At 64.7% G+C, this 228,426-nt stretch carries 219 protein-coding genes, 5 tRNA genes, 1 other RNA gene and 9 pseudogenes (2 of these 234 running past the window's edge); 113 read left to right on the top strand and 121 right to left on the bottom strand.

Annotation, left to right across the window (positions count from 1 at the left end; all coding sequences use genetic code 11):
- The 4 genes in view from rpmB to rpsR are tightly spaced (at most 1 nt apart) and all read left to right on the top strand, a layout consistent with a single transcriptional unit that may run on beyond the window.
- Positions 1–191 carry the 3' portion of a 50S ribosomal protein L28 gene (rpmB, locus tag MSTE_RS01475; protein ID WP_005063156.1) on the top strand. 46 nt of this gene lie to the left of the window's left edge, so 191 of the gene's 237 nt are visible here — the last part of the coding sequence; its start codon lies beyond the left edge, outside the window; it ends in the stop codon at positions 189–191.
- Complete coding sequence (gene rpmG / locus MSTE_RS01470; protein WP_030095992.1) at positions 191–355, top strand: 50S ribosomal protein L33; 165 nt, start codon at positions 191–193, stop codon at positions 353–355. The genes rpmB and rpmG overlap by 1 nt, the downstream gene beginning before the upstream one ends.
- A 1-nt stretch (position 356) precedes the next feature.
- A complete protein-coding gene (gene rpsN / locus MSTE_RS01465; RefSeq protein ID WP_096498469.1) occupies positions 357–662 on the top strand; it encodes a 30S ribosomal protein S14 in 306 nt (101 codons plus the stop codon).
- Positions 662–907, top strand: a complete 246-nt coding sequence (gene rpsR, locus MSTE_RS01460; protein ID WP_078290059.1) for a 30S ribosomal protein S18 — start codon at positions 662–664, stop codon at positions 905–907. The genes rpsN and rpsR overlap by 1 nt, the downstream gene beginning before the upstream one ends.
- Here rpsR and MSTE_RS01455 read toward each other — a convergent pair whose 3' ends face one another.
- The 5 genes from MSTE_RS01455 to MSTE_RS01435 are packed head-to-tail and all read right to left on the bottom strand — an operon-like array spanning position 908 to position 5,793.
- Positions 908–2,059: a serine hydrolase domain-containing protein gene (locus tag MSTE_RS01455; RefSeq protein WP_096498468.1), complete on the bottom strand. Its 1,152-nt coding sequence runs from the start codon at positions 2,057–2,059 to the stop codon at positions 908–910. It abuts the gene before it with no gap.
- Positions 2,059–3,042, bottom strand: coding sequence for a DEDDh family exonuclease (locus MSTE_RS01450; RefSeq protein WP_096498467.1), 984 nt, complete (start codon positions 3,040–3,042; stop codon positions 2,059–2,061). The genes MSTE_RS01455 and MSTE_RS01450 overlap by 1 nt, the downstream gene beginning before the upstream one ends.
- 34 nt (positions 3,043–3,076) lie before the next feature.
- Complete coding sequence (locus tag MSTE_RS01445; protein WP_096498466.1) at positions 3,077–4,258, bottom strand: acyl-CoA dehydrogenase family protein; 1,182 nt, start codon at positions 4,256–4,258, stop codon at positions 3,077–3,079.
- Complete coding sequence (locus MSTE_RS01440; protein ID WP_096498465.1) at positions 4,255–5,322, bottom strand: phosphotransferase family protein; 1,068 nt, start codon at positions 5,320–5,322, stop codon at positions 4,255–4,257. Before MSTE_RS01440 ends, MSTE_RS01445 begins: the two co-directional genes overlap by 4 nt.
- 24 nt (positions 5,323–5,346) lie before the next feature.
- Positions 5,347–5,793, bottom strand: a complete 447-nt coding sequence (locus MSTE_RS01435; RefSeq protein ID WP_162291345.1) for a MarR family winged helix-turn-helix transcriptional regulator — start codon at positions 5,791–5,793, stop codon at positions 5,347–5,349.
- 286 nt (positions 5,794–6,079) lie between these two features.
- On the opposite strand from MSTE_RS01435, the gene MSTE_RS01430 reads away from it, so the two are divergent.
- From MSTE_RS01430 to MSTE_RS01410, 5 genes are all read left to right on the top strand, one after another.
- Complete coding sequence (locus tag MSTE_RS01430) at positions 6,080–6,640, top strand: hypothetical protein (RefSeq protein WP_096498463.1); 561 nt, start codon at positions 6,080–6,082, stop codon at positions 6,638–6,640.
- A 113-nt stretch (positions 6,641–6,753) separates the two neighbouring features.
- Positions 6,754–8,025 carry a Mur ligase family protein gene (locus MSTE_RS01425; protein ID WP_096498462.1) on the top strand — a complete coding sequence of 424 codons (1,272 nt, stop codon included), beginning with the start codon at positions 6,754–6,756 and terminating at the stop codon, positions 8,023–8,025.
- Positions 8,018–8,731 (top strand): type 1 glutamine amidotransferase, encoded by a 714-nt coding sequence (locus MSTE_RS01420; protein WP_070953129.1) that lies wholly within the window; start codon positions 8,018–8,020, stop codon positions 8,729–8,731. Before MSTE_RS01425 ends, MSTE_RS01420 begins: the two co-directional genes overlap by 8 nt.
- A 134-nt stretch (positions 8,732–8,865) precedes the next feature.
- Positions 8,866–9,540 (top strand): hypothetical protein, encoded by a 675-nt coding sequence (locus tag MSTE_RS25385; RefSeq protein WP_231896967.1) that lies wholly within the window; start codon positions 8,866–8,868, stop codon positions 9,538–9,540.
- A gap of 32 nt (positions 9,541–9,572) precedes the next feature.
- Positions 9,573–10,274: a hypothetical protein gene (locus MSTE_RS01410; RefSeq protein ID WP_096505305.1), complete on the top strand. Its 702-nt coding sequence runs from the start codon at positions 9,573–9,575 to the stop codon at positions 10,272–10,274.
- Positions 10,275–10,289: 15 nt separating this feature from the next.
- On the opposite strand, the gene recR is transcribed toward MSTE_RS01410, so the two are convergent.
- Both recR and MSTE_RS01400 read right to left on the bottom strand, forming a co-directional pair.
- Positions 10,290–10,898 carry a recombination mediator RecR gene (recR, locus tag MSTE_RS01405; protein WP_030096005.1) on the bottom strand — a complete coding sequence of 203 codons (609 nt, stop codon included), beginning with the start codon at positions 10,896–10,898 and terminating at the stop codon, positions 10,290–10,292.
- Positions 10,891–11,235 carry a YbaB/EbfC family nucleoid-associated protein gene (locus MSTE_RS01400; RefSeq protein ID WP_030096006.1) on the bottom strand — a complete coding sequence of 115 codons (345 nt, stop codon included), beginning with the start codon at positions 11,233–11,235 and terminating at the stop codon, positions 10,891–10,893. The genes recR and MSTE_RS01400 overlap by 8 nt, the downstream gene beginning before the upstream one ends.
- 205 nt (positions 11,236–11,440) lie before the next feature.
- On the opposite strand from MSTE_RS01400, the gene MSTE_RS01395 reads away from it, so the two are divergent.
- Positions 11,441–12,184 (top strand): Rv3717 family N-acetylmuramoyl-L-alanine amidase, encoded by a 744-nt coding sequence (locus MSTE_RS01395; RefSeq protein WP_162291526.1) that lies wholly within the window; start codon positions 11,441–11,443, stop codon positions 12,182–12,184.
- Here the strand turns inward: MSTE_RS01395 and MSTE_RS01390 are convergent.
- From MSTE_RS01390 to MSTE_RS01380, 3 genes are read right to left on the bottom strand one after another with little or no spacing between them, the layout of a single operon-like run.
- Positions 12,181–12,627, bottom strand: coding sequence for an SRPBCC family protein (locus MSTE_RS01390; protein WP_078299210.1), 447 nt, complete (start codon positions 12,625–12,627; stop codon positions 12,181–12,183). The genes MSTE_RS01395 and MSTE_RS01390 overlap by 4 nt on opposite strands.
- A gap of 49 nt (positions 12,628–12,676) precedes the next feature.
- A complete protein-coding gene (locus tag MSTE_RS01385) occupies positions 12,677–13,498 on the bottom strand; it encodes an enoyl-CoA hydratase/isomerase family protein (RefSeq protein WP_096498461.1) in 822 nt (273 codons plus the stop codon).
- Between the two features lie 13 nt (positions 13,499–13,511).
- Positions 13,512–14,705 carry an acyl-CoA dehydrogenase family protein gene (locus MSTE_RS01380; RefSeq protein WP_096498460.1) on the bottom strand — a complete coding sequence of 398 codons (1,194 nt, stop codon included), beginning with the start codon at positions 14,703–14,705 and terminating at the stop codon, positions 13,512–13,514.
- A gap of 91 nt (positions 14,706–14,796) precedes the next feature.
- Between MSTE_RS01380 and MSTE_RS01375 the strand changes: the two genes are divergently transcribed.
- The 5 genes from MSTE_RS01375 (at position 14,797) to MSTE_RS01355 (ending at position 20,454) form a co-directional block, all read left to right on the top strand.
- Positions 14,797–15,468 carry a TetR/AcrR family transcriptional regulator gene (locus tag MSTE_RS01375; protein WP_193442051.1) on the top strand — a complete coding sequence of 224 codons (672 nt, stop codon included), beginning with the start codon at positions 14,797–14,799 and terminating at the stop codon, positions 15,466–15,468.
- Complete coding sequence (locus tag MSTE_RS01370) at positions 15,455–16,429, top strand: phosphotransferase (protein WP_096498458.1); 975 nt, start codon at positions 15,455–15,457, stop codon at positions 16,427–16,429. Before MSTE_RS01375 ends, MSTE_RS01370 begins: the two co-directional genes overlap by 14 nt.
- Complete coding sequence (gene eno / locus MSTE_RS01365; RefSeq protein WP_096498457.1) at positions 16,426–17,700, top strand: phosphopyruvate hydratase; 1,275 nt, start codon at positions 16,426–16,428, stop codon at positions 17,698–17,700. The genes MSTE_RS01370 and eno overlap by 4 nt, the downstream gene beginning before the upstream one ends.
- A 76-nt stretch (positions 17,701–17,776) precedes the next feature.
- Entirely contained in the window at positions 17,777–19,147 is a 1,371-nt protein-coding gene (locus tag MSTE_RS01360) for an FAD-binding oxidoreductase (protein WP_096498456.1), read from the top strand.
- On the top strand, positions 19,144–20,454 hold the full coding sequence (locus MSTE_RS01355; protein WP_096498455.1) for a class I SAM-dependent methyltransferase: 1,311 nt from the start codon (positions 19,144–19,146) through the stop codon (positions 20,452–20,454). Before MSTE_RS01360 ends, MSTE_RS01355 begins: the two co-directional genes overlap by 4 nt.
- Here MSTE_RS01355 and MSTE_RS01350 read toward each other — a convergent pair.
- Positions 20,451–22,427 (bottom strand): DNA polymerase III subunits gamma/tau, encoded by a 1,977-nt coding sequence (locus MSTE_RS01350; RefSeq protein WP_096505301.1) that lies wholly within the window; start codon positions 22,425–22,427, stop codon positions 20,451–20,453. The genes MSTE_RS01355 and MSTE_RS01350 overlap by 4 nt on opposite strands.
- Positions 22,428–22,522: 95 nt before the next feature.
- Between MSTE_RS01350 and MSTE_RS01345 the strand changes: the two genes are divergently transcribed.
- Both MSTE_RS01345 and MSTE_RS01340 read left to right on the top strand, forming a co-directional pair.
- Positions 22,523–23,248: a hypothetical protein gene (locus MSTE_RS01345; protein WP_096498454.1), complete on the top strand. Its 726-nt coding sequence runs from the start codon at positions 22,523–22,525 to the stop codon at positions 23,246–23,248.
- 33 nt (positions 23,249–23,281) lie between these two features.
- Positions 23,282–23,938, top strand: coding sequence for a hypothetical protein (locus MSTE_RS01340; RefSeq protein ID WP_096498453.1), 657 nt, complete (start codon positions 23,282–23,284; stop codon positions 23,936–23,938).
- Here MSTE_RS01340 and MSTE_RS01335 read toward each other — a convergent pair.
- Complete coding sequence (locus MSTE_RS01335) at positions 23,935–25,218, bottom strand: aminotransferase class I/II-fold pyridoxal phosphate-dependent enzyme (RefSeq protein ID WP_096498452.1); 1,284 nt, start codon at positions 25,216–25,218, stop codon at positions 23,935–23,937. The genes MSTE_RS01340 and MSTE_RS01335 overlap by 4 nt on opposite strands.
- 47 nt (positions 25,219–25,265) lie before the next feature.
- Positions 25,266–25,362, bottom strand: an RNA gene (gene ffs, locus MSTE_RS01330) — signal recognition particle sRNA small type.
- Positions 25,363–25,486: 124 nt separating this feature from the next.
- On the opposite strand from ffs, the gene MSTE_RS01325 reads away from it, so the two are divergent.
- Positions 25,487–25,942, top strand: a complete 456-nt coding sequence (locus MSTE_RS01325) for an acyl-CoA thioesterase (RefSeq protein ID WP_096498451.1) — start codon at positions 25,487–25,489, stop codon at positions 25,940–25,942.
- On the opposite strand, the gene MSTE_RS01320 is transcribed toward MSTE_RS01325, so the two are convergent.
- Both MSTE_RS01320 and MSTE_RS01315 read right to left on the bottom strand, forming a co-directional pair.
- Complete coding sequence (locus tag MSTE_RS01320) at positions 25,939–26,889, bottom strand: amidohydrolase family protein (RefSeq protein ID WP_162291343.1); 951 nt, start codon at positions 26,887–26,889, stop codon at positions 25,939–25,941. The two genes, MSTE_RS01325 and MSTE_RS01320, sit on opposite strands and share 4 nt — an antisense overlap.
- A 5-nt stretch (positions 26,890–26,894) precedes the next feature.
- Positions 26,895–28,604 (bottom strand): annotated as a pseudogene (locus tag MSTE_RS01315) (anthranilate synthase family protein); the annotation flags it as partial.
- 881 nt (positions 28,605–29,485) lie between these two features.
- On the opposite strand from MSTE_RS01315, the gene MSTE_RS01310 reads away from it, so the two are divergent.
- From MSTE_RS01310 to MSTE_RS01300, 3 genes are all read left to right on the top strand, one after another.
- A complete protein-coding gene (locus MSTE_RS01310) occupies positions 29,486–30,667 on the top strand; it encodes an MFS transporter (RefSeq protein ID WP_096498449.1) in 1,182 nt (393 codons plus the stop codon).
- Positions 30,668–30,672: 5 nt separating this feature from the next.
- Positions 30,673–30,761, top strand: a tRNA-Ser gene (locus MSTE_RS01305).
- A 25-nt stretch (positions 30,762–30,786) separates the two neighbouring features.
- A complete protein-coding gene (locus tag MSTE_RS01300; RefSeq protein ID WP_096498448.1) occupies positions 30,787–31,473 on the top strand; it encodes a hypothetical protein in 687 nt (228 codons plus the stop codon).
- Here the strand turns inward: MSTE_RS01300 and MSTE_RS01295 are convergent.
- From MSTE_RS01295 to ligD, 3 genes are read right to left on the bottom strand one after another with little or no spacing between them, the layout of a single operon-like run.
- A complete protein-coding gene (locus tag MSTE_RS01295; protein WP_096498447.1) occupies positions 31,470–31,976 on the bottom strand; it encodes a hypothetical protein in 507 nt (168 codons plus the stop codon). The genes MSTE_RS01300 and MSTE_RS01295 overlap by 4 nt on opposite strands.
- The gene (locus tag MSTE_RS01290) at positions 31,976–33,232 is read right to left on the bottom strand and encodes a glycosyltransferase 87 family protein (RefSeq protein ID WP_096498446.1); all 1,257 of its coding nucleotides are present in this window, start codon (positions 33,230–33,232) and stop codon (positions 31,976–31,978) included. Before MSTE_RS01290 ends, MSTE_RS01295 begins: the two co-directional genes overlap by 1 nt.
- Positions 33,232–34,260 (bottom strand): non-homologous end-joining DNA ligase, encoded by a 1,029-nt coding sequence (gene ligD, locus MSTE_RS01285; protein WP_096505299.1) that lies wholly within the window; start codon positions 34,258–34,260, stop codon positions 33,232–33,234. Before ligD ends, MSTE_RS01290 begins: the two co-directional genes overlap by 1 nt.
- An 18-nt stretch (positions 34,261–34,278) precedes the next feature.
- Here ligD and MSTE_RS01280 point away from each other — a divergent pair, with 18 nt between their 5' ends.
- Genes MSTE_RS01280 through MSTE_RS01270 form a run of 3 tightly spaced genes read left to right on the top strand, consistent with a single transcriptional unit; the run spans position 34,279 to position 37,714 of the window.
- Entirely contained in the window at positions 34,279–35,343 is a 1,065-nt protein-coding gene (locus MSTE_RS01280) for an ATP-dependent DNA ligase (RefSeq protein WP_096505297.1), read from the top strand.
- The gene (gene gluQRS, locus MSTE_RS01275; RefSeq protein WP_096498445.1) at positions 35,340–36,215 is read left to right on the top strand and encodes a tRNA glutamyl-Q(34) synthetase GluQRS; all 876 of its coding nucleotides are present in this window, start codon (positions 35,340–35,342) and stop codon (positions 36,213–36,215) included. Before MSTE_RS01280 ends, gluQRS begins: the two co-directional genes overlap by 4 nt.
- A 44-nt stretch (positions 36,216–36,259) precedes the next feature.
- A complete protein-coding gene (locus tag MSTE_RS01270; RefSeq protein WP_096498444.1) occupies positions 36,260–37,714 on the top strand; it encodes an ABC transporter permease subunit in 1,455 nt (484 codons plus the stop codon).
- Here MSTE_RS01270 and MSTE_RS01265 read toward each other — a convergent pair.
- Together MSTE_RS01265 and tgt are read right to left on the bottom strand one after the other, a co-directional pair.
- Entirely contained in the window at positions 37,711–38,940 is a 1,230-nt protein-coding gene (locus tag MSTE_RS01265; RefSeq protein WP_096498443.1) for a cytochrome P450, read from the bottom strand. The genes MSTE_RS01270 and MSTE_RS01265 overlap by 4 nt on opposite strands.
- Before the next feature lie 63 nt (positions 38,941–39,003).
- Positions 39,004–40,239, bottom strand: coding sequence for a tRNA guanosine(34) transglycosylase Tgt (tgt, locus tag MSTE_RS01260; RefSeq protein ID WP_096498442.1), 1,236 nt, complete (start codon positions 40,237–40,239; stop codon positions 39,004–39,006).
- A gap of 85 nt (positions 40,240–40,324) precedes the next feature.
- On the opposite strand from tgt, the gene MSTE_RS01255 reads away from it, so the two are divergent.
- Both MSTE_RS01255 and MSTE_RS25380 read left to right on the top strand, forming a co-directional pair.
- Positions 40,325–40,876 carry a DUF4334 domain-containing protein gene (locus MSTE_RS01255; protein ID WP_096498441.1) on the top strand — a complete coding sequence of 184 codons (552 nt, stop codon included), beginning with the start codon at positions 40,325–40,327 and terminating at the stop codon, positions 40,874–40,876.
- 52 nt (positions 40,877–40,928) lie between these two features.
- Positions 40,929–41,390 carry an SRPBCC family protein gene (locus MSTE_RS25380; RefSeq protein WP_231896966.1) on the top strand — a complete coding sequence of 154 codons (462 nt, stop codon included), beginning with the start codon at positions 40,929–40,931 and terminating at the stop codon, positions 41,388–41,390.
- Here MSTE_RS25380 and MSTE_RS01245 read toward each other — a convergent pair.
- A tRNA-Ser gene (locus MSTE_RS01245) sits at positions 41,369–41,459 on the bottom strand. The two genes, MSTE_RS25380 and MSTE_RS01245, sit on opposite strands and share 22 nt — an antisense overlap.
- Before the next feature lie 358 nt (positions 41,460–41,817).
- Here MSTE_RS01245 and MSTE_RS01240 point away from each other — a divergent pair.
- The gene (locus tag MSTE_RS01240; RefSeq protein ID WP_096498440.1) at positions 41,818–42,087 is read left to right on the top strand and encodes a hypothetical protein; all 270 of its coding nucleotides are present in this window, start codon (positions 41,818–41,820) and stop codon (positions 42,085–42,087) included.
- Between the two features lie 187 nt (positions 42,088–42,274).
- On the top strand, positions 42,275–42,589 hold the full coding sequence (locus tag MSTE_RS01235; RefSeq protein ID WP_096498439.1) for a hypothetical protein: 315 nt from the start codon (positions 42,275–42,277) through the stop codon (positions 42,587–42,589).
- 61 nt (positions 42,590–42,650) lie between these two features.
- Here MSTE_RS01235 and MSTE_RS01230 read toward each other — a convergent pair whose 3' ends face one another.
- A complete protein-coding gene (locus MSTE_RS01230) occupies positions 42,651–43,109 on the bottom strand; it encodes a nucleoside deaminase (RefSeq protein ID WP_096498438.1) in 459 nt (152 codons plus the stop codon).
- A complete protein-coding gene (locus tag MSTE_RS01225; RefSeq protein ID WP_046252206.1) occupies positions 43,106–43,636 on the bottom strand; it encodes a tRNA adenosine deaminase-associated protein in 531 nt (176 codons plus the stop codon). Before MSTE_RS01225 ends, MSTE_RS01230 begins: the two co-directional genes overlap by 4 nt.
- 71 nt (positions 43,637–43,707) lie before the next feature.
- Here MSTE_RS01225 and MSTE_RS01220 point away from each other — a divergent pair, with 71 nt between their 5' ends.
- Complete coding sequence (locus MSTE_RS01220; RefSeq protein ID WP_096505295.1) at positions 43,708–44,667, top strand: prephenate dehydrogenase; 960 nt, start codon at positions 43,708–43,710, stop codon at positions 44,665–44,667.
- Here MSTE_RS01220 and MSTE_RS01215 read toward each other — a convergent pair.
- The gene (locus tag MSTE_RS01215) at positions 44,664–45,212 is read right to left on the bottom strand and encodes a putative glycolipid-binding domain-containing protein (protein ID WP_193442068.1); all 549 of its coding nucleotides are present in this window, start codon (positions 45,210–45,212) and stop codon (positions 44,664–44,666) included. The genes MSTE_RS01220 and MSTE_RS01215 overlap by 4 nt on opposite strands.
- Positions 45,213–45,312: 100 nt before the next feature.
- Positions 45,313–46,123: pseudogene (locus MSTE_RS01210) on the bottom strand (class I SAM-dependent methyltransferase).
- A 94-nt stretch (positions 46,124–46,217) separates the two neighbouring features.
- Here MSTE_RS01210 and MSTE_RS01205 point away from each other — a divergent pair.
- The gene (locus MSTE_RS01205; RefSeq protein WP_096498436.1) at positions 46,218–46,880 is read left to right on the top strand and encodes a winged helix-turn-helix transcriptional regulator; all 663 of its coding nucleotides are present in this window, start codon (positions 46,218–46,220) and stop codon (positions 46,878–46,880) included.
- Here the strand turns inward: MSTE_RS01205 and MSTE_RS01200 are convergent.
- The 5 genes from MSTE_RS01200 to MSTE_RS01180 form a co-directional block, all read right to left on the bottom strand.
- Positions 46,812–47,570, bottom strand: a complete 759-nt coding sequence (locus MSTE_RS01200; protein ID WP_096498435.1) for an ABC transporter permease — start codon at positions 47,568–47,570, stop codon at positions 46,812–46,814. The genes MSTE_RS01205 and MSTE_RS01200 overlap by 69 nt on opposite strands.
- Positions 47,567–48,220, bottom strand: a complete 654-nt coding sequence (locus MSTE_RS01195) for an ABC transporter permease (protein WP_096505293.1) — start codon at positions 48,218–48,220, stop codon at positions 47,567–47,569. Before MSTE_RS01195 ends, MSTE_RS01200 begins: the two co-directional genes overlap by 4 nt.
- A 1-nt stretch (position 48,221) precedes the next feature.
- On the bottom strand, positions 48,222–49,328 hold the full coding sequence (locus MSTE_RS01190) for an ABC transporter ATP-binding protein (RefSeq protein WP_096498434.1): 1,107 nt from the start codon (positions 49,326–49,328) through the stop codon (positions 48,222–48,224).
- A 4-nt stretch (positions 49,329–49,332) separates the two neighbouring features.
- The gene (locus MSTE_RS01185) at positions 49,333–50,265 is read right to left on the bottom strand and encodes an ABC transporter substrate-binding protein (protein WP_096498433.1); all 933 of its coding nucleotides are present in this window, start codon (positions 50,263–50,265) and stop codon (positions 49,333–49,335) included.
- Between the two features lie 63 nt (positions 50,266–50,328).
- Positions 50,329–50,949 carry a TetR/AcrR family transcriptional regulator gene (locus MSTE_RS01180; RefSeq protein WP_096498432.1) on the bottom strand — a complete coding sequence of 207 codons (621 nt, stop codon included), beginning with the start codon at positions 50,947–50,949 and terminating at the stop codon, positions 50,329–50,331.
- Positions 50,950–51,020: 71 nt separating this feature from the next.
- Between MSTE_RS01180 and MSTE_RS01175 the strand changes: the two genes are divergently transcribed.
- From MSTE_RS01175 to MSTE_RS01160, 4 genes are all read left to right on the top strand, one after another.
- Positions 51,021–51,803, top strand: coding sequence for an SDR family oxidoreductase (locus tag MSTE_RS01175; RefSeq protein WP_096498431.1), 783 nt, complete (start codon positions 51,021–51,023; stop codon positions 51,801–51,803).
- Positions 51,800–52,882 (top strand): NAD(P)H-dependent amine dehydrogenase family protein, encoded by a 1,083-nt coding sequence (locus tag MSTE_RS01170; RefSeq protein ID WP_096498430.1) that lies wholly within the window; start codon positions 51,800–51,802, stop codon positions 52,880–52,882. Before MSTE_RS01175 ends, MSTE_RS01170 begins: the two co-directional genes overlap by 4 nt.
- Positions 52,883–52,985: 103 nt before the next feature.
- On the top strand, positions 52,986–53,354 hold the full coding sequence (locus tag MSTE_RS01165) for a LapA family protein (RefSeq protein ID WP_096498429.1): 369 nt from the start codon (positions 52,986–52,988) through the stop codon (positions 53,352–53,354).
- Positions 53,355–53,375: 21 nt separating this feature from the next.
- Complete coding sequence (locus MSTE_RS01160) at positions 53,376–54,677, top strand: threonine/serine exporter family protein (RefSeq protein ID WP_096498428.1); 1,302 nt, start codon at positions 53,376–53,378, stop codon at positions 54,675–54,677.
- On the opposite strand, the gene MSTE_RS01155 is transcribed toward MSTE_RS01160, so the two are convergent.
- Positions 54,661–55,902, bottom strand: a complete 1,242-nt coding sequence (locus MSTE_RS01155; RefSeq protein ID WP_096498427.1) for an acyl-CoA dehydrogenase family protein — start codon at positions 55,900–55,902, stop codon at positions 54,661–54,663. The genes MSTE_RS01160 and MSTE_RS01155 overlap by 17 nt on opposite strands.
- A gap of 48 nt (positions 55,903–55,950) precedes the next feature.
- Here MSTE_RS01155 and MSTE_RS01150 point away from each other — a divergent pair, with 48 nt between their 5' ends.
- Positions 55,951–56,643 carry an SHOCT domain-containing protein gene (locus tag MSTE_RS01150; protein WP_096498426.1) on the top strand — a complete coding sequence of 231 codons (693 nt, stop codon included), beginning with the start codon at positions 55,951–55,953 and terminating at the stop codon, positions 56,641–56,643.
- Between the two features lie 17 nt (positions 56,644–56,660).
- Positions 56,661–57,332: a histidine phosphatase family protein gene (locus MSTE_RS01145; protein WP_096498425.1), complete on the top strand. Its 672-nt coding sequence runs from the start codon at positions 56,661–56,663 to the stop codon at positions 57,330–57,332.
- Here the strand turns inward: MSTE_RS01145 and MSTE_RS01140 are convergent.
- From MSTE_RS01140 to MSTE_RS01120, 5 genes are all read right to left on the bottom strand, one after another.
- Positions 57,329–57,739: a hypothetical protein gene (locus MSTE_RS01140; protein WP_085230448.1), complete on the bottom strand. Its 411-nt coding sequence runs from the start codon at positions 57,737–57,739 to the stop codon at positions 57,329–57,331. The genes MSTE_RS01145 and MSTE_RS01140 overlap by 4 nt on opposite strands.
- A 95-nt stretch (positions 57,740–57,834) precedes the next feature.
- Positions 57,835–59,733, bottom strand: coding sequence for an alpha/beta hydrolase (locus MSTE_RS01135; RefSeq protein WP_096498423.1), 1,899 nt, complete (start codon positions 59,731–59,733; stop codon positions 57,835–57,837).
- Positions 59,733–60,026, bottom strand: coding sequence for a hypothetical protein (locus MSTE_RS01130; RefSeq protein ID WP_096498422.1), 294 nt, complete (start codon positions 60,024–60,026; stop codon positions 59,733–59,735). The genes MSTE_RS01135 and MSTE_RS01130 overlap by 1 nt, the downstream gene beginning before the upstream one ends.
- A 68-nt stretch (positions 60,027–60,094) precedes the next feature.
- Positions 60,095–61,684, bottom strand: coding sequence for a GMC family oxidoreductase (locus MSTE_RS01125; protein ID WP_096498421.1), 1,590 nt, complete (start codon positions 61,682–61,684; stop codon positions 60,095–60,097).
- Between the two features lie 77 nt (positions 61,685–61,761).
- Positions 61,762–61,986, bottom strand: coding sequence for a hypothetical protein (locus tag MSTE_RS01120; RefSeq protein ID WP_096498420.1), 225 nt, complete (start codon positions 61,984–61,986; stop codon positions 61,762–61,764).
- A 113-nt stretch (positions 61,987–62,099) separates the two neighbouring features.
- Between MSTE_RS01120 and MSTE_RS01115 the strand changes: the two genes are divergently transcribed.
- On the top strand, positions 62,100–62,705 hold the full coding sequence (locus tag MSTE_RS01115; RefSeq protein ID WP_096498419.1) for a TetR/AcrR family transcriptional regulator: 606 nt from the start codon (positions 62,100–62,102) through the stop codon (positions 62,703–62,705).
- Between the two features lie 35 nt (positions 62,706–62,740).
- Here the strand turns inward: MSTE_RS01115 and MSTE_RS01110 are convergent, their stop codons facing one another.
- The 4 genes from MSTE_RS01110 to MSTE_RS01095 all read right to left on the bottom strand — a co-directional run bounded on the left by MSTE_RS01110 (position 62,741) and on the right by MSTE_RS01095 (position 63,982).
- Complete coding sequence (locus MSTE_RS01110; RefSeq protein WP_096498418.1) at positions 62,741–63,238, bottom strand: DinB family protein; 498 nt, start codon at positions 63,236–63,238, stop codon at positions 62,741–62,743.
- Positions 63,239–63,309: 71 nt separating this feature from the next.
- The gene (locus MSTE_RS01105; RefSeq protein WP_096498417.1) at positions 63,310–63,741 is read right to left on the bottom strand and encodes an SRPBCC family protein; all 432 of its coding nucleotides are present in this window, start codon (positions 63,739–63,741) and stop codon (positions 63,310–63,312) included.
- Positions 63,742–63,769: 28 nt separating this feature from the next.
- Positions 63,770–63,845: transfer RNA gene (locus MSTE_RS01100), tRNA-Arg, on the bottom strand.
- A gap of 48 nt (positions 63,846–63,893) precedes the next feature.
- Positions 63,894–63,982: transfer RNA gene (locus MSTE_RS01095), tRNA-Ser, on the bottom strand.
- 168 nt (positions 63,983–64,150) lie between these two features.
- Between MSTE_RS01095 and hisC the strand changes: the two genes are divergently transcribed.
- Positions 64,151–65,194 carry a histidinol-phosphate transaminase gene (gene hisC, locus MSTE_RS01090; RefSeq protein ID WP_096505291.1) on the top strand — a complete coding sequence of 348 codons (1,044 nt, stop codon included), beginning with the start codon at positions 64,151–64,153 and terminating at the stop codon, positions 65,192–65,194.
- Here hisC and MSTE_RS01085 read toward each other — a convergent pair.
- Positions 65,191–66,462, bottom strand: a complete 1,272-nt coding sequence (locus MSTE_RS01085) for a thioester domain-containing protein (RefSeq protein ID WP_096498416.1) — start codon at positions 66,460–66,462, stop codon at positions 65,191–65,193. The two genes, hisC and MSTE_RS01085, sit on opposite strands and share 4 nt — an antisense overlap.
- 418 nt (positions 66,463–66,880) lie before the next feature.
- On the opposite strand from MSTE_RS01085, the gene MSTE_RS01080 reads away from it, so the two are divergent.
- Both MSTE_RS01080 and MSTE_RS01075 read left to right on the top strand, forming a co-directional pair.
- Entirely contained in the window at positions 66,881–67,804 is a 924-nt protein-coding gene (locus MSTE_RS01080; protein WP_030096076.1) for a family 2A encapsulin nanocompartment shell protein, read from the top strand.
- Positions 67,791–69,671, top strand: coding sequence for a family 2A encapsulin nanocompartment cargo protein cysteine desulfurase (locus tag MSTE_RS01075; RefSeq protein WP_096498415.1), 1,881 nt, complete (start codon positions 67,791–67,793; stop codon positions 69,669–69,671). Before MSTE_RS01080 ends, MSTE_RS01075 begins: the two co-directional genes overlap by 14 nt.
- 76 nt (positions 69,672–69,747) lie before the next feature.
- On the opposite strand, the gene MSTE_RS01070 is transcribed toward MSTE_RS01075, so the two are convergent.
- Genes MSTE_RS01070 through MSTE_RS01060 form a run of 3 tightly spaced genes read right to left on the bottom strand, consistent with a single transcriptional unit; the run spans position 69,748 to position 71,538 of the window.
- Complete coding sequence (locus MSTE_RS01070) at positions 69,748–70,083, bottom strand: cupin domain-containing protein (RefSeq protein ID WP_096498414.1); 336 nt, start codon at positions 70,081–70,083, stop codon at positions 69,748–69,750.
- Positions 70,049–70,741: a helix-turn-helix transcriptional regulator gene (locus tag MSTE_RS01065; RefSeq protein WP_096498413.1), complete on the bottom strand. Its 693-nt coding sequence runs from the start codon at positions 70,739–70,741 to the stop codon at positions 70,049–70,051. The genes MSTE_RS01070 and MSTE_RS01065 overlap by 35 nt, the downstream gene beginning before the upstream one ends.
- Positions 70,738–71,538, bottom strand: coding sequence for a class I SAM-dependent methyltransferase (locus tag MSTE_RS01060; protein ID WP_096498412.1), 801 nt, complete (start codon positions 71,536–71,538; stop codon positions 70,738–70,740). Before MSTE_RS01060 ends, MSTE_RS01065 begins: the two co-directional genes overlap by 4 nt.
- Positions 71,539–71,652: 114 nt before the next feature.
- Between MSTE_RS01060 and MSTE_RS01055 the strand changes: the two genes are divergently transcribed.
- Positions 71,653–72,174: an OsmC family protein gene (locus tag MSTE_RS01055; RefSeq protein WP_096505289.1), complete on the top strand. Its 522-nt coding sequence runs from the start codon at positions 71,653–71,655 to the stop codon at positions 72,172–72,174.
- A 176-nt stretch (positions 72,175–72,350) separates the two neighbouring features.
- Here MSTE_RS01055 and MSTE_RS01050 read toward each other — a convergent pair.
- Positions 72,351–72,437: transfer RNA gene (locus MSTE_RS01050), tRNA-Ser, on the bottom strand.
- 31 nt (positions 72,438–72,468) lie between these two features.
- Positions 72,469–72,837, bottom strand: a complete 369-nt coding sequence (locus MSTE_RS01045; protein ID WP_234920867.1) for a MarR family winged helix-turn-helix transcriptional regulator — start codon at positions 72,835–72,837, stop codon at positions 72,469–72,471.
- A 238-nt stretch (positions 72,838–73,075) separates the two neighbouring features.
- On the opposite strand from MSTE_RS01045, the gene MSTE_RS01040 reads away from it, so the two are divergent.
- Positions 73,076–74,062, top strand: a complete 987-nt coding sequence (locus MSTE_RS01040) for an NAD(P)H-quinone oxidoreductase (RefSeq protein WP_096498411.1) — start codon at positions 73,076–73,078, stop codon at positions 74,060–74,062.
- A gap of 13 nt (positions 74,063–74,075) precedes the next feature.
- Here the strand turns inward: MSTE_RS01040 and MSTE_RS01035 are convergent, their stop codons facing one another.
- The gene (locus tag MSTE_RS01035; protein ID WP_096498410.1) at positions 74,076–75,272 is read right to left on the bottom strand and encodes a cysteine desulfurase-like protein; all 1,197 of its coding nucleotides are present in this window, start codon (positions 75,270–75,272) and stop codon (positions 74,076–74,078) included.
- Between the two features lie 109 nt (positions 75,273–75,381).
- On the opposite strand from MSTE_RS01035, the gene MSTE_RS01030 reads away from it, so the two are divergent.
- The 6 genes and pseudogenes from MSTE_RS01030 (at position 75,382) to MSTE_RS01005 (ending at position 81,108) form a co-directional block, all read left to right on the top strand.
- A complete protein-coding gene (locus MSTE_RS01030; RefSeq protein WP_096498409.1) occupies positions 75,382–77,358 on the top strand; it encodes a DUF6541 family protein in 1,977 nt (658 codons plus the stop codon).
- Positions 77,355–77,873, top strand: a complete 519-nt coding sequence (locus MSTE_RS01025; protein WP_096498408.1) for a bacterial proteasome activator family protein — start codon at positions 77,355–77,357, stop codon at positions 77,871–77,873. The genes MSTE_RS01030 and MSTE_RS01025 overlap by 4 nt, the downstream gene beginning before the upstream one ends.
- 11 nt (positions 77,874–77,884) lie before the next feature.
- Positions 77,885–78,673 carry a galactan export ABC transporter ATP-binding subunit Wzt/RfbE gene (gene wzt, locus MSTE_RS01020; protein WP_070917028.1) on the top strand — a complete coding sequence of 263 codons (789 nt, stop codon included), beginning with the start codon at positions 77,885–77,887 and terminating at the stop codon, positions 78,671–78,673.
- A complete protein-coding gene (gene glfT1, locus MSTE_RS01015) occupies positions 78,666–79,610 on the top strand; it encodes a galactofuranosyltransferase GlfT1 (RefSeq protein WP_096498407.1) in 945 nt (314 codons plus the stop codon). Before wzt ends, glfT1 begins: the two co-directional genes overlap by 8 nt.
- Complete coding sequence (gene wzm, locus MSTE_RS01010; RefSeq protein ID WP_096498406.1) at positions 79,600–80,427, top strand: galactan export ABC transporter permease subunit Wzm/RfbD; 828 nt, start codon at positions 79,600–79,602, stop codon at positions 80,425–80,427. Before glfT1 ends, wzm begins: the two co-directional genes overlap by 11 nt.
- A gap of 2 nt (positions 80,428–80,429) precedes the next feature.
- A pseudogene (locus tag MSTE_RS01005) lies at positions 80,430–81,108 on the top strand (phosphatase PAP2 family protein).
- Here MSTE_RS01005 and MSTE_RS01000 read toward each other — a convergent pair.
- The 3 genes from MSTE_RS01000 to MSTE_RS00990 form a co-directional block, all read right to left on the bottom strand.
- Complete coding sequence (locus MSTE_RS01000) at positions 81,062–82,555, bottom strand: bifunctional phosphatase PAP2/diacylglycerol kinase family protein (protein WP_096505287.1); 1,494 nt, start codon at positions 82,553–82,555, stop codon at positions 81,062–81,064. The pseudogene MSTE_RS01005 and the gene MSTE_RS01000 sit on opposite strands and share 47 nt — an antisense overlap.
- A 57-nt stretch (positions 82,556–82,612) precedes the next feature.
- Positions 82,613–83,194, bottom strand: coding sequence for a hypothetical protein (locus MSTE_RS00995; protein ID WP_046252163.1), 582 nt, complete (start codon positions 83,192–83,194; stop codon positions 82,613–82,615).
- Positions 83,195–83,302: 108 nt separating this feature from the next.
- A complete protein-coding gene (locus MSTE_RS00990; protein WP_030096091.1) occupies positions 83,303–83,767 on the bottom strand; it encodes a carboxymuconolactone decarboxylase family protein in 465 nt (154 codons plus the stop codon).
- 49 nt (positions 83,768–83,816) lie between these two features.
- On the opposite strand from MSTE_RS00990, the gene pdxR reads away from it, so the two are divergent.
- The 8 genes from pdxR to MSTE_RS25150 all read left to right on the top strand — a co-directional run bounded on the left by pdxR (position 83,817) and on the right by MSTE_RS25150 (position 94,517).
- Positions 83,817–85,250, top strand: a complete 1,434-nt coding sequence (gene pdxR, locus MSTE_RS00985; RefSeq protein WP_096498404.1) for a MocR-like pyridoxine biosynthesis transcription factor PdxR — start codon at positions 83,817–83,819, stop codon at positions 85,248–85,250.
- 74 nt (positions 85,251–85,324) lie between these two features.
- Positions 85,325–86,149, top strand: a complete 825-nt coding sequence (locus MSTE_RS00980) for an alpha/beta fold hydrolase (protein ID WP_096498403.1) — start codon at positions 85,325–85,327, stop codon at positions 86,147–86,149.
- Positions 86,150–86,406: 257 nt separating this feature from the next.
- A complete protein-coding gene (locus tag MSTE_RS00975) occupies positions 86,407–86,823 on the top strand; it encodes a GtrA family protein (RefSeq protein ID WP_096498402.1) in 417 nt (138 codons plus the stop codon).
- A 61-nt stretch (positions 86,824–86,884) separates the two neighbouring features.
- Positions 86,885–88,285, top strand: a complete 1,401-nt coding sequence (locus tag MSTE_RS00970; protein WP_096498401.1) for an FAD-binding oxidoreductase — start codon at positions 86,885–86,887, stop codon at positions 88,283–88,285.
- Positions 88,286–88,303: 18 nt separating this feature from the next.
- Positions 88,304–89,083 (top strand): decaprenylphospho-beta-D-erythro-pentofuranosid-2-ulose 2-reductase, encoded by a 780-nt coding sequence (locus MSTE_RS00965; RefSeq protein ID WP_096498400.1) that lies wholly within the window; start codon positions 88,304–88,306, stop codon positions 89,081–89,083.
- A gap of 7 nt (positions 89,084–89,090) precedes the next feature.
- A complete protein-coding gene (locus tag MSTE_RS00960; protein WP_096498399.1) occupies positions 89,091–90,980 on the top strand; it encodes a galactan 5-O-arabinofuranosyltransferase in 1,890 nt (629 codons plus the stop codon).
- A gap of 22 nt (positions 90,981–91,002) precedes the next feature.
- Positions 91,003–94,227, top strand: coding sequence for an arabinosyltransferase domain-containing protein (locus MSTE_RS00955; protein WP_096498398.1), 3,225 nt, complete (start codon positions 91,003–91,005; stop codon positions 94,225–94,227).
- A 128-nt stretch (positions 94,228–94,355) separates the two neighbouring features.
- On the top strand, positions 94,356–94,517 hold the full coding sequence (locus tag MSTE_RS25150; protein ID WP_167455670.1) for a hypothetical protein: 162 nt from the start codon (positions 94,356–94,358) through the stop codon (positions 94,515–94,517).
- Between the two features lie 15 nt (positions 94,518–94,532).
- On the opposite strand, the gene MSTE_RS00945 is transcribed toward MSTE_RS25150, so the two are convergent.
- On the bottom strand, positions 94,533–95,690 hold the full coding sequence (locus tag MSTE_RS00945; protein ID WP_096498396.1) for an ATP-binding protein: 1,158 nt from the start codon (positions 95,688–95,690) through the stop codon (positions 94,533–94,535).
- 192 nt (positions 95,691–95,882) lie between these two features.
- On the opposite strand from MSTE_RS00945, the gene MSTE_RS00940 reads away from it, so the two are divergent.
- Both MSTE_RS00940 and MSTE_RS00935 read left to right on the top strand, forming a co-directional pair.
- Positions 95,883–99,173 carry an arabinosyltransferase domain-containing protein gene (locus MSTE_RS00940; protein ID WP_096498395.1) on the top strand — a complete coding sequence of 1,097 codons (3,291 nt, stop codon included), beginning with the start codon at positions 95,883–95,885 and terminating at the stop codon, positions 99,171–99,173.
- Positions 99,170–102,382: an arabinosyltransferase domain-containing protein gene (locus tag MSTE_RS00935; RefSeq protein WP_096498394.1), complete on the top strand. Its 3,213-nt coding sequence runs from the start codon at positions 99,170–99,172 to the stop codon at positions 102,380–102,382. Before MSTE_RS00940 ends, MSTE_RS00935 begins: the two co-directional genes overlap by 4 nt.
- An 18-nt stretch (positions 102,383–102,400) precedes the next feature.
- On the opposite strand, the gene MSTE_RS00930 is transcribed toward MSTE_RS00935, so the two are convergent.
- The gene (locus tag MSTE_RS00930) at positions 102,401–102,670 is read right to left on the bottom strand and encodes a hypothetical protein (protein WP_096498393.1); all 270 of its coding nucleotides are present in this window, start codon (positions 102,668–102,670) and stop codon (positions 102,401–102,403) included.
- A 96-nt stretch (positions 102,671–102,766) separates the two neighbouring features.
- Here MSTE_RS00930 and MSTE_RS00925 point away from each other — a divergent pair, with 96 nt between their 5' ends.
- Together MSTE_RS00925 and MSTE_RS00920 are read left to right on the top strand one after the other, a co-directional pair.
- The gene (locus MSTE_RS00925; RefSeq protein ID WP_096505285.1) at positions 102,767–103,741 is read left to right on the top strand and encodes a cation diffusion facilitator family transporter; all 975 of its coding nucleotides are present in this window, start codon (positions 102,767–102,769) and stop codon (positions 103,739–103,741) included.
- 39 nt (positions 103,742–103,780) lie between these two features.
- Positions 103,781–104,195 (top strand): annotated as a pseudogene (locus MSTE_RS00920) (hypothetical protein).
- A 63-nt stretch (positions 104,196–104,258) separates the two neighbouring features.
- Here MSTE_RS00920 and MSTE_RS00915 read toward each other — a convergent pair.
- The 12 genes from MSTE_RS00915 to glf form a co-directional block, all read right to left on the bottom strand.
- Positions 104,259–105,809 (bottom strand): acyl-CoA carboxylase subunit beta, encoded by a 1,551-nt coding sequence (locus MSTE_RS00915; protein WP_096498392.1) that lies wholly within the window; start codon positions 105,807–105,809, stop codon positions 104,259–104,261.
- Between the two features lie 2 nt (positions 105,810–105,811).
- On the bottom strand, positions 105,812–111,160 hold the full coding sequence (pks13, locus tag MSTE_RS00910) for a polyketide synthase Pks13 (protein WP_096498391.1): 5,349 nt from the start codon (positions 111,158–111,160) through the stop codon (positions 105,812–105,814).
- Positions 111,161–111,209: 49 nt separating this feature from the next.
- Positions 111,210–113,123 (bottom strand): long-chain-fatty-acid--AMP ligase FadD32, encoded by a 1,914-nt coding sequence (gene fadD32 / locus MSTE_RS00905; protein WP_096498390.1) that lies wholly within the window; start codon positions 113,121–113,123, stop codon positions 111,210–111,212.
- A 289-nt stretch (positions 113,124–113,412) separates the two neighbouring features.
- A complete protein-coding gene (culp6, locus tag MSTE_RS00900; protein ID WP_096498389.1) occupies positions 113,413–114,423 on the bottom strand; it encodes a carboxylesterase Culp6 in 1,011 nt (336 codons plus the stop codon).
- 213 nt (positions 114,424–114,636) lie between these two features.
- Positions 114,637–115,617, bottom strand: coding sequence for an alpha/beta hydrolase (locus MSTE_RS00895; RefSeq protein ID WP_046252145.1), 981 nt, complete (start codon positions 115,615–115,617; stop codon positions 114,637–114,639).
- A 232-nt stretch (positions 115,618–115,849) separates the two neighbouring features.
- Complete coding sequence (locus MSTE_RS00890; protein WP_096498388.1) at positions 115,850–116,830, bottom strand: esterase family protein; 981 nt, start codon at positions 116,828–116,830, stop codon at positions 115,850–115,852.
- Positions 116,831–116,990: 160 nt separating this feature from the next.
- Positions 116,991–117,965 carry an alpha/beta hydrolase gene (locus MSTE_RS00885; protein WP_096498387.1) on the bottom strand — a complete coding sequence of 325 codons (975 nt, stop codon included), beginning with the start codon at positions 117,963–117,965 and terminating at the stop codon, positions 116,991–116,993.
- A gap of 189 nt (positions 117,966–118,154) precedes the next feature.
- Positions 118,155–120,176: a flagellar motor control protein ZomB gene (zomB, locus tag MSTE_RS00880; protein WP_096498386.1), complete on the bottom strand. Its 2,022-nt coding sequence runs from the start codon at positions 120,174–120,176 to the stop codon at positions 118,155–118,157.
- Positions 120,154–121,068: a decaprenyl-phosphate phosphoribosyltransferase gene (locus tag MSTE_RS00875; RefSeq protein ID WP_096498385.1), complete on the bottom strand. Its 915-nt coding sequence runs from the start codon at positions 121,066–121,068 to the stop codon at positions 120,154–120,156. Before MSTE_RS00875 ends, zomB begins: the two co-directional genes overlap by 23 nt.
- The gene (locus MSTE_RS00870) at positions 121,065–121,628 is read right to left on the bottom strand and encodes a phosphatase PAP2 family protein (protein ID WP_096498384.1); all 564 of its coding nucleotides are present in this window, start codon (positions 121,626–121,628) and stop codon (positions 121,065–121,067) included. Before MSTE_RS00870 ends, MSTE_RS00875 begins: the two co-directional genes overlap by 4 nt.
- Entirely contained in the window at positions 121,625–123,577 is a 1,953-nt protein-coding gene (locus tag MSTE_RS00865) for a glycosyltransferase (RefSeq protein ID WP_096498383.1), read from the bottom strand. Before MSTE_RS00865 ends, MSTE_RS00870 begins: the two co-directional genes overlap by 4 nt.
- Complete coding sequence (gene glf / locus MSTE_RS00860; RefSeq protein WP_162291341.1) at positions 123,570–124,775, bottom strand: UDP-galactopyranose mutase; 1,206 nt, start codon at positions 124,773–124,775, stop codon at positions 123,570–123,572. Before glf ends, MSTE_RS00865 begins: the two co-directional genes overlap by 8 nt.
- A 274-nt stretch (positions 124,776–125,049) precedes the next feature.
- Between glf and MSTE_RS25375 the strand changes: the two genes are divergently transcribed.
- Together MSTE_RS25375 and MSTE_RS00850 are read left to right on the top strand one after the other, a co-directional pair.
- On the top strand, positions 125,050–125,865 hold the full coding sequence (locus MSTE_RS25375; RefSeq protein WP_096498381.1) for a hypothetical protein: 816 nt from the start codon (positions 125,050–125,052) through the stop codon (positions 125,863–125,865).
- Between the two features lie 199 nt (positions 125,866–126,064).
- Positions 126,065–127,804, top strand: a complete 1,740-nt coding sequence (locus MSTE_RS00850) for an N-acetylmuramoyl-L-alanine amidase (protein ID WP_162291340.1) — start codon at positions 126,065–126,067, stop codon at positions 127,802–127,804.
- Positions 127,805–127,826: 22 nt separating this feature from the next.
- Here MSTE_RS00850 and MSTE_RS00845 read toward each other — a convergent pair whose 3' ends face one another.
- The 5 genes from MSTE_RS00845 to mgtE are packed head-to-tail and all read right to left on the bottom strand — an operon-like array spanning position 127,827 to position 132,448.
- On the bottom strand, positions 127,827–128,645 hold the full coding sequence (locus MSTE_RS00845; protein WP_096498379.1) for a Cof-type HAD-IIB family hydrolase: 819 nt from the start codon (positions 128,643–128,645) through the stop codon (positions 127,827–127,829).
- A complete protein-coding gene (locus tag MSTE_RS00840; RefSeq protein WP_096498378.1) occupies positions 128,642–129,406 on the bottom strand; it encodes a lysophospholipid acyltransferase family protein in 765 nt (254 codons plus the stop codon). Before MSTE_RS00840 ends, MSTE_RS00845 begins: the two co-directional genes overlap by 4 nt.
- Positions 129,407–130,204: a lysophospholipid acyltransferase family protein gene (locus MSTE_RS00835; RefSeq protein ID WP_096498377.1), complete on the bottom strand. Its 798-nt coding sequence runs from the start codon at positions 130,202–130,204 to the stop codon at positions 129,407–129,409.
- 48 nt (positions 130,205–130,252) lie between these two features.
- Positions 130,253–131,026 carry an SDR family NAD(P)-dependent oxidoreductase gene (locus MSTE_RS00830; RefSeq protein WP_096498376.1) on the bottom strand — a complete coding sequence of 258 codons (774 nt, stop codon included), beginning with the start codon at positions 131,024–131,026 and terminating at the stop codon, positions 130,253–130,255.
- Positions 131,027–131,074: 48 nt separating this feature from the next.
- On the bottom strand, positions 131,075–132,448 hold the full coding sequence (gene mgtE / locus MSTE_RS00825) for a magnesium transporter (protein ID WP_096498375.1): 1,374 nt from the start codon (positions 132,446–132,448) through the stop codon (positions 131,075–131,077).
- Positions 132,449–132,848: 400 nt separating this feature from the next.
- Between mgtE and MSTE_RS00820 the strand changes: the two genes are divergently transcribed.
- Positions 132,849–133,412: a CHAP domain-containing protein gene (locus MSTE_RS00820; protein ID WP_096498374.1), complete on the top strand. Its 564-nt coding sequence runs from the start codon at positions 132,849–132,851 to the stop codon at positions 133,410–133,412.
- On the opposite strand, the gene MSTE_RS00815 is transcribed toward MSTE_RS00820, so the two are convergent.
- The 3 genes from MSTE_RS00815 to MSTE_RS00805 are packed head-to-tail and all read right to left on the bottom strand — an operon-like array spanning position 133,413 to position 135,532.
- Entirely contained in the window at positions 133,413–134,144 is a 732-nt protein-coding gene (locus MSTE_RS00815) for a LysR family transcriptional regulator (RefSeq protein WP_096498373.1), read from the bottom strand.
- A 12-nt stretch (positions 134,145–134,156) separates the two neighbouring features.
- Positions 134,157–134,561, bottom strand: a complete 405-nt coding sequence (locus tag MSTE_RS00810; RefSeq protein ID WP_096498372.1) for a tautomerase family protein — start codon at positions 134,559–134,561, stop codon at positions 134,157–134,159.
- Positions 134,552–135,532, bottom strand: coding sequence for an NAD(P)H-dependent flavin oxidoreductase (locus MSTE_RS00805; RefSeq protein WP_096498371.1), 981 nt, complete (start codon positions 135,530–135,532; stop codon positions 134,552–134,554). Before MSTE_RS00805 ends, MSTE_RS00810 begins: the two co-directional genes overlap by 10 nt.
- Before the next feature lie 130 nt (positions 135,533–135,662).
- On the opposite strand from MSTE_RS00805, the gene MSTE_RS00800 reads away from it, so the two are divergent.
- Positions 135,663–136,376, top strand: a complete 714-nt coding sequence (locus tag MSTE_RS00800; protein WP_096498370.1) for an AAA family ATPase — start codon at positions 135,663–135,665, stop codon at positions 136,374–136,376.
- A gap of 11 nt (positions 136,377–136,387) precedes the next feature.
- Entirely contained in the window at positions 136,388–136,717 is a 330-nt protein-coding gene (locus tag MSTE_RS00795; protein WP_157997601.1) for a hypothetical protein, read from the top strand.
- Here MSTE_RS00795 and MSTE_RS00790 read toward each other — a convergent pair.
- Complete coding sequence (locus tag MSTE_RS00790) at positions 136,664–137,155, bottom strand: MarR family winged helix-turn-helix transcriptional regulator (RefSeq protein WP_231896964.1); 492 nt, start codon at positions 137,153–137,155, stop codon at positions 136,664–136,666. The two genes, MSTE_RS00795 and MSTE_RS00790, sit on opposite strands and share 54 nt — an antisense overlap.
- 119 nt (positions 137,156–137,274) lie before the next feature.
- On the opposite strand from MSTE_RS00790, the gene MSTE_RS00785 reads away from it, so the two are divergent.
- A complete protein-coding gene (locus tag MSTE_RS00785; protein ID WP_096498368.1) occupies positions 137,275–138,828 on the top strand; it encodes an MBL fold metallo-hydrolase in 1,554 nt (517 codons plus the stop codon).
- Here the strand turns inward: MSTE_RS00785 and MSTE_RS00780 are convergent.
- The 5 genes from MSTE_RS00780 to MSTE_RS00760 form a co-directional block, all read right to left on the bottom strand.
- Positions 138,825–139,283 carry a nitroreductase/quinone reductase family protein gene (locus MSTE_RS00780; protein WP_096498367.1) on the bottom strand — a complete coding sequence of 153 codons (459 nt, stop codon included), beginning with the start codon at positions 139,281–139,283 and terminating at the stop codon, positions 138,825–138,827. The genes MSTE_RS00785 and MSTE_RS00780 overlap by 4 nt on opposite strands.
- A gap of 47 nt (positions 139,284–139,330) precedes the next feature.
- The gene (locus MSTE_RS00775) at positions 139,331–140,140 is read right to left on the bottom strand and encodes a DUF5718 family protein (RefSeq protein ID WP_162291524.1); all 810 of its coding nucleotides are present in this window, start codon (positions 140,138–140,140) and stop codon (positions 139,331–139,333) included.
- Positions 140,141–140,145: 5 nt separating this feature from the next.
- Positions 140,146–141,402, bottom strand: a complete 1,257-nt coding sequence (serS, locus tag MSTE_RS00770; protein ID WP_096498365.1) for a serine--tRNA ligase — start codon at positions 141,400–141,402, stop codon at positions 140,146–140,148.
- A 39-nt stretch (positions 141,403–141,441) separates the two neighbouring features.
- Positions 141,442–141,924, bottom strand: a complete 483-nt coding sequence (locus MSTE_RS00765) for a GAF domain-containing protein (RefSeq protein ID WP_096498364.1) — start codon at positions 141,922–141,924, stop codon at positions 141,442–141,444.
- Positions 141,925–141,990: 66 nt separating this feature from the next.
- On the bottom strand, positions 141,991–142,440 hold the full coding sequence (locus tag MSTE_RS00760; protein ID WP_162291523.1) for an ankyrin repeat domain-containing protein: 450 nt from the start codon (positions 142,438–142,440) through the stop codon (positions 141,991–141,993).
- 85 nt (positions 142,441–142,525) lie between these two features.
- Between MSTE_RS00760 and MSTE_RS00755 the strand changes: the two genes are divergently transcribed.
- The 5 genes from MSTE_RS00755 (at position 142,526) to MSTE_RS00735 (ending at position 146,876) form a co-directional block, all read left to right on the top strand.
- Positions 142,526–144,202, top strand: a complete 1,677-nt coding sequence (locus tag MSTE_RS00755) for a septum formation family protein (RefSeq protein ID WP_096498362.1) — start codon at positions 142,526–142,528, stop codon at positions 144,200–144,202.
- A 22-nt stretch (positions 144,203–144,224) separates the two neighbouring features.
- On the top strand, positions 144,225–144,575 hold the full coding sequence (locus MSTE_RS00750; RefSeq protein ID WP_030096138.1) for a metallopeptidase family protein: 351 nt from the start codon (positions 144,225–144,227) through the stop codon (positions 144,573–144,575).
- 145 nt (positions 144,576–144,720) lie between these two features.
- Positions 144,721–145,092 carry a PE family protein gene (locus tag MSTE_RS00745; protein ID WP_030096139.1) on the top strand — a complete coding sequence of 124 codons (372 nt, stop codon included), beginning with the start codon at positions 144,721–144,723 and terminating at the stop codon, positions 145,090–145,092.
- 3 nt (positions 145,093–145,095) lie between these two features.
- Positions 145,096–146,136, top strand: a complete 1,041-nt coding sequence (locus MSTE_RS00740) for a PPE domain-containing protein (protein ID WP_096498361.1) — start codon at positions 145,096–145,098, stop codon at positions 146,134–146,136.
- Entirely contained in the window at positions 146,133–146,876 is a 744-nt protein-coding gene (locus tag MSTE_RS00735; protein WP_096498360.1) for an ESX secretion-associated protein EspG, read from the top strand. The genes MSTE_RS00740 and MSTE_RS00735 overlap by 4 nt, the downstream gene beginning before the upstream one ends.
- A gap of 14 nt (positions 146,877–146,890) precedes the next feature.
- Here the strand turns inward: MSTE_RS00735 and MSTE_RS00730 are convergent, their stop codons facing one another.
- Positions 146,891–147,589, bottom strand: a complete 699-nt coding sequence (locus tag MSTE_RS00730; protein WP_096498359.1) for an MspA family porin — start codon at positions 147,587–147,589, stop codon at positions 146,891–146,893.
- 61 nt (positions 147,590–147,650) lie between these two features.
- On the bottom strand, positions 147,651–148,331 hold the full coding sequence (locus MSTE_RS00725; protein ID WP_096505283.1) for an MspA family porin: 681 nt from the start codon (positions 148,329–148,331) through the stop codon (positions 147,651–147,653).
- Between the two features lie 316 nt (positions 148,332–148,647).
- On the opposite strand from MSTE_RS00725, the gene MSTE_RS00720 reads away from it, so the two are divergent.
- The 6 genes from MSTE_RS00720 to MSTE_RS00695 all read left to right on the top strand — a co-directional run bounded on the left by MSTE_RS00720 (position 148,648) and on the right by MSTE_RS00695 (position 155,318).
- Positions 148,648–149,280, top strand: a complete 633-nt coding sequence (locus MSTE_RS00720) for a TetR/AcrR family transcriptional regulator (protein WP_096505281.1) — start codon at positions 148,648–148,650, stop codon at positions 149,278–149,280.
- A gap of 189 nt (positions 149,281–149,469) precedes the next feature.
- Positions 149,470–150,342, top strand: a complete 873-nt coding sequence (locus MSTE_RS00715; RefSeq protein WP_096498358.1) for an SDR family NAD(P)-dependent oxidoreductase — start codon at positions 149,470–149,472, stop codon at positions 150,340–150,342.
- Positions 150,339–151,199 (top strand): SDR family NAD(P)-dependent oxidoreductase, encoded by an 861-nt coding sequence (locus tag MSTE_RS00710; protein WP_096498357.1) that lies wholly within the window; start codon positions 150,339–150,341, stop codon positions 151,197–151,199. The genes MSTE_RS00715 and MSTE_RS00710 overlap by 4 nt, the downstream gene beginning before the upstream one ends.
- On the top strand, positions 151,196–152,731 hold the full coding sequence (locus MSTE_RS00705; protein ID WP_096498356.1) for a flavin-containing monooxygenase: 1,536 nt from the start codon (positions 151,196–151,198) through the stop codon (positions 152,729–152,731). The genes MSTE_RS00710 and MSTE_RS00705 overlap by 4 nt, the downstream gene beginning before the upstream one ends.
- Positions 152,728–153,762, top strand: a complete 1,035-nt coding sequence (locus tag MSTE_RS00700; protein WP_096498355.1) for an alpha/beta hydrolase — start codon at positions 152,728–152,730, stop codon at positions 153,760–153,762. The genes MSTE_RS00705 and MSTE_RS00700 overlap by 4 nt, the downstream gene beginning before the upstream one ends.
- A complete protein-coding gene (locus MSTE_RS00695) occupies positions 153,759–155,318 on the top strand; it encodes a flavin-containing monooxygenase (RefSeq protein ID WP_096498354.1) in 1,560 nt (519 codons plus the stop codon). Before MSTE_RS00700 ends, MSTE_RS00695 begins: the two co-directional genes overlap by 4 nt.
- On the opposite strand, the gene MSTE_RS00690 is transcribed toward MSTE_RS00695, so the two are convergent.
- From MSTE_RS00690 to MSTE_RS00680, 3 genes are all read right to left on the bottom strand, one after another.
- A complete protein-coding gene (locus tag MSTE_RS00690; RefSeq protein WP_162291339.1) occupies positions 155,269–155,895 on the bottom strand; it encodes a TetR/AcrR family transcriptional regulator in 627 nt (208 codons plus the stop codon). The two genes, MSTE_RS00695 and MSTE_RS00690, sit on opposite strands and share 50 nt — an antisense overlap.
- Before the next feature lie 129 nt (positions 155,896–156,024).
- Positions 156,025–156,582 (bottom strand): peroxiredoxin-like family protein, encoded by a 558-nt coding sequence (locus MSTE_RS00685; RefSeq protein WP_096498353.1) that lies wholly within the window; start codon positions 156,580–156,582, stop codon positions 156,025–156,027.
- Entirely contained in the window at positions 156,579–157,682 is a 1,104-nt protein-coding gene (locus MSTE_RS00680) for an oxygenase MpaB family protein (protein ID WP_096498352.1), read from the bottom strand. The genes MSTE_RS00685 and MSTE_RS00680 overlap by 4 nt, the downstream gene beginning before the upstream one ends.
- A gap of 155 nt (positions 157,683–157,837) precedes the next feature.
- On the opposite strand from MSTE_RS00680, the gene MSTE_RS00675 reads away from it, so the two are divergent.
- Positions 157,838–158,065: a hypothetical protein gene (locus MSTE_RS00675; RefSeq protein ID WP_096498351.1), complete on the top strand. Its 228-nt coding sequence runs from the start codon at positions 157,838–157,840 to the stop codon at positions 158,063–158,065.
- Here the strand turns inward: MSTE_RS00675 and MSTE_RS00670 are convergent.
- Together MSTE_RS00670 and pheA are read right to left on the bottom strand one after the other, a co-directional pair.
- Entirely contained in the window at positions 158,062–158,748 is a 687-nt protein-coding gene (locus MSTE_RS00670) for a histidine phosphatase family protein (RefSeq protein WP_096498350.1), read from the bottom strand. The genes MSTE_RS00675 and MSTE_RS00670 overlap by 4 nt on opposite strands.
- Positions 158,745–159,671: a prephenate dehydratase gene (pheA, locus tag MSTE_RS00665; RefSeq protein ID WP_096498349.1), complete on the bottom strand. Its 927-nt coding sequence runs from the start codon at positions 159,669–159,671 to the stop codon at positions 158,745–158,747. Before pheA ends, MSTE_RS00670 begins: the two co-directional genes overlap by 4 nt.
- A 145-nt stretch (positions 159,672–159,816) precedes the next feature.
- Between pheA and MSTE_RS00660 the strand changes: the two genes are divergently transcribed.
- Positions 159,817–160,602: a DUF2470 domain-containing protein gene (locus MSTE_RS00660; protein ID WP_096498348.1), complete on the top strand. Its 786-nt coding sequence runs from the start codon at positions 159,817–159,819 to the stop codon at positions 160,600–160,602.
- Here the strand turns inward: MSTE_RS00660 and MSTE_RS00655 are convergent.
- Entirely contained in the window at positions 160,599–161,288 is a 690-nt protein-coding gene (locus tag MSTE_RS00655) for an alpha/beta fold hydrolase (protein ID WP_162291338.1), read from the bottom strand. The two genes, MSTE_RS00660 and MSTE_RS00655, sit on opposite strands and share 4 nt — an antisense overlap.
- Positions 161,289–161,310: 22 nt before the next feature.
- Between MSTE_RS00655 and MSTE_RS00650 the strand changes: the two genes are divergently transcribed.
- Positions 161,311–162,072 carry a CPBP family intramembrane glutamic endopeptidase gene (locus MSTE_RS00650; protein WP_162291337.1) on the top strand — a complete coding sequence of 254 codons (762 nt, stop codon included), beginning with the start codon at positions 161,311–161,313 and terminating at the stop codon, positions 162,070–162,072.
- 92 nt (positions 162,073–162,164) lie between these two features.
- On the opposite strand, the gene MSTE_RS24850 is transcribed toward MSTE_RS00650, so the two are convergent.
- The gene (locus MSTE_RS24850) at positions 162,165–162,314 is read right to left on the bottom strand and encodes a hypothetical protein (protein WP_157997600.1); all 150 of its coding nucleotides are present in this window, start codon (positions 162,312–162,314) and stop codon (positions 162,165–162,167) included.
- Between the two features lie 92 nt (positions 162,315–162,406).
- Here MSTE_RS24850 and MSTE_RS00640 point away from each other — a divergent pair, with 92 nt between their 5' ends.
- The 4 genes from MSTE_RS00640 to MSTE_RS00625 all read left to right on the top strand — a co-directional run bounded on the left by MSTE_RS00640 (position 162,407) and on the right by MSTE_RS00625 (position 165,714).
- Positions 162,407–163,348 carry an LCP family protein gene (locus tag MSTE_RS00640; protein WP_096498347.1) on the top strand — a complete coding sequence of 314 codons (942 nt, stop codon included), beginning with the start codon at positions 162,407–162,409 and terminating at the stop codon, positions 163,346–163,348.
- An 18-nt stretch (positions 163,349–163,366) separates the two neighbouring features.
- Entirely contained in the window at positions 163,367–163,924 is a 558-nt protein-coding gene (locus MSTE_RS00635) for a ferritin (protein ID WP_096498346.1), read from the top strand.
- A 171-nt stretch (positions 163,925–164,095) separates the two neighbouring features.
- Positions 164,096–164,641 (top strand): ferritin, encoded by a 546-nt coding sequence (locus MSTE_RS00630; RefSeq protein ID WP_030096160.1) that lies wholly within the window; start codon positions 164,096–164,098, stop codon positions 164,639–164,641.
- 179 nt (positions 164,642–164,820) lie between these two features.
- On the top strand, positions 164,821–165,714 hold the full coding sequence (locus MSTE_RS00625) for an SAM-dependent methyltransferase (RefSeq protein WP_096505273.1): 894 nt from the start codon (positions 164,821–164,823) through the stop codon (positions 165,712–165,714).
- 9 nt (positions 165,715–165,723) lie between these two features.
- Here MSTE_RS00625 and MSTE_RS00620 read toward each other — a convergent pair whose 3' ends face one another.
- The 5 genes from MSTE_RS00620 to msrA form a co-directional block, all read right to left on the bottom strand.
- Positions 165,724–166,779, bottom strand: coding sequence for a GGDEF domain-containing protein (locus tag MSTE_RS00620; RefSeq protein WP_096505271.1), 1,056 nt, complete (start codon positions 166,777–166,779; stop codon positions 165,724–165,726).
- 75 nt (positions 166,780–166,854) lie between these two features.
- Positions 166,855–167,724 (bottom strand): glycerophosphodiester phosphodiesterase, encoded by an 870-nt coding sequence (locus MSTE_RS00615; protein ID WP_096498345.1) that lies wholly within the window; start codon positions 167,722–167,724, stop codon positions 166,855–166,857.
- Positions 167,699–168,862 (bottom strand): DUF4328 domain-containing protein, encoded by a 1,164-nt coding sequence (locus MSTE_RS25290; protein ID WP_096498344.1) that lies wholly within the window; start codon positions 168,860–168,862, stop codon positions 167,699–167,701. Before MSTE_RS25290 ends, MSTE_RS00615 begins: the two co-directional genes overlap by 26 nt.
- A gap of 81 nt (positions 168,863–168,943) precedes the next feature.
- Positions 168,944–169,270: a rhodanese-like domain-containing protein gene (locus tag MSTE_RS00605; protein WP_096498343.1), complete on the bottom strand. Its 327-nt coding sequence runs from the start codon at positions 169,268–169,270 to the stop codon at positions 168,944–168,946.
- 244 nt (positions 169,271–169,514) lie between these two features.
- Positions 169,515–170,270 (bottom strand): peptide-methionine (S)-S-oxide reductase MsrA, encoded by a 756-nt coding sequence (msrA, locus tag MSTE_RS00600; protein WP_096498342.1) that lies wholly within the window; start codon positions 170,268–170,270, stop codon positions 169,515–169,517.
- 175 nt (positions 170,271–170,445) lie between these two features.
- Between msrA and MSTE_RS25145 the strand changes: the two genes are divergently transcribed.
- The 4 genes from MSTE_RS25145 to MSTE_RS00580 all read left to right on the top strand — a co-directional run bounded on the left by MSTE_RS25145 (position 170,446) and on the right by MSTE_RS00580 (position 173,786).
- On the top strand, positions 170,446–170,601 hold the full coding sequence (locus MSTE_RS25145) for a hypothetical protein (protein ID WP_096498341.1): 156 nt from the start codon (positions 170,446–170,448) through the stop codon (positions 170,599–170,601).
- Between the two features lie 197 nt (positions 170,602–170,798).
- Positions 170,799–171,422, top strand: coding sequence for a superoxide dismutase (locus tag MSTE_RS00590; RefSeq protein WP_030096167.1), 624 nt, complete (start codon positions 170,799–170,801; stop codon positions 171,420–171,422).
- 167 nt (positions 171,423–171,589) lie between these two features.
- Positions 171,590–172,123, top strand: coding sequence for a hypothetical protein (locus MSTE_RS00585; protein ID WP_030096168.1), 534 nt, complete (start codon positions 171,590–171,592; stop codon positions 172,121–172,123).
- A gap of 1,264 nt (positions 172,124–173,387) precedes the next feature.
- Entirely contained in the window at positions 173,388–173,786 is a 399-nt protein-coding gene (locus tag MSTE_RS00580) for a secretion protein EspR (RefSeq protein ID WP_046252093.1), read from the top strand.
- A gap of 104 nt (positions 173,787–173,890) precedes the next feature.
- Here the strand turns inward: MSTE_RS00580 and MSTE_RS00575 are convergent, their stop codons facing one another.
- The 3 genes from MSTE_RS00575 to MSTE_RS00565 all read right to left on the bottom strand — a co-directional run bounded on the left by MSTE_RS00575 (position 173,891) and on the right by MSTE_RS00565 (position 177,039).
- Positions 173,891–175,006, bottom strand: coding sequence for a hypothetical protein (locus tag MSTE_RS00575; RefSeq protein WP_096498340.1), 1,116 nt, complete (start codon positions 175,004–175,006; stop codon positions 173,891–173,893).
- The gene (locus MSTE_RS00570) at positions 175,003–175,494 is read right to left on the bottom strand and encodes a M48 family metalloprotease (RefSeq protein ID WP_030096171.1); all 492 of its coding nucleotides are present in this window, start codon (positions 175,492–175,494) and stop codon (positions 175,003–175,005) included. The genes MSTE_RS00575 and MSTE_RS00570 overlap by 4 nt, the downstream gene beginning before the upstream one ends.
- 66 nt (positions 175,495–175,560) lie before the next feature.
- Complete coding sequence (locus MSTE_RS00565; protein WP_162291521.1) at positions 175,561–177,039, bottom strand: hypothetical protein; 1,479 nt, start codon at positions 177,037–177,039, stop codon at positions 175,561–175,563.
- Positions 177,040–177,355: 316 nt separating this feature from the next.
- Between MSTE_RS00565 and MSTE_RS00560 the strand changes: the two genes are divergently transcribed.
- From MSTE_RS00560 to MSTE_RS00520, 8 genes are all read left to right on the top strand, one after another.
- Positions 177,356–178,012 carry a DUF6474 family protein gene (locus MSTE_RS00560; RefSeq protein WP_078290770.1) on the top strand — a complete coding sequence of 219 codons (657 nt, stop codon included), beginning with the start codon at positions 177,356–177,358 and terminating at the stop codon, positions 178,010–178,012.
- Between the two features lie 3 nt (positions 178,013–178,015).
- Positions 178,016–178,681, top strand: coding sequence for a YcnI family copper-binding membrane protein (locus MSTE_RS00555; protein ID WP_096498339.1), 666 nt, complete (start codon positions 178,016–178,018; stop codon positions 178,679–178,681).
- Positions 178,681–179,247: a copper resistance CopC family protein gene (locus tag MSTE_RS00550; protein WP_096498338.1), complete on the top strand. Its 567-nt coding sequence runs from the start codon at positions 178,681–178,683 to the stop codon at positions 179,245–179,247. The genes MSTE_RS00555 and MSTE_RS00550 overlap by 1 nt, the downstream gene beginning before the upstream one ends.
- A gap of 148 nt (positions 179,248–179,395) precedes the next feature.
- Positions 179,396–180,025, top strand: a complete 630-nt coding sequence (locus MSTE_RS00545) for a hypothetical protein (RefSeq protein WP_096498337.1) — start codon at positions 179,396–179,398, stop codon at positions 180,023–180,025.
- 134 nt (positions 180,026–180,159) lie between these two features.
- Entirely contained in the window at positions 180,160–180,648 is a 489-nt protein-coding gene (rraA, locus tag MSTE_RS00540) for a ribonuclease E activity regulator RraA (RefSeq protein WP_096498336.1), read from the top strand.
- Positions 180,648–181,835, top strand: a complete 1,188-nt coding sequence (locus tag MSTE_RS00535; RefSeq protein ID WP_096498335.1) for an amino acid deaminase/aldolase — start codon at positions 180,648–180,650, stop codon at positions 181,833–181,835. The genes rraA and MSTE_RS00535 overlap by 1 nt, the downstream gene beginning before the upstream one ends.
- Entirely contained in the window at positions 181,832–183,118 is a 1,287-nt protein-coding gene (locus MSTE_RS00530) for a D-arabinono-1,4-lactone oxidase (RefSeq protein ID WP_096498334.1), read from the top strand. Before MSTE_RS00535 ends, MSTE_RS00530 begins: the two co-directional genes overlap by 4 nt.
- 310 nt (positions 183,119–183,428) lie before the next feature.
- The gene (locus MSTE_RS00520) at positions 183,429–184,082 is read left to right on the top strand and encodes a TetR/AcrR family transcriptional regulator (RefSeq protein ID WP_157997599.1); all 654 of its coding nucleotides are present in this window, start codon (positions 183,429–183,431) and stop codon (positions 184,080–184,082) included.
- A gap of 88 nt (positions 184,083–184,170) precedes the next feature.
- Here the strand turns inward: MSTE_RS00520 and MSTE_RS00515 are convergent, their stop codons facing one another.
- The 8 genes and pseudogenes from MSTE_RS00515 to MSTE_RS00480 all read right to left on the bottom strand — a co-directional run bounded on the left by MSTE_RS00515 (position 184,171) and on the right by MSTE_RS00480 (position 192,765).
- The gene (locus MSTE_RS00515) at positions 184,171–185,655 is read right to left on the bottom strand and encodes a flavin-containing monooxygenase (RefSeq protein ID WP_096498331.1); all 1,485 of its coding nucleotides are present in this window, start codon (positions 185,653–185,655) and stop codon (positions 184,171–184,173) included.
- A 203-nt stretch (positions 185,656–185,858) separates the two neighbouring features.
- Positions 185,859–187,094, bottom strand: a pseudogene (locus MSTE_RS00510) (cytochrome P450).
- On the bottom strand, positions 187,091–187,933 hold the full coding sequence (locus MSTE_RS00505; RefSeq protein ID WP_096498330.1) for a mycofactocin-coupled SDR family oxidoreductase: 843 nt from the start codon (positions 187,931–187,933) through the stop codon (positions 187,091–187,093). The pseudogene MSTE_RS00510 and the gene MSTE_RS00505 overlap by 4 nt, the downstream one beginning before the upstream one ends.
- Positions 187,905–189,479, bottom strand: a complete 1,575-nt coding sequence (locus tag MSTE_RS00500; RefSeq protein WP_096498329.1) for a flavin-containing monooxygenase — start codon at positions 189,477–189,479, stop codon at positions 187,905–187,907. The genes MSTE_RS00505 and MSTE_RS00500 overlap by 29 nt, the downstream gene beginning before the upstream one ends.
- Positions 189,476–190,069, bottom strand: a complete 594-nt coding sequence (locus tag MSTE_RS00495; RefSeq protein WP_096498328.1) for a TetR/AcrR family transcriptional regulator — start codon at positions 190,067–190,069, stop codon at positions 189,476–189,478. The genes MSTE_RS00500 and MSTE_RS00495 overlap by 4 nt, the downstream gene beginning before the upstream one ends.
- A gap of 45 nt (positions 190,070–190,114) precedes the next feature.
- The gene (locus MSTE_RS00490; protein ID WP_096498327.1) at positions 190,115–191,125 is read right to left on the bottom strand and encodes a PHP domain-containing protein; all 1,011 of its coding nucleotides are present in this window, start codon (positions 191,123–191,125) and stop codon (positions 190,115–190,117) included.
- 10 nt (positions 191,126–191,135) lie between these two features.
- A complete protein-coding gene (locus MSTE_RS00485; protein WP_096498326.1) occupies positions 191,136–192,470 on the bottom strand; it encodes a glycosyltransferase 87 family protein in 1,335 nt (444 codons plus the stop codon).
- A 28-nt stretch (positions 192,471–192,498) separates the two neighbouring features.
- Positions 192,499–192,765 (bottom strand): helix-turn-helix domain-containing protein, encoded by a 267-nt coding sequence (locus MSTE_RS00480; protein ID WP_096498325.1) that lies wholly within the window; start codon positions 192,763–192,765, stop codon positions 192,499–192,501.
- Positions 192,766–192,840: 75 nt separating this feature from the next.
- Here MSTE_RS00480 and map point away from each other — a divergent pair, with 75 nt between their 5' ends.
- Entirely contained in the window at positions 192,841–193,608 is a 768-nt protein-coding gene (gene map, locus MSTE_RS00475) for a type I methionyl aminopeptidase (RefSeq protein WP_096498324.1), read from the top strand.
- 79 nt (positions 193,609–193,687) lie between these two features.
- On the opposite strand, the gene MSTE_RS00470 is transcribed toward map, so the two are convergent.
- The 5 genes from MSTE_RS00470 to gltB form a co-directional block, all read right to left on the bottom strand.
- Complete coding sequence (locus tag MSTE_RS00470) at positions 193,688–194,842, bottom strand: hypothetical protein (RefSeq protein WP_231896963.1); 1,155 nt, start codon at positions 194,840–194,842, stop codon at positions 193,688–193,690.
- Positions 194,839–196,143, bottom strand: coding sequence for a glycoside hydrolase family 19 protein (locus MSTE_RS00465; RefSeq protein WP_096498323.1), 1,305 nt, complete (start codon positions 196,141–196,143; stop codon positions 194,839–194,841). Before MSTE_RS00465 ends, MSTE_RS00470 begins: the two co-directional genes overlap by 4 nt.
- Before the next feature lie 141 nt (positions 196,144–196,284).
- Complete coding sequence (locus tag MSTE_RS00460; protein WP_096498322.1) at positions 196,285–196,602, bottom strand: type VII secretion target; 318 nt, start codon at positions 196,600–196,602, stop codon at positions 196,285–196,287.
- Between the two features lie 807 nt (positions 196,603–197,409).
- Positions 197,410–198,876 carry a glutamate synthase subunit beta gene (locus MSTE_RS00450; protein ID WP_096498321.1) on the bottom strand — a complete coding sequence of 489 codons (1,467 nt, stop codon included), beginning with the start codon at positions 198,874–198,876 and terminating at the stop codon, positions 197,410–197,412.
- Complete coding sequence (gltB, locus tag MSTE_RS00445; protein ID WP_096498320.1) at positions 198,869–203,461, bottom strand: glutamate synthase large subunit; 4,593 nt, start codon at positions 203,459–203,461, stop codon at positions 198,869–198,871. The genes MSTE_RS00450 and gltB overlap by 8 nt, the downstream gene beginning before the upstream one ends.
- Before the next feature lie 460 nt (positions 203,462–203,921).
- Here gltB and MSTE_RS00435 point away from each other — a divergent pair, with 460 nt between their 5' ends.
- The 4 genes from MSTE_RS00435 (at position 203,922) to phoA (ending at position 208,511) form a co-directional block, all read left to right on the top strand.
- Positions 203,922–204,758: an SDR family NAD(P)-dependent oxidoreductase gene (locus MSTE_RS00435; RefSeq protein ID WP_096498318.1), complete on the top strand. Its 837-nt coding sequence runs from the start codon at positions 203,922–203,924 to the stop codon at positions 204,756–204,758.
- Between the two features lie 9 nt (positions 204,759–204,767).
- On the top strand, positions 204,768–205,685 hold the full coding sequence (locus MSTE_RS00430) for a metal-dependent hydrolase (protein ID WP_096498317.1): 918 nt from the start codon (positions 204,768–204,770) through the stop codon (positions 205,683–205,685).
- Positions 205,685–206,824, top strand: a complete 1,140-nt coding sequence (locus tag MSTE_RS00425; RefSeq protein WP_096498316.1) for a PDR/VanB family oxidoreductase — start codon at positions 205,685–205,687, stop codon at positions 206,822–206,824. The genes MSTE_RS00430 and MSTE_RS00425 overlap by 1 nt, the downstream gene beginning before the upstream one ends.
- Before the next feature lie 127 nt (positions 206,825–206,951).
- Entirely contained in the window at positions 206,952–208,511 is a 1,560-nt protein-coding gene (gene phoA, locus MSTE_RS00420; protein ID WP_096505263.1) for an alkaline phosphatase, read from the top strand.
- Positions 208,512–208,606: 95 nt separating this feature from the next.
- Here the strand turns inward: phoA and MSTE_RS00415 are convergent, their stop codons facing one another.
- Positions 208,607–209,539 carry a TauD/TfdA dioxygenase family protein gene (locus tag MSTE_RS00415; RefSeq protein WP_096498315.1) on the bottom strand — a complete coding sequence of 311 codons (933 nt, stop codon included), beginning with the start codon at positions 209,537–209,539 and terminating at the stop codon, positions 208,607–208,609.
- Positions 209,540–209,610: 71 nt separating this feature from the next.
- Between MSTE_RS00415 and MSTE_RS00410 the strand changes: the two genes are divergently transcribed.
- Positions 209,611–210,171 carry a TetR/AcrR family transcriptional regulator gene (locus tag MSTE_RS00410; RefSeq protein WP_096498314.1) on the top strand — a complete coding sequence of 187 codons (561 nt, stop codon included), beginning with the start codon at positions 209,611–209,613 and terminating at the stop codon, positions 210,169–210,171.
- Positions 210,172–210,177: 6 nt separating this feature from the next.
- Here the strand turns inward: MSTE_RS00410 and MSTE_RS00405 are convergent, their stop codons facing one another.
- Both MSTE_RS00405 and MSTE_RS00400 read right to left on the bottom strand, forming a co-directional pair.
- Positions 210,178–211,257 (bottom strand): DUF1254 domain-containing protein, encoded by a 1,080-nt coding sequence (locus MSTE_RS00405; RefSeq protein ID WP_167455668.1) that lies wholly within the window; start codon positions 211,255–211,257, stop codon positions 210,178–210,180.
- Between the two features lie 40 nt (positions 211,258–211,297).
- Positions 211,298–211,732, bottom strand: coding sequence for a MarR family winged helix-turn-helix transcriptional regulator (locus MSTE_RS00400; RefSeq protein WP_070951733.1), 435 nt, complete (start codon positions 211,730–211,732; stop codon positions 211,298–211,300).
- An 86-nt stretch (positions 211,733–211,818) separates the two neighbouring features.
- On the opposite strand from MSTE_RS00400, the pseudogene MSTE_RS00395 reads away from it, so the two are divergent.
- Positions 211,819–211,965 (top strand): annotated as a pseudogene (locus tag MSTE_RS00395) (PadR family transcriptional regulator); the annotation flags it as partial.
- A 2-nt stretch (positions 211,966–211,967) separates the two neighbouring features.
- Here the strand turns inward: MSTE_RS00395 and MSTE_RS00390 are convergent.
- Positions 211,968–212,735 (bottom strand): annotated as a pseudogene (locus MSTE_RS00390) (FAD-dependent oxidoreductase); the annotation flags it as partial.
- A 172-nt stretch (positions 212,736–212,907) separates the two neighbouring features.
- Here MSTE_RS00390 and MSTE_RS00385 point away from each other — a divergent pair.
- Together MSTE_RS00385 and MSTE_RS00380 are read left to right on the top strand one after the other, a co-directional pair.
- Positions 212,908–214,062: a Rieske 2Fe-2S domain-containing protein gene (locus MSTE_RS00385; protein ID WP_096498313.1), complete on the top strand. Its 1,155-nt coding sequence runs from the start codon at positions 212,908–212,910 to the stop codon at positions 214,060–214,062.
- Positions 214,059–214,316: a ferredoxin gene (locus MSTE_RS00380; RefSeq protein ID WP_096498312.1), complete on the top strand. Its 258-nt coding sequence runs from the start codon at positions 214,059–214,061 to the stop codon at positions 214,314–214,316. Before MSTE_RS00385 ends, MSTE_RS00380 begins: the two co-directional genes overlap by 4 nt.
- On the opposite strand, the gene MSTE_RS00375 is transcribed toward MSTE_RS00380, so the two are convergent.
- Both MSTE_RS00375 and MSTE_RS25645 read right to left on the bottom strand, forming a co-directional pair.
- Complete coding sequence (locus MSTE_RS00375) at positions 214,313–215,233, bottom strand: alpha/beta hydrolase (RefSeq protein WP_096498311.1); 921 nt, start codon at positions 215,231–215,233, stop codon at positions 214,313–214,315. The genes MSTE_RS00380 and MSTE_RS00375 overlap by 4 nt on opposite strands.
- Positions 215,230–215,364 (bottom strand): annotated as a pseudogene (locus MSTE_RS25645) (IclR family transcriptional regulator); the annotation flags it as partial. The pseudogene MSTE_RS25645 and the gene MSTE_RS00375, both read right to left, overlap by 4 nt.
- Here MSTE_RS25645 and MSTE_RS00365 point away from each other — a divergent pair.
- The 3 genes and pseudogenes from MSTE_RS00365 to MSTE_RS00355 form a co-directional block, all read left to right on the top strand.
- Positions 215,354–215,518 (top strand): annotated as a pseudogene (locus tag MSTE_RS00365) (SDR family oxidoreductase); the annotation flags it as partial. The pseudogenes MSTE_RS25645 and MSTE_RS00365 sit on opposite strands and share 11 nt — an antisense overlap.
- 8 nt (positions 215,519–215,526) lie before the next feature.
- Positions 215,527–216,357, top strand: a complete 831-nt coding sequence (locus MSTE_RS00360) for a mycofactocin-coupled SDR family oxidoreductase (protein ID WP_096505259.1) — start codon at positions 215,527–215,529, stop codon at positions 216,355–216,357.
- 25 nt (positions 216,358–216,382) lie between these two features.
- A complete protein-coding gene (locus MSTE_RS00355; protein ID WP_096498310.1) occupies positions 216,383–217,219 on the top strand; it encodes a sulfurtransferase in 837 nt (278 codons plus the stop codon).
- Positions 217,220–217,223: 4 nt separating this feature from the next.
- Here the strand turns inward: MSTE_RS00355 and MSTE_RS00350 are convergent, their stop codons facing one another.
- The 4 genes from MSTE_RS00350 to bla form a co-directional block, all read right to left on the bottom strand.
- Positions 217,224–217,613 (bottom strand): DUF1304 domain-containing protein, encoded by a 390-nt coding sequence (locus MSTE_RS00350; protein WP_096498309.1) that lies wholly within the window; start codon positions 217,611–217,613, stop codon positions 217,224–217,226.
- 26 nt (positions 217,614–217,639) lie between these two features.
- Positions 217,640–218,887: an MFS transporter gene (locus MSTE_RS00345; RefSeq protein WP_456300708.1), complete on the bottom strand. Its 1,248-nt coding sequence runs from the start codon at positions 218,885–218,887 to the stop codon at positions 217,640–217,642.
- Positions 218,880–219,518, bottom strand: a complete 639-nt coding sequence (locus MSTE_RS00340; protein ID WP_030096214.1) for a GntR family transcriptional regulator — start codon at positions 219,516–219,518, stop codon at positions 218,880–218,882. Before MSTE_RS00340 ends, MSTE_RS00345 begins: the two co-directional genes overlap by 8 nt.
- Positions 219,519–219,640: 122 nt before the next feature.
- Positions 219,641–220,558 carry a subclass B3 metallo-beta-lactamase gene (gene bla, locus MSTE_RS00335; RefSeq protein WP_197704793.1) on the bottom strand — a complete coding sequence of 306 codons (918 nt, stop codon included), beginning with the start codon at positions 220,556–220,558 and terminating at the stop codon, positions 219,641–219,643.
- Positions 220,559–220,617: 59 nt separating this feature from the next.
- On the opposite strand from bla, the gene MSTE_RS00330 reads away from it, so the two are divergent.
- The 3 genes from MSTE_RS00330 to MSTE_RS00320 all read left to right on the top strand — a co-directional run bounded on the left by MSTE_RS00330 (position 220,618) and on the right by MSTE_RS00320 (position 223,578).
- The gene (locus MSTE_RS00330; protein WP_096498308.1) at positions 220,618–221,763 is read left to right on the top strand and encodes an acyl-CoA dehydrogenase family protein; all 1,146 of its coding nucleotides are present in this window, start codon (positions 220,618–220,620) and stop codon (positions 221,761–221,763) included.
- Between the two features lie 95 nt (positions 221,764–221,858).
- Positions 221,859–223,109 carry a lipase LipE gene (gene lipE / locus MSTE_RS00325; RefSeq protein WP_096498307.1) on the top strand — a complete coding sequence of 417 codons (1,251 nt, stop codon included), beginning with the start codon at positions 221,859–221,861 and terminating at the stop codon, positions 223,107–223,109.
- Between the two features lie 82 nt (positions 223,110–223,191).
- A complete protein-coding gene (locus MSTE_RS00320; protein WP_096498306.1) occupies positions 223,192–223,578 on the top strand; it encodes a heme-binding protein in 387 nt (128 codons plus the stop codon).
- A gap of 6 nt (positions 223,579–223,584) precedes the next feature.
- Here the strand turns inward: MSTE_RS00320 and MSTE_RS00315 are convergent, their stop codons facing one another.
- From MSTE_RS00315 to MSTE_RS00305, 3 genes are read right to left on the bottom strand one after another with little or no spacing between them, the layout of a single operon-like run.
- Positions 223,585–224,988 (bottom strand): mycothione reductase, encoded by a 1,404-nt coding sequence (locus MSTE_RS00315; RefSeq protein ID WP_096498305.1) that lies wholly within the window; start codon positions 224,986–224,988, stop codon positions 223,585–223,587.
- Between the two features lie 50 nt (positions 224,989–225,038).
- Entirely contained in the window at positions 225,039–226,181 is a 1,143-nt protein-coding gene (locus MSTE_RS00310; RefSeq protein ID WP_096505253.1) for a sensor histidine kinase, read from the bottom strand.
- A gap of 44 nt (positions 226,182–226,225) precedes the next feature.
- Positions 226,226–226,852 carry a response regulator gene (locus MSTE_RS00305; RefSeq protein WP_030096221.1) on the bottom strand — a complete coding sequence of 209 codons (627 nt, stop codon included), beginning with the start codon at positions 226,850–226,852 and terminating at the stop codon, positions 226,226–226,228.
- A gap of 195 nt (positions 226,853–227,047) precedes the next feature.
- Here MSTE_RS00305 and MSTE_RS00295 point away from each other — a divergent pair, with 195 nt between their 5' ends.
- Together MSTE_RS00295 and MSTE_RS00290 are read left to right on the top strand one after the other, a co-directional pair.
- On the top strand, positions 227,048–227,362 hold the full coding sequence (locus MSTE_RS00295; protein ID WP_030096222.1) for a hypothetical protein: 315 nt from the start codon (positions 227,048–227,050) through the stop codon (positions 227,360–227,362).
- Positions 227,363–227,539: 177 nt separating this feature from the next.
- Positions 227,540–228,426: the 5' portion of a MinD/ParA family ATP-binding protein gene (locus MSTE_RS00290; RefSeq protein ID WP_162291335.1), read on the top strand. Its footprint extends 343 nt past the window's final position; only the first 887 of its 1,230 coding nucleotides appear in the window; its start codon is at positions 227,540–227,542; its stop codon lies off the right edge, out of view.

Here is a 228,426-nt window from a genome sequence, read left to right as displayed (position 1 = left end):
ACGCGGTGTCGCATTCACACCGCCGCACCCGTCGCCGCTGGTCACCCAATATCCAGCTCAAGACGTACTACCTGCCCTCGGAGGACCGGCGCATCAAGCTCCGGGTGAGCGCCAAGGGCATCAAGGTGATCGACCGAGACGGTATCGAGGCCGTGGTGGCACGGTTGCGCGCGCAGGGTCGGAAGTTCTGATGGCGCGCAACGAGATCCGCCCCATCGTGAAACTGCGGTCGACCGCGGGCACCGGATACACGTACGTCACCCGCAAGAACCGGCGCAACGATCCGGACCGGATGGTGCTGCGCAAGTACGACCCCGTAGTGCGTAAGCACGTGGAATTCAGAGAGGAGCGCTGAGATGGCCAAGAAATCCAAGATCGCCAAGAACGAGCAGCGCCGCGCCATCGTCGAGCGCTATGCCGAGCGGCGGGCAGAACTCAAGGAGATCATCCGACAGCCCTTGAGCACCCAAGAGCAGCGCATGGCGGCACAGGCCGAGCTGGCCCGCCAGCCGCGAGATGCCAGCGCGGTGCGGCTGCGCAACCGCGATGCGGTCGACGGCCGACCCCGCGGATATCTGCGCAAGTTCGGACTGTCCCGCGTGCGAGTCCGTGAACTCGTGCACGACGGGTCGCTGCCCGGCGTCCGGAAAGCGAGCTGGTGATGGCCACCAAAACACCCCGCAATCGTCGCGTCAAGGTCGCCGATACCAAGCCCAAGCCCAATCTCTTTGCCAAATTGGGTCTTTCATCGGTCGATTACAAGGACACCAACACCCTGCGCCTGTTCATATCCGAGCGCGGCAAGATCCGCGCCCGGCGGGTAACGGGCCTGACCGTGCAACAGCAGCGCCAGGTCGCCACCGCGATCAAGAACGCGCGCGAGATGGCACTGCTGCCCTACGCCTGATCAGCGCGGCTGCGGAATCGCGTTCTCCAGCAGGAAGATGTGATCCGGACTGATCACCTTGGTGATAGCGGTGCCGAACAAAGTGCTGGGCTGCGCGGGTTGCTTGGCCACGTCGGTGTTGAGCAGCGCCACCACCGTGGTCTGTTCGGCAGGCGAGTAGATGGCGAGCGTCTGATAACCGGGGATGCTGCCGTTGTGGCCGATCCACCCGTGCGCGTCGAAAATCCCTAGGCCATAACGGATATCGTCGGGAACGGGGGGCATCGCCACCGTCTGTAGCCGCTGCTGCTGGGTGGCCGGTGTCAGAAGCTTGCCGGTCGCCAGCGCGGGCACCCAGATCCGTAGGTCCTCGAGCGTCGAGATCATCGCGCCCGCCCAGGACGCCCACGACGGACTCCAGTCGGTGCTGTCGATGAGCGGCCCGGTCGGCGTCAGCTGCGTGTAACCCTGCGCATGCGGATCGGGGATGGTGTTGGTGTCGGGGAAGCTGGTGTGGTTCAAGCCGAGTGGCTCGGTGATGTGCTCGCGCACGAATGCCGGCAGACTCTGCCCACTGACCTTCTCGACCACCTGTCCCAACAGCACGGCGTTCGTGTTGCTGTACTCGTAACCCTGGCCCGCGGGGAAATTGGGCGGTTGCGTGAAGGAGTAATCGAGCAGCTGCTGGGTGCTGTAGCGACGCCGTGGATCAGCCTCCAGGTCACGGTTGAAGACCAAGGACATCGAGTAGTTGAACAGTCCGCTCTGCATCCGGGCGAGCTGGCGCAGGGTGATCTTGTCTCCGCCCGGAACCTTGTCGACATACTCGGCAATCGGATCGTCGAGCCCCAGCTTGCCCTCATCGACAAGTTGCAGCACCGCGGTGACCGTGAAGGTCTTTGTCACACTGCCGATTCGATGATAGAAGTCGGGACGCATCGGTGCACGGGTCGTCGTGTTAGCGACCCCGAACGCCCGGACATACTGCCCCGTGGGTCCCCACACGCCGACGATCGCGCCGGGTACCGCCGCGCTCGAGAGCACCTCGTTGATGGCGGTGTCGAGCTTGGCCGACGTCTGCGCGTCGAGGTCTGCGACGGCAATGCCCGAGTGTCTCCCACACCCGCTGACGAGCAGCGCAAGCGCGAGTACTACACAGAGGGTTCGGCGCATCAGAACAGCGAGTACTGCGCTCCGGCGCGGCTGGGAACCGTGAACTGCTCGACATCGGTACCGCCGACAGCGCGCCGCACCTCGGTCATGAACGTCTCGTCGTCCAGCAGCGGTACGCCGAGCGACCGAGCGTGAAATCCCTTACCTTGCTCAGGATTTAGCTGGTTACAGATCACCACCGAGGTGTCCTCGTCAACCGTGTCGGCATAGGCGAGGCCGGCCTGCATGATCTGCTCGACCAGCTCCTCATGTGTGCGAGCGACCTCGGAACTCAAGGCCACCCGCATGCCCTGCACCAGCGGCTGACCCGCGACGAACGGGCCGGGATTGAGCCAGTGACACGGCTGACGAGATGCCACGGTCTTGAGGGAGCGCAGCTCGTCGTGTGTCACACGGCCGTTGGGCCAGCGCTTACGGGTGGTCTCGCGGATAGGGAGCCACGTTCCCCGTTCCCGTGCACGGTCAAGCACCTTCGGCAGCACCTCGGCCAGCACTCGAGCATCGTCATAGGCGTCGTGAGCCTTGAGCTGCTCGACGCCCCAATGTGCGGCGAGTGTTTCCAGCCGCAGATTCGGCGTATCCAGGTCGAGACGCCGGGTCAGCTCAACCGTGCACATCACCGCCTCGGTGGGCAGTTCGGCGCCGGCCAGTTCGGCCTCCGCCGCCAGGAACGAGTAGTCGAACCCGACGTTGTGGGCGACCAGTGTCCGGCCTCTCAGCAGGGCGATGAGGTCGGGGACGATGTCGGCGAACTCGGGCTGTCCCTCCAGCATCTCCGGAGTGAGACCGTGCACATGCGTGGGACCCGGATCAACACCCGGATTGACCAGACTCACCACACTGTCGGTGATGCTCCCGTCGGCATCAAGTGCCAACGCCGCGACACTGATGACACGCGCCCGACCTGGCTGAAAACCGGAAGTCTCCAGGTCAACCACTACCCACTTGGGGCTGTGGTCGGGCGTCTGCCCCCAGATCGGCATGACTCAGGATGGCATGTGGGACCGACAAGCCGCTCTAGGCGCGCGGGGTACGCAACACTTGACGGCCGATGGCGTACTTGTGCACCTCGGTGGGGCCGTCGTACAGACGGAAGGCACGCATATCGCGGAAGATCATCTCCACCGGTGTCTCGTCACTGATGCCGATACCGCCGAGCACCTGCACACACCGGTCGGTGACCTTGAACAGCTCCTCGGACACGAATGACTTGGCCATCGAGCTCTCGTGTCGCCCCTTGGCGCCGTTGTCCATCATCCAGCAGGCGTGCCAGATGGTGAGACGACATTGATGCAGCGCGATCTCATTGTCGGCAAGCATGAAGGACACCCCTTGATGTTCGCCGATGGTCTTACCGAACGAGGTCCGGGTGCGCGCGTAGTTCACGGCGATGTCCTGAGCGCGGGCGGCAGCCCCGAGCCAACGCATACAGTGCGTCAACCGCGCCGGTGCCAGCCGCAGCTGCGCGTACCGGAAGGCCTGGCCGGTCTCACCGAGCAGCGCCTCCCGCGGCAGAGTCAGATTGTCGAACCGCACCACCGCATGCCCCTCGGCATAGTTACGGTCCATCGTGTTCATGATCCGTTCGATCACAATGCCTTCGGTGTCACCGTCGCACAAGAACAGCGTGGGCCCCTCGGGCAGATGATCGTTGGCTTCCAGGTTGGCCATGATGATCCACGTCTTTGCGCCGCGCGCGCCGGTGATGAGCCACTTGCGCCCGTTGATGACGAAGTTCTGGCCATCGAAGGTGGCCGAGGTCTTGAGCTGTGACGGGTCCGATCCGGCGCCATCGGGTTCGGTCATGGCGAACGCCGAGCGCTGATACCCCTCGATGACGGGACGCAGGAACTTCTCCGACTGCTCCTCGTTGGTGATCTTGCCGAGCAGGAACATGTTGCCTTCATCGGGCGCAGCGCAGTTCATCGCGATGGGTCCCAGGGTGGACCAACCCGCCGCCTCGAAGATCACTGCCTGACCGATATGTGAAAGGCCCCAACCGCCATAGGATTCCGGCGCCTGCACAGTCAGCAGCCCGGCATCTCGGGCCTTGCCGACCAGCTCGGCACGCAGTTCATCGGTGGGTCCGTGCGCGGTCAGCCGAGGATCGCGCTCGTAGGGAATCACAATGTCGGTGACGAACTCACGCACTCGCTGCGCCTTCGCGGACAGCTCTTCCGGAACGCTGAAATCGATCATATTTCTCCCTCGGTGAATTGTGTTGCCGCCCAACTAAGGACAGCCATGGCGATGTCTTCGAAATCCGCGTATCCGGCGCCGACGAGGTCGCCGCACTGCCACTTGCGGTACAGCTGCATCCACGCGACACCCAAACGGAGCCGCGCACACGCCACCTGCCAGTGCAGCGGGCGCGGGCGCATGCCGGCCACGGTGAAGTAGGAATCGATAACGTCCCGACGACTCGCGAACCCCGTTGTCGTGGTTGGCATCTGATTGACGGCACGCACCGCGGTCGGATCTCCCGGCTCCATCCAGTACGACGTCAGAATCGCCAGGTCAAAGAGCGGACAGCCCCGGGTGGTCATATCCCAATCGATCACGGCGTTGGGCGACAAGGTTTCCCGGTCGACGAGCATGTTGTCGAGTTTGAGGTCCATATGCAGTAGCGAGACCCCCGACGGCTCGGGGACCTGCTGTTCCAGCCGCGAGGTCAGGTTCGTGACGACGGCGGGCAACCCCTCGGGCCACACCGCGTGTGCCCGGCGCGTCCAGCCGGTGAGCTGGCGTTCAAGGAAACCCTCGGGCTTGCCGAGATCGCCCAATCCCACAGATTCCGGCGTCACCGCGTGCAGCGAGGTCATCGCCTCGATCAGGGTGGCGGTGATGCGCCCCGGGGCGTCGCCGGGAAGGTCTGCCGGCAGTTCTCCACCGATCACCAACCCCTCGCGGTACTCCAGAAACTGGAAGGGGGCGCCGAGGACGTCAAGATCATCGCAATACAACAAGCCTCGCGGAGCCAGGGCGAATCCTGCATTGAGCCTCGAGAGCACCCGCCATTCGCGCGCCATATCGTTGGCACCCTCGGCGATCGGGCCCGCGGGAGGGCGGCGGAACACAGCCGCCCGGCCGTCGAGGGTCACCAGATAGTTCAGATTGGCCTTACCGCCGGCGAACTGTCGCGCCGCCGAGGCGTCGAGGACGTGCCCCTGCCGCGCCACCCAGGGCGACAGCGCGGCCCAGTCTTGCGGCGTCGTCTCGGCTGTGGCGCGGAACACACGCGTTACCCTAGCCGCGCACCCCAACCGGCTGGTTGGTTGGGTGGACGGTCACTCGTTTTCGCCGGTAGCGTCGATCAGTCGCCCCAGTATCCGTCTGAGTTCGCCCTGATCCTCGGCGCTCAATCGGCCGAACATCTCATTCTCCGCGACCCGGATTGCCGACTCCACCCGTTTGAGCAACGCCTTGCCCTTGGCGGTCACCCGGGCCGGTAACGCGCGCCCCGAGGCCGGCACCGTCGGCCGGGACACCAGCGCCACGTTCTGCAATCCGTTGAGAACCTGATTCATCGCCTGTGCCGAGACATTGTGTTCGCGTGCCAGCTCAGCGCTGGTGCGCCCCGGGCTTTCGTTGAGCATCCGCAGGCACATGAACTCCGGCATCCCGAGCCCGAGCGGCCGCAATGCAGCAAGGACCTGCGGACGCATCACGGCACCAGCCCGGAACATCAGGTACCCGAGCGGCTCGACCTCATCGGATTCAGTCATCGCAAGCATCCTGGCATGAACCTTCCAGGACGCATGCAGACTCGCACCCTTTGGCTAGGCACAGTCGGTTTGGTAAGCCCAGGCAACTCGGCCTTTCTGCCGGGGATCACCAGGGCACGACATGGACAGCGCGAACAAACTGTTGCTGTGCAATGGATTACCGCTCAACACGAAATTCTCAGCCAACTCATATCAAGAACCTTGACATGCTGGATTCAACGCAGGTATCAAGGACGTTGATACAGGTTCAGCGGGCAACACGTCAGCTGCCTGATCTTCAGAGAAGGAGAATTAGATGTCTGATTCATTCGCAGGCTTCGAAGGTCACGGTCCCGGCTTCGGCGGGCCCGGCTTCGGCGGACCTGGATTTGGCGGCCCGGGGTTCGGCCCCGGCGGCCCCGGCGGTTTCGGGTTCCGCATCAAGCGCGCCGTCACCGCCTCGTTGCTGCTCGACGGGCCCGCCAGCGCGGCACAGATCGTGCAGCGTGTCTCGGATGCAACCGAGGGTGAGATCACCCTTCCCGAGCCCGTGGTCGAGCGTGTCCTCGAACGGCTGGCTCATCGTGGCGTGGTGAAGACCGATGACGGCGTGGCCACCCTGACCGACTTCGGCCGGAAGGTGCTCGCGAAGCGAGGCATCACCAGCCAGACCGCGCAGGCGCTTCGGACCAAGCTGTTCCCCAAGCTCGTCAACGTTCTCAAGCTCCGCTCGGGGCTGGCCGAGATCGCCGGGCTGGCGCGCGTCATCGCCCTGACCGGTACCGCCGAGCAGAAGGAGCAGCTGGCCGAGGCCAGCGCCACCCTCCTGGCCACGGTCAACGACGTCAAGCAGTCGCTACAGCGCGCCGTCGCCTAGACGCTGGACATGCACTGCCCGTGCCGCCATCGCCTCCGGTCGCACGGGCAGTGCACCCCCGCTCTGCGACGGTGACATCATCGCCTCGTAAGGGCCTCCAATAAACTGCGCGGATGCCCATCGAGCACCTATCGCTGCGCGGCCGAATCGCGCTCGCCGCGGGCTCCGCCGCGCGCTGGGCCTCGCGCGTCAGTGGTCGCGGCGCGGGGTCAATGATCGGCGGGCTGGTTGCCCTCAAACTCGACCGCGGCATTCTGGCCGAACTGGGCGTCGGCCGCCGCACAGCCATAGTCACCGGTACCAACGGCAAGTCCACCACCACCCGCATGCTGACCGCGGCGCTCGCGACCACCGGGGCTGTGGCCACCAATACCGAGGGTTCGAACATGGACGCGGGTCTGGTGGCCGCACTGGCAGGAACCCGCGATGCCGAGCTGGCGGTGCTCGAGGTCGACGAAATGCATGTGCCACATGTCGCCGACGCGATCCGCCCCGCGGTCGTCGTACTGCTCAACCTCAGCCGCGATCAGCTGGACCGAGTCGGCGAGATCAACAACATCGAGCGCACTCTGCGTAAAGGCCTGTCCCGACACCGTGACGCGGTGATCGTCGCGAACTGCGATGACGTCCTCATGACCTCGGCGGCCTACGACAACCCCAACGTCGTCTGGGTGGCCGCCGGCGGCGGCTGGGCCGGCGATTCGGTGAGCTGTCCACGCAGCGGCGAGCTCATCGTGCGCGACGGAAATCATTGGCACAGCACCGGAACCGACTTCTCCCGCCCGGATCCGGACTGGTGGTTCGACGACGACCGCATCTATGGCCCCAGCGGAATCAGCCTGCCGATGTCCCTGACGCTGCCCGGTACCGCCAACCGCGGAAATGCAACGCTCGCGATTGCCGCTGCGGTTGAGCTCGGCGCCCGCCCCGGTCCTGCGGTCGATGCCGTATCGGCCGTCGATCAGGTGGCGGGCCGCTACCGGAGCATCGATCTCGGAGACCACACGGTGCGACTGCTGCTGGCCAAGAATCCAGCCGGCTGGCAGGAGGCGCTGTCGATGGTGGATACCGACGCCGACGGACTCGTCATCGCGGTCAACGGGCAGGTGCCCGACGGCGAAGACCTGTCCTGGCTATGGGATGTCAACTTCGAACATTTCGCGTGTGACAACCCACAGACCGCAGTGCCGCCTGTCGTCGCCTCGGGGGAACGCGGCACCGATCTCGCGGTGCGGCTGACCTATGCCAGCGTCACGCACACCCTGCACCACGACCCGGTTCAGGCCATCAGAGCCTGTCCTTCCGGCAAGGTCGACGTGATCGCCAACTACACGGCGTTCCTCAACCTCAACCGCGCACTGGCCAAGGTGGTGCGGCATGAGTGAATCCACCGTCCGAGTCGGCCTGGTACTCCCCGACGTCATGGGCACCTACGGCGATTCGGGAAATGCCGTAGTGCTGCGGCAGCGGCTGCGGATGCGCGGAATCGACGCCGAGATCGTGGAGATCACCCTGGCCGATCCCGTCCCCGACTCCCTGGACGTGTACACGCTGGGCGGGGCTGAAGACTACGCACAACGGCTCGCCACCCGCCATCTCATCGCGCATCCGGGCCTGCAGCGTGCCGCCGAGCGCGGCGCACCGGTGCTGGCGATCTGCGCGGCCATCCAGGTGCTCGGGCATTGGTACGAAACGTCATCCGGTGAGCGCGTCGAAGGGGTCGGCCTGCTCGATGTCACCACCAGTCCGCAGGACAAGCGCACCATCGGAGAATTGGCCGGCGTGCCCATCATGGATGAGCTCGAAGACACCCTGACCGGATTCGAGAACCACCGCGGTGGAACAGTTTTGGGGCCCGCGGCGGCCCCGCTGTCCAAGGTCGGCCGCGGCGCCGGAAATCGTGCCGGTGACGGTACCGACGGTGTGGTGCAGGGCAGCGTGATCGCCACATACATGCACGGTCCATGCCTGGCACGCAATCCCGAGTTGGCCGACCTGTTGCTCGCGCGCGCCATGAATGTGCCGCAACTGACTCCGCTGGACTTGGACGAAGTGGCGCGGCTGCGTCGAGAGCGTTTGTCCGCTCGCTGACCTTCCTCTTCCCTCTCATGGGCCGCGCGCCGGGTACCGAATTCGAGTAGTCGATTACTCACGCAGACCCGGCCGTACGCGCAATACGTTCTGTGGGCATTCACGTTCCATGCCGAACGCCCAAAGGAGCGATTGTGACCAGTGATTCCGTAGCGCGGTTCTTAAAGGCCGAGCGGCGCAGTCTATCTGTGCCAGAAGAGAAGTCGGTGATCGTTGATCCCAGCGATCGCGAATGGGCGGAGGTGACACATCGTCTGGAAATCGCCGGATTCGACGATCTTCAGACGCTGCGCCTGGTCCCTGAGCGTTTGGAGGAGCGCGTTGCGCGCCAGGCCATAGCGGAGGACGACATCGCAGTACGTGAGATCGCCCGCCGCATGGCCGAAAGTGTCGTCGAGCACCCCGACGCCCAGGATTCGTGCTGCACGCCGTGTGCAAGCAAGAGCGAGGGCCGAGTGAGCTACCCGGCGCGACTCGGCCAGCTCTACCGCGAGATCCGTCCGGCCATGCACACGAATCTGTCACGCGCAGTGGGTGATGCGCTTGGAGTACCGCTGGAGGCCGACAGCCTCGAGGCGAAGATCACCCACTCGTTCACCCAGCGGTACGCCGCACACGTCACCCGAATCCCCCTGATTATCGTGCTGTTCAAAGATATCGAGATCGGCAGGAACGCCACGCTGACCTTGGGGTCGAAGGCGAAGAGCCTGTGGGCCAACGATATCCGCATTCATACCGGAGGGCGACTCGTTATCACCTCCAGTTACATCAAGATTCGCGCGACATCCGTCCGCGGCAACCTTGCATAAACAGCAATCTGACATAACGAGGAGTGACCACCATGGCGAACATCATCAGCAATGGTCCGAACGGCGATGCCGGAGCGACGGGCGCACAGGGCACCCAAGGTCCCACCGGCGCGGCAGGGACCATGGCGAACTGCAATTGGATTGACGACGACTGCGCCACCCGAGGCGGGACCGGGGGAACCGGAGGCAACGGTGGAGCCGGCGGTCCTGGCGGCCCGGGTGGCCACGGAGGCGTCATCGACTTTGAGGTGGAGACCTTCATGGACGGTGTATCGCTTCAAGCCAAGGGTGGCCGCGGCGGAAACGGCGGGCAGGGTGGAGTCGGCGGAACCGGTGGCACCGGAGGCAAGGGCGGTGATGGAGACGACTGCGAGTTCGGTAGAACTGGCGGCAATGGCGGCACCGGGGGTCGCGGCGGAGACGGAAACTTCGCCGGTCCCGGCGGCAATGGCGGCGTCATCCTCGTCAAATGCCAACACGACCTGTCCCTGGGCACGCATCCGATGGATGTATCGGCCGGCACCGGTGGCAATGGTGGGATCGGCGGCGGTAACGGTTCGGGCGGATCGGTGGGCGCTAACGGCGCGACCACCGGTGTGTTTTCGTCCTCATCGGACTGCAGCGGGCCGGGGCCTCAACCGAACCCGGGCGCACCCGGCGATCCGGGGACGTCGGTGACGGTGTCGGGAGCACAAGGCAACCCCGGTCAAGCACAGTTCCTCATCGTCCCCTGAAGGTAGGCAAGGGAATCAGAGGGGGCGGCGGCCGGAGAGGGCGCGCCCGAGGGTCAGCTCGTCCGCGAACTCCAGGTCCCCGCCCATCGGCAGGCCGGACGCCAAACGGGTGACCGTCAGCCCGGGAAAATCGCGCAGCATTCGTACCAGGTAGGTGGCCGTCGCCTCCCCCTCGGTGTTCGGGTCGGTAGCGATGATGACCTCGGAAATGGAGACGCCGTCCTCGTCGGTTCCGATGCGCGTCAACAGCTCCCGGATTCGCAGCTGATCGGGGCCGACCCCCGAGAGCGGATCCAACGCGCCGCCGAGCACGTGATAGCGGCCTCGGAACTCTCGGGTGCGCTCGACCGCCTGCACATCCTTGGGTTCCTCGACAACGCAGACCAATGCGAGATCGCGTCGTGGGTCCGAGCAGATCCGGCAGCGCTCCTTGTCCGAGACGTTCCCGCAGACCTCGCAGAACTGAACGCCATCGCGCACTCGCGTCAAGGCCGCGGTCAGCCGATCGATATCGGGAGCCTCGACACCCAGAAGATGGAAGGCGATGCGCTGTGCGCTCTTGGGTCCAACCCCGGGCAGTTTGCCCAGCTCGTCAATGAGGTCCTGGACCGGGCCCTCAAACACCGGGCAATCCCAGCCCTCCACCAAGATCGCCGAGGCCACCCGCGAGCGGGCCCAGCCGCTGGCTCGCCAGTTCCTGTGTCTTCGAGGTCAGATCGGCCAACGCGCCGATGATCAGGTCCTGCAGCGTCTCGACATCTTCGGGATCGACGATCTTCGGGTCGATCTGCACGTTGATCACTTCGCCACTGCCCTTGCCGGTGATCCGCACCAGGCCGCCACCGGACTCCCCGGTGACCTCCGCCGCCGCGATCTGCGCCTGAGCGGCCATCAGCTGCTGCTGCATCTGCTGTGCCTGCGCGAGCAGGGCTGACATATCCGGGGCGCCTCCGGGTTGCATGAACTCTCCTTCTCGCCTCAAACGACCGGGTATCAACTTGGTCACGCTCGCCGGGCCTCGGCGGGTCGTCAACAAGGGTAGCCGCCGGCCGGGCTACCGTGGCCAGGTGCGAGTGAGTTTCGGACACCATATGTCGCGTGCCGTGCCGCTCCGTCGCGCCATGGGCCTGGCTGGGACGGCGCTATTGACGGCGGCATCGGTCACGGTGCTGCCGATCGTCACGCCGGCGGCCCCCATCGCCGCAGCCGCACCCGGCATCGCCGGACGCATCGTCGTGCTGGACCCCGGGCATAACGGGGCCAATGACGGCTCGATCAACAACCAGGTGCCCGACGGTCGCGGCGGCACCAAGAGCTGTCAGACCAGCGGCACCGCCACGGACGGCGGGTACCCGGAGCACACCTTCGCGTGGAACACCGTGCTGCTCATCCGTCAGCAGCTGACCCAACTCGGCGTGCGCACCGCGATGACCCGTGGCGACGACGACAAACTCGGTCCGTGCATCGACAAGCGCGCGGAGATCGAGAACAGCTTCAACCCCGATGCCGTCGTGAGTATCCACGCCGACGGCGGCCCGGCCGGTGGTCACGGCTTCCACGTCAACTACTCGAACCCGCCGGTAAACGCGGTGCAGGGTGAGCCGACGCTGCGCTTCGCCAAGACCATGCGCGACAGCCTGCAAGCCGCCGGTCTGACACCTGCGACCTACATCGGCACCGGCGGGCTCTATGGTCGCTCCGACCTGGCGGGCCTCAACCTTGCTCAGCACCCGAAAGTTCTCGTTGAGCTCGGCAACATGAAGAACGCCCAGGACTCGGCGATGATGACGAGCCCCGAGGGCCGCGCCAAGTACGCGCAGGCCGTGGTTCAGGGCATCGTCGCCTACCTCAGCGGCACCGCACCGGCGCCGGGTGTAGACCCGGCGGCGGCGCCTGCACCCGGCGGTTAGGTCGCCGAACCTTCGACCGTCTTCTTCAGGTTGTCCAGCACCTCGGCCTGAATTTTCTTGAGCCCCAACGGTGCAAAGGTCTTCTCGAAGAATCCCTTGATGCCACCGCCGCCCGTCCACGCGGTCTTGGTGGTGACGGTGGAGCCGGTTCCGGCAGGTGCGACGGTCCAGCTGGTCACCAGCGTGGAGTTGGCGTCCTTCTCGATGACGGTGTGCCCGGCAACGCTGACGCTGGACTTGATGTCCCGCACGCGCGACTCGGTGGCCTGCAGCTTCCAGGCCGCAACAGTGCCCTCACCCTGACCGCCCTCGAGCACCTGGTAGTCGCGGTAGTGGCCGGACAAGATCTTCGGGCGCACATTCTGGTAATCGGCAACCGCGGCGAGCACTGCCTCGGGTGCCGCGTCGATCAACACCGAACTGGACGCACTGACCTGACCCATGAGTTCTCCCTCGCTACGACTTGGTTCTACTACTGGTTGTAGTCGCAGTCTAAGGGTCGCCCACGAGATCGCCGAGGCGACGTTCACCGTCCGCCGTCTGGCCGCCCCGCTGCAGAAACAGCGCGATTCTTTCGGTGCTGTGCACGTCAGCGAACGCGGTAACGATGGCTGCCCGCTCGGCGGCCAACCCCGGCTCCAGATCGATGACCAGCGCATCTACCGTGCTCTTGGCACCGGCGATCAGTGCGAGCGGATTGACGGCGATACGCCGGGCGAGTCGATTCGCGAACCGCCACCCCTCATCGGGGTCCAGGGCACGGTTCACCCAGCCATATCGCTCCGCCAGGTCAGCATCGAAATCCTCGTGACCCAAAATCACCTCGAGCGCGCGTGCCCGCCCCATGCCCTGGACCAGGTGCTGGGGGCCCGAACCCGCCGGCACGATGCCCAGACCCGTCTCCACCTGATTGAAGACGGCCTTGCCGCGCACCGCGAAGCGCATATCCAGATTGAGGAGGAATTCGCTTCCCCCGCCTGCGACCCGGCCCTCCACGAGGGCGATAGTGGCCTGCCGCAGCGCGCGGAACCTGCCGACCAATCGTTGGAAGGATTCGACGGACTCCGCAGTACGCGCCGAATCCGTCTGCAGGATTTCGACATTCAGGTGGGCGATGAAGAAGTCGGGATTGGCGCTGCCGAACAGCACCACCGCCACGTCGTCACGGTCGGTAAGCCATCGGGCCAGACGCGACAGGCTTGACATGAGTGGCCCGTCCAGCAGATTGAGCGGACCGTTGTCGATCAGGACTGTCAGGACACGATCGTCACGCGTGCAACGCAACCCGTTGAGTTCGGGCACCTCAGTATTCACGAGCCAGTGCTCATCAGAACGCAACGGACCCCGGCGGCAGTCCCAATTCCACCCGGCCGAACAGCTCGTAGGCCGAATCCGTGTCGTACACAACGTGTGTGGACAAGGTGTTCACATCGCGTAGGTGGCGCTGCAACGGTGAATCCTCGTATTGCGCGGAGGCGCCGCATGCCTCGACCGCCTCGGCGATGGCCTTTTTGCAGACTTCAACGACATAGGCACAGTTGCGGCGCACCGCCACCCGATCCTCGGTTGCCAGTCCCTCGCCCGAGCGCAGCTTGTCCTCCACATCACGCACCGTCTGCAACAGCAGGGCACGTGCCGACTCAGCCTGCGCGGCAACATGTCCCATGCGCCGGTGCGCGGTGGCCAGCTTGGACTGCTCCTGCATCGAGTACCGCATCACCCTGGTCTTGATCTTCTCGGTGAACAGCTCGACCGTCCCCAGCGCCATCCCCACCGCCGGCGCGGCAGCGACATTGGAGAGAGCGCAGAACAGAGGTATCCGATAGATGGCGGACCCGTGCAGTTCTGCCGACGGTGACTGCCCGCGCGCCAGGGGACCGAACTCCTGCACCCGATGCTCGGGGACGAAGACGTCATTGACCGCGATGTCCATGCTCCCGGTACCGCGCAGACCGGAGGTGTACCAGGTGTCGATGACCTCGAGATCGTTCCTGGGAATCATGAAGGTGCGCAGATCCGGATACTTCGGCGGCTCATCATGCTGCACCACCGCGGCGACCGATGCCCACGACGAGTGCCAGACGCCACTACCGAATTGCCAACGCCCGCTTATCTTGTAGCCGCCCTCAACGGGAGTGGCGATACCCGATGGCGACCAGCTGCCCGGAAACAGCAAGGGAGACCCCGGCGAAACCGAGCCGAACATCTCGTCCTGCAGTTCCTCGGGGAACAACCCGGCGAGCCAGTTGTGAATTCCGTAGATACAGAAGGTCCAGGCGGTCGATCCACAGACCTTGCCCACCTCGATGACCGCGCTGACCAAGGTTTCCAAACTGGCCTCGTCGCCCCCGTAGCGGCGCGGAGCCATCAGGCTGAACAGACCCGACTGGGACAGTTCTGCAATGGTCTCATCGGGCATCCGGCGCAGGCGCTCCGCCTCGAGCGCCCGTGCCGCGATGGCGGGTGCGAGGTCACGCGCTCGCTGAACGGCATCGGCCTGCACTGCTGTCGAACTCGTCATCAAAACCTCGCAACCTGCGCAATCATTAGGGGATGACACGCGATCGGACTGAAACTGAATCTCGATTCAGGTTTAATGTAGCCTTGGCGGGGTGGTGATGTCTAGCGATTCAGCGATCCGGCACGCGGCTGTCGAGCAGCCCTCGACACAACGCGGCCGCAGCACGCGCCGCGCACTGATGGATGCGGCCCGTGAGGTCATCTCGAGGGTCGGGTACTCCGAGGCGCGCGTCGTCGACATCACTACCGAGGCAGGCAAATCCGTCGGGGTTTTCTACAACTACTTCACCGACAAGGCCGAGCTTCTGCGCACCATGGTCGATGAGTTCCGCGATGAGGCATACACCCGCGGCGATACCGTCGAGACGGGCGATCGCGCACCATATGACGTGATCCGGGACATCGTCACCGTGTACTGGACCACCTATCGAGACCATGCCCCTGTGCTCTCCGGGGTGTTCCAGGCTGCGCAGATAGACCCGACATTCGTCGAGTACTGGCGAGACCTGCGCGCTCCGGCGCGCACGATGATCGCCAACAACATTCGGCGACTGCAGAAACACGAGTACTCCCCGGGGATGGATCCCGATATCACCGCGTCGGCGATCGGGGCGATGATGGACTACTTCTGTTATGTCTGGCTGGTAGAGGGTGGGGAGACCGGACGCAGCTCGGTCACCGACGAGGAGGCCATCGACACACTCGCCCGCATCTGGTTCAACGCGCTGTGGTGGAAATCCGAAGGTGCGCATGGCACCACCTGACTGGGTGGTCGAGCTTCTCTCGCACGCCGGACTTATGTCTGTGGAGGCACAACCATTGACCGGAGGGGTGTCCTCCGACGTGTGGCGTGTTCGGCTGAGTTCGGGCGAATCGGTGGTGGTCAAGCGGGCCATCGAGCGGCTTCGGGTACAGGCTCACTGGGTCGCACCATTGCAGCGCAACACCTTTGAGGCGCGCTATCTCCGGCGCGCGGTGACGATCGTTCCGTCTTTCACGCCCCGGGTTGTCCTGGCCGTCGAAGATCTGCACGCGTTCGCGATGACAGATCTGGGGCCCATTGCCTCCTGGCGCCAAGATCTGGCGAACGGGCGTATCGATCCGGAGGTGGGCAGGGAAATCGGCGCACGCCTCGTTGCCGTGCATGCGCACACGGCCGGGGACGCCACGGTGGCAAGCGAATTCGCATCCGATGACCTGTTCGAGGCGTTACGAATCGAGCCGTATCTGCGCTATCCGGCAGAGCGCCTGCCGGACCACGCCGATGCTCTTTCCCAACTGGCCGATGACCTCGCCAGTACGCACATCGCACTGGTACACGGAGATGTGAGCCCGAAGAACGTGATCGTCACCGCGGATGGACCAGTGCTGACCGATGCCGAATGCGCCTGGTACGGAGACCCCGCTTTCGATCTCGCGTTCTGCCTTAATCACCTGCTGCTCAAGCAAATATGGAAACCAGAGTACCGCGAGTTGTTGCGGGCGACGAGGCGTCGGCTCTGCACCGCGTACCTAGAGGGCGTGTCCTGGGAGTCGCCGGATGCGGTGGCCGCCCGGACCGCGCGCCTCCTGCCCGCGTTGGCTCTCGCCCGCATCGACGGACGTTCACCCGTGGACTATTTGTCCGCCTCTCAACGTGATTCATTGCGCACCCAAGCAGGGCAGGCCTTGCATAAATCGGCCACCGACCCGCTGTCCGTCGCACAACAGTTAGAGGGACCATGACCGGAACACAGATCCGTGGTGTGCACGCTCGGCGCGTATGGGATTCACGCGGGCGTCCGACCGTCGAGGCGGAGCTGCTGCTGGGTGATGGCAGCATCGGGCGGGCGATCGCTCCCGCGGGTGCATCCCGGGGCAGCGGTGAGGCCGCCGATCTGCGGGACGGCGGTAGCCCTTTCGCCGGTTACGACGTAACCGCTGCGGTGGCAGCCGCCCGCGGCCTGACCGAGCATCTGGTCGGCATCGATGCCACCGACCAAAAGGGCGTCGATACGGCGCTCATGGCGGCTGACGGGTCGGACGCGTTCGCGCACATCGGCGGGAACACGTCGGTGGCCATGTCGATGGCGGCCGCACACGCCGCTGCCGCATCGCACGGTATCCCGTTGTGGCGGTATCTGATCGGCGATCGAGCGGCTGCGATGCCGCTGCCCGAGATTCAGGTGATCGGCGGGGGCGCCCATGCCGCGCGCCGCACCGATGTTCAAGATTTCATGGTGGTACCCGCGGCGGCCGACAGCATCGAACAGGGCCTCAACTGGGTGGCCGAAATCCATCGCGCCTGCGGGGCTTTACTTTCCGAGCGAGGCCGGCTCGCCGGGGTGGCAGATGAGGGTGGATGGTGGCCGGTGGTGGACTCCAACGAGGACGCGCTGGAACTGCTGGTCGCCTCGATCGAGCGGGCCGGGTTACAGCCGGGAGCCCAGGTCACGATCGCGTTGGACATCGCGTCGAGCGAATTCGGCAGCGGTGGCCGCTACCGTCTCGGGCTCGACGGCACCGAGCTCGACTCCGATGCCTGGGCCGAGGTTCTGATCGGTTGGATCGATAAGTATCCGATCGCCTCCATCGAGGATCCGCTCGCCGAGGACGATCCGGCTGCCCTGGCGCAATTCACGCAAGCAGTGGGACACCGCGTCCTGGTCGTCGGTGACGATTTCACCGTCACCAATGCCGAGCGCGTGCGCCGAGCAACCGAGGCCGGCGCGTGTAACGGATTATTGGTGAAGCCCAACCAGGCGGGCACGCTCAGTGCCGCCAAGTCGGCGCACGACACCGCTCACGACTGCGGATGGGACACCATCGTGTCTGCGCGATCGGGTGAGAGCGAGGATGTCACCATCGCGCACCTGTCGGTCGGCTGGGGTGCCGAGCAACTCAAGGTCGGCTCCATCACCAGATCCGAACGCACCGCAAAGTGGAATGAGCTGCTCCGCATCGACGAACAGCTTGGCGGAGCACCGATTCGGCTAGGACGACTGACCCTGGGTTAGTTTCCGGCAGTCTCACTTGGCATCCGAATCACGTTCTCGGGTGCGCCACGCGCAGAACCGGGCTAGCGTAGGAATTGTGCCTATCTCGTCAGGATCGGCGCACGCCGAGGGAGTGAGCCGGCTACTACGGAGTTACCGGGCCATTCCCACGACGGCGACCGTGCGTCTGGCTAAGCCCACGTCAAATCTGTTCCGCGCAAGGGCAAAGTCGACTACACCGGGCCTGGATACCTCGGGCCTCACCGGTGTCATCGCTGTGGACACCGTCAACCGCACGGCCGACGTGGCCGGCATGTGTACCTATGAGGACTTGGTCGCAGCCACCCTTCCCCACGGGCTCGCACCGCTCGTGGTGCCACAGCTCAAGACCATCACACTGGGTGGCGCGGTCACCGGGCTCGGCATCGAGTCCGCGTCCTTCCGCAACGGGCTTCCGCACGAGTCGGTGCTCGACATGGACATCCTCACCGGCTCGGGCGAGATCATCACCGCATCGGCGCATGAGCACGCAGATCTCTATCGCGGTTTCCCCAACTCGTACGGCACATTGGGTTACTCGGTGCGTCTGCGCATCGAACTCGAGCATGTCGACCGGTTCGTTGCCCTGCGGCACATCCGATTCCACAATCTCGCTGAACTCATGACAGCGATGGAGTCGATCGTGAACTCGGCGACCTTCCAGGGTGAGCGAGTGGACTATCTGGACGGGGTCGTGTTCTCCGACGAGGAGTCTTATCTGTGCCTGGGCACCCAGACGGATGCGCCGGGCCCGGTGAGCGACTACACGGGACAACGGATCTACTACCGCTCGATCCAGCATGCGGATGGCACCGGCCACGATCGACTGAGCATTCACGACTACCTATGGCGTTGGGACACCGACTGGTTCTGGTGTTCCCGCGCGTTCGGCGCGCAGAATCCGCGCATCCGCAGGCTGTGGCCGCGAAAGTATCGGCGCAGCAGTGTCTACTGGAAGATGATCGGCCTCGATCAGCGTTACAACATCGCCGACCGTATCGAAAGGTTTAACGGGCGCCCGGCCCGGGAACGCGTCGTTCAGGACGTCGAGGTCCCGATCGGTCACACCGCGGAGTTTCTACGATGGTTTCTCGATGAGGTACCCATTGAACCGGTGTGGCTGTGTCCGTTGCGGTTACGCGACCACGAGGGATGGCCGCTATACCCGATACGGTCGGGTCAGACGTACGTCAACATCGGCTTCTGGTCCTCGGTGCCCGTCGGCGCCGCCGACGGAGCCACCAACCGGCGAATAGAGCACAAGGTCAGCGAACTGGGTGGACACAAATCGCTGTACTCCGAATCCTTCTACCCGCGTGAAGAGTTCGAGGCTCTCTACGGCGGCGAGCACTATCGGACCGTGAAAAAGACGTACGACCCCGATAACCGATTGCTGGATCTCTATGCGAAGGCGGTGCGGCGACAATGACGACGACTCAGGCCAAGAACGACCGAGGCGAGAACGGCAAGCTCTCGCTGGCCGAGATTCTCGAAATCATGGCGGCCGGAGACCTGCCGCTGCGCTTCAGCGCCTACGACGGCAGCAAGGCCGGACCGGAGAATGCCGAGCTGGGGCTCGATCTACTGACGCCGCGCGGTACAACGTATTTGGCGACGGCACCGGGTGACCTGGGGCTGGCACGGGCGTATGTTTCCGGCGATATCGAAATGCAGGGAGTGCACCCGGGCGACCCCTACGAGCTGTTGAAGGCCATGGCCGACAGACTAGATTTCAAGCGACCTCCGGCGCGCGTGCTGGCCAACATCGTCAGGTCGATCGGTTTCGAACATCTGCGACCCATCGCACCGCCGCCGCAGGAGGCGCTGCCCCGTTGGCGGCGAGTCGTCGAGGGATTCCGACACAGCAAGACCCGCGATTCCGAGGCCATCCATCATCACTATGACGTCTCGAACGCGTTCTACGAGTGGGTACTCGGGCCGTCCATGACCTATACCTGCGCGTGCTATCCGAACGCTGAGGCCACGCTGGAGGAGGCGCAGGAGAACAAGTACCGGCTGGTTTTCGAGAAGCTGGCGCTCAAGCCCGGTGACCGGCTGCTCGACGTGGGTTGCGGCTGGGGATCGATGGTGAGGTACGCCGCACGGCGCGGCGTGCGCGCCACCGGTGTCACCTTATCGGCCGAGCAGGCCGCCTGGGCACAGAAGGCCCTTGCCGACGAAGGTCTTTCGGATCTGGCAGAGGTCCGTCATGCGGACTATCGCGATACCACGGAAAGAGAGTTCGACGCGGTCTCGTCGATCGGACTGACCGAGCACATCGGCATCGCAAACTATCCCGCATACTTCCGGTTTCTGCAGTCGCGGCTGAAGACCGGCGGCCTACTGCTCAACCATTGCATTACCCGGCCAGACAATCGAACCTCAGCCGTCGCAGGGTATTTCATCGACCGCTACGTCTTCCCCGACGGGGAGTTGACCGGGTCGGGGAAGATCATCACCGAGATCCAGAACGTTGGCCTCGAGGTGCTTCACGAAGAGAATCTGCGTCACCATTACGCACTCACACTCAAGGAATGGTGCGCCAACCTCGTCGAACACTGGGATGAGGCAGTCGACGAGGTAGGCGAGGCCACCGCGAAGGTCTGGGGCCTGTACATGGCCGGTTCACGACTGGGCTTCGAGCGCAATGTCGTTCAGCTGCACCAGGTGCTGGCCACCAAACTTGACGCGCGGCGCGGGTCCTCGCTGCCGCTACGCCCGTGGTGGCAGCCCTAGCTGGGGTCGATTTTGCGAGCGCCCAGCTCGTTCTGAAGTAGTTCCAGCGCAACCTCTTCGGGATCGCGTCGCGGACCGGCCTCGCCCTGCCCGGCCTCGGCGAGCATCTGCTCCTCCTCGTCCTCCGGGGACGTGGGTTCCGGCTCAGGTTCGGGTGCCGGTTCGGGCTCGGGAGTCGGGCGGCTGGGCCGGGTCACGACCCGCGGTGCGGCCTTGGTGACTTTCTGTGCCGGGGCGGGGGCGCCGGGGTCTGCGCTGCTCGCCTCGCAACGGATCTCCCAGTCGACACCGAGCGCATCCTTCAACGCTTCCCGGATGACCTCGGCATTACGCGACTCGGTGATGCGCTTGGCCAATGGCGGCGAATCATGGGACAGCACCAGGGTCTTACCCTCGATGGCACGCACGGTGGCACCGGAGAGCATGACCTCGGTGGTGCGGCTGCGATCCCTGACCTTGGATCGGATCTCGGCCCAGGCGTTACGCACCGCGGTGGTGTCAAGCGCCCCGGGCTGACGCGGCTCGGGAGCAGGTTCCGGCTCTGGTTCTGGTTCTGGCTCCGGAGCGGGTGGTGGTGGCGGCTCCGGGGCCGGCTCGGGCTCAGGTGTCGGAGCAGGTTCCGGGGTGGGCTCGGGCTCAGGTGTCGGAACTGGCTCCGGCTCCGGAGTGGGCTCTGGAGCAGCGGGCGCCGGGGGCGGAGTCGACGCGGGGGGCTCGGGCGCCGGAGCCGGCGGCGCGGATGCTTCCGAGGCAGTGGGTGCCTGGGACTTGCGGACAAAGCGCTGCGACGCGCCTGCTCCACCGGCCTCGGGCACCGACATGTCCAGACGCTTCTCGATGCGCTCGACGCGTTGCAGCACAGCCGATTCCGCGTCAGTGGCCGAGGGCAGCAGTAACCGGGCGCACACCACCTCCAGCAGCAGCCGAGGCGCCGTCGCGCCACGCATCTCCCCGAGTCCGGCGTGCAGCACCTCGGCGTATCGGGTCAGGGTCGCGGGCCCGATGCGCTCGGCCTGCTCGCGCATCCGCTCCAGCACGTCCTGTGGCGCGTCGACCACCCCGCGCTCCACTGCATCCGGAACTGCTTGCAGGACAATAAGATCACGGAAACGCTCGAGCAGGTCGGTGCCGAATCGACGCGGGTCGTGTCCGGCATCCATCACGCCTTCGATGGCTCCGAACACAGCCGCGCCGTCACCGGCCGCGAGGGCGTCCACCGCGTCGTCGATCAGCGCGATATCGGTGACGCCCAGCAGTGCGAGAGCCCGCTGGTACGTCACGCGTTCCTCGTCCGCGCCGGCGAGCAACTGGTCCAGTACCGACAGCGTGTCTCGAGGGGATCCGGCACCGGCACGGATCACCAGCGGGTACACCGGATCGTCGACGGCGACGTTCTCCTGCGCACAGATGCCCTCGACGAGGGTCCGCATCGTCTTGGGTGCCAGTAGGCGGAACGGGTAGTGGTGGGTACGTGACCGGATGGTCGGCAGCACCTTCTCCGGTTCGGTGGTGGCGAAGACGAAGATCAGATGCTCGGGCGGTTCCTCGACGATCTTGAGCAGCGCGTTGAAACCTGCGGTGGTGACCATGTGCGCTTCATCGATGATGAAGATGCGATAGCGCGACTGCGCGGGTGCGTAAAAGGCCCGATCGCGCAGTTCACGGGTGTCGTCCACGCCACCGTGGCTGGCCGCGTCCAGTTCGATGACATCGACGTTCCCCGACCCGTTGGGCGCCAGCGCGACACACGAATCACAGATCCCACACGGCGTCGAGGTGGGGCCTTGCGCGCAGTTCAGCGAGCGGGCCAGGATGCGGGCAGAGGACGTCTTACCGCAGCCACGGGGCCCCGAGAACAGATAGGCGTGGTTGATGCGGCCCGCGTCCAGCGCGGTGGTCAACGGTCCGGTGACGTGCTCCTGGCCGATAACTTCGGCGAAAGTCGCCGGGCGATACTTGCGGTACAGGGCCACGGAGAGCAAGGGTACCGGCGACCGCAGACGACCTTGGCGGGCCACCTGACGAACAAACGGCCACATTGGGTGATCTTGTTCGCTAAAGTCCGCGCATGAAGACACGTCGCGTTGATATGAACACTGTGTTGGCGGTTGGCGCGAGTGTCATCGCACTCGTATTCACCTCCGCTTGTTCCAAGGAATCGCCGAGTGAGTCACCGGCGCCGTCGTCGAGTACCCAGAAGGCCGACGAGCCGGCCGTGAAGTTGCCCGAGGGCCCGGCAACCGCACTTTTGCTGACCCGGGAGGACTTCCCCGCCGGCAATGGGACGTTCACCATCGAAGACAAGCTCAAACTCGACAAGGACAAGGCGGACAAGTCCAAGCCGGAGAAGGTCAACCCGCCGGGGTGCTACGAGTTCATCTCCGAGGGAGACGGCGACTACGACAGGGCGCGCGCCAAGTACGACTCGGACACCGTGATGGCGGAGAGCAGTGTCGGGCTCGGCATCAAGCAATCATTCGACGACCTCGCGAAGCGCGCCCAGGAATGCGCGTCCGTCCAAATGGAGGGCGACGGAGTGGCGATGAAGGCCCATGTCTCCATCGCAGATTTGCCCGGCGCCTCCGCGGAGACCAAGTTGGTGAAGGTCGGCGGCCTTCTCGGACCCGAGGGCGATCAGATCGGCGTCGAGTCGCATATCGCCATCGCGCATCCCCGCGGCACGACCGTCCGCATTGAGGTCGACCGATTCATCGAGCCGTGGACTCCCGAACAAGACGCACTGGTGTTGGATCTACTCAACAAGCAGATCGCCAAGGTGCAAAAAGCGCCGTAGGCGAATCCGCACAAGACGGATGGGGGAAGTCCCGTGGCTCGCACGCTGTCCATCGGCGCGATATCCGCCGCGCTGATCCTCGTATCGGCGTGCACCAGCGTCGTCTCGGGTGAACCGAAGTCGGACGGTTCACCCGGGCTGCCCAAGGGCGATCCCGCCAAGCTCCTGCTGCCCCGCCGGGACTTCCCCGAGGGCTCGGGCACCTATGAGGTACTCGAGCGCCCGGGTGATGACGGCCCGACGGTCAGCCCGTCCGAGTGCAACATGTTCGTCAACCACGACACGGTCACCTTCGATCAGGCCGCCGCACAGTACGAGGACGGGTCTCTTCGTGTGGACATCGTGGTTGGCAAGGGGATTGCCGACTCGTTCCAGGCCATCGAGGAGAAGGCGGGGCGGTGTGGGTCCGTCACGCTAGACCTCGACGGGATCGGCGGGAATGGCAGCGTCAGGACGGAGAAAGTATCGGGAGCGAGCGTGGACGCGACCGCGGCCGTCTTCACCGGCGGCCTGGGCATGGACGGTGAACAGACCGTCGAGATCACCGTCAAGACGCTCACCGCACATCCACGGGGTACCACGGTGACCGTCAAGGTCCTTCATGCCATGGAGCCCTGGACCAGTGACAACGACAAGCTGGCACTGACGCTGCTCAACAAACAGATCGACAAGGTGCAGCAGGCGCCCTAGTCGGCGCGCTCCAGCAGCTTCTCGGTCGCCGCCAGCAGCGCGCACGTCGCCAGACCATCGACGGCGGCGCCGACGGTCTCCAGCGGCGGGAACGACGGTGCCAGACGAATGTTCCTGTCATTCGGATCATTTCGGTACGGGAACGTGGCGCCCGCCTCGGTGAGCGCGATCCCGGCCTCCTTGGCCAGAGCCACCGTGCGTTTGGCGGTACCGTCCAGCACGTCGAGGCTGATGAAGTATCCGCCCTTGGGCTCACTCCACGATGCGATCTTGCTCTCGCTCAATCGGTCGTCCAGGATCTCAAGCGCCAGCTCGAATTTGGGCGCGAGGATCTGCTGATGCTTCTGCATGTGCAACTTGACGCCCTCGGCATCGCCGAAGAAGCGTAGGTGCCGCAGCTGATTCACCTTGTCGGGCCCGATGCTGCGCTTGCCGGCGTGCTGCAGGTACCACGCGATATTGGCCAGTGATCCACCCATGAAGCTGACGCCCGCACCGGCGAAGGTGATCTTCGAGGTAGACGCAAAGATCAACGGGCGGTTGGGATGTCCGGCGGTCTCGGCGAGCCCCAGCAGGTCCACATTCCGGACGAAATCATGCGTGAGTGTGTGTACCGCGTAGGCGTTATCCCAAAACAGCCGGAAATCCGGTGCTGCCGTGTTCATCTGGGCCAGCCGACGAACGACCTCCCACGAGTAGACGGTTCCGGTGGGGTTGGAGAAGACGGGAACGCTCCACATGCCCTTGATGGTCGGGTCGGAGGCCACGAGTTCCTCGATGAGGTCCACGTCGGGGCCGTCCTCGCGCAGCGGTACCGGAATCATCTCGATGCCGAAGGATTCGGTGATCGCGAAATGACGGTCGTATCCGGGTGCCGGGCACAGGAACTTCAGCGACGGCTCCTCAACCCAGGGCCGGGGCGAATCGACGGTTCCGTACAGCAGCGAGTACACGATCACGTCGTGCATGAGGGAGAGACTGGCGTTGTTGGCCGCGATCAGGTTGGGCGCGGGAACGCCGAGTAGCTCACCGAAGATTGCGCGCAGCTCCGGAAGTCCGTTACCGCCGCCGTAGTTGCGCGTATCGGTGCCATTGCCATCGAGGTAGTCGCCGTCACCGGGCAGCGCCAGCAGGCCGTTCGACAGATCCAGCTGCTCGGGCGCCGGTTTGCCGCGAGTGAGGTCCAGCGAGAGCCCCTTGGCCTTGAGCTGGCTGTAGTTCTCCTGCTGCAACCGATGCTGAGCTGCGAGTTCGTCGGGTCCGAGCGACAGGAATGACACGGCTTTCCCCTATTCGCCCTGCAGGGCATCTGGAGGTCGCGATCTTCGGAAAGGGGACCCCGCGCACCCGACAGAGCCCGTTGACCCTTGCTGCCTTCCAGCCCTGGGGGAGTTCACAGGATAGACGCCGCGCGGGGTCCAGTGATCAGTCTAGTGGGTGGGCCATCCCGCCCCGAACCGTGGTGGGTGTTACCTTCCGATATCGTGAAATCGGATTGAGACAATACCCTCCGTGCCCTCGAATTCGCACAGGAAAGGACCAGCGGGAATGGCTGAAATTCCAACTCTTGCAGAGTTTCCGCTGCATTCACACGATAAGTTGCGTTATGCCGATACCGACCGGCAAGGGCACGTCAACAATTCCGTCTTCTCCACCTTGCTGGAAACCGGGCGAGTGGAGTTCCTACACGACAGCACCAGACAAATTCTGGAGCCAAACAGGGCGTTTGTCATCGCGCGTCTGGAGATCGACTTCCTGGGCGAGATGCTGTGGCCAGGCCAAGTAACTATCGGCACCGCGGTGGATTCCGTCGGACGCAGTTCACTCAAACTCCGCCAAGCCATCTTTCAGGACAATCGCTGTGTCGCGAGAGCCCTCTCCGTCATTGTTTTGATGGATGAAAGCTCGCGCCTCTCGACACCATTCTCCGAAGACGTTCGCGCTCGCCTTTCCGAGTCGGCATCGAATAGCGCATCGCAACCGCACTCCGATACAAACGCCTAATCGCCGACCAGGCCCAGCAGCTCAGCCCCATTGCGATCCAGGATCAGCGACGCGTCCTCGGCCGAGAGTCCCTCCTCGATGTACGTCGCGGAACTGACGTACCTGGCACCGCCCTGGTACGGGAAGTCCGAGCCGAATACCAACCGGTCGGCACCGAGCGACGCGACAGCGGCCTGCAGCGCGGGAGTGTGGTCATGCCCCACCGTGTCGAACCACAGCCGCCGGACGGCATCCTTGGGTGCTTCCGGACAATGCGTCGCTTCCCATTCGGTCACCTGACGGTTCGCGCGCTCCAGCACCATCGGTAACGCCCCGCCCAGATGACACGTCACGATCTTCATATCCGGATAACGCGACGGGATACCCGCGACGATGAGATGCATGATGGCGATCGTGTCCTCGATCGGCGCTCCGATCGACCAGGTGAGCGAGTGATCGGTGATTAAGGAAGAGTCCGCACCGCACCCTGCCGGATGAACGAAAAGTATTGCGCCCCTGTTATTCAATTCCTCGTACAGCGGATCGAATATCGGATCGGCTATCGATCGGCCAAGCACCGAGGTCGTGATCGACGCGCCGTACATGCCCAGATCATCGATTGCACGGTTCAGCTCCTCCAACGCGGCCGGGATGTGCGGCAACGGCAGTGACGCCAGCGCGCGGAACCTTCCCGGATACTCACTGGCGAGCTTCGCGTACTCGTCGTTGACGAACCGGGCACTCTCGACGGCGGCGGTCTCGTCCCCGAAATGAGGTGACGCCGGCGTAGCCGAGAGGATCTGCAGATCAACACCCGCCTCGTCCATCAGCGCGAAACGCCCATCCAAATCGGTACGCGTCGCCCCGGCCCCGAGGCCACGATGGACATCGGTACCGGCCCTCCCGTACTCGTCGAGTAACGACAGATAGTCGTCAGACCACAGGTGAGCGTGAATGTCTATGCGCACACTTGTCATGCTAGTACCGGAACACCCGTCGCCAGCGGCGTGAGCAACTCACCGAAGATCCCCACGCCGTCGCGGGTGAGGATGGACTCGGCGTGGAACTGGATGGATGCAAACCGCTTGGCGCGCACCGCATGAACCTCGCCCGTCACGGCATCGGCACTGATCTGCACCCGCCCTGCGGGGGTATCGACCCACTCGCCGCTCGTCACCGCGGCAAAGGTGTTGTAGAACCCGACATGCCGCTCGGTTCCGAACAAATCGATCTGCCGCTGCACGCCCTGGTTGGGCTGATCCCGACGACGAACGGGCAGGCCCAACTGCCGGCAGAGCACCTGATGACTCAGGCAGATCGATAGGAACGGAATACGCTGAGTCAGTGCGGTCTTCGTCAGGGCGGTCAGTGTCGCAATCTTGGGAACATCGATTGCCGTCGGATCGCCCGGGCCGGGGCCGAGCACCAGGATGTCATGTGCGCCGGGCTGGATATCCTCGTCGAACCGGCGGATATCCACGCGTAAACCCAAGGCCCGCAACTGCAATCCGATCATCGAGGTGAACGTGTCCTCGGCGTCGACGACCAGCGCGGTGCGACCCACCAGACTCGCGGCGTTCTCTCCCGATCCGTGTCCCAGCCAGAAGGTCCCGATGCCGGTGTTGCGGCTCGCCAGAGCCTCCGTAACACGAGGATGGCTGCGAAGTTCCCGACGTGTCGTTAAGGCGGAGAGTAATCCGGCTGCCTTGCTACGGGTTTCAGCGGCCTCGCTCGCCGGATTGGAATGCCGAACGATGGTGGCGCCGGTGCCGGCGGTAAGCGCGCCATCCGGTGCGATCTCCGCCGTGCGGATCAAGATGGCTGAATCCAATTGCCGCACACCGGCTGTATCTGTGCTGACCAACGCGGCAACGCCGCTGTAGTATCGGCGGCCCTTGGGTTCGTACCGTTGAATGACACGGCACGCGTTCTCCAGCGGGCTTCCCGTCACCGTCGGCGCAAACATCGTCTCGGCCAGGATCTCGCGCGGATCTCGATCGGTAACACCGGAAATCAGATACTCGGTGTGCGCGAGCCGCGCCATCTCCTTCAAATACGGTCCCTGCACCTGCCCGCCATCCGGGCAGATCCGGGCCATCATCTTCAGCTCCTCATCGACCACCATGTAGAGCTCGTCGGATTCCTTGGTGTCGGCAAGGAACTCCATGACCGCATCCAGATTCGGGCCGTTGGCACCGTATCGGTACGTCCCGCTGATCGGATTCATCACCGCCAACGAATCCTGCACGCTGATATGGCGTTCGGGGGTGGCGCCGATGAATACCTGTTCGCCGGTACTCACCAGGAACGTCCAGTACGCACCCTTCTCCCGTTCCAACAGTCTCCGAAAGAGCGTCAGCGCGGTGTTGATCGAATAGTCATGCAACTGGACCAACAGGTTCCGCTTGAGCACGAAGTTCGCTCCCGCCCCCTGGCCGATCTCCTCGGAGATGATTCCCGAGGCCAAACGCGCGTACTCCTCGTCGTCGATGTCGAAATCGCTGTGGCCCACCACCACCGGATACTCGGGAATTCGGTCTAACACCTCCGACAACGGCGCCGACTCCTGCTGCTCGACGGCAAGCGCCAGTAGTGGAGCACCGTCGTCGGGCGCTACAAATCCGCGCTCGGCAATCTGCCGGTACGGCACCAAGGCCAGCAGGTCATGCCCACGATGCCCGTCATGAGACTGCGCGAAGCGGTCCATGGCGCCGACGGCGTTCCCCTGACGTACCCAATCGGCCGGAGTCGACCATGCCCCGGAGATCATGACTACCACAGGAAGCTTCGGAGGCGTGGGCCGCGCGAACCAGGCGGGTGGCAGATAGACGTACTCGGTTCGATGTTGGAAGCCCGCAACGTCCGCCGGGATGTCGACCGGAACCACATGTCCGGTCGCTGTGGGGCCCTTGCCTTTCAGATCCTGCACCGCCGCCATATCGGTCTCACCGGGCAGCGGGCCGGCGGTCACCGCGGCCCACGCCAGACGCAGCGTGTCGTAGTAGTCGATCCACTGATTCAGCACGGTCAGCGCAGCCAGCAGGCACAGTGGCGCGGCCAGCACCATCACTCCCCGGCGCAGCCATCGCGCGCCTACCCAACCGACGATTGCGACAACCAACGCCACTGCGGCAAAACCGATCCAGATCCACAACATGAGCGGAGGCGGGTTGTCCGCCATTCCCTGCGAGGTGATGTACCAGTACGCCAGCGCGCCCGCGCCCGCGCCCGATACGGCGGCGCTCGGCACCCACACCCGCAGCCAACTGCGCGGTCTGCGATAGAGCCCGACCACCAAGGCCAACGCCGCCACGACCTGAATCGCCACCGGAAGCCAGCCATGGATCAGAGAGGGACCCGCGTACAGCGGATTGTTCCGCGCGTAATCAGGCAACTCGGCCAGTACCCATGTCCCCGAAGGCGGCACGCCATGATTGTCGGTGCCCTTCCTGGAAGAAGGTTCCGTGCATTCTGGGGAATTGCTGGGAATCGCCGAGTCTTGGACGTGACGGACAATGCCGATGGTGGTTGCCGGTGAACGCCCGCCGGACAAATAGTGCAGAAATGACGCGGGTTGTCCTGATCGTGCTGTGCGCGCTACAGGTCACCATGCAGCTCTACGTGTGGATTCCGATCCACGACGCCGTATCGGCGTCCTACGACGGGCACAACATGACGCCCGCCCTCTCCTCGGCTCTCTTCGGTTACGCCGCCGGATTCCTGCTGTTCGGTCCCGTCACCGATCGATTCGGACGCCGGCGTGTACTGATCGCCGGGGTATCGGTGATGGCCTTCCTCACCCTCCTGGTGCCGTTCGCCCCCACACCTGCGTTGTTCGGACTGATCCGCGTGCTGCAGGGTTTCGCCGGCGGTGCGTTCTCACCGTCTGCGCTGAGCTATCTCGGAGAGGCTCTGCCCCGACGGACGGCGACTACCGCGATCGGTGCGGTATCCACCGCGTATCTGATGGCCGGGGTGCTCGGGCAGGTGATGGCCTCCCTCGTCACTCACGCGTGGGGTTGGCAGTGGGTGTTCTGGGTCAGTGCGGCCGGACTCGCGCTGAATGTCCTACCGCTGGCATTCGTCATGCGGGAGGAGCGCAGCGGCGATCCCTCGGCACGGGTGGTGTCCGGTTTCGCCGCGCAGGCCCGTCTACTCACCCGCCGAGACATCGCGGTGCCGCTGGCCGCCGTGTTCGTGCTGATGTTGTCGTTCGTGGCGATGTACACAAGCCTGGCGACCCAGTTGGTGGATGCGTTGCACCTGCCTGAATCCATGGGCACCACCATTCGGCTGGCGGGCATTCCCGGGATGCTGGTCGCCCCGTTCGTCGGCTCGTGGGTGGGCAAGGTCGGCACCGAGACCGGTGCGTTGGCGGGGTACTCACTGGCCGCCGCCGGGCTTGCCGTGGAGGCCCTGGGTGCCGGCTCTGTTCCCGTCATCGTCGTGGGCAGCAATATCTTCGTCGCCGGTATCGCGATCGCATCGACGGCGATGGTCACCATGTTCGGCGATCGAGCGGCTCCCCGGCGTGGTGCCGGTACCGCCCTGTACGGCTTCACAGTTTTTCTCGGCGCCAGCGCCGCGCCCTACCTCGCCCACGGCCTCGGATTCCGGCCCCTGCTCGGGGTGCTGGTGGCGGCGCTGATCGGCGGAGCGGTGCTCGTCGCGAGCTCGCGGCGGAACGCATCTGGGCCGGTCAAGACGACGGTGGACATAGGCACCCAGCGCAGTCCGCTACCATGACCGACGGAGGATTCGCCTAGTGGCCTATGGCGCTCGCCTGGAACGCGGGTTGGGTTAATAGCCCTCAGGGGTTCAAATCCCCTATCCTCCGCCACTGCAGGACCGCATCAAGGAGGGCAATGGCTGCCGGACGCCGGACGGCGACCATCGTTCTGACCAGCAGCCATGCCGCTCTCTCCTTGATCGCGGGACTGCTTTTTTTCTTTTTCGTGCTGCCCCGCTGGCCCGAACTGGACGGGACCACCAGTCACGCCTTAGGTACCGGGCTGCGCATCCTCGCCGGGGTACTGCTGGCGGCCGCCGGTGTCCCCGCCCTGATCCGCTGGCGACAGGCCCGTCGGCCCGAGTTCGCGACACCACAGCTCGCGCTCACGCTGCGGGCGGCGGCCTTCATCGGCCATTTCCTGGCCGGTGCGCTGATCATCGGTACGGCGACCGCCGAGATCTGGCTGAGCCTCGATCGGTTCGGCATCTGGGAGTTCGGGGCGTACGGCGCGGCCGGGGCGATCGGAATCCTGGCCTTCGCGGCCTATCACCTGGCATTCGTGGCCGAAAGCCCGGAAAAGGAACGCACGCCCCGTCCGGCCAAGAAGAAGCCCATCGAGGTCACCGAGCCCACACTGGACACGGACGAGACCGCGAAGGCCGACGAATCCCCGGTCGAGGAGTCTGCAGTTGACGAGGCAGTCGAGGCTGCCGCTCAAGACACCGAGACCACGCACGACACCGAAGCCCCGGACATCGAGGACGGGGAAGCGCTCGAACCGGCACGCGGTCTACGGAACCGTCGCACCCGCAGGTCCTAGATCGCGTCCTTCCCCTGGGCGGACAAGACGAGCACCGAACCGTCCTTAGGAGCGAACGCTTTGACCTCCCATCCGCCCTTCGCGGTGTTGGTCGACAGCATTCGATCGAGCTCGTCGCTGCGTTCGAACTGCGCGGAGGAGGGCACACCCGCATCGAGTGTCTTCCACAGACGTGGTCTGGTGGCCAGGACCATGCTGGAGCGGAAGGGCGCCACGTACGCGGCCAACTGCTGGGGCGGCATTTCGATGATGGCGTCCACCCAATACGTGGTGGTCGGACCGGGCAGAGGCTCGTCGCCGAAGAAGCCCTGGACCCATTCACCGGTCACCGGCTTCGGCAGCTTCGGGAAACGCTGCTCCAAGGGTTCGGAGTCGTAGCGGATCGGCGACGCTCCGGTCTTTTGCGGCGTGTAGGAGGTCTGGGTGGACTTGGGCTCGCCCCAGGCCGAGCAGCCGCCCACCGCGAAAAGCGCTACGGCACAGGCCACGGCCCAACGTTTCATTACTGCACGGTACCGGCAGGACGAGATCGCGTTGCCAGTATCCAAATCGCCACCGTGAGGAACAGCAACGGAAAGAAGGCCGAGTCGAAAACTCTTTCACCACGCGACATCTGTGCGATCACGGCATCCCACGCGGTGATGTAGGACCCGAAATCGGGGTTTATCCGCATCGCGCGGACGTACAGCACCAGGTACCACCACATGGACACGATCGCCGCGATCACAACCGTCACCGCCGCCCACCGCCACCGCTGGGCACCACGAGCGATCAGGATCTGGTTGACCAACAACACCATCAACGGCACCGTCCACACCCAGTGATGGCCCCATGCCAACGGAGAGACCACGCAGCCGACCATGCCGACGACCGTGACGGCCAGCAGCTCCCGCCCGTCTCCGTGCGCCCTGCGTGCGGCGGCCATTCCCAGCAGCGCGGCTCCGCCCGCGAGCAGCACCCACAACCACATCGGCATCGATTGCGGTGCATAGATATTCGACAGTGCACCACCTATCGATGCATTGGCGGGATGGTCCAGGGAACCGATGTGGCCGGTGGTACGCACCGCACCCAGCCAGTAGTCGGACGAATCCGAAGGCAGCACAATCCATCCCAACACCACGGTGCCCACCGCCGTGACCATGGCCGCCACCGCCGCCCGCCACTGCCGGGAGATCAGCAGGTAGGGAACGAAAATGATGGCCGTGAGTTTGACCCCCGAGGCCACACCCACCGACCAACCACGCCACCGCGCACCCGCCGGCCTCGTGAGATCCCAGATGATGAGCGCGGCCAGCACGAGATTGACCTGCCCCTGCCACAGGGTTCCATGGACTGGCTGAATATCCCAGGCCACCAAGTTCATTCCCACACACGCGACAGCCAACGGACCATCGGCCGAGAATCCAAGAACCCGCCAGCACCGCCAGATGATGGCGAACAGCGCCACCAGATTCACCAGGAACCAGATAACCTTCGCCGTCCCCAACGGCACGAAACCCAGAGGGGCGAAGAGTAATCCTGCGAACGGTGTGTACGTGAACCACCCGGCATCAGGAATCTCTGTGACATACAACGGCTCGCCGTGCAGCACCCGCAGACCCCCGAACCGGTAGGTCATCAGATCGCCACCATTGCTGAACAGTCCGAAGCTGTTCGGGGCGTTCAGTGGTATCAGCCAATGCTGTAGCAGCACCGCGACCACGCCGACCGCCAGCCATAGGCCGGCCGCCCGCCACGACATGCTGCGGACCGTCACTACTGCTTCCTATCGGTATCCCGGGACGGCTGAACGCGTTTCGGTTCTCCCGGCATCTTCGGGTAGTTCGGCGGGTAGGGCATATCGCCCAGTCCGTTTGCCTCGTCCCGTTCTACCATCTCAAGCAGCGGCTCGATCGACTGCGGCGCATCATCCATATCGGCCATGGGGTCCGGACGTTTCCGGAGCAGGTCGGGCACGGTCGCGATGGTGAAGTCATCGGGCTCGGCGTCGGCGAGTTCTTCCCACGTCAGCGGCGTGGAAACGGTGGCGATCGGCGTGCGCCGCACCGAGTAGGCCGACGCCATGGTGCGATCACGCGCATTCTGATTGAAGTCGATGAAGATGCGCTCGCCGCGCTCTTCCTTCCACCACGAGGTTGTCACCTGCCGGGGTGCGCGCCGTTCCACCTCGCGGGCCAGCGCGATACCGGCACGGCGTACCTCGATGAAATCCCAACGGGTCTCGATGCGCAGATAGATGTGGATACCGCGGCCGCCCGAAGTTTTCGGATAGGCGACAAACCCCAGCTCATCCAGTAGCGGACGCAGCACATCGAGCGCCACTGATTTGGCTTCGTCGAATCCGGTACCCGGCTGCGGGTCCAAATCGATACGCAGCTCGTCAGGGTGGTCCAGATCGGGATATCGCACCTGCCACGGATGCAACGTCACCGTGCCCATCTGCGCCGCCCACACGATCGCGGCGGGCGTGGTCACCCGCAGGACCTCGGCGGTGCGGCCGGACGGGAACGTCACCTCGCAGCCGTCCAGGTAGTCGGGATAGTGCTTGGGCAGGCGCTTTTGGTAGATCTCCTCGCCGTCGATGCCGTCGGGGAAGCGCTGCAGATGCGTGGGACGGTCCCGCAGCGCGTTCATCATCGGTCCGAGCGCGACGGTGCGGTAGTACTCGGCGAGATGCCGCTTGGTGCCGCCATCAGCCCCCAACTGAGGGAAGTACACCTTGTCAGGGTTGCTCAGCCGGACGGCGATGCCGTCGACATCCAGTTCCTCGGCGGGCGTGGGCATTACCGTCATCATATGGGAATGGACCTGCCCGTCATGCCTCCTATCGCGCCAATGCTTGCGAAACCTGTCGCGAAAATCCCGGCCGACGCGTCATACGAGCCCAAGTGGGATGGGTTCAGGTCGATCGTCTTTCGCGACGGCAATGAGGTGGAGCTGGGCAGTCGCAACGAAAAGCCGCTGACCCGGTACTTTCCGGAGCTGGCGGCGGCCGTACTGGCCGAGCTGCCCCCGCGGTGCGTTGTCGACGGGGAGATCGTGATCGCCACCGCGTCGGGGCTGGACTTCGAGGCGCTGCAGCAGCGGATTCATCCGGCAGATTCCCGGGTGCGGCTGCTGGCTGAGCAGACGCCCGCCTCATTCATCGCTTTCGACCTGCTCGCGCTGGGGGACGAGGACTTCACCGGACGACCGTTCAGCGAGCGCCGTGCCGCGCTGACGGACGCGCTGTCCGGGGCAGGCACCTCGATTCATCTCACCCCCGCCACCACCGATCACGACACGGCAGAGCGCTGGTTCGAGGAGTTCGAGGGTGCCGGAACCGACGGCCTCATCGCGAAACCATTGACCATCGCCTACCAGCCCGACAAACGGGTGATGTTCAAGATCAAACCCGAGCGCACCGCCGATTGCGTGGTGGCCGGATATCGGGTGCACAAGTCCGGTGATGACGCCATCGGATCACTGCTGCTGGGTCTGTATCAGGACGACGGTGCGTTGGCCTCGGTCGGCGTGATCGGCGCGTTTCCGATGGCCGAACGCAAGCGGCTCTTCCAGGAGCTGCAACCGCTCGTCACCGACCTGGAGGATCACCCTTGGAACTGGGCGGCTCATCAGGCCGGTGAACGCACTCCGCAGAAGAACGCCGGCTCACGCTGGAATGCTGGCAAGGACCTGTCGTTCGTCGCGCTACGCCCCGAACGGGTGGTGGAGGTCCGCTATGACCACATGGAGGGTGTGCGGTTTCGCCACACCGCACAATTCAACCGCTGGCGCCCGGATCGCGATCCGCGTTCCTGCACCTATGAACAGCTCGAACGGCCAATCGCGTTCAGTCTCAACGAGATTGTTCCGGGTCTGGTGTGAACGGTGCCGGGCGATTCGCGCCGAGCCCTTCCGGCGACCTGCACATAGGCAACCTGCGCACGGCATTATTGGCATGGCTGTTGGCACGCTCGAGCGACCGCGGGTTCCTCATGCGGGTGGAAGACCTGGACACCCGCACCAGCTCCACCGTGGCGCGGCGCCAACTAGCCGACCTCGCCGCGATCGGTCTTGAGTGGGATGAACCCGTGGTCTGGCAGTCGGATCGCAGCACCGCCTACGACGCGGTGCTGGCGACACTGCGATCTCGGGGCCAGCTGTACGAATGCTATTGCAGCAGAAAAGATATCGCCCAAGCACCCACGGCCCCGCATTCTCCTCCCGGCGCATACCCGGGCACCTGCCGAGACCTGTCGGAATCTCGGCGCGCACAGCACCGCGCGGCCCACCCCGAACGCCCACCAGCACTTCGGCTGCGGACGGAGAACTCTGCCGTCACCGTGCAGGACGCGCTGCATGGTGAATACACCGGCTTGGTGGACGATTTCGTGGTGCGCCGCGGCGACGGCGTGATCGCCTACAACGTCGCGGTGGTGATCGACGACCACGCCCAAGGCATCGACCAAGTGGTACGCGGAGATGATCTGCTGGCCTCCGCGCCCCGGCAGGCCTACCTCGGTGCGCTGCTGGGCTATCCGGTGCCGACGTACGCCCATGTTCCGCTGGTCCTGAACACCGCGGGCGCGCGGCTGGCCAAACGCGATGGCGCGGTGACCGTCGCTGATCTGGGCGCGCAACGAGCCTTCGATTTGATATGCGACTCACTCGGATACGAGGCCGCGAATGCCGCGGAGCTGCTGGGACAGTTCGACGCGCAACGCATCCCGCGCGACCCGTGGATATACCCGCGCTGATCCGAAGCAGCCTGTCGGCACCGGAACTGTGTTAGCCTCCCGCGGTGTTTCGTGCCCTCGCGCTCGCACTTCTGACACTGCTGGCAGTAGCCGGGCGCGGAGGCCAGGCACAAGAATCGCTGCGGGTCGGCACCGAGGGCGTCTACGCACCACTCAGTTTTCACGATGAACGCACCGGGGAGCTGACCGGATACGACGTGGATGTCGCCCGCGCCGTCGGCGAGAAACTTGGCCGACCCGTGGAGTTCGTCGAGATACCGTGGGACGCGATCTTCGCCGGGTTGGACGCCGAGCGGTTCGACGTGGTGGCCAATCAGGTGACCATCACCCCGGAACGTAAGGCCAAGTACGACCTGTCCACGCCGTATGCGGTGGGCGAGGGTGTGATTGTCACCCGAGCCGACGACAACACCATTCACAGCCTCGCCGATATCCGCGGCAAGGTGGCAGCCGAGAATGCTACGAGCAACTGGTCCCAGATCGCCCGCGACGCCGGCGCCCGGGTGGAGGCCGTCGAGGGCTTCACCCAATCCATCACGCTGTTGAGCCAGGGCCGAGTCGATGTCGTGGTCAACGACAGCATCGCGGTCTACGCCTACCTGGCCAGCACCGGTGACCCTGCGGTGAAGATCGCCGGGAGCACCGGTGAACGCAGTGAGCAGGGGTTCGCCGCCCGCAAGAACAGCGGTCTACTGCCCGAGTTGAACAAGGCACTGGAGCAGTTGTCGGCCGACGGTACGTTGTCCCGCATCTCCGAGAAGTACCTCAAGGCCAACATAAGCGGGACGGCCAGCGAAACGAAATCACAAGCGGCCCAGGGCGACTCCGGCGAGGGAAGATCCAACACCCAGCTGGTCCTGCACAACCTGTGGCCGATGGCGCGGGCCATGCTCACGGTCACCCTTCCACTGACCGCCATCAGCTTCACGATCGGGCTGGCCATCGCCCTCGGGGTGGCGCTGGCCCGCATGTCCGATCGCCGGGTGCTCTCCGGTCTTGCCCGCATCTACATCTCGATCATCCGGGGTACCCCGCTGCTGCTTCAGCTGTTTCTGATCTTCTTCGCGCTGCCCGAATTCGGGGTGAAGATCAGTCCGTTTCCCGCCGCGGTCATCGCTTTCAGCCTCAACGTGGGCGGCTACGCCGCCGAGATCATCCGGTCGTCCATCCTGAGCATCCCCCGCGGGCAGTGGGAGGCCGCCTCAAGTCTGGGCATGAGTTACCGCACCACGTTGTGGCGCATCGTCATTCCGCAGGCCAGTCGGGTCGCGGTGCCCCCGTTGTCCAACACGCTGATCTCTCTGGTGAAGGACACCTCACTGGCATCGGCAATCCTGGTGACCGATGTGATGCGCACGGCACAGGTTGCCGCGGCCCCCACCTTCCAGTTCTTCACGCTTTATCTGACCGCAGGCATCTATTACTGGGTCGTCTGCATGGTGATGTCCGTGGTGCAGGATCGGGTCGAGGAACGTCTAGCCAGGTCTGTTGCCCACTAGATGATGCGTACCGGAAGGTCGGCGAGTCCGCGCAGCGTGACGTTCGGCTTGTAGCTGGGCTCACCGGTCAACCGCACATCGGGGAACCGCGCGGTGATCGAGCTCAACGCCAGCTTGGCCTCCAACCGCGCCAGCGGAGCACCCAAGCAGAAGTGTGGACCGTGCCCGAAGGCCAGGTGTTTGATCTCGGCGCGATCCGGATCGAAGACGTCCAAGTCCGGGCCGATCTCCGGATCACGTTGCGCGGCAGCGAGCATCAATAGCACCCACTCGCCACTGGGGAAGGTGAAGCCACCAACCGTCATGTCACCGTCGGCGACCCGGGCCACCATATGCACGGGCGGGTCGTAACGCAGCGTCTCCTCGATGACCGCTGCCGCACGATCAGCATTCTGTCCCAACATTTTCCACTGCTGTGGCGTCTGAAGCATGGCCAATGACGCGTTGGCGATCAGGTTGACGGTGGTCTCGTGTCCTGCGATGAGCAGCAGCGTGCAGGTGGAGATGATCTCTTCCTCGGTGAGCTGGTCACCGGCCTCCTCGACCTGGATCAGGGCCGACAACAGATCATCGCCGAGGTTGCGCCGACGGGCCGCGATGAGATTGGCGAAGTAGTCCCACATCCAATGGGCCGCCTGGAAACGTTCGTTCATGTTGGCGGGCGCCTGACCGGTCAACGCGAAAACCGGATCCAGCCCTTGACCCAGCAGCGCTGAGGCCCTGCCGAATTCGGGTTCGTCTTCGATCGGTACCCCCAGCATCCGGCAGATCACCGCGACGGGCAGCGGATAAGCGAAATCTGTGACGAGGTTGACGGTGCCACGCCGCGCGATGTCGTCCAGAAGCTGATCGACGAGGCCCTGAACGTCTTCGGCCATCGCGTTGATCACCTTGGGTGCGAACGCCTTAGCAGCCAGCTTGCGCAGCCGGGTGTGATCGGGGGCGTCCAGGCCCAGGAACGAGGGCCTGGCGATCAGGTTGGGATTCTGTGCAAGCTGTCGCTGCACGATCTTCGACTTACGGCGATCCGAAGACGCCTGCGGGTGGCGCAGCACGGCGTTGCAGTCGGCGAAGGTCGCCAGCACGCTGACGTCCATGCCGGGCGGGTGCACCGGACCGGCCTGCGTCTGCTCGACCAGCTGGCGGTACACCGGGTATGGATTGGCACGATTGGCCGGGTCGAGCACCTGAAGTAGCAGAGTGCCCGGGTCAGTCGTAGTAGGCATGTGTCCAGTGTGCGCCTGGATCTGGGGATGCGCCCGAACCGCAGGCGCTCCGGCCGACGCGATTCAGCGGTAGTAGCGTCCCAGGGTCTCTTCGCGCAGCTCCTCGAAGTGACCGTCCATAATGCCGGCGCGAATGCGGTCTACCAGCCCGATGGTGAATCGTTCGTTGTGGATGGTGGCCAAGGTGGATGCCAGGATCTCCTTGGCCTTGAACAGGTGGTGCATGTAGGCCCGCGTGTAGTGCGTGCAGGTGTAGCAGTCGCACTCGGCGTCGATCGGGGTGAAGTCCCGGCGGTACTTGGATCCGGTGATGTTCACCCGACCGTCGCGGGTGTAGACGGCGGCATTGCGCGCGACCCGTGACGGGGATACGCAGTCGAAGGTGTCGGCACCGGCGGCGACGGCGGCGAACAGGTCATCGGGTTCGCTGATCCCGAGTAGGTGACGCGGTTTGTGTTCGGGCAGTTCGGATGTCACCCAACCGACGATGGTGCCGAGGTTCTGTTTCTCCAGCGCGCCACCGATCCCGTAGCCGTCGAAGCCTCGACCTTCCTCGCTGACAAGCGATTCCAATCCGCGCGCGGCCCGACGCCGCAGATCCTCGTACTGTGCGCCCTGCACCACACCGAACAATGCCTGGTAGGGCTTGTCGGCGCGTTCGCGCGTCAGCTTCTCGTGCTCGTCGAGGCACCGCTGCGCCCACTCGTGGGTGCGTTGTACCGAATCCTCTTGGTATTCACGGGTGTTGATCAGCGTGGTGAGCTCGTCGAAGGCGAAGATGATGTCTGCGCCCAGCTGATGCTGGATCTGCATGGACACCTCCGGGGTGAACCGGTGCGTGGATCCGTCCAGGTATGAGGTGAAGGTGACGCCGTCATCGTCGACGTGGGCAAGCTTGTCCTTCTTCTTGCCGCCGCCGAGGGAACCCATGACGTCGTCGGAACGGGCCCGGTTGACGTCCATCGCCATGACCTTGCGTGCCCCCGAACCGAGGGAGAGCACCTGAAACCCGCCGCTGTCGGTGAACGTGGGGCCGGGCCAGTTCATGAATGCACCGAGCCCTCCGGCCTCGTCCACGATGTCGGGGCCGGGCTGCAGGTACAGGTGGTAGGCGTTGGCGAGCACAGCCTGAGCGCCGAGAGCGGCCATGGTTTCGGGCAGGACAGCTTTCACGGTGGCCTTGGTGCCGACGGCGATGAAGGCCGGGGTGTGGATATCCCCGTGCGGGGTGTGGATCACCCCGGCCCGGCCCGCGGTTCCCGGCAGGGTGGCGTCGATGGAGAAGTACTGGTCGGTCATCGGAGGCTATTTTGCCCTGGGCACATCGGGCCTCCGGCTTTCGGCACTTCACCCACGCGACTCATCGCAGTCGTAGGCTCGGGTCATGACATCGACGTCGGATCTTCGCGCGCTGGAGCAGGGCACCACCACCCCGGAGGCCCTGGTCTTCTTCGACAACTTGGAGCCCGTGCGATCAGAGGAGTTGATCGGTCAGCGCTGGCACGGTGGCGAGGTGCCCACCGGACATTCGATGGACGGCATCCTGACGGTGTCGGGCTGGTACGGCAAGCAGTTCGACGACGTGGATCACGTGCATCCGCTGCTGTTCAGCGATGGTGGCGGCGATATCTTCGCGGTCGATCCGATGCTGGCGCCGATGGGGCTCGCGGGCCGGATCAGCGGGCTGACCGAGTCCCCCATGGTGAAGCGGACATCACCGACCGCGTTGTCGGCGCTCAAGCCGCTGATCCGGACCAACAAGCACCGCGCCCGGCTGCGTAATATCGAGTTCCGCGGCGCCGTCAGCGCGGCCATGGTCTACGACCACAAGGCGATCATCGACCATTTCCGCAAGGTGGATGACGACACGCTGCTGGGCATCATGGACCTGCGGGACATGGACCAGCCGTACTTCTTCACGTTGCGCCGAGACTGAACACGGTTACCCACCCGCCCCCCGTCTAAGCTGCGCGGGTGAGGGCGCCGAAATGATCTTGTTGGAGCGGTCCTTCGCCTACACGCCGCTTCAGGTGTGGCGTGTGATGGTCGATCCGGACCTGTGGTCACTGCACACCACCGGGTTCCGGCCCGAGGTCGGTTGCCGGTATCGCATCACCCACCCAGCCATCCTGGGTACCCGGCTGCTCGGCACCGGGGACTGCACGGTCGTTGCCGCGGATTCGGGCGAACTGCTGTCGGTGGACTTCGTCGGCACGGTGCGCGAGGGCAATCCGGCCCGCTGGACCATCAGCCACCGTCTCACGTACGCCGATCACGGGACCACCCTCACGACGTACCTCAAGGGGGTCGATATCAACGATCACTCCGAGAAGGTGCTGATGCGCATCGTGGCCGACAGTACGGCGCGATCCGCGCACCTGCTCGAAGAGTGGCTTGCGGATCGCTACCGGATACCCGGCAAAGAATATGGCGGTGGCGGAGGGATTTGAACCCTCGGACGGGGGTTACCCGTCACACGCTTTCGAGGCGTGCTCCTTAGGCCGCTCGGACACGCCACCGCCGAAGAGACTACAGGCCCCCGGGCCCGATCCCCCAATCGGTTGACTCGACTACTGACGATGGAAAGCCCCTCGCCACGGGTGAGCGTGCTTTATCGCGCCATCACCCGACAGTGTTAGCAATGTGCTGTCCATATGCGTGAAGTCGCATGGCTGGCAGGAAACTCCCAGCGTGCTGTACGAATTCGGCGGCGCGGCTCCAAGGAAAGTGGTTTTCCATCAAGCATGTGCAGGTTCCTTGTTGGCATCTCGCGGCATCCGCCTCGTCGGGGCGGGCGGGCGCCGTCGGGCGGTCGACACCACATCGGGGATCGGCACATCTGAGATCAACACCATCAAGTGTGGAAGGCCCTGACCAATGAAGATTCTTGTAGGAATCGCGGCATCCGCCGCCATTGCCGCGAGCGCGCTCGGCTTGGCGGCAACAGCCAATGCAGCACCGGCAGTCCCCGCCCCCAACTACCACTGGTGCCCGGCCGAGTTCTGGAATCCCATCTGGGGATTCAACTGGGAATTCGGCGAATGCCACGACGACTGGCACCGCGACCGCGATGGTGACTGGCACGACCGCGACCGTGGCGACTGGCACGACCGAGGCGACTGGCACGACCACGACTGGAGGCCGTAGCCCCTTCTTCACCAAGTAACCCCGGCAGCCGGCGCGAGTCTGCGGCCGGGGTTATTTGCCATGCAATGACATAGCCGGGAATACCACCGACTAACTGGCAGCCAAATGTATTAACTGACAGCATGTTTACAGCGCACTGTACGCATAGCGGTCAGATATTGCCAGCCTTGCATGGTTTGCTTTCCTTATGAAAATTCTCGTTGGAATTGCCGCTTCCGCTGCCATAGCCGCCGGCGGGCTCGGCCTCGCCGCCACCGCCAATGCCGCTCCGGCTCCAGAGCTTCCGGCGCCCACGTACCACTGGTGCCCCGGCGAGTTCTGGAACCCGATCTGGGGCTTCAACATGAACTGGGGAGAATGCCACGCCGACGGCATCCTGGACCGCGACCGTCCCGGCGACTGGCGCGGCGACGACGGCCCCGGCCCGGGTGACAATCGTGGACCCGACCGTGGACCTGATCGCGGCCCGGACCGCGGACCCGGCAACGACTGGCACCGGTAAGCCTCCCGAATCGGCCCGTCCGGCGCGCGACCCCGACCACTCACAGCGCCGGGCGGGCCACTTACCTTTTAGCCGCGAAGAAGTTCTCGAGCAGGGCCGCGCACTCCTCGGCGAGCACGCCGCCGCGCACCTCGGGACGGTGCGCCTGGCGTCGGTCACGCACCACATCCCACAGCGATCCCACGGCCCCGGTTTTGGGCTCCCACGCCCCGAACACCACCCGGCCGACACGCGCCAGCACCAACGCCCCCGCGCACATGGTGCACGGTTCGACGGTCACCGCCAGCGTCGCACCCTCCAGCCGCCAGCCGTCGCCATGTCTCGCCGCAGCCTCACGCAGCGCGAGAACCTCGGCATGCGCCGTCGGATCACCCAGGCGTTCACGAGCATTGGCGGCGCGCGCCAATTCGGTACCGTCCGCGGCATAGATCACCGCACCGATCGGCACATCGTCGACGCCGGCTTCCCCGGCGGCTACCAATGCGGCGCGAATCAGCGCCTCGTCGTCTGGAAACGTCACCGATCCAGCTTGTCGAGCACCGCACCGAACTCGTCGGCAAAGCCCATACGCGCGGCGATCATGCCGAGCTGCTCATCCGGGTAAAGGTCGGTCTCGCTGAGAATCACACTGAGCACCGGCTCGGGCAGCCCGATATCGGAGAGCAGGCCCAGATCGCCTTCCTCCCACGGATCGACTTCGTCCAGCTCATCGGAATCGAGCTCCGGGACAGGAATATTCAGCCTGTCGAGCACCTCGACGGCGATGTCATAGTCAACCGCCGCCGTGGCATCGGAAATCAGCAGGTGCGTTCCCGAGGGCGCCGGGCGGATGATGATGAAGAATTCCTCGTCGACATCCAGCAGGCCGAACACCGCACCAGCGCTGCGCAATTCACGTAACTCGGTTTCAGCCGCCGCCAAATCGGTGAGCGCCCCGGCCTTCAACGATGTCACCCGCCAGCGGCCCTCTTCACGAACGACGGCCACGCCGAAGCCCTCCAGGCTTTCGGCGCTGGGCCCTGCGGCCTTGGCACGTTGTGCGTCCATGGGCAATACGGTAATGCCCCAACCTGTGTTGTGACCACAAACAACTTGGTCACGTATGCCAACCTGGTGTGGTGAACGCCGCCGAACACGACCACCAACACCCCCCGATCTGCGTACTTGGCCTCGGACTCATCGGCGGATCCCTGGTCCGCGCGGCCACCGCCGCCGGGCGGCACGTCTGGGGGTACAACCGCTCCGCCGAGGGCACCGAGGCCGCGCGGGCTGCCGGTTTCGATGCCACCACCGATCTGGACCTGACGCTGCGGCGCGCGCGCAACGCCCAGGCACTCATCGTGCTCGCGGTACCGGTCCCGGCCCTGTCCGCGCTCCTGGCCCGCATTGCGGAGCTGGCCCCGGAATGTCCGCTCACTGATGTCACCAGCGTGAAATCTGCTGTACTGCAAGAGGTATCCGCGCATGGTTTGGTGCAGCGATTCGTCGGTGGGCATCCCATGGCGGGCACAACAGAATCGGGCTGGGGTGCCGGGGACGCGAAGCTTTTCCGTGACGCGACGTGGGTCGTCAGCGTTGACGACGACGTCGATCCGCAGGTGTTCGCACAGGTGACTCGGCTGGCCCTGGACTGTGGGTCCGTGGTGGTTCCGGCCCGCTCGGATGAGCACGATGCGGCCGCCGCGGCCATCTCGCACCTGCCACACCTGCTCGCCGAAGCCCTGGCCGTCACCGCCGACGGGGTGCCGCTGGCCTACTCACTGGCTGCCGGATCCTTCCGGGACGGCACGCGGGTCGCTGCCACCGACCCGTCACTGGTACGCGCCATGTGCGAATCGAATCCGCACGGCGTGCTGCCGGCCCTGGAGGAGGCCATGGCACTGCTGGCGGCGACGTGGAACACCCTGAACGCGGAGAATTCGGTCGAGCTGCTGGTAGAGGCCGGCTACGCCGCGCGGCAACGCTACGAGGCGCACACGCGGTTCGATATCAGCGGCGTCAGCCGAGCGGATGCCGACTGGCGCGAGCGGCTCGCCGAAGCCGGGCGGCAGGGCGGCGTGCTGCGGGTCGTCCCCTAAATCCGGACGGCAAGCCCGGGGTATTCGAGCAGGAATCCCTCGTCATCGACGGTGACAGTGGTGTCTGCGACCGGCGAGACCACCTTGATGCCCTTACCGTCGTTGCGGTAGCTGATGGTGGCGGGGCTGACGACCAGATCCGGCAGGGTCACGTACACAACCGGCAGCACCGTGCTGCCTTCTTGCTGGTAGAGGCCGGTGCGACGGATCGGAAGCGCGTTGAAGAAGGGGCTGAACACCACGTCGACGTCCAAAGCGCCGTCGAAGGACGAGCGTGTCGCGCCCTCGTGGTTCTGCACGGTCCACATGCCTTCTTCGTCCCGCGCGATCGAGAGCTGCCGCTCCCGCTCGGCCACGGTGGTCGACAGGGACAACCGATTGGTGGATCCCGTCTCGTCGGTCACCAGGTCGTACGAGGCACTGAACGCGGGGTGCGCCTCGGATGCACCGGCCACAAAACGACCGTGTGCGCGGATGCGTCGACCCGATAGTTGAACCCGGGTGGATTCCATGCGCGACGCGTCGTGGGCACGCCAGGTCAGCACGGCGGGCCCAGTCGCCGGGTCCATCGGGCTGGGGTTACTCACCCGTCTACCGTAGGCGACCGCGCAAATTGATCCCTCGTGAGCCCTTGGCCCCTCCGAATCACTTCCTCGTGTGCGCGACGTACAGCAGATACTCCCAGTCCATCGACAGTCGCCCGTCACCGTGATCGTGCCGTCGCGCCAGCTCGACAAGCGCATCGTCGAGTTCGGCGGTCTTGCCCGCATCACCGGCGATACCGGCGTAGACGGCGATCGTCGGCCCGTAACAGGCCTTGAAGAAGTCGCGGAACTCCTCGGCGGTGGCGAATCGGTCCACCACCAACGTCCGCGGCTCCACGGTGACCTCGGTGACCCTGTCCGCCAGCAGCGCTCGCACATGAACCGGGTCTCCCCACCATGGCGGCGGTTGTGCACCGGGCGGCGCAGGAGCCGCGAACGGCTTCATGGTCGCGAACATCTGGCCGATGAATCCCTGCGGCGTCCAGTTGATCAGGCCGATGGTTCCACCCGGCCGGCAGACGCGGATCAGTTCATCGGCGCTGTCCTGATGCCGCGGAGCGAACATCACCCCGACGCAGGACATCACGACATCGAACTCCTCGTCACCAAACGGGAGCGCCTGCGCGTCCGCGACCCGCCAATCGATTTCTGCACCGGCCCGCGCCGCCACGGCACGCCCCGCCTCCAGCAGCTCGGGAGTCAGGTCGGAGGCCACCACCTTCGCGCCGATACCCGCGGCGGGGATCGCCGCATTCCCGGATCCGGCCGCAACATCCAACACTTCGGACGCCGGGGACGACGCCGGACTCCTCGACGAGGACCGGGCCCAGCGGTGCGATCACCTCAGAAGCCACCGCGGCGTAGTTGCCCAGGGCCCACAGCGAAACTCTTTGGGCTGTTTCTGTGTTCATACATATAGACGCTAGGCAGATCAACGCACCTGGGCTAGTACAAGATCTGTACTGGGGCTGTTCACCGTGACGTCGGCGGCCTACCGTTCATTTCATGGGTGCGTCGTATTACCAATTCTGCCCCGTTGCCAAGGCGATGGAGCTGCTCGACGAGCGGTGGACTCTGCTGATCGTGCGTGAATTACTGCTTGGCAGTGATCATTTCAATGATATTCGGCGCGGAGTACCCCGCATGTCCCCGTCCCTGCTGTCCAAGAGGCTGGACCGGCTGGTGCGCGCCGGGATCGCCGAACGTCACGACAACCGCTACGTACCCACGGACGCCGGACGTGAGCTGCGCCCCGTCGTCGAGATGTTGAGCCGGTGGGGGATCCGGTGGATCGGTGAGATCGGGGACGAGGATCTGGACCCCAAGCTGCTGCTCTGGGATATGCGCCGTCACGTCATCGGCAGCGCGGTCCCCGAGGGCCGCACCGTGCTGCATTTCCGCTTCGGCGACGTCACCGCCGACAAGCGGCACTGGTGGCTCATCATCACGCCCGAGGCCGCCGACCTGTGCGATGCCGACCCGGGCTTCGACGTGAACATCGGCGTGACGGCTCAGCTCCGCAGCCTGACTCGAGTGTGGCGCGGCGACGCCGCGTGGTCGGATGCGTTGCGCTCCGGTGAGGTGGCCTTCAGCGGGCCGTCACGGTTGTGTCGCGGCCTGCCGACGTGGTTCGACCCGCCCCTCTACGCCGCTGTCCCCCGCCCCTGAGTCACCGCCGAGATCGCGCGGAGCCCATCGCAGCCGCCCGGTGCCGGGAGCCGACAGCCACACCGCCAGGGCGAGGAACGCATCCAGCAGCAGCGCCAGCGCGGTCACCAAAAGGGCGCCGACCAATGCCAAGTGGAACTGCCGCACCTTGATGCCGTCGATGAGGTACCGGCCCAGTCCGCCGAGGCTGGCATAGGCGGCCACGGTCGCCGTCGCGACGATCTGCAGGGTCGCCGTCCGCAAGCCCGACAGGATCAGCGGTAAGGCGTTGGGTAACTCGACACCGAAGAGCACCTGACGTTCCGTCATCCCCATGGCCCGCGCGGCCTGCACCACCGTGCGATCCACGTTCGCGATGCCGGAGTAGGTTCCCGCCAGCAGCGGCGGCACCCCCAGCAGCAGCAGCGCGACGGTCGGCGGCACCAAACCCAAGCCCCACAGCAGCACGCCCAACAGCAGCACGCCCAGTGTCGGCAGCGCGCGCAGCGCATTCACCGCGCTGACCACTAGAAACGTGCCACGACCCGTGTGCCCGATGATCAGACCTATCGGCACCGCGATGATGACCGCGGCCAGCAGGGCAATCGCGGTGTACTGCAGGTGCTCGCCGATCCGCACGCCCAGCCCGCTGTGGCCCGTCCAATTGGACGCGGTGAATATGTAGCCGAGCGCCTCGGAGAGAAAGTTCACCGTGCACCCACGACTTTCGTCGCCCTGGTCCACGGCGTGGCAGCACGGCCGAGGGCAACCAGGAGTGAATCCACGATGACCGCCAGCAGGAAGATCGCGACGATCCCGGCAATGATCTGGCTGCTCTTGTTCGCCTGGTAGCCCTCCGTGAACCAGGTACCCAGGCCGCCGATGCCGATCACCGAGCCCACGGACACCATTGAGATATTCGTGACGGCAACAACTCTCAGGCCTGCCACGAGCACGGGTATCGACAGCGGGAGTTCGACGCGGACGAGGCGTGCCAGTGGGCGGTAACCCACCGCGGTGGCCGCATCACGCACCTGGGGAGCGATGGCGTCGAGCGCCTCGGGCACGGCCCGAATGAGCAGCGCCGTGGTGTACAGCGTCAGCGCCACCATCACGTTGGCCTCGTCGAGTATCCGGGTGGGAATGATCAGTGGCAATGCCACGAACAAGGCCAGCGAGGGAATCGTGAACACAATGCTGGCGATCACCGTGGTGACCCGCCGCATCGTCCGGTGCCGGTGGATCAGTGCGCCGCAAGGAATCGCGATGGCCAACCCGATGAGAATAGGGACCAACGACAGCCGCATATGGATCAGTGCGAGCTGCCAAGCATCGCCGAGGTGAGTGAAGAGATACCGCATCTCACCGCTGCCCGGTCCGGCGTTGCCGATCCAGCGCGATGAGGACGTCATCCCCACGGACGCCGCCGCGGACGCGGCCGTCTTCATCGGTGGCCACACCAAACCCCGATGGCGAGGACAGCGCGGCATCCAGAGCCTGCCGCAACGTCCCGTCGGGTCCGAACAATGATCCTCCAGCGATCACGCTGTCGTACAACGATTTTCCAGACCGATAGACTTCCGCCCCAGCATCGTCCATCCAGCCGAACGGTGTGCCGTCCGGATTGCAGACAAGCACCCAGCTGCGCGGAGCGAGGATGAGATCGTGGACCTCCGATTCAAAGATCTGCCTGATCTCGTACAGCGGCAGATCGCTTGCCTCACGAAACTGCAGGCCCCGATAGCCCCGGTCGCGCCCGATGAATCCGGCTACGAAATCGCTTGCCGGATTGGATAACACCCGCTCGGGCTCGTCATATTGCTGCAGCACGCCACCCGGCCCGAAAACTGCGACCTTGTCTCCGAGCTTGACGGCCTCGTCGATATCGTGCGTCACGAAGACGATGGTCTTGTTGAGTTCGGCCTGCAGGCGCTGCATCTCGGCCTGCAGGTCATCGCGCACATTCGGATCGACGGCGCTAAACGGCTCGTCCATCAACAGGATCGGTGGATCGGCCGCGAGCGCACGCGCCACACCGACACGTTGTTGTTGACCTCCCGAGAGCTGTGCCGGGTACCGGCCGGCCAATTTTGGATCGAGTCCCACCCGTTCCAGAACATCGAGAGCTGCCTTGCGTGCGGCACGCCGGGATGCGCCGCGCAGCACCGGCACCGTCGCCACATTGTCGACGACGCGCTGGTGCGGCATCAGGCCCGCGTTCTGAATGACATACCCGATGCCCAACCGCAGTTTGACCGGGTCCACGGTCCGGACATCTGCCCCGTCGACGGTCAGTACTCCCGACGTCGGGTCGGTCATCCTGTTGATCATCCGCATCGAGGTGGTCTTGCCGCAGCCGGACGGCCCCACGAACACCGTGAACGAACCCTCGTCAACGTGCATGGTGAGATCATCGACAGCGGTGGTCCCATCGGGGTATTTCTTGGTGACGTTCTCAAAGGTGATCACGCGATCAGTTCCCTATCGGTTTGTCGAAACCTTTGTCTGTCAACCACTTCTGCGCAGCTTCCTTGGGGTCGACACCGTTGTTACCTGAGACCTCCGCATTGAGCCTGGTGAGGTCCTCTGTCGTCAAACGCGCGGAGAGCGTATCGAGCACCTTCTTCAGTTTCTCGGACTTCTTCTGCACGTTGACCAACGGCACCAGATTGCCCGCCGGAAAGGTGAACTTGGGGTCCTCGAGCACCACCAGATCATGCTCGGCGATGGCCGGCGAGGTGCTGAATATGTTGGCCGCGGTGATTGTTCCGTCCAACAACGCCCTTACAGTCGCCGGTCCACCACCATCGCTGATCGCCACGAATCGTGATTCCGGGACGTCCAGGCCGTAATTGACCTTGAGGCCAGCCAACCCGACACTGCGGTGCACGAACTCCGAAGGTGCACCGACCGTTACCTCTTCCGAGTGCGCGGCGAGGTCGGCGATGGAGCGCAGATTCCATCTGTCGGCGGTGGCTCTGGTGACACACAGCGTGTCGGCGTCCGATGCCGATGAGGGGGACAGAATGTCCAGATCGCCATCGAGCTTGCGCAGCAGCGCCAACTCGACATCATCGGGCCGGGTAGCGGTGGCCTCCGGATCGAAGTAGCGCAGCAGATTCCCGGTGTAATCGGCGATCAGATCGATCGAATGATCCTTGACCGCCGGGATATAGGTCTCGCGGCTACCGATGCCCAACTGCCTGGTGATATGAAAGCCATTGGTCTGCAATATCTGTGCATACAGCTCGGCCACGGTCTTGGATTCGGGAAAGTCGGCCGAGCCGACGATCAAGGTATTGAGGTCGCCCGAAAGCGGGCCTCCGCCCAGGGGATTGGCGCTGCCACAACCACTGAAGATAGCCGCTGCCATGACAGCAGCGAACAGTCTTGCGGCCCTGCGCATCCTCCGACAGTAACCGGGCAGCCGCCGCCATGCCCGGCTTTAGCGTCAGGAAGATTCCGGTGGCTAACCCGGGGACGCCGTCGCTGCGGGACCTTCGGCCGAGCCCACCAGGAGCTCTGGCAAATATTTGATAACCGCCTCCGCCTGGTCGTCGGGTAGCAGCTGGCGGGCCAGGACATTCGCTCCGATGATCATCAACATGGTGGCGTTGGCCCGGTCATGGGCCTCCTGTCGACCAACGTCCGGACGCTGCGCGCGCATCACCTGCGACAGCAATTCAGCACCCGTCTCGCCGAAGCTCGCCCACATGGCCTGCCCGAGCTCGGGGTCGGCACGCATCTGTCCGAGTAGGGCGGGGGCGGCGGCGATGACATCGGGTCGTTCAAAGAGTTCCGCTGTGTACGAGCAGGATTGACGGACCCAATCGCCTACTCCCGCTGCGGCGCTTATCTCCCGAGTGGGTGCGGTCCAACCGAACACCGCCTCGAAGACCAGGTGCGCACGGGAGGGCCATCGGCGATAGAGCGCGGGCTTCCCCACGCCGGCCCGCTCGGCGATCGCAACCATGGTGGTGGCATCCCACCCCTGCTCCACCAGAAGCTCACGCGCGGCAGCAAGCGCCTTGGTGTCGATATCGGAACTGCGGCGGCGACCCCTGCCAACGGGTAACTCGTCAGTAGTCATTGCAAATAACGGTACACCATGTTACGGATTAAGAAGGATGGTGGCGTGGGTCACAGAGAGAAAGGCAGCCGATGACAGGACTTCTTTCCGGAAAAACGGTGGTGATATCCGGTGTAGGCACCGGATTGGGCAGGGAGGTCGCACTCAAGGCCCACCAGGACGGCGCGAATGTGGTGCTCGGCGCGCGGACCCGGGAAAACCTCGAAAAGCTTTCCGCCGAACTCGATGATTCGGGCGGCACCGCCGCCTGGGCGGTCACCGACATCACCGATCCGTCGGAGTGCCAGGGCCTTATCGACACCGCCGTCGAGCGGTTCGGCACGGTGGACGCACTGGTCAATGTCGCCGCAAAAGAGGACGTGTTCGGCGGTATCGAGGGCGCGGATCTGGCCCAGTGGCAGGCGATGCTCAGCACGAATGTCGTGGGCACGCTTCAACTCGTTCAGGTGGCCGTGCCACAGCTGAAGAAGAACGGCGGATCGGTGGTCTTCATCGGATCGCAGTCGGCGTTCCATCCACAGCTACCCCAGTCCGCGTATGCGACATCCAAGGGAGCGTTACAGAACGCCATGTATCAGCTCGCGAAGGAGCTAGGGCCGCATAAGATTCGGCTCAACATGGTGGTGCCGACGTGGATGTATGGCCCGCCGATTCAGCTGTACATCGGTCTGGTCGCCCAACAGCGCGGCATCACGCAAGAGGAAGTACTGGCCGAACTGACGGCCAAATTCCCGTTGGGCGAGATGCCCGCCGATGAAGACGTCGCCGATGCGGTCGTGTTCTTCGCATCCGACCGCGCCCGGATGGTGACCGGGCAGACCCTGTTCGTCAACGCAGGAGAATTTTTCGCATGAGTGATAAGTATCCCGTCATCGTTTGGGGCACAGGAGTTGTCGGCAAGCTGGTGATCCGTGAGCTATTGGACCATCCGGTATTCGAGCTGGCTGCCGTGCTGGTGCACGATCCGGCCAAGGACGGTGTGGACGTCGGAACACTGGTCGGTAGCCATCCGACCGGACTGGCCGCCACCACCGATATCGATGCCGCGTTGGGCACCGAGGGCACGGTCGCGTACTTCGGGCCGACGGCGCAATACGCGCTGGAGAACATCGACAACATGTCCCGGGCACTGCGCAGTGGGCACAACATCGTCTCCACCGCGATGACACCGTGGGTGTACCCGCAGGTATGCCCGCCCGAGATGCTCGCCGATATCAAACAGGCCTGCGAGGACGGCCAGACCTCCTGTTTCACCACCGGAATCGACCCCGGGTTCGCCAACGATCTGTTCCCCATGACCCTGCTCGGCGTGGGCGGACGGGTGGATTCTGTTCTGGTACAGGAGCTCCTCGACTATCAGTACTACAACGGTGATTTCAGCATGCCGATGGGACTGGGTGCGCCCATGGACCAACCGGCGGTGCTGGAAATCCCCGAGGTGCTGATTCTCGCGTGGGGCCACACCATTCCGATGATCGCCGACGCCGTCGGAGTCAAACTCGACAAGATCGATACCGTCTACGAAAAGTGGGCGACGCCAACCGAGATCGCCTACGGCGCGGAACCCAACACCGGCACCATCGAGGCGGGCCACTGTGCCGCGGTGCGATTCGAGATCCGTGGATGGGTGGGCGGCAAGCCGAAGATCGTCATCGAGCACGTCAACCGGATCACCAATGACACCGCACCGCATTGGCCGCGGGCACAGTCGGTCGACAACGACGCCTACCGCATCGAGATCAAGGGCAGTCCGAACATCACCCAGGAGACGGTGTTCCGTGACGAACACACCGGTGACGGCGCGATCGGCGGATGCCTTGCCACCGGGATGCGGGCCGTCAACGCCATACCGGCGGTCATCGACGCTAAACCGGGCTTCCTGACACCGCTGGATTTGCCGTTGATCGCGGGTCAAGGAACTATCCGCGCCTGACCTGCGCCAAGCGTCGGCTTTGCGCGGTATCCGCCGGGCGTTTTCCGCGAAAAGCCGACCGTGGGCGCTTGCAATAACCGCCTATGTAGCAAATGATGGACATATGACCAGTGACCCCGGTACGACTCCGGACTCTCCGGTTGCCGACACATCCATCGACGTCCCCGTTGGAGAGCAGGCGCCTCTGCCCCCCGCGAAGGCCATCAAAAAGGAAGATGCGGTCAAGCGGACCCGCGCGGCGGCGACCTGGACCGGCGTCATCCTTGGCCTGCTGATCCTGATTCTGCTGCTGGTGTTCATTCTGCAGAACCTGACGGACACGACCACCCACTTCCTCTCGTGGGAGATCCAGATGCCTCTGGGCATCACGGTGTTGTTCGCGGCCATCACCGGTGCAGCGCTCACCGCCCTGGTCGGTGGGGTGCGAATCATCCAGCTGCGGCGCGCGGCGAAGAAGAACCTGAAGGCCTGATACCCGACTACAGTTCGGCGCATGACGGCGCTGACCGGGCGTGGACGGGTGCGGACGCTTGTCCGGAAGGCCCTCAAGGACAAGCCCGTACCCCTGGCTGACGCCAAGCATTTCGACGACGCCGAAGTCGTGACGATGCTGCGCATGCTCGGTATCGCGATGCTGGAAGTCGGTCAGCCCACCAACCTGGTGTTGGCCAAGTTGCATGACATCGCACCGCAGTATACCGACAAAGAACTGCGCGCCGTTGTCTTGCCGACGGTGCTGATCATCCAGATCGACGGTGTCACCGGCCAGCTGGAAGTGGAGGAATCCACCCGCAGCACAGCACAGTTGGACCAGGCCGGCCACATCGATTCCATCGCCGACATGGCCGCCGCGGGGGCAATCGCCCCGGTCGACGCGATCGCCCGAATCTACGAGATCCGCTGTTTGAAACCACGTTTCGGGATGGTCGTCACCGTCCTCGGACACACCATCTTGACCCTCGGGTTCGGGCTTGCCCTGGCGCCGACCTCCTCAGCGCTGCCCGCCTATCTGGTGCTGGGCCTGATCGTCGGCATCCTGATGCTGGCCACCAACCCCATGCCCACCCTCGCCGCCACCATGCCCGCAGTCGCTGCTTTCGTGGTGACGGTCATCAGCACGTTCATCGTCGCGAACGTGCCCAGCGAGGGGCTTGCCCGCGTGGTGGCGCCCGCCCTGATCGCCGTGCTGCCCGGGGTGACCCTCACCATCGGGGCGTTGGAGCTGACAAGCACCCAACTGATGGCCGGATCCACGCGCATCGTGTATGGCATCGCACAACTGATGCTGCTGGCATTCGGGGTGGTGATTGGCGTGAAAGTCGCTGGACCACCGGAACCCTCACCACTGGGGCCGCCGCTGGGCAGCTGGACGATCGCCCTGGCCGTACCGGTAATAGCGGTGGGGTTTTACCTGTACAAGTCCGCGCCACGCGGATCACTGATCTGGTTGGTGCTGGCAATCGGGGTCGCCATGCTGGGACAGCGCCTCGGCGGTCTCTTTCTGGCACCCGCCATGACGGGCTTCGTCGGGGCGGTCGCCGTCGTTCCCTTCGCGCTGTTCGCAGCACGCTTCAAGGGGGCGCCTTCGGCAATCGTGTTGCTACTGGCCGCCTTCTGGTGCCTGGTGCCCGGTGCGTTGAGCTTCGTGAACGTCAGCGAGGTCGCGGCCACCGGACATGCCAACCTCACCGCACTGCTCGATACCTGCATGGCGATCTTCTCGATCGCGCTGGGGCTTCTGGTTGGGGCGAGCCTGCACCGTGGGATGCGTTACGCGCTCACTGTCCGTCGGTAGCGTATTTCGCCAGTTCGATCCGGGCCACCACACCGCGATGCACCTCGTCAGGGCCGTCGGCCAGCCGCAGCGCGCGCGCATTCACCCAGGCGGCCGCCAACGGGGAGTCATTGGAAAGTCCTCCACCGCCATGAATTTGGATCGCCATATCGATGACTTGCTGAGCCATGTTCGGTGCGGCCACCTTGATTTCGGATACCGCAGACAACGCGCCCATGATGCCCACGGTGTCCAGCAGCCAGGCAGCATGCAACACCAGCAGCCGGGTCTGGTTGATGGCGATGCGAGCGTCGGCGATGCGCTCCCGGTTTCCGCCCAGGTTCACCAACGGTTTTCCGAACGCGGTGCGGTCCAGCCCCCGTCGGCACGCATGCTCGAGGGCCACCTCGGCCAGGCCGATCAGGCGCATCGCATGATGCACGCGGCCCGGCCCCAACCGCCCCTGGGCGATCTCGAATCCCTTGCCCGGTCCCGCGATGAAGGCGTCGGCGGGCAGCCGTACGTTGTCGAACGACACCACGCCGTGTCCGCCGGGCTCGTCGTAGAACCCCATCGTCGGCAGCATCCGTTCGACGGTGACGCCCGGGGTGTCCATCGGGACGAGCACCATCGAGTGGCGCGCGTATCGATGCGCGTCGGGGTCGGTCAACCCCATAAAGATGATCACCTTGCAGTCGGGATGACCTACGCCGGTGCTCCACCATTTGCGGCCGTTGATCACCACCTCGTCGCCGTCGACGATGGCCGTGGCCGCCATGTTCGTGGCATCAGAGGACGCCACGTCGGGCTCCGTCATACAAAACGCCGACCGGATATCGCCCTCAAGCAGCGGTTCTAGCCAGACCTCCTTCTGCTCCTGGCTGCCGTAGCGGTGCAGCACCTCCATGTTCCCCGAATCCGGTGCGTTGCAATTGAACACAGTGGGAGCGAACAGTGAGCGGCCCATCTGTTCGGCCAGCGGTGCGTACTCGGAGTTGGACAGGCCGCCGCCCAACTCTGGATCCGGCAGGAAGAGGTTCCATAACCCGGCGTTGCGCGCCTTCGCCTTCAACCTGTCCACCTCCGGAGGGACCGCCCACAACTCGGCCGTCGTGCCGGCGCGCGCACCCAGCAGCGCGTCGTGGTGGGCCAGCACCGCACGCTCCACCGGCATGATCTCCCCGTCGATGAACTCGCGGACCGCGGCGGTCAGTTCGGCGGCGCGGGAGGAGGGAGCGAAGTCCATCTGTCCGATGCTAGGGCGGTTGACGCGGCACGTGACAGACTTCGGCACATGAGCATGCGCCGGGCCTCGGTACTGGCACTGACCACGATGACCGTCGGTGGGGTCATCGGCGTCATCGCCACCCTCATCCTGAACGTTTTCGTGTTCGACAAGTTCGACGCCTACGGCGAGGTGAAGATCCCGGGCACCACCCAGCTGGAGCTGCCCGCCGGTGAGGTGACCGTCAGCTTTCACTCCTGGGTATCCGGCGACAACGGGCTGCTCATCCCGCAGCTCGGTATGTCGATCTTTCCGCCGCCCGGGGTCACCGAACCCCAGGTGCGCGAAAGCATCGGAAGCTCGACGACCGTGAACGGCGATGCTCGCCGACGGGTCTGGGTCGCGCAGATCCCCGCCGCCGGGACCTACAAGGTGCAGGTCGACGGCGAGGTTAACGGATTCGTCAATCCCCGCCTGGCCTTCGGACATGGCAGTCCCTATTGGGCGCTCACCTGGGGCTTCGCCGGATTACTCGGGGCGGCGGCGCTCGGCTGGGTCGCCTACGTGCTGACGAGAGTGCGTTCCACCCGTTCATCCCCACCACCACCGCTGGACAGTCCGCGGCCCGCATCATCCTATGAACCCAGTGACGACGGTGTGCGCATCGAGCAACTCAAATCCCTTGCTGCCCTGAGAGATTCCGGAGCCCTTACCGAAGCCGAATTCGAGGCGGAGAAGCGGCGGGTCCTCGGCGGCGGCTAGTCGATACGATTGCCGGTATGGGCGTCATCTACCTGGTCCGGCATGGTCAGGCTGCCAACTACTCCAGCAGCCCCGATAGCCCGTTGACCAGCGCCGGGCAGCGACAAGCTGACACCGTGGCGGCCGAGCTGGCCCGCCGCGGCCTGAGCGGCACCCGGCTCCTGCACGGCGGGATGAAGCGGCAGCGGCAGACCGGCGAGACCATCGCGCTCGCCCTCGGGTCCGAGCCACAGCAGGATGACCGCTGGGACGAATACGACTACAAGGAGATCGTCGGCAACTCGCGGATGCGCCGCCTGGCGTCGGTGAATACCGTCAAGAGCCTGGCCAAGGGCGACACGCAGGCCATCCTGGAGGACGGTCTGGCACAGTGGGCCAGCACCGATTCCTCCGGCGGGTACGCGGAGAGCTACACCCGGTTTCAGCAGCGCGTGCTCGACGCCATGTCCGATGCCGCCAAACGTGACGGTGACACCGTGGTGGCCACCTCAGCCGGGGTCATCGGGATGATCGTCGCCGATCTGTGGGGCGGAGAAGTCTCGAATTGGCTTACCGCACAACGTGTTGTCATCAACTCGTCGATCACCTCGCTGGTCAACGGCAAGCGCGGTCTGAGCCTGCTCTCCTTCAACGACCACACCCACCTGATCGGCGACGGCGGTAACAGGGATCTGGTGACCTACCGCTAGTCCTCGTTGGCGCAGGGAGAGGACGCGGTGACTACGTACACCCGAACCCCATTGCCGCGAACGTCTTCGCGGGCGCTCACGATGTAGCCGGCATCATCACGGTACGTCCGGCTGTTCACCGGCTCAGGCTCCGGCCGCTTACTTTCTTGACGGCGAAACCCCTTGCTGGACAGCGATTCGAGGCGATCCAGCACGCCTGAGATCAGCTCCGGGGTGGGGTCCGCGAAATCACGCTGCAGGCGCAACCACCACGGCGGCCCCTCCGGGAGTGCCGAGTTGTAGCTCGTGCGACAGCCCATCCGCTCGACGTCGTTGACGCCGGGCTGCACCTTCTCCGCCGTGACGAACGATAAATTCTCGGCCGTGACCCTCAGCGCATCGGACATCTTGACCGTCGTGGGTTCCATGCTCGTACTACCTCCTTGCTCACTGCCCGTACCGGGATTGCACGAAACCGCGGTCAGAATCGTCAACCCCGCCATCGCAATCGTCCATGCGCGCCTCATCGGACCTGAACCTTCCGGCCAAGACCGGGGTTGTCGGTAACGTGTGGATTGCCGTAGGGGTCTTCCCATTTGGGATTGGTCGGCAACGTGAACGGGCCGATCTTGGCGCCCGACAACCATTGATCGCCGTACGCCTTGGCGATGTCCTTCACGGATTCGTTCAGGCTGCTGTCATCTCCGAGGTTGATGTCGACGTTGTTCGACTCGATACCCCGTTCGACGTACGTGGTCACCTCACCACCCCTGATCACGTTCGCCATGTTCTGGAAGGCGTCAGACTTCGGGTCGTCCCAGTAGCTACCGTGCCCGTTGGGGCCGAACACCACCTCACCGGGATGATTCTTGTTGTCGTCGCTGTAGTAGCCGGTGTCCAGGCGGGTGACGCCGGGAATCGAATCAGGGTCTCCACCAAGCGGATTGCCTGCATGCGGATTACCGATGTCGCCGTCCGGCGCCCGGGGAATCACCGGCGGCAGATCCAGATTCACCCCGGGGAACGGGGAGAATCTGGTGGGGATATCGCTGTCCCGGGGCGCGAGTTGCGCTGCACCGATGAGGTCGCCGGGGGCAGTCATGGAGAACCGTTGCACATTCGGATTGGGGTTATGCCACTCGGTGCTGAGGATCCCCGTGCCGGCGGACGAGGCGTACAACACGCGGTCGGCGCGCAGACCCATCTGTTCGGCGGTGCCGACGATGGAGCCGCCATACGAGTGCCCGATGTAAGTGGTTGGAGTACCCGGCGCATGGCGGGCGACCTCGGCGTCGAGCTCCTTGCCGAACGAGACGAGTTGCGGCGCCATCGCCAATCCGTATGACGGGTCGGTCGCCTTGTCCAGTCCCTGCGGAAAATCGTTCTCCATATAGAGGAAGACCGGCGACCCGCTCTGCTTGGCCAGGTTGACTGCCGAGTCGTGGTTGTTTCTGCTGCCGTTGAGATTGGTGTTGGTGCCGGGCACATAGACTCCGACGCCGGGTGCGCCGGGCTTGAGATCGCCGATCTGTTCAATCATCCGGCCGTTGCCCTCCGTGGAGAACATCACGAACTTGCGATCGATCGTGAAGTCGGCGGGTGAACCTCCGGCAGGGATCGTTGCGAACGGATCATCCATCGGTTCGAGCATCGCCCTGAGCTGATCGACGCGCGCTTGATCGGGTGATGGTTTCTGCAACTCGTCGGTGAGCGCGTTCCTGATGTTGATCTCATTGGCGTCCGCACGGACATCGAAGGGAACTCCGTTGGTGTTCCCCATGAACTCGGGATCGGCGATGACCATCTGATGCACCGTCTCGGGCGGCAGACCCTCCAGGAACGCGCGGCGCTCCTCCTCGGACATACCCCGAACCCGGTCGACCAGTGCGTCGGGATCAATCTTCTCTCCCGTCGACAGCGTGACATCCTGCTGTCCGTCGCGCATCGCCTCCAGGTCGTTGACGGCCTCCCGCAGCTTCCGGCCGTACAGCTCGTCCAGACGAGCCACTTCGTCGAGACCCGACTGAATGCGACGCTGGTGGTCGGCGGCGGCCTGTGCCTTCGCAGTATCCGGGTGGCTGACTTCTCCGGTATCGGCGACCGTAAACCCTTCGGCCACAGCAGCATCTACGTCTTGAAGCGTGTACTCCTTGGCGTGCTTGAGCGTTCGTCCGGCATCCTCGGCGTCATCGGATAACCGGTTCAAGACATTCCGGACCTCACGACCGTGGTCGAGCTCTTGGTCGACCTTGATCCGCGCCGCATCGTGCGTTTTGCCAAACCAGCCCGATGCGTCGTTGAACACACGGTCACACGAGTCCAATGACGCATCCAGTGTCCGGGCGTTATCGCGCGCGATATCGGCGGCCTTACCGAGCGCGTCGAGATTCCAGCCGCGGAGCTGACTGATCATGGGGCGCATCAGCGTGGCTTCAGCGCATCGAACGACGTGGCGGTCTTCTCGTCCTGCGCCGTCACGTTGGTGGCGAAAGTGTCGACGAGCCCTGCCATATCGGAGAACCTGCGGGCGATCGAGGACATCGCCTTGATTCCGGGCGACGCGGTGTCACGAATGGCGGCCAGTACTTCGCTTCCCGAACCCGAGGCGTCCTGAAACGACGTCCATGGCATGCCGTTGATGTGCAGCGTCTCACTCAGCCATGTCTTGGAAATGGCCGCGAGCTCCTCAGTCCGGACGCCGAACTCGTCGCTCATGATTTCCCTCCGCTAACTCCTCAACTGGTGACTCTATCCAGTCAGACGTTCGGAGACGCGGATCGGTTTCATGCCTGTGGAGAAAGAATCAGATCGGCAGCCTTCTCCCCGAGTAACACCGACGGAGCATGCGTATGACCACGAATGAGGCTCGGTATCACCGAGGCGTCGACCACCCGCAGTCCCTGCACACCGCGCACCGTGAGATCCGGAGCAACCACGCTGGCCTCATCCGTCCCCATCCGACAAGTAGCCACCGGGTGATAGAGGGTGTGTGAGTTGTTCTGCAGCGCGGCGACGAGTGTCTCCTCCAGGTTGTCGCTGGGGTTCCGCGGCCGAAGGATCTTGCCGAGTATCGCCCGCATCGATGGCGTCTCGGCGATGCGGGCGGTGGTCCGTAGCCCGAACATCATGGCGGCGCGGTCCTGCCCGGCACCATCACTGAGGTAGCGCGGGTCGATGCGCGGCTTGGCCAGCGGATCGGGCGAGGTCAGGGTGATCTCGCCACTACTCTCCGGCTTGAGCAGGATCGGGCCCATCACGATGGCGTGCTCGGTGGCCTCCCCCAGACCTTCATCGAAGAATGGCGCGGGCGCGAAGATCAGCTCCAGGTCGGGTAGGGCGAGATCGGCCCGGCTGCGCAGGAATCCGTAGGCCTCACCAACATTCGAGGTGAGCATGCCGCGATGGCGCAGGAAGTAGTTGGCGAGCTGCAGCGGTTTCTCCGCTGCGTACAACGAGTCAGCCTCGACCGCATAACCCACCGGGCAGCACAGGTGGTCGAGCAGATTCTGGCCAACCTGCGGGGAGTCGTGCACGATCGGGATTCCCAACTCGCCAAGGCGTTTGGCATCACCGATGCCCGAAAGCATCAGCAGCTGAGGAGAATTGATGGCACCGCCGCTCAAGATCACCTCGCGCCGCGCGCGGACGGTGTGTGTGATGCCGTCGCGCACGTACTCGACACCGATAGCTCTGGTGCCGTCGAACAGCACCCGGTGCACCTGCGCCTCGGTAACCACGTTCAGGTTCCGGCGCCGCAGACCGGGCTTGAGGTAACCGTCCGCGGTGCTCCACCGGCGTCCGCCGCTCTGACACACCATGGTCTCCGAGAAACCCTTGGGTTCAGGAGTATTGGCTCGCTCGACATCGAATCCGGCTTCCTTGACGGCCTCCAGCCACGCCGCGGTGCTGGAGCGGGGGCTGCGCTGTTTGGAGATTTTCAGCGCCCCCTCGGTGCCCTCGTCGCTTTCGGTCGCGCCCTCCACCGTCTCGATGCGCTTGAAGTAGGGCGCGACGTTGGCGAATGACCACTGATCGCCGGCCACCGCAGCCCAGTCGTCGTAGTCGGCCGCGAATCCACGGACCCACATCATCGCGTTCATGGATGACGAGCCGCCCAGTGTTTTGCCTCGCGGCCAATAGATCTGGCGGTTGTTCAGCTCGGGCTGCGGTTCGGTGAGGTAGTCCCAGTCGACGTCGCTGCGGAACAGCTTCGAGAACGCGGCGGGAATGTGGATTCCCATGTCCTTGTCCTTGGGCCCCGCTTCCAGAACCAGCACCTGGTCGTTGGTGCGTTCGGCGAGCCGGGTGGCCAGCGGAGCCCCCGCCGATCCCGCTCCCACGATGACGTAGTCAGCTGTCAGGTCCTCAACCATGATGGCGACGCTAGCGGACTGGACACCGCGTGGGGAAGCTTCTGGTACAGGACGTCCCAGCTGCCACCCTTGCTCGCTTACGGGTACACCCGATAGCAGTTCATCCCACCGATGCCGAGCACGTACACGGTGTCGCATCGGGTGAAGCTCCCATCGGGCGCGAAGTCGGATTCGCACACGCCGCCGCCGTTACCCCACACCACAACCTTGCCGCAGGGCGCCGCCGCGGCGGGACCGGCAAGGGCAATGCCCCCGGCCGCCAATACGGCGGCGATGCCCAGTGAGGCCAGTGCTTTCCTCATGTCAATCGCCTCTTCTTCGCGCCCCCGGCCTCACCGCGATGCCGGACATACCCATAGAACGTTTCCGTTTTTGGAAAAGTTTCCTAAAAAGGAATGTTTGTTAGGATGGCCACATGCCACCACCCCATGGCCTGCGCGAGCAGAAGAAGTCCGAGACCAAGCTGGCGTTGAGTCGCGCCGCCCTGGAACTGGCACTGGAACGCGGGGACCTCGCGGCCGTCACCGTCGACGAGATCGCCGACCAAGTACGCGTCTCGTCGCGCACCTTTCGCAACTACTTCACCAGCAAGGAAGACGCCGTACTGTTTTTGATGCGCCAATACGGGGACACGGGAGTGGAGCTACTGTGCTCACGCCCCGACGATGAACCGATCGTCGATTCACTCGAGGCAACCATGCTGGGCCTGGTCACCTCCGAGGCCGTCGATACCGTTGTCGCAGTCACGCGCCTTGCCAAGCTGAGCCCGGGATTGGCGGCCCATGCCGCGGCCGAACCGAGCAACGATGACGGCTCCGTACTTTCCGAAGTCGCACGGCGTACCGGCCTGGACCGAGACCTCGACCTGTACCCGCGTCTGGTCTGCAATGCCGCCTATGCGGTGCTTTCCACGATCATCCAGTTGGCAAGCACCGACGCTGGACTACAGGGAGAACCCGAAGAGCTTGTCCGACAGGGCTTCCAACAGCTGCGCGGCGGGCTATCGACGCCCGGGGCCTAGAACGGGTCGCGTGGTCACGGGCGGGTGGACGGGACTTACCGCTGCGCGATGATCTGCTCTCGCAAGATGTCAGCGTGGCCGCAATGCTGTGCCAATTCCCTAAGCACATGCAAGTACACCCAGCGCAGGGGCAATGGGCCGCGCCTGTTCCCCATAACCAGATCGTCCAAGGCAAGTGGAGCGACCCGTTGCTTCGATGCGGCACAAACCTCGCGGTATCGGTGCCGTACAGACGAGATGTCATCTGCGGGTTCCAGAAGAAACGACTCGTCGGGGGTCAACGGAAGCCCCAGATCAGCACGGGAGCGACACGTGATCGCCTCGTTGAACCACACCTCCTCCACAAACGTCACATGCTTGACCAAACCTAGGAGCGTGGTGCGAGAAGGAACCAGCGAGCGCCGGGCCTCCTCCTCGGTCAAACCGTCGAGACAATCGTGGAGCAAGGACCTGTGCTCATCGAGGAACACATCGAACTGATCGCGAAGGCACGCGCCGAACGTAGCCGACTCCGTGGTACGCGCCGCTGTCATGCCGGAAGTCTATCGACGCAGGTGGCGCCGTCTCGCAAGGCGCAGCGAAGCCATGCACCCTCCCCGCCGGATCACGGGCGCGGCTGATCCAACAGTTTGGCGATGCCGTACAACTCGGTCGCCTGGATCTCTTTGACGACCCGGAGCAGAATCCGTTCGTCGGCGTCATCGAGGTTGACGCCCCTGTTCGTCACCGTCAACAGAGTGCCGCCCTCGTGCTCGCGAAAGGCCACGTGGCGCGTCCACCGCGCCGACTGACCTGTAGACGCGTGGGCCAGCAGACCCAACGTCAAATGCTCGTAGGGAACGGCGTCGAGAAACTCAACCTCGAATACGCCGTTGAACCGCGTGCCCACCACGGGAACGGTGGTCATCGTGAAAGCGCTCCCCACGGTGACATCGATCGGCGGGGCATCCGGCTTGCCCCACCACGACGCCGGATCGACGAGAGCCGACCACACCTCGTGGGGTGGGTGCGGGAAATATCGCTGAATCTGTGTCATTGCTTCTCACTCACTCGTGAAGAAGTCCTGGTGCGCCCGAAGGGATTCGAACCCCTAACCTTCTGATCCGTAGTCAGATGCTCTATCCGTTGAGCTACGGGCGCGTGCTATTCAATTGTTGCAGGTCAACAGGTTTGGCCTGCAGACCGACGCGGAGGCGAGAGGATTTGAACCTCCGGTCCCCCGTAAAGGGGACAACTCATTAGCAGTGAGTCCCATTCGGCCGCTCTGGCACGCCTCCTGAACTTCCCGAGCGGTACTCCGAACCCATAAATGGATTCCGAACCGCCGAGGGCACAGAGTACAGGCCCGCGAGGCCGGAAGGCAAAGCCGTTGGTCGTCATCGGGTCCAACATGCACCGATAGTCTGATGACCGTGTCTGATCCTCGTCGCGCGAGCGGCTCATCGATACCTGCGCGGCTGCGCCCCGAGCTGACCGAACTGCCGGCGTACACCCCCGGCCGCAACGTCCCCGGCGCCATCAAGCTCGCCAGTAACGAAACCGTGCACGGACCGCTGCCCAGCGTCCACACGGCCATCGTCGAGGCAACCGCGCAGATCAACCGGTATCCGGACAACGGCTATGCCGAGCTGCGCTCGCACCTGGCCAAACACGTGGACATGCCCCCCGAACACATCGCGGTCGGATGCGGATCGGTGAGCCTGTGCCAGCAGCTCGTACAGATCACCGCCACGGTGGGCGACGAGGTGCTGTTCGGCTGGCGGTCCTTCGAGACCTACCCGCTGGTGGTGCGAGTCGCCGGGGCCACCCCCGTTCAGGTGCCGCTGACCGATCACACCTACGACCTGGAGGCCATGGCCGCCGCAGTGACGGACGCCACCCGGCTCATCTTCGTCTGCAATCCGAACAACCCGACCGGCACCGTAGTCCCACCGGCCGATCTGCGACGGTTTGTCGAGGCAGTGCCGCCCCACATCCTCATCGCGATCGATGAGGCCTACATCGAGTACGTGCGCGAAGACTTCACGGACAGCATTGCCCTGATGCGCGAACATCCCAACGTTGTTGTGTTACGCACCTTCTCAAAGGCCTACGGCCTGGCGGGCCTGCGGGTGGGCTACGCGGTCGGTGATCCAGACGTGATCACCACGCTGGGCAAGGTGTACGTGCCGTTCAGCGCGTCCAGCCTCGCTCAAGCCGCGGCGGTAGCGTCCCTGGGCGCCGCAGAGGAACTCCTCGCCCGGACCAATGACGTTGTCACCGAGCGCACAAGGGTGACCAGCACACTCCAGGAGGCGGGGTACGAGGTACCGGCATCGCAAGCCAACTTCGTGTGGCTACCGCTGGGCGAGCGCTCGACGGAGTTCGCGCAGGCCTCCGCTGAGACCCGAATCATCGTGCGCCCCTTCGGCACCGACGGAGTGCGGGTCACCATCGGCGCACCCGAGGAGAACGACGCATTCCTTGAGTTCGCGCGCTCCTGGCGTTAACTCACTCGCGACAGCTGCGCGGCCTCGGTCCATTCGACGGTGAGCTCGACCACCTCGTGCGCACCCGGAAGCACCAGCGCCAATGGGGTCAACGACCCCTCCGCCACACCGGTGAGCACGCGAGCGGTCGCCACTGGATCAACCACCGAGACTGTCACCGCCGCAACGCACTCCGCGGGACGCACATAGAAACGCGTGCCCGAGTCCACCGGTCCGGTGAGTTCCACGCCGGAGATGTCCATTGCCCTGGCACCCTCTGACAGCGACAGCAGAACCGGGCGTTGCGAATCCACGACGAACGGCCCCATGAGGCCTGCCGCCATCACTGCCTGCGAGTCATCGATCACCGGGGCGTGCTCCGCCTGGCCTGCGGCGATCAACGACTGCTCCAGCAGGTACCGGTACAGCTGCACCACGCGGTCGGCATTGCGGTGATTGCGCGCATCATGCAACGAGAATTCGACACCCTCGACATCTGCGGTACCGCCCTGCACGTACAGGCGATAGAAGCGATATCCGAGATCCGGTGCACCATGCTGAGTTTCGGCGACTGTCGCACCGACTCCCAGTGTCTTGACGTACTGCGCCTCGCCTTCGGTGAAGTTCAATTCCGAAGACGAAACCTCGCGCCACACGGCCCCGTTCACGGATGCGTGCAGCCGTACGCTGGCTGGCTTTTGCCCCGCACCGGTGCGCACCGTCAGTCCGCCGAGCTGTGGACGTTCTATGAATTCGAATTCGATGAAGGACGGGGACTTTCGGGTAGCCGAGGGCACATTGCGCGCCGCGGTGTCCAGCTCTACACCGTTGGTGAGGAACCAGATGGCGGCCTGGGTTCCCGCGATGGCCTCGTGGTCCTTGATATTCGCCTCGCCCAGATACCCCGCCGCGCGCAACCGGCGGCTCAGATGTGCCGTCGACAGCGCCGGGAAGGAGTTGGCCAAGATCCAGGCCACCTGCGATTCGCGGGTGCGGGCTCGCAGGTTCGCCACGGACAACCAGTCGGCCACCGCGTAGCCCGAGGGCAGGTTGGGGGCGATTCCCGCGATATCGAGGGAGTACGCGGCGATGGTGGGGTTCAAGCGAATTAAATCTGTGCGAGCAGAAGTTCCGTCAGTGAACACAACTGAGTCCACGGTGGACGAATAGGTGCCCCCGCGGTACCTCGTCAGACGCTGCGGGAGTACCTCGGCGTGGTGGCCGTGACGCCTGCCAGTGATGCGGGCGGAGGGCCATTCGACGAGCGATAGCAAAGAATGAGTGGTCATGGGTTGGTTGATCCTTGTGCTGGCGGATTGCAGCCCAGGAGCGCGTTAACAATGGAAAACGGCGATCCCGGGTGCCAGGGGCGGGGTTAGGGAATCAACAACAACAGCAACACACGGCGACGCTGCGCGCCCCGAAGCTGTCGGCGCGCAGCGCGCTGATCGCCCGGAGTCGGTGCGACTGTGCGACGTGCTGCATGCAGCCAGTCTACGTATCCCCGGCCGCGCGCCTTGTTTTCCACCGGCGCCTCTCCTTATAGGACGAGCGAACGCGAGACGGATTCACGGTGAGGCGGCGTGTCGGCGAAACCGGCCGCGCGGAGTTTGGCGCACGGGTGTTCGTTACCTGATGCGCCGCCCCAATCGCGATTAGGACTTCAGACATCAGGTCTTGATCCCATTCGCTGAGGAGGAAACTGCTGTGCCCGCTGCCAAGAATGAATCCCAGGCCCTCGGCGATCTCGCCGCAAGGCAGCTAGCCAATGCCACCAAGACCGTCCCTCAGCTGTCGACGATCACTCCGCGGTGGCTGCTGCATCTGCTGAACTGGGTACCCGTCGAGGCGGGCATTTACCGGGTGAACCGCGTCATCAACCCCGACAAGGTAGCGATCCACAGCGAGGAGCAGGGCGAGAACGAGGCCCCACTGCCGCAGACCTACGTCGACTACGAGACCAACCCACGCGAGTACACGCTGCGGACCATCTCGACACTGCTCGACATCAACACCCGGGTCTCGGACCTGTACTCCAGCCCGCACGACCAGATCGCCCAGCAGCTGCGCCTGACCATCGAGTCCATCAAGGAACGTCAGGAAAGCGAGCTCATCAACAACGCCGAGTACGGCCTGCTGGCTCAGGCAACACCCGAGCAGACCATCAAGACCCTCGGTGGTGCTCCCACACCGGATGACCTGGACGCCCTGATCACGAAGGTGTGGAAGACCCCCGGTTTCTTCCTGACCCATCCGCTGGGTGTGGCGGCGTTCGGCCGTGAGGCCACCCGCCGTGGCGTGCCGCCGGTTGTGGTGAGCCTGTTCGGTGCGCAGTTCATCACCTGGCGCGGTATCCCGATCATCCCGTCGGACAAGGTTCCGGTGAAGGACGCCAAGACCAAGATCCTGCTGGTGCGTACCGGCGAGGAGCGCCAGGGCGTTGTCGGCCTGTTCCAGCCCGGCTTGGTCGGCGAGCAGGCACCGGGACTGTCGGTGCGGTTCACCGGAATCAACCGGTCGGCCATCGCCTCGTACCTCGTCACCCTGTATTCGTCGCTGGCCGTGCTGACTGATGACGCACTGGCCGTTCTCGACGACGTGCAGGTGGACAAGTTCCATGTCTACAAGTGACGCGATTCCCATAACCGACAGCCCACCGGGCTTCCCCTCTGCGGCGGAGCTGTCGGCATTGGCCACCCAGTTGTTTTGGGAGGCCACGCCTACCGGAGCGCCAGGTATCGACACCCCGGGACCGGCGGTACCCGTCGCGCCCCGGGGCAACGTCCCGGACGTGACGGCCGCGTCGTCCGCGGCAGCCACAGCGGGCTCGTTGGCCGGCCCATACGCACCCGCACCCGTTGCCGACGCCCTGTCGACGGCAACGGTGGCCCCGCCGGTAGCCTCGTTCAGTTCCGCGACCCCCGACGGCATTCCCGGAGCGGCACCGGTGGCACCTCGCGGCGGTGGCGGTGACCTGACATCGGGCACCTCTGCGGCGCACACCGCTGCAACGGGTTATCCGACAACCGGTCTCGCCGATTTCGCGGTCCCCTCGGGGCTGGTACCGACGATCCCCGGGGTGCTCGCCACCCCCTCGGTGAACTCGGTGGGTCCCGCCACCACGTCACCCCGGGTGGCTCCGCACTCCCAGGCACCGGCCGTGCCAAATCTGGGTTGGACGAACCCCGTGGTACCGACGGGCGGCGACGAGTCGAATTACTACTTCTTGGGTGGAGCTCCGGCCGCGGCGCCGATCCACGAAGACGCTCGCGCCTTCGATGTCGCGTCGATTCGGGCGGACTTCCCGATCCTGTCCGAGACCGTCAACGGTAAGCCGCTGATCTGGTTCGATAACGCCGCGACCACGCAGAAGCCGCAGTCGGTGATCGATCGACTGGTGCACTTCTATCAGCACGAGAACTCGAACATCCACCGTGCGGCACACGAATTGGCGGCACGGGCCACCGATGCATACGAGGACGCGCGCGGCGCGGCCCGCAAGTTCCTGGGTGCCGAGGCGGACGAGAACATCATCTTCGTGCGCGGCGCCACCGAGGCCATCAACCTGGTGGCTCATGCCTGGGGCGGTAAGAACCTGGGACACGGGGATGAAATCGTCATCACCCACCTGGAGCACCACGCCAATATCGTTCCGTGGCAATTGATCGCGAAGAAGACCGGTGCCGTCATCAAGGTGGCTCCGGTGGACGACGCAGGCAACCTGCTGCTCTCCGAGCTCGAGGATCTGGTCGGTCCGCGCACCAAACTGGTTGCGGCCACCCAGGTTTCCAACGCGCTGGGGACGGTTACGCCCGCCAAGCAGATCGTCGAGATCGCACACCGTTACGGTGCGCGCGTGCTCACCGACGGTGCGCAGTCGGTGCCGCACCTCGCGGTGAACCTGCAGGAGCTCGGCGCCGATTTCTTCGTCTTCTCTAGCCATAAGATCTACGGCCCCAACGGGATCGGCGTGCTCTACGGCAGCGAAGACGCACTGGCGGAGACGCCGCCGTGGCAGGGTGGCGGCAACATGATCGCCGATGTCACCCTGGAGCGTGCGGTATTCCAGGGTCCGCCCAACAAGTTCGAGGCGGGCACCGGAAACATCGCCGACGCCGTGGGACTGGGCGAAGCGCTGCGGTATGTCGAGCGCATCGGCATCGACCGGATCGCCGAGTACGAGCACGCGCTATTGGAGTACGCAACGCCGCAATTGGCCGCCATCCCCGGTGTGCGGTTGGTGGGAACGGCCGATCACAAGGCGTCCGTGCTGTCGTTCGTACTCGACGGGCATGATCCGGTGGAGGTCGGTAAGGCACTGAATGCCGACGGCATCGCGGTGCGTGCCGGACATCATTGCGCTCAGCCGATTTTGCGCAGGCTCGGGCTGGAACAGACGGTGCGGCCCTCGTTCGCGTTCTACAACACCTTCGACGAGATCGACGTCTTCATCGACGCGGTGCGGCGGCTGGCCGAAAGCGGCGGACCCCAGGCGTAAGGCTCTGTTCGCCGAGCGCATACCGCACGCAGGCATCTCACCGAAATACTCTGCGCCTGGTATGCACTCGGCGGACTCAGCTCGTGTGGCTCATAATAGTCAGCAACACCGCCGAGTCTTCGACTGCCGTGAGGTCATGGCGCTCCTGCGGGATGACCACGTAGTCGCCGGTGGCCAGCGCTGCCCTCGCGGTCGCCGTTGCGAGCTCTACCCGCCCACTGAGCACCAACAACGTTGCCTCGCCCGGGTTTTCGTGTTCGGCAAGTTTGTGGCCGGCACCCAGAGCCAAGAGCACCTGCTTCAGCGCGTGGTCCCTGCCACCGTGCACCGTGTGCGCGGACCGACCACTGTGCGCCTTCCGCGCTGTTTCGACCTGCTCATCCCCTAGAGCCGTTATCGAGAAAACATCCACGACTATCTCCTTTCACCTGTGGATCCAGAGTCAGGCTGACGGTGCAGTCCCCGTACCCCGCATCGGGCGACACGGTGACCTGAAATTGTCCGCCGACCGCGTCGGCGTTCACGTCGAGAACCTCCTGGATGAGTCCGCGCTGGATTCCGCGAACCACTTCCGGGGCCGTCGTGGCGATCTCGGCAAGTGGGCATGAGCAGATCTGCACGGTGACGCTCCCAAAGGACATCAGCGTGGAATGCACTGTAAACCCAAGTTCACCAAGAGTTTCCACCACCAAATCCACGGCCGGAAGCGAAGCCCGATGCCGTGCGACATTCACGCGGTGTGCAAGGTCGGCGCCGACCAGCGCCGCCCGTGATTCGCGCTCGGCCGCGGTGCCCCCGAGATGCACCGCGAACAGTGACACGACATCGGCGTAATCCAGTCGCGGGGCGACCGCGTAGGCCAGGCTCGGCCTGCCCGCTCTCTGCCCGGCACCACCACTGCGCCGGACGATATGACCCTGCTCTTCCAGGGTTCTGAGGTGAAACCTCACCGTGGTGATGTGAATCCCCAGGCTGTCGGCAATGTGCTGCACCCCAACCGGCTGAGTTGCCTCCCGCAGCAGCCCGAGCACCCGCTCGCGCTGCCGGCCCGCTCGGCGGTCACCCGTCATTCGGGCCGCACGCCAACCACCGCAACCGCCGTCAGCGCGTCGCTGTGTTCACGAAACGTACGGCGCATGTCGAGTACTCGCTTGCGCGCCGCTCCATGCAGTAGAACGTTTTTCACCAGCCGCAGGGCTCCGAACACGCCCTCGTCGGCGATGACACGACGCGGGTTGAGTAGTGCCATCGGCGCCCGGTCGGTGCTCACCACCTCGAATCCCGAGGCCCTGAGCAACTCACTCCATTCGGCCACGGTGAGCGGCCGGGCGTTGACCTTGATCGAACGTGCCAGCGCACGGCGAATGTCCTCCTTGGTGGCGGTGTCCACGGAGTCCGGCGTGAGCCCGAGCTCGTGAATCGCGTACCGCCCACCCGGCCGTAGCACCCGATAGGCCTCGTCGACGATGGCCCGCTTGGCCTTGTCACTCTGCATCGTCAGCATCGCCTCGCCCACTACGACGTCGGCGCTGGCGTCGGGCAGACCCGTGCTGGCGGCATTCGCGACGATCACCCGACCACCGCACGGTGCGACCACATCGCGTACCGATTGGGTGGCCGCCGCGGTGTCATCGACACCGACATAGGACCGCGGACGCAGCGCCACGATGTCACGCGCGGTCCGCCCGAGACCTGGCCCGAGTTCGACCACATCGGCATCGGTCACCTTCCCAGCAGCCAAGAGCCGCGTGGTCAGTTCAAGCCCGCCCGGACGCAGGACGCGCTTGCCCAGCCGCGCCAACAGCCAGTGGCCGGGAAGGTCCTCGTCTCTGCGCCCTGCGAGCGGAAGTGTCTCTCTGTCAGCCATGACTCCAATTTAGAGGAAACTTCTCCTTTTAAATAGGTCTACGTCCTCGACCGTTGGATTCACCACGGACGCAACCCTCCCGTCACGGCGCCAGTCCCACTAATGTCACCGCGCGTGACTGCCTCGACAACATCCCTCACCGCGATCACCGATGCGACCCGTGCGGCAGTAGCCGACAACCCGGCCGCCGCAACGGTGGTGTTCAAGGCGTCCGCCCAACCAGAGGGCACGGTCGGCAGCGAAATCGCCCTGGGCAAATACCGCGTCCACGTCGACGAGCCACCGGGTCTCGGCGGAGCGAACACCGCGCCCAACCCCGTCGAGTACTACCTGGCATCGCTGCTGTCCTGCCAAGTGGTGACCTACCGCTTCTGGGCGGAAAGACTAGGGATTCAAGTCGATTCACTCAGTGCCAGCGCCGAGGGTGATCTCGATATACGCGGCTTCTTCGGCCTCGACGAGAGCATTCGGCCCGGTTTTCAGCAGATCCGCGTCACCGTGACGGTCTCGGGGCCGGATAGCGACGAGCGGTATCGCGAGCTGCAAGAGGCCGTGGACGCACACTGCCCGGTACTGGATCTGACCACAGGCTCGACCCCCGTACACACACAACTCATCACGCGGCCGCGGTCGTAAATCTGTTGCCTGGCGCGAAGCCCGCCTGGCAACATCAGCGGCGCCCGCCCTAGACCGCGTCAACCGGTACCCGCGGTCCGCTGCGCACGCAGCAGGCGAGGGAGGCAGCCCGTTCGAGCCGGGCCGGGATCCAGAAACATCCCCAGCTGCGCACCGTCCAGCTGCGGCGTTAAGAGCGGTGGCGGAGGGATTTGAACCCCCGGACGGTGTTAGCCGTCTCTCGCTTTCAAGGCGAGTGCATTAGGCCGCTCTGCCACGCCACCGTCGGCAAGCCTAGCGGCTCCGCCGAGCGATCTACTCCCCGCCGCGGCTCTCGGTGTCGTGGAGCGCCTCTTCGGCCCCCTCACCCACTCGCCGGAAGCTCTCGGCGATGGCCGCCTGCTGTGGCCGGGTCAGACGAGTCAGATAGTGCTCGCGGACACATTCGGAGTACGTGCGCATCGCCGCCTCACCCAGCGTTCGGCCCTGCTCGGTAAGCGCCGCCAGGACCGCTCGACGGTCCTGGGGCATCGATCCCCGCTTCACCAGCCCCTGTTCCTCGAGGCGGCGCACCTGGTGTGTGATCCGGCTACGCGAGGCCAACAGACTGGTGGCGATATCCCCCATCCGGCAACTGCCATTAGCTGACCGCAACAATTGCTGAAGCACTTGGAAGTCGGTCAACGAAATACCATGCGAAGCAACCATTTTACGGTTCAGTAAAAAGTACAACCGGTTAGTCGCTATCCAAAAGTTTTGCCACGAACGAAATTCGGCGAGGTCAAGTCCCGGGACCTCGCTCTCCGAACGTGTACTCATGCACCATCCCCCTCCGTCGACCAAGCCATGGCCCCGACCGCGCCTCCACCCGCACTGTCTGATAACCCGGCGACCACCAATAGCTCGGCATAGTCTGGATGCTATGCACGCTATCACCGTTGACCAGCCGGGTGGGCCAGAAGCGCTGTGCTGGACCGAAGTTCCCGACCCAACTCCGGGACCAGGCGAAATACTGATCGATGTAACGGCCGCCGCAGTTAACCGTGCGGATCTGCTACAGCGCCAGGGCCTGTATCCCATGCCGCCCGGTGCGAGCCATATCTTGGGACTCGAATGCTCCGGAACCGTCGGTCAGGTTGGCGCAGATGTCTCGGAATGGACTGTAGGACAATCCGTTTGTGCCCTGCTGTCCGGTGGCGGGTATGCCGAGAAGGTGGTAGTACCCGCCGGCCAGGTACTGCCGATTCCCCCAAACATCAACCTTAATGTCGCGGCGGCGCTGCCCGAGGTCGCGTGCACGGTGTGGTCGAACCTGGTGATGACGGCGAGAATGACTGCCGGACAATCCATCCTGATTCACGGTGGCTCGAGCGGAATCGGTACCCACGCCATTCAGGTAGCCAAGGCGCTCGGCGTTCGGGTTGCGATCACGGCAGGCACCCCCGACAAACTCGACGCCTGTCGTGATCTTGGTGCCGATCTGACAATCAACTACCGGGCCACCGATTTTGTACAGGCAGTTCACAACTTCACCGATGGTGCCGGTGTCGACCTCATCCTGGACATCATGGGAGCGAAGTACCTGGATCGGAATGTCGATGCTCTCGGCAACGACGGCCACCTCGTCATCATCGGTATGCAAGGCGGCGCGGTGGCCGAGCTGAACATCGCCAAGCTGATCACCAAACGCGGCTCCGTCACCGCAACCACACTGCGCGGACGACCACTGGACGGACCGTCCGGCAAGGCCGCGATCGTCGATTCCGTCACCCAGAACCTGTGGCCGCTCGTTAAGGCGGGGAAGGTCCGGCCGATCGTGGGCGCCGAGATCCCGGTGAGCCAAGCGGCCGAGGCTCATCGCCTGCTGGAGAGCGGAGAGGTCGTGGGGAAGGTACTGCTGACGCTCTGAGCCGGGGGCGAGGTCAGCCCAGCGAGGCGACCGCGCGTACCAGCTGGTCGACCTCGGCGGCCGTCGAATAGTGCCCCAACCCAACCGTTATCGCGCCGCCGATCTCGTTCACACCGATGGCGTCGAGCACCCGCGAGCTGGTGTTGGCGATCGCACACACCCCGTTGTCGGCCAGTCGCTGCACCACCCGCTCCGCGGGAATCCCGATCACAGTGAAGCTGAGCGCGGGAATCCGGTCCTCCGGAGCCCCGATGACCATGACGCGCGGCAGGGTCCGCAGGGCGCTCACCAGATACCGGAACAACCAATCCAGATACGCGCCCGCCGAAGTCAGGGACGTCAGTAGCCGCTCCCGCCGGGTGCCCGACGCGGACTCGTCCAAACCGGCCAGATACTCCACGCTGGCGACCAGACCCGCCAGCATCGCAAACTGATGCCCGCCCAGCTCCAGTCGCGCGGGCCCGCTCGCCAACGGGTTGAGCGAGATCGAACTGATCGAATCCAGCAGCGCAGGATCTCGGAAAACCAACGCGCCCACCGGCGGTCCACCCCATGCCGTCGCGTTGAAGGCGACGACATCGGCGTCCAGGTCCTCGATATCGAAGGCGCGATACGGCACCAGGCTTGAACAGTCCATCACCACGAGACCACCGACCGCGTGCGCGAGCTTGGTGGCCTGCTGCAGATCCGGCACCGTGCCCAGGGTCGAAGACGCAGCCGTCACCGCCACCAGCCGGGTCGGCTTGGTAATCAAAGACTCCCACTGCCAGGACGGCAGATCGCCGGACTCGATGTCGACCTCGGCCCACTTGACTTTGGCGCCGTAGCGGTTGGCCGAACGCAGCCACGGCTGCACATTGGCCTCTTCGTCGAGTCTGGACACCACCAGCTCATAGCCGAGCCCCGCCTTGGAGGACGATCCCTCCGCCAGGGAGTTGAGCAGAACGGCGCGGTCACTGCCCAGCACCACCCCGCGCGCGTCGGCACCCACCAGATCGGCGGCAGCGTGCCGAGCGGCCTCTAGGACGGCCGCACTGCGCCGCGCGCTGGGGTGCGGACCCCGCGTGTCGGAAAAGGATCCCCGGAACGCTGTGGATACAGTCGTAGCAACCGCATCGGGGATGAGCATCCCGGCTTGGGTATCGAAATGTACCCATCCGTCGCCGAGCGTCGGGTGCAAACCACGCACCCGGGCGACGTCATAAGCCATGCCAGACACCTTAGATGCTCACTACAGGTCACGGCGCTGAACCCGTCGTTGCACCACGCCCCGACGGACGACGGTTAACGGCGCCGTCTCGTGTAGTCATACTAGAGCAATGTCGTTCGCTTTCGGGGTGGCTACGGCACTGCTGTTGCTGTTCATCCCAGGCTGGCTGATTGGCCGAGCCTTCGGGCTACCAACGCATTCGGCCGCCGTCACCGCACCTGCATTGACCTATGGGCTAGTTGGGCTGTGCATCGTCACCTTCGGCTCAATCGGCATACCGTGGAACTCAGTCTCCGCCGGGTTTGCGCTCCTCGGCGCGATCGTCGTCGCGCGGCTGCTGTGGCGTTGGCTGCGGCCAAAAGAGCACGCCGAACAATTCCCGTCACAAAGTCGTGCGGCAGTGATCGCGGTCGCGTTCGGCATCGCGATCGGGTCCGGGCTCATCTTCTACGCATTCCTGCGCGGACTGACCAACTGGCAATCGGTCCCGAGTACCTGGGACTCGATGTGGCACGGGAACACCATCCGCTACATCCTCGACACCGGGCAAGCATCGTCGACCCGGATGGGTGACCTCCGCAACGTCGAGACGCACGCGACTCTCTACTACCCGTCGGCCTTCCACGGGCTGGCCGCAGTGCTGAGCCAACTGACCGGTGCGGCTCCCACGACGAGTTACACGCTGTACGCGGTGGCCGGGTCGCTGCTCTTCCCGCTCAGCGCCGCGGCACTGGCCTGGCAGATGCTGCGCGGCCGCACCAACCGCACCTTCCAGGCAGGTTGCGCCGCCACCGCCGCCGCACTCTCGGCCTCGTTCACGGCGCTGCCCTACGTGGAGTTCCACGTGTCGGCCATCCCGAACCTGGTGTCCTTCGCCCTGGTGGGTCCGGCGGTGGTCGCCATCACGAGCGTGGTCGCCGACCGCAGCCGCATACCGGTGGCGGTCCTGGCATTCGTGGGAATCGCCTCGGTGCACACCTCGGGCGCCATCGTGGCGGTCGTCTTCGTGGGCGCCTGGTGGCTCCTTGCACCACTATCCCGATACCGCCGCAAGGAGGGAAAACCCGGACGCCGAGTAGGAAATGGGTTCTTGCCGTTGGCCATTGCCGGTGTCGTCTCCCTGGTGCTGCTCTACCCGCAACTACGCACCCTGCTCCAGCTGTCCGAGATCATCGCCGGACACCAGTTCGCCACTCCGTGGGGAAAGAAGCGCGCGCTGCTGGACGCCCTCACCCAGCACACCCGCCACCTTGCCGACTACCCGGTGCAGTCCGCCCTGCTCTGGCTGGCCCTCCTCGGCGCGGTCGTACTGATTGTGAAGCGGGTGTACTGGCCACTTGCCGTCTGGTTACTGCTGATCGTGGCGATTGTCCACTCCTCCAGACCCTTTGGCGGTTTCATCGGCCACGCGGTAGCCCTGTTCTCCGACGCCTTCTACAGCGACCCACGACGACTGTCGGCCATCGTGTGTCTGCTGCTGGCCCCAGCTGCCGGGATCGGGCTGTTCACGCTGGCGTATGCCGTGCTGACGAGGGCGCGGGGAGAGCGCACCCGAAAATGGGCGCTGGTGGCCACGGCCATCACGTTGGCCGCGGTCTGCGGCTTCTCCGCCCGGCACTACTTCCTGCCGCACAAATACCTCGTGGGCGCGAAATACGACCGGGTGATGGTCGGGCCCAAGAAGCTCGACGCCTTCGCCTACCTGGCCACGCTGCCGGGGGCCAAGGACACCACCATCGGGGACGGAAACGTGGACGGCTCGGGCTGGATGTACGCGGTGGCGGGACTGCACCCGCTATGGACGCACTATGACTTCCCGCAGCAGCAGGGTCCGGGCTATCACCGGTACATCTTCTGGGCCTACGCCGACGACGCCGATACCGATCGGCGCGTGACGGACGCGGTGCACTCGCTGAACATCCGCTACGTCATGACCAGTACTCCCGTGGTCCAGGGGTTCAAGGTTCCCGACGGACTAAGGTCGTTGGACAGATCCCGATCATGGAGAAAGTTGTACGACAACGGCGCCGCCCAGATCTACGAATGGGTCGGCGATCGGAAACCACAGGCGGAAGGTGACAGATGACCCATCCCGGTCAGGACGATGACGACGACCAGGTGATCATTCTGGGCGCCGGCGATGCCGACAAAGGCGCCGACAGCGTGGACGACGACCCGTCCATCACGGACCTCGTCGAGCAACCCGCCAAGGTGATGCGCATCGGCACGATGATCAAGCAGCTTCTTGAGGAAGTGCGCGCGGCTCCTCTCGACGACGCCAGCCGCTCCCGGTTGCGCGAGATCCACGCCGCGTCCATAGCCGAGCTGGAAGACGGGTTGGCCCCCGAACTCCGCGAGGAACTGGAGCGCCTCGCCCTGCCGTTCAACGAGGAGAGCATTCCTTCCGATGCCGAGCTGCGCATCGCGCAGGCACAGTTGGTGGGCTGGCTGGAAGGGCTGTTCCACGGCATCCAGACGGCGCTCTTCGCCCAGCAGATGGCGGCGCGCGCCCAGCTGCAGCAGATGCGTCAAGGTGTTCTGCCGCCCGGTCTTTCCGTACCCGCACAGGGCGGCGGCAGCGGCACCGGCCAGTACCTGTAGGCCACGAGAACATGGTCCGTATCCAGACCCACGAGGCGTGGGTGGAATTCCCGATTTTCGACGCCAAATCGCGCTCGCTGAAGAAGGCGTTTCTCGGCAAGGCAGGCGGTGCCATCGGCCGCAACGAATCGAACGTCGTGGTCATCGAGGCGCTGCGAGACATCACGCTGTCCCTCAAGGAGGGCGACCGGGTCGGGCTCGTCGGCCACAACGGTGCAGGCAAATCGACTCTGCTGCGGCTTCTTTCGGGAATCTACGAGCCCACCCGAGGCAGCTCGTACGTCCAGGGGCGCGTCGCGCCGGTATTCGATCTGGGCGTGGGCATGGACCCCGAGATCTCGGGATACGAGAACATCATCATCCGCGGCATGTTCCTCGGGCAGACCCGTAAACAGATGCAGGCCAAGGTCGAAGAGATTGCCGACTTCACCGAACTCGGCGAGTACCTCTCCATGCCGCTGCGCACATACTCCACCGGTATGCGCGTTCGGCTGGCCATGGGCGTGGTCACCAGCATCGACCCGGAGATCCTGCTGCTCGACGAGGGCATCGGTGCGGTTGATGCCGAGTTCATGAAGAAGGCCCGAATTCGTTTGCAGCAGTTAGTAGAACGCTCCGGCATGCTGGTCTTCGCCAGCCATTCCAACGAATTTCTGGCCCGACTGTGCAACACGGCGATGTGGATCGACCACGGCACAATCAAGATGAGCGGCGGCATCGAAGAGGTGGTCCGCGCCTACGAAGGCAATGAGGCCGGCGACCACGTGGCCCAGATCCTGGCCGAAGACGCCCATGAATGACTCCGCCGGCGGTGTTGTCGCCGTCGTCGTCACCTACCGGCGCATCGCGGAACTTGCCGAGTCACTGAAGATCGTCACGACGCAGACCGTCCCGCCGAACCATCTTGTGGTGGTGGACAACGACAACGATCCCGCTGTCAAGGCCCTTGTCGACGGTCAACCCATCGCGACCACGTACCTGGGTTCCCGCCGAAACCTTGGGGGTGCCGGCGGATTCGCGCTCGGAATGTTGCATGCACTCACCCTCGGCACTGCCTGGGTATGGCTTGCCGACGACGACGGCCGCCCGGGCGGTACCGATGTTCTCGAGACACTGCTGGCCTGCGCCCGTAAGCACCGCCTCGCCGAAGTGTCACCGGTGGTGTGCGATATCGACGACCCCGGCCGACTGGCATTTCCGTTGCGCCGCGGCCTGGTGTGGCGTCGACGGGTCGAGGAGCTACGCACCGAGGCCGATCAAGACCTGTTGCCGGGCATCGCCTCGCTATTCAACGGCGCACTGTTTCGTGCCGAAACCCTGGAGGCCGTGGGCGTTCCGGATCTGCGTCTGTTCGTGCGCGGCGACGAGGTGGACGTGCACCGACGGCTCGTCCGCTCAGGTCTACCGTTCGGAACCTGCCTGGACACGACATACCTGCACCCCAGCGGCGCCGCCGAGTTCAAACCGATTCTGGGTGGGCGCATGCATACCCAGTACCCAGACGATGCCACCAAGCGCTACTTCACCTACCGCAACCGCGGCTACCTGATGTCCCAGCCCGGCATGCGCAAGTTACTGCCGCAGGAATGGGTGCGCTTCGGGTGGTACTTCCTGATCACGCGCCGCGACGTGGCCGGTCTGCGCGACTGGATTGCGTTGCGGCGCTTGGGCCGACGTGAGCAGTTCGGACGACCCGGCAACCCGACTCCCTCAGTACAGGAGCGACATGACGATTGAGGACCTTGCCTCGGACTCTCGAACCTTCAAACGCGCGTGGCGTGATCTGTCCGAAGGCTTCGAACACCGGCAACTCTGGTTACAGCTGGGCTGGCAGGACATCAAGCAGCGCTACCGCCGCTCGGTGCTGGGACCGTTCTGGATCACCATCGCCACCGGCTCGACGGCCCTGGCGATGGGCATCCTGTACTCGCAGCTGTTCAAGATCCCACTCGCCGAACACCTGCCCTACGTGACCATCGGTTTGATCGTCTGGAACCTGTTCAACGCCGCGATTCTGGAGGGGGCGGACGTCTTCGTCGCGAACGAGGGCCTGATCAAACAGTTGCCGACACCGCTGAGCGTGCACGTCTATCGGCTGGTGTGGCGACAGCTGCTGCTGTTCGCCCACAACATCATCATCTTTTTCGTCGTCGTGGCCGTGTATCCGCCGCACTGGCATATCACCGATCTGAGCTTCATCCCCGCACTGGTATTGATCGCCTTGAATTGCGTATGGGTCTCACTGGTTTTCGGCATCTTGGCTACCCGCTACCGGGACATCTCCCCGCTGCTGGGCAGCCTGGTGCAGTTGCTGTTCTTCATGACGCCGATCATCTGGAACGAGAACATGCTCAACGAGAAGGTCGGCAAGCTGGCCACCGTGGTGCAGCTCAACCCGTTCGTGCATTTCCTGGCCATCATCCGTGATCCACTGCTCGGGCTCGATCAGCAGCTCCACCACTGGATCATCGCGATCGCCATCACCGTCGTCGGTTGGACCGTCGCGATCCTGGTGATGCGCCAGTACCGCGCCCGGGTCCCGTACTGGGTCTAGTCATGCCAGAGATAACCACCCGGGAACGCCGATGGCTGCTGGTGTCCGCCGGTGCCGCTTTCATCGTCTTCGGGCTGCTCTGGCTCGGCTATGCCCAGCAGTGGGATTGGGTCTCTCGGCTGGACGTCGCGGCGCTGGCCCCCGCACACGACTATGGAATCGCTCACCCCGACTGGGTCACCGCCTGGGACGTGTTCGCCACCGCCCTGGGACCGGGTGCGTTCCGCATCGCGGGGGCCGTCGTCATCGTCGCGCTGCTGGTGCGCCATCAGCGGCGCGCGGCGGTGTTCCTGCTGATCACCGTGGAGCTCAGCGCGCTGGTGACCGAGTCGGCGAAACTGCTGGCGGGCCGTCCGCGCCCGGCGACCAGGTTGGTCGATGCGTACGGATCCTCGTTCCCGTCCGGACATGCCCTGGGCGTGATGGTCTGTGTACTGGCATTGCTCACGGTGTTCCTGCCGAAAGCTGTTGCCGCGCTGCGTCCCTGGCTCGCGATGCTCGGCGGCGTGTTGATTCTGGCGATCGGCGTCAGCAGAGTTCTGCTCAACGTCCACAACCCCTCGGACGTGCTGGCCGGGTGGGCGTTGGGCTACGCGTACTTCGTTGCCTGCCTGTTGATACTGCCGCCCTGGTCTCAGGGCAGCGGGCGGAGCACGGCCAGCGCCCGGTAGCGAACCTTGAAGCGCGCCTCCGGGTATTTGTCGCCGGCCTCACCGTCATGCGCAATCACAGTCGGACCATCCACCGCGGTGAACGTGAATTCCGGCACCTGCAGCTCGTGATAGAGCGGGCTGCGCTGCAAACGCCCGAACGCCAGCGCGCCGAGGATGCGCACGCTGCTGAACCTGCGGCCCGTCTCCAAGATGCGCACGTCGATCAACCCGTCATCCAGACGGCTTCGCAGCGAGGGGGCGAAACCCGCCGGCAAGTAGACCGAATTACCCAGGAAGAACAGTGATGTCTGAATGGTCTTGTTATCGAACCGGATACGCACGGGATGATCGCGACGCAGCATGTGCAGCATCGCGTACACACTCGCCAGCGGCTTGCCTATCCGGCGTTCGAGCTTCTCCCGGATCTGCACGTACTTCGGATAGGAACCGATGCTCGCGGTGTTGATCACCACCTGGTCCTCGTTCAGGTACACCAGATCGACGCGGCTGGCGCTCCCGTGGCGGATGGCATCGACCGTCTTGGCCACGCTGTCGCAGCCGATGTCCTTGGCGAAGTGGTTGAACGTGCCACCGGGGAAAACCGCCAACGGCGTATCGGTCTGAGCCGCGACACCGGCCGCGCACGCCACAGTGCCGTCACCGCCACCCACCGCGAGCACCTCGGCCCGGCCCGCCGCGCCGCGCATCACCTCGATCACATCATCGTCTTTGTCGAGTTCGACGATCTCGGCGCGCGGCAAGGCCTTCCGCACCTGATCCAGGATCCGCTGCCCGGTTCCGTCACCGGAGGCCGGGTTCACCACCAACACCACGCCCTGGCCCTCGGGCCGCGCGGCCATCACCGCCCGCAGCGGGTCCGCGGCGCGCACCGTCGTCGGCACGATGGGCGGCACCACCCGTGCACCCAGCACCGCTATCCCCGCTCCGATCCCGAATCCGGCGAACACATCACCGGGATAGTGGACACCGGTGGCCACCCGCGACAGACCCACCAACCCGGCAAGGAGTGAGAGCCCAAAGCCCACAGGCGGACTCTCGAGGCCAACGCCCACCGCGAAGGCCGCCGCACTCGCCGAATGGCCCGAGGGCAGTGACGACGACGTGGGGATGCGCCTGCTGCGCCGCATCAGCGGCACCGAGAGGTGGTTGGGACGGGCGCGCCGCCGCAGCCTCTTGGCCACCTGGTTGGTGACCGCACTGGTCACCGCCAGTGTCAGCAGGCCGCGCGTGGCGCCGCGCTGCATGGCCGGCTTACCGAACATCGCCAGCCCGGCGCCGATCCCGATCCATAGTTTGGAATGGTCGGCAGCGCGGGTGAGCCGGGGCATGACGGTGTCCAGCAGCGGACTCGGTGACTCCGCAATCGCTTCGAACACTTCTCGATCGAGCGTACCGAGGCCGTCACCAATCTGCCGCAGACCGCGCAGAGAATTACGAGATGGCAAGAAACCCATGGAATTCAACATATCTGCGCCCGGGCCCTTGGCGCTGTCTATCGCGGGCGACTGACCTCAGCAGCTGATCGCGGGCGGTTTCGCACCGGCCCGGAACGAGACGTGCACGTGATCCATGTGATTGGCGGTCGGACTGCCGCGGTTCTCCATCATCGACCAGCCATTGCCGTCGTTGTACCGCTGCTGCCAGATCACATACGTCACCCCCAACCGATCACGGTTGGCAAGCACGAAGTTCGCAAGCGCCGTACCGGTGGTGTTGGAGCTCGTCATGAAGTCCAGGGCCAGACCGCGGCCGTGGTCACCGCCGCCGCCACGCCCGCTGGCACCGCCGATATCACCGATGCCGAACATCGTCTTCAAGAAGTTGCCCGCTTGCGCCACCGCCGGTTGTGCACCTGCCAACACCGTCGAGCATGGCTTGATGGCCCTAGCCCTGGCCTCCAGGGCCAGCGCCTCGGCCGAGACATAGCGCCGGTCTCGCTGCGCACGCGGGAGGTCGGCGATCAGGACGATCGCCTTCTCTTCCGGCTTGAGTGAAAGCTGGACGTCTGGCTTCCCAACTTCGCTCACTACCCCCATCACGGCGGCGCCGGCAACGAGTGACAGGCCGAGGCCCGCGACGCGAGAGAGCGGCATCGCGGGCCTCTTCCCACCGTCGTTCGCACGCCATCTCGCCGAGATCACCCGGTCAGATTACGAAACGATCACGCTTCTGTCACGCCGACGGCAAAGAATGTGGCAAATCTAGCCGCGCTTCGGAGGTGCGTTGCGGGTAGTGACAGCGATGCGATTCCAGGCGTTGATCGTCAAGATCATCCCGATGATCTGCCCGAGCTCCCGCTCGGTGAACACCGCCGCTGCCCGTGCGTAGGTGGCATCGGACACGTGCTCACCAGCGGAAAGGACGGTGGCTTCCTCGGTGAGGGCCAGCGCCGCCTTCTCCCGTTCGGTATAGATATCGCCCGCCTCGGCCCAGGCATTCAGCAGGTAGATGCGCTGCTCGGTCTCACCCTGCTTGCGGGCGTCGTGGGTGTGCATATCGAGACAGAACGCACAGTGGTTGAGCTGGGAGGCGCGAATCTTGATCAGCTCGGCAAGGCTGGGCTCGACGTCCTTGGCCGAGGCGATGCTCAACGCCATCATGGCCTCGTACACCTCGGGGGAGACCTTGTCCATGCGGATTCTTGGGGCATTCAGGGTGCTTGTCATGCCTTAACGGTAGAAGCAGAAAGACCCATTCTCATGGTTCAATTTAACCGTGAGTTCGTGGGCCAATTTGGGAATACCGGAGCCGCGCCCCCTCAGCCATGACCTGCATCTGGATCTGCGTCATGCCATCACCCCCGGCGCCCGCGGCGTACGCGATGTGTTGATCACGGCGCTCCGTGACGCGGTCCGGTCCGGACGCCTGACGGTGGGTGCGATGCTGCCACCGTCCCGCACCCTGGCTGTCGATCTCGGACTGGCGCGCAACACCGTCGCCGAGGCCTACGCGGAGCTCGTCGCCGAAGGATGGCTCGAATCGCGGCAAGGCTCGGGAACCCGAGTGGTCAATCGGGTGCAGAACCAGTTGCCGCCGCGATCACGCGGAGCAGGCTCGCCCCCACCGCATAACCTCATGCCCGGCTCCGGAGACGTCACCGCCTTCCCCCGCAGCGACTGGGTCACCTCCGTGCGCCGCGCGCTGAGCAACGCCCCGCATGAAGCCCTGCGCGCGGGTGACCCACGCGGACGTCCCGAATTACGTTCGGCCGTCGCCGAATACGTGGGCCGGGTGCGGGGCGTGCGAACCTCACCGGATTCGGTCGTCATCTGCGCGGGCACCCGTCATGCCGTGGAGATCCTCACCCGCATGTATGGGCTCACCCGACCGATCGCCCTGGAAGCATACGGGCTCTTCATCTTTCGCGACTGCATCGAAGCCACGGGAGGGTCCAGCATTCCGATCGGATTCGACGAGGAGGGTGCCGTGGTCAACGACCTTGACACCCTCGACGTGCGCGCCGCCATGATCACCCCGGCCCACCATTTTCCACACGGGCTGCCGCTGCATCCCGCTCGGCGCACCGCAGTGGTGGACTGGGCACGCCGCACCGACTCCTACGTCCTGGAAGACGATTACGACGGCGAGTTCCGGTATGACCGGCAGCCCGTCGGGGCGCTGCAAAGCCTCGATCCCGATCACGTCGTCTACCTCGGCTCGGCGAGTAAAAGCCTGGCCCCGGTGCTGCGCCTGGGATGGATGGTGCTGCCTCCGGACCTGGTGGACGCCGCTGTGGCGGCTGCCGGAGGCGGGCAGTGGTACGTCGACGCCATCTCGCAACTGACCATGGCGGACTTCATTGCGGGCGGTCACTACGACCGGCACATCCGGCGGATGCGCAGCCGATACCGGCGCCGGCGCGACCAACTCGTCGCACGACTCTCGGAGCACGACGTCGGAGTCCGTGGACTGTCGGCCGGACTGCATCTGCTGCTGACGCTGCCCGACGGGGCGGAACCCGACGTGCTGTATCGAGCAGGCGAGGCGGGCGTGGCGCTGGCCGGGCTGTCGCGGCTGCGGCACCCCTTGGCCGGCCCGCATATCCCCGATCCGGACGGGGTGGTCGTCAGTTTCGGCACACCTGCCGATCATGGCTTCGCACCGGCCGTCGACGCGCTGTGCGGTGTGCTGGCGGCCGCGGGCCTCTAGCGCAGCCGTCCGCGTGGCACCGTCTGGCAGTGCCGTGCCTCGTCATGGCAGCACGTCAACGCCATGGTTGGGGCATGCCTACCTTCGAGTCCTCCGCCGGCCCCATCCATTACCGCGATAACGGCGACGGTCCCGCGATCGTCTTCGTGCACGGGCTGTTCGTCACCAGCACCATGTGGCGCAAGGTCACCGAGCCGCTGAGCCAACGGTTTCGCTGCATCGCACCGGATCTACCGCTGGGTGCGCATACGACTCCGATGAACGCGAGCGCAGACCTCAACCCGCGCTCGGTGGCAGGGCTGATCCGAGAATTGATCGAGTCCCTCGACCTCGACAACGTCACCGTTGTCGCGACCGACACCGGCGGCGCCATCACACAGCTGCTCCTCGCGGACGGCTGCGACCGGATCGGCCGCGTGGTGCTGACACCATGCGACTCGTTCGACAACTTCCTGCCGATATCGATTCGCATCTTCCAGTACTGGGCACGCGTTCCCGGCACCGATTTCGTGTTGCGCCCGTTCCGGCTCAAGATCGCCCAACGCGCTCTCGGTAACACCCTTGCCAAGCACTCCATCCCCGAGGATGTGCTCGGCGAGTGGGTCCGGCCCTTGCTGCAGAACAAGGCCGTGCGGCGCGATGTGCGGGCGTTCCTGCGCGGTATCGACTATCACGACACGCTGGCCGCGGCCGAGACACTGCGCACCTTCGATAAGCCGGTGCTGCTGCTCTGGCCGCGCACGCTGCCATTCTTTCCGTTCGCGCATGCACAACGATGGGTGCAGCTACTGCCCGACGCAAAACTCGTCGAGGTGCCGGACAGCTACACCTTCGTCAGCGAGGACCAGCCCGAACTCATGGTGAAGGAGATCGAGGCGTTCGTCCCGCAACGAGTGTGAGTGCTTACTCGTCGTCTTTGGCGTGGTCGGGGACTCCCGGGTTGGGATCGCGCGACAGGTCGATCAGCGGATCAAGTCCTTCGCCTTCGGCCCGCTCGTGCCTTCCGTGCTCTGGAGTCGTCATGGTTGCCCCTCACGCATCGATGTTCCAGCAATCCTCTTACAGAACCCTTTGGGACCCTACCCGCGCGCGGAAAGTCGTGCGCGGGGCCCGTTGATTGGCGCCGTGGCCAGGCACCTGGCATAGGCTCTGGCCCGTGTCAGATGTCCCAGCCGAGCAGGCTCCGCTGTCGCTGACCACTCAAGCGACCCGTTTCGTCATCACCGGCGGGCTTTCGGCCGTCGTCGACTTCGGGCTCTATGTGCTGCTCTACAAGGTCGCCGGGGTGCAGCCCGACCTCGCCAAGGCCATCGGCTTCATCGCCGGCACCACCACGGCCTACCTGATCAACCGTCGTTGGACGTTCCAGGCGCCGCCCAGCACCGCCCGGCTGATCGCGGTGTGGGCGCTGTACCTGACGACCTTCTTCGTCCAGGTGGGCCTCAACCATCTGTTCCTGGGGCTGCTGAGCTACACGCCCACCGCGGTGCTCGTGGCCTTTGTCATCGCTCAGGGCACCGCGACTGTCATCAACTTCATCGTCCAGCGCGCCGTGATTTTCCGGCTGCGCTGAGTCGTCCGCCGGTCGCTTCGCTCCTGCCCTCCGATCGGCTCAAGTACGCTTTTTGACTGATATGCCTACAGACCTTCCGCTGACCCAGCGCGCACTGACCGGGTTCGGTCGCACCGCGCCCACCGTCGCGCACGTGCTCTCCACCCCCGATGTCGATGTGATCGCCGAAGCGGTACGCCAGGTCGCCGATGCCAGCGCCGGCAGCCCCGCGCACCTACGTCGCGGCATCGTCGCGCGCGGCCTGGGCCGCTCCTACGGCGATCACGCGTGCAACGGTGGCGGGATCGTCGTCGACATGACTCCGCTGAACAGGGTGCACTCGATCAGCGCCGAGACCGCCATCGCCGATGTCGATGCGGGCGTGAGCCTGGATCAGCTGATGAAGGCCGCGCTGCCCTTCGGCCTGTGGGTGCCGGTGCTGCCCGGTACCCGCCAGGTCACCGTGGGCGGCGCCATCGGCTCGGACATCCACGGCAAGAACCATCACAGCGCCGGCAGCTTCGGAAACCACGTGGTATCCCTGGACCTGCTGATGGCCGATGGCGAGGTGCGCACCATCGCCCCCGACGGACCCGAGAGCGAGCTGTTCTGGGCCACCGTCGGAGGAAACGGGTTGACGGGAATCGTCGTTCGCGCGCGCATCGCGATGACACGCACCGAAACGGCCTACTTCATCGCCGACGGCGTCGCCACCCGGGACCTGGACGAGACCATCGCGGTACACCAAGACGGCAGTGAGGACCAGTACACCTATTCAAGTGCCTGGTTCGACCTGATCAATCCGGCACCGAAGCTGGGCCGGGCGGCCGTCAGCCGCGGCAGTCTTGCGAAACTGGATCAGCTGCCCCCGAAGCTGGCCAAGGATCCGCTGAAATTCAGTGCGCCGCAACTCCCCGGCTTTCCCGACCTCTTCCCGGTGAACTTCATGATCAAGCCATCGCTGATGGCGATCGGCGAGGCGTTCTACCGGATGAGCGGCAACTACCAGGGCAAGATCGTCAACCTGACGCAGTTCTATCACATGCTCGACATCACCACCGGATGGCAATATGCCTACGGCCCAGCAGGTTTCGCGCAACATCAATTCCTCGTGCCGCCCGACGCACTCGATGAGTTCAAGGGCATCATCCGGTGGATCCAGACCCAGGGCCAGTACTCGGCACTCAACGTCTTCAAGCTGTTCGGCCCGGGAAACAAAGCGCCACTGAGCTTCCCGATGAAGGGCTGGAACGTCGCGATGGACTTCCCCAACAAGCCCGGCGTCAACGAGTTCCTCAACGAGCTCGACAACCGTGCCATGGAGTTCGGTGGCCGGGTCTACACCGCCAAGGATTCCCGGGTGAGTGCCGAGAAGTTCCACAAGATGTATCCGCGCGTCGACGAGTGGATCGCCACCCGGCGCAAGGCCGACCCCCACGGCGTGTTCGCCTCCGATATGGCCCGCCGCCTCGAGCTGCTCTAGAAAGGCTTCTGCCCCAAAATGATTGACGCAACGGGTAACCCCCAGACCATCCTGCTGCTCGGCGGCACCTCGGAGATCGGCCTGGCCATCGTCGAGCGCTACCTCAAGAACGCCCACGCGCGCGTCATCCTGGCCGACCTGCCCAACGCACCCAAGCGCGAGGCCGCTATCGCGCAGATCGAGGCCGCCGGAGCCAAGTCCGTCGAGTACCTGGACTTCGATGCCGTCGATACCACGAGCCACCCCGCTCTCATCGAATCCGCCTGGGCACAGGGCGATGTGGATGTCGCCATCGTCGCCTTCGGCGTCCTCGGCGACGCCGAGGAACTCTGGCAGAATCAGGCCAAGGCGGTGCTGAGCGCGCAGGTGAACTACACCGCCGCCGTCTCCGTCGGCGTGCTGATCGGCCAGAAGATGAAGGCACAGGGCTTCGGTCAGGTCATCGCGATGTCATCGGTTGCCGGCGAGCGGGTCCGCCGCTCGAACTTCGTCTACGGCTCAACCAAGGCCGGACTCGACGGGTTCTACCTCGGCCTCGGAGAAGCCCTGCGCGAGTTCGGTGTTCGCGTACTGGTGGTACGCCCGGGCCAAGTTCGCACCACTACGACGATCGAACACTGGAAGGCCACCGGCGCCAAGGAAGCACCGTTCACGGTCGACAAGGAAGAGATCGCCGAGTTGGTGGTGGCATCGGCCGCCGCAGGCAAGGAGCTGATCTGGGCGCCCGGTCAATGGCGCTTTGTGATGTCGGTGCTGCGTCACGTTCCGCGCCCCATTTTCCGCAAGCTGCCCGTCTAGGCGCGAGATGACGGCTCAGACAGCAGAGGCGTCACGTCGGCACGCGCTGGACACCGCCAAGGACCTGACGCTCGCTGTGCTCACGGCCGCGGCGGTCAGTGTTGTCGCGCTCCTCGCGATCGCGCGGGTGGAATGGCCGGCCTTCGGATCGTCAAACCAGCTGCACGCCCTGACCACGGTCGGACAGTTCGGCGCCATCGCCGGACTGGTGCTGGCCGGTGTTCTCTGGCGCAGAGGGCGCCGGGCCGTCGCGAAAGCGCTTTCCCTGCTCTTCTTGTCGACGTTCACCGTGGTGACGCTGGGGATGCCACTGGGGGCCACCAAGCTGTACCTGTTCGGGGTCTCGGTGGACCAGCAGTTCCGCACCGAGTACCTGACACGCTTCACCGACTCGCCCGCGCTGCACGATATGACCTATCCGGACATGCCGCCGTTCTATCCGGCCGGCTGGTTCTGGATCGGCGGGCGTCTGGCGGCGCTCACCGGTACCGCCGGCTGGGAGATGTACAAGCCGTGGGCCATCACCTCGCTGGCGATCGCCGTATGTGCGGCGTTCGTCCTGTGGAACAAGATGATTCGCTTCGAGTACGCGTTGATCGTGACCACGGCGACGGCCGCCGTCACGCTGGCGTACACGTCCGCCGAGCCGTACGGCGCCATCATCACCGTGCTGCTGGCGCCGGTACTTGTGCTCGGCTACAGCGGATTACGCGCACCCGCCGGCCGCGGCTGGGCAGCGGTGATCGGTGTCGGCGTTTTCCTGGGGTTCGCAGCGCTGTTCTACACACTGCTCACCGCGTACGGCGCATTGGCCATCACCGTCGCCGCCAAGGTGGTGGCGATCAGCCGCATCCGCCGGGACGGTTGGTGGCCCGCCGTCAAGGAACCCCTGCTGCGCTGGCTCACCATCGCAGGTATTGCCATCGCGGTGGCGCTGGTGTTCTGGGGTCCCTACTTGATCGCAGTCTCCCGAGCCTCGTTGGAGAAAGCGGCATCGGCGCAGCACTACCTGCCCAATGATGGTGCCGAACTGGCGTTCCCGATGCTGCAGCCCACCATGCTCGGCGGGCTGTGTCTGCTCGGGACGGTCTGGCTGGTGGTGCGGGCACGTACCTCGGTACGTGCCGGTGCGCTGGCCATCGGCGTGGGCTCTGTCTATCTGTGGTCACTGCTCTCGATGCTCGCCACGCTCGCCAAGACCACCCTGCTCTCCTTCCGGCTCGTGCCCACCCTGACCGTGCTGCTCACCGCGGCGGGCGTGTTCGCCTTCATCGAGGTGGCCACCTGGGCTGCGGGGCGCGCCAAATCCGCGACGATCGTGGCGACTGTCATCGGCCTGGCCGGCGCTCTGCAGTTCAGTCAGAGCATCCCCAATGTGCTCCGCCCCGACATCGTCATCGCGTATGCCGATACCGACGGCACCGGACAACGCGCCGACCGCCGACCGCCCGGCCCGGAAAGTCACTACGGCGCGATCGACAGGGCGATCACCGAGATCACCGGAAAGACGCGCGATGAGGTCGTGGTACTCACCGCCGACTACAGCTTCCTGGCGTTCTACCCCTACTACGGCTTCCAGGGGCTCACCCCCCACTACGCGAATCCGCTGGCCCAGTTCGACAAGCGCGCGGCCGCGATCAAGAGCTGGGAAGACCTGCACACCGCCGACGAAATGATTCGTGCACTCGACGCACTGCCCTGGCGGGCCCCTACTGTCCTTCTCATGCGCCAGTCCGGCGACAACTACTCCCTGCGGCTCGCCAAGGACGTCTACCCCAACCAGCCGAATGTGAAGCGGTACACCGTCACACTGAACAAGCAGCTGTTCGCCGACCCGCGGTTCACCGTGCGCACCATAGGGCCCTTCGTCCTGGTTGTGCGGGTCCCATCTAAGTAGCCAACTAACATCTTCCTCCGTGATGGTTCAGGGCAACGCGACGGAGAAGGTCGCCGGCAACGGCGACGGCGACTACCGCAGGGCCCGGCTGATAGCGATCGTCACCGGTTTCCTCGGCGCGCTGTTGGCTATCGCCACTCCGCTGCTGCCGGTCCGCCAGGACACCGCCGAGCTGAACTGGCCACAGAACGGCACCCTCACCAGCGTTGACGCGCCCCTCATCGGATACGTCCCCACCGACCTCACCATCACAGTGCCCTGCGCGGCGGCCAAGGCGCTCGACGGCCACAACACCGTGCTGCTCTCGACCGTGCCCAAGCAGGCACCCAACGCGGTGGACCGCGGCATGCTGATCCAGCGCATCGGCGGCGACCTCGTGGTGATCGTGCGCAATGTGCCGGTGGTCTCTGCTCCCCTGTCCGAGGTCACCGGCCCCAACTGCCAACAACTCGAAGTCACCGCGCATTCGGACAAGGTGACCGGTCAATTCGTCGGCCTGACGCAGGGCCCCAAGGACGCCAAACCCGGACAGCCCCGCGCCGGGGAACGCGGCGGGTACGACTTCCGGCCCCAGATCGTCGGCGTGTTCACCGACCTGTCCGGGCCCGCTCCCGCGGGCCTGCACCTCTCCGCCACCGTCGACACCCGCTATAGCAGCTCGCCCACCGTCACCAAGTTCATCGCGATGATTCTGGGCGTTCTGCTGACCGGCATCTCGCTGATCGCGCTGCACACTCTCGACACCGCCGACGGGCGCAGGCACAAGCGCTTCATGCCCGAGGGCTGGTGGAAGCCCAGGCCGCTCGACGCCCTTGTCGGCGCGGTACTGGTGTGGTGGCATTTCGTCGGAGCCAACACCTCCGATGACGGCTACATCCTCACCATGGCCCGCGTCGCGGAGCACTCGGGCTACATGGCCAACTACTACCGCTGGTTCGGGACTCCCGAGTCACCATTCGGCTGGTACTACGACCTGCTGACCCTCTGGGCGCATGTCAGCACCGCCAGCGTCTGGATGCGACTGCCCACCCTGATCATGGGCGTGCTGTGCTGGGCCGTCATCAGCCGCGAGGTGATCCCCCGCCTGGGCCACGCCGCACGCACCAATCCTGTAGTGCCGTGGACGGCGGCCGCGATGTTCCTGGCGTTCTGGCTGCCGTTCAACAACGGCCTGCGACCCGAGCCGATCATCGCCGTCGGCATCCTGTTGACGTGGTGCTCGGTCGAGCGATCGATCGCCACCAACCGGCTCCTTCCGGCCGCGGTCGCATGCATCATCGGTGCGCTCACCTTGTTCTCCGGACCGACGGGTATCGCCTCGATCGGTGCGCTGCTGGTCGCGATCGGACCGCTACGAACCATCGTGGGCAAGCGCGCCAAGCGATTCGGCTATGCCGCACTCCTGGCACCGATCCTGGCGGCCGGGCTGGTCACGTTGATCGTCATCTTCCGGGATCAAACCCTCGTCGGTGAGATCCAGGCCAACGCACTCAAATCGGCGGTGGGACCGTCGTTGAACTGGTTCGACGAACACATCCGCTACGAGCGACTGTTCCTGCCCACCACCGACGGTGCTATCTCCCGGCGGTTCCCGGTGCTGGCCCTACTCATCGCGCTCGGCGTGGCGGTGGCGATGACATTGCGCAAGAACAAGATCCCCGGCACCGCAAGCGGCCCCAGCCGACGGATCATCGGCATCACCCTGATCTCGTTCATCGCGATCATGTTCACCCCCACCAAATGGACACATCATTTCGGGGTGTTCGCGGGCCTGGCCGGATCACTCGGCGCGCTGGCCGCCGTGGCCGTGACCGCCGCAGCGATGCGCTCCCCGCGCAACCGCACGCTCTATGCCGCCATCGTACTGTTCGTCCTCTCACTCTCGTTCTCCAGCGTCAACGGATGGTGGTACGTCTCCAACTTCGGAGTGCCATGGTCGAATTCCTTCCCGCAATGGCACTTCGGCATCAGCACCGTCTTCTTCGGACTGTCGGTGCTGGCGATCCTGATAGCGGCATGGATGCATTTCACGGGCCGCGACCACCCCGGCCGCACACCCGTGCATCCGGTGCTGGCACGCATCGCCGAGTCCCCCCTGGCCGTAGGCACCTGGATCGTCGTCATCTGGTCGGTCTTCTCTCTGACCGCAGGCATGGTCAACCAGTACCCCGCCTGGTCCGTCGGACGTTCCAACCTCGACGCACTGCGCGGAAACGGCTGCGGACTGGCCAACGATGTGCTGGTCGAGGAGGACCCCAACGCCGGGATGCTGCAGCCGATCGATGCCCCGGTAGGGCAGGCACTGGCTGCCGACACCAACATCATGTTCGATCCCAACGGGATTCCTTCGGACGTCTCGGCCGATGAGGAGAACAACCCGCAGGCCTCCGACAGCTTCGTCGCACGCGACAAGAGCGGTAACAACGCCAACGGCAGCCAGGACACCGAGGGCGGCACCACCGTCGCCGCCGGTGTCAACGGATCGCGGGCACGGCTGCCCTTCGACCTCAAGCCCGAGACCACACCCGTCATGGGCAGCTACCAGATCGGCCCTCAGCGTCCGGCCCGGTTACAGTCGGCGTGGTATCGGCTGCCCCCCAAGGACGCCACCAAACCGCTGGTCGTACTGGCGGCCGCGGGCCGGTTCGACCCGGTAGAGCTGCAGGTGCAGTTCGCCGGCGAGGACGGAAAGGTCATCGGCGCCATTTCGTTTGCCGATCTCGGCCCGTCCCCGGCCTGGCGCAACCTACGGCTGTCGCGCGATGCCATCCCGACGAGCGCCACCCGAATCCGGCTGCTGGTCACCGATGATGACTTGGCTCCGCAGCACTGGATCGCGGTCACTCCGCCCCGTGTTCCGTCGTTGCGTTCACTGCAGACGGTCGTGGGCGCCGATCCGGTTTTCCTGGATTGGCTTGTGGGGCTTGCGTTCCCCTGCCAGCTTCCGTTTGACCACAAGAACGGGGTCATCGAGATCCCGAAGTGGCGCATCCTTCCCGACCGCTTCGGTGCAGAGGCCAACTCGCCGGTGATGGACTACCTCGGCGGCGGGCCGCTGGGCATCACCGAGCTGTTGTTGAAGGCAACACCGGTGCCGACCTATCTGCAGAACGACTGGTTCCGCGACTGGGGTGCTTTGCAACGGTTTACGCCGTACTACCGGAACGCCACCGTGGCACAGCTGCAGCTCGGAACCGCTGTACACAGCGGACTCTGGACGCCCGGACCGCTACGAAAGAGTCGGTAACACCCGACATCAGCGCTGAAATCTGGCTGATTTTCGACAGAGGCCGGCAACTTATCGGAAGCCAGTAGCAGGACCCGCCGACTTCAATGGGGTTGTCTCCAAAGAGATCCCAGAGAAAGGTTCCTGCGATGTTTCGGCAGTTCGCGATGGCCGCGTGTTTGACGACGTCCCTGGTCACGGCCTCCCCTGCCGTAGCCGCCAATGAGCCCTGTCCGTATCACCCGGTGAAGATCGATCCCAAATGCGAGCGCTCCGGGGTGGTCCGGGAGAAGTCACCGCACAACGACTAGCTCGCCAGAACTACGTCAGTCCCCCTGGGCGCGAACAAATTCCGCGAAGCCGGAGATGGTGAATTCCAGGAGCCCGTGGCCCGCGACGGCGATCAAGCCCTTATCGATGAGTGCGGCGCGGGCGGCACTGATCGCCCGTGAATCCCGGCCCATGGCGGCCGCGACTTCCGCCCGACTCGCCGACCGATCATCAGACAGCGACTCGGCCATCGCCGACATGAAGCGACGTTGCACCGGAGTGGCGTTGTTCCAGCGCGCGCGAAACAGCGCTTCCATATCCTCGGCGACCTGACGGGTGGCGTGCTCCACGTCGGCGATCCGGATCTGTCCCCCGGAATCCGGGTAACCGGCACGCGCCCATGCGGCGTCGGCATAGAGCTGCAGGGTGTACGGATACCCGCTCGTCTGCGCGATGACGGCATCGAGCGCGTCCGGCGCCCACCCGACCCCTACTGCCCCGGCCGGCTTGACGAGCGCCACACGGGATGCGTCGGGGCCGAGACGTTGCAGCGTGCGATAGGCGAACCTCTCACTGAATGTCGCCGCAGCGCTGATGATCTCGGGTGTCTGCGGCAGACCCGCCGCGAATACCCCCGCGGGCAGTGCCGCCGCTTCGGCCTGCAGGTCCTGCCAGGTCACGGCGAGGGTACGAAGCCCCGCCCGATCGGCATCCTGGATCTCGTCGATCAGCAGCACCAGACCGCGGTGCCCCTCTTCGCGCGCGGCGGTGACGGTCTCGACGATCAGTTCCTTGAACGACGACTCGGCCTGGGCGACTGGCGCGGGTTTGACGGTGGCACCGATCTGAGCCACACCCGGTACGCCCGCGGTGATATTCACCTGATCGACGGCCCGAAGCAGACGGCCGCGCGACTTCTTCTTCCACGCCGCCCCACGCGCGCGTATCTGCGTCGCGATCGCCGACGCGAGCGGCTCATCTCCTCCAGCGGTAACCCACACCGTCACCACGCCGCGCGCCTCCGAGTCGCGCTGCACCTCGCGCAATAGTGAGGTCTTTCCCACCCCACGCGGGCCGGTGTCGACGCGGATGCGCCCGATCAGCTTGCCGAGCTCGGCCATGTACATCAGCCGCTCACCGATCTCGGCAAGCTGTTCCGTGCGCCCGACCACGTCGCGCGCCACCTGGCCTGGTGTGTACGGGCTGGGTTGCATACGTGTCCTACCTGATACTTATCGATATCGAGGAGCGTTGTATCAACAAGTATCAGACAGGACCGACACCTCGGATACTTATCGATACTTTGATTGAGGTATCAACAGATATCCAGCTGGTGAGGTCTCAATCCGGCCAACCGTGCGCGCTGCATTGAGTTGCCGGAAGCTTCGTCACATACCATCGCCCTCGTGCCTTCGCCGCTTTCACAGTCCGCGACAGCAGGTACAGCCCAGCGGGCACGTCTGATTTCATTGGCTGCGGCCTCCATCGGTGTGCTGTTGTGCGTGCTCGTTCCCCTGCTGCCGGTCCGCCAGTCCACCGTCGACATCACCTGGCCTCAGGGAGTCACGGCCGACGGGAACATCACCAGCATCACGGCACCGCTGGTGTCGGGCGCACCGCTGTCTTTCGAGGCGCACATCCCCTGCACCGCCATTGCAACATTGCCGGCCGGCGGCGGTGTGGTGCTGTCGACCAGTCCCGACGGCGGGCTCGAGGCAAGCCGGCACGCGTTGTTCGTCCGTGCGACCTCCGACCTGGTGGTGGTCGCCTTCCGCGATAACGTCGCGACGGTCGCCCCGCGCAAGGCGGTCGAATCCGGTGGCTGCACCTCGCTGGACATCTGGGCCAACGCCGGCGGTGTGGGTGCCAACTTCGCCGGGCTCCCCGGTGCCAACGGCACCCTGCCCATCGAGAAAAAGCCACAGGTAACCGGCCTGTTCACCGACCTGAAGGTGCCCGCAGCGGGCGGGCCGACAGCCCACGTGGTGGTCGACACCCGGTTCATCACCAGTCCAACCGCTTTGAAGCTCGCGGCCTTGGTGCTCGGCCTTGCCGCGGTAGCCATCGCCATCGGAGCACTGGCCGTCCTGGACCGTGGCGGACGTAGACGCGCCCCGCGCTCATTCAGACTGCCGGGCCGCGCGGCTCTGCTGACCAACGGCATCGCCGATATCGGAGTCGTTGGCACACTTCTTCTTTGGCATGTCATCGGCGCCATCACCTCCGACGACGGCAACGTCCTAGTCGAGGCGCGCGTGGCCCATCAGGCCGGATACGTCACCGAGTACTACCGCTACTTCGGCGCGAGTGCCTCCCCATTCGATTGGTACGCAACCCTTTTGAGCTGGCTCACGCAAGTCAGCACGGTCGGCGTCTGGATGCGCGTGCCGGCCACTCTCGCCGGCATCGGCACCTGGTACATCCTGCGCACGAAGATGCTGCCCCGCCTCGGCGAGCAGCTCGCCGCGAGCCGCACCGCGGTATGGACCGCGGCACTGGTCTTCCTGGCTGCCTGGCTGCCCTTCAACAATGGATTGCGGCCCGAACCGATCATCGTGTTCGGCACCGTGGTCACCTGGATCCTGGTGGAGCGCTCCATCGCGACCCGGCGCCTATCCCCCGCCGCTCTGGCCATCGTCACGGCACTGCTCACCGCCACCGTAGCTCCCCAGGGCCTCATCGCGCTGGGACCGCTACTCGCCGGCGGACGAGCCATCGCCCGCGTGATCTCCGTGCGGCGGGTCCGATACGGACGATTCACCCCCGTCACAGTGCTGGCGGCATCGGTCGCGGGCGTACTGGCCTTTACCTTCCGAGACCAGACACTGGCCACGGTCGCCGAATCCGCCCGTATCAAATACGTGGTGGGCCCGACGATCGCCTGGTACCAGGAATTTCTGCGCTACTACTTCCTGACCGTCGAATCCAATGTCGACGGCTCGCTGACACGCCGCATCGCGGTGTTCACCCTGCTGCTCTGTCTCTTCGGCACACTCGCGGTGCTGCTGCGCCGCGGGGTACTTCCGGGTCTGGCCAGCGGGCCTGTGTGGCGACTCCTCGGCAGCACCGCGATCGGGCTGCTGTTACTCACCTTCACCCCCACTAAATGGGCAATCCAATTCGGCGTGTTCGCCGGGCTGGCCGGTGCACTCGGCGCGGTCGCGGCCTTCACGTTCGCCCGGGTCGGACTGCACTCACGACGCAACCTGGCGCTGTACGTCACGGCCCTGCTGTTCATCCTGGCGTGGTCCACCTCCGGCATCAACGGCTGGTTCTACGTCGGCAACTACGGCGTGCCGTGGTTCGACAAGCAACCCGTCATCACAGGACAACCGGTCACCACGATCTTCCTGGCGCTGTCGATCGTCACCGCCCTGCTGGCCGGCTGGTTGCACTTCCGCCTGGATTACGCGGGGCACACCGAGGTCGAGAACACCCGCAGGAACCGGCTCCTGGCCTCCACGCCGCTGATGATCGTGGCGGCGATCATGGTGATTCTCGAGGTCTCCTCCATGGCCAAGGGGGTCTACGCACGCAGCGATACCTACACCACCGGCAAGGCCAATCTGCTTGCCCTGGCAGGTAGCCCGTGCGCGATGGCAAACGACGTCCTTGTCGAACCCGACGCCAATGACGGTCTGCTGCAGCCCGTTCCGGGCCAGCCGGCGGGCAAGTACGGGCCCCTCGGCGGCACCGATCCCATCGGCTTCACCCCCGACGCGGTAGAGACCGGCATGACCTCACTGCCCGTCATCGGCAAGCCGGGCCTGGTGAACTCCGATGCCTCACCCAACGCGCCGATCATGGAGGTCAGCGATGCGGCCGGGACCACCGGCGGTATCGGGCCCGTCGGAATCAATGGCTCCAACGCACTGCTGCCCTTCGGACTCGATCCCGCCCGCACTCCGGTGATGGGCAGCTACGGCGAGAATTCGATTGCCGCGCATCTGAAGTCTTCGTGGTACGAGCTTCCCCCGCCCAGCCCGGATCGCCCACTGGTGGTGATCTCGGCCGCCGGAGCTATCTGGTCGTTCCAACAGGACGGCACCTTCAGTCCGGAGATCAACTACGGCCAGTCGCTCAAGCTGGAGTGGGGAGTCCGCGACCAGAACAGTCCCGGTGGCATCCGTGCGCTTCGCCAGGATTACCCGATCGACATTGGGCCGCAGAGAGTCTGGCGCAATCTGCGGTTCCCCACAAAGACCGCTCCCCCCGGGGCCAACGTGGTGCGGATAGTCGCCGACGACCCGAACCTGTCGAACGATCAGTGGTTGGCGTTCACCCCACCCCGGGTACCCACCCTCAAGACCGCACAGGATCTGTTGGGCTCCGAAACTCCGGTGTTACTGGATATGGCTGTGGCGCAGAACTTCCCATGCCAGCGGCCGTTCAGCGAGCGCCTCGGGGTCGCCGAGCTGCCCAAGTTCCGGGTCATGCCCGAGCACAAGCAGGTCGCGACGTCGTCGAACATGTGGATGTCGGCCGAGGACGGCGGACCGTTCATGTTCACGACCGCGCTGCTGCGAACCTCCTCGGTTCCGACCTATCTGCGTAATGACTGGTACCGCGACTGGGGCTCGATCGAGAAGTACGAGCCCGTCATCGCCACGGACCTGGCACCCGACGCACAACTCACCGAGGGCACCGTCGTGGTGAACGGCTGGACCCGCAACGGACCGATTCGAGCCCTGCCATGACACAGAATTCCGTGACAGACACCTCTCCTGAGGCCCGCAAGCTGAACATCGCACGTTGGACGGCAACCGTTTTCGGTCTGCTCGGGTTCGTGTTGAGCGTCTCCATCCCCCTGCTGCCGGTCGAGGTGTCCACCGCGACCCTCAACTGGCCGCAGCAGGGACAGCTGAACAACGTCACTGCGCCGCTGATCGCGCAGACGCCGATGGACATGACCGTGACCGTCCCGTGCGCGGTCATCAACTCGGCACCCGCCGAGGGCGCGGTGATCCTGAGTACCGCACCTCCCGAAGGCAAAGAGGCCGCGTTACAGGGCCTGTTCGTCAAGGTCTCCAAGGAACGCGTCGACATCACCGACCGCAACGTGGTCATCGCCACCGCTCCGCGCGCCAAGGTGGCCTCGCCCGAGTGCCGGCAGATCGTCATCACCTCCTCCGACAAAGGCACGTACGCGACATTCGAGGGGCTGCGCGGCGACGGTGCCGACAAGAGCGCTGACCTCAAGTCGGGATTCCCCGATCCCAATCTGCGCCCGCAGATCGTCGGGGTCTTCACCCAGCTCACCGGTCCGGCTCCGGCAGGACTGAGCCTCACCGCCCATATCGACAACCGGTTCTCCTCCAGCCCAACGCTTCTCAAGCTCGCGGCGATGGTGGGCGCGGTCATCTCCACGATCGTCGCGCTGCTGGCCCTGTGGCGAATCGACCAGACCGACGGTCATCGCATGCGGCGGGTCATTCCCACCCGCTGGCGCCGTTTCGATCTCACCGACACCGTCATCATGAGCAGCCTGGTGCTCTGGTACGTGATCGGCGCGGGATCTTCGGACGACGGCTACCAGATGGGCATGGCGCGTACCGCCGAGCATGCCGGGTACATGGCCAACTACTTCCGCTGGTTCGGCAGTCCCGAGGACCCCTTCGGCTGGTACTACAACCTGCTGGCCATCATGACGAAGTTCAGCGATATCAGCCTGTGGATCCGGTTGCCCGACCTCGTCGCCTCACTGGTCTGCTGGCTGCTGATCAGCCGGGAGGTGCTGCCCCGCTTGGGGCCCGCCGTCGCCCGCAGCAAGCCCGCGGCCTGGGCCGCCGGCTTTGTGCTGCTGGCATCGTGGTTCCCGTTCAACAACGGCCTGCGCCCCGAGGGCCAGATCGCCGTCGGATCGCTGATCACCTGGGTGCTCATCGAACGCGCCATCACCTCTCGCCGACTCACCCCGGCCGCGCTGGCGATCGTCACCGCGGCCTTCACCCTGGGGATTCAGCCGACGGGCCTGATCGCCGTCGCCGCCCTGCTCGCCGGTGGCCGACCTATTCTGCGCATCATCGTGACGAAGCACCGGCAGGTGGGCACCTGGCCGTTGGTGTCGCCCATGCTGGCCGCGGGAACAGTCATCCTGCCCGTGATCTTCTCCGACCAGACCCTGGCGACGGTCGTCGAAGCCACCCGGATTCGCACCGCGATCGGCCCATCCCAGGCGTGGTACACCGACAACCTGCGGTACTACTACATGTTCCTGCCGACCGTCGACGGCTCGGTGTCGCGACGCTTCGGGTTCCTGCTCATCGCCGCGTGCCTGTTCATCGCGATGTTCATCCTGTTGCGCCGCAAGCGGGTTCCCGGTGTCGCCCGAGGGCCGGCCTGGCGCGTACTGGGCGTCGTCTTCGGCACCATTTTCTTCCTGATGTTCGCGCCGACGAAGTGGGTGCACCACTTCGGGCTCTTCGCGGCCCTGGGAGCCGCGGTCGCAGCCCTGGCCACGGTGCTGGTATCGCCACAGGTGCTGCGCTGGAGCCGCAACAGGATGGCAGTCGTGGCAACCGTGCTGTTCGTGCTGGCACTGAGCTGGGCCAGCGCGGCCGGCTGGTGGTACGTCTCGAGTTTCGGTGTGCCCTTCAACAGCAGCATGCCCAAGATCGCCGGAATAAGCGTCAGCACAATATTTTTCGCGCTGTTCGCGCTGGCCGTGGCCTACGCGGCATGGCTGCACTTCTCGCCTCGGCACGAGGACAACCGGGTGATCAGGTCCGTCACCTCAGCCCCGGTGGCCTGGGCGGCCGGATTCATGGTGCTGACATCCATCTGCCAGCTGGCGATCGGTGTCGTTCGTCAGTACCCGTCGTACTCCAACGGCTGGGCCAACATCCGTGAACTCGCCGGCGGGTGCGGGCTGGCCGACGATGTTCTGGTCGAGTCCGACCCGAATGCCGGTCTGCTGCGGGCCATTGGCGCACCATCGGGCCCCCTGGGCCCGCTCGGCGGCGCGGCTCCCTCCGGATTCACACCAGACGGAGTGCCGGACAAGATCGTCGCCGAGTCGATCCGGATGAACGACTCGCGCCCGGGCACCGATTACGACTGGGATTCCAAGGACCGCAACAAGACTCCGGGGATCAACGGCTCCACCGTGCGCCTGCCCTACGGGCTGGACCCGGCGCGAGTGCCGATCGTGGGCACCTACCGGGTCGGCCCGCAACAGCAGGCGAAGGCGACCTCCGACTGGTATGAGCTACCGGCCCGTGATACCGCCCGCCCACTGGTGGTGGTGACAGCTGCCGGAACGATCGCCGCCAAGAACGTCAAGGGCGCCGTCGCCGGGCAGACACTGGAGCTGGAGTACGGCACGGCCGGGCCGAACGGAACTTTCACGCCCGCCGGACGGCTGACGCCCTATGACCTGGGCCCGGCCCCGTCATGGCGCAATCTGCGCTTCGCGCGTTCGGATATCCCGGATACCGCCACCGCAGTGCGCATCGTGGCCGTTGACCTCTCGCTGAGTCCGGGCGACTGGCTGGCCTTCACCCCGCCTCGCGTGCCCGAGCTGAAGTCGTTGCAGGAGTATGTGGGCAGTGAGCGGCCTGTGCTCATGGACTGGACCGTGGGGCTCGTCTTCCCCTGCCAGCAGCCGATGCTGCACCAGTACGGGATCACCGAGATCCCCGAGTTCCGCATCACTCCGGACTACGACCAGAAGCGCAAGGACACCGATACCTGGGAGGACGGCGAGAACGGCGGCCTGTTGGGTATCACCGATCTGCTCCTGCGGGCCCATGTGATGCCGACCTACCTGTCCAAGGACTGGGGTAGAGATTGGGGCTCGCTACGCAAGTTCGACACCCTCGTCGACGCCCAACCCGCCCAGATCGAGTACGGGTCCGAGGTGCACAGCGGACTCTGGAAGCCGAACAAGATACGGATCAAGCCCTAACCCACCTCGCGCAGGGGACTAGTGGTGACCCCGCCGCCGATAGCCGTGGCCACCGCCACCAAACAACCCACCCATGACGCCGCGATAGTCCGGCTGCGGTGGCGCGGGCGGATACGGTTGCGGTGCGGGTGGATACGGCTGCGCGGTGGGCGCCTGGTCGATATGCGCCGACGGGCCGAAGCGAGCGGCACCGTCCACGAACTGCTGCAGACTCTCCTGCTCCAACAGCACGGCGGCGCAGCCTGTGCACTGGAACGTGCGCACACCAAACCACTTCGTGGACAGCATCTGCGATTCACACTTGGGACAGGTCAAGGGCTGAACGTTTGTCATGACACATGCTAGCATGCATATGTTTGCATGAATCTAAGAGAGGGAGTGGCCATGTCCACCGACGCACACGAGCACGGAGCCGGGCACTCGCATGGCCACGGCGTGAGTGCCAACGCCGATCGGAAATGGCTGACCATAGCCCTGATCCTGATCGGCGGATTCATGGCCGTCGAGGTCGTCATCGGTGTGATCGCCCAGTCATTGGCGCTGATCTCCGATGCCGGGCACATGCTGACCGACGCGGCGTCAATCGTGTTGGCCCTCATCGCCATTCGACTCGCCTCCCGCCCGGCCCGTGGCAGCTACACCTACGGGCTCAAACGCGCCGAGATCCTGTCGGCGCAGGCCAACGGCGTCACCCTGTTCCTGCTTGCCGCCTTCTTCATCTACGAGGGCATCCGCCGGCTGATCACTCCCCCAGAGGTGTCCGGTCTGCTCGTGTTCGTCACGGCACTGGCGGGCATCGTCGTCAACGTCGCGGCCACCTGGTGCATCAGCAAGGCCAACCGGTCCAGCCTCAATGTCGAGGGGGCCTTCCAGCACATCCTCAACGACCTGTACGCATTCATCGCCACCGCCGTCGCGGGCGCCGTGGTGTGGCTCACCGGGTTCACCCGCGCCGATGCCATCGCCGCCCTCGTCGTCGCCGCACTCATGCTCAAGGCCGGATGGGGTCTGGTGCGTGAATCGGGCCGTATCTTCCTGGAAGCCGCACCGGCGAACATGGATCCCGAGGCCATCGGCACGCAGCTCGCGGCGTTGCCATCGGTCGCCGAAGTGCACGATCTGCACATCTGGCAGATCACCTCCGGTCAGCCCGCACTGTCTGCCCATATCTTGGTGGCCCCCGATGCGGACTGCCACGGAATACGGCGCGACATCGAAGGGTTACTCCATACGCAGTACGACATCGACCACACCACGTTGCAGGTCGACCACGAGGACACCGAGGCCTCCACACACTGCCTCGACCCCCACGGAGAGCCGTACCGCTCGGGCGAAAGCATGTTGCCCGGCACAAGTTAGGTATCTACTATCGTTTGTAGTAGACCAACGGAGGTCGCGATGACAGAGCTCACCACTCGCGCCGACAGATTTCTGCGGGCCGCCACCGTTGCCTTCATCATCGGGCTGGGCACTGGACCTCATCGACCACCTGCGCCGCGGTATCGCGGCGGCACCGCCCACGCTCACGTACCTCTCGGCCACGCACGCGGTTCTGATCGCGATCGCGGTGACGATGATCCTGCGCCACTGCAAGCACGCGCCGGAAGTCACCGTGGTGGTGGGCACAGCCAGCGTCCTCGGACTCGGTTATGTGCACCTCATGCCGACGTACTGGCCGGCCGTACAAGACAGCTTCATCTCCGGTCCGCGCATCGACGTCACCTGGTTCTCCTGGATGACCATGCTGATCTCGATCGGCGCCGCCATGGTGTGGGCCCACGCGGGCAGCCGCGCCCTCGTGCTGCGCGACTGAGACTCCGACAAGCAGAAGGCCCCCGACACGCGTCGCGTGCGGGGGCCTTCTGACGATGAATCGTTAGATCGGGGTAAGACCGTGCTTACGCTGCACACGGGCGATCTGCTTGTCCCGCAACAGCTTCAACGACTGACGCAGTAGCAGCCGAGTCTGATGCGGCTCGATCACGCCATCGATGTAGCCACGCTCGGCGGCGATCCACGGGGTGGCCAGGTTCTTGTTGTAGCCCTCGATGAAATCGGCGCGAATCTTCTGCACCTCTGGCGCGGTCGGGTCGGGGAATCGCTTCACCAGCAGCTGCGCCGCACCCTCGGCACCGATCACCGCGATACGCGCTGTCGGCCAGGCGAAGTTCAGGTCCGCCGAGAGCTGCTTGGAGCCCATGACCGCATACCCGCCGCCGTACGCCTTACGGGTAATGATCGTCACCTTGGGCACATCAGCCTCCACCACGGCATTGAAGAACCTGCCGCCGCGCTTGATGACGCCGTTGGTCTCTTCTTCCACACCCGGCATGGCGCCCGGAGTATCGACCACGAACACCAAGGGGAGATTGAACGAGTCGCAGAACCGGATGAAACCGGCCGCCTTGTCAGAAGCCTCGTTGCCCACCGCCCCGGACATGTGCATCGGCTGGTTGGCGATGACGCCGACCGGGCTCCCGTCGACGCGGGCGAACGCGGTGATCATGGAGGGGCTGCGCTGGTCGGCGATTTCAAAGACATCGCCGTCGTCGAAAATCCGCAGCAGAACCTCGTGCATGTCGTAGCCCTGGTTATCGGCGTCCGGAATGATCGTGTCGAGGTACAGATCGTCCTCGGTGATCTCGGGCTCCAGGCCCGGGTTGATGACGGGCGGATAGTCGAAGGTGTTGGAGGGCAAGAAGCTCAGGTAATCACGGACGTACTGGTACGCGGCCGTTTCGTCCTCGACCACCTTGTGGATGTTGCCACGCTGAGCCTGCACATCCGCGCCGCCGAGTTCGTCGAACGTGACGTCCTCGCCGGTGACGTCCTTGATGACGTCGGGCCCGGTGATGAACATGTAGCCCTGATCGCGCACCGCGACCACGAGGTCGGTCTGGATCGGCGAGTACACCGCACCACCGGCACACTTGCCGAAGATCAACGAGATCTCCGGGACCATGCCACGCAGCATCTCGTGACGACGCCCCAACTCCGCGTACCAGGCCAACGACGTGGCGGTGTCTTGAATACGGGCACCCGCCGAGTCGTTGATACCGATCACCGGGCAACCATTGGTGGCCGCCCACTCCATGAGCTTGGCCACCTTGCGGCCGAACATCTCGCCGACGCTTCCCTGGTAGACCGTCTGGTCATGGGAGAACACCGCCACCGGACGATCGTCGATGCGGCCCAACCCGGTCACCACACCATCGGTATACGGGGCATTCGGATCACCAGGAGTACGCCCGAATGCGCCGAGCTCCAGGAAGCTGCCCTTGTCGAGCAGAGCATGGATGCGAGCGCGCGCACTCGGGATGCCCTTGGCGTCACGCTTGGCGATGGCCTTGGCGTCACCCGGCTCTTGTGTGCGGGCAATCCGCTCACGCAGGTCGGCGACCTTCTCCGCGGTTGTATGTGGTGGCACGTCTAGCCTTCCTGGTTCTTCGCATTGATGGAACGCAATGCCTGACTCATATGAGCACCGACCTTAGCGATGAACGGTTCGTCGATGATCTGGATGTGCTCCCCACCAACCGGGACCACCTCCAGATCGGAGACGAACTCGCCCCAGCCACCGTCGGGCTGGCGAGTCGCGTACGCGGGCTCGAAGGTGATGGCGTCATCGTGATACCGGTCGGCCATGTACAGCGTCATATGCCCGTCGAAGGGCACCGGCGTAGACGTGTCGATGGCCCGCTGGTCCAGGTAGGACGTGCGCTGGTGCTCGACGATGCCGCCGGGAATCTCCACGCCGGCGGCCTTGACGGCCTCCAGCACGAACCGCACCTGGCCCTCGTCGTCGAGCTCCTCGAGCTGCTCGTAGGGGATCTCCGGGATCTGCACGTTGAAGGTCTTCTCCGCGAACTTCGCGTAGCGATCCCAGCGCTTGCGAGTCTCCTCCGTGGTCGTCAGGATCGGCGTCCCGGGGCGCACCCCATCGATATTGCCCACCCACGCGACCTCCGCACCGGCCTCCTTCAGGCCCACCGCGCAGGCGTACGCCAGCACCGCACCCAGTGACCACCCGGCCAGGATGAACGGGCCCTTGTGCAACTCCAGCAGCTTCGGCACGTACTGGGCGGCCCGCTCCTCGATGGTGCCTTCAACACGTTCGAAGCCGAACATCGGTGTGCCCTCGGGCAGACGCTTCAACAGCGGCTCGTAGACCACCGTCGACCCACCCGCAGGATGGAACACGAAGACGGGAACCGTGGCGGAACCCGCTGTGCCGTCGGGACGGGGCGCCAACGTCCGCACGAAACCGTCGATCTTGCCGGCCTCCAGTCGGCTGCGGACAACCTCACCGAGTGCCTCGATAGTCGGCGCGAGCTTGACCTCCTCGGCACCGATCTCCCCGTCCGCACGCTGCGAAAGGCGTTCTGCGAGTTTCTCTGCCGTTGCGTCATCGATCTTGGGCAACGCATTGAAGATGCTGCCCGGCGACTCACCGGTGACGATGGCCCACGTCGCGAAGGCCACGCGTTCGGCCGCATCACGCGGTGGCACGTCAGCGTTGAGCGCCTCGGCGATAGCCTCCTGGTTCATCGCGGCAGCGGCCTTGGCCAATTCCGACGTCTCCGCCGAAAGGGCCGACTCCGCGGCGGGAGCGCCATCGGCGACGGGCTCTGGCTCTGCCGGCTGCGGTACGGCATCCAGCACCTTCTCCAGATCGGCCTTCGAGAGCATGCCGCCTGTCGGTGCGGCCTCCTTGAACTCGTCGGTCTGCTGGTAGTCGTGCAACTCGTGCACCGCGTCCGGGTTCTCCAACGCGTAGATGACCAGCCGCTCGACGTCGAGCAGGTTGGCATCGCGCACGGCCTGCAGCTGAATGGGCGGCAGGTCGAAGTCGAACTCGACGCGGTTCTTGATGCGCACGGCCATCAATGAATCCAGCCCCAGCTCGATCAACGGCACCTCGCGGGGCACGTCCTCGGGCTCATAGCCCATGGCCAGCGACACGATCGAGGCCAGACGCTCGATAACCGGCTCGCCGGACTCCTTGCTCCACTTCTTGAAGTCGGCACCCGCACCCGCCCCGGAGAGCAGGTTGTCATGAATCTCCTCGGGCACTTCGTCTTCCACGACTGCGAGCGCTTGTGCCGGGGCAGCCGTCACCGTCGCCGAACCGTTGGTGGCCACACCCGCAGCGGTCGCGAACGGCAGCGCGCCACCCTGACCCGCACGGGAGACCACTGCGTCGTAGACGAGTGTGAACGACTCACCGATGCGTGCGTGCACCTGCACGGTGGCACCACCGGGGTGCCGCGACAGAGTGGTCACCAGCGTGGAACCCTCGCCCGGGATGGCCCGCTGCTCAAAGGCCGTGAGCTGTGCACCCGAAATAACCGATGTCGCCGCCGTTTTCACCAACTCGGCGAAATCGACCCCGACGATCTCCCGCGGGCTCCACTCCCAGACATGCTTGCCGTCGGGCAGCGAGACGTGGGTGCCCGGGATGCGGGTCGACCCGTCGGCGCTGAAGTGCGCGGGCAGCCAGTGTGGCTTGCGCTTGAATTCCGTGGCGGGAATAGGCGCGTAGTCCGACGACTTGGCGGCCTTGTCGAACAGTGTCCGCGGATCCAGGGCATGGCCATGCACGTACAGCTGCGCCATGGTCTTGACCAGGGACTCGACCTCGTCCTCCTTGCGGGCGAGGGTCGCGATCAGCTGCGCGTCGGGCAGCCCGGACGCCATCGTGGTGAGGCCAACCTGCATGAGCGCCACCGGATTCGGTGCCAGCTCGAGGAAGGTGGTGTGTCCGGCTTCGACGGCATTGCGAGTGCCGTGGGTGAAGTAGACCGAATGCCGCATTCCCTTTTTCCAGTAATCGACATCGTGCAGCGGCTCACCGCCGGGGCGGAAATAGTTACCCTCGTGCACCGTCGAGAAGATCCCGACGGTCGGAGTCGTCGGCTCGATACCCTGTAGCTCAGCGGCGAACTCGCCGAGCAGCGGGTCCATCTGCGAGGTGTGGCCGGCACCCTTGGTCTGCAGCTTGCGGGCGAACTTGCCCTCGGACTCGCAGCGGGCCACGATCGCGTCGATCTGCGCGGGCGGACCGCCGATAACGGTCTGCGAGGGGGCGGCGTACACGCACACCTCGAGGTCCGGGAAGTCGGAGAACACCGTCTTCAGCTCGTCGGCCGAGTACTCGACCAGGGCCATCAGCCGGATGTACTCGCCGAACAGCATCGCCTCACCCTCACCCATCAGGTGAGCGCGCGAGCAGATGACCCGGGTGGCGTCAGCCAGTGACAAGCCGCCCGAGAAGTAGGCGGAGGCGGGCTCGCCGAGCGATTGCCCGATCACCGCGGTGGGTTTGGCGCCGTGCGCCTTGAGCACCTCGCCCAACCCAATCTGGATCGCATAGATGGCGATGTTGCTGGTTTCGATGCCGTATTCGTGCGAGTCGTCGAGGATCAGCTCCACGACGGAGTAGCCCCGCTCGTCCTGCACATAGGAGTCGACCTTGTTGATCCACTCGGCGAAGAGCGGATCGCGCAGGTACAGGCTCTTGCCCATCTTCCGGTGCTGCGCACCGAATCCCGCCATCACCCAGACCGGGCCACTGCTGACCGGTCCGTCAGCGGAGTACACGTAGGGCTTTTGCTTGCCCTCGGCGACGGCGCGCAGCCCCTTGACGGCCTCTTCGTGGTCGTGTGCCAGCACCACCGCACGGGAGCGGCCATGGTTGCGACGCGAGAGCGAACGTCCGATGGACTCCAGCGAGTAGGACTGCCCCTCTTCGGTTTCCATCCAGTCGGCCAGCGCGGCCGCAGCGGCCTTCTTACGCGAGGACAGGAATCCCGAGATGAACAGCGGCACAACGGGAGTCACCGGCTCTTCATTCGACAGTGCCGCCAGCGCCTCGTCCCGGAGACGCTTGGCCTCATCGGTCAGCCCGGGCAGTTCCACCGGCTCGTCGGAGTACCCGCCCAGGAACTCGCCGTACTCATCAAAGCGGGTAGCAGCGGATTCGTCACCGCCGCTCTCGGTATCTTCCTCTGCCGCAGCATGTTTGCCATTGACATCGGCGTCCTCATCGGATTCGGACGGCTCCGCCGGTTCGACCAGGTCGATCGGCAGCACCTCACGCACCACGATGTGGGCGTTGGCGCCACCGAATCCGAAACCGGAGACACCCGCGATGGCGTGGCCGCTGTAGCGCGGCCAGTCGGAAATCTGATCGACGACCTTGAGGTGGATGGCGTCGAAGTCGATGTACGGGTTGGGGCCGGAGTAGTTGATCGACGGCGGAACCTTGTTGTTCTGCAAGGCCAACACGATCTTCGACAAGCTCGCGGCGCCGGCGGCGGATTCCAGGTGCCCGAAGTTCGACTTGGCCGAGCCCAGTAGCGCGGGCTTGTCGGCGTCGCGGCCACGGCCCACCACCCGGCCCAGGCCGTCGGCCTCGATCGGATCGCCGAGGATGGTGCCGGTGCCATGCGCTTCGATGACATCGACGGTGCGCGGATCGATACCGGCGTCCTTGTAGGCCTTGCGCAGCACCTCTGCCTGAGCATCCGGGTTGGGGGCGAGCAGACCGTTGGAACGGCCATCGTGATTGACCGCGGAGCCGGCGATGATCGCCATGATCGGGTCACCGTCGCGACGCGCATCGGAGAGCCGCTTGAGTATCAGCATGCCGCCACCCTCGGAACGGCTGTAGCCGTTGGCATCCTGCGAGAAGGACTTGATGCGGCCGTCCGGCGCGAGCACGCCACCGACCTCGTCGAATCCGACCGTTACCACCGGGGTGATGAGTGCGTTGACACCACCGGCCACCACCACGTCGGCCTCACCGCAACGCAACGCCTTAACGCCCTGGTGCACCGCGACGAGCGACGAAGAACACGCGGTGTCGACGGCGACGCTTGGTCCGCGGAAGTCATAGAAGTACGAAACCCGGTTCGCGATAATTGAACTCGCGTTACCGGTGATGGCGTACGGGTGCGTGACGGTGGGGTCTGCCACCGACAGGTAGCTGTAGTCGTTGTTGGAGCTGCCGATGTAGACACCGACGCTCTGACCTTTGAGCGCGGACGCCGGGATACGGGCGTTTTCCAATGCCTCCCAGGTCAATTCGAGAGCGATCCGCTGCTGCGGATCCATATTGTCGGCTTCCATCTTGGACAGGGTGAAGAATTCGGCGTCGAATCCCTTGATGTCCTTGAGGTAGCCGCCCCGGGTGGCGGCCTGCGCAACACGTTCGGCGATACGCGGCTCGACGGTGAACTCTTCCCAACGCCCCTCGGGCAGATCGGTGATGGCGTCGCGTCCCTCCAGCAGCGCCTCCCACAACTGCGTCGGTGAGTTCACATCGCCGGGCAGGCGCGTCGACAGACCGATCACCGCGATGTCGAATTCGCCTGCGGCAATGTTGGGATCGCGCGACCAGTCCTCGTCACCGGCATCCGGCAGTTCCGGTTCGCCCTCGATGATCCGAGTGGCCAGCGACTCGATGGTGGGGTGCTGGAAGGCGACCGTGGCCGTCAGCGTGACCCCGGTGAGGTCCTCGATATCGGCAGCCATCGCCACCGCGTCGCGCGAGGACAGACCCATCTCCACCATGGGCGCCGACTCATCGACACGGTCGGGGCTCACCCCGGTGGCCTTGGCGATCCAGTCGCGCAGCCATGCACGCATCTCCGGGATGGTCAGCTCACCCTGCGGCAGTCCGTCCGCGGGAAGCGCGTCGGAGCCGGTGTCGCCATCCGTCGCCTCTGGAGCCTCGGGTTCGGTCTCTGGTGTCGAATCCTGTTGCGTATCAGTCATGTTCGAGCCCTCTCCGGGGTATTGCGTACGGACGACCGTGTGTGAACGGTTACTGCCGGTCGTCGGGGAATGCGGTCTGCTGGTATCCGCCGCGCAGGCTGCCGTCCAGGTAGCTGGTCCGGGCGGCGCGGCGGGCGATCTTGCCGCTGGAGGTCCGGGCGATCGAGCCGGCCGGAACCAGGAGCACGTCGCGCACCGTCACACCGTGACGCACCGCGATCGCAGCGCGCACATCGTCACCGACGGCCTGGTTATCCGACTTGTGTCCGCCGACGCTGCGCTCGCCCACGATGACCAGCTGCTCCGAGGAATCCTCCGGGTCGTACTTGAGACCGGCATGCGGATTGTCGAAGACCACCTGCGGCAGCTGGTTGGCCGGCACCGAGAACGCGGCCACATATCCCGGGCGCAGCGCCTTGTTGGCCTCCTGCGCGGTGAACTCCACATCCTGCGGGTAGTGGTTACGTCCGTCCACGATGATGAGGTCCTTGACGCGGCCGGTGATGTACAGCTCGCCGTCGACCCATACTCCGAGGTCGCCGGTGTTGAGCCAGTTGGCGTCGTCTGCCACACCCTCGGCGTGCGATTCGGAGATCCGCGACTTGAGCGTGTTGTGGAATGCCTCGCGGGTTTCCTCCGGACGGCCCCAGTAGCCGGACCCGATGTTGTTGCCGTGCAACCAGATCTCACCGATCTGTCCGTCGGGCAGCTCGGAGGCGGTATCGCCGTCGACGATCACGCCCCATTCGTCCCGGGCCATCCGGCCACTGGACACCTGAGTCACCGAGTTGTCCGCACCCGGCTCCACCTGCACGATGCGCCCGGCGTTGAGTTCGGTGCGGTCCACGTGCAGCACGCGCGCCCGCTCCGTGTTCCAAATGGTCGAGGTGACGAACAGCGTTGCCTCGGCCATGCCGTAGGACGGGTGAATGGCCCTGGGGTCAAAGCCATAGGGCTCAAAGGCGTCGCAGAACTTCTTGATCGAGGCCGTGGACACCGGCTCGGAACCGTTGATGATCGAGTACACATTCGACAGGTCCAGCGGCGGCTCGCCCTCCTTGGGCAGACCGCGCAGCGCGCAATGCTCGAAGGCGAAGTTGGGCAGCGCCGAGAAGGTTCCCGAACGGTCGTCACCCTTGACCGCCATTTCCCGCAGCCAGCGCAGCGGGCGGCGAATGAACGCCGCCGGGCTCATCACCGTCATGTGCTCACCGATCATGGACGGCACCATCACCGTGATCAGGCCCATGTCATGGAAGAACGGCAGCCAGGTGGTCCCCCGGTGACCGGGCTGACCGTCTTTGCCTTCCTGCTGCGACAGCGCGTCGACCAGCTGCAGCAGGTTGGTGGCCAGCGACAGGTGAGTGATCTGCACACCGGCCGGCGCGCGGGTCGAGCCCGAGGTGTACTGCAGGTACGCGATGGTGTCCTTGGTGGCCACGGGCTCCACCCAGGTCTGCCCGACGTCCTCGGGAATCGCGTCCACCGCGATCACACGGGGACGCTCCTTGGGGGGACGGTTCCGGAAGAACTTCCGCACCCCTTCGGCGCAATCGGTCGTGGTGAGCACCGCGGATGGCTGGCAGTCGTCGAGTACCGCGTGCAGACGGCCCGCATGGCCGGCCTCGCTGGGATCGAACAACGGGACCGAGATCGCACCGGCGTAGAGCGCACCGAAATGTGCGACGAGGTAGTCAAGGCTCTGCGGGGCCAGGATGGCGACACGGTCGCCCGGCTTGGTCACCTGCTGCAGGCGAGCCGCGACGGCACGGTTGCGCGCGCCGAACTGTGACCAGGTGATGTCGATGTAGGCACCATCGCGCTCTGTGGAGAAGTCGAGGAACCGGTAGGCCAGGCTGTCGCCTTGCGACTCCGCCCAACCTTCGACGTGGCCAACGATGCTCCCGTCCTCGGGGAACTTGATGTGGCCCGCCGAGTCGAGGAACGGGTTGTCGAACGCCATGTGTGCTTCTCTCCTATGACGGCGCATGATGCGCGTTTCGCGGGCCTGAGGCATTCGCGAGCACGCGTCATCGCGAACGTCAAATCCTCGATGATCGTACCGAGAGGCGATCGCGTACTACGGCAGCTCAGGCGGCCATTCGCGACGAGATTATCGGTCAGCGTCGGCCAGCCAAAATCACTCGACCCCGCGAACGGCTTACAGTCTTATTTTTCTCTTAATCTTAGGCGAGCGTACCGTGCCCTCCAAATATCTCGGCGCCCTGTTGCGAAGATGACATCGACGCTTGTCAGCCGTGCTTGGGGTGGGGCGCCTTCTCGATGAGCCCCTCGGCCCAGTTGGTGGTCCATACCGTCGCAGGCTGGCCGTCAATCTGCCAAAACTCCGGCGTGGCGTACAGCGCGTGCACCGGAGCACCCGCGCCCCCGGAGAGAATGTCCAGCGTCTTACCCAGGTTGGAGATGTTGAAGGCGTCCGGCGGCGCCGCACAGATGAGGTCACCGGTCCCACAGATCTGGTTGGTGCGATCGCTGAGCTCACCGAATCCACCGGCACGCGGGCCCGACATCTTCAGGCCGAAGGAATCCAGCACCCCCAGATCGCCCAGGGTGACCTCGGCGCCCTGCCCGGGCGGGTTGGGTCCTGGCGACAGTCCGACCCCGTCCTGACGGCGGCCGTCTGCGATCAAGGTCACGCCGAGCACCAGGTCCTGGTCGACGGGTCCCTCGCCGTTTCCGATCTGATTGGCGATGTCACCGGCGATCACCGCGCCCTGCGAGAAACCAACCAGAACATAGCTGGTGAGCGGGCACCGGTCGTACATCTCGGAGAGCTGTTTGAGCGCCCGGTCGGTGCCTTCCTTACGGCTGTCGTTGTACGACATCTGGTTGTCGTTGGCGAACGGGTTGTGGAATTGGGCGGTGTACGGCACCGTCCAGGTCTCCAGCCGGGCCTTGTCGAACTTCTCGGTGATCGGCCGGGAGACGTTCAGCAGCAGTGATCGCGGGAACTCTGTCGGGTTGAGCGGGTCGTCGGTGCGTGATGACTCCCAGGTACCCGGGATGATGAGCGCCTGCACATCGGGGCAGTCGGCGCTCTGGAAAGCCGGCCGCGGCTTCTGGCCGGGACGAGTCAACGGCGGTGTCGTCGTCGTCACCTGCCCCGCGGGCGGTGTGACGTCGTCGGGCCTGCGGACGATGACCACGACAATCGCGATCACCAGGATGACGACGACGGCAACGGCCAGCGCCGCGGCCAAACCGAGAATCCGGTGCCGTTTACTACTCGAGGTCTTGGGCATGTGTCTCCTGGCCGTTCGTGACGTGCGGTCTCGCAGCTTGCTCCACGGTACCGGGAGCCCCGAGCGAGGCTACCGAACCGATGCCACCTGCACCTGCGCAAATGATCGTCACAGCACAGAATTTGTTACTCGATTGTGGCCGTCGGCCATCCCCGAAACAACGAAAGCGGCGACCACCGAAGTGGCCGCCGCCTTCGCGATTGTCAGTGATACCTAGTGGCTACCGAGGTAGCTCACCATGTCGGACTTCATGGCCCGGAGCTGGTTGCCCCAGTAGGTCCAGTTGTGCAGACCACCCGGGGGGAACTCCACGTGGGCGTTCTTGCCGCCGGCGGCGGTGTAGGCATCGACATACTTCTTGTTGATACCGATCGCCATGCCCTCAAGGAAGCCACCGGTGAAGTTCTCGAAGCCGTTACGGGTGGCGTCGAGGTCGGTCGCGTCACCGCTACCGCAGTAGATCCACAGCCGGGTGCCGTTGGCCACGGTCTTGTCGATGTTCAGGAACGGGTCGTTGCGGACCCACGCCGGGTCGCTGTCCGGACCCCACATGTCCTGGGCACTGAAGCCACCGGCGTCACCCATGGCCATACCGACCTGACCCTTCATATCCGAGGGGTTCAGGAAGCCCGAGAGGGCACCGGCGTAGATGAACTGCTGCGGGTGGTAGTTGGCCAGCGTGATGGCGGACGCGCCACCCATCGAGAGGCCGACAACGGCGTTACCGGTCCGGGACACACCGTTGTTGGCGGCCAGGTACGCGGGCAGCTCCTGGGTCAGGAAGGTCTCCCACTTGTAGGTGAAGACGCCGTCCTTGCCCTTGGCGGGCTGGTACCAGTCGGTGTACCAGCTGGACTGTCCGCCGACGGGCATGACCAGCGAGATACCGGACTGGTAGTAGTCCTCGAACGCCGTGGTCTCAATGTCCCAGCCGTTGAAGTCGTCGCGTGCACGCAGACCGTCCAACAGGTAGAGGGCCTTGGCGCCGCCTCCCTGGAACTGGATCTTGATGTCGCGGCCCATGGAGGCCGACGGCACCTGCAGGTCTACAACAGGGAGACCCGGACGCGAAAAGGCATTCGCTACCGCTGAACCACCGGCGACGCCGATAAGTCCCGGTAGAACAGCCGCAGTAGCGGCCACGGCCGCAAGTCGACGCGCAGTTGCGCCACGCATATGTGTAAAGAGCTTCATTACCTCAGTATCCCGTCTGCTTCAGTCGGCGTTACATGTCAGGCCGACAGACATCCTGTGGGGTCCCCGAGGTAGTCAACCACATCAGGACGGCTGTCAACACATCCCGTCACGGTTGTTGGTGGTCCGCAACCGGACTGATGTGGTCTTGAGACACAATCCGGCGAAAGACGAAAGAGCGGTGGCCACCTGCCAAAGACAGGGTGGCCACCGCTCTTTTGACTGCTTATGCCTAGTGGCTCTGCAGGTAAGCGACCATGTCAGACTTCATGGCCCGCAACTGCTGACCCCAGTAGGTCCAGTTGTGGATACCGCCCGGAGGAAACTCCACGTGGGCGTTCTTGCCGCCGGCCGCGGTGTAGGCCTCGACGAACTTCTTGTTCGAACCGATGGCCATGCCCTCGAGGAAGCCACCGGTGAAGTTCTCGAAACCGTTGCGGGTGGCGTCCAGGTCGGTGGAGTCACCGGTGCCGCAGTACAGCCACAGACGAGTGCCGTTGTCGATGATCTTCTGGATGTTCAGGAACGGGTCGTTGCGCTGCCAGGCCGGATCGCTGTCCGGGCCCCACATGTCCGATGCACTGAAGCCACCGGCGTCGCCCATGGCCATACCGATCTGGAACTTCATGTCCGACGGGTTCAGGAAGCCCGACAGCGCACCCGCGTAGATGAACAGCTGCGGGTGGTAGATCGACAGGGTCAGCGCGGCCGAGGCACCCATCGAGAGACCGACAACGGCGTTACCGGTCTGCGAGATGCCCTTGTTGGCAGCCAGGTACGCCGGGAGCTCCTGAGTGGTGAAGGTCTCCCACTTGTAGGTCCAGACGCCGTCCTTGCCCTTGGCCGGGTTGTACCAGTCCGTGTAGAAGCTGGACTGTCCGCCGACGGGCATGACCATGGAGATACCGGACTGGTAGTAGTCCTCGAACGCGGTGGTCTCAATGTCCCAGCCGCTGAAGTCATCGCGCGCACGCAGACCGTCAAGCAGGTAGACAGCCTTGGTGCCACCGGGCTGGAACTGAACCTTGATCTCGCGGCCCATCGACGCCGACGGCACCTGCAGGTACTCGACCGGAAGCCCGGGACGCGAGAAGGCGCCCGCAATCGCCGAACCACCGGTGACGCCGACAAGACCCGGCAGCACGGCCGCGGCCGTGGCAACTACAGCCAGTCGACGCGCGGTAGCACCACGCATCTTCGAAAAGAGCTTCATTTACTTCGTTTTCCCATCTGTTTCAATCGATTTCCCACGCGCAGGTCAAGGGATTTGATGGACGCCCATCGCATACTCGCGCGGTAGTCAACCACATCTCTGGACCTGTCAGCACCATCACCATGTGCGCCTGCGGACCTTCTCAAGGTGCCCCGAGCCCCTAGCCATTGATAGTGGCAATCAGATCACCCTTGAGGGCCTGCAGTTGCTGTCCCCAATACGGCCAGGAGTGATTCCCGGACGAGGGGAAGACAAATGTGGCGTTGCTGCCGCCGGCTGCGGCATACGCCTGTTGGAACCTCTTGTTACCGCTGACGGCCAGCGACTCCAAGCTGCTCGCGCTCAGGGCGACACCCGCATCGGCGTTTTCGTCGATGGGTGTCGAACCACCAGGAGCGCAGTAGATGTAGAGGCGGGTACCGGCCGCGACCAACCCCTGGACCTGCACGGTGGGATCGTTGCGACGCCACGCCGGATCCCATGGCGGGCCCCACATGTTGTCGACGCTGTAGCTACCGGCGTCGAGCATCGCGACCCGGATCGCGTTGGTCATAAAGATGGTCGATGGGTTGAGGAACCCGGAAAGCGAGCCCGCGAATCTGAATTGCGCGGGGTGATAGGCGGCCAGGATCAACGCCGCACCACCACTCATCGAGAGTCCCACCACACCATTACCTGTGGCCGATATTTGCCTATTGGTGGCCAGATAAGCAGGCAGTTCCTGAGTGAGGAATGTTTCCCACTTGTACGTGTACGGCTGCTTATTGAGCGCCGACGGCGAGTACCAGTCGGTGTAGAAGCTCGACTGGCCGCCTACGGGCATGACCACCGAAATCCCCGATTGGTAGAACCACTCGAAGGCCGCGGTGTTGATATCCCAGCCATTGAAGTCGTCTTGGGCGCGAAGTCCGTCGAGCAGGTAAACCGCTTTGGGTCCCCCGCCCATGAACTCGACGCGGATGTTGCGTCCCATCGAATTGGAGTAGACGTCCAGGTATTCGACCGGAAGTCCCTCACGCGAAAAGGCATGCGCGGTGGCGGGGTTGATCGCCAAGCCCGCGGCCATTGCCACGGGCATCACAAACGCCGCTAACAGGGCCGTCAGCACGCGGCGGGCTCTCACGCGCACGCTCATCTGGGGTCCATCCGTTTCATTGGGGGAAGTCACAATTGTCACTTCTGTAACGCAACATTGCGTCTGAAGTGTCTGACACGGTCGTCTTCGTATCGCGACGACGGGGCCGCGGCGTTACCTAATTGGGATCTCGATTCGGACACAGAAACCCGCCGGCGCGATCGCTTCGAGGACCCGGACGGGAACGCTCTAGGGACCGGTCGCCGGAAGCCCAGTGTACGGCGGGGTATCCAGCTTCGGCATCGGCAGACCGCATCGAGCCAGCTCAAGACGGGGAACACGGTCGAACCGGTACGTGGTGAACTCCGCGGAGTGCACCACGTTCGACACGAAAAGCCGAGGTGAGAGAGGCCGACGTATCGAACCCAACATCGCTTCGGTCCGCGGGCATGTGAGCGCCTCCACGGCCTCGGCGACCCAGTCCTGGCTCAGATACCGCGGGATGTACGGGTACCGCTTGAGCCAGGGCCCGTCGGCAATCATCCACTCCGGGAACAGATCCTTGTCGTGGCCGATACGTCCATCCGTGATGCGCGTGGTGTGCGCGGCCAACGGATTGGCCAACCCGATTTGGTCCACGATCCGCACATCCAGACCCAGGTTCATGCCGAGCATGCCCAAGTTGGTGAACAGGACCGCATGCGGCCCGCGGTAATCGTGTGGGATCGGGGGTGGCGGCGGAATGGCCGGCACCACATCCCACTGGTCGTAGTTCCCCGACGGCAGCAACAAAGCGCCATCTGGGGTGTTATCGATCGCCACCAGCACGGCCCGCATACGCGGGTAGTTCAGGTAGTCCGCGGCGGTCAGCGGATGCGCGACGCCGGTCGCCTGCGCGTAGAAGCGCCGCTCGTCGACGATGCCGCTGTAGGTGACCTTGGTGCCGTCACCTCCCATGCCCGGCGAGTTCGCCACCCACAACGCCCAACCGGCGATACCCGCGAAAAGCGCGATGGTGGCCCCGGTGAGCAGACGAGCCCGCTTGGGCGTGAAGGCCGCACTGTCCGGCGCCGCCAGCGGAACCACCGCGATGGGGAGCAGCATGCAGAACACCGGGGTCAACAGCACGCGCGCGTGCATGAAGTCCCCGCCTTGACGGATCCAGTACACACCCTGGACGAATCCGCTTGCAAGCATGAAAATGACTACGGCGGTGGGGTTTTGGACAAGCCGCGCCAACCACCCGTAACCGGGGGCAGCCACCTGACGCACCCACCATTGACCTCGGCGGGCCTGATAGGCAGCCACACCGAGCGCGATGAGCAGCACCGTCGGCACCCAGATGAGGTACGGGGAGTTCATGTTTTGCAGGTAGACGAAACCCTGTCCCCATTTGGAGCCCGAGGCGTCCTTGGCGATCGCCGTACTCGGCACCAAGAGGCCGTAGTAGCCCATCCGGAAAATCTGGTACAGCACGGGCAGCGCTCCGCCGGCCGCCACGATGTACACCCGGCTGGTGAACCCGCGGGCGGCGATCAGCATCATCACCAGGAAGCCACCCCCGACGAGGGCCAGCTCCGGACGGATCAGCACGCTCAGCCCGGCCATGAAGGCCAGCCCTACGGTGAATCGTCGACTGAGAACGTCTTTCTGGTCTTTTCGGTCGGCGTGCACGATCCGCGGGTCTACCGGCTGGTGTGGGCCGCCGCGTCGATCAAGGGTCACGGGCGCGCGCACGGCCTGCGCCCAGATCACCATCATGAGCCACAGTCCGCCCAAATATGCCAGCACCAAACCGTTTTCCAGGCCGGAGGTGGCGAAATCGCGGGCCGGCGGGATGGCGATGTACACCAGCATTCCGGCGGGCACCATGACCGCGGCACGCCCGGCAAGCAGCGGCGCGTATAGCCGCGCGGTGCCCAGAATCGCCAACGCGACGCCGACCAGGCTGAGCACCAGCGACAGGGCCAATGCCACGTACTCCAGGCGAATACCTCCGCCGGCCCAACCCCCCAGATACGTCAGGTAGGTCCACACCGTGGAGGTGTTGGCCTCCACCCGTTCTCCCTTGTTGAACACGGGACCGTTGCCCGCCAGTAGATTTCGCACGGTACGCAGCACGATGAGACCGTCATCTGCGATCCAGCGCCGCTGCCAGGCCCCCCAACCGAACAACACGGTCACGGTGAGGACGCTGACCCACACCGTGAAGCGGGTCAGGCCGTTCGTGCCCGGGCCGGGTTGGGTGTTAGGAGAAGTAGAAGGCCGCACCGAGCGATCCGATCCATGCGACGAACAGGAATTGCAACACCCTGTCCCCCAGAGCGATCTCCTCGGGCTCGCCCGCCTCGCCCCCATCGACATCGACCGCGTAACGCAGGATGGCGATGGTGAACGGGATCATCGATGCCACAAACCAGGATCCGGCGCGGTGGTCACGTTCGAAGGCCCACAGCCCGTAGCAGACCACGATCGCGGTGGCCGACAGCGTCCAGACGAACCGCAGGTAACTGGATGTGTACCCCTCGAGCGACTTACGGATCTTGGCACCGGTCTTCTCGACGATCTGCAATTCGGCATAGCGCTTACCCGCGGTCATCATGAGCGACCCGAAGGCCATGATCAGCAGGAACCATTGCGACAGATACACACCGGCGGCCACACCACCGGCGATCGCCCGAATGAGATACGCCGATGAGACGATGCAGATGTCGATGACCGGCTGGTGTTTGAGGCCAAAACAGTAGGCCAGCTGAATGGCGATATAGATCGCTATCACGATGACCAGGTTGAGGCTGACCCGAGAGGCGATGCCCAGTGACCCGGCGACCAACACGACCGCAAGCCCGTACGCGGCGGGTATCGGCAAAACCCCTGCGGCGATAGGCCGGAAACGCTTGGTGGGGTGCAGCCGGTCGGCCTCGACATCGCGGGCGTCGTTGATCAGGTAGATCGACGACGCCGCCATGCTGAAGGCGACAAAGGCGATGGCGACCCGGATGAAAATACCCCGGTAGTCGTGCGGCGAAATGTCGCCGAGCGCCGCCAACGGCGCCGCGAAAACCAGGACATTCTTCACCCACTGACGCGGGCGCAGCGCCTTGATGATCCCCGAAAGAAGATTCTTGGGCGGGCCCGCGGTGGGTGCCGGCTCCTCGCTCATACCTGTTCCTCCTTGAGCGCCAGGCGTGAGTCCGCCCGGCGAACGGCCGTGCCGATCAGCGCGCCTAGAGCAGCGCCGGCGGCCACATCTGTGGGGTAGTGCACGCCAAGAACCAACCGCGACAACGCCATCGGCGGAATCAGCAGAGCAGGCAACGGCAATCCGGTCAGCGGCGCCAAGAGCACTGCGGCGGCCGCAGTCGAGGTGGCGTGCGAGGAGGGGAAGCTCAACCGGCTCGGGGTACCGACGTTCACCCGCACCGCCTCATGGCTGGGGCGACGCCGGCGCACCACACGTTTGATGATCACCGACGCAGCATGAGCGCCAAAGGCGCCGGCGCCGGCCGCCAACCAGCTGCGCCGACGGGGCTTGTCTCTCCAGTTGATGGCGGCGCCTATCAGCGCCGCGGCCACCCAACCGATGCTGTGCTCGCCGAAGTGCGACAGGCCGCGGGCAGTGCTGAGCACCCCGGGCCGGCCGGCGAGGGCCGACTGCACGGCGACGAGAACCGCAGTCTCCCCCTGGGGCGCGGTCACCTCGCCCGGCAGCAGACCGGTCATGCACTCACCCCGGACGATGTCGACCGAGCAGCTGGATCGTCTTTACCGATGCCGAGGATGTTCTCCCACTGCTCTTTACTGGTCAGCGTCGGCAGCGCGTTGCGGTAGGTCTTGCGCATCTTGTTGAAATTACGCATCAGCTGTAGGTGGCGACGCGCCGACGCGCGCAGCAGATCGAACATCTTGGCCCGATCACGCTGGCGGTACACCACGCCCCGCCCGTCGGCGGTGGTGACGGTGACTCCGTCGACGCGGCACAGCAGGAACCAACGGGCATCCTGGGTCGCCACGTTCAGCTCCGGGCGCACGTGATGCTCGGGGTTTTCCTTCTTGAGCTGGTGGATCACACCGCGGGACAACCGTAACCCGATGGCGGGCAAGGAAACCGGTGGCTTGTGCACCTTGCGGCGTCCGGAAGGCGATGGCAGCGAGGTGGCTGTCGGGAGTACGACGGCGTCCGGGAACTGCTGACGCATCTTGCGCACGTCGGGCAACGCCGACTCCAGGATCGACGCGATGTGCTCGGGCCCGGCCAGGAAGTCGTCGATGGCCTGGTTCTGGATGGCGACCGTGGAGTACTCCAAGCACAGTAAGTGCTTGAGGGTGGCCTTCAGCGAGCTGGCAAGCAGACCGCGGATCGGGTTGTCCCAATGCAGAGCCGCCACCACCAGTCGGTTTCGCAGGTGGAAGTAGGCCTGCCAGTCGATGGCGTCGTCCTTGTCGCTCCAGGCCATATGCCAGATCGCGGTGCCCGGCATCGATGCCGTGCCGTAGCCGTGCTCGTTGGCGCGAAGCCCGTACTCGACGTCATCCCACTTGATGAAAAGCGGCAACGGTTGGCCCAGCTCCTCAGCGACAGCGCGGGGGATCATGCACATCCACCAGCCGTTGAAGTCGACGTCGATGCGGCGGTGCAGCAGCTTGCTGCGGTCTTGTTCGATGTCGTCGAGCGCGAACTTGGCGAAGTCGTGGTCGTATTCGGCGAACGGCGCTTTGCTCCACATGAAGTTGTCGCGGTTGACCATCTCGCCCATCACATGGAGATGAGAAGGCTCCTGCAAGTTGAGCATCTGGCCACCGACGAGCATGGGGGACTTGGCAAAACGGCTCAACGCCAGCGCCCGCAGGATCGAATCCGGCTCGATCCGGATATCGTCATCCATGTAGAGGATCTGCTCGCAGTCGGTGTTCTTGAGCGCCTCGTACATGACCCGGCTGTAGCCGCCCGAACCGCCGAGGTTGGGCTGGTCATGCACCCGCAGCCGGCCCTCCAGCGGACCGGAGGCAGCCGCCCATTCCGGGTGGTCCTTGACCTTCTTGATGCCCTGGTCGGGGACGACGACGGCGGTGATCACCTTGTCCACCAAAGGATCCGAGGTAAGGGCCTTCAGCGCGTTCACGCAGTCGTTCGGCCGATTGAAGGTTGGGATGCCGACGGTGATGCTGGCGCGGCCGGGTGCTGCGGTCGGGGCGTACCAGCCCGCGTTGTGCACCGCAACCTCGGTGTCAGAGGTGATGTCGAACCAGATCCAGCCACCGTCTTCGAACGCGTCCAGGCCGATCTCGAATTCGATCACCGCATTGGCGCCGCTGAACTGTGTGCCGCCCACCGTGATTCGCGCACCGGTGGCCTTGGTCCGGTACACGTCGACGCGGCCGGCGCCGGACAGCTCGATGTGCAGCACGACGTTGTCCAGCGTCGACCAACGCCGCCAGTAGCTGGCCGGGAACGCGTTGAAGTAGGTGGCGAACGAAACCTCTGACTCCGCACCGATCTCCAGCGTGGTGCGGGTGGGGGCGTGCGCACGCCGGTCGTTGGTCTCGGACTCGACGATGTAGAGCTTGCGCACGTCGAGGGGCTCGCCCGGCCGGGGCAGGATCACCCGGGACAGCAGGCTCACCGCATGCGATTCAGTCGAATCGATGGGACCGAATGGGATGTCACTCATTGTCGTCACCTCCGGACAGGGGAGCACCGTCGGCCAGATGCGGCGCGAGCACGTTGTCGTACATGCTCAGCGCACTGGCTATCGCCATGTGCATATCGAGATATTGATAGGTTCCCAGCCGGCCACCGAACAGCACCTTGGACGAGGCGGTCTCCTGCTTGGCGCGGGCGCGGTAGGCGGTCAGGGTGGCCCGATCGGATTCGGTGTTGATCGGGTAGTACGGCTCGTCGGTCCCCTCGGCGAACCGCGAGAATTCCCGCATGATGACGGTCTTATCCGTCGGGTAAGCCCGTTCCGGATGGAAGTGGCGGAACTCGTGGATCCGGGTGTAGGGCACGTCGGCGTCGTTGTAGTTCATCACCGGGGTGCCCTGGAAGTCTCCGGTCTCGAGCACCTCAACCTCGAAATCAAGTGTGCGCCAGCCCAATCGGCCATCGACATAGTCGAAGTAGCGGTCCAGCGGACCGGTGTACACGACGGGCGCCGACGGGTTCGCGGCGCGAATATCGTCCCGCACCTGGAACCAGTCGGTGTCCAAGCGCACCTCGATGCGGTCGTCGGCGGCCATGTTCTGCAGCCAGGCGGTGTATCCGTCGACCGGTAGGCCTTCGTAGGTGTCGTTGAAGTACCGGTTGTCGAAGGTGTAGCGCACCGGCAGGCGGGTGATGTTGCCCGCGGGCAGCTCCTTGGGGTCGGTCTGCCACTGCTTGGCGGTGTACGCCTTGACGAAGGCCTCGTACAACGGGCGCCCGATGAGCGATATCGCCTTTTCCTCGAGGTTGGTGGCGTCTTCGGTGGCGATCTCGGCGGCCTGCTCGGCAATCAGTGCCCGCGCCTGGTCGGGGGTGAAGTAGCGGCCGAAGAACTGAGACACCAGCCCCAGGCCCATCGGGAACTGATAGGACTGCCCGTTGTGCATCGCGAAGACGCGGTGCTGATATCCGGTGAACTCGGTGAACTGGCGCACGTAGTCCCACACCCTCTTATTAGAGGTATGGAACAGGTGCGCACCGTACTTGTGTACCTCTATACCGGTCTGAGGTTCCGGCTCGGAATACGCGTTACCGCCGATGTGATGGCGGCGCTCGATGACAAGCACTCGCTTGTCGAGTTGGGTCGCGGCGCGCTCAGCGATGGTGAGGCCGAAAAACCCGGATCCGACGACGATCAGGTCGAACTGTTGGTTTTCTCCGGTCACGTGCAGTCAGGGTACTGGACCGGTACCGCAAGCCCCGGACAGCGACATCCGCCCCGCGAAGAACGGGAGTACCCGGGTTCGCAGGTACGGATCCGGTCGCAATTGGCTCACGATTTGGTTTCGTCCCATTAGTCACACCAGTAACTCTGGTTACCATCGAAAGCGTCGGTTCCGGTGCCGATCCGCCGATCCGACACCCGCGGGAAATCCCGCGACAGAAAACGCAAAACCGCAGAACACCATAAGTGATCGACCCGATATTGAGGAGACTTCCGTGCCTAACAGTCGCCGCCGCCGGCTTTCGACAGCCTTGAGCTCGGTCGCCGCGCTGGCCGTCGCAAGTCCGTTTGCCATTGCCCTCGCGACCAACATGACCCAGGCCGCCGCGCCCGCGCCTTCACAGCAGGAATTCGTGCAGGCCGCGATCGTGTCGGACCTCCCCGGTGAGGTCATGGGCGCAGTTCAACAAATGACGTCACAGTTCGGCGTGCAGATCCCCGGGTTGTCCGGTCTCAACATCCCCGGCCTGGGTGGCGGGGGGCTCGGCAGCCTCGGCGGTGCCAACCCCGCGCTCTCTCCCGGTGGGCTCACCACGCCGGGCGGACTGACCAGCCCGTCGTCGTCGCTGACCAACCCGGCGTTGACCAACCCCGGACTCACCAGCCCCGGACTCACCAGCCCGGGCGCTACCACCACCCCGAGCCTCACCGACCCGGCGTTGACGAACCCCGGACTGACCAACCCGGCCGCTCCGGCGAGCACCCCGGGACTCACCGGCACCGGCCCGACGGGCGTGAACCCGGCGCTCACCGATCCGGCCGCGGGGCTGACCTCACCCGGTGGTGAGGTCCCGATCACGCCGAACCCGGCGCTCGGCACCGGACTGACCAACCCGGCGCTTGCCGATCCCTCACTGGCGGGCCTCGGTACCCCCAGCGCACTCGGGGGCGGCAGCGGACTCGGTGGCGGCAGCAGCCTGATCAGCGACGCGATGGGAGCGGTGAACCAGCTGGGCATCACCCAGGCGGTTGACCTCATCAAGGGCGCCATCCCGGCGGCCGCCTCCGCGGCGGCTCCGCCGGCCGGATAAGTCACACACAAGCTAGATAGCGAAACGGCACCGCAGGGCACAGAGGCTCTGCGGTGTCGTTGCGTGTGACCAACCCGCCAAATATCAAGATCGACATTTGACGCGTGTCGAATCACTAGTCACATTTGTCCCATACGTAACATCCCTGGTGGTCGTGTCGCTCCATGCGGCGCGTCCGGTGTGATCCAGGAGAGACGACGTGCCAGTACGAGTCAGCAAGATGCCCATGCGACGGCAGCTTGCGCTGGCTCTTGCCGCGACCGCGACGGTAATGACCGTCAGCGTGGTCGATCACCTCAAAACCGAACAGGCCGAAGAGACTGCCATCACCTCGCAGTCACTACAGAATTCCGCGACTCACGAGGTCCTGACCGCAGAGGTCGGACTTCCCGGTCTGAACACACCCGCCACCGTGCACGACATCCAACAGGCCGACTCCTTCAGCCTCGTCGCGGTCCGCGGCGAGGACCTGGCCTCCGTCAATGTGTCCGTGCGGGCGCGACAGACTGATGGCGGCTGGGGGCAGTGGTACGAGCTCCACCCCGTTGAGTCCGGCGATCCCGTGGCCCCGGACAAGGCCATCCCCGCGGCCACAGAGCCGGTGTTCGTCGGCTCCACCCATTCCGCTCAGATCGCCGTGCAATCCAGATACGGCGCGAACGTGAAGGCGCCGAAGGCCGGCGGCGGCGACCCCGGCCTGGGTTACCGGCCGGCCAGCATCGAGCAGCCGCTGACTACCGGGCTCGACGCCATCTTGATCAGCCCCAAGCTGGCACCACCCGACGGTGCGCGGTTCGAAGAGCGCTGGTCGGCGCCGATAGCGTTGCCCCAGGCAGGCCCGCGCATCATCACTCGCGCCCAATGGGGAGCCAACGAATCGGACCGATGCCCACCGGTTTACAACAGGGACGTGCGCGCGGGGGTGGTCCACCACACCGCCGGAAGCAACAACTACTCGCCCTACGACTCCGCCGCCATCATCCGGGCCATCTACGCGTATCACACCAAAACCCTCAAATGGTGCGACATCGCCTACAACGTGCTGGTGGACAAGTACGGACAGATCTTCGAGGGCCGTTTCGGCGGCATCACCAACAACGTGCAGGGCGCTCATACCGGCGGATTCAACGAGCACAGCTGGGGGCTGGCGCTGATCGGCGACTTCACTCGCGAAGAGCCCTCTCCCGCAATGCTGCAGTCCGCCGGCCGCATGCTGGGCTGGCGTCTGCGGCTCGCCGGAGTGGATCCACGCGGCCAGGTGGACCTGGCGTCGGAGGGCGGCCCCTTCACCACCGTGCCCGGAGGAAAAGTCGTCACGCTACCAACGATTTTCACGCACCGAGACGTCGGCAACACCGAATGCCCGGGTGAGGCCGCATACCGCTTGATACCCCGCCTGCGCGATATCGCCGCAGGCGCCGCCAACGGAGAGCCACCCGATCTGGTCGACGCGATGCGCGGCGGCGCCATCTATGACACCTGGATGCGCTTGGGCAGCACCGACAGTTCCCTCGGTGCACCCACATCCACTGAGCAACAGGCCGCCGGTGATGCCCGCTTCGCCACCTTCCGCAATGGCGCCATGTACTTCTCTCCCGGCACGGGCACCCACCCGGTCGTCGGGGCGATCTACCACGCCTGGGCCGAAACAGATTTCGAGCGGGGGTCGCTGGGGCTCCCGGTGACCGACGAGGTGGGCGAACCGAACATCATCGTGCAGAACTTCCAGAACGGCTCCCTGATCTACGACCGGGCCAGCGGCCGGGTCTCAAGCGTGATCAACGGAGAGACCCGCGAGATCCTCGGAGTAGCACCGGTGGCACAAAGCGCTTTGCCCGAACAGTTCTCGGCTCCTGCGGCACCGGCAGCACCGCCGCCGCCCGCACCGGCTCCGCCTCCTCCGCCGCCCCCCGTAGAACAGTTCGCACCCGCCGCCTAGCGCCGGACGCACCTAAAAGATCTCAGCCCCACCAGCGTTCGAGAACCTTGGCCACCCCGTCGTCGTCGTTGGTGGCAGTGATCTCATCGGCGGCGGCCCGCGCATCCGGGTGCGCGTTACCCATCGCCACCCCGTGCCCGGCCCAGCGCAACATGGCTACGTCATTGGGCATATCGCCGAAGGCGATGATCGATTCCGGCTGCACCCCAAGCTGATTCGCTACCACAGCGATTCCGCTGGCCTTGCTTATCCCGGTGGGCATCACCTCGATGAGCCCGTTGTCCGTGGAATAGGTGATGGCCGCACCTGCCTCGGTCACCAGGGGCGCGAGGACCTCGGCCATGTCTGCGCTACGGGCTCCGGCCTTGCGCACCAACAGCTTCACCGCGGGAAAGCTCAACAGGTCGTCCAACGACACCTCGGTGTTATCGGGATTCAGCCAGGCGTGCTCGTACCCGGGCGAGCTGACGAACTGCGGTGTCGCAGCGTCGTGCGCACTGCGGCCGACCCGCTCCACCGCCAGGCCCACCCCGGGAATGGCTGCTTGGGTGACCTCGGCCAGCACGGCGAGCTCCGCCGGACCGAGCGCTGCCGCCGAGATGATCCGGTCACTGTCCGCGTCGTACAAAACGGAGCCGTTGGCGCACACCGAGATCGGCGCGAAGCCGAGGGCGTCGACGATGGGGGTGATCCAACGGGGCGGACGGCCGGTGGCCAGGACGAACGTGCTGCCCGATTCGACCGCGGCGGTGATGACTGCGCGGGTGCGCGCCGACAGCAGCTCGTCGGAATCGATCAGCGTCCCGTCCACGTCGGACGCGATGAGAGTGGGAGGAGTCACGTGCGGTCCGGCCCTGTCTTCTTCTGGGCCCGCTTACGGGCGCGTTCTGCCAATTCCGCCGCATCGAGCGCGGCGGCTTCCTCCAGCGTGGGAGCGCTGCCGCCCAGGCGCCTGGGCAGCCAGTACGCGCCGGGCTCTTTCGGGTAGTCCTGCTGCGCCAGCGTCAGCAGTTGCTCCATGGCGTGGTGCAACCCGGCGGTCGTACGCTCGAAGTCCGGGGATGCGTCCAGTGGCGGACCGACTGCGACGTTGACGGGGATTCTTCTGTGGCCCAGGTTTTTTGGATGATCCTTGGTCCAGATGCGCTGAGCTCCCCAGACGATGAGCGGAACGATCGGCACACCGGCCTCATGCGCCATTCGGGCGGCGCCGCTCTTGAACTCCTTGAGCTCGAAGCTGCGGCTGATGGTGGCCTCCGGGTACACCCCGACGATCTCGCCACTGCGCAGGCTGTCCACCGCCGCCTCGTAGGCGCCGTGGCCCGCGCTGCGGTCAACGGGAATCGCCTTGGCATGTTTGATCAGGAAGTTCATGATGGGCACCTCCTGCATCTCTGCCTTGAGCATGAACCGCAGCCGTCGCCCGGCGCGGACCGTCGCCAAACCCGCGGGAAGGAAGTCGACGTAACTGGTGTGGTTGATCGCGATCACCGCACCTCCGCCGGACGGAACCTGCTCCAGACCTCGATATCTGATCGTGGTCCCCGTGAGGAGGACCGCCGTATTGGCCGTGATTTCGAGGAGTCGGTAGACCGGTTCCATCTAGCCGTCTTTCTGTGCCCCATCCTGCTGGGCCTGCTTTTCTGCGTCGCGGGCGGCACGTTGTGCCTTGCGCTCGGCAGCGTCCTGGGCGTCCCACTGCGCGGCCTCGGCCAGCGTCGGCGCGGAACCGCCCAGCCGATGCGGCACCCAGTATTCGCCGGCAGGATGCTGACCGTAGTCGTCCTGCACTTCCAGCAGCAGATGCTGCATGCGTGCGTGCAGCAGCGCGGTGAGCTCCGCGACCGGCAATGTCGGCGGGATCGGTGCGCCCACCGCAATCGAGATCGGCGTATTGGTGCGACCGAGATTCTTGGGATGCCCCTTGGTCCAGATCCGCTGTGCGCCCCAGACGACGTGCGGAACGATCGGCACGCCGGCCTCGATGGCCATGCGTGCCGCCCCCGATTTGAATTCCTTGATCTCGAAGCTGCGGCTGATGGTGGCTTCCGGATAGACCCCGACCAGCTCACCCGCCTTGAGCTTGTCGACAGCCTCAGCATAGGACGCGGCACCGTCTACGCGGTCAACGGAAATATGCCGACAGCCCCGCATGATGGGGCCGGTGATCTTGTTGTCGAAGGTTTCCTTCTTGGCCATGAAGCGCACCTTGCGTCCCTTTTTCTGAAGGAACGCCGGTAGCCCGGCGAAGGTGAAATCCATGTACCCGGTGTGGTTGATCGCCACCACCGCCCCGCCTTCGGTCGGCAGGTTCTCGACACCCGTAACGGTGAATTTCAGGCCTTGAACGGCCCAGACGGTACGGGCAAGCCCGATCACCGTTCCATAGACAGGCTCCACGTGACGAGCCTAGCGCTGGCGGCCCGCTCAGTGCACTCGGATACCCGCCTAACGCTGAACCCCACCGCCGCCGTCAGCCACGATCACCTGGCCCGTGATGAACGAACCCGCGTCCGACAGCAGCAACAGCGCCGGGCCGACCATCTCGTCGGTGTGTGCCACACGTCCCATAAAGGATTGCGCGGCCATCGCGTCGATGATCTCCTGCGGGTTCTGCTGCAGCATGTAGGTGTCGACCGTGCCGGGAGCCAGCGCGTTCACTCGGATGCCGCGACCGGTGTATTCGACGGCCATCGACCGGGTGAAGGCCATCAGAGTGGCTTTCATGGCCGCATACATCGACAGCATCGGCACGTACTGAAACGCCGCCACCGACACCACGTTGAGCACCGAAGCGTGCTCACTGGCGGTCAGATGCGGCAGTGCTGCTTGCACCAGAAACACCGGACCACGCACGTTGACGTCGAAGGACTTACCCAGCGCCTCCGGCGTATAGCTGCCCATGGGCTGCGCGACCGGGTTCGCGGCGGCGTTCACCACGATGTCGACACCGCCGTACTCGTCGACCGTGCTCGCGACCAGCCTGTCGATATCACCCAGGTCACCCATGTGGGCGGGCACGCCGAGTGCGCGATACCCCTTGTCTTGTAGCTCCTTTGCCGCAGCGGCACAGGCGTCGGCCTTCCGGCTGGACACCACGACCGATGCCCCACAGGCGCCGAGAGCCTCGGCAATCGCGTACCCGATTCCGCGAGTGCCGCCGGTGACGATGGCGGTACGTCCCGACAAGTCGTAGAGCGCTTGGAAGTCATTGAGGTTCACGTCCGGCACGCTACCCGCCGACCGACGGCGGGCAGCCTGGAAACCTCTCTACAGGCCGGCCAGCTGCGGAAGTGTCGCGTGGGCGATGAGGAAGTAGATGATCAGGCCGGTTCCGTCAACGAGGGTGGTGATCATCGGGGCAGATACCACCGCAGGGTCGACTTTGAGCTTTTGGAGCAGGGGCGGCAGGAGCGATGCCACCAACGCCGTCCATAAGACGATGGCGAAGAGCGTCAAAGAGACGGTGATGGCGATCTCCTTGCCGACACCGAGAGTCCAGGCCCGCATGATGCCTGCGCCGGCCATCGTCAACGCAACAAGGACGCCTGTCGACAATTCGTTGAACAAAACGCGGGGCAAATCGCGTATGTGGAACTGGCCGGTGGCCATGGCGCGTATCAGGCTGGTGGTGATCTGAGTTCCGGTGTTTCCGCCGGTACCGATCAGCAGCGGGATGAAGAAGGCCAACGACACCGCCGCCTCGAGCTCGTCCTCGAACGCCTTCAGCACTGTGCCGGTGTATGCCTCGGCGACGAACAACACCAGAAGCCACACAATGCGTTTGCGCCATAGATGTGCCGGCGAAGCACGCACGTAGGGCACGTCAAGAGGCTCCGACCCACCTTGACGTTCCGCGTCTTCGGTGGCCTCTTCGATCAGGATGTCGTCGGCGGCCTCGGCGGTCAACACCCCGAGCACCTCGCCCTGATCATCGACGATCGGCAACGCCAACAGGTCGTAATCGATCAGAATTCGAGCAGCGTGCTCCGCGTCGGTAAGCGGCCCCACCCGAATCGGGTCCTCGCTCATGAACTGTGCCACAGTCTGATTCGGGTCTGCCAGGACCAGATCATCGAAGCCGACCGCCGCTAGCAGGTGCCGATCGGCGTCGGTCACATAGATCTGGCCTGTACCACCATGAACTTTGCCGCCCCCGCTGCGGCTTTGCGCCCGCACGGATTCTTGGGCCGCGGGCACCTTCAACTCGGGACCGATGGTGAACACATCCGGAATCATGTGAGCCGCTACCGATTCCGGCGGCCACTGCAACACCGCTTCGAGTGCCTCGACATACTCCGGGCTCAGGGTCTGCAGGAGCGCCTTTCGGCGGACACCCCCCAACTGCCGCACGATGTCGGCAGCCGTGTCGTAGTCAAGGGCCTCAAAGAACCGGCCGCACCGTTCTACACCTGCAGCACGCACAACCTGGGCCGCGGCGTGCGCGTCTAGAGATCCCAGCAGTTCGGGGCCGGTCTGTTCATCCAGCAGTGAAACCAGATGCACGATTTGCTCTTTGGACATCTGGGCAACCATTCGGCTGCGCTCCGCAGTGCCGGCTAAACGAAGCCATTCCGACACCGCACGCGCAGAATTGAGCGCGCTGGCGCGAACCGGCAACACCCCCAACACTCCGAGATCCATATTCGACTTCGACATCACGATCCTCTCTACGCCCACAGGCCCTGCAGCATCCTGACGCGCAGGATGCTGCCAGCCACCACGGATTACCGGGGCCTCGATTAGCCGGGATTCACACCCGGTATGCCCGCGCCGTCTAACGAATCCACAATCCAAAGTGGCCCGGGCGCAGACATATTGACACAGAGAACGAGGCCTGGCCATCCAACCGATTCTGCGCGGTGAAACTTCGCACCCCTGGGTGCCCGATCACGCTCAGCGCCACAACGCCAGAGGCTGGTGACGACCAGCGGTGTTAGGCGTTGCGTACCTTGTTCACACCTTCCTCGCGATCGCCGGCCGGCCCCCGTCAACTCCGAGGACTGAAAGTAGCCTCGCGACAAATTTCCGTAATCTGGATCGCATGCGTCTGACGACCCGCCGCGCGCTGCTACTGGTAGCCCTGGCCGCAACCCTTGTCGTGGTGGCAGGTGCTGCCCTCGGCTTTTACCGTTCCCGCACCGCAACGCCATCGTTTCCCGTCGTCGACACCACTGCGCTGTCACCGGGACGCACCGCCGTAGTGCAGATTCTCGGGCAGGAGTACGCCGAGCAAGCGGGCATGGTGAAGTACTCGGAGGGCAACGACGAGCCCTGGTGCGCCGACTTCACCAGTTGGGTGATGCGTGCGTCGGGCAAGCCGTTCGCCAACCCGAACTCCGGGCATTGGCGCATCCCGGGGGTGTTGACGCTGACCGCCTACCTCAAGGATCAGGGGCGCTACGAGACCCCCGATTACGCGCCGAAGCCGGGCGACATGGTGTTGTACGACGAGCCCAGTCCGAAGGGCCAGCATGTCAACATCGTGCTGATCAACGACAACGGCACCCTGACAACCGTCGGTGGTGGCGAGGGCCGGGGAGTCGGCTTGTCGACCTACGTGGCCGCCGACGATTCGGGTATCACCGGGTACGGACGCTACGAATAGTCACCGGCCGACCGATCGCAGCGCCGCGGGTGTACCGGCACGCCGCACATGGCGCAGGAACTGCGACATCGCCGGTGAGACAGCCGAGTCCGCACGACGGATGAACAGCGTCTCGACTCGCGCCCGCAGCGGCGGTAGCTGATGCACGCGCAGCGCCTGCGCACGCTGCGAGGCCGTGACAACAGCGACCGGAAGCAGCGTCACACCCATGTCGGCCGCGACACATCCGAGAATTCCTTCCAGACTTCCGAATTCAAGAACCTGAGGGTCCGGGTTGCCGTGGTCGGCGAAGATCTCCTGCAACCTTTCACGGTAGGCACACCCGTTGCGGAACACCAGCATGCGTGCCGAGGTGTCGAAGACAGCGCGGACGTCGCCGTGATGTCGTGCGGTAACCAGTACCAGCTCTTCGACGAAGGCCACATTTGTGGTGAGAGCGTCATGTTCGACGGGTCCACAGATGAATCCGCCGTCGAGCCGATGATCGTTCACCATGTCGGTCAGCTCGGCAGTGGTACCCGTGGTGAGCGTGAAATCCACGCGGGGACAGTCGGCGGCGTATGCGGCCAGGCCCCGGGCATGCCGTCGAAACAGCTCGACACCGAGCTCGTCCTCCAGCGCCTTGATGTGGCTGCTGACGTTGGACTGCACGGTGTGAAGCTGTTTCGACGCGCGAGAAATGCCCCCGGCCTCGGCGACCGCCAGGAAATGCGTGATGTCGCTGAGCTCCATATCAGGAGCCCATCATGCGCTTGCCGCGGCGGGCACAGGCAGCTCACCGGTGATGTACTGCGCGTTACCGAAGCCGAAAGACCACCCATTTTCACTGATCGCCACGAAAAGGTCCCCGCCCGCCACATCGACGGCGGCTAGCCTCTTAGCCAGCTCGGCGAAGATCCGCTGCTTGGTCTCCGTGGTACGGCCTGCCTGGGTAAAGATGTGCACAATCACCACACGGGCCGATCGCACGAACCCCAGCCCCGCATCCTCGGCGATGATGTCGGCGGACTCATGCGCAGTGATGATCTGAAATCGGTCTCGTGCAGGGATTTTCAAGACTTCGACCAGGGCTTCGTGCACGGCGTCGGCGATGGCGCGTCGCTGATCGCCTGATCGATCCGAGGTGACGTCGATACGCACTAATGGCATGGGCTGACTCCTTGGTATGTCGGGTTGATGGCGGCGGCCTGAGCCACCATGGAATGGACGATGTGTGCGGCACTCTCGATATGTCGTATCTGCCCGATGCCCTCGCCGACGATGAGATTGGCGACGCGGTAATCCTCGGCAGCCACACCGATCTGATATTCGGACCGAGCCTGCTCGAGATGTTCAGCCAGTTCGGCCTCGTGGCCGTGCCATCTGTCGACAAAGCCGTTGCGAAGCACCCTGCCGCTATAGGTAGACGGCCAGTCCTTACCGCGCACAATGTCATAGACGTGTTGACGGATCGTGCTGTCGCCGTCGACCCGTTGGGCGTACTGCTGGGCGGACCGGGAGACCGCCGCTTCCTGTGATGCCCAGAACCGGGTCCCGACCACCACACCGTCGGCGCCCAGAGCCAGCGCTGCCGCCAGAGCGCGTCCATCGGTCACACCGCCCGCGGCCAGCACCAGAACCTGAGGCGCGTTTTTCGCGACAAGATCCACGATCTCGGGAACCAACGTGAACGTCGATCGTTGTCCGGCTCCGTGGCCACCCGCTTCTGCGCCCTGCGCGGTGATGACGTCGGCACCCACCTCGATGGCTCGGGAAGCCTGCTCGACGTTGTGGACTTGGCAGATCAGTGGCACACCAGCGGCCCGGATACGCGCCGCATAAGGCGCGGGATCTCCGAACGACAGGAAGATCGCGGCGGGATTCTGTTCCAGCACAAAATCAAGCACATGCTCGTTGCCGTTCAGGGTCCAGGTAATGAACCCGCACCCGACGGCAACGCCGAGCTGGTTGAACTGCCGGCGAACCCACTCCTCGTTCGTATAACCGCCGCCAAGCAGGCCGAGGCCACCCGCCGCGCTGACCGCACCGGCGAGGCGTGCGTCGGCGACATCATCCATCGGCGCCAGGACCACCGGATGCTCGATGCCGAAATATCGGGTCAGCCGAGTCTTCAATGTCATGTCTCAACCGTAGGTTCACAAGAAACCGCAGGTCCAACGGTTTCTAACGATGGGAGCGTTCTGTTTTTCAGAACGAAATCCACATTACATACCGCAATGAGAGAAGATCACGTCCCGATACCATCGAGACGTGATCCTGCGCCAGATCGCGATCGATCGTGAAAAGCAGCCCGATGCTTGGTATTTGGAGATCCCCGCGATCTCACAGATCGCTCGAGAACCCCTGCGATTGACCACCGGCGTCACCGTCATCGTCGGCGAGAACGGCTCGGGCAAGTCCACGTTCCTGGAAGCGGTGGCTTCCTCGTGGCGTTCGCGGCTGCCCTATGCCGTCAAGCACTGGGGCGCGCCCGGTGGCACCGAGGACACCGACCTGTACTGGGCCGTCACCTTCGATGCCGAGCACCCACGCCCCGGCGGAGGGTGCTTCCTACGGGCCGAGGCGATGCACCAGCTGTTCACGACGGTCGACCAGCGCACCCCGGAACAGATCTTCGAGGGCAGGCTCAACGAGCGCTCGCATGGCGAGTCGTTTCTGGCGTTCCTCGCCGAACGCGACATGGAGCGCGGACTGTTCATCCTCGACGAACCCGAGGCGGCACTGTCCTTCACCTCATCCCTGCAATTGATGGCGATGCTGGACGCCGTGGTCGCCGCGGGATCTCAGGTCATCATGGCGACCCACTCCCCCGTGCTCGCGGCCTTCCCCGGTGCCACCATCCTGGAATTCGGCCAAGACGGTGTGCAGCAATGCGATTGGAATGACCTGGAGATGGTGGGGCACTGGCAGCGCTTCCTCGCTGACCCGCGCGCGTATCTACGTCACTTGTTCGAGAACGAATGATGGAGCCAGACATGCGGTGTGCGGTCGTCGGCTCGGTGGCCGCGATCGGGTTCAGCCCCATCACCGCTGCGCTGACCGCCGTGGTCTATCGGTTCCCGGCATCCATGGTCGGTTACGTCAGCGGTTTCAGTGCGGTCTGGCCCGCGATGTTCAGTGCCGTCTTCTACCTGGTACTAGGAGGGTTCGCCGTCATCGGCGGTCTAGGTGCTGCGGCGGGGATCGCAGTAGAAAGACTGCGCCGCGAACGAGCCATCACATACACAATCGGCGCTTCGTTTGTCATCGCCCTACTGGGCGCGCTCTCCCTGGCCCTGCTGGAGTACGTGGTCGGGCCCTGGTGAGCGGTCGGCATGCGCCGCCATCCTGCGCGTGAGCCCTTCGAGAATCCCGGCGGCCTCGGCGAGGGTGCGCTGCTCATCGGACGGCAAGGTGCTCAGCCACGGATCCAGCACGCTTTGCCGCTCGGCCCGCATGGCAACCAGCGCCTCACGTCCTGCCGTGGTCAGCTTGATCCGCTGCGCCCGCTTGTCCGTGGGATCGACCCGCCGCTCGACGTACCCGACGTCCTGTAACCGCTTCAACTGCACGGTCATCGTCGGCTGGCTGCAGTGGTCGGCCTGCGCCAGATCGGAGATTCGTGCGTCCTCCATCTCGCCGACGAGGGCCAGCAACCGTGCCTGACCGGTGGGTACGGGCAACTCTGCCTGGCTGGACACCCAGCGGTTGAGCCGCGCGATCACGGTAAGGACGTCGGCAGTGAGGCCATCTGTAGTGGACACCAGGCCAATTTTACGTAGTTTCGCTAATCATCCCGCAGTCCTCTAGAGGATTTCGGTGCATTTTCGTGCGACTTCTGCACCTTTTTGCGCAGAATATGCAGCTCGATAGGCTGGGGCTCATGCGAGTCACCAGTGTCGGCCACGCCGGATTCTTCATCGAAACGGCGGCAGGCAGCATCCTCTGCGACCCCTGGGTCAACCCTGCGTACTTCGCCTCCTGGTTTCCCTATCCCGACAACAGCACCCTGGATTGGGACCGGCTCGGGGACTGCGACTACCTGTATGTCTCGCATCTGCACAAGGACCACTACGACCCGAAGAACCTGACCGAGCACGTCAACAAGGACGCGGTGGTGCTGCTGCCCGACTATCCGGTGCCCGATCTGAAGCGTGAGCTTGAGGGGTTGGGGTTCCACACGTTCGTGGAGACCGAGGACTCGGTGAAGCACCGAGTGAGCGGGCCCAAGGGCGACCTGGATGTCATGATCATCGCGTTGCGCGCTCCGGCCGACGGACCCATCGGCGACTCCGGACTCGTGGTATTCGACGGCACCACAACGGCTTTCAATATGAACGACGCCCGACCGGTCGATCTTGACGTGTTGGCCGAAGAGTTCGGGCACATCGACGTGCACATGCTGCAGTACTCCGGGGCCATCTGGTACCCGATGGTCTACGACATGCCCACCCGCGCCAAAGAAGCCTTCGGCACTCAGAAGCGGCAGCGCGGAATGGACCGCTGCCGTCAGTACATCGCGCAGGTGGGCGCCACCTGGGTCATCCCGTCCGCTGGGCCACCGTGTTTCCTGGACGCCGAACTGCGTGACCTCAACGACGACCACGGCTACCCGGCGAACATCTTCCCGGACCAGCTGGTGTTCCTGGACCAGATGCGCCAGCACGGCCACGACAAGGGCCTACTGATGATTCCCGGCACCGTTGCGGATTTCACCGGCTCCGAATTAAATTCTTTGACGCATCCGGTGTCCGACGAGGAGGCCGAACACATCTTCGGCGCCGGCAAGGCCGCCTACATCGAGGAGTACGCGCAGCGGATGGCTCCCGTGCTGGCCGCCGAGAAGGCTGCCTGGGCACCCGCCGAGGGCGAACCGCTACTCGGGCCGCTACGTGCCAAGTTCGAGCCGATCATGGCGCAAACCGATCAGATCTGCGATGGCATCGGCTATCCGGTGGAGCTGCGCATGGGAGACGAGATTGTGGCGCTCGACTTTCCGAAACGCATTGTCCGTGAACCCATTCCCAATGAGAAGTTCCGCTACGGGTTCGGGATCGCACCGGAGCTGGTCCGCACCGTGCTGCGCGATGATGAGCCCGACTGGGTGAACACCATCTTCTTGTCCACCCGTTTCAAGGCCTGGCGCGTGGGCGGTTACAACGAGTACCTGTACACCTTCTTCAAATGCCTCACCAACGAGCGCATTGCGTACGCCGACGGCTGGTTCGCCGAGGCCCATGACGACAGCGCCTCGATAACACTGGACGGCTGGGAGATCCAGCGGCGCTGCCCGCACCTCAAGGCCGATCTCTCGAAGTTCGGTGTGGTGGAAGGAAAGACGCTCACCTGCAACCTGCACGGATGGGACTGGAACCTGGAGACCGGCCGCTGCATGACCTCCAAGGGGCACGAGCTGCGCTCCAGAAAGCTCGGCTAGAGCGGCATCAACTCGAACATCGGGATCACGCGCTCGATGCGCGCCTGGTAGTCACCGAAGAATGCGTATCTGGCCACCAGCACCGGGAAGAGTTGTTCGCGTTCACTCGAGTCCAGCTCGCGCACAACGGCGTCGTAGATGTTCGGAACTACCTCGACGGTCACGGTGGGATGGGTGCGCACGTTGAAGATCCACGATGGCGGCTTCTGCTGTCCGCCGTTGGATCCCACAATGAACCTGCGACCCTCATGCTCGAAGTAGCCCAGCGGTGTCAACCGTTCGATTCCCGTTTTCGCGCCGAGGATCGTCAGGATGAGCACCGGCATCTCGTCATCGGGCACTCCGGGCAGCTTGCCGCCGTTCTCGCGGAGCAGCCTGATCATCCGGCTGTTGTGCTTCTGCACACCGTTCTCAGAAAGCTCCCGGTAGGTATCCGAGGTCACGCCTTCGGTCATGTCTCGACGCTAGCGCGAACTCGGGGCCGCGAACCCGTCCTTCCCGCCTAGCGGACGCTACGAACCCGCTGCCGTAGCTCGGACGCCTCGTCGGAGGAGGTGCTGTACACGCGGACCACGGCCTCATCCCCCGCCTGTAGATATGTGGATTCACCCAGCGGGGTGTACTTGGTCGCCCCGATGCCGATCAGCACATGTGCGGGATGCCCAGCGGCCACCATGAGTGCGCCCACATCCTCCAACGGCGTGTCTACAGAACCTTTTTGGTTGTCCAGGCGTTCGGTGATCCAGTCCAGCAGGACCTCACCGTAGTAGGAGTACCCAAGCAGCGGGCTGTCCACGCCGTACTCGTGTTCCTGCCCGTCGGCGGTGTGCAGGTGACAGTTCAGCCGCAAGGTCGCTGTCGGGCCGTCGGGGGTGAGGTCACTGACCTCAAAAAACTGTTGTGCAACGCCTTTGGACGCCGAACCCCAGTTCTTCTTATAACTGATCTTGGGTGCGTTGGGACGCCGAATCGAGCAGTCGTTGAAAGCCCCCAGCGCGAACGGTTCCAATGACGCGACAACGTCACCGCGCCAATGCACGCGGCAGGCCAAGCCCACCTCGGGTTCAATCTGCAGGTTCAGCGGGGTGTCACTGTCGGGCAGCACCGTCTCGTCGTGTGAGAGCGGGAATTGACCCAGGAATCCGTTGTCGCCGGGTACGTACCACGGAAAAATCCCCTTGGGCGCCACGCCGTTTGAGGCGACGTTCACGAAATCCGCTGATTCCCCAGCCTGTTCGAGATGCCCGGCGAAGTTCCCGGCGACCCCGAAGCCGAACCAACTACGCAGCTCGTCCAGCTCGACGTCGAACATCTTGCTCATTTAGGCTCCAGCACTTCGGTTCCGACGAAGGGAACCAGGGCCGCGGGTACCCGAACGCTGCCGTCGGGTAGCTGATGGTTCTCCAGGATGGCCACCAACCACCGGGTGGTGGCCAATGTGCCGTTGAGTGTCGCGGCGGTCTGCGGCTTAGCGTTCTCGTCGCGGTAGCGCACCGCCAGCCGCCGCGCCTGAAAGGTGGTGCAGTTGGAGGTGGAGGTCAGCTCACGGTAGGCCTGCTGCGTCGGCACCCACGCCTCACAGTCGAACTTGCGGGCCGCCGATGATCCCAAATCACCTGCCGCAACATCGATGACGCGGTACGGCACGTCAATGTGGGCAAGCATCTGCTGTTCCCAGCCCAGGATCTTGCCGTGCTCCGCCTCGGCGTCCTCGGGCTTGCAGTAGACGAAGGCCTCCACCTTGTCGAACTGGTGCACCCGGATGATGCCGCGGGTGTCCTTGCCATAGCTACCGGCCTCGCGCCGGAAGCAGCTCGACCACCCGGCGTACCGCAGCGGACCCTCGTTCAGGTCGAGTATCTCGCCGGAGTGATACCCGGCGATCGGCACCTCCGAGGTGCCCACCAGATACAGATCGTCTTCCTCGAGGTGGTACACCTCGTCGGCGTGCGCACCTAAAAAGCCTGTGCCGCCCATAATTTCGGGCTTAACCAGTACCGGCGGAATCAGCAGGGTGAAGCCGTTGGCCACCGCGGTCTGCACGGCCAGCTGCAGCAGGCCGAGCTGCAACAGCGCTCCGTAACCGGTGAGGAAGTAGAACCGGGCGCCAGAGACCTTTGCGCCGCGCTCCATATCGAACAGGCCCAGAGACTCACCCAATTCCACATGGTCCCTGGGATTTTCGATAGCAGTCGGCTCGCCCACCAGCTCGCGTACCACGAAGTCCTGCTCGCCCCCGGCCGGGACGCCGTCGATCACCACATTGCTGATCGCCTTGTGCGCCTCGGTGAACGCGGCCTCGGCGACAACCTGCTGGGCCTCGGCGGCCTTGACTTGCGTCGCGAGCTCAGAGGCCGCCGCCAACAGCGCGGGGCGCTCCTCGGGCGTCGCCTGACCCACCTTCTTGCTTGCCGTCTTCTGCTCGGCACGCAGGGTGTCGCCGGTCGACACCGCCGCCCTCCGCGCCGTATCGGCGTCGAGCAGCACGTCGACGAGCGCCGGGTCCTCGCCTCGCAGACGCTGCGAGGCACGCACCGCGTCGGGGTTTTCGCGCAGGAATTTGAGGTCGATCACCCGCTGAACACTACTGGGGCTCGTTTCCGCACCTGCGCTTCAGCCCAGTGCCGACCCATCGGATCGGACAATCGTCTCGACCTGGGCACGCAACCCCGTCAGCTCGTCGCGCTCCGCCTGCGTGTACTCGCGCGCCACCTCGTCGAGCACACACACCGTCCCGACAACTTCACCGGCCGAGTTGTGAACGGGAAGCCCTAAGTAGTTGGTGAGGCCGAACTCGATTTCGTCCTCGTTGCCCGCGAACAGCTCGTCGACACGCGAATCACGCACAAACACCTCATCACCGGAATCCACTACCTGCTCGCAGTACAGCGGGACCCTGCTCTGGTCATCTCCCGCCTTCTTACCGACGGATCCCACCGCGTAGTGCTCAGCCGCATCTCCGGCCGTGGCGGCGACAGCCATCGCACCGGGTTCAGAACGCATGACCAGCACCGATCGAACACCCAATAGGCGCGCGACCTCATCGAGCCGCGGTGCCAGGGAGGCGAGTTGAGGGGTGGTCTCGGCAGATGACACGCAGCAACGCTCGCCTACAGCTGCGGCCGCGGCGAGGGTTGCGTTCACCGTGAATCCGCATGCGGCCTAAACGCCGAACAGGCTCAGATACTCGTCTTTGCCGAACATCCGCGCCGCATCGAGCGCGGACGGGGTCCCGGCGGTGGGGTCTGCGCCCGCCTCGACCAGGATCTCGACGATGTCGTCGGAGCCCTTGAAGACTGCTCCGGCCAACGGCGTCTGCCCCTTGTCGTTGGCACGGTTGACGTCGGCACCACGCGCGATCAGCGACCGCACCGTGGAAGCATTCCCGTGGTAGGCGGCCAGCATGACGAGAGTGTCACCTGCCTCGTTCGTCAGGTCCACCGGCGCACCGGAGTCCAGGTAGGCGGCCAGGGTGGACGCGTTGCCGTCCCGGGCCATATCGAACAGTTCGTGGGCCAGCGCGGCGACCTGCTCGGCGACGCGGGCCTGGTGCTCGGCATCCTCCGCTGGAGAGTCCCCGGCCTCATCGGCGTCATCACGGTCAGGTTCCATCGTTGTCACAGAGTTCAATCTAGCTGCGCATGCGGACAGCATCGCTGGGCTAACCCGCACCGTCACCTGTAACAATGGCTGCAGTATGAGCGACGAAGCCGAACCCACGAAGGTCGAGCGGGACGAGTCCACCCCGGACGAATCCCCTAACGACGAGGTGGGCACCGAGACATCCGCAGACTCCGACGCCGAGTCCGCGGCTGCCGCCGTGCCACCCGCGGAAGCCGAGCAGGCCCCAGAGACCCCCGTCACCTCGGACTCCGACATCGAATCGGTGGCCGCCGACGAAGCTCCGCAGACGGAGGTCCTGGACTACCCCGAGAACGCACCCGAGGACGACGTCACCGACGAGCCCGCAGCGGACGAGAGTGACTCCCCATCGGACAAGCCGCACTGGTGGGAAGGCTTGAAGGAGGGACTCAAGGAACGGTCCACGCACCGTGCCCTGCTGCTCGTCACCTTCGGCGGATTGTTCATCGCCGGTCTCACCCAGGCGCTGCCGGACGGTTGGACCTCGGCGGACCGCTTGGTCAACAGGATCGACTCGAACCCGGTGCCGAGCACCGGCGCTCCGGGCAACAGCACCTTCAACTCGGCGAAGGCCGGTGACTGCCTCAGCTGGTCGGCACCCACGTCGATGGCCGATGTTCGCACTGTCGACTGCGCGAGCGATCACCGCTTCGAGGTCGCCGAATCCATTGACCTGCGCACATTCCCCGGCACCGAGTACGGACCGGATTCACAGCCACCCAGCATGGTGCGCATCCAGGAGATCAGTCAGGAGCAGTGCCAGGTCGCCATCAACCGCTACCTGGGAGATCGCTACGACCCGAACAGCCGATTCACCATGGGCATGCTGTATCCCGATAAGAAGGGCTGGTCCGAAGCGGGTGAACGACGCGTGCTGTGTGGTCTGCAGCTCCCCGGCTCCGACAACCAGCAACAGCTGTTCCGCGGCAAGGTGGCCGAGCAGGACCAGTCCAAGGTCTGGCCGGTGGGCACCTGCGTCGGTATCGACCCCACGACGAACCTGCCCACCGAGCTCCCGGTGGACTGCGACAGGGCCCATGCCATGGAGATAACCGGAACGGTGAGCCTGGCAGAGCAGTTCCCGGGTTCGGTACCGCCCGAGCCTGACCAGGACGCGTTCATCAAGGACAACTGCAACCGTCTGACCAATGAGTACATGGGCAACCCCGATGGATTCCGCGCCACCACGCTGACGCTGTCGTACAACACCATCACCTTGCCGAGCTGGACCGCCGGCAGCCGTCAGGTCAGCTGCAACATCGGGTCCACGCTCGGTAACGGTGCCTGGTCGACCCTGGTCAACAGCGCCAAAAGCGGGCAACTGCTCATCAACGGGCAGCCGCCGGTGCCGCCGCCGGACATCCCCGCGGACCGGCTGAACATGCCGCCCATCCCGCTATCCACCACTCCTGCGCCTACCCAGCAGCCGACTCAGCAACCCACCTACACGCAGCAGCCGACGTATACGCAGCAGCCCACCCGCACCCAACAACCGACTCAGCAAACGACACAACAGCCGACTCGGACCTCTGCACCGCCTACGTCCTCAGCAGCGCCAAATCCCAGCAACCCTCCGGGCAACACGATCGTGACCACACTGCCCCCGGGCGCGGGTCCGCCTCCGCCGCCCGCGGGCCCACCGATGGACGGCCCACCCATGGAGGGGCCGCCGATGGAAGGACAGCCACCGGGGCAGGCACCTCCGGGAGCTCCACCACCCGGACCGGCCTAGCTATGCGAGCCCACGACGCCTGATGGCCGTCCAGATGAGCGAACAACGGTTCGAGGAACTTGTTTCCGACGCCTTGGACGCTGTGCCACCGAAGCTCGCCGCCGCCATCGACAACGTGGTGGTGCTGGTCCAGGACCGCAATCCGGAGGACCCCGAGCTACTCGGGCTGTACGAGGGAATCGCACTGACCGAGCGCGATAGCTTCTACGCCGGCGCGCTGCCGGACACCATCACGATCTACCGCGAACCGCTGCTCGAGATGTGTTCCAGCGAACATGAGGTGGTGGACGAGGTGACGATCACCGTGATCCACGAGATCGCCCATCATTTTGGTATCGACGATGAGCGATTACACCAGCTGGGCTGGGGCTAAAGGGGCGTCTGGGGTTTGCTAGAAAAAAATCCAAAAATCTTGGAGAATGATGGAACCGAATAGAGGGATCCGCCGTCCATCTTTAGTGAAAGGGCAAAACTGCCCTTAGGACGACGCGAGACGAGTGGGGGAAAGGGGACAGAAGATGGCTGACGTACCAGCGCCCGCCCAGCGTGAGGAGATCCGTTGGGACCTGGCTAACCAGCCGGGAACTGTTCTGCAGGTCGATCCGGATGTCATGAAGGATGCCGCTGTCGAGTACGACGCGATGGCGCAGCGACTGCAGGAAGCTCTCGACAAGCAGCTCGAGGCGACGAAGTTCGGTTCGGCCGGTCGCGACGAGGTGTCCACCGCGGTGGCCAATGCCTCCGCGAAGACCAACGAGAACTTCGAGAAGGTCGCCAAGGACGGCATCGAGCAGCTCAAGCGCATTGCCGAGGCGTTCCGGCGCAACTCGCAGGCGTTCGTCGATCTCGAACGACACAACGCCGCCCGTATCAATGGTGTGGGGGAATAGATCATGACCGGATTCACTGGCGTCAACTGGGTGGCCCGCAAGGCCAAGAAGCTGGCCCTGGACCTGACCACGGGTGCCGGACCGACGCATGTCGTCGACAGTGCCCTGGCCTGGCAGGAGATCAGTGCCGCGTTCGCCGAGGTACACGAGAACAGCCTGGGTGTCGGCGAGAAGCTCATGGAGGGGTATCGCGGACCCCGCGCCGAGGAGGCGCTGTCCAAGCTGACCCCGTTCACCGAGTGGCTGGACAAGATGGCCGGACTGACCCAGGAGGTCAGCGACACCGCCAACACGTACGCCGAGTCGTACGGCACCGCGGTTCTGGACATGCCCCACATCAACGACTTGGCTCAGCTTGAAAAGGCGAAGGCTGAGGCGCTGTCGGCAGGCGGGGCGCTCTTCGGGCTGCACGCCACCACCGAGGGCATGGAGCAGGGTCTGGATCTGCAGGCGGCCAAGGCCATGGAGACCTACGAGTCGGCCAGCGAGCCTGCGGCCAAGGTCGTTGAGTTCCCACCGGCCCCCGAGATCATCAAGTACCCCGAAGAGAAGTCGGAAGCCAACAGCGGCAACACCGGCGTCAGCGCTGCAGGTTTCGGCATGTCCGAGATGGGCCCGAGCCCGCTGAGCCCTGACTCGGTGCCCGGTGTGCAGAGCGCCCGCGCGGCGGCCATCTCGATGACCGCCAATGCGGCCTCTGCCGGCGGCTCCGGGATGGGCATGGGCGGAATGGGTGCGCCGATGGCCGGCATGATGGCCGGTGGTGCGCTGGCCGCGAGTGCGGGCAAGGGCATCAAGGTCGGCAACGCCGGTGCCAAGAAGGATGAGGACGAGGACGACAAGGATCTCACCGCCATCGGCGCCACCGGCGTCTTCATGGGCGACGAGAGCAAGCCTGTCGAATTGCCGGACATCCTGACCACCAAGCCGGCCAGCGACAAGGTCGCCGACTTCGAAAACGTTGACGCCTCAGCGCTGTTCGAGCGCGGTGGCTCCAAGGGTGCGGTGGCGCCGCCGGTCCTCGGTGCGAGCGCGGAGCTGTGACCGTCCGCCTGGACTTCGACGAACTGGAACTGACCCGCGAGATCACCGGTAATGACCTATTGCCGGTTGTGTTGGCCGCCGGTCCGCGCCACGAAGACGAAGCCGAACATCGGGACGCCCTCGAGGGCGCCCGCGCCCGACTGAAGGAACGCAACCTACTCAAGGGCGAGGACCTTCACCCGACTCTGCGCGACATGCTGACTTCCGCCAGCAAGGCCACCGGTCAGGTTGCGGTGCGCCGCTGGGCCGGATCGCAGATGCTGCGCCTGTGCCTGGTGGAGCACGGCGAGGCATACGTGCTCCTGGTCAACGACGGCGAGGGCGTGGCCATGCGCTCGGTGACCGGGTCGCTCGGCACCGAACTGTGGCGGTACCTGGGTGACGCGACGCCACTGAAGTTCGGGTCGATCAACGCACCCGCCGAGCAGCTGGCGCTGGCCCTTAACGCCGAACCCGCCGATATGGCTCGGCGACTCATCGCGCTCGGTGCCACCAAAGCCGACGCGGTAGCCGTGGCCAAGGCAATGGCTCGTCGCGGAGCGATGACCGAGATCACCGCGATTCGTCGCGTGGACGGTGTCACCGATCGCGCACCCGGTGGAGTCGCCGTGTACGACACGGCCTTTGGCCGGATCATGGCCACGCCGAGCACATCCGCTGACGGCGCGCTGTGGGCAACACTCACTCCGGCGACCCCGCAGCGGATGTCTCACGCGCTCAAGAGCCTTGGGCTCGAATAGAACCCCAGTCTCGCTCAGACCGTCTTGGTGACGCCGTAGTAGGCGATGATGTCCTCGGTTCCTGAGGTCGTGCTGGTGAGCACCGCATAGGACCGCAAGAACGACTGCCCGATACATCCGTCGATCTTGATGTGAACGTCCTTGAGCGTGATGCGCGATTGCGTGCCCTTGAACTTCTTCTTGGTGACAGAGACATTGATGACCTCACCGGGTTTGGGCCTCACCTCGATGTTTCCCACGAGGGGCATGCTGATGTTGCCGAGCCCGGACTGGCCGATCGACGAAGACAGGCCGATGCTTCCCGTCAGGCGAACTCCACTCAAGGCGATACCGCAGCCAATCTGGTAGCCCGCCTCGACCGTTCCGCCTTTGAGTTTGGTGCTGCCACCACCTTTCACGGTGGCAATGAACGTGCCTCCGGCCAAGTATTCGCGGGAAGAGGTCGCCGTGGTGAGCGGCGGAATCGGCAGCTGGGTCTCTTCCTCTGCCGCGAGTGCCAACACCCAGCCATCCGGGGTTGTGACGGTCGCCGGTGGTTCGGAAGCGACGACACCGTTGTCCAGCGGCGGGCCAGCCTCACCTTCAGCGGGCCGCGGCGGGTTCTCCATCCCGGCGGGCAAGGGAAGCGGGGAGGGGCCGGGCTCAGCCGAAGCCAACGGTGCCCCTCCTGCGAGTACGCACGCGGCTGTCACGGTGGCAAGTGTCTTAAACATGGTCATCGACGCCTCTCAGAGCTAGATGCGATTGAGCGAGTTGAGATCTGGATGCTTAGGATCAGACGGCTTTGGTCACACCCATGTAGGTGACTACGTCCTGCGTGTCCTCGGTCGAGCTGGTCAAGATCGCATAGGAGCGGATGAAGGACTGGCCCACACAGCTGTCGATCTTGATGCGGAACGCCGTAATGGTGACGCGCGCACTGTCCCCCTCGAACGCCATCTTGGTGACCGGAATGATGGTGGCGGTACCCGGCTTGAGAGTGGGGCGGACCTGCCCGAAAACGTTACCTCCGATACTGGGCACACCCGCGGGACTGATCTGCGGTGTGATGCCGCCACCGAATCTCAAGTCGACCTCGGCAGCGCTTATGCCACAACCGATTTGGTATCCAGCTTCAAGGATTCCATCGGTCAGTTTCGTGGTGCCGGACCCTTGGATGGCTCCAAGGAACGTTCCGCCGACCAAGTACTCGCGAGAGGACAGGGCCGTAGTCAACGGCGCGACGGGCAATTGGGCCTCGTCCTTGGCCGCTATGGCCAGAACCCAACCCTCCCGCGTGCGCAGGATGCCCGGCTCTGCCGAGGCCACGGCACCGTTGTCTGCAGCCGGGGCGGCTACGGAATCAGCAGCAGCCCGATCCGGCAATGGTTCACCGCCCAGCGGATCAGCCAGGGCCACCGGTGCGGTCGCGCCGAGCACGCCCGCGATTGTCAGGACGACAAGACTTTTCAGCATGGTGGCGGCGGTGCCTCTCAGTTTGTCCAACACGATCCGTTCCCGGAAAGCCCGGGCCAATACCCCGTACCCCTTTTGGGTATGCATGATTTTTAAGTTGACCTCATTTACGGCAAGTGAACGAATCGGGAACGGGATTTGTATGTTGAGCGTCTGCTCCATGCGCACACCCGGGCTCGGCCTCAGGCGCAGTGCCGGGCCGACGTCTCCGTCCGGCACACTGGACTCCCTATTCTGGATAATGGCAAAATATGAACTCGGCTGATCCGGGTTGGATGGATTAGACGAATACGGTGCAGGGTTCAAGGAGGTCGCGATGTCCGGGCAGCGACAACGGATCAGCCGCGCCGAGTCTCAGCAACGTACCCGCGAAGATCTCCTCGATGCGGCCGAGGAATTGTTCCTCGCCAACGGACTGGGCGGCACCACCGTCACCAAGATCGCCGATGCCGCCGGCCGGACCGTCGGGGCGATCTATTCGAACTTCTCCAGCAAGGAGAACCTCTGCGCCGAGGTGCTGCTGCGCTGCTACATGAGGACCTTCTCCGAGGTCGCGGGCAAGCTCCTTCAGTCCGCCTCCTCCGTCGAGGATCAGGTCGCTCAGCTCGCACAGTGGTCCGCGGCGCTCAGCGGCGATGAGGGCCTGGTAGCGCTGGCCGCCGAGTACGCACTGGCCATTCACAAGGATCAGACGCAGCTGGCGGTCTCGCAGGGCCACATCGCCATGGGACGCGGTCTGCTGGGCGCGGTGCTCTCGAACGCTCTTCCCGACACCGTGCCCGATGACGAACGTGACGCCGCGCTCACCGCGATCCTCGCGACCGCCACGGGATTGGCGCTGGGGCGCACACTGGGCACCATCGACAACCAGCAGTACGTCGCACTACTGACCCGCACGCTGCAGCTGTGGATTGCCGACCTACGGCTCTCTTCTAACGCCTCCAGCTAATTCATCGAGCCAGTTCGCGATCTGATACGCGAACAACCCGATGTCATGGAATTCTCGCCGTTCTCTCAGCCGGAAGGCATTGCGCCTTCATTCAGATAATCATATTATCTGAATGAAGTGCTCGACGAGGAGAGGTCCACACATGGTGAAAGTGCCGTTCTGGTTCAGACAGTCCCGGGGAGGCCCGCCATGTCTGTAGCCGTCGTAACCGGGGCGGGCAGCGGCATCGGACGCGCGACCGCCGAGCGTTTCGGCCGTAAAGGTTGGACCGTCGTGGTATCCGATATCAACGAGACGACAGGCGCCGAGACCGTTGACCGCATCGTGCGCGATGGTGGGAACGCCGTCTTCCGCCGCCTCGATGTCGCCGATCTGGCGGATTGGGAGCTGTTCACCGATTGGGTATGCGAGCACCATGGCCTGCCGGACCTGCTCGTGAACAACGCGGGAATCCTCATTGCCGGTGGCTTCCTGGAGCAGACCGGCGCGGACTGGCGGCGGATGATCTCGATCAACATGATGAGCCCGCTGGTCGGATCGCGATTGTTTGTGCAGCGCATGGTCGAGGCCGGCGCACGAGGTCACATCGCCAACATCTGCTCGGTTGGGGCGTTCATGCCGACTTCCCTGGCGCCGTCGTATGTCGTTGCGAAGCAAGGAGCTTGGTTTGGCACACAGGCACTACGCGCTGAATTCGGGCGGCGCGGAATCGGTGTCAGCGCGATCTGTCCCGGCTTGATCGACACAAACCTGTCCGCGAACGGCACCCGCAGTGGTGTGGACAACCCCACGGGTACAACGTGGACGGACAAACTGAGCCGGGGGCAGCACTTCCTCGGACGCTCCCCCGATCATGTGGCCGCCGCGATCGAGCGGGGCATGCGGTGGAATCTGTCCACGGTACCGGTCGGACTGGAAGCCTGGTTCGGCTGGTACCTGTACCGACTCTCCCCGGGCTTGTCCCGTGGGCTCATGGGCTTGGCGCGGATGTCGCTGGCCGAACGTGTCGTGGATCTGGGCGCGCGCACCCTGACCACCTTGGGGATCGGAGCAGGCCGATGAAGACCGCAATCGTGACCGGGGCCGGATCGGGCATTGGCCGAGAAACCGCACGCCTCTTCGCCTCCCAGGGAAATCGGGTAATCCTGGCTGATATCGACATCGATGCCGCCGAGTCCGCCGCAGGCGAGATCGTCACCGCAGGCGGCACCGCGATCGCGTATCAACTGGATGTCGCGGACGAGGAACAGTGGGAGACCTTCGGTAAGTGGGTCGATGCCGAATTCGGCGCTCCACACCTACTCGTCAACAACGCCGGAATCATGGACTGGGGTGGCTTTGTCGAGATGACCGCGCAGGAGTGGCAGCGCACCATTGACATCGACTTGATGAGCGTCATCTACGGCTCACGCGTATTCGCCCAACAGATGGTCGATGCCGGGGTACCCGGCCACATCGTCAACATCTCCTCGGGTGCGGCCTTCCTGCCGCACAAGATGATTGCCGCATACGGAACCGCCAAGGCAGCCGTACTCATGGCATCCCAGGCGCTACGCGTCGAACTACGTCGCCACCGCATCGGGGTCACCGCGATATGCCCGGGTGTTATCAACACGAATCTGATCGCCAATGGTCATCGCGCAGGCATCAGCGAGATCGATCAAGAACAGTGGTACGCCAGCGCCGGCAAGATCCAGTCGATCAGCTACGCAGGCCCGGACAAAGTGGCGCGCGTCATTGAGCGATCGGTACGACACAACTGGGCCGTCGTTCCGGTGAACCCCGAATCGTGGTTCATCTACGGGCTCTACCGCCTGTCACCGAGCCTCAGCCGGGTCGTCACCGGTATCGGCTCATTCGAACTGGCCGACGGCCTGATGTCTCGGCTGCAGCCCCTCCTGAATCGAGTCGGACAATGAGCGCACCATCACCGGAATTCGATGTCGCGATCATCGGTGCCGGCCCCGGCGGCATCGCAGCCGGAGTCAAGCTACTGCAGGCCGGTATCGGCAACATCGTGCTGCTGGAACGGGCCGATGACGTTGGCGGTAGCTGGCATGAGAACCACTATCCGGGCCTGGGGGTGGACGTTCCGTCCTTCGCCTACCAGTACTCCTTCGCACGAAACTCTCAGTGGAGCAGACTTTTTCCCAAGGGCGACGAGGTCAAGCAGTATCACGTCGACGTGGCCAAACGCTTCGGTGTCCACGAACGTGTCCGCTTCAACACCAACGTCGAACGGGAAGAGTGGGACGACGCCGGATTCTGGAACCTGCTCACCAGCGACGGTTCGGTCATCACCGCACGCTTCGTGATCAGCGCGGTCGGCGCCTTCGTCCGCCCCAAGGCCGATGTCGGCATCGCCGGAGCGGACTCATTCGACGGCAAGGTGCAACGGCCTACGGCCTGGGACCACTCGTACGACATGGCGGGAAGACGTGTCGGCATCATCGGCACCGGAGCCAGTGCGGTGCAGATCATTCCGACGATCGCGCCGCAGGTATCGCATCTCAGCGTCTTTCAACGCACACCCGTGTGGTCGCTACCCAAGCCGGACCTTGAAATCGGTCCCATCCTGCGCCCCCTATACGCGGCGCCCGGCGTGCAGCCAGCACTCAATGGCGCCGTCCTGGTACTGGCCGACCTACTACTGCGCACCCTGAGCAGAGCACCGTTCCGATGGTCACGGCCCGCGATGAACAGGTTCGATGCGGCATCTATTGCCGCATACCGGCGCTACATCCGTTGGGTGGTGAAAGATCCGTCTACGGCCGAGAAACTAGCTCCCGACTTCGGCCCGCTTGCCAAGCGCCCGACCATATCCAACGGCTATCTGCAGGCGTACAACCGTGACAACGTCTCGCTGATCACCGAGCCGATCGAGAGAATTACCGCGGCCGGCGTCCAGACACGCGATGGCGCCGAACACCGATTCGACGTACTGGTGCTGGCCACGGGATACGAAGTGTTCTCCGATCCGGAGACCTATCTTCCCGGAACCATTGTGGGCAGCAATGGATTCGACTTGGCCAAATACTATGCCGAGCAAGGACTGCAGGCCTACGAAAGTGTTGCGGTGCACGGTCTTCCAAATCGATGGACGTTGTGCGGACCGTATTCGTGGACGGGCTCGGGTTGGCATGCCTTCATGGAGATGACATCGGATCACGCCGTACGTGCGATCACCGAGACCAACCGGCGCGGTGCGATTCGCTGTGAAGTACGCAGGGAGATCGCCGACACCTACCATCGGACGGTGCGACAACGGTCCGAAGCCATCCGGTACTACCTTGCAGAACTGAACGGGCATATTCCGACCTACTACCGGAACTCACAGGGCGACAGCACGTACCTGCGGCCAGCGGGCTTCTTCGAGGCACGCCGCAGCACACGCAAGTTCCCGCTCGACGACTACGCCTACGAGAAGCAGCCCGCGGAGGTGCTCGCATGAACGACTCGGTACCCATTGCCGCACCCGGCGGCACCGTCAGCGTCGAGATGGCTGGGAGTGGCTCCGCGCTACAAAGGTTTTCCCACGCGGTGGCGCGCGCTCTGCTGCGAGCACCACTGGAGCTTCTTGCCAAACTCACCATACGATTTCCATCGCTGAGGACGCGCGGATTCCGGGCCGTCAACTTCGTCGAGATGGCCGCCTACCCGTTGCGCCCGAGGAGGGGTACCGCGCGTCGCATTGTGACGTTCCCCCGCTTCCGCGCGGAATGGTTGTGGCATAAGGACCTTTCCGACCCCGAGAATCCTGTGGAGGGCGCGGTGCTGTACTTCCACGGCGGTGCCTTCATTCTTGGCGGCCTCCACAGTCACCGACGCATGACGGCACGCCTTGCGCGCACGGCGGGAACGCGACTACTCGCGGTCGACTATCGCCAGCTCCCGTTGGCACACATCACCGAGTCCGTCGCCGATGCCGTGACCGCCTACCGATATCTGCTCGACCAGGGATACACCGCCGACAAGATTGTGTTCGCGGGCGATTCGGCCGGAGGCGGACTGGCCTTCAGCGCGGCGCTCGCCGCTCGAGATCTCGGATTACCCGTACCCGGTGGCATCGCCGCCATCTCTCCCTGGGCGGACCTCGATTGTTCGGCCAAGAAGGCTCATCCGAACGAGACCCGCGACGCGATGCTATCCGGTCTCATCCTCTCGGTTCCCGGCGAACTGGGTATGGCCCCCGGCGGGGTGTTGGACCCTGCCTGGTCATCGGTGAACCACGATTTCACCGGCCTACCAAAGGTTTTCATTCAAGTGGGATCACTCGAGGTACTGCTGGTCGATGTCGAGCAATTGGCCGGCCGCTGCGCCGAGGCCAACGTGCCGTGCACGGTCCAGATCTGGGACCACGCCATACACGATTTTCAGATAGCGGCGGATCTACTGCCCGATGCTCGCGCGGCCGTTGCCGACATGGCGTACTTCATCAGCCAGATCACCAACCCGACCATCTCCAAGACAGGCACACCGTGAGCACACCCGCCCTCCCCCAACACGAGGTCCTCGTCGTAGGCGCCGGATTCGGCGGTATCGCCGCGGGCGTCAAGCTACGCAAGGCCGGCATCGAGGACTTCGTCATCGTCGACAAGCATCCGTCCGTGGGCGGAACCTGGTTCATCAACAAGTACCCCGGTGTCGCGGTGGATATTCCGTCCTTCATCTACAGCTACTCCTTTGCCCAAACCGGGAACTGGAGCCGCCTGTTCGCGCCGGGCGACGAGCTGCAGCAGTACGCCGAGGACGTGGTCGATCAACATGGCCTGCGCGACAAGCTGCTGCTGAGCACCACAGTGCTCGGCAGCCGGTTCGACGAGGCCACCGACATCTGGCATGTGCAGACCGACCGAGGCGAAATCACGGCACGGCACGTGATCGTCGGGATCGGGGGCCTGGAAGTGCCGAATCTCCCGAACATCCCGGGCATCGATACCTTCGCCGGCAAGCTCCAGCACACCACGGCGTGGGACCACGACTACGACCTCACCGGCAAGCGGGTGGCGGTGATCGGAACCGGCGCCACTGCGCTGCAGTTGGTACCGGCGATCGCCGATCAGGTCAGTCACTTGACGGTGTTCCAGCGCACCGCGATATGGGTCGCACCCAAGCTCGACTTCAAGACCGGCCCCCTCACCCGCTTCATCTTCGGTAACCGCCTGCTGCGCGCGCCCCTGCGCGGTGCCGGCATGGTGCTCGTCGAGCTCGGGCTCGGCGGTGCGCTGCTGGGCGGGCAGCTGTTGGGGGAACGCATGTACAAGGCGGTGTTGCAGAGCGTTGGTCTGGCGCTGCGGGGATGGATGTGGACACAGCTCCCCGGACAACCCGAACTACGTAAGAAGCTCACCCCGACCTATGCCTTTGGCTGCAAACGGCCGTCGATGCACAACGAGTGGTTCTCGACGTTCACCAAGCCCAATGTCGATCTGGTGACCGAACCCATCGAACGCATCACGGAGGACTCCGTCGTCACCACCGATGGCGTCGAGCACAAGATCGATGTCCTGGTGTGTGCCACCGGATTCAAGGTCATGGAAAAGGGTGCCACACCACCGTTCCCCTGCCTGGGACGCGATGGCGTCGACCTGAACACCTGGTGGGATGAGAATCGCTATCAGGCCTACCAGGGGGTGACCATTCCGGGTTGGCCCAACGCCTATATGCTGATCGGCCCGTGGGCGTACTCACCCGGATCATATCTAGTGCTGCTGGAATCAACTGTGGCACATGCTGTTCGGGCAATATCGGAGTCCCGGCGGCGCGGAGCAACACGGTGTGAGGTTCGTCGGGAGCCACACGACAAATACTGGCAACAGATGCTGTCGCGTGCCGCGAAGAGTCACCTACCCACACCGCTGTGCGCCGGCTCGAACACCTACTACATCAACTATCAGGGTGATGCCGCCGCGTACCGTCCATCCACCAATACCGAGATGCGCTTGCAGAACCGATATTTCCCATTCACCGACTACGAGTTCACCAGCGTTAGGGAGAAGAACTCAGTCGATCTCGCCACGTCTCCAGGGTCTGCATGAACACGCTGGTCGACTGATCGAGACCGACCAGGCCCATGGTGTGGTTGACGACCAACCCCATGCCCGTCGCGATGATCGCCGCCACCGCGTCGTCGAGCAGGACGCCCTCGTCTACATCGACGCCTTCGCTCTGCAGCTGTCCCAGAAGTACCGCTTTCACCCCGTCCTGCAGACCCGACACCGTCTGACGGATGAGCTCTGATTGTTCGGGACTATGCCGGGCGGCCAGGAGATACTCCGTGGTGAGGCCGATCCAATCGGTCTCACCACTGAGAACTCGCCACTTCGCCTCGACGACTCCGAGTTTGGCCGACGTCCCCTCGGAGGTCATTACCGCCAACGCGACCTGTGCCAGCCATCCTTCGTAATGAATGCGCAGGAGTTGCTGACATAACGCGTCTTTGCTTTCGAAGTTGCTGTAGATCGACCCCTGGGTGCGTCCTGCCTCGGCCGCTATCTGCGCGACCGTCGTCGCGTGAAATCCCCGTTGTAGAAAGACCGTCTCGGCGGCGGTGAGCACGAGCTCGCGGGTCTGCGCCTGGAGCTCCTCACGTGTCAGCGCCCTCGGCATCGACACCCCGCTCGCTAGTCCGCGCGCCCCATCGTGCGCCTTCCGATTCCCGACCGTAGCCGGGTGGCTCGCAGTATATCCAGCTACCGCAATCGGCTCGGAAATCGCTACTGGGGGCATGGGCTTCGGCGGCCGCTAGGTCACGACAGGATTTCGCGCGGCCGCCCCGATGAGGGCCTTGGCTATGGCGCCCGCCGGTGCGATCTCGCAGGCGCGGTGCGCCCGGAAGTCCCAGGTGACCTCACGACCTCCCGCCGTCGCGACGAAGACGCCGCCCAGCTGATAGGGGTCGCCGGTTCGTTGATACGGATATACGCCCTCACGCATCAGGTTCAGCCACGGTCCGAGGTTCGAGGGTCCGATCGTGCCTCCCCGATACCGCCAGAGCCCCATCGTTCGGTACAGCGTCTGGTCGTGGGTCACCAGCACCAGCGACCGCGTCTGGGAACGCTTGCGGAACGTGAACCCCTGGATGGAGGTTCCCAGCCCAATGAACACGACTTTCCCTCCGGCAGCGGTGATCTCGTCGTGGTACTTGTTGAGGGACTGGGCCTGCCGGAGTGCGAAAGCGCTGCCGAACTGTCGCAGGAAGACCAACGCCACCGGACCGTCGGCCCACAGCTCCTGAAACTCATGCAGGTGGTGACGGTCATCGAGTAGCCGCTCGTTGGCCATGATGTCGACGCGAGTCATACCAGTGCCTCTGCCGACGGTGCCGTTGCCAGAGCATGCATCGGGCATGCACTGGCCTCGAGCGTTCCACCCTTGCCCTGCTGCAGTTTCAGGCCCACTTCATGATCGAAGGGCACCGGCCCGGTGTCCGGTGCATGCCGGATCGCGTTGTGCATGTATCCCCACATCTCGTATCCGAACCAGGGAAGAATCAGCTTTTCGACAATCGGATTACGCAGTGCACGCACAGCACCCTTGATCGCGAATGTGCCGATGGCGGGCCGGATCCGCATGGTCTCCAGATCGCAGATCTCCCGGACATACGGCGTGAGCAACGGGATCGCCGCCCAGATCGCGAGTTTAATGCCCGCACCCATAATCGCGTTGGGGTACAACGGCGTCCACGGATTGTGCAGCATGAAGTCATACAGTTCCTGGGCCGGCCGGGTAACCGCCATGATGTTCTTCTCCGCATCCCTCACCCAGGCCTCGACGGCCTCCGGCGTATCGGGAAGCTCGCCCGCCGGCATGCCCATCAACTCGCACACGCGCACCTGCTCCTTGTAGAAAACGCACTCGTCCTCATACGTCGCATTCGGGTCGCCAAACCTCTTGTACGCACGCCACAGATGCGGCCATCCGACCACATACGTGAACTTCAGCGTTTCAACATGATTCGCGCGATACGCCTCGCCGGTCGACGGCACGTCGCCATTGACGTGCGAGTGCTTACGGAAAAGATCCCGCCCGACCCTGACCGCTGCGTCGGTGTCTCCCGCGACTGCCCCGGCGAAGAACAACAGACTCCGGCGAATCCTGCCCACCGTGTCGTAGTAGTACGTCGTGTGCTGGCCGACGCCGTAGGCGCCATCGGGGTCGATGGTGGAGATGAACAACCCTGACAGCGCGCCCATCCCGGCGATCATGACGTTTTCGTAGACCTTGAAGCTGAGCGAGTCGAGCCCGAAGTAGCCGTCGTCCCGGCGCGGCGCTTCGGCGATCTGTAACGCCTTCTTGCCGTTTTTCCCGTGCAGCTTCAACAGGAAGTCGTACCGCCGGTCACGCCTGCGGCGTTCCTCTACAGTTCCCGCGTATCTCGGGTCGTCTCGCAGGCTGCCCATAGTCCAACTCCCTTGCATCGCAATGTGACGTGCGTGGCCCTAGTTGGTTTAAATAGTATCGATATTCAGATTGCGATGCAATATTAATATGGAAAGAGGCTCCTCCACCCGCTCGGTTACGACGACTTGTCGGCATACGGTGCTACAACACCGGTATGAAGAAATCACCGGAGTGGCGCCACGCCATCAGCTGCGGTGTGGCATGCCGTGACTGCATCCAGGACATCGATCACTGTCACGGCACTCTCATCGTGCATTCCGCTCGCCACGCCGAGTGCACAGATCGCGAATGCGACGGACTCTACCTACTTCGACACAGCCTGGTTATCGATTGCATTGCCGCACAATGCGATTGTGAAGGCGAGATACAACTAGCCGGTTAGCCCATCGGGTCGGCCGACTGCGCCAGTTCCTCTGCGCTGGCAGCCTCCTGATGCGGGAATGGCGCCACCGCATCACCCCAGTGCACGCAGCTCCATCGCCCATCGGTAATCGGCGCCAGCACAACCGCTTCCGCATTGCGCAAGTGATGGTTCACCGCGAAACCCGGATCCACTCCGGCGAGCGTGGCCGCCACCAAGCGAATCGCCGCACCGTGGCTCACCACCACCACATCGCCGGTCGATGCGTCGTTTTCCAAGTGCCGCAACCGGAGCTCGGCGACAACGGGCAGGTATCTGTCGAACACGTCTTGCGCGGATTCGCCACCGGGCAAACGGGTTCCGAAGTCACCAAAATGCCAACGCTCATACGTGCGATCGAAAACCTCGAACGATTCCACGCCGGTGTGGTCCTCCAACTCCCCGGCCTGCACCTCGTGCAGACCGTCGAGCTGAAGAGCCTCCACGCCAAGGTGTCCCGCGATCTCCGAGGCAGTCTGGACAGCGCGCAGCGCCACCGAATGCACCAGTATCGCCGGCGCCAGCTCCTCGTACTGCTTGGCGAACAGGCGTGCCTGTTGCAATCCGAGTTCGGTCAGCGCCGCACCGGGCGGTTTGGTGTCTAGTCGGCGTTCGACGTTTCCGTAAGACTGTCCGTGCCGGACCAGGACAAGGCGCCCACTCATCGCAGCTTCCCTTCCCGCGTCTCAGCCAGCCATCCCGACGCCTCGTCCAACACCGGCGGGTTGGCGCCGTCGGGTGCCGTCGTCTCTCGTGGCCACGATCCCAAATACCGCACATCCTCACAACGACGATGCAGTCCCTTGAGTGCCTCACCTACGGCGACATCGTCGATATGCCCGACACAGTCCAGGAAAAAGCGGTACGTACCCAGACCGGTCCGGGTGGGACGGGACTCGATACGGGTGAGGTCGATGTCCCGGATCGCGAACTCGTTCATGGCGGCAGCCAGGGCACCGGGTACGTTGCCCAGCCCGAGCACCACAGAGGTGCGATCGGAACCAGTGGCCGGTGGCGGCGGCCCGGGTTGACCCACCAGGACAAAACGAGTGTGTGCATGAGCTTCGTCGACGACACCGCTGGCCAAGGCATTCAGCCCCAGGCGCTGCGCGGCCCATTCTGTACACACGCCGGCATCGGCCCGCTGCGCCTTCACATCCTCGGCCGCCGCGGCGTTCGAGTTCGCGGCGACCAGCTCGGCATTCGGCAGGTTGTCCGCCAGCCACTCGCGTACCTGAGCGACGGCGATCGGGAAACCGGCGACGGTCTTCACATCCTGAGCGGAAGTACCCGGCCGCACCGCGATGGTGAAGGACACCGGCAACACCGCCTCGGCGAAGATCTGTAGCGGAGTACCCACCGCCAGGGTGTCCAGCGTCGGCACCACCGGGCCTTCGAGCGAACTCTCTATCGGAACGCAGGCGTAGGTCGCGTCCCCCTTCTGCACCTGCACCAATGCGTCGCGCGCGCTGGCGACCGACACCGGTTGTACTTCGGGCGAGCCTGGAATCCGCCCCGTCGTCCGCAGCTTGATCAGCGCGGCCTCGGAAAACGTCCCTTCCGGCCCCAAATACGTGATCCGCTGCACACTCCAAACCTTAGGCGTTCTATCGCCCGGCGAACCCTCGACACAGTCGACAGCACAGGTGTCCCTTGCACTCTCCGCAGTCCGTTGTTAACTTAGGCTTACCTCAGTTGGTTGGTACGACAGGGTTCACAAGGAAAGGGTCGCCATGACCGCAGCACCGCCCACCACCGCAGAACGCGTGCGCTCGGCATGTGCCCGCGCCGCAAGCTCCACTCTCGCCATTGCCGGAGCCGATGTGGTCGGAACCTCGCTGCACCACCTGTTCGACGACGGAACCTTCGCCGTCGCGGTCCCCGCCGATAGTGCGATCGCGGCAACAGTGGTCTCCGCGGGGCCGAACGGCATGCCGGCACTCCTGGAACTGACGGACCAGGCCCCGTTACCGCTGCGCGAGCCGGTCAGATCCCTGGTCTGGGTACGCGGCAACGTCGTGGCCGCTACCGATCGGGAGGCCCGCGGCATCGTCGACGTCATCGCCAGTCGCACCCCCGATCCGGCACTCCTGGACATCCGCACCGATATGCGGCTGCGCACGGAACCGGGCTCGATCCTGCTGTGCCTGACCGTGGAGTCCGTCGTTGTCGCCGATTCGACGGGCGCTGAATCGGTTGATGTCTCCGCGCTGCTCGGCGCGCGTCCCGATCCCTTCTGCGCACTCGAGGCCGGGTGGCTCTCGCATATCGACAACGACCACCGTGATCTCGTCGAACGACTGGCGCGGCGCCTCCCGCTGAACCTGCAGCACGGTGAGGTGCGGCTGCTCGGCATCGACCGCTACGGCATCCAACTGCGCGTCGAGGGTGCCGCGGGAGACCACGACGTGAGACTGCCGTTCAACGAGCCCGTCAACGACACCGCCGGACTGAGCCAGGCACTGCGCATCCTGGCCGGCTGCCCCTTCCTCAACGGACTGCGCGCCCGCAAGATCTAACCCAGCAACAGTTCGCGCAACACCCCGGCGAACATTGCCGGGGCAGTGCGGTGCGCGAAATGATCCTGTCCGACAAGCTCTTTGACTCGTACGCCGGCCACCCGCCGGGCCAAATAGCCCACTGGCTCGCGGAACTGCATCGGCGAGTTGGCCCCCTCCAGCAGCAGCATCGGAATGACCACTCGCGTGTACTCATCGAGCACTTCGGCGCACTTTTCCAGCGCCTGAAACTCCCGCGACACGGTCACCGAACGTGCCCGGACAGCCTCGCTGCCTTCCCGATTCGCCACCGCCACACTCTCCGACACCGGAAGCGGTGGCTCGTAAAGAACGACGGCCGCCACATCGAGTCCGCGACGCAACGCCTCCAAGACCACGACGGCGCCGAACGAATGGCCGAGTATCACCGCGTCGGGCCCGGCCTCTGCGGCCACCGCGATGACGTCATCGGCCTCACGCGCCAGGCTGTGCTCCGCCGCGTCGGTACTCGCGCCGTGCCCACGCCGGTCGATGAGAAAACAGGTGAAGTCCCGTTGCAGCTCCGTGGCGACATCAGACCAGGTCGCCCCCGAATCCATGGCTCCGTGCACCATGACGAGTGGTGGCCCCTCGCCAGACACGGTCAGGCTCAGTCGCACTCCATCGGGCGATGCCACATAGCGCAACGCGCTCACCACATCGGACACTCTTCTACCAATACCAGCCACAATGAGCGCCGTGGCCGAATCGGACATGTCAGCGCGCACAATCCGCATCGAGATGGGGATTGTGCTCGCCATCAGCTTCGGGATGAGCGCTGTGAGCGCCCTTCTGCAGTTCACATCTGCCGTCATCGCGGGACTTTCCGGCCAGACCGTCGCCCTCAATCCCCGTCGCGCCGAGCTGAGCCTGATCGACCTCGGACTGAATCTCGTGTCGATCACGCGGTTGATCGCGTGGGGCGCACTCGCGGTGTATTTACTGTGGCGCAGCGGATTCGGTCCGTCCTCTATCGGGCTCGGCCGCTGGCGCTCACGTACCGACGGCCTGGGCGCACTCGGCTTGGCGGCGCTCATCGGACTGCCGGGCCTGGCGTTGTACGTCGGCGCGCGCTGGATGGGCCTGAGCGTTCAGGTCATTCCCGCCTCACTCGACGACACCTGGTGGCGAATGCCGGTGCTGGTGCTGTCCGCCTTCGCGAACGGCTGGGCCGAGGAAGTGGTGGTCGTGGCCTACCTGCAGACCCGACTGCGGCAGCTGGGCTACGGAACTGCGACCGCGATCGCGGCCTCGGCGCTGCTGCGGGGTTGCTACCACCTGTATCAAGGTGTCTCCGCCGGCATCGGAAATCTGGTGATGGGTCTGGTCTTCGGATACGTCTGGCACCGGACCGGACGGCTATGGCCGCTGGTCGTCGCCCATGGCGTGATCGACACCGTGGCCTTCGTGGGGTTCGCGTTGCTCCGGGATCACCTGAGCTGGCTCCATTAGCCTCATCTCATGGGATGCGCACGATGACCGAGCCCACCATCCCCTTTCGCGGACGCCGCCCCCACCGACGGGGGAGCGGGAGGACAGCGAGGTCATCCGGCGGTATCCGCAACAGCCACCGCCCCCACCGCCCCCACCGGCCCGCACCCCGCCGCGTCGGCAGGGGCCACCGCCTCCGCGCCGCGAACAGCCTCCACCGCCGCGTCCGCCCTCACGTGATGTGCGACCCCGACGGTCGGCACCGCCGGGCAAACCACCTCCACCCCCGCCGCCGTCACGTCCGCGCCGCAAGAGACGGTGGGGTACCTGGATACGACGCACTCTTCTTCTCGCAGTGACCCTTGTTCTCGTCGGGTTCTGCACCGTCGTCGGCACCGCGTTCTGGATCGACGGGCGGTTGCACCGCGTGGACGCGCTCACCGACTATCCGGAACGACCCACCCCCGGCAGCGGGACGAATTGGCTTCTGGTCGGCTCCGACAGCCGTCAAGCCCTCAGCCCCGAACAGGAGGCGGAACTCTCGACCGGTGGCGATACCGGTGATGGCCGCACCGACACCATCCTCGTGGTGCACATACCCGCCTTCTACGACGGTGGGCCCGCCACCATGGTGTCGCTCCCCCGCGATTCGTACGTTCCCATTCCCGGATACGGAAGCGACAAGATCAACGCCGCGTTCACACTGGGCGGAGCGGCGCTGCTCACCCAGACCGTCGAACAGGCCACCGGCCTACGCATCGACCATTACGCCGAAATCGGATTCGGTGGATTCGCCTCGGTGGTCGATGCCGTCGGCGGTGTTTCGATGTGTCTCGACGAACCGATCGACGACCCCCTAGCGGGAGTCAACCTGGCCGCCGAGTGTCAGATACTCAACGGGCCCAACGCACTTGGATATGTGCGCAGCAGGGCCACACCGCGCGCAGACCTGGACCGCATGACGCATCAGCGGATCTTCATGGCCGCGCTTCTTCACCGCGTGAGCAGTCCGGCGGTGTGGGCCAACCCATTCCGGTGGTATCCACTCGCCACGTCCACCGCCGATGCCATCGCCATCGCTCAGGGCGATCACAGCTGGAATCTGGCGCAACTGGGTCTGGCGCTCGCCGGTTCTATGCAAAACCTGACAATGCCCATCGGCTCCTTCTCCTCAAACTGGGCTGGGGACATCGTCACCTGGGATGAGGACGCCTCGGCGCGGCTTTTCGAAGCCCTGCGCACCGGTCAGCAGGTTCCCGCAGACCTCTTACCCGACCCGGCCACACCGACCCCTTGACGCACTAGGCTTTTCGGTGTGGCTACCACCGACCTCCATGCGCGCGCATCCTCACCGTTCCTCGAGCTGTTGCGAGACCAAATCGGCAACGAGTTCACGGCCTCCCAGCAGTACATCGCCATCGCGGTCTACTACGACGACGCCGATCTGCCTCAGCTGGCCAAGCGCTTCTATGCGCAGGCGGTCGAGGAGCGCAATCACGCCATGATGATCATCCGCTATCTGATCGACAAGAAGGTGGCCGTCTCGATCCCCGGCGTCGATGGCGTCGTGAACGAATTCGCCGATGCGCGCGCACCCATCGTCCTGGCCCTCGAACAGGAAAAGCGTGTCACCGACCAGATCACCGCGCTCGCCCGCGCGGCTCGCACGTCGGGCGATTACTACGGAGAGCAGTTCATGCAGTGGTTCCTCAAGGAACAGGTGGAAGAGGTAGCCGCCATGGACACGCTGCTGACGGTTGTCGATCGTGCCGATCACGACTTGTTCGATCTGGAGAACTTCGTGGCGCGCGAGCTCAACCGCCCCCTCGGCCAGGACCCAACGGCTCCCTCGGCCGCCGGAGGCGCACTCTAATCAATTTTGTGCACGGCGATTTCCAATTGTTGTTGCACAGAAATTAACTTTGGCTAAGTTAAGAATCCGCCAATTACCTTACGTAAATTTCTATAATTACTTAGGTGACGATAACCTCATTAAGGCTGACCTTGGCTGACAAGGCCTCTGACCTGGGCTATTGTCGACTTCATGTCCGCGAACGACACTCCCAAGACTAAATTCAACGCGCTTCTCCACGACCAGATCGGCCACGAGTTCACCGCGTCGCAGCAATACATTGCTATTGCCGCGTATTTCGATGACGCCGATCTCCCGCAGCTCGCCGCACATTTCTACAAGCAGGCGGTAGAAGAGCGCAATCACGCCATGATGATCGTGCGGTACCTGATCGACCGGCGCGTCTCCGTGGAGATCCCGCCCGTGGGCGCGGTCACGAACGGATTCACCGCTCCTCGTGAACCGCTGGCGCTGGCGCTGGCACAGGAGCAGACCGTCACCGAGCAGGTCACGGAGCTTGCGCGCACCGCCCGCGATGAAGGCGACTACATCGGCGAGCAGTTCATGCAGTGGTTCCTCAAGGAACAGGTGGAAGAGGTAGCCCTCATGGACACGCTGCTCACCGTCGCCGAGCGTGCCGGAGACAACTACTTCGACCTGGAAGAGTTCGTCGCACGCGAGATCTCGGTCGAATCAAGCGATCCCACCGCACCCCCGGCCGCGGGTGGCTCGCTGTAGCCAACCCGACGCGCCGCCGACTGCTCTCCCTCGCGCTCGACCACGGTCGAGAACGGGGGAGAGTTTGTTTTCGCGCCCATCACGCCCGTTCCCTCACCTCCCGTCGGCTAATCTTGATTGACAGATCCTGATTTGCCACCTCAAAGGACGACGCTATGGAAAGGGGGGCGGCGTACCGGATGTCCCGCGGCAGACAGATTCAATTGACGCTCACTGCTTCTCGCGCCATCGAGTCACTTCGAGCCAACCCATTGTTTGTCGACACATTGGCCCAACACCTGGTACTGGCATCGGGTGACCCCTACGCGTTAGCACTCCTCGACCATCAACCAGCGGATTCTCCCGTTGCTGCGGATCCGACTAGCGACCACAAATCGTTCATCGCGCATTGCCGGTCACTGATGACGCGTCACTACGACGACTCCCTGCTGGCCGCAACACATTCCGGCGCCCATCAGGTGGTGCTGCTTGCGGGTGGGCTGGACACCCGCGCCTATCGGCTGGACTGGCCTGACGGCACCACGGTCTTCGAGGTCGACTACCCGGAGCTACTGGGCTTCAAGCAGGAGGTGCTCTCCGAGATTGGTGCGCAACCGCGCGCCGAACGCCGACAGGTTGGAACGTTCCTCAGTGGGCCATGGCAGCCCGACCTGACCGCAGCGGGCTTTGACCCCGATCTGCCCACCGCGTGGCTGGGCGAGGCACTCGTCTCACATCTGCCAGGTCCGAGCCATGACGCACTCTTTGAACGGGTTATCGAAATGTCGGCCCTCGGCAGCACTATCGCCACCGACACCGACGGCGCAGCACCGTCCGGCCAGCCGTGGGCCGATGTTCGTGATGCGTTGACTCCCGACACCTTCCAGGTGCAGGAACTCACGCCGGCGAATGACGGCCGGACCCGTTCCGGCGAGTGGCTGTCGGGGCATGGCTGGCTTGCGGGTACAACCACCGGACACGAACTTGCGCAGCGCTACGCCCAGGCTTTGAGCAATGAGCCCGCCCCGTACGCCCAGGAATTCGCAGAACGCCGGTTTCTCACGGCGACACTGCCCTCGACATACCTGTCCTAGCAACGAGAGCTAGGACGCGGCACTGAGATTCGAATCGCGAGCGCGCTTGACGCGATAGAGCACCTCATCTGCGGTTCTGCGCAGAGACTCGAAATCAAAGCCGACATCGCCCGTCGATTGCCAGGCTGATCCAACGCTGACGGTGGCACCGTGCGGCCCGATACCCGCTCGCGGCGTGCCGACCCGTTCGATAAACGCAACTGCTTCCTCTGCCCGATCATGAAACGCCACGATCATGAACTCATCGCCGCCCACCCGGGCCGTGATATCGCTGGCCCGGGCGGTAGCGGTGAGTACCTGCGCGACGTCCTTGATGGCTTCATCGCCGGCCTCGTGCCCCAACGTGTCGTTGATTTCTTTGAGATGATCCACGTCCACCAAAACGACAGCGACGATTCGCGGGGCGCGCTGCCCGTACAACAGTGAGCTCAACGCCAGTTGCACGCCACGGCGGTTCAACAATCCGGTAAGCGGATCCTGTTGTGCCGCAATGGAGACCGCCGTCAGCGATCTCCTTCCACCCTCGATCACCGCCTGGATGATGAGAGGTAACAACACCACCGACGAGATGACGGGCGCGTGGTAGACGTACTGCTCGAAAAGTGTGGCCTCGCCGAGATGGACATTCCACACCGTGATGGCACAAATTGCCGTGGTCGCGAAGACACAGTGGGCGGCCAGCACCCGCCAGCCGAGCAAGAACGCTGCGAACACACCCACCAGACCCATATGTGAAATCGCCCCCAGCCGGGACGCGGGCGCCGAAAGCATGCACGCCCCGATGACCAGGGAGACGTCCGCCCAACATACGAAGGCGATCGCGGTGCGGCGTTTAGGCCAGGGCAGCACGATCCAGCACACCCCCACCACCATGGAGGAAGCCACCAATACGCCGTGAATGACTCTCGGCAGCACACCGTGCGGCCCCATCGGATGAAGCTGAATGAGTACCCCGAAGATCACGATCGACATGCACAGCAATCCGATAGCGATCTTGAGAGGAACCAGGTTGCGACTGACTCGCAACGCGCGCGTGGCGAGTCTGTACTCCTCCCCGTATGTCAACGACGTGTCACCAGCCACACGCGTGATTATGGGCCTGACCCACGCAGCAAATAGGGGTTAATGACAGAAATTCAATTACAGCGCGGTGCCGGTGAGACCCCGCTGCAACCACGCTTTGGTGCGGCCGGGATGGTTGGTGGCTATCCAGGCGACACCTATGCTCCGGCAGAATTCGACGTCTTCGTAATGGTCGACGGTCCAGCAGTAAGTCGCTCGCCCCTGCGCCGCAGCCCGGTCGACCAATTCCGGATGCTCGCGCAGGGTCGCAATGGAGGGCCCCACCGCGGTGGCTCCCACCGTGGTGGCGGCACTACCTCCCAGATATCGCGACGTCTCGCCCAAGAGCACGGTCGGCAGCATGGGCGCCGCGCGACGGATACGCCATACCGCCGCAGCAGAGAACGACATGACGACTGCCCGCGACATATCCGCTGACGCCGGTGCGGCGATGCCGAACCGATGCAACAACGCCAGCACCTTGTTTTCCACCAACGATCCATAGCGGACCGGATGTTTGGTTTCGATGAACAGTTTCACCGGGCGGTTCCAGTCGAGCACCAGCGAGACCAGCTCCTCAAGAGTCAGCAGCCCGGTGCTCGGTCCGGCCTCCGCTCCGCCGGGGTGCCATCCTCCGAAGTCCAACGCGCGCAGCTGGCTCAGCGTCATCTCGCTGACCAATCCGGTCCCGTTGGACGTGCGATCCACCCTGCGGTCGTGGACGCAGACCAGTTGTCCGTCACGAGTGAGGCGGACATCGCATTCCACCCCGTCAGCGCCCTCTTCGAGGGCGAGCTCATATGCGGCAAGAGTGTGCTCGGGCCTATCCGCCGACGCACCCCGGTGCGCGACGACGAACGGGTGACGCTCGGCCCTGCCGTCTATCTCGTCGGCTCCTTGCACGAGCTGCGGGTCCTCCCCATCACCAGGCTCCGGCGACTCGGTCACGCTCCAATGCTGCCGGTTCCTGCCCCGTACGTTCAACCGCAGCGCCGGAATTGTCCTCGCGTGTCGCCGGAACATCGGGTAGATCGGCGTCGATCGGCACCGGACCTTGCGGCGATTCCACCGCCAGCCAGCGCACTGCCCGGTGATGTCCTTCCGGCGCGGTGAAACCGTCATACACACGCCGAAGCGACCAGACCGCTACCGCCGCGATCGCGTAGTCGATGGCGGTGAACAGCGCATTGTCCGCTACTCCCTGCACAGTGACCGAATCACGGGCCACCCAGGTCACCAGCACCAGCAGCCAGGTCGCACCCCACAGAATCGACCACCACACGATGTTTCGGTACTGCCGATACCAGCGGTTCTCGATCTTGGCGAGCTCCAGAAGCAGCAGGGGTACGCCGACGATGTTCACGATCGGCAGCAGACACCCCACGCGGATCTCCCAGCGCGCCCGCGGATCCTCAAATCCCAGGTCCCGGTATGTTTCGGCACGACGCGCGATCATCCACTCGGTGAGGAACCACGCGGTCGCCACCATCACCGCGAAGGCGAGCGCCACGCTGAAGAGCACTAGCCCGTTCGAGGTACTGGCGACGAACCTGGGGATGAGGGCTCCGCGGTTGTAAACCATCAACGCATATCGAAGAAAATGGGCACACGAAACGATTGCCAGGGTGATGATTGTGGCGAGCAGGAGCCTTTCGAGCACCCGGCTGGGGACACGGCCCCCGGCTATCCCTTGGCGTGAGGATCCAGCCGGTTCGATGTGGTCGACCAGACCCCAGCGGGGGATGTACGCGTAGCGCGGCGTCGGCCCGAGCGGACGGCGACGGCGGGCCGCGCTCGGGGGCGAGCCGGGGCGCACGGCAATCCATCGATATCCCGCGGGCAGCCGCGTCGGACGAGCCGGCGGGCGCCCGGCGGTTGTTGCCACGGGCCCCTGCGCGGTGGGCGGAACCCAATACTTGCCACCCGATGGCTGCGCAGCAGCGGGCGGACGTGACACGGGCGCGGCATGCCGCGCCGGGGCGGTCATGCCCGGCTCAAGTAGCGTGCCCCGGCACCGCGGGCACCAGTATCGACGCTGCTCACGCACGTTCCACTGGGTACCGCAGCGGGAGCACACCTGGATCATTCGTCCAGCGTAACGGCCTGAGGGGGCAATCGGCAGCGAGTGGGGCACGGACACCAACCCGCACGGTTGGTCGCCAGGAGCTCAGCTGATTGTGGGTTTACCTGCCTGTACCCAGGCCAACATGCCGCCAGAGACGTTGCTGACATCGAATCCGTTGCGGTTCAGATAGGCGGCCGCGCGCTGAGATCGCCCGCCCGCGTGGCAGATCACCCATAGCGGAGCATCCGGATCCAGCTCGTCCATACGGGAGGGCACATCACCGAGCGGTATATGTTGCGCGCCGTCGATATGCCCCGCCGCCCACTCATCGTCTTCGCGGACGTCAAGCAACTTGACACCAAGATCCAGTGCGGCCGAGATCTCGCCGACGCCGACCTGTGGAACCTCATCACCCGAGGGGAAGCTCATCGTCCATTCCTGTCGCTCGATCGGTATGACACCTGCCGCGCCTGCAACTTTTCACAGTGTGACGCACGCCACAGCAATGTCGGCTTATCCACAGTATCCACAGGTTGATCCACAAACCACATGCTGCTCATTTGCATTTGCGCTGGCCAGGACTTCGTAGCGGCGCTCAGCAGGGCCGGCGACGGGGAACCGTAGCACTGCCTGTGCATAGTTAGCGAATTCATGGTCGCTGCGGTGGGATAGCTCACGCCTGCTCTGCACCGCCGGGCGGCACATCCAGTCCGATGGGGCAGGACACCGATGTCCCACCCAGGCCGCAGTATCCGTTCGGGTTCTTCGCCAGGTACTGCTGGTGATACTCCTCCGCATAGAAGAAGGTCCGAGAAGCGGCCTTGGAATCCCCGATCGGCCCGTCCAACGGAGCAATCTCCGTGGTGACAGCGCCATACCCGGCCTCAGCAAGGGCCGCCCCATACCGCTCGGCACTCTCGGCGGCCTGGGCCGCCTGGCTCTCACCGGTCGTGTAGACGACCGAACGGTATTGCGTGCCGCGATCATTGCCTTGCCGCATGCCCTGAGTCGGGTCGTGACTCTCCCAGAACTGCACCAACAGCTGTTCGTAGGTCACCTCGCGGGGGTCGAACACCACCAGCACGACCTCGGAGTGACCGGTCCGCCCCGAGCACACCTCTTCGTAGGTCGGATTGGGCGTGTAGCCCCCGGCGTAGCCGACCGCCGTCGAATAGACACCCGGCAGGTTCCAGAAGCCACGCTCGGCACCCCAGAAGCAGCCCTCTCCGAAAACCGCGGTGTCCAGCCCCTCGGGGAAGGGCGGCACGATCGCATGCCCGTTGACGAAATGGACGCCGGACACCCGAATCGGGGTGGCACGCCCCGGCAGAGCCGAACCCTCTTCGACGATTGCCGACTTTCCCGGTGCGAGCCCTTCCTCGAGCCGTCCCAGGATCTGATCGCGAACGTTATCTACCCAAGAAGCCATGGGCTCAATGGTACGCCGTGCCACCCCACTAATTTGCTGGTCTAGCTGCGGTTTCCAGGTACACGCAGGGTGAATTTTCGCGCATCGCGATTTGGAGCTATGATGACCGTCACACGCGAGGTGATGTGACTCATCTCACCGTGACGGTAGTTGCAATGTGAGCAGGAGGGCAGCGATGACGGCACAGTCGGCAGGACACGAATCGATGTCCGCTTCCGGCTGGCAGCTGACCCCTCGCTGCTACAACACGTCCTATCGCGTCGCGGCATTTCGCGCGCTAGTCATCGCCGTCATCCTCGCGGCCGGCCTCGCGATTCTCATCCTGGTCTAGCCGGGGAACTCCACGACCGGTTTCATCCGGCCAACATTGGGTAACCAATTGAGGATGCGTGCGTCCTTGCGACGCGTTGCGCAATAGAGCAGGGTTGAATCGGTAGGCTGGCGCATCCGGTGAAACCGGTTTGGCCGTGTCTTCTCATTGAATGGATCTGCACACACGCGGATACGAAGCAAGCCGAAAGGAATCTCGTGGCTGAGTACACACTGCCCGATTTGGACTACGACTACGGAGCGCTGGAGCCCCACATCTCGGGACAGATCAACGAGCTGCATCACAGTAAGCACCACGCGGCCTACGTCGCGGGTGTCAATTCCGCTGTCGCCAAGTTGGAAGAGGCTCGCGAAAAGGGCGACCACGCCGCGATCTTCCTCAACGAGAAGAACCTGGCCTTCCACCTCGGTGGCCACGTGAACCACTCCATCTGGTGGAAGAACCTGTCGCCCAACGGCGGCGACAAGCCCACCGGCGATCTGGCCGCCGCCATCGACGACCAGTTCGGCTCGTTCGACAAGTTCCAGGCGCAGTTCACCGCCGCCGCCAACGGCCTGCAGGGTTCGGGCTGGGCCGTACTCGGTTACGACAGCCTGGGGCAGAAGCTGCTGACCTTCCAGCTGTACGACCAGCAGGCCAATGTCCCGCTGGGCATCATCCCGCTGCTGCAGGTCGACATGTGGGAGCACGCCTTCTACCTGCAGTACAAGAACGTCAAGGCGGATTACGTCAAGGCGTTCTGGAACGTGGTCAACTGGGCCGACGTGCAGGACCGCTACACCGCGGCCACCACAAAGACGTCGGGTCTGATCTTCGGCTGATCTCGCTGTTTCGCTTGGGCCCCGGGTTCGTTACGAATCCGGGGCCCAAGTGTGTTTCCGGCGTGTCCGCTAGCGATTGCGGGCCGACTCCGCGCATGGTAACTCTGGAATGAGCAGCGTCGCGCAATGTGGATTGTGATGTCAGAGTGATTGCGAGCGTGGCAGATATGGCAACCAGTTCCGATCAGCCGATCGAGATCGCGCCCTTCCATGCGGGCGGATCACTCAGAGGGTTTGTGGTGTGCGGCCGTTGGCCCGATTCCACCAAGGAATGGATGCAGCTGCTGATCGTTACCGTGCGCATCGCCACGCTGCCCGGATTACTCTCCACCACAACGATTTTTGGCGCGCGCGAAGATCTACCCGACGATCCTGCGCCTGGCATGGTCGGATTGGTCATCGCCGAAGGAACGGTTCTTGGAGAGTCTGCCGTCACACCCGGGCGTTTTGCGGAACATCAACCGCCCGCGTTGCTGATGCTCCATCCACCGTCTGAAACCAACCCGACGCTGCCCGAATGTCTTGGCGCGGCCTCTGGTTGCCTTCTTCTTCCGGGATTGCCGCACCTGGGGCTGGAGCACCGCGCCGCCTGGGTCGAGGCCGAGTCGGATGGCACGGTGACATCGGTGGTGAGCCGGGTGGGTATCGATCCCATCAGTGACCCCGACACGGCCGTGTTGGCAATGCTGCTTGCCGCATAAGGGAATTCGGGCGACTCGACCTCCCGGAAAGACTCGACGAAGCAGCTCGATCCGGTCGAAATACACTCGCCTGCTGGAGTTTTGCAGATCAGGCTGCCCCGGGTCACCAGAGGATGGCCGAAGGCCCGACGGCATTCGATCGGCCTCCGCGCGACGGTCGCGAAGTAGTACTCACGACCCGCGCGGCCGATGAGATGTGCGCCGCGCTGCGAGTGGTCGGTGGTGTTACGGCAGGGGGAAGATGTCCGGCAGGAGTTCATGGCCTCTACGTGGCCGTCAGCCACGTCCGCGGGGGCACGGACGCCGGGCGCCCCGCCTGCCACTGCGCGTTCGGCGCTCCCGGCTTCGTGAATCGGCCGCGGTGTGCGAGAACGGCGCAAACGACGACGGCGAACCAGCGACCACCCACACGACTTCGTTCCTCGTCCTGGCGACCATTTCCTCATTCCTCACAGTCAGACCCGGCGTCCATGACGCAGGCCGCGGCCACCCTCCCCAGCGACCATCGGTTCAACGACGCGCGGTGCGGCTCTCCGAGGGGCGGGGTGTGCGCTAGCACGGTCACGATCGCGCAGGGCACTTCGCCACGCCGGACTCTTCCGTCACATCTGCTCGCGCCGAACGCGGCGGCAGTCACCGCGAGCCCGGTTCCGAAGTATCCGAGACGGCGCCGACGGGTTGCATCCCGCGGCAGTGACGGCCACCCGTGGCCCCAGGTTGCTGTGATCTTGCTCACAGTGCATTGTCGTGGATTTACCGCTGGTCAGAGGGGATGCCCTGCTGACGACCACACTTGCGGTCGATGTTCCAGTATTTAAACGTTACGACTGCGCGGCGATTCACACCATAATCGCAAGCTGCCGTTATCGTCACGGACATGACATCGGGCCAGGTCAGCGAGGCATGCGCCGAGAAAGCGCGGTGTCGGTGTCAGTAGCAACGAAACAGGTTATACAGCCGGGCCCTATGTCCGGCCGGCTTAGGAAACGAATGCCGCATCCCCGCACAGCCCGCGACGGAGTCTCCGAGTCATCGCCCTGGGGATTCATCAATCATTTGCCTGAGAACGAAGATTCCCAGATCGTCCCGAATATTGGACGCTGCACGGATGTGCCTGAGCTAGCGGGTTTGGATAACCGAACACTATGTCCATCGTGGGCGAACTTGATGGTTGCGCTTGGCTCCAGGCAAAATTAAGGTTACGATGGGCAGCAAATACGTCCCCCGAATTAGCAACTTTATCTGTTTGTGGAGGTAAGGCTCGATGAGCACCACGTTCACCGCACGTCTGAATCGGTTGTTCGACACCGTGTATCCGCCCGGGCGCGGCCCCCACACCTCTGCCGAGGTGATCGCGGCCCTGCGTTCCGAGGGCATCACGATGTCCGCGCCGTACCTGTCGCAGCTGCGATCGGGTAACCGCACCAACCCTTCGTCGGCGACCATGAAGGCACTCGCGAACTTCTTCCGGATCAAGCCGGCGTACTTCACCGACGATGAGTACTACGAGAAGCTCGACCAGGAACTGACCTGGCTCGCCAACATGCGCGATGAGGGTGTCCGTCGAATCGCAGCCCGCACCGTGGGGCTGTCCGTCGAGGCACAGGACCGCATCACGCAGGCCGTCGACGAATACCGTCGCCAAGAGGGTCTCGACAGCTAGTCCGCTTCTCGCCTGGCCGGTCCACTCGGGGAAGGACCGGTCAGTTTGGCGTTCACCGCTCATCGAGCCGGCGGCGTACGCACGGAGGGACGGCGACCTACAACTTAAGAACGACGTTCGGCACGCACCAGCCTGCGGTACTCGGTGGCGATCGCGAGAATCCATTCGCGATCGGAGTATCCGTCAGGCTGGTGCAGCCATTCCGGGCCCGGGAAGTTTTCTTGCGGATCACCCTCGGTAAGAACCCATTTCACCACCGCGTGGGCCTGCGCGTCCGGTGGTACGTCGAGCCTCACCGGTTCCGCTCCGAGCTCGATATCGCCCTCACCCTCCGATTCAGGGTCTAGCCCCTGGGCATGCATCGCCTCCAGAAAGAGCGCATCGGAGATGTAGGCCATGCGGTCTGCCACCTGGAAGGCCAGCGGTCCACGCGGACGCACTCCGATCGCCGCATCCGGCTGACGCTTCTTGAGGTCGTTGTACAACGGAGCCAATACGAACATCTCTCGTCGAGCGACCAGCCAAGTCTCGAAGGTCGGCAATAGCGATCCCACTGCCACCATCGCCATCGCACAACCGATCAACGTCGCCGCGGTCCCGATCGTCACGTACTCCGAATTGGCCACGGCGACACCGGCCACCACCAAGACGGCCAGTACCAGCAGGCTGATTCCGACGGTGAAAAGGAATAGGGCTCGACCGCGGCGGCTGCGATTCGAGTAAGCCATCCCTGCCCATAGCACCACCGAGAGAGCCACAGCGATATACAGCATCGGGATGAGCCAGGCTGTGCCAGAGGCGAATCCGCCAAGGTCGCGCTTGAGAAACTCGCGCGGTGTCATCTCGGGCTGCGGACCCCGGGAGAAGAACACGGCAAGGCTGGCGCCGGCGATCACGGCCGCGGCCAGATACTGCCAACGCGCCCATCGCCTGTTGTCCGCCGCCGTGCGGTTGGCGGACATGCTGGTGATCATCACGCAGCTGCCCGCCGCGCAGGCCGTCAGCGCGGCCTGGCTCACAGCCACCGAAATGTTCGGCCAGCCCAGCGAGCTGTCCACGAGAATCGTCAGCGGTTCCCAGTTCAGCGCCGATACAAGCGCCAAGCTCCCCAACGCAACAATCATGCCGGTGCTCACCGGGGATTGTTTGTGGACGAGCACCCACCCGATGCGTAAACCCGTCGCCATTCCCAGCAGCCCGGCAATCACCCAGGCGATCACCCAAAGGCCTCCCCGAGCCTCACCTGAACAATGGATGCACGATCAGATGGCAGCCGGCCAAGGCGGTACAGCAGCAGCGCCGCGAAGTCCTCGGCCTCTTGTTCGGCCTCCATCCCGGCCGCCCCCATGCAGCCGGTGCGCTGGGAAAGCATGTACGCGATGAGGTCATCGCTGGCGAATTCGGCTTCGTCCCTGGCCATTTCAACCACCGAGATACCCTCGTGCCGCAACACCACATGCCCCAGTTCATGGGCCAGGGTCCGGTCCCAGGTGGGCAGGCCACGCTGGATGATGAAGATGTCTTCGTTCTCGTACTGGCGCCATTGGCCGCATACTCCGGGCGGCAGATCAGCCGAGATGATCTCGATGGACCGGTCCCGATCGCGACCAACTGCCTCGACGAGGGCCGTCAATGTCACCTCACCCTTGCGCGGAGCGAGGTCGAGCACAGCACTGACGGCGTCGGTCACACGACGGCCTGCACCCATGTGTGTCTCCCCTCACCGTGTGCCTTCCCGGACAGACCCCTGACGGGGTGCTGTATCGATTCTCCCCTACTCCAGGAAGCGGGCGGCAGCGGAGGCACGCACGGTATGCCCGGCCTTGGCTTGCCGGTATCCGATGGCGCCACCCACGAAGGTCATCATCGCGATGCCCACGGCACCGGGAATGGCCACCGCGGCAATCTCGGAGGTCTTCGTCAGTCGCAGATAGTCGCCGTAACCGGTACGTGGCGCGATGGTCTCGGCCGCGACGAACTGCTCGATCGGTTTGGTGACTGCCTCGGGTTGCTTGGTCCCGCCGGCGGTCACGATGGCGTCACCACCGCGGCCTCCTTCGGCCTGCTTGATGGTGACGACCGGAGGTGCTGGAGCTACGACCGGCGCTAGGGGGGCGATGGCAGGAGGTGCGGGCGGTGTTGCGATGGCGACCGCGGGAGCCTTGGGCGTGGGCACGGTGGGCGGGGCGATCGGCCCGGTGTGGATACCCGGATTGCCGCCCGGGGTCCGGGTTCCGGCCGCACCACCGGACGGTGGGGTGGCCGGGTTCGGGACGCCGCCGATACTGGGAAGCCCCGGCAGGGTGATCACGTGATCGTGATCGTCGGTTTCGTGCTCGTGGGTCGATCCGCCGCCGGCGCCTGGCGTGTGCGTCGAGGTGCTCGACTTCTTCTTCCAGATGATGATGGTGCGCCCACCCACGTTGAGGGTGACGCCGGGAACCTTGGGCTCCTCGGCCGATGCCTCGTGCTCGGTGTGGGTAGTGCCGGGAGCCGGTGTGTCAGCGGTCGCGCCCGGTGCCGTCGCATTGTGGGGCGAGGTCGCGGTATCGGCCTTGGGCGTCGTGGCGGTCTGCGTCTTGGGGGCCATCGCACCTGCGACGGAGCCCAAGGCACCCTTCAAAGTCGGAGACTCTTCGGCGTGAGGTGTTGTGCCACTAGGGCTTTCGGCCGACGGAGCCTCTGCGTTCGGGGTGTGAACACCCGCAGCGCCACCAGAATGCGGCAGCGTTATCCCGGCGCCCCCGCCGATTCCCACACCCGAAGTGCCACCGGTGGTACCGGAAGTGCTGGTGCTCGAACCGGAACCGTTGGTGCTGGAACCGGCGCCACCGATAGTGCTCGAGCCGGAGTTACCGGAGGCATGGTCTGAGGAGTTACCACTGGAGCCCGCAGACCCCGGCTTCGGAACGTTCGCTCCGGGCCCCTTGTCTTTGTCCTTGTCACCCTTGGCCGAATCTCCGCTACCGCTGCTGCCCGCGGCGCTTTCCGATCCAGCGCCACCGTGCAGGCTTTTACCGAAGCTCGGCGACGAAGGCGCGCTGCGAGTGCCGCCGCTGCCCGGCCCACCGCCTCCACCGGATCCTCCGCCGAGCAGGCCACCGGTGATCTTGTGGATTGCGCCACCCAAGCCGTGATCGTGATCGTTGTCGCCACCTGAACCACCGCCGGGTTTCGCATCCGCGGCCGGCGTAGATATGGCGAATACGCCGAAGCCCCCCATGAGCGTCCCCGAGCTGAGCACCGTCACCACAGCAGCGCGTGCCGAGGCACGCTTCAGCTGCTGGCTCCGCCCGCTCGGTTTTGCACGATGTCGCCCCACGGCGAACAGCATGCCGGTCATTTGCTCGCAGGTCAAATATCTGTGACGAATTGTGGGCCCTTTCACCTCATGTTCCCCATGAGCCGCCCAAATGATCGCCACCTGGACTTCGCTGGGTGCCGCGAGGAACCTTTGCAGCACGCGGCGCGACCACCTCAATACGCCGCCCTATCCGCAGGGGGCCGGCGCAGCTCGGCGCGCTAGGGTTAGCGCCACACTCGCAACGCGATGAACGGAGGCCGCTGGGATGGGTTTTCTCACCAGCCGAAAGAGCCGCTCGACAAAACGCGCCGAGGCTCGGGCTCTGAAGGCGAAAGCCAAGCTCGAAGCCCGATTGGCGGCGCGTAACGACCGGCGACGGATGCTCATGCAAGCGCGCTCGGAATCCGCCGCCCGGCGTGACTCGCGCAAGACAGAGCTGGCGACGTTGAAGGCTCAGCGGCAGATCGCCCAGGACCAGCTCAGGGCAGTGCGTGAGGGCAAGTTGCTCTCACCCACCCGGATCAAGCGCACGCTGACGGTGGTGCGGCTGCTGGCACCGGTGCTGTTACCGGTGTTGTACAAGGGGGCCATCGCGGTCCGTGGGGTGTTGGATCAACGCCGCGCCGATCGCCTCGGCATTCCGCTGGCGGAGCTCGGCCAGTACTCGGGGTTCGGCGCCGAGTTGTCGGCTCGTATCGCCGGCGCCGAGCAGTCCCTCCAGGCCGTGCTCGACCGGGCGCCCAAGGACGCGGAGACCAAGAAGTTCACCTCCGCCGTCCGTGCCCGGCTGGAGGAGCTCGGTACCGCCGTCGGAGCTTCCGAGCACATGCCGCCGACCCGGCGGCGCGCGGCCCATGCCGCGATCGCCCGTGAGCTCGACGGTATCGACGCCGACCTACTTGCCCGACTCGGAGTGAGGTAACCGATGCGCGTTTTCCCCCGCGTGATGACGGCGTCGGCCGCGGCAGCCGTCGCGCTGCTGGCCCTTGCCATTCCGGCCTCCGCTCACGTGCGCGTGACCGCGGACAACACTGCTCGAGGTGGCTACGCAACGCTGGAGTTCTCGGTTCCCAACGAGTCCCAGAGCATGGCGCTGACCACCGAGCTGACCGTTCAGCTGTCGGACGTGGGCTCGGCGAGCACCGAACTGCTGCCCGGCTGGACCAGCACCGTGGATCGAGACGCCGCTAAGGGCACAGTCAGGGCGGTGACCTGGAAGGCGGTCCCGGGCAACGGCATCGGGCCCGACCAGTTCGCCTTGTTCCGGGTGCGCGTCAAGCTCCCCGAGACCGAGTCGGTGGCCTTCCCGGCCACGCAGAGCTACGCCGACGGTCAGGTCGTCCGGTGGGATCAGCAGGCTCAGCCAGGCGGTGCCGAGCCGGAGCATCCCGCACCCACCCTCGACCTGACCCAGAGCAAGGCCGACCACGACGGACACTCGGCGCACGCACCGCAGGTGTCCGCAGCCCATGATTCCGGGCAGAGTGCGGCGCATCCGGACAAGACGGCCCGCTGGTTCGGCGGGATCGGTCTGATCCTCGGTGCCGTCGCGCTCGTGCTAGCGGTGACAAATCGACGGAGGCAACAGTGATGTCTGTTCTACGCAAGTCCGTATCCGTGTTCTTGTCCGCCTTTGTCGTATTGGCGTTGAGCCTGGCGTTGCCGGGTGTAGCCGCGGCGCACGCCGTGAAGGTGTCTTCCGATCCGGCCGAGAATGCCGTGCTATCCGGGCCTCCCGCCCAGGTCAGCGCCACCTTCAACGAGCCGTTGCAGAAGCGCTTTTCCGCGATGACGATCATCGGTCCGGATGCCAAGACCGATCAGTGGCAGGCGGGCGATCCGCTGGTGTCCGGCGCGACGATCTCGGTCGGGGTGAAGCCCGGGGCGCCCGCCGGGAAGTACGCGGTGAACTTTCGGGTGATCTCCGAGGATGGCCACCCGGTCGACGGATCCTGGCAGTTCACCGTCACCGGCTCGGGTGCACCGGCCTCCGCAGGCGCGCCGGCGGTGTCGCAGCAGCCGTCGGGCACGAGTTCCTCGGCTCCCGCGCCTTCGGCGAATCCGACCGACGGTGACCTTCCTATGTGGCCGTTTGTGGTGGCTGTGGTGGTCTCTGTGGGTGCGGCACTCATCTGGACTCAACGCCGTCAGTCGTAGACCGTTAGGGGGGCGACTGGCCTTTTTCCGGTGTGACGGCATGATGGACAACGGCGGGGCGGCAGAGATTCGGGTGTGAGCCGCCCATCGTGGCCGCGAGCGCGCCACGAACACCCAGGACGACCGAAACTTGCGAAGGAGCAGGCGCATGGCGGACCAGGACAATTCGGCTAACGAGCCCAACCAGACACCGGAGACGCCCGCTGGCGGCGAGGCACCCAAGCCCGCGGCCCCGGCCCGCCCCGCGAAGGCGGCGAAGCGCCCAGCGGCCAAACGCGCGCCTGCCAAACGGCCCGCCGGCTCGACGGCGCCGCCGAAGTCGGGGCCCAAGGCCGAAACCGGGTCCAGTGCTGCCCCGGCCCCGAAGCCGCCGGCCGCGCCGAAGCCCGTCAAGCAAGCGAAGCCCGCCGAGGCACCGGCGTCCGAGGCCCCCAAGCCTGCCGCACCACCAGCACCGAAGCCCGCACCCGCGCCTGAACCGGAGCTCAAGCCTGAGCCCGCACCCGAGCCGGTCGTCGAAGCTCCCAAACCGGAGACGCCCAAGCCTGCATCCGCACCCGAACCGGCTCAGCCCGACCTCGCGGCGGCGGCACGGGAGACTGCCGCGCAGGCGAAGTCGACCGTCGATTCGGCTCCACCGCCGATTCCCGGCCCCGCACCCGAGGCAGGCCGGCAAGCACCGAACCTCAAGATCGCGGCCGGCGCCGCGTTCGCGATTCTCGTTCTGTTGGTGTTGCGTCGGCGGCGTCGCCGCGAGGACTCCGTCGAATCGGACTGATCCGCGTGGCCTGGCCGTGTCGGAGAAAGGCCGGCCGAACCTGCCGCCCGACCGTTGGTCGGGTATCAGAACCAGCTGGTCTGTCGGTCGGATGCGGAGACCCAGCCGTAGCGACCGACGAATAGGCTTGGGGCATGACGACCGCACCGATCACCCCCCAACCGACCGCCGACCTGGGAGACGAGCTGGGCATCGACATGGCCAGCTGCGATCTTCAGCTCACCCAGTTCGGTGGGCGTCCGATATTCGCCGGAGTCGTCACCACGGTGCGCTGCCACCATGACAACGCGCTACTGAAATCGATTCTCTCGGAACCGGGTTCAGGTGGTGTGCTGGTCATCGACGGTGGAGGCTCGCTGCACTGCGCACTCGTGGGCGACATCATCGCGGGTATCGCCGTCGACAGCGGCTGGTCGGGGCTGGTGATCAACGGGGTCGTGCGTGACAGTGCCGCCCTGGCCACCATGGACATCGGAATCAAGGCTCTCGGTACCAACCCCCGCAAGGGCACCAAAACCGGTGCCGGGGAACGCGATATCGTCGTCAGCTTCGGTGGTATCGACTTCACGCCGGGTGCGATCTGTTACGCCGACCATGACGGCGTTGTCGTGGTTCCTGCCTGATGTCTGTCCGGCGGCTGGCCGCGGCGCTGCGGGGGGCACCCGCACCGCTGGCCGCGGTCGATATGGACGCGGCGCGGGCCAACGCCGCGTCGTTGGTCGCCGCCGCCTCCGGCTTACCCATCAGGGTGGCCAGTAAGTCCATACGCAGCACCGCGTTGATTCGGAAATTCTTGGAGATACCGGGTTTTCGCGGGGTACTCGCCTTCACCCCCGCTGAGGCCGTGCACCTGGCCGACGCCGGGGTCGACGATCTGTTGATCGCCTACCCGAGTGTCGATCGGGGAGCCCTGTCCACTGCGGCGCGGCATCGTTCCGTCATTCGCCCCCTGATCGATTCCGCCGACCATGTCCGTCTACTGGCCGACATCGCGCACGAGACGAATGCACCCATCCCGGTATGTCTCGATATCGATGCCGGGTGGCGGCCTCTCGACGGACCGGTTCATCTGGGACCCAAGCGATCGCCGGTGCGCACCCCTGAACAGGCAGCCGCCCTCGCCGATTTGGTGTGCGCTACGCCCGGTCTGCGGCTCGCCGCGATAATGGCCTACGACGGGCAGATCGCCGGTGTGGGCGATATCGTCCCCGGAAATCCCTGGTATCAGTTGGCTGTTCGCGGAATGCAGGACTCCTCGCTGCGTGAACTCGGCCAGCGCCTTCCCCGCATCCTGGACGCGGTGAGCGCGCGGCTTCGCGCCGCCGGGGCGCCGCCGCTGGAGCTGGTGAACTCTGGCGGCACCGGCAGCCTGGCCCGCATCGCGGGGTTGGGATTCGCCACCGAACTGGCGGCCGGGTCGGGCTTCTTCGCTCCCGCTCTTTTCGACAACTATCGCAGCCTGCATCTGGATCCCGCGGCGGCGTTCGCGTTGCCGGTGGTGCGCAAGCCGAGCCCCGAGCTGGCCACCGTGCTGGGCGGTGGGTACATCGCCAGCGGCCCGGCGGGCGCCAGCCGTGTACCGCTGCCGTCGTGGCCCGTGGGTTTGTCCTTTGAAGCGTCCGAGGGCGCCGGTGAGGTACAGACCCCGCTACGGGGTGCGCGGGAACTACGGATCGGCGATGTGGTGTGGTTCCGGCACGCCAAGGCCGGTGAGCTCTGTGAACATTTCACCGAACTGCAGCTGGTCGAGGACGGCCAACATGCGGGTGCGGTATCCACTTATCGCGGCGAGGGATTGATGTTCCTATGAGTCAGTGGCGCAACTGGAGCGGTCAAACATCCTGCGCCCCAGGACTTGTGGTGCGTCCGCGATCCGAGGACGAGCTGGCGTTCGCCCTCAGGCGTTCCGCCGGGCGGACGGTAAGGCCGATCGGTTCATCACATTCGTTCACCGAGCTGTGCGTCACCGACGGCGTGCAGGTCGACATCTCCGAATTGCGGCAACTGACCTCGGTAGACGAACACGACCGGGTGCGGGTCCAGGCCGGCATCAACCTGCATGAGCTGAACCGCAAGCTGCTGCGGCGCGGGCTGGCGCTGCCGAACCTCGGCGATATCGACGTCCAGACCCTTGCCGGGGCCGCTGCCACCGGAACGCACGGGACTGGCCTGCGATTCGGCAACATCTCGCAGACCATCGTGTCGATGCGAATCATGACTGCCGACGGCACGATTCATGAGATCGACAGCGGAGATGAGCTGCGCGCCGCACGGATCTCATTGGGCGCACTGGGTGTGGTCACCGAGCTCACCCTGCAATGCGTTCCGGCCTTCCGGCTGCACCGGCGCCAGTCGGTACACGACCTGGACACCGTCCTGGCCGATCTGCCCACACTGCTGGCTGAAACCGATCACCTTGAGCTGTATTTGTTTCCACACACGCGACGGGTTCTGCTGCTGCAGTCGACACGCACCCAAGAGGATCGGTGGCCCAGTCATCCGGTACGGCATTGGGTGGAGCGCGACCTGGTAGAGAACGGCGCACTCGGCGCACTGATGTGGACGGCCGGGCGCCTGCCCGTGACCGCCCCCTTCATATCCAAATTTGTCGCCAACCTCGCGGGTTCGAATGAGTCGCAGGATGAAAGCGCCGCGGTGTTCGCGAGCCCCCGCAAGGTCAAGTTCACCGAGATGGAGTACTCACTTCCGCTGACAAATGCACGCGATGCGATCGAGACCGTGCTGTCCACCATCGAGCAGAACCGTCATCGGGTCGCCTTCCCGCTGGAGGTCCGCTTCACCCAGTCCGATGATGCGCTGCTGGCCCCGGCCTACGGCCGCGAAAGTGTGTACCTGGCAGTGCACCAGACCATTCACGGTCTTTGGGAGCCCTACTTCCACGACCTTGAACCCATCCTGATCGGGCTCGGCGGCCGGCCCCACTGGGGTAAGCGGCACACATTGACCGCTACCCAGCTCAGCGAGCGGTATCCGCAATGGCGGACCTTCCAGGAAGTCCGCGCCCGACTGGATCCCGGGGGCGTGTTCAGCGGTGCGTACCTGAACAGGCTCCTGGGCCCGGTCAGCCCCTGAACCAGGGCGGCGGCGTTGGGGAGAATGCGGGGTCAGGATCGATCACCGCGCGAGATGCCCCGCTCGCTTCGCCGTCCACGACGTGGTCAGCGCTCCAGTCCGTACCGGCGGGTGCATCGTCGACAACGGAGGGCCGGTTGTGTCGTCCCACGATGCACTCCGTCCCTATGCCCACGATGACTATCTGGTTACATACTTTACCCAAAACTGGGCGCCGACGGCGGGATGACGGATTCACCCTCAATACGCTGCGGTGTTACCCGCGACTTCTCTCCTGGCACGTGCCGACGACCGCATAGACTCAGTGGTCGTGGCCAAGCGATTGACTCGTTCTGAAGCCCAGGCTCAGACAAAGGCCCGGCTTGTGGAGTCTGCGACCCAGCTCTATCTGCAACAGGGTTTCGCCGCGACGTCGAACGAGCAGGTGGCCGAAGAAGCCGGTTACAGCCGTGGCGCCGTCTACTCGAATTTTCCCAGCAAAGAGGCGTTGGCGCTAGAGGTCATCGACCGTCACACCGAACAGGTTCTGGAGAGCTACCGCACCACACTCGCCGATGGATCCTCGGAGGATCGCGTTCAAAAGTTTCAGGACTGGATCGAGCAATCACTCAGCGACACCGGCTGGGCCCTGCTGAAGATCGAGCTCGCCCTGGTTGCCCGTCGCAATTCGACACTGAACGATGAACTCGCGGCCCGCGACACCACCATGCTGGACCACGTTGCGGGTGTGATCGCGCAGCTCGACGACGACCTCGAACTTCCGGAGGCAAGCGTGCGGGACCTCGCCCGCCTCTGCGTCGCCATGGGCCAGGGAGTGGCCCTCGACAGCATCAAAGATCCTTCATCGACCACCGATTGGACCGCGCGGCTCCTGACCGCGGTCCAACGGCTGCTGCCCATGCGGCCGATGCTTCCCATGCTGATCGCCGCAAGCACGGATCAGGCTGCACCCGAACAGAAGTAGCGGTTCCCGGGCGGCCATCGGTGACGGTCGGTAGATGGCGAACGGCCGGGTATCCACGCGTGACACCCGACCGTTCCGCAGAAAAGGTCTAGCTGTTGACGGCCACCGGCGTTGTCTCGGTGGCGGCCTTCTTTCTGCCGAAGCGCATACCCTCGCTGACCCGGCTGCGTCGCATCATTCCGACGTCGTAGGCGTAGTTCTGCTTCAGACGCCACGGGTGCTTGTCACCCTGCTTGGGCAGTTCCTCCAACGCGCGCAGCACATAGCCCGGCGTGAAGTCCATGAACGGCTGCTTTTCGAGCGTCTCGTCGGCAAGCTCGGGAACCGCTGTCACATAGCCGTTCTCGTCCATGTAGTTCAGCAGGCGCCCTACGTACTCGGACACCAGGTCCGCCTTGAGTGTCCACGAGGCATTGGTGTAGCCGATGGTGAACGCCATGTTCGGGATGCCGGTGAGCATCGCACCCTTGTACACGGTCTGTGCGGGCAGGTCGACGGGCACGCCGTCGACTGTCGGGATGACACCGCTGAAGAATTTCAGGTTCAAACCCGTTGCGGTGATGATGATGTCGGCGTCGAGATGCTTGCCCGACTTGAGTTTGATACCGGTCTCGTCGAATGTCTCGATGTGGTCGGTGACGATATCGGCCTTGCCCTTGCGGATGGTCTTGTACAGGTCACCGTTGGGCACCACGCAAAGACGCTCGTCCCACGGGTTGTACTTGGGGCCGAAGTGCGTCTTGTAGTCATAGCCCTTGGGCAGCTGAAGTTTGGCCTGCTGCATGATGATCCGCCGCGCGGCCTTGGGGAACTTGCGGCTGGCCTGGTAGCTGAAGATCAGCTGGCCGATGTTGATCCAGCGGGCGACCGGATAGGCGACCTTGGCCGGCAATATCTTTCGCAGCCCGTTGATGATCGGGTTCTCGTTCGGCAGCGACAGGATGTAGGTGGGCGAGCGCTGCAGCATGGTGATGTGTCCGACATCGGGCGCCATCGCCGGCACCAGGGTCACCGCGGTGGCGCCGGAGCCGATCACCACCACCTTCTTACCCTTGTAATCGAGGTCCTCCGGCCAGTGCTGCGGGTGGATCACGGTGCCCTTGAAGTCCGCGACGCCGGGGAACTCGGGCGAGTAGCCCTGGTCGTAGTCGTAGTAGCCGCTGCAGCAGAACAGGAAGGAACAGGTGTACTCGACGGTCTTGCCGTCGTGATCCACCTGAACCGTCCACTGCTGGGTCTCGGTGGACCAGGCCGCACCGACCACCTTGTGCCGATACCGGACGTGTCCGTCGATTCCGGAGTTGGCCGCGGTCTTGTGCACATAGTCGAGGATCGAAGGTCCGTCCGCCAGGGTGCGGCTGTCGTTCCACGGCGAGAAGCGGAAGCCCAACGTGTACATGTCCGAGTCCGACCGGATACCCGGGTACTTGAACAGATTCCAGGTCCCGCCCATATCGTCGCGGGCCTCAAGCACCGCATAGGTCTTGGACGGGCAGCGGTTCTGAATGTGCCAGGCGGCGCTGATGCCGGAGATACCGGCGCCGATGATGAGCACGTCAAAGTGTTCGGACATGCCGCGATGCTACCGCTTACGGATCGGGGAGAAAAGTAAAGTTAGACCCTTGCGGTCGCACGCACACTATGCCGCCGACGTCGCAGGTCAGGGCTGTCCGGCGCCGGTGAACACGTACTCAGACCAGTCCGGGCTGCGGATGGCATGCCACTACTCGGGTAGTCGCCAGGGGCGGACGGTGTGTAGCGGCTACGCACGGATGCCTACCCGCGGTAGCTCGCGGGCAGTGACACGACACCGTTGATCCACACCGACCTGAATCGGGTGGGCTCCCCGGTCGGCATCAGATCCGGAAGCCTATCGGCCATGGCATCGAACATGATGCCGATCTCCAGCCGGGCGAGGTTGGCTCCGAGGCAGTAGTGAATCCCGTGTCCACCGAAGGCTAGATGTGGGTTGGGGTCGCGCTCGATGTTGAAGGTGAACGGGTCCTCGAACACGTCTTCGTCGAAGTTGGCCGATGCGTAGAACATTCCCACGCGCTGCCCCTTCTGGATCTGCACACCACCGAGCTCGACATCCTGCAGCGCGGTGCGCTGGAAGGCGATGATGGGGCTGGCCCAGCGGATGATCTCGTCAGCGGTGGTCTGCGGGCGGCGCTCGCGGTACAGCTCCCACTGTGCGGGGTTGTCCGCGAAGGCCAGCACCCCATGTGTGATGGCGTTACGAGAGGTCTCGTTGCCCGCGACCATGAGCTGGATGACAAAGTAGGCGAACTCCAGCGGGGTGAGCGGGCGGTCCTCGTACGCGCCCTGGACCAGTCCGGTGAGAATGTCGTCGCGCGGATTCAGTTGTCGCTCTTCGGCCATCGCGTAGGCGTAGCCCAGCATCGAAACAGTTGCGGTGGTGGCTGTGTCCTTACAGATCGCCGGGTCGTCGTAGGCGAACATCTAGTTCGTCCAGTCCAGCACCTGTTGGCGGTCCGACTCCGGGATGCCCACCAGATCCGCGATGGCATGCATGGGCAGCACCGAGGCGATATCGGACACGAAGTTACCGCTGGACTTTTCGGCGGCCGCCTCCACGATGCCGCTGGCGCGCACCACCAGCCGTTCGTGTAATCCGTTGACGGCCTTGGGGGTGAACAGCGGCGACACGATGCGCCGCAGGATGCGGTGCTTCGGCTCGTCCATGTCGATCAGTAGATTCTCGCGCTGGATATCCAGCTGCTCGGCGGTGATGTCCTCGTTGTAGCGCACCACCGTGGTGTTCAGGCTGTTGGAGAAGACTTCGTGGAGCCGCGATATCTCTTTGACATCACTATGTTTGGTGACTACCCAGTAGCCGTCGTCGTCGAATCCGGCCACTCCCCTGGTCTGAGCGTTCCACCAGATGGGTTCGGTCTTACGTAGATACGCGAACTCCTCGGCGGGGATGCGCTGCTGGATGAGGTCCGGGTCGGTGAAATCGAATCCGGGCGCAAACGGACATGTGGTCATCGCTTCAAGTACCCCTTGTCGACGGGAATCTGGGCACCGGTCATCACGCCGGACGCGTCGCCTGCGAGCCATGCCACCACCTCGGCGATTTCGGCAGGTTCGACGAGCCTGTCGTTGTCCACCAGCGTCTGGCTGAAGCTCTGCAGATAGCCGGGATACTTCTCAAACATCCGCAGTACCGACTCGTCGGCCGCCAGCGGCGTGTTGGTTCCGTACGGGTGGATGGAGTTGACACGAATCCCGTACTCCCCCAGCTCAACAGCCAGGGAGTTTGTCAAACCCACCACACCGAATTTGGCGGCCACGTAGTGGCCGCAGCCGGGCATGGCCTTGATCCCGGCCGATGAGCTGACGGTGATGATGGACCCGCCGTTGCCTGCTTCGATCATGGCGGGGACCGATGCCTTGATGGTGTTCCACACACCGGTCAGGTTGACGTCGATGACGTCGCGCCACTGGTCGGCCTCGATCTCCCAGAGCCGCGCCCAGCTCGCGATGCCCGCGTTGGCGACCACGATGTCCAGCCGACCGAACCGGGTGATCGCTTCGTTGATCACCTTCTGCTGTCCGGCAAGGTCTCGTACGTCGATACGTTCTGCGACGAACTCACGGCCCAGGTCCCGTACCGCGGAGACGGTCTCGTCGAAATCTTCGGCGGTGGTGGCCGGATATTCGTTGTAGGGCGAGGGCTTATCGCAGCTGTCGATGGCCACGATGTCGGCACCATCGCCGGCTAGCCGGACGGCGTGCGCTCGGCCCTGCCCGCGCCCCGCCCCGGTGATGTACGCGACCCGCCCGGCCAGTGGTTTATCAGGCAGATTGTTCTGATCTTTTTCCATGGAAAGCCCTTGCGTGGAGGGATACCGGACGAAATGAATAGTCAGAGAGCCGGGAATGCGTTGAGAACCAGTTCATTTCGCTTACCGTTTGGGGCCGGTAGTAGCGGGCCTCACCCTTTGAGTTGACGAAGTAGGTACTCAGCGGCGGTTGGCAGTCGGTCGCGTACAACCGGATTGCCTTGCTCTGATGGGCCATCCGCCGCACCCATTTGTCGAAGGCACGTTGGCTTACTTCGGCGATCTCTCGGCGGCTCCGCAGGGATTCGGCGATGACCCGGGCGGCGTGGCGCGCGTTGGCCTCCACCATGGCGTGCCATCCCTGCCCCTGATTACCCTCGGGTCCCACCAGTACCCAGCGGTTGGGCAGGCCCGGCAGTGCCGCCCCGCCGTAGGTTCGCATTTCGTGGTCGCGGTAGTACTCGCCCAGGTCGAATCCGGCACGGCCCCGCACGTTTCCGGTCCGGTAGTGCTCCGGGTCCGTGTAGATCTCATATCCGGTCGCCAGTACCAGCAGGTCGATATCGTGGTGGGTGCCGTCGGCTGTCTCGATACCGTTCTCGGCGATCCGTGAGATCGGGTCGGTGATCAGTCGGACCGCTCCGGCATCCACGGCCTGCAGGAAGTCATTGGACAAGATGGTGCGCCGCGCCAGAATCCCGTAGCTCGGCATCAAGGCGTCACGCAACGCCGGATCGCGGACGGTGTCCCCCAGCAGTTTGCGATACCACCTGCGCGCCATATCGTCGTATCGAGGAATCATCGTGCGCAGCAGCGATTCCGGTAGCAGCGGTAGCAGATGGAACAGCACCGCCTGAGCGGCGTCCATCGACCCGATCATCAGCGCGTTGATGACTGTCAGCACAAACGGCGCGCTGAGAATCCGCTGACCGCGGGCCGAGATACTCGGGTTGGGTTTGGGAATGATCCATGCGGGGGTGCGCTGAAAGGTGGTGACCGATGCGGCGGTTTCCGCGACTGCGGGGGCGATCTGGATGCCGCTGGAGCCGGTACCGATCACCGCGACCCGCTTACCTGCGTAGTCGTACGAGTGGTCCCACGCGTTGGGCCGCATGATTCTGCCGCGAAAGTCGCCGAGGCCCGGGATGTCCGAGCCGGGTTTGGTGTCGATGTATCCACCCACGGCGCTGATGACATACCGGGCGCGCACCGTCGGCTTCCCGGCGACGGTGAGTTCCCAGTGGCTGCCGTCGTCGTTCCAGCGTTCCGCGGTAACGGCACTGCTGCCCTGGAAGTGCTTGCGCAAGCCCAAGCGATCCACCACCGACAGGTGGTAGCGCTGGATATCGGCACCGTCGGCGAAGGGCTTGTTCCACCGGCCGGTTCGCGCAAAACTCAACTGGTAGAACAAGACCGGGATGTCCACGGCGAGGCCCGGATAGGTGTTATCGCGCCAGGTGCCGCCGAAATCGTCGGCGCGGTCCAGGATCACGAAGTCGTCGATACCCTGCCGGCGCAGATAGTGGGCGGCGGCGATGCCCCCGGGGCCGGCTCCGATGATCGCCACCTGACAGTCGATGTCACTCATGCCAGCCCACGCAGGATGAATCGGGAGAAGTAGTCCCGCACCACGGCCGGGTCTTTCAGGTCCACGGAGATGGCGGGCAGCACCTCGATGCTCATCAGGGTCCGCATGATCCATTCGGCGCCTTCGGTGGCGTCGACGTCCCTACCGATCTCACCGCGCTTCGTGGCTGCCTGCACCTGTGGCACCCAGAACTCCACCGAGCGGCGCATCAGGTCGTCACCGCACTCCTCGAGCACCAGCTCCAGCACGTTCGACACGTGCAGTGTCGGATCCAGGCGGTCGGACCACGCCCGGTGATCACTGATGCGCACCGCCGCCTCGCCGACCTGCTCGGCCAGGGTGGCTTTGGCGCTCACCGCCCCGGCGAACAGCTCGATGAAGGCGCCCGCGATGAAGCCGACCGCGACATCGATGGCTTCCTTCTTGCCGCCGAACCAGTTGTAGATGGTTCCACGCGAGACACCTGCCTCATCGGCGGCCGCCGAGAGGCTGAAACGCTGGATTCCCGAGCGGACCAGGGTCTGTGCGACGGCCGCGACAATCGGTTCAGGCACTTCACCGCGGGGACCCGCTGTCTTTACGAGCTTCACGTTTGAACACTTTGCGCGAATGTGTTCAAAGTGTCAATAGTGCGATCAGCGGCCCTTCGTGGTCCTGGCCAACAGCTGCTCCACAGGCCACGTGTTGATCACTCGTTCTTCCGGAACACCGGCATCGAGCGCACGCTCGCAGCCGTACCCGGAGAACTCCAGTTGCCCTGGCGCATGCGCGTCGGTGTCGATGGAGAAGTCGCAGCCGATGTTCAGCGCCACATCCAGCAGCCGGCGCGGCGGATCGCGTCGCTCCGGACGTGAGTTGATCTCGACGGCGGTGCCCGAATCACGACAGGCCCGAAATACCTCTGCGGCATCGAATTTCGACTCCGCCCGGATGCCCCGCTCCCCCTCCACCAGCCGCCCCGTGCAATGGCCCAGCACGTCGACGCGCGGGTTGGTGACGGCGGCGATCATGCGACGGGTCATCGCCGCGGAGTCCATCGCAAGCTTGGAATGCACACTCGCGACAACGATGTCGAGCCGATCCAGTAGCTCGGGGTCCTGGTCCAGATCGCCGTCGTCCAGGATGTCGACCTCGATCCCGGTGAGGATTCGCATGGGCGCCATCTGCTCTCGCAGTCCGTCGATCACCTTCAGCTGGGCGCGCAACCGTTCCGCCGACAGCCCATTGGCGACGCGCAGACGCGGCGAGTGATCCGTCAGCGCGCAGTATTCGTGTCCGAGCGCCTTCGCGGTGCTCATCATCTCCTCGATGGGCACCGACCCATCCGACCAGTTCGAATGCAGATGCAGGTCGCCCCTGAGCGCCTCGCGCATGGTGCCGCCGCCGGTGCCCGTTGCGCTGGCGCGTAGTTGTTCGAGGGCAACCGGCACCTTCCCGGACCAGGCTTCGGCGACGACGGTCGCCGTCTTGGGGCCCAGGCCCGTCAGACTCTTCCAGGTCTTGTTGGCACCGTGTCGCTCTCGCTCCTCGGGGCTGAGCGCGGCGATGACGTCGGCGGCCTTGCGATACGCCATGACCCGGCGGGACTCTTCGCGCGCGAGCTCCTTGTAGTAGGCAACTTCACGCAATGCCGCGCCGGGGTCCACCCCCTGGACTCTAGGCGCGCAGCGCCAGCTCCTCATCAAGAATTTCCGGCGGGTAGTCCTCGATGTCCGTCGACAGCATCGCGAAGTCATCCGGGTCATCTCGGACCGAGGCACTGCTGAGCCGCAGCCAGCTGACGGCGCCGATCATGAAGCATAGGAACACCAACGGGTACCAACCGCTCATCAGCTGGCCTATCCAGAACGGGCGCAGGTCGAGGAAGTTCCAGTACACCCCGCTGAAGTAGATGGTGGTGTGCCCGCGGCCCGGCCGGTGCAGGGTCCACATGAACACCATCGCGAACAGCCCCGCCGCGCGCCAAGCCCAGCCGCTCGACCAGGGGCGCTTGGTCGTGCACGCCTTGGCCACCAGCCAGACGATCGCGGGAGCGAACCACACCCAATGCGCAGCCCAGCTGAAGGGGGACACCGCGCAACCGGTCAGCCCTACCGACACCACTGCCAGCACGCGTTCTCCCCTGCGGTGTGCCCACACCGCGACCGCCATGCCGGCGGCAAGCACCAAGAGGCTCAAGGAAATCCACAGCCACTCCGGGCGCGCGTGCGGAAAGAAGTACCGCGCCAAAAATCCGTTGATCGACTGATTGGCCAAGTGATCGATGCGGCTGATGTGTGCGGTATCGCCGAGATGCCTCCAAAACCATGTGCTGTCCCGCGAGAGCAACGGCCACGTCAACGCCGCGGTGGCGGCGAACGTCGCCGTCGCGGTGGCGGAGGCGCGCCATTGCCGGGTGAGCAGTAAGTACGGCAGGAACACCAGCGGAGTGAGCTTGATACCCGCAGCCAGTCCTAGTCCGATCCCCCGCCACCGCCCCGGGTTCGGTCGCGCCAGGTCCAGGAACACCATCGCCATGAGCAGGGCGTTGATCTGGCCCCACCAGAGGGTGGCCTGCACCGGTTCGACGTCGATGAGGACACCAGCGAGCGCCGCGGTCATCACCGCCAGCCGAATGTCGGCGCGAATGCCGGCCAGACGCAGGATGCGCCACGCGATGACCGCCAGCGCGGCGATGGATAGCGCGAGCAACACCCACTTGGCGACATCGAATGAGGCCCACGCCAGCGGCGCGAGAACCAGCGCCGCGAATGGCGGGTAGACGAACCACGCCTGGTTGAGCGCCGGGGCCTCGTACAGCCTCTTGCCCTCCCAGAGCCCGCGCACTGCGGCGCGATAGGTGTCCAGGTCGTAGCCGTTCTCGGTCAGTCCGAAGAACCGCGTGTCGAACGGGACGAGGCGGTTGTGCAGCACCATTGCCACCCCGGCCACGACCAGCGCACTCAGAACGGCGCCCCGCGGCAGCCGCATCTCCCCGCCCCAGCTGTGCATCGGCCAGATTTTACGGCCGCTGGGCCAGTTACGACGCGGCGCCGATCTTGGTCTCTTCCTGCCATACCGCCGCGATGTCGTTGAGGTCGAGATGCAACGTGGCGGCCAGCTGCACGACGGCACCGAACGCGGGTGTCGGGAGCCGCCCGGTTTCGATCTTTCGCAGGGTTTCCGGCGAGATCCCGGACGCACGGGCGACATCGTCCAGCGGCCGGTCACCCCGCGCGGAACGCAACAGCCCACCCAGACGCTTTCCCGCGGCGAGTTGTTCCGCGGTGAGCGGCTGCCGAACCATGCCGCCGACTCTAGTCTTGGTATTTAAATACCGACAGCCCTAAGGTGGTATTTAAATACCGTCCAGGAGGTACGCGTGATCGAGTTGAAATCGCCCGCAGAGATCGCGCACATGCGGGTGACCGGCGAGTTTGTCGCCTCGGTGCTCTCCGAGCTGTCGGCCATCGCAGCGCCCGGCGTCAATCTGCTGCACTTGGAGCAGCGAGCACGCGAAATGGTCACCGAACGCGGCGCGGTTTCCTGCTACTGGGACTACTCACCTTCGTTCGGGCGCGGACCGTTCCGCAATGTCATCTGTCTGTCGGTGAATGACGCAGTACTGCACGGGCTTCCGCACGATTACGTGCTGGCCGACGGCGACCTGCTGAGCATGGATTTCGCGGTGAGTATCGACGGCTGGGTGGCCGACTCCGCGGTGAGCGCCATCGTCGGCACTCCTGATCCCGAGGACGTACGACTGATCGACACCACCCGCGCCGCCCTGGATGCGGCCATCGCGGCCGCTCAGCCGGGTAACCGACTCGGCGATATCTCCGCGGCCGTCGCCGCGGTGGCCGAAGGTGCCGGGTATCGGATCAACACCGATTTCGGCGGGCACGGGCTGGGGCGAACCATGCACGAGGACCCCCACGTTCCGAACAAGGGGGCGGCGGGGCGGGGATTGGCATTGAAGCCGGGCCTGACGCTCGCGCTGGAGCCGTGGTTCGGCCGGGGAACCAATCGGCTGACCGTCGATCCAGACGGTTGGACGCTCCGGTTGGCCGACGGGTCTCGGGGCGCGCATTCCGAGCACACCATCGCCATCACCGAAGACGGGCCACAGGTGCTCACGCAGCGGCGCTAGGCGGCCTGATCCTGCGAGGCCTTGCCGCCGCCTCTTGCCAGAAACTGATAATCGGCGCACGCAACGATGCGTTCCCCGATCAACGCTGCGGGATGTCTGCGATCGCCGTGACGTCCTCGGCGATCTGCGTTCGATTTCCGCCCTTGTCTATGAGATACAAAATGCCGCTGTTGAGACCCTTTGGTTCGACCACGGCCGTTTCTCCGTCTCCGAGATTCAGCGCAAAGAGAGCCGGACCGGGCGTGCTGACCCGATCCCAGCGACCGTTCGTATACGCCCATACCACCGGAGGAGACCAGGCGGCATTCTGATCACATTGTCGCTGTTGGTAATTCACGTACAGCGAGCCGTCCGCGCCCCACCAGGCTCGGCGTACCCGGTACTGGACCTCACCCTCGGCGGGTGTATCCGGATGGATCGTGGTCCGCTCTCCGGTAGCCGTGTCGAACAGATCCACGCCGACGCTGGAGCAGGCCGACGCCGATTCGGTGGCGCTGTAGCTTCCGACAGCTAGGCGCTTGCGATCTGGGCTGACGACACCCCAGACATCGCTCTCCGATGGAAAGGCGTAGTCACCCAGGCTCATCGGCGCGCTTCCGGGCCTGACGATGTAAAGGGTCTGAGCAAGTTCCCAGGGCCGCGTCGGCCGGTAGACAACCGCCTGCAGAAACACATACACCCCCTGTGCCGCATCGAGGAAGAACGTGTACGGAGCCACATTCGACTGCGCAGGTTGCGGTACGGCGAGCGGTATCGACCCGAGATCTTCGACGTGATGCTCGGCAGCGTTCAGGTCGATCCCTTTCACAACCGCCGTGGTCGTCTTACCGTCCTGACTGGGATTGGTTGTGGCGCCGAGGTCAAAGCCGCCCACAACTCCGTCGCCCAGTGGGGCTAGCGGTGGGAGAAATCCTATGCATGTTCCGCCGCAATCGATCTCCTGCTCCACGAGGCTCGCAGTATCGGCCACCGTGATGGCCGATACACCCGCGCCGTAGATGTGCCGGCCGTCTCGGGTCAGCGGCACCGGGCCCGTGAGGGAGCCGGCAACCCGCTTCAATTGGAGCGCGACCGTCGATCCCCGCACCAGGCCAATCGATGTCTGAGTTTGAAAAACAAAGGTTTTAGGCGACGGTTCGGCCGGCCGACTGGGCTTGTCGCAGCCGCCGAGCAACACGACCGCGACCGCGCCGACCACTGTCCATGCCCTTGTCCGGCCGTATCCGTTTCTCATCCGGCGTGCGACTCCTCTGGGTGTTGTGGGTAGGGCCCCAATGACGGTGCTCCGAGTACCTGCCGCGCGGTCTCATAGAACTCCGCCCGGGCACGCCACCCGGCCATGCCTCCGTTGATGGTGCGCGACATTCCCTCGAACCCGGTGCCCGAACCATACTGCGCGAACTGTTCGCCGTTGGAACCCGTTGCGTACGTTCCCAAGAACGGTACCGAACCCCATCCACCGTCACCCAACTTGCCCATGGCGTTGCCCATCTCATCGGAGGTGACGAACCATGCGGCAATGCGAAACGCATACTTCGGATCGCTCGCCAGCCCCGGGTTGTTCAATAGATCGATACCCAGCGCATTCCCGGCGGCCTCGTAGTTGCCTTCGCCCGTCAGCTGGATGGGTCCGCGCCCGACGTTGTAGCCGGAGGCGGGAGTGTTCTCGCTCCAGTTGGTCAAACCACCAGTCTCGGCGGCCAATTGCGCGAGGAAGGCCGCCTTCTGGGCGGGGCTGGTGATACCGCGCTCCTTCATCGCCGCCTCCAGCAGCGGCGCGTACTCTGCCGCCTTCTCCTTGGACAAGTCGTGGCCCTGCGAATTCATGATGGCGATCAACTGATCTGGTGTCAGATCCCCTGGCGCACCCTGCTCTGTGACCCCGCTGCCGGTGCCTGTGGGTCCTTGGGGGATGTTGAGGGCTTCGAGGAGTTTGGCGTAACTCTCCTGCAGGTTCTTGTCGGTGGCGGCGTTGATCGCATCGAGCTGCTTGCACGCCGCGGCGAACGCATCAGCCACACTGTTCTGCAGATCAGCCTTCACATCATTCCAGTTCCAGTTATCACCCGGAGCACCATGATGGGCATACAAATGCTGATTGGTACCCACCCCCCCGATACCGCCACCTTGGTTACGCGCCCAAATCGACGCCGCACCCGTAACCAACCGATTCTCCAAATCGCCCGGACTATTACGCAGCGTCCCCTCGATCAACGACTTGACCACCGACGTCGTCTGCTGCTGCTTAAGCGTCAACACCTGCTCGATACGATCGGCCACCCCCGTGACCGCAGCCGAGGACTCCCGCAACTTGCCCAGATCCCGCTCTAACCGAGAACTGTTGTGCTGGTAGTCATCCCACGCAGCGTTCGCCGCCTCACTGTTATCCCAATAATCCTGCAACTTGTCGGTCTGCCGAATCAGATCCAACTGCGCCTGCCCCGCCGACGCACCATCAGACAACTTTTGCGCATCATCACGAATCGCCTTCAACTGAATATCAGCACCCCCGCTGATACGCCCGGTTGTCGTCATCCCCCGACCGATCCGGAATCGCAACAAAACTCACATCACCAACCGCGAAATCCTGCCGATGCCGCCGCACAATATCCAAATACGCACAAAAATCGGCGATCTTCGAATCCCGATCCAAAATCTCCTTACCCGAATCAACCATCACACATCGCGTTCACTCGGGCCGCCGCTCGCCGACTCAATTCCCTGCGCACCCGCAGCGTCGACTTCGGTGAACGCGTTGACGGCTTCGTGCAACTTGCCGCGGTAGTCGCCGACGTAGCCGCCCCAATCACGCATGTTGTCGGCGAGCTGATCCAGCCGCTGCCTAACACTCGCCATCTGTTCGGCATGCTCGGCACCGAAGGACTGTGCGTTCATCTCCGTCGAGCGCACGTGCTCGGCCGCCTTGCCCAACCCCTCGGCGGCACGGCCCCACTTGCCGGCCAATTCGGTAACCCCATCAGTGTCCAGGTACATGTCCCCTCCTACTGATACTTGAATCGAGTGCTACGAAACTCCCAGAAGTCGTCCTCGGCGTCCCAACCGGCTTTGTCCCCCAGTTTCAGCGGTGGCTGCTTGGGCGGCTCCTCCTCGGCGAAATCCGTGTCCGTCTTCTCGCGCGCAGCTCGTGCCTCGGCCTGTCGTGACTCCTCGGCCAGAATCGCGGCGAAGCTTCGATCGATATCTGCTTGCCGAACCTCGGCGTCGCGGGCGAATTCCAGCCCAAGCTCATAAAACTGGTCCGCGTAACCCTTGCCCGTCCCCGATCCTTTCCGGCCAAACCGGCGCCTTGTCGAGTTACTTCAACTACCCCTATGACGCCGCGGGCGTGGATACGGTTCCATCGATTTTTCGGCGCGATCACACGGTCCCCAGGGCTACTGCCTACGGCAGAGATGGTTACGGATCTATAACAATCTTGAATGTCGGGCGTGTTCGCACTTCGACACGCCCGATGGCTGTCGCGAGCAACGCTCAGTGACTGAAGCGCAGGAGCTCTTCGGGGGTGATCAGTCGCTCGTTCTTCGCAGGGAAGCTATGACTCTTCATGGGATGACGGAGCAGTGACCAGGCAATTCGGCCAACCCATGTCTTCGTAACGGGTGTGTTGGGCACGAGAACATCTCCTGCGTCGGCAAGCTTTCAGAACCAGGCAGTAGCATAACGCAAATCCCGACCTAGATCACGTGTCACACCGACAACAAGCAAACATGTCAGGTAACACGAGGTGAAATCGCCCGGAGCTACCGATCCCCGCGGGTCCGGCAACGCCGGCCAGAGAACTCAGCGCTGCGGTGCGGCAGTCGGCTTGATCGGCGCGGGCAGCGCCGTCTCACCGGTCAGATACTCGTCCACCGCAGCAGCGGCGGAGCGGCCCTCGGCAATCGCCCACACAATCAGCGACTGGCCACGGCCCATATCGCCTGCCACGAACACACCGTCCACCGACGTCGCGTACGCACCGTCACGCGCCACATTGCCGCGGTCGGTGAGTTCCACGCCCAGGCTCTCGAGCAGGCCCGGCTTCTCCGGGCCGACGAATCCCATCGCCAGGAAGACGATGTCGGCTTCCAGCTCGAAGTCCGAGCCCTCGACCTTCTCGAACTTTCCGGCGTTGAAGACAACCTCGTGTGCCCGCAAGCCGGTCACCTTGCCGTCTTCACCGAGGAACCGCTCGGTATTGACGGCATAGATCCGCTCGCCGCCCTCTTCGTGCGCGGAGGCCACCCGGAACAGCGTCGGGTAGGTCGGCCACGGGTCGCGCTCGGAACGGAGCTCGGGCGGCTTGGGCATGATCTCGAACTGCTGGATGTTTGTCGCGCCCTGGCGGTGTGCGGTGCCCAGGCAATCAGCTCCGGTGTCACCACCACCAATGATGATGACGCGCTTGCCCTTTGCGGTGATCGGGGGCTGCCCGTCCTCGTCCACGACGTCGTCGCCCAGCTGCACCTTGTTGGCCCATGGCAGGTACTCCATGGCCTGGTAGATGCCCTCGAGCTCGCGTCCCGGAACCGGAAGGTCACGCCAGGCCGTCGCTCCGCCCGCGAGCACCACCGCATCGAACTTCGCGCGCAGCTCATCGGCCGTGATGTCGACGCCGACGTTCACTCCGGCCTCGAAAACCGTGCCCTCGGCCCGCATCTGGTCCAACCGCCGGTCGATGTGGCGCTTTTCCATCTTGAACTCGGGAATGCCATATCGCAGCAGACCACCGATGCGGTCGGCCCGCTCATACACAGTGACGTCATGTCCGGCACGCGTAAGTTGCTGTGCCGCAGCCAAGCCGGCCGGGCCCGAGCCAACGACGGCGACCTTCTTGCCGGTCTTCACCTCGGATGGGATGGGCTTGACCCAGTCGTTTTCGAAGGCGTTGTCGATCAGTTCGACCTCGACCTGCTTGATGGTCACCGGGTCCTGGTTGATACCCAGCACACACGACGCCTCACAGGGCGCGGGGCAGAGCCGGCCGGTGAACTCGGGGAAGTTGTTGGTGGCGTGCAGCCGCTCGATGGCCTCACGCCAGTTCCCGCGGTACACCATGTCGTTCCACTCGGGAATCAGGTTACCTAGGGGGCAACCCTTGTGGCAGAACGGAATTCCGCAGTCCATGCATCGCGATGCCTGCGTTTGCAGGGCCGTGTGCTCGAAGTCTTCGTAGACCTCTTTCCAGTCGAGCAGCCGCAGCGGCACAGGACGCCGCTTGGGCAGTTCGCGGGTGGTGTGAGTCAGAAAGCCGCTTGGGTCACCCACGAGCTGCCGCCATGATCGCCTCGTTCACATCGCCTCCGGTCAGCTCCGCGTCGGCAATGGCCTCCAACACGCGACGGTAGTCGCGAGGCATCACCTTGACGAAGGAGTCGCTTTGGCCGCTCCAGTCGGCCAGAATGCGTTGTCCGACAGCAGAGTCGGTCGCCGCCACGTGCTTTTCGATCAGGCTGCGCAGCACCTGCTCATCGTCAGGGTCCAGCGCGTCCACATCGACCATCTCGTCGTTGAGGTTGTCCACCAGCTGTTTGGCCGGGTCGTACACATAGGCCACACCGCCGGACATACCCGCGGCGAAGTTGCGCCCGGTCGGGCCGAGCACCACCACAGTGCCACCGGTCATGTACTCGCAGCCGTGATCGCCCACACCCTCGACGACAGCGGCTGCACCCGAGTTACGCACCGCGAACCGCTCGCCCACCAATCCGTTGAGGAAGGCCTCACCGCTGGTGGCGCCGAACAGAATGACGTTTCCACCGATGATGTTCTTCTCGGCCTCAAAGCCTGCCGGTGCCTCGCGGGACGGGCGCACCGCGATGTGCCCTCCAGACAGGCCCTTGCCCACATAGTCGTTGGCATCGCCGAACAACCGCAGCGTGACGCCGCGCGGCACGAATGCCCCGAAGCTGTTCCCCGCCGAGCCGGTGAAGGTGATGTCGATGGTGTCGTCCGGAAGTCCCTCGCCGCCATAGGCTTTGGTGACCTCGTGACCCAGCATGGTGCCGACAGTCCGGTTGACGTTGGTGATCAGCGTCTCGAATTTCACCGGAGTGCCGCGATCGAGGGCCTCCCGGCTCATCACGATCAGCTGCTGGTCCAGCGCCTTCTCCAGGCCGTGATCCTGCGAACCACTGCAGTACAGATCCTGGTTCATGAACGCCGATTCCGGCTCCGTCAGCACCGGGGTCAGATCGATCTTGCTGGCCTTCCAGTGCGCAATCGCCTTCTCGGTATCCAGTGCGCCAACCTGGCCGACGGCCTCGTTGACGGTGCGGAAACCGAGCTCGGCCATCAGCTCCCGGACTTCCTCGGCGATGAATAGGAAGAAGTTCTCCACGAACTCCGGCTTGCCGTTGAACCGCTCACGCAGCACGGGGTTTTGCGTGGCCACACCCACCGGGCAGGTGTCCAGGTGGCAGACGCGCATCATGATGCAGCCCGAGACGACCAGGGGAGCGGTCGCGAAACCGAACTCCTCGCCGCCCAGCAGCATGGCGATCATCACGTCGCGACCGGTCTTGAGCTGGCCGTCCACCTGCACGACGATGCGGTCACGCAGACCGTTGAGCAACAGCGTCTGCTGTGTCTCGGCCAGACCCAGCTCCCACGGCGCACCCGCGTGCTTCATGGAGGTCAGTGGGGTGGCACCCGTGCCGCCGTCGTGCCCCGAGATGAGCACCACGTCGGCGTGGGCCTTCGAAACACCCGTGGCAACCGTGCCAACACCGTTCTCCGACACCAGCTTCACGTGGATACGCGCCTGCGGGTTGGAGTTCTTCAGATCGTGGATCAGCTGCGCCAGGTCCTCGATCGAATAGATGTCGTGGTGCGGCGGCGGGGAGATGAGTCCCACGCCGGGTGTGGAGTGCCGCACCTCGGCCACCCACGGGTAGACCTTGTGCGCGGGCAGCTGCCCACCCTCGCCGGGCTTGGCGCCCTGCGCCATCTTGATCTGGATGTCGGTGCAGTTGCTCAGGTAGTGCGAGGTCACACCGAACCGGCCGGAGGCCACCTGCTTGATGGCACTGCGGCGCCAATCGCCGTTCTCATCGGGTGTGAACCGACGCGGATCTTCTCCGCCCTCACCGGAGTTCGATCGAGCACCGAGGCGGTTCATCGCGATCGCCAGCGTCTCGTGCGCCTCGGCAGAGATGGAGCCGAAGCTCATCGCGCCGGTCGAGAAACGCTTCACGATCTCGCTGGCGGGCTCCACCTCGTCCAGCGGAACCGGGGCACGCCCGGTGTCTTCGGAGGACTTGAACTTCAGCAGACCGCGCAGCGAAGCCATCCGCTCGCTCTGGTCGTCGACCAACTGGGTGTACTCCTTGAAGACCGAGTACTGGCCGGTCCGGGTGGAGTGCTGCAGCTTGAACACGGTGTCGGGGTTGAACAGGTGGTACTCGCCCTCACGTCGCCACTGGTACTCACCACCGACTTCCAGCTCCCGGTGCGCCCATTCTTCGGGGCGCTCCAGGAAGGCCAGGTGATGGCGGGAGGCAACATCGGCGGCGATTTCGTCCAGGCCGATACCGCCTGTGGGGCATGCCAATCCGGTGAAGTACTCGTTCAGCAGCTCCGGTGACAGGCCGATGGCCTGGAAGAGCTGGGCACCCGTGTAGGAGGCCAGGGTCGAGATGCCCATCTTGGACATGACCTTGAGCACACCCTTGCCCGCAGCCTTGATGTAGTTGCGGATCGCCTTGTCGCGCTCCACACCCGAGATCATGCCGCGGTCGATCAGATCCTCGATGGACTCGAAGGCCATGTAGGGGTTGACCGCGGCCGCGCCAAAACCGACCAGTGCCGCCACATGGTGCACCTCGCGGGCGTCTCCGGCCTCGACCACCAGGCCGACCTTGGTACGGGACCGCTCGCGAACGAGGTGATGATGCACCGCGGCAACAGCCAACAGTGAAGGGATCGGCGCCATCTGATCGTCCGACTCGCGATCGGACAAGATGATCACCTGGGCGCCGCCCGCGATGGCCGCGGAGACCTCCGCGCGCACCGACTCCAGGGCGGTCCGCAGTCCCGCACCGCCCTCGGCAACCGGGTACAGGCAGCGAATCACGCGGCTGGAGAAGCCGTGCGGACGCCCGTTGACCTCGTCTGCGGGGTCGAGGTGGATGAGCTTGTCCAGCTCGTCGTTGTGCAACACCGGCTGCGGCAGCAGGATCTGGTGGCACGACTCGGCGGTCGGGTTCAACAGATCGCCCTCGGGGCCGATCACACCGCCGAGGCTGGTGACGACCTCCTCGCGGATGGCATCCAGCGGGGGATTGGTGACCTGCGCGAAAAGCTGCTGGAAGTAGTCGAACAGCATCCGGGACCGGTTGGACAGCACCGCAATCGGGGTATCGGTGCCCATCGAGCCGAGGGCCTCGGCGCCCGTGCGGGCCATCGGGGCCACCAGGAGGTTGATCTCCTCGTAGGTGTAGCCGAATACCTGCTGACGCAACACGATCCGGTTGTGCGGCATGTGCTGGTGTGGACGATCCGGCAGCTGCTCCAGGCGCACCAGACCCTCGTCGATCCACTTCTGGTACGGCTCGGCCGCAGCGAGATCCGCCTTGACCTCTTCATCGGAGACGATGCGGCCCTGGGTGGTGTCCACCAGGAACATGCGACCGGGCTGCAGGCGAGTGCGCTGCACGACGGTGGACGGGTCCAGGTCCAGCACGCCCGCCTCGGAGGCCATCACGACCAGTCCGTCGCTGGTTACCCAAACACGGGACGGCCGCAAGCCGTTGCGGTCGAGCACGGCGCCGACGATGGTGCCATCGGTGAAGCAGACCGAGGCCGGTCCGTCCCAGGGCTCCATGAGGGATGCGTGGTACTCGTAGAACGCGCGGCGCTGCGGGTCCATGGACTCGTGCCGCTCCCAGGCCTCGGGGATCATCATCAGCACCGCGTGGTGCAGGGGGCGGCCACCCAGGTGCAGCAGTTCCAGTGCCTCGTCGAACCGCGCCGTGTCCGAGGCACCGCGCGTACAGATGGGGAAGATCTTGTCGAGCTGGGCGGGATCGCCGAACGCATCGGTCTTGATGAGCGCCTCACGGGCCCGCATCCAGTTCTCATTACCCGCGACGGTGTTGATCTCACCGTTGTGTGCCACTCGGCGGTAGGGGTGCGCCAGGGGCCAGGACGGGAAGGTGTTGGTGGAGAAGCGCGAATGCACGATGCCCAGCGCACTCTCGACGCGCTCGTCCTGCAGATCGAGGTAGAACGCCCGTAGCTGGGGAGTGGTCAGCATGCCCTTGTAGACGAAGGTGCGACCGGAAAGGCTTGGGAAATAGACGGTTTCCTCGCCGAGGCTGCCCCGACCCGATCCCTGGTTGCCCAGCTCGTGCTCGATGCGCTTGCGCACCACGTAGACGCGCCGTTCCAGATCGATACCGGAAGCGCCGGAGATGAACAGCTGCCGGAAGGTGGGCATGGCGTCGCGGGCGAGGGCGCCCAGCGATGAGTCGTCGTGAGGAACCTCACGCCAACCCAGAACGGTCAAACCCTCTGCCTCGACGATCTTCTCGACGGCCTCGCATGCTGCCGCCGCATCCTTGGACCCTTGGGGCAAAAACGCGATGCCCGACGCGTAGCTGCCCTCGGCGGGCAGTTCGAAGTCCACAACAGCGCGGAAGAACTTGTCCGGGATCTGCAGCATGATTCCGGCGCCGTCACCGCTATTGGGCTCGGCTCCCGCGGCACCGCGGTGCTCCAGGTTCAGCAGTGCGGTGATGGCCTTGTCCACGATGTCGCGGCTGCGCCGGCCGTGCATATCCACGACCATGGCGACACCGCACGCATCGTGCTCATAGGCCGGGTTGTAGAGCCCGGTCGCGGGGTGTGGCATGGCTGCTCGTCTCGTCTCCAGGGCCTCCCTGGGTGCATAGGCTGTATGCACCCGTCAATGCCCTCCTCGAAGGTGCCTCACAGACCGGCACGGGGTGGTGCTCAAACCCCGGGGCTGGCCCGTTGGCCCTTGTCCGTAGCGTCCTTCTCGGCCGTCTGCTGGGTGTGCTCGCGGTGACGATGTGGCACCCACCGGACACCGTTGACCAGCGGATCTCGTGCCCCGACGCGACAAGTAATCAAAACGATATGTCAGGAACCCCAGTGGACGCCAACTCGGGTGGTTAGATGGCGCGACACCTGGCGGCGTCGTTCTCTCAACGTGTAGGTCAACGCCCGTTTCCTCGATAAACGTCCCCAGACCCCCGCATCGGACACCGAGTCTTTTTCGACCCCCGTTCAGTGATTTACAATCTCCGCTATCACGTAAGCGCGCTCGGTGCGCAGGATTCGGAGGATGCATGACATCCGGCAGTGCACAGCGCAACAGCCTGGTGGTGGTGACCGGCGGCGGAAGCGGCATCGGCCGCGAAACCGCGTTGGCCTTCGCCCGCCAGGCCGCGCGTGTCGTTGTCGCCGATATCAACCTCGACACTGCCAACGAGACCGTCGGACTCGTCGAGAAGCTGGGCGGCACCGCCCACCCGTATGCCCTGGACGTATCCGACGAGAGCGCCGTGACCGCATTCGCCGACGAGGTCTGCGCCACGCACGGGGTGCCGGACGTCTTGATCAACAACGCCGGCATCGGCCAGGCCGGACGATTCTTCGACACTCCCTCCGCGGACTTCCAGCGCGTGCTCAACATCAATCTCAACGGAGTCGTTTACGGCTGCCGCGCGTTCGGCCCTCGGATGGCCGCGCGCAAGAGCGGTCATATCGTCAACATCTCCAGTGCCGCCGCCTACACACCAATCCCCGAGATGGGCGCCTACGCCACCAGCAAGGCCGCAGTTTTCATGTTCTCCGACGTGCTGCGCGGCGAGCTCGCGCGCGCCAAGGTGAAGGTCAGCACCATCTGCCCGGGCATCGTCAACACGAACATCATTCGCACCACTCAGTTTTCCGGCCTGTCGGCCGAGGACGAGGCCAAACGGCAGCAGCAGGGAGCGGGGCTGTACGCCAAGCGCGGATACGGCCCGGAGAAGGTGGCCAAGGGCATCGTGAATGCCGTCCTCAAAGGCAAGTCGGTTGTCCCGGTCACCCCGGAAGCACACATGCAGTACCACCTCAGCCGCCTGGCCCCGGCGCTGAACCGGTTCTTCTGGGGCAGCCTTGGCAATAAACTCAACAAATAGGAGGACACCATGGCGCGCAACACAACTGAGGCCACCGGCCTGCACGTCGTACCCACCGAACCGGGCGAGGTGGTGCTTCGCCCACGCAATGTCCAGTTCGACACCAGCCACACGCCGCTGCACTGGATCCCCAACGAGCCCATCGTCTCGCACTTCATCTCTGCCTTCAATCTCCTTCTGCCGGAGGGTGAGCGGGCATTCGTCGACACCTTCACCCGCGCGTTGCCGTATGTGAAGGACGACAAGATCCGCGAGGCGATGATCGGCTTCATGGGTCAGGAGGCCGTGCACGCCGAGACCCACAGCAAGGTGCTGGGCGATTTCCTGGAGAAGAACGGTATCGACGTCGCTCCCGCGATCACCCAGATCGAATACATCACCCACATGCTCGAGCGCACCAACGAGCTGCGCAGCGAGAAGCTCCGGTACCGCGTGATGGTGGAGAAGCTGGCCCTCATCGCGGGCATCGAGCACTTCACCGCGGTACTCGGCGACTGGGTGCTCAACCACCCCTTCGAGAAGTTCAACGCCGACGCGGAGATGGTTGACCTGTTCCGCTGGCATGGCGCCGAGGAGGTCGAGCACCGCAGCGTCGCGTATGACGTGGCCCGGTACTTCCAGATCCGCCGCGGGCACATGATGCTGACCTTTGTGCTGGCCACCATGCTGCTGGTGGGTGTGATGCTGCGCTACACCAAGTTCTTGGTGCGGCAGGACCCGTCGCTGCCCAACTACGGCGTCTTCGGCGTGCTGCGACAGATGAACAAGGCCATGAAGCGGGGAGCGTTCCTGCGGTGGCGTGAGCTGGCCAAATCGGCCATGGAGTTCATGCGTCCCGGCTTCTCACCCGATCAGGTGGGCAGCACGGCACAGGCGGTGGCATACCTGAGTACGTCACCCGCCGCGAAGGCCGCGGCCGGCTACTGATGTTCGATCGCTTCCGCCGCACGCCGCAGCCCACCCCCAAGCGCACGCGGCCCTCGCTGCCGCCGACGCTGTACGGCACCCTGCCGGTGTCGCCCACGATCGCACTCGGGAGCCTGCTGTTCCCGGTCGCGGTCCGGGCCATCGGTGCCCTGCTGATTCTCAAGAAACCGCCCGAGAACCACGTCGACCGGACGCTGACACTGGTGGTGAAAGACCGCTGGATCGAGGCGAAGGATCAGGACGTCGCCAGCCTGGTGCTGGCCGCGCCCGACGGCGAACGCCTTCCGCCGTGGCATCCCGGCGCACACCTGGATCTACTGCTGCCGTCGGGCCGGATGCGGCAGTACTCGCTGTGCGGCGATGTCTCCGACCCGTACCACTACCGCATCGCCGTGCGTCGTATCCCCGAGGGCGGCGGTGGCTCCATCGAGGTGCATGAGGCGCTCCAGATCGGCGCCACCGTCTCGATCCTCGGACCGCGCAACGCCTTCCCACTCGCGATGACCCAGCCCGGACCGCGCAAGCTGCACTTCGTGGCCGGCGGCATCGGCATCACACCGATCCTGTCCATGATCGCCTTTGCCGAGCAGCTGGGTAAGCCATGGACCATGGTGTACACCGGCCGGAACCGCGATTCGCTCCCGTTCCTCAACGAGCTCAAACGCTTCGGCGATCGGGTCATCGTGCGGACCGACGATCAGTCGGGTCTGCCGACCGCCAATGACCTGCTGCCCGAGGTGGGCGAGAACGATGCGGTGTACTGCTGTGGTCCCGCACCGATGCTCGCCGTCCTGCAGCGACGCCTACTCGAAATGCCCTCGGTGGAACTGCATTTCGAGCGATTTGCCGCTGCACCCGTGGTGGATGGGCATCCCTTCGAGGTACAGCTGGGCGCCGGTGGGCCGGTGCTCGAGGTGCCCGCCGATCGCACGGCGCTGGACGTCATCAAGAAACGGCTGCCGCATGTGGCGTACTCGTGCCAGCAGGGTTTCTGCGGCACCTGCAGGGTGAACGTGCTCGCGGGCACCGTCGACCATCGAGACCAGATCCTCACCGAATCTCAGCGTGACGAGGGACAGATCCTGACCTGCGTATCGCGCGGGGAAGGACGCTTGGTTCTGGATCTGCCCGCCGAGTAACACCTCTACGCCGAGGCCGAGATTGTGGCGAATGTGTGCCAGACGTATGCGCCATAACCTCGGTCTGGGCGAGCCGTTTCCTCATCGGGTTCACCGAGCGTTCATCGGTTCCCTGGAAACTGGCCCGATGCGCATCTCCCACGCAGTCATTGCCCTCACATCGACGCTGATCCTGGCCCTTGCTCCGTCCGCGGCGGCCGCGCCGCCCTCGGACGCTCCCGAGGTGCCTGTCGGCGAGATCGCCAAGACCGGCGGCGCCAACCGCACCCAGGGCGGACGTGACGGCGACAAGGCCGCAGATCTGCGGAACTCGGTGCAGGGCCGCAACGCCAAGAACGTCATCCTGCTGATCGGTGACGGCATGGGGACCTCGGAGATCACCTCGGCGCGCAACTACCAGCACGGCGCCGCCGGGACCCTTCCCGGACTCGACGCGCTGCCCATCACCGGCGAGTACACCACGTTCGCGCTTACCAAGGACGGTCCCGAGAAGGGCAAGCCGGACTACGTGACCGACTCGGCTGCCTCCGGCACCGGGTGGGCGACCGGGACCAAGACCTACAACGGTGCCATCTCGGTGGACCTCGACGGCAAGCCCCTGGACACGATCCTGGAAATCGTGCAGAAGCAGGGATTCGCGACCGGAAACGTCACCACCGCCGAGCTGCAGGACGCCACCCCGGCGGTGCTCACCGCCCACGTCGTCGATCGGGACTGCAAGGGCCCCAAGGAGACCCTCGAGAAATGCGCGGGCAATGCCATCGACAACGGCGGCAAGGGCTCCATCTCCGAGCAGCTGGTGGCCACCCGTGCCGATATCAGCCTCGGCGGCGGCGGTAAGTACTTCGACGAAACCATCACCGCCGGCGAGCACAAGGGCAAGACCTCACTGGATGTCGCCAAGGCGGCTGGGTATCAGCTGCCCACCACCGCAGGTGATCTGAACAAGGTGGGCAGCCTGGACAATCCGGTGCTCGGTGTATTCGCGAAGGGCAACCTGCCGGTGCAGTGGGACAAGGTGCCCGCGGCGGTCCCCAACGGCGGCAAGCTGCCCGCAACCACCTGCCGGCTCAACCCCGAGCTGCCCAAGGACCAACCACAGCTGTCCACGATGACTACCAAAGCCATTGACCTGCTGGTGAACTCGAAAAAAGGGCAGGACAAGGGCTTCTTCCTGCAGGTGGAGTCGGCGTCGATCGACAAGCAGGATCACGCGGCCAACATCTGCGGTCAGATCGGTGAGACCATCGCGCTCGACGAGGCCGTCGCGGCCGCCCTGGACTTCGCCCGCAAGGATGGCAACACCCTGGTCATCGTGACCGCCGATCACGGGCACTCCTCGCTCATCGTTCCCGAGGACTTCGACAACCCCACCGCTCTGTCGGTCGCGGTGAAGACGGCCGATGGCGCCACCATGCGGATCATGTACCCGACAGCGCCGGAGGGGGAGTCGCAGACGCACACCGGAACACAGGTACGCATCGCCGCCTACGGACCGGGCGCCGCGAACGTCTCCGGCCTCACCGATCAGACCGACAACTTCAACACAATCGTCGGAGCGCTGCTCGGATCCAAGAGCCCCGATGCCTCCAACGGGCCGTCCTGGTGGCTCGCCGGAGGGATCGCCGTCATTGCAGCCGCTCTGGGTGCCGCCGCCACGTTCTTCCTGGGCAGACGCGGAGCCTGACAGCCACGCGTATCGGGCTCGAACAGCCGAGTGGGAATCTCGCGAGGAGAATCGGCCGGATTTCCTCGCGAGATTCCCACTCGATGACCTGAGGCCTACGCCACCAGCCGCTTCGGGTTGTCGATCACCGAGTAGTCACTGGCATCCCCGGAAATCACCCGACTGCTTTCACCGTTGACACCCACCGGCACATCACCGGCCAGGGTGACGCGATGCATCCGGCGCCGTTGGTCGCCGTAGTCGGAGACGGCGTAATGCTGGGTGGCGCGGTTATCCCACATCGCGACGTCGCCAAGCTCCCAGCTCCATCGAATCGTGTTCTCCAGCCAGGTGATCCGATCCTGGAACATGCGGAACAGTGCCTGCGATTCACTGCCGCTCACATCCAGAATCCGCTTCACGAAGTTGCCCAGCAGCAGCGCCTTCTCGCCCGTCTCGGGATGCACCCGAACCACCGGGTGGTGCGCCTCGAAATGCGTCGACCCGAACTCGCGCACGTACTTGGATCCGGACCCCGCCTTGGCCAGCAGCTCGGCCACCTTCGCGGGATCGACTTGGGCGTAATCGAATTGGTTGTTGTGCATGGCCCACAGATTGTCCGCCAACTCCTGCAGAGCCTTGGGCAGCTGCCGGTAGGCCGCCACCGTGGAGGTCCATGTGGTTGTTCCGCCATAGGGAGGCAGCTCCACTGCCCGCAGGATCGAGGCCTTCGGAATCCGGTCCACGAAGGTCACATCCGTATGCCACTGGTTGGCGCGGCCACCCTCCTCCGAGTCGAGCCGCATCACACGCTCTCCGTCGAACTTCAACGTGGGGTGCGCCGACGTCGGCACGCCCATACAGCGCGCGAACGCGAACTGCGCTTCGTCGTCGAGGTGGTGCTGTCCACGGAAGAAGATCACCTTGTGCTCCAGCATGGCCTCGTTGATGGCACCTGCCGTCTCGACGTCCACTTCGCCGAGGCGCACTCCGTCGATACGGGCGCCGATGTTCTCGCCCAGCTTCACCACACGTACATCGCTGCTCATGACCCGCTCCTTCTTCCAGATAATTCAGTGTAGTCAAATGACTACACCAGCTCATCCGCTACTGTACACACATGACTACACCCGAGGCAACGGACACCAAACCCGTGGGCAAGGAAGAAGTAGTAGAGGCCGTTCTGAATGCCGCCGCCGAGCTCTTCGCCGAGAAGGGGCCCGCCGCGGCATCCATCCGCGAGGTCGCCGCCCGCGCCGGGGTGAACCACGGCCTGGTGCACCGCCATTTCGGGAGCAAGCGCCAGCTGCTGGCCTCCACGCTGCAACACCTTGCCGACACCGGGGCGGCACTCCGCGAAACCGGGGCATCCCCTTCGGACCTGGAGGCCGCACACGATCTGCAGCTGCGGGTGATGGTGCGCTCCACGCTCGACGGATTTCCCATCGAAGAACTCCAGGAACGCCGACCGGGCATGGAGTGGCTACTCGAACAGATACGCCCCGGTCACGCGGACGAGCGTGAGGCCCGACTGGCGGGAGCCCACGCGATTGCCCTGCAGCTCGGCTGGCGACTGATGGGGCCCAGCCTGCGTGCCGGTTTCGGCCTGGACGACATGTCCGATGCCGACATCCGCGCAGAGGTCGCCGGGCAAGTCGCCAAGCTCATTACACCTCAATAGATTCCACTACGCGACGGGTTGCGCCTCGGGAAACACCCACTGGCCGTCGAGAATCTGCGACTGCGCGCGGTACAGCCTGACCATGTAGTTCCAGCCCGGCGTGATCGGCAGGCAGTTCACCGTGGTGTCCGTGCACCCACCGAACTGCACCGTGGTATCGCCCCCGGCGCCGCGTCGCGCGGTGATGTTGTTGAGTGAGTAGGCATTACGGGAGTTCGGCGTGAAATACCCGTCCTTGTTGTAGACGGTGACCGACCAGAATCCATCTACCGGTACCTGCCCGACCGTCAGTCGATACACCGTGGTGCCGTCATTCTTGGCGGGGTTGACATTGAGGTAGAGGGCGTCTTTCTCGGGATTTCCGCCCCATGCCGAGGCGGTACCGATCAGATGGCGGACCGGGTCGGTGGTTGCCCTCGTGCCGAACGTCGCCTTGGTATCGGGGAGTGTCGCGGCCAGCTGGAGCAGGCCTTCGCGCACCTTCTGTTGACTTGCACTGTCCCATTTAGGGATATCGAAACTCCCCGGGCGTTCTTGTTGTGCCGCCACAGCGTCCTGCAGGGCATGGACCTCCGCGAGGTCCGCGGGATCACCAGGGTTCACCAGGGTCCGCACGGCAGCGGCTACATACCGGGTTCCGGTCTGTTCCTTGGTGATTGTGTGCTGGCCCTTCCCGTAGAAGACGGCCGGCACGTAGTGGTCTTCGGTGATCACCTGCAGCGACATGAACCGCTGCCCCGGGTCGGGCATCGAGATGGTCACCGGACCCGCGTCGAGGTCGAACACCGCCGACGAGTAGAGGGTGTCGCGGTTCTGACGGATTACCAGCTGCCGATCCAGCGGTGACAACTCGCGGATGTGATGGAAGGAGCCGAAGCCGCCGTCTTTCACGATGTTGCCGAAATACAGGTCCGACTCCGCCCGCACGAAGTTGTCGGGGGTGACAACGATGGCGCCGTCGGATGTGCGCCGCTCAGGAAACGGTGTGCCCGGTGTGTCGGCGGGGGCCGCCGTCGGCGGGTGCGCGGAGCATCCGACGAGCACTGCCGATAGTCCGACCATCACACCTGCCGCAAGCCTGTTCATGGCCTCGAAGCTACTCGCCGAGCGCTCGACTCAATACGATTCAGCAGGTAGGACCATCCTCGCCCGCGATATCGCGGAGGGTTTGGAAGAAGTCGGCGCGCTGCCCCGCCGAGATGTCCGCGAGCAGGCGCTCTTCGGCCTCGCGCGCCAGTACGTCGGCCTGTTTGAGTAGCACCGCCCCGGACCGGCTCAGTTGAGCGGGGCGGGCACGGCCGGAGTCCACGGTGTCCGGCCGTGATACCAAACCGGCGTCCTGCAGCGCCTGCAAAACGGTGTTCATCGACTGCGGGGTCACATCCGTCGCACGGGCCAGGTCCGCATTGGACCAGCCGGGGTTCTTGGACAACACCCGCATGCAGACGTACTGAGGGAATGGCAGATTCAGTGGCGCCAACGCCGCCGTGATCTCCGAACGCAACGCCGCCGAGACGCGGTACATCAACGCACCGAGCGGCTGCCATTCCTGCTCATCCATATCAGTCATGTTGACACAGTTACCATCCTCCCGCTGAGCGGCCCCGGAGCGCCCTCGACGGCATGTCGCGTTGCTACCCTTGATCGATGGCAGCAACCAGTTCGCCCGACGAACCGAATCTTGCTGCCACCAGCTGGACGATCCTCGGCATGCTTTCCTACGAGGAAGAGGTCTCCGGCTACGACATCAAGAAGTGGGCGGATTGGAGTATCAGCTACTTCTACTGGAGCCCCTCCCCGGTGACGCGCGCGCCCTCGGTAACCAGACGCACGAGCGAGGTGCCCGTCCAGAGCGGAATCCCCGCACGCAGCACCCCGGCAAACAGTCCGGCCGCCAGGGCCTGCCCACCAGCCAGGTAGCGCCGACCCAGTACCGCCCCGCCGACTCCTTGCGCGACTCGTTTCACGATGAGCGGCAAGGCCTTACGGGGCAGCCGTGCCATCAGGTTCATCCATCGATAGTCGGCGCTGGTGACGGGCATCGGGACCGCGGGGGGCTTCATGACGCCCGGTTGCAGTCGGTTTCGGTACTTGCCCAGCACGGATGCATCGAACGGGCGGCATTCGCAGGTGCGCCCGACCGGGCTGCCGCCGGGCTCTTCGGGGTGGTAATCCGCGTAGTCCCGGCACCAGGTGAAGCGCATCGGTGTCAGTCGCGTCAGCATTTCGACGGTCGCCGACTCGTGCTCGAGGAACCCGTCACTGCGCGCTTCCGGCGCGGTTCCGGCGACCACCGATCGCAGATAGGCGCGCGCCTGCGCCAGGGTGTCTCCCGTGCGGGCTGCCCTCAGCATCGGACTCGCCGGGAGCCACAGGGCTCCTCCCGAGCGGGCGGTAGACCCACCCACGTAATGCGACTTCTCGACGATCAGCACCGACAATCCGAGCTCACCGGCCGCTAGCGCGGCGGCCATTCCCGTTCCCGCACCGACCACCAGCAGATCGACCTCGGTGTCGGCCGTGACGGTTCCGGCCGGAATCAGCCCGTGGGGTGCTGATGCCATCTGTACGTACCTCCGTCGAATTGGTGTGAACGTCCGCGAGGCTATGCCGACAGTCCCTCGCGGTAGCCGCCGATTCCCTCCCAGCGGGACGCCGGCTCTGCGGGCGACACCGATGTCCGGTGAGCGGACCAACCCCCTGCTGTAAGCGCGCACACGCTGTTAGAACGGGTCCATGACGACAGCCCAGTCAGAGCCCGGTCTTGATTCTGTGAAAGTGCGCGCCATCGAGGCGGACGCCGCGCCTACCCGGTTCGCGCGCGGCTGGCATTGCCTTGGCCTCATCAAGGACTTCGGCGATGGAAAGCCCCACTCCATCAACGCGTTCGGCAAAAGGCTCGTCGTGTTCCGCGGCACCGGAGGCAAGATCAGCGTCTTGGACGCCTACTGCAGACACATGGGTGGGGACCTGAGCCAAGGCGAGGTCAAGGGTGACGAAATCGCCTGCCCGTTCCATGACTGGCGCTGGGGCGGCGACGGCCGCTGCAAGCAGGCGCCCTACAGCCGTCGCACCCCCAAGCTCGCACGCACGGCCACCTGGACCACGCTGGAACAGGACGGCATGTTGTTCATCTGGAACGACCCGCAGGGGAGTGCGCCGCCGGGGGACATAACGATTCCACGTATCGAGGGCGCCGACAGTGACGAGTGGACCGATTGGCATTGGTACACAACGATTGTCAACACCAACTGTCGAGAGATAGTCGACAACGTGGTCGATATGGCGCACTTCTTCTACGTACACGGCGCGCTGCCGACGTACTTCAAGAATATCTTCGAGGGCCACGTCGCCACGCAATACATGAACGGCGGAACCCGGGCGGACGTGCCCAGCCCGGAGGGAGTGGAGATGATCGGACAGACGTCCGTCGCGTCGTACTACGGCCCCTCCTTCATGATCGATGATCTGACCTACCACTTCGTCGGCGGCGATCAGCAATCGATTCTGATCAACTGTCACTACCCCATCGATTCGGATTCCTTTGTGCTGCAATACGGCATCATCGTCAGGAAGTCGCCCGCATTGCCCGATGACGCCGCCACGGGTGCCGCTGTCGCGCTCGGCGACTGGGTGAGGATCGGGTTCGAGCAGGATGTGCAGATCTGGAAGAACAAGGCGCGCATCGATAATCCGCTGCTGTGCGAGGAGGACGGTCCCGTATACCAACTGCGGCGCTGGTATCAGCAGTTCTACGTGGACACCGAGGACGTGGCCGCCGAGATGGTGGACCGGTTCGAGTATGAGGTGGACACCACCCGCCCCGGGGAGGCTTGGAAATCACAGATCGAGGAGAACCTCGCCGCGATGGCCGGAAGCTCATCGTCGTGATCCGCACCGACAATCGCCTGGCCGACTCACCGATGGTGCCGGTCGGCTGTCAGCGTTGCGGCGCGCAGGTTTTGGCGCGCAAGAGCAGCTGGCAACAGACCAGCGTGCAGTGGAACGCCGAGGCCGAATCTCGGTGTCTCCAGCGGTCGGACCGCACCGGACTGTTCCTGGTGTGCACGGAGCTACGCGGCTCGATTCTCGACGCCGCACGCAGCGGACGACTCCCCGTTCTCGCCGAAGAGTACGGCGCTTAAGCAAGCAGCTCGTCGACATCGCGGCACAACCGCTCTATCGCCGCGGCGGCCAGGTCCAGACCCGGCATGGTCATGAACCCGTGAATGGCGCTGTCGTAGCGCCGGTACCGCACCGGAACCCCGGCCTTCTGCAACGCCCGCGCGTAGGCCTCACCCTCGCTGCACGGCGGGTCATAGCGCGCCGTCACCACCACGGCGGCAGGTAGTCCAGCTAGATCCGCCCGCAGTGGCGCCGCGTAGGGGTGCGTGCGCAGGGCGTGATCGGGTAGGTACTGATCCCAATACCACCGCATGGCGGCGCGGGTGTTGTAGTAGCCGTTCGCATACCGCCGGTAAGAGTCCGTGTCGAAATTCGTGTCCAACACCGGGTAGATCAGGATCTGGCCCGCGAGGGCAGGCCCACCCATATCGCGGGCCATCAGTGTGGTGACTGCGGCGAGATTGCCTCCGGCGCTATCGCCGCACACGATTACGCGGCCGGGGTCTCCTCCGAGCGCGCGGGCATGGCGCACCGCCCAACATGTCGCCAGGAACATGCCCTGCGCCGCCGTCGGCCACCGATGTTCCGGCGCCCGCCGATAGTCGACCGATACCACCACGGCGGGCATCTGGTCGGCCAGGCGTCGGCACAAGCCGTCGTGAGAGTCCTTGTCACAGAACACGAATCCGCCGCCATGGGCGAAGACGAGGGTGGCCAGCGGTCCCGGCGCATCCGGGCGGTACACCCTGATCGGTATCTCACCGTGCGGCCCGGAGGCGTGCTCGTCGGTCACCGAACGCATCGGCAGCGGCTCGGCCGGTGCCCTATAGCGGGCACGAATGGCAGCACGCGCCGTCGCTCCCGTCATCGTCTCGACGCGTGGAAACCCCTCGTTCAGAGCCGGGAGCAATGCCGCGATCTGTGGATCGAGGGTCACGCGTATTGCATTGCGGGTGAGTTCATCTCGCGCGGCGCGGGGGAGGGGGCGCACCGTAGGGGCCGAATCGGCTGCAGGGTTGGTGCCACCCGTGTCGGGCCGTTCTCGACATTGCGCCAGATGGCCGACGCCGCCGAAGCCCTGTCGGCACGCACCCTGTTACCGGTGCCGTGGGTGGAAACCGTAGACATCAGCAATGCGGTGGTGTTCCTGGCCTCCGACGAAGCGCGTTACATCACCGGCACCCAGCTGGTGGTCGACGCCGGACTAACGCAGAAGGTGTGATGAATCGCGTGACAGGACGATTGGCAGGCAAGGTGGCGCTGGTCACCGGTGCCGCGCGGGGTATTGGGCGTGCGCAGGCGGAGCGCTTCGCTCAGGAGGGCGCCGATGTCATCGCTCTCGACATCTGCGCACCGGTGCACACCACCGTCACGCCCCCCGCGACATGTGCCGACCTCGATCAGACGGCCGATCTGGTGGAGTCTCACGGCCAACGGGTCATTCCGGGCGTGGTCGACGTACGGGATCTGCGCGCCCTGGAAACCTTTGTCACCGATGCGGTTACCTCATTCGGCGGCCTGGACATCGTGTGCGCGACGGCCGGGATCACGTCGCGCAGCATGCTCACCGAGATGAGTGAAAGCGTGTGGCAGACCATGCTTGACGTCAATCTGACCGGCGTGTGGCATACCACCCGCGCCGCGATTCCACACTTGATCACCCGTGGCGGCGGCTCCATGGTGTTGGTGAGCTCCATCGCCGGATTGCGCGGTCTCGTCGGGGTCTCGCACTATGTCGCGGCCAAGCACGGCGTGGTGGGGCTCATGCGTTCACTGGCATCGGAGCTGGCGCCGCACAAGATTCGCGTGAACACCGTGCATCCCACCAACGTGGATACCCCGATGATCCAGAACGACCATGTACGGCGGATGTTCCGGCCCGACGTCGAGGAACCGACTCGAGAAGAATTCGCTCACGCTGCCAAGACCATGAACATGCTCGACCTGCCGTGGGTGCAACCGCTCGATATCGCGAACGCCTCGCTGTTCCTGGTCTCCGACGAGGCGCGGTACATCACCTCGGTCGCCCTGCCGGTCGACGCGGGCAGTACGCAGCGGTAGCCGCCCTCGGCGGTACCGTCGAGGCATGAACGTGCTCATCTCGGCCGACGAGCTCGCACAACGCCTGTCCGATCTCCATGTCCTCGATGTGCGCTGGACCGTGATGCAGCCGAACGGCCGCCCGGCCTACCTCGAGGGTCATCTTCCCGGCGCGGTGTTCGTTGACCTGGATGCCGACCTCGCCGACCACTCCGTGGCGGGCCGTGGCCGCCATCCGCTGCCCACGCCCCGGGCTCTCCAAGCCAGTGGCCGGCGCTGGGGACTGAGCGACGGTGACGCCGTGGTCGTCTACGACGATTGGAACGGGCAGGCGGCCTCGCGTGCCTGGTGGCTGCTGCGCGCCGCCGGAATCGCCGACGTTCGGATTCTCGACGGTGGCTGGCCGGCCTGGCAGCGTTTCGGAGGGCCCGTCGAGGCGGGAGAAGTTGTCGCCGAGCCCGGCGGCATCACCATCTCTTCGCTGGACGGCTTCGCCGCGGTCGATGCCGATGCGGTTGCTTCCCAGGCGGAATCACCCGATGCCCTGGTGTTGGACGCCCGTGCGTCGGCCCGCTATCGCGGGGAGGAGGAGCCGTTGGATCCCCGTGCCGGGCACATCCCCGGTGCCGTGTCCGCTGCGACTGCCGAGAACCTCACGCCGCAGGGAACCTTCCGGCCCGCTGCCGAACTGCGCGAGCGCTTCGAGCTGCTCGGCGCCGGACGGCACCCCGTCACGGTGTACTGCGGGTCCGGTGTCACCGCCACCCACCAGATCGCGGCGTTGGCTGTCGCGGGATACGACGCTGCCCTCTACCCGGGGTCGTGGTCGGAGTGGTCGAACGACCCGCAGCGCCCCGTCGCGACCGGGCCCGATCCGAACTAGCCGATCAGAGCGCCAATCCCACGGCCAGCGCAACAATCCCCAGAAGTGGCGGCACCAGCTGCTTGAGCGCGGCCGACGCCTTATCCGGCGACGAGATCAACAGCACCAGCCCGGCCGCGACCATCGATCCGGCGCCGGTGAACACCAGCGTCGCACCGACCGACGTGCAGCCTCGTGCCCACAGCACCGTGCCCACCGCGATGGCAATCGCGAGGAACAGGTTGTAGAAACCCTGGTTGAAGGCCAGAGGTTTCGTCACCTCGGCCTCTTCGAGTGTGCGCACACCAAAAATCTTGCGCGTCTTCTCACTGGTCCACGTGATCGATTCCAGATAAAAGATGTAGACGTGGATGAGCGCGGCGATTCCCGTCAGTACCAGCCCTGCGATGATCATGCTGCGAGAGCCTATCCGGCTCGCCGCTAACGCAGAGCCGGCTCGGGAGTTATGTCGGACTCCGCCGCCTGCAGGGGTGACTCTTCGCGGATATCCGTGCGCGAGTTCATCGCCAGCACCACCATGCAGAGCGTCGCCAGTACTGCGCCACCGCAGAGCAACACGGGGTGTGTCAGCACCGGCAGCGTGCTGCTGAGCATCGTCAGCATCATCGGCACCCCGAAGCCCAGGTAGGTCAGCCCGTAGAAGACGGCGGTGAGTCCGGCCAGGTCTGTGGGCCCGGCGATCCGGTTCACCTCCTGTAGCCCGCTGACCAGTGCCGTCCCATACCCCGCACCCAGCACCAACGCGGCGATCAGGACCCACGGGATAGTGAGCCGGTGTGCGGCAACGGCGGCCAACGCCATACCCACGGCGATCAGCGCCAGCCCGATGATGCCGAGCCGCGCGGTGCCCGAACAATCGATCCTGGGCGCAAGCAGCTGTGCGGTGAAACCGCAGCCCAGGCAGACCAGACAACACAGGGCGGAGAAGGCGATGCGGTCGCTGGGAAGCGTCGGGGCGATGAGCGTGGGCAGCACCGCGTACGCCACCGCCGCCGAGCCGAACACCCAGGGCGCCAAAGGCATAACAACAAACAGGAAGCGGCGACGGCGCGCGGCGGGGATCTTCAGATCGTCCACCAGCCGACCCGGTGCGCGCTCGGCCGCAGATTCCGGAACCGAGAGTGCAAGTACCGCACCGGGAATCGTGATCGCGATGTTGACCAGGAACGCCAGGTTCTGCGGCCAGGGGCCCCACTGCGCCAACGCTCCGGCCACGGCGGCCCCGAGCGCGAATCCCGCCGTCAGGCTCATAGCTCCGCGCCGCGCACCGGCGCCGATCCGATCAAACGGGGGAGCCGACAGTTCCTTGACCCACGAGCTGCCTGCGGCCATGGCCAGGCCCAGCGCGATACCGGAGAGCACCCGCCCCGTGAAGAGCAGCGCGAAATGCTGCGCCCCCAGGGCAAGCACCAGAGACCCGGCCATCGAGATGAACGGGGCCAGCAGCATCACCGCACGCCGGCCGTAGCGATCCGAGAGAGGTCCGCCCAGGAACAGCGCCGGGATGATGCCCAGCACGTAGGCGAACAACAGTGTGTCAACGGATGCCGCGGATTGTCCGGCCTGCCGATACATCACCAGCAGCGGGGTGAATTCATTACCACCCCAGGCAATTCCGAACATCGCGAGGGCCACCCGCTGCCACGGCGCCAGCAGGCGGCTAGTCACGCTCGGTCACCACTTTCATGTGCTCGACGAGTTCGGCGCTGAAGCGTGCTGCATCGCCCGCCGCTAACGCGTCCACGAGCGCGCGGTGTCCGGCAACCGACCGTGCGACCCGCACCGGGTCTACTCCGATGGCGGCGGCCGCCATTCGGCGCTGGCGCTCGCGAAGGCTGTCGTAGAAGTTCTCCAGCAGTGGGTTTCCCAGCTTGGCCACGATCGCACGGTGGAAGTCCACATCCGCGGCCGCGAAACCCGCGGCATCGCCCTGCGCGGCACGCCCTAATTGCACCTCGATGAGTGCTGACAGATCAGACAGAAGTGCCGGAGATGCGCCCCGTTCGGCAATGCGCGCCGCGGCCGCGCTCTCCACGACGCGGCGCGCGTCAACGACGTGTCGCCGTTCCTCGGGGGTGATGGGCACCACCAGTGCCCCGCGCTTGGGGTAGAGCCGCAGCCAGCCTTCGGTTTCGAGCCGCAGGAAGGCCTCACGTACCGGAGTGCGGCTACATCCCATCCGCGCCGAGATCTCGCCTTCGCTCAGCAGCTCACCGCCGGGGATATCACCGCTGAGGATGCGCTCCTTCACCGAGCGATATGCCTCTTCACTTGCGGAGATGGCCACTGTTCGAATAATAGACACAACTTGTATCTAAGATGAAGACGGTAGCTATCGCAAACCGAAAAACCCACTTCACCGGGTGTTCAGCGTCACGTTATGGCGGAGGACGATGCCGCCGTCACCGCAGGCGCACTCGCCTAGCGGGCCGCCTGCTCATCGGCTATCCGCTTGTCCAGCTTGGCGTCGAACGTGTTGGCAAGCGTCGTGCACGCCGTCGGGTCGATCATCGGGTTCGGGTCACGTTGCGCCACGAGCCTGTTCAACTTCGTGATGTCGTCGGCTTGTTCGGGGTGCACGGAGAACAAGATGTCGCAGGGCAGCGCGCGCACCGTCTGAATGCTCTGCCGGAACCTGGACACATGACCGGGCGCAAAACGGTAGTTACCGGTGGCGACGGCATTGAGGCTATCGGCGTAGACCATGTCCAGGCACCGGCCTCCTTCGCATGATTTCCAGGTCCAGCTGACACCGCCGGGCGTGTGGCCCGGTGTGAAATGCGCTGTCACCGCCACATTTCCGAGCTTCAGCACCTCCCCATCGGCGATCTCCCGAACTCGTTCAACGGCAGGGAAGGCGGCGTTCGCGGTATCGGAGGCCTGCGGATCATCGGCGGACACGTGCCCGGCACGCAGCGACTGGGCGCCGACAGGGCTCGATACCGCGGTGGCCCCGCTGTCATGGACCACCGCTGCGATACCGCCCGCATGATCGACGTGGGTATGAGAGGACAGCACGTACTTCAGGTCGTCGACGGAGAACCCCAGCGTGCGGATGTTGTCCTCCACCTGCGGCGCCGATTGCGGCATGCCCACGTCCAAAAGAATCAAACCCTCGTCGGTCCGAATCAGCACCGAGCTGATGCCCTCTGTCCCGACGTAATAGGTGTCACCGTGCACACGGATGGGCGCACGCGGCTGTGTCCAGATCGGGTCGCCCGCCACCGGTGCGGTCAGCGCTTTCCCGTGTTCATGCTGTTCGGGCCGCTCCGGCGAGGCAGTGCATCCCGCGACGAGGACAGCGAGAGCGGCAGCGGCGAGCAGTTTCATGATCTCCATCCCTACCACCTCACCGAACACCCGAGCACGCGGATTTAGACGCGTGCTTCGATAACACCATGCAACGCACTATCTACACCGAGGACCACGACGCGTTCCGGGAGTCCGTGAAGGCCTTCGTGCAGCGCCACGTCGAGCCGCGCGCCGAGAACTTCATCGAGCAGCGCTACATCGACCGCGAGCTGTGGCTAGAAGCCGGCAAGCAGGGCTACCTGGGGCTCGACGTGCCCGAGGAGTTCGGCGGCAGTAGTGCCGGCGACTACCGCTACAACGCGGTTCTGCAGGAGGAGCTGTCGCGCTCCAGCGCCGCACTGGCCTCCTCGATGTCCATCCACTTCGACATCGTCGCCCCGTACCTGGTCGAGCTGACCACCGATGAGCAGAAGCAGCGCTGGCTGCCGAAATTCTGTAGCGGCGAGATGATCACCGCCATCGGCATGACCGAACCGTCGGGTGGTTCCGATCTGGCAGCCCTCAAGACCACTGCGGTCAAGGACGGTGACGACTGGGTCATCAACGGCTCCAAGACATTCATCACCAACGGCGCGCGTGCCGATCTCGTGGTCGTCGCCGCGCGCACCGCACCCGAGCTCAAGGCCAAGGGCATCACCTTGTTCGCGGTCGAAGAGGGCATGCCCGGCTTCGAGCGCGGCCGCAAACTGGACAAGGTGGGCCAGCCGGAAGCCGATACCGCCGAACTGTTCTTCACCGATGTGCGGGTGCCCGCCGAGAACGTGATCGGTGAGGTCAACCAGGGATTCATCTCGATGATGCAGCGCCTGCCCCAGGAGCGGATGGGCTGTGCGGTCGCCAACATCGCCCACGCGGCCGCGGTGCTCGAGGAGACGATCGAGTACGCCAAGGAGCGCAAGGCGTTCGGTCAGCAGATCGGCAGCCTGCAGTACAACAAGTTCCTCATCGCCGAGCTCGTCACCAAACTCGAAGCGGCGCAGGTGTATGTCGATCAGGGTGTGCTCGCGCACAGCAAGGGTGAGCTCTCGGCGATCGATGCCGCGAAGGCCAAGTGGTGGTCCTCTCAAGTGCAGAACGAGGTCATCGACGCCTGCGTGCAGCTGCACGGCGGCTACGGGTACATGAAGGAATACCGCGTCGCGCGGGCCTGGATGGACGCGCGCGTCACCAAGATCTGGGCCGGTTCCAACGAGATCATGAAGGAGCTCATCGGTCGCGACCTGGGCTTCTGATCCGACCCCGCCCGGGCCGCTACCGTCGAATGGGAATCTGGCGAGGCGTTTGATCGGAATTTCCTTGTGAGATTCCCACTCGGTGAAAGGGCATCATGACTGACGACGGACGCATACGGGTTCCGGCCGACCTGGACTCGGTGACGAACATCGGCAGCGGCGATCAGGCCGAGGACCACTCCGAGATCGACCCGGCCGCCGTTGAGCGCATTTGGCAGGCGGCCCGGCACTGGTATCAGGCGGGTATGCACCCGGCGATCCAGGTGTGTTTGCGGCACAAGGGAAAAGTGATCCTCAACCGTGCCATCGGGCATGGTTGGGGTAACGCGCCCACCGATCCGGCCGATGCCGAGAAGATCCCCGTCACCACCAACACACCGTTTTGCGTGTACTCGGCCGCCAAGGCCGTCTCGACGACGGTGGTCCATCTGCTCATCGAACGCGGTGCGCTCTCGCTCGACGACCGTGTCTGCGAGTACCTGCCCACCTTCACCAGCCGCGGCAAGGATCGCATCACCATCCGCCATGTGATGACCCACAGCGCGGGCATTCCGGTACCCACCGGACCCCGGCCGGATGTCACCCGGATGGATGACAGCGAGTACACCCGCGAACAGCTCGGCCAGCTGCGCCCGCTCTACCGTCCCGGCCTGGTGCACATGTATCACGCACTGACCTGGGGGCCGTTGGTGCGCGAGATCGTTCTCGGTGCGACCGGCAAGAGCATCCGCGACATCCTTGCCACGGAAATCCTCGATCCCCTCGGGTTCCGGTGGACCAACTACGGTGTGGCCCCCGAGGACGTACCGCTGGTGGCACCGAGCCACCCCACCGGCAAGCCATTGCCCGCGCCCATGCGCGCGGCCTTCCGGGCGGTGGTCGGCGGGACCATGCACGAGATCATCCCGATGTCGAACCAGCCCTTCTTCCTCACCGGCGTGGTGCCGTCGTCCAACACCGTCTCCACCGCGAACGAGCTGTCCCGCTTTGCGGAGATCCTCTGTCGGGGTGGCGAACTCGACGGGGTGCGGGTCATGTCCCCCGAGACCATCCGGGCCGCGGCGGCACCGGCCCGGCGCCTGCGACCGGACATGGCGACCGGCGGTATGCCGATGCGCTGGGGGACCGGATACATGCTGGGCTCTAAGCGGTTCGGACCGTTCGGGCGCAACTCGCCTGCGGCGTTCGGGCACACCGGGCTGGTGGACATCGCCGTATGGGCGGACCCCGCCCGTGCGCTGTCCGTCGGCGTGGTCAGCAGCGGCAAGCCGGGTAACCACAAGGAAGCCAAGCGCTACCCGGCCCTGCTGGACCTCATCGCCTCGGAGGTACCGCTCGTCTCCTAATGTTTCAGCACTCGTTTACGGGGTATACCTCGCGTGGATCGGGGATCAGCAACGAACTGCCCCCAGCGAAGGAAACATCGACATGACGCTCTCCCACACCCTCATTCGCCGGGCCACCAGCACCGCCGGTGTGCTCGGGTTCATCACCGCGACTGCCATATTGCCCACGGCTTCGGCCGCGCCGGACTGTAGCCGCGAGCGGCTCTCCGACACCGTCGGCTCGACAACAATCGCCGCCCGCGGATACCTCGACAATCACCCAGGAGCACGGGCGGTGCTCGACGCCGCGCCCGACCAACCGCGCGCCCAGGCCGCCGCGAACATCCGCGCGTACTTCACTGCCAACCCCGGCGAGTACCACGATCTCCGCGGCATCCTGTCCCCGATCGGTGACGCCCAGCGCGAATGCAATGTCACCGTGCTGCCGCCGGGCCTAGCCTCGGCGTACGACGAGTTCATGGCCGGCTGAGCTCGGCTAAAGCTCCAGGCCCAGCAGCGCGTTCTCGATCAGCTCGGGTAGTGCCGGGTGTATCCAGTACTGACCTCGCGCCATCTCGCGCACCGGTATCGAGAAGCTCATCGCGGTGATCAACGATTGGATCAGCGCCGACGCCTGGTAACCGACGATGTGCGCGCCGACCAGCAGGCCCGTCGATCGGTCGGCAACCAGCTTGCACAACCCCTCGGTGTCCTCCATCGCCCATCCGTACGCGATGTCTCCGTATGTCTGCACCTTGACCGCCACGTCGATCCCGCGTTGTCGCGCCTGGTCCTCTGACAATCCCACCGATGCCACCTGCGGGCGGCTGAACACCGCACCGGGGACAAACCGGTGATCGCTGGCGGTAGTCGGGGAATCCCAGCCGGACAGCAGATTCGCCTGCACCACCCGCGCTTCGTGATTGGCCACGTGCTTGAGCAGATAGTGCGAACTCACATCGCCGAGGGCGTAGATGCCGCGCACCGGTGTGCGCTGGTACTGGTCGACCGGCACCCGGCCCTGCTCGTCGAGCGCCAGTCCCGCCGCGGACACGTTCAGCTGATCACCGTTGGGGGTGCGTCCGGTGGCGACCAGCAGCACATCGCCGGTCACCGTTGATCCGTCGGTGAGGTCCAGTTCGACACCGTCACCATCGATCTCGCGAGCGGCCACCACTTCTGTGTTCAGCCGCACATCCCACCGCGCCGACACCACATCGGTGAAACGCTGCGCGATCGTCTCATCCTGAGCGCGCAACAGCCGCGGGCCGCGCGCGATCACCGTGACCGCCGAGCCCAAGCCACTGAAAACGTGCGCGAACTCGGCGGCGATGAAACCGCTGCCCACGATCACCACACGCTCGGGTAACTCCGGTAGACGCATGATGTCGTCGTTGGTGTGAAAGGCCACGCCGCTGTCGGTGATCACCGGCGGGATGACCGGACGTGAACCCGCGGCGATGACCACCTGCCGGGCCTCCAGGATCGTGCCGTCCGCCAGCTGGAGTCGATGGATCGGGTCGCCGTCGGTATCGGTGCCCGGCGCCATGAATCGCGCTTCTTGCTGAAAGACCGTGATGTTGGGGCAGTCCTCGACGCGGTAGCGCAACCCACCCGCCGCGATCGGGTCGATCCTGCCGAAGACGCGTTCACGGATGTCGGCCCAGCGAGTTCCCTGCACCGAGCTGTCCACACCGAGCCGCGAGCCGTCACGGGCCTCGTCGGCCAGGTCTGCGGGGTAGACGAACATCTTGGTGGGTATGCAACCGACATTCAGGCAGGTGCCACCGTAGGCGCCCGCGTACACACCGCGATCGACGATCGCGATCTTCTGGTCCGCGAAGCGGTCATCGGGCAACGAGTTTCCGCTGCCGGAACCGATGATGACGAGGTCGTACACCTGTTCTCCATCCGTTGAGGGCGCGCTCTCTCGGTGCCGAGCGTTCCCCCTTACGCTGCCATATCGGCCGGCACCGTGACGCACACCCGGGTACCGGCGCCCGGTGCCGACGTGATCGCGACATCGCCGCCCGCGGCGTTGATGGGAACCGTCAGCGAGGCCAGCCCGATGTGCCCGTCGGCGACCGACGCGGACAGATCACGCGGATCGAAGCCCTTGCCGTCATCGGCGACCACCAGCGTGAGGAGATCGTCATCTCGAGCCAGTTCGACGTGAATGTTCTTGGCACGTCCGTGCTTCACCGCATTGGTCAACAGCTCCTTGACCGCTCGGTACACCAGCGGCTGCGCCGGGGGACTGCCCACTTCCTGCAGCTCAGTGCTGACCTCGACGGTGCCCCGCGCCGCGTACTGTCGGCCGAGCTCACGGACCGCCGCCGTCAATCCCAGCTCGGCGAGCACCTGCGGATGCAGGGCCGACACCGCGCCGCGCAATTCCGCTGCCGTGTCGCGCAACGACGCATGCACCGCCACCAACACCGGATCAGGTTGTCGTTCAAGAACTTCCTCGATTTCGAGGCGTGCCGCCAGCAGATTCTGCAGCGGGCCGTCATGCAAGCGCTCGGCGACTTCGCGGTTGTGCCGTTCCTCGGCGCGCATCGCTTCCAGCACCAGCTGCTCGCGCGTGCGCACGAGCTGCTCGACGTGTTCGGAGCGGCGTTTGAGCACGAAGCACATTCCGGCGGTCACAGCGGCCAGCCACAGCAATGTCACAACGGTGAGGTACTCGTCGCCGGGAATACCGTCGATGTTGCCACTCCTGGTGTAGAACACCAGAACACCCAAATACCCTGCAGCGGTAATGGTTCCGAGGACAGCCGTCACAGCCGGACGCTCTTGGAAGGCCACCGAAACGGGAAGCAGGAAGAACACCGGGAGTAATTCCGACGTGCCGTAACCGGAGGCCACACACAGCGCCACCACGGCGGCGATGTCCACGGCGGTGGCGGCAGGGGCCACCCACATCGGGACATGTCCGCGCACCGCGATCAGCACCCACACAATCGCAGACACCGTGTACACGGCCAGTACCCCGTAATACACACCGACATGCCACATTTCGATGTTCGGGTTAGACCCCAGCAGCACAATCAGCACGATCAGGGGCAGACGTAGCCAGGCCGAAACCCGCATGGGTTCAGCGGTGAAGTACCCGGCCACCCGCTCCAGCGCCACGGCTACTCGAGCAATCCACGCCGCATGGCCTCGGCCACCGCCGCCGCCCGGTCACCGACGCCAAGTTTTTCGTACAGCCGCTGCACGTGCGTTTTCACAGTGGACGGAGCCAGGAACAGTTGCTTGGCCATGGCCGGCACGGTGAGGCCGTCGGCGATCATCCGGAGCACCTCACGTTCACGCGTGCTCAACGACGGGCCCGCCGGTTGTGCGCGCTTGCGAATCTCGCCGGCCAGTCCCGCCGTCAGGCTGGCCGTCACCACGTCCCGGCCCCGCGCGCAGTCGAGCACCGCACTGACCAGTTCCGCGCGCGTGGATTCCTTCGAAAGGAAGCCCGCAGCCCCCTCCGCCAGGGCGTGATAGACGATCGCCGCGTCGTCATGGGCCGAGAGCAGCAGTACCCGGGTACGCAGCTCGTCGCGGCGCACGGCCGCAGCCACCTGCGTCCCGTCGAGCTCCGGCATCCGGTAATCGAGCAGCGCGACGTCGGGCTGGTGCTCTCTGATCAGCGCGAGCGCACCGGCGCCATCCTGAGCCTCTGCCACCACGGATATCTGGCCGCTTCCGGTCAGCGCCCGCACCACACCCTCGCGAAAAAGCGGGTGGTCATCGCCGACTACCACCCGCACAAGTTCGCCGCTCACCTGCACAAACGCAAGCTTGGCACGCCAAATCCGCGTGTGTCCCCCAATTGGGGGACATCAAGATCCTCCGGTGTATCAGCCGGTCGCCCGACATACATTCCGGTCTCCGCGCCGCATCGTTGAAGTATCACCAAGCAACCCGGTGATCCAACTCAAAGACCCACTGGCACAGGAGAAATCATGAAGAAGTACATCATCGCCGGAACCGCCGCCGCCGCTCTCGCGCTGGCACCCCTCGGCTTCGCTCTCGGCACCGCATCCGCTCAGACCGACGGCTCCAACGCCCAGCAGACCGTCAGCGAGCTGCAGGCCCAGGGCTACAGCGTGATCGTCAGCAAGACCGGATCCAAGGCCCTCAATCAGTGCACCGCCAGCAGCGTGCGCCCCGGGCAGACCACCGTGCGGTCCGATTACGGCCTCCCGAGCAACAAGCGTCCGGGCGTCTTCACCAACACCACGACCACCAAGACCATGTACGTGGATGTGACCTGCTGATTTAGCGCCGATACCGAGTACATACCAACCTCGTTCCATTAGATGCCGATTCAGACACGGGTGGGTAACGGCCCTCGCCAACCACGCAACGCCCATAAGAGACTGCGTATGCGACGGGTCTCACGCTGCCCGCGATGCAGATCGAACTGTCGGAGCGCTGGGGCCAAACGGCTTCTGGTGGAAGAGGAGATTGCCGTGAGTGCGCCCAACGATTCCCCGGCCGACGGCTCCGAGGACGAGATCCTCGACCGGACCGGACCCATCATCCCCATCAAGCTGGGCGCGCACGCCAAACGGCAGCGCGCGGAGGCCGCCTCGCCGCAACAGCGCCAGCCCGAATTGGCGCCCCGTCCACTGCAACTGCCGCCACGTGGCCCCCTGTCCATCGTCGACGCCGTACCGCCCCACGATCCGCATGTCGATCTCCCTCCGGCCATCGGCGATGCATTGGGAGCACAGCTTCGTTCAGAAATGCTGCCGTCGCCGCGGCGCCCCGCGTCCATTGGTTGGCGTAAGTGGGTGTACCGCGGGAGTTTTGGCGTCATCAATCCGGGCGAATCCCGCGAAGAGGCCGAACTTCGTGAGCTGACCGCCGTGGTGCGCACCCCGTGGCGGGGCATCCACTCCCTGGCGGTCTTGGGCGGAAACGGCGGCGTCGGCAAGACGATGATCACCGCCGCCCTCGGGTCGGTGCTCTCCGAGCTGCGTCGCAAGGACATGGTGCTGGCCACCGACGCCGATCCGGGCCAGTCGGCCAACCTGGCGTCGTGGATCGATCCGTCGGCCTCATCCACCTTCGCTGATGTGCTGGCCCAAGACGAGCCCGAGCGCAACTTCGATCTGCGCTTCTTCGTCGGGCAGAATCCGGTGACCGGACTGGATGTGCTTGCTGCCAACGCACATTCAGTGCGTCCGCGCGGGGAGCTCAATTCCGAGATCTACTCCCAGGCTCACAATCGGCTGCAGCGGCTCTACAGCCTGCTGCTCACCGACACCGGCGTGGACTTCTGGCATCCGGTGATGCCCGGCGTGCTGCGGTGCGCCAATGGTGTGGTGCTCGTTGC

Origin of the sequence: [Mycobacterium] stephanolepidis (assembly GCF_002356335.1) — a bacterium.
GTDB classification, from domain to species: Bacteria; Actinomycetota; Actinomycetes; order Mycobacteriales; family Mycobacteriaceae; genus Mycobacterium; species Mycobacterium stephanolepidis.
This window is presented reverse-complemented; position numbering and strand designations above follow the sequence as displayed.

Excerpts from the sequence above, each read along its gene's own strand:
- lipE (WP_096498307.1), top strand. The coding sequence starts at position 221,859 with ATGACTGACGACGGACGCATACGGGTTCCGGCCGACCTGGACTCGGTG.
- MSTE_RS00410 (WP_096498314.1), top strand. The coding sequence starts at position 209,611 with ATGACTACACCCGAGGCAACGGACACCAAACCCGTGGGCAAGGAAGAA.
- MSTE_RS00685 (WP_096498353.1), bottom strand. The coding sequence starts at position 156,582 with ATGACTCGCGTCGACATCATGGCCAACGAGCGGCTACTCGATGACCGT.
- MSTE_RS00415 (WP_096498315.1), bottom strand. The coding sequence starts at position 209,539 with ATGAGCAGCGATGTACGTGTGGTGAAGCTGGGCGAGAACATCGGCGCC.
- MSTE_RS00865 (WP_096498383.1), bottom strand. The coding sequence starts at position 123,577 with ATGAGTGACATCCCATTCGGTCCCATCGATTCGACTGAATCGCATGCG.
- MSTE_RS00430 (WP_096498317.1), top strand. The coding sequence starts at position 204,768 with ATGGCGCGCAACACAACTGAGGCCACCGGCCTGCACGTCGTACCCACC.
- MSTE_RS00805 (WP_096498371.1), bottom strand. The coding sequence starts at position 135,532 with ATGACATTGAAGACTCGGCTGACCCGATATTTCGGCATCGAGCATCCG.
- MSTE_RS00505 (WP_096498330.1), bottom strand. The coding sequence starts at position 187,933 with ATGGAAAAAGATCAGAACAATCTGCCTGATAAACCACTGGCCGGGCGG.
- MSTE_RS00785 (WP_096498368.1), top strand. The coding sequence starts at position 137,275 with ATGCGAGTCACCAGTGTCGGCCACGCCGGATTCTTCATCGAAACGGCG.
- MSTE_RS25145 (WP_096498341.1), top strand. The coding sequence starts at position 170,446 with ATGACGGCACAGTCGGCAGGACACGAATCGATGTCCGCTTCCGGCTGG.
- MSTE_RS01065 (WP_096498413.1), bottom strand. The coding sequence starts at position 70,741 with ATGACGGGTGACCGCCGAGCGGGCCGGCAGCGCGAGCGGGTGCTCGGG.
- MSTE_RS01300 (WP_096498448.1), top strand. The coding sequence starts at position 30,787 with ATGGCTGCCGGACGCCGGACGGCGACCATCGTTCTGACCAGCAGCCAT.
- MSTE_RS01430 (WP_096498463.1), top strand. The coding sequence starts at position 6,080 with ATGTCTGATTCATTCGCAGGCTTCGAAGGTCACGGTCCCGGCTTCGGC.
- MSTE_RS00745 (WP_030096139.1), top strand. The coding sequence starts at position 144,721 with ATGGCTGACGTACCAGCGCCCGCCCAGCGTGAGGAGATCCGTTGGGAC.
- gltB (WP_096498320.1), bottom strand. The coding sequence starts at position 203,461 with ATGCCACACCCCGCGACCGGGCTCTACAACCCGGCCTATGAGCACGAT.
- eno (WP_096498457.1), top strand. The coding sequence starts at position 16,426 with ATGACCGGAACACAGATCCGTGGTGTGCACGCTCGGCGCGTATGGGAT.
- MSTE_RS01370 (WP_096498458.1), top strand. The coding sequence starts at position 15,455 with ATGGCACCACCTGACTGGGTGGTCGAGCTTCTCTCGCACGCCGGACTT.
- MSTE_RS00295 (WP_030096222.1), top strand. The coding sequence starts at position 227,048 with ATGAAGAAGTACATCATCGCCGGAACCGCCGCCGCCGCTCTCGCGCTG.
- MSTE_RS01205 (WP_096498436.1), top strand. The coding sequence starts at position 46,218 with ATGGGTGCGTCGTATTACCAATTCTGCCCCGTTGCCAAGGCGATGGAG.
- MSTE_RS00460 (WP_096498322.1), bottom strand. The coding sequence starts at position 196,602 with ATGTACCTGGACACTGATGGGGTTACCGAATTGGCCGGCAAGTGGGGC.
- MSTE_RS00840 (WP_096498378.1), bottom strand. The coding sequence starts at position 129,406 with ATGGAACCGGTCTACCGACTCCTCGAAATCACGGCCAATACGGCGGTC.
- MSTE_RS00810 (WP_096498372.1), bottom strand. The coding sequence starts at position 134,561 with ATGCCATTAGTGCGTATCGACGTCACCTCGGATCGATCAGGCGATCAG.
- MSTE_RS00820 (WP_096498374.1), top strand. The coding sequence starts at position 132,849 with ATGCGTCTGACGACCCGCCGCGCGCTGCTACTGGTAGCCCTGGCCGCA.
- MSTE_RS00470 (WP_231896963.1), bottom strand. The coding sequence starts at position 194,842 with ATGAGAAACGGATACGGCCGGACAAGGGCATGGACAGTGGTCGGCGCG.
- MSTE_RS01105 (WP_096498417.1), bottom strand. The coding sequence starts at position 63,741 with ATGACACAGATTCAGCGATATTTCCCGCACCCACCCCACGAGGTGTGG.
- mgtE (WP_096498375.1), bottom strand. The coding sequence starts at position 132,448 with ATGGATCTCGGAGTGTTGGGGGTGTTGCCGGTTCGCGCCAGCGCGCTC.
- MSTE_RS00680 (WP_096498352.1), bottom strand. The coding sequence starts at position 157,682 with ATGGGCAGCCTGCGAGACGACCCGAGATACGCGGGAACTGTAGAGGAA.
- MSTE_RS01310 (WP_096498449.1), top strand. The coding sequence starts at position 29,486 with ATGACGCGGGTTGTCCTGATCGTGCTGTGCGCGCTACAGGTCACCATG.
- MSTE_RS01120 (WP_096498420.1), bottom strand. The coding sequence starts at position 61,986 with ATGAGGAAAGCACTGGCCTCACTGGGCATCGCCGCCGTATTGGCGGCC.
- MSTE_RS00675 (WP_096498351.1), top strand. The coding sequence starts at position 157,838 with ATGAAGAAATCACCGGAGTGGCGCCACGCCATCAGCTGCGGTGTGGCA.
- MSTE_RS00625 (WP_096505273.1), top strand. The coding sequence starts at position 164,821 with ATGTCCCGCGGCAGACAGATTCAATTGACGCTCACTGCTTCTCGCGCC.
- MSTE_RS00885 (WP_096498387.1), bottom strand. The coding sequence starts at position 117,965 with ATGAGCGTGCGCGTGAGAGCCCGCCGCGTGCTGACGGCCCTGTTAGCG.
- MSTE_RS01240 (WP_096498440.1), top strand. The coding sequence starts at position 41,818 with ATGAAGATTCTTGTAGGAATCGCGGCATCCGCCGCCATTGCCGCGAGC.
- MSTE_RS01265 (WP_096498443.1), bottom strand. The coding sequence starts at position 38,940 with ATGCCTACTACGACTGACCCGGGCACTCTGCTACTTCAGGTGCTCGAC.
- MSTE_RS01160 (WP_096498428.1), top strand. The coding sequence starts at position 53,376 with ATGACGGCGCTGACCGGGCGTGGACGGGTGCGGACGCTTGTCCGGAAG.
- MSTE_RS00890 (WP_096498388.1), bottom strand. The coding sequence starts at position 116,830 with ATGAAGCTCTTTTCGAAGATGCGTGGTGCTACCGCGCGTCGACTGGCT.
- MSTE_RS00970 (WP_096498401.1), top strand. The coding sequence starts at position 86,885 with ATGCCTACAGACCTTCCGCTGACCCAGCGCGCACTGACCGGGTTCGGT.
- glfT1 (WP_096498407.1), top strand. The coding sequence starts at position 78,666 with ATGAATGACTCCGCCGGCGGTGTTGTCGCCGTCGTCGTCACCTACCGG.
- MSTE_RS00350 (WP_096498309.1), bottom strand. The coding sequence starts at position 217,613 with ATGATCATCGCAGGGCTGGTACTGACGGGAATCGCCGCGCTCATCCAC.
- MSTE_RS00405 (WP_167455668.1), bottom strand. The coding sequence starts at position 211,257 with ATGAACAGGCTTGCGGCAGGTGTGATGGTCGGACTATCGGCAGTGCTC.
- MSTE_RS00760 (WP_162291523.1), bottom strand. The coding sequence starts at position 142,440 with ATGGAACCTGACCGTGATGACGCCGATGAGGCCGGGGACTCTCCAGCG.
- MSTE_RS00385 (WP_096498313.1), top strand. The coding sequence starts at position 212,908 with ATGACGACAGCCCAGTCAGAGCCCGGTCTTGATTCTGTGAAAGTGCGC.
- MSTE_RS00895 (WP_046252145.1), bottom strand. The coding sequence starts at position 115,617 with ATGAAGCTCTTTACACATATGCGTGGCGCAACTGCGCGTCGACTTGCG.
- MSTE_RS00670 (WP_096498350.1), bottom strand. The coding sequence starts at position 158,748 with ATGAGTGGGCGCCTTGTCCTGGTCCGGCACGGACAGTCTTACGGAAAC.
- MSTE_RS00650 (WP_162291337.1), top strand. The coding sequence starts at position 161,311 with ATGAGCGCCGTGGCCGAATCGGACATGTCAGCGCGCACAATCCGCATC.
- MSTE_RS01255 (WP_096498441.1), top strand. The coding sequence starts at position 40,325 with ATGACATCGACGTCGGATCTTCGCGCGCTGGAGCAGGGCACCACCACC.
- MSTE_RS00710 (WP_096498357.1), top strand. The coding sequence starts at position 150,339 with ATGAAGACCGCAATCGTGACCGGGGCCGGATCGGGCATTGGCCGAGAA.
- MSTE_RS01325 (WP_096498451.1), top strand. The coding sequence starts at position 25,487 with ATGGCTGAAATTCCAACTCTTGCAGAGTTTCCGCTGCATTCACACGAT.
- bla (WP_197704793.1), bottom strand. The coding sequence starts at position 220,558 with ATGGAGATCATGAAACTGCTCGCCGCTGCCGCTCTCGCTGTCCTCGTC.
- MSTE_RS00990 (WP_030096091.1), bottom strand. The coding sequence starts at position 83,767 with ATGACAAGCACCCTGAATGCCCCAAGAATCCGCATGGACAAGGTCTCC.
- MSTE_RS00485 (WP_096498326.1), bottom strand. The coding sequence starts at position 192,470 with ATGCACAGCTGGGGCGGGGAGATGCGGCTGCCGCGGGGCGCCGTTCTG.
- MSTE_RS01455 (WP_096498468.1), bottom strand. The coding sequence starts at position 2,059 with ATGCGCCGAACCCTCTGTGTAGTACTCGCGCTTGCGCTGCTCGTCAGC.
- pks13 (WP_096498391.1), bottom strand. The coding sequence starts at position 111,160 with ATGACTGATACGCAACAGGATTCGACACCAGAGACCGAACCCGAGGCT.
- MSTE_RS01165 (WP_096498429.1), top strand. The coding sequence starts at position 52,986 with ATGACCAGTGACCCCGGTACGACTCCGGACTCTCCGGTTGCCGACACA.
- MSTE_RS00550 (WP_096498338.1), top strand. The coding sequence starts at position 178,681 with ATGTCTGTTCTACGCAAGTCCGTATCCGTGTTCTTGTCCGCCTTTGTC.
- MSTE_RS01195 (WP_096505293.1), bottom strand. The coding sequence starts at position 48,220 with ATGCGGTATCTCTTCACTCACCTCGGCGATGCTTGGCAGCTCGCACTG.
- MSTE_RS00815 (WP_096498373.1), bottom strand. The coding sequence starts at position 134,144 with ATGGAGCTCAGCGACATCACGCATTTCCTGGCGGTCGCCGAGGCCGGG.
- MSTE_RS25290 (WP_096498344.1), bottom strand. The coding sequence starts at position 168,862 with ATGATCCAGGTGTGCTCCCGCTGCGGTACCCAGTGGAACGTGCGTGAG.
- MSTE_RS01145 (WP_096498425.1), top strand. The coding sequence starts at position 56,661 with ATGGGCGTCATCTACCTGGTCCGGCATGGTCAGGCTGCCAACTACTCC.
- MSTE_RS01170 (WP_096498430.1), top strand. The coding sequence starts at position 51,800 with ATGAGTGATAAGTATCCCGTCATCGTTTGGGGCACAGGAGTTGTCGGC.
- MSTE_RS01380 (WP_096498460.1), bottom strand. The coding sequence starts at position 14,705 with ATGACGAGTTCGACAGCAGTGCAGGCCGATGCCGTTCAGCGAGCGCGT.
- MSTE_RS01150 (WP_096498426.1), top strand. The coding sequence starts at position 55,951 with ATGAGCATGCGCCGGGCCTCGGTACTGGCACTGACCACGATGACCGTC.
- MSTE_RS00730 (WP_096498359.1), bottom strand. The coding sequence starts at position 147,589 with ATGTTTAAGACACTTGCCACCGTGACAGCCGCGTGCGTACTCGCAGGA.
- MSTE_RS00755 (WP_096498362.1), top strand. The coding sequence starts at position 142,526 with ATGAGCGACGAAGCCGAACCCACGAAGGTCGAGCGGGACGAGTCCACC.
- MSTE_RS00320 (WP_096498306.1), top strand. The coding sequence starts at position 223,192 with ATGACGCTCTCCCACACCCTCATTCGCCGGGCCACCAGCACCGCCGGT.
- MSTE_RS01130 (WP_096498422.1), bottom strand. The coding sequence starts at position 60,026 with ATGAGCGACGAGTTCGGCGTCCGGACTGAGGAGCTCGCGGCCATTTCC.
- MSTE_RS01060 (WP_096498412.1), bottom strand. The coding sequence starts at position 71,538 with ATGGCTGACAGAGAGACACTTCCGCTCGCAGGGCGCAGAGACGAGGAC.
- MSTE_RS00930 (WP_096498393.1), bottom strand. The coding sequence starts at position 102,670 with ATGCTGTCCACGAAGTGGTTTGGTGTGCGCACGTTCCAGTGCACAGGC.
- wzt (WP_070917028.1), top strand. The coding sequence starts at position 77,885 with ATGGTCCGTATCCAGACCCACGAGGCGTGGGTGGAATTCCCGATTTTC.
- MSTE_RS00945 (WP_096498396.1), bottom strand. The coding sequence starts at position 95,690 with ATGCAACCCAGCCCGTACACACCAGGCCAGGTGGCGCGCGACGTGGTC.
- phoA (WP_096505263.1), top strand. The coding sequence starts at position 206,952 with ATGCGCATCTCCCACGCAGTCATTGCCCTCACATCGACGCTGATCCTG.
- MSTE_RS00935 (WP_096498394.1), top strand. The coding sequence starts at position 99,170 with ATGACACAGAATTCCGTGACAGACACCTCTCCTGAGGCCCGCAAGCTG.
- MSTE_RS00630 (WP_030096160.1), top strand. The coding sequence starts at position 164,096 with ATGTCCGCGAACGACACTCCCAAGACTAAATTCAACGCGCTTCTCCAC.
- rraA (WP_096498336.1), top strand. The coding sequence starts at position 180,160 with ATGACGACCGCACCGATCACCCCCCAACCGACCGCCGACCTGGGAGAC.
- MSTE_RS00870 (WP_096498384.1), bottom strand. The coding sequence starts at position 121,628 with ATGACCGGTCTGCTGCCGGGCGAGGTGACCGCGCCCCAGGGGGAGACT.
- MSTE_RS00310 (WP_096505253.1), bottom strand. The coding sequence starts at position 226,181 with ATGCGGGTTTCGGCCTGGCTACGTCTGCCCCTGATCGTGCTGATTGTG.
- MSTE_RS01180 (WP_096498432.1), bottom strand. The coding sequence starts at position 50,949 with ATGACTACTGACGAGTTACCCGTTGGCAGGGGTCGCCGCCGCAGTTCC.
- MSTE_RS01425 (WP_096498462.1), top strand. The coding sequence starts at position 6,754 with ATGCCCATCGAGCACCTATCGCTGCGCGGCCGAATCGCGCTCGCCGCG.
- MSTE_RS01115 (WP_096498419.1), top strand. The coding sequence starts at position 62,100 with ATGCCACCACCCCATGGCCTGCGCGAGCAGAAGAAGTCCGAGACCAAG.
- ligD (WP_096505299.1), bottom strand. The coding sequence starts at position 34,260 with ATGCCCACGCCCGCCGAGGAACTGGATGTCGACGGCATCGCCGTCCGG.
- MSTE_RS00995 (WP_046252163.1), bottom strand. The coding sequence starts at position 83,194 with ATGCCGCTCTCTCGCGTCGCGGGCCTCGGCCTGTCACTCGTTGCCGGC.
- MSTE_RS00355 (WP_096498310.1), top strand. The coding sequence starts at position 216,383 with ATGAACGTGCTCATCTCGGCCGACGAGCTCGCACAACGCCTGTCCGAT.
- MSTE_RS01435 (WP_162291345.1), bottom strand. The coding sequence starts at position 5,793 with ATGCTTGCGATGACTGAATCCGATGAGGTCGAGCCGCTCGGGTACCTG.
- wzm (WP_096498406.1), top strand. The coding sequence starts at position 79,600 with ATGACGATTGAGGACCTTGCCTCGGACTCTCGAACCTTCAAACGCGCG.
- MSTE_RS01135 (WP_096498423.1), bottom strand. The coding sequence starts at position 59,733 with ATGCGCCCCATGATCAGTCAGCTCCGCGGCTGGAATCTCGACGCGCTC.
- MSTE_RS01155 (WP_096498427.1), bottom strand. The coding sequence starts at position 55,902 with ATGGACTTCGCTCCCTCCTCCCGCGCCGCCGAACTGACCGCCGCGGTC.
- MSTE_RS00530 (WP_096498334.1), top strand. The coding sequence starts at position 181,832 with ATGAGTCAGTGGCGCAACTGGAGCGGTCAAACATCCTGCGCCCCAGGA.
- MSTE_RS00605 (WP_096498343.1), bottom strand. The coding sequence starts at position 169,270 with ATGAGCTTCCCCTCGGGTGATGAGGTTCCACAGGTCGGCGTCGGCGAG.
- MSTE_RS00580 (WP_046252093.1), top strand. The coding sequence starts at position 173,388 with ATGAGCACCACGTTCACCGCACGTCTGAATCGGTTGTTCGACACCGTG.
- MSTE_RS00720 (WP_096505281.1), top strand. The coding sequence starts at position 148,648 with ATGTCCGGGCAGCGACAACGGATCAGCCGCGCCGAGTCTCAGCAACGT.
- MSTE_RS00480 (WP_096498325.1), bottom strand. The coding sequence starts at position 192,765 with ATGGTTCGGCAGCCGCTCACCGCGGAACAACTCGCCGCGGGAAAGCGT.
- MSTE_RS00795 (WP_157997601.1), top strand. The coding sequence starts at position 136,388 with ATGCGGTGTGCGGTCGTCGGCTCGGTGGCCGCGATCGGGTTCAGCCCC.
- MSTE_RS01445 (WP_096498466.1), bottom strand. The coding sequence starts at position 4,258 with ATGATCGATTTCAGCGTTCCGGAAGAGCTGTCCGCGAAGGCGCAGCGA.
- MSTE_RS01295 (WP_096498447.1), bottom strand. The coding sequence starts at position 31,976 with ATGAAACGTTGGGCCGTGGCCTGTGCCGTAGCGCTTTTCGCGGTGGGC.
- MSTE_RS01085 (WP_096498416.1), bottom strand. The coding sequence starts at position 66,462 with ATGACCACTCATTCTTTGCTATCGCTCGTCGAATGGCCCTCCGCCCGC.
- MSTE_RS00960 (WP_096498399.1), top strand. The coding sequence starts at position 89,091 with ATGACGGCTCAGACAGCAGAGGCGTCACGTCGGCACGCGCTGGACACC.
- MSTE_RS01410 (WP_096505305.1), top strand. The coding sequence starts at position 9,573 with ATGGCGAACATCATCAGCAATGGTCCGAACGGCGATGCCGGAGCGACG.
- MSTE_RS00705 (WP_096498356.1), top strand. The coding sequence starts at position 151,196 with ATGAGCGCACCATCACCGGAATTCGATGTCGCGATCATCGGTGCCGGC.
- MSTE_RS00660 (WP_096498348.1), top strand. The coding sequence starts at position 159,817 with ATGACCGCAGCACCGCCCACCACCGCAGAACGCGTGCGCTCGGCATGT.
- MSTE_RS01035 (WP_096498410.1), bottom strand. The coding sequence starts at position 75,272 with ATGGCTTATGACGTCGCCCGGGTGCGTGGTTTGCACCCGACGCTCGGC.
- MSTE_RS01345 (WP_096498454.1), top strand. The coding sequence starts at position 22,523 with ATGAAGACACGTCGCGTTGATATGAACACTGTGTTGGCGGTTGGCGCG.
- fadD32 (WP_096498390.1), bottom strand. The coding sequence starts at position 113,123 with ATGGCGTTCGACAACCCGTTCCTCGACTCGGCGGGCCACATCAAGTTC.
- MSTE_RS01075 (WP_096498415.1), top strand. The coding sequence starts at position 67,791 with ATGTCTACAAGTGACGCGATTCCCATAACCGACAGCCCACCGGGCTTC.
- MSTE_RS00515 (WP_096498331.1), bottom strand. The coding sequence starts at position 185,655 with ATGTCCGAACACTTTGACGTGCTCATCATCGGCGCCGGTATCTCCGGC.
- MSTE_RS00585 (WP_030096168.1), top strand. The coding sequence starts at position 171,590 with ATGGCAACCAGTTCCGATCAGCCGATCGAGATCGCGCCCTTCCATGCG.
- MSTE_RS01235 (WP_096498439.1), top strand. The coding sequence starts at position 42,275 with ATGAAAATTCTCGTTGGAATTGCCGCTTCCGCTGCCATAGCCGCCGGC.
- MSTE_RS01225 (WP_046252206.1), bottom strand. The coding sequence starts at position 43,636 with ATGGACGCACAACGTGCCAAGGCCGCAGGGCCCAGCGCCGAAAGCCTG.
- MSTE_RS00955 (WP_096498398.1), top strand. The coding sequence starts at position 91,003 with ATGGTTCAGGGCAACGCGACGGAGAAGGTCGCCGGCAACGGCGACGGC.
- MSTE_RS01185 (WP_096498433.1), bottom strand. The coding sequence starts at position 50,265 with ATGCGCAGGGCCGCAAGACTGTTCGCTGCTGTCATGGCAGCGGCTATC.
- MSTE_RS00965 (WP_096498400.1), top strand. The coding sequence starts at position 88,304 with ATGATTGACGCAACGGGTAACCCCCAGACCATCCTGCTGCTCGGCGGC.
- MSTE_RS01420 (WP_070953129.1), top strand. The coding sequence starts at position 8,018 with ATGAGTGAATCCACCGTCCGAGTCGGCCTGGTACTCCCCGACGTCATG.
- MSTE_RS01125 (WP_096498421.1), bottom strand. The coding sequence starts at position 61,684 with ATGGTTGAGGACCTGACAGCTGACTACGTCATCGTGGGAGCGGGATCG.
- MSTE_RS01355 (WP_096498455.1), top strand. The coding sequence starts at position 19,144 with ATGACGACGACTCAGGCCAAGAACGACCGAGGCGAGAACGGCAAGCTC.
- MSTE_RS00465 (WP_096498323.1), bottom strand. The coding sequence starts at position 196,143 with ATGACGACAACCGGGCGTATCAGCGGGGGTGCTGATATTCAGTTGAAG.
- MSTE_RS00555 (WP_096498339.1), top strand. The coding sequence starts at position 178,016 with ATGCGCGTTTTCCCCCGCGTGATGACGGCGTCGGCCGCGGCAGCCGTC.
- MSTE_RS01040 (WP_096498411.1), top strand. The coding sequence starts at position 73,076 with ATGCACGCTATCACCGTTGACCAGCCGGGTGGGCCAGAAGCGCTGTGC.
- MSTE_RS00560 (WP_078290770.1), top strand. The coding sequence starts at position 177,356 with ATGGGTTTTCTCACCAGCCGAAAGAGCCGCTCGACAAAACGCGCCGAG.
- MSTE_RS00980 (WP_096498403.1), top strand. The coding sequence starts at position 85,325 with ATGCCTACCTTCGAGTCCTCCGCCGGCCCCATCCATTACCGCGATAAC.
- MSTE_RS00435 (WP_096498318.1), top strand. The coding sequence starts at position 203,922 with ATGACATCCGGCAGTGCACAGCGCAACAGCCTGGTGGTGGTGACCGGC.
- MSTE_RS01400 (WP_030096006.1), bottom strand. The coding sequence starts at position 11,235 with ATGCAACCCGGAGGCGCCCCGGATATGTCAGCCCTGCTCGCGCAGGCA.
- MSTE_RS00780 (WP_096498367.1), bottom strand. The coding sequence starts at position 139,283 with ATGACCGAAGGCGTGACCTCGGATACCTACCGGGAGCTTTCTGAGAAC.
- MSTE_RS00500 (WP_096498329.1), bottom strand. The coding sequence starts at position 189,479 with ATGAGTGACATCGACTGTCAGGTGGCGATCATCGGAGCCGGCCCCGGG.
- MSTE_RS00545 (WP_096498337.1), top strand. The coding sequence starts at position 179,396 with ATGGCGGACCAGGACAATTCGGCTAACGAGCCCAACCAGACACCGGAG.
- MSTE_RS01175 (WP_096498431.1), top strand. The coding sequence starts at position 51,021 with ATGACAGGACTTCTTTCCGGAAAAACGGTGGTGATATCCGGTGTAGGC.
- MSTE_RS25150 (WP_167455670.1), top strand. The coding sequence starts at position 94,356 with ATGTTTCGGCAGTTCGCGATGGCCGCGTGTTTGACGACGTCCCTGGTC.
- MSTE_RS01450 (WP_096498467.1), bottom strand. The coding sequence starts at position 3,042 with ATGCCGATCTGGGGGCAGACGCCCGACCACAGCCCCAAGTGGGTAGTG.
- rpsN (WP_096498469.1), top strand. The coding sequence starts at position 357 with ATGGCCAAGAAATCCAAGATCGCCAAGAACGAGCAGCGCCGCGCCATC.
- msrA (WP_096498342.1), bottom strand. The coding sequence starts at position 170,270 with ATGGCTTCTTGGGTAGATAACGTTCGCGATCAGATCCTGGGACGGCTC.
- MSTE_RS01030 (WP_096498409.1), top strand. The coding sequence starts at position 75,382 with ATGTCGTTCGCTTTCGGGGTGGCTACGGCACTGCTGTTGCTGTTCATC.
- MSTE_RS00750 (WP_030096138.1), top strand. The coding sequence starts at position 144,225 with ATGGCCGTCCAGATGAGCGAACAACGGTTCGAGGAACTTGTTTCCGAC.
- MSTE_RS00925 (WP_096505285.1), top strand. The coding sequence starts at position 102,767 with ATGTCCACCGACGCACACGAGCACGGAGCCGGGCACTCGCATGGCCAC.
- MSTE_RS00725 (WP_096505283.1), bottom strand. The coding sequence starts at position 148,331 with ATGCTGAAAAGTCTTGTCGTCCTGACAATCGCGGGCGTGCTCGGCGCG.
- MSTE_RS01280 (WP_096505297.1), top strand. The coding sequence starts at position 34,279 with ATGGACCTGCCCGTCATGCCTCCTATCGCGCCAATGCTTGCGAAACCT.
- MSTE_RS00535 (WP_096498335.1), top strand. The coding sequence starts at position 180,648 with ATGTCTGTCCGGCGGCTGGCCGCGGCGCTGCGGGGGGCACCCGCACCG.
- MSTE_RS00330 (WP_096498308.1), top strand. The coding sequence starts at position 220,618 with ATGCAACGCACTATCTACACCGAGGACCACGACGCGTTCCGGGAGTCC.
- MSTE_RS00425 (WP_096498316.1), top strand. The coding sequence starts at position 205,685 with ATGTTCGATCGCTTCCGCCGCACGCCGCAGCCCACCCCCAAGCGCACG.
- MSTE_RS00740 (WP_096498361.1), top strand. The coding sequence starts at position 145,096 with ATGACCGGATTCACTGGCGTCAACTGGGTGGCCCGCAAGGCCAAGAAG.
- MSTE_RS00700 (WP_096498355.1), top strand. The coding sequence starts at position 152,728 with ATGAACGACTCGGTACCCATTGCCGCACCCGGCGGCACCGTCAGCGTC.
- MSTE_RS00875 (WP_096498385.1), bottom strand. The coding sequence starts at position 121,068 with ATGAGCGAGGAGCCGGCACCCACCGCGGGCCCGCCCAAGAATCTTCTT.
- MSTE_RS01110 (WP_096498418.1), bottom strand. The coding sequence starts at position 63,238 with ATGACAGCGGCGCGTACCACGGAGTCGGCTACGTTCGGCGCGTGCCTT.
- MSTE_RS01390 (WP_078299210.1), bottom strand. The coding sequence starts at position 12,627 with ATGGGTCAGGTCAGTGCGTCCAGTTCGGTGTTGATCGACGCGGCACCC.
- MSTE_RS00775 (WP_162291524.1), bottom strand. The coding sequence starts at position 140,140 with ATGTTCGACGTCGAGCTGGACGAGCTGCGTAGTTGGTTCGGCTTCGGG.
- tgt (WP_096498442.1), bottom strand. The coding sequence starts at position 40,239 with ATGACCGACCAGTACTTCTCCATCGACGCCACCCTGCCGGGAACCGCG.
- MSTE_RS25380 (WP_231896966.1), top strand. The coding sequence starts at position 40,929 with ATGATCTTGTTGGAGCGGTCCTTCGCCTACACGCCGCTTCAGGTGTGG.
- MSTE_RS01025 (WP_096498408.1), top strand. The coding sequence starts at position 77,355 with ATGACCCATCCCGGTCAGGACGATGACGACGACCAGGTGATCATTCTG.
- MSTE_RS00400 (WP_070951733.1), bottom strand. The coding sequence starts at position 211,732 with ATGGATGAGCAGGAATGGCAGCCGCTCGGTGCGTTGATGTACCGCGTC.
- MSTE_RS00715 (WP_096498358.1), top strand. The coding sequence starts at position 149,470 with ATGTCTGTAGCCGTCGTAACCGGGGCGGGCAGCGGCATCGGACGCGCG.
- MSTE_RS01140 (WP_085230448.1), bottom strand. The coding sequence starts at position 57,739 with ATGGAACCCACGACGGTCAAGATGTCCGATGCGCTGAGGGTCACGGCC.
- MSTE_RS00570 (WP_030096171.1), bottom strand. The coding sequence starts at position 175,494 with ATGGGTGCAGGCCGTCGTGTGACCGACGCCGTCAGTGCTGTGCTCGAC.
- MSTE_RS01000 (WP_096505287.1), bottom strand. The coding sequence starts at position 82,555 with ATGGGTTTCTTGCCATCTCGTAATTCTCTGCGCGGTCTGCGGCAGATT.
- culp6 (WP_096498389.1), bottom strand. The coding sequence starts at position 114,423 with ATGCCCAAGACCTCGAGTAGTAAACGGCACCGGATTCTCGGTTTGGCC.
- rpsR (WP_078290059.1), top strand. The coding sequence starts at position 662 with ATGGCCACCAAAACACCCCGCAATCGTCGCGTCAAGGTCGCCGATACC.
- rpmG (WP_030095992.1), top strand. The coding sequence starts at position 191 with ATGGCGCGCAACGAGATCCGCCCCATCGTGAAACTGCGGTCGACCGCG.